The sequence below is a fragment of the Rhizobium sp. N122 genome (assembly GCF_002211295.1).
In the GTDB taxonomy this organism is placed as follows: Bacteria; Pseudomonadota; Alphaproteobacteria; order Rhizobiales; family Rhizobiaceae; genus Rhizobium.
Window position 1 is genome coordinate 171,193 of sequence record NZ_LOKU01000001.1, and the last position, 230,686, is coordinate 401,878.

Below are 230,686 nucleotides of genomic sequence, written 5' to 3' on the forward strand. Positions count from 1 at the left end.
CTTGCCGCCATCGGGATATTTTCTGTCACTGTCCATGAAGCCCATCAGATATTGTGAGCCCACTCGCGGAACACGCATAATCATGGCCGGAGAGTCGAGGGTATACGCGTAATAGAACGCCGTCTTCGAATCGAGCGTGCGTGCACCCGTCGGCGGCAGGGGTTCAAACAGCCCTTCCTTGCCGATCATTGGCGGCGGCGTTTCGAAGTTGGCGCCCCCTTCCCACAACATATTGGCCCAGGAAGAGCCGGGATAGTAGGCCCAGCCCGGCACTTCACTGGCGCGCCAGTTCAACGTTCGCCCGGTGGCATTTCCAACAGCGACCGCATCGGTGAGAATTTTCTTCATCCGCGTGTCAGGGCTGAAGTCTTTTCCCTTCACAATGCCAATAGCTGCTAGCTGCCCGGCGAGCTCGGGATTATAGGAATTGGCCGGCTCCTGCTGCACGCTTTCGTTGATTAGTTCGAAGAATGAATAATCGTTCGGAGGAATGGTGTTGAACGCCTTTCCACTAGCCTCGATAAACTTGGTCTCCGGAACGGGAGGATTGACTTCCAGTTTAACATTACCTTCGAGCGCCGTGGCGATACTCGTTCCAAAGCCTCCCGGCGTGTACGGGTAAATCTTGAGCTTGTCCTTGATCAGCTTGACGGTCGGCTCCGGGTTGTTATCGGTTAGATAGGCCCGCGAGGCATATAGCACCCTGTTGGTCTTAGACCTCGCCACGTAGAAGCCACCATCGGGCGCTGGCCCATCATACCCTGGCGGCAGGATCAAATATCTTCCTCCCTCGCCACGATCGGGACCAGGAAACCCGATGTCGGTGATCCACTGGAACCACATGTCGTTAATCGTACCGAGACCCTTTGGCGGCTGCTCGATCACCACCGGTCCTTTTGTAAGGTCGATGATCGACATGTAGTAGATCGTGTCGGCGTTGGCCGTGAGGAACAGGGATTTCGAGTCCATCAACTGGGGAAAAATGACGACCGCATTCGCGTCTGCACCGATACTGTTGAAGCCCTGTTGCAGGCTATAGGCCGACGCGCCGCCGTAGCTGTTCAGGAATGCGTCCAGACCGTGGGTGAAATCGAGAGTGTCGCGAACCTTTGCCGCTGTTTCCGCGCTCGGAGCGCCGTCTTTGAATTCGAGCGTGCCGATCCGCGTTTCGACCTTGTCGGGGGTTGTTATGGCCTTCGGAATTTCGAAGAGCTGAGCGTGGGCCAAACCGCCGCTTGCCACCGATGTGGTCAGGGTTATCATGATTAACGAGGCCGGTTTCCGAAGCAATGTCATAATGTCCCCCGTTGAACCGCAGCCGTAGTGCCGCAGCCCGCCGTCCTCATGGAACTGGGTTGCCGTAGGTGCGGATCGTGAGCGGAGATCGCAAAACCGCAAGTATGTAACTGTAACCTACGGCGTATTGCATCCGTCATTGCTGTCATCGATCACGGTTTCAATGACATTATTGATTGCGTTTCTTATGTTGCGAGCATGTAATGTCGTATTGTAGGAAATAAGATCACCAGAGTGCGCTTAGTGGACTGCCATCGGTTTCTGCGGTAAGTTTCATTCAGCGCATCTAACATAATTCCTGATGGAATCGTCCCTCAAGAGCGGGTGAGGTGCAGACCGTGCAGAGCAAATTGCTACTGGAGCCTAATACTGCGCGCTCACTGTCACGCCCTGCTCCGGTTCCCGATGATATTCGTGCTCAACTTGAGACCATCATCGCCAGCCCGGAATTTCCCGATGTCGGGCGCAAGAGCTACACCATCGCGGTCGAAGTCTTCAAGCGTAACGACGATTTTAAACAGGACGACCCAGTCGTTCGGATAGAGGCTGAGCCTCTGCGGCGTTTGCTGGAGCGCTATTACCTCGCAGCAGGGCAGCATGATCCCATCTCTTCGACGATCCACCTCGAAGACGGCCTCGCGACACAGAACATACCGGAAGTGCCGGGCGCTCGGCGTCTTTTGAAGGTTAGGTTTTCTTGCCTGAGCGGGTTGCCCGGAGTGGGTTGATGGCTTTGCGTGTGTTGGGTTCCAACTGAGGGCGATCTGTGCGCAGCATTGATGGTGGAGTGGCGTCGGCTCCAAAGAGCTGGTGTCGTTGGTTTGTTGTCTGTGTCGTCGTTGTCCTGCTTCCAGGATGTGGCGGCCATCCGAAGGACGTTCTGACCCCTGTGGCTGACACATCCCCACAATCGACGAAAGTCGACATGCTGATCGCGACGACGCGCACCCGGTCGGCGGTTCCCGGTGAGATGTTCAACGGAGAACGCGCGCGGGCACCCGCCTTCGCCGACATGACGATATCCATCCCGCCGAGCAAATTTCGCAAGGACGGACAGGTCGCCTGGCCGAAGAGATTGCCGTCCAATCCCGCCACCGACTTCGCCACCGTCAAGGCCGACGATCTCGATATCGCCGCAGCCAGGAAATGGCTGAGCACGAGCGTCAGGAAAACGCCCGACGGCAGCGTCCTCGTGTTCATCCATGGTTTCAATAATCGGTTCGAGGATGCCGTCTACCGTTTCGCGCAAATCGTCCACGATTCCGGCGTCCATAGTGCACCGATACTCGTCACATGGCCTTCGCGCGGCAGTCTGCTCGCTTACGGCTACGACCGTGAGAGTACCAACTACACGCGCAACGCTTTGGAAACGCTCTTCCAATATCTGGCTAAAGACGCCGAGGTGAAGGAGGTCTCTATTCTCGCGCATTCGATGGGCAACTGGCTGGCGCTGGAATCCTTGCGCCAGATGGCCATCCGCAACGGCCGCCTGCCGCAGAAATTCAAGAACGTCATGCTCGCGGCACCCGACGTCGACGTCGATGTCTTCGGCCAGCAAATCGCCGACATGGGTAAGCAGCATCCGCAGTTCACACTGTTCGTATCGCGCGACGACAAAGCGCTGGCTTTTTCGCGCCGCGTCTGGGGCGACGTCTCCCGGCTTGGTGCGATCGACCCGGAGCAAGCTCCGTACAAGAAGGAGCTTGAAGACAACAAGATCATGGTTATCGATCTCACCAAGATCAAATCCGGCGACAGGATGAACCATGGCAAGTTCGCGGAATCGCCTGAGATCGTCCAACTCATCGGCCAGCGCATCTCCGAGGGGCAGACGTTGACGGATAGCAGGGTCGGACTGGGGGACCAGATCCTCGTTGCAACAACGGGGGCGGCGGCGGCCGCCGGAAATGTCGCCGGTCTGGTTCTGGCCGCGCCCGTCGCCGTTGTCGATCAGGACACGCGTGACAACTACGCAACCCATGTCGGAAGCCTCGCGGGCACAGGCGGCACCTCGCCGACCGCGCCCCAAAATTGCGATCAGACCCGACCGGCGCCGAGCTGCAAACGCTGACGTCGCGGACAGAGACTACTGTAATATACATGGCCATGAGCAGATTTTTACTGCATGTTTTATGGGGGATATAGACGGAGCGATTCCGTCTTAGGCAAATGAGGGACTGTATGCGGATTTTATTGTTGCGAACCGCCGTGTTGTGCGCCGGCCTTGGCATTGCGTCTTCAGCATATCCCGCCGACATCGCGCCGGGCATTCCGGAAGCCAAGGTGATTGAAAGCGAAAGCGGCTGGACCTATACGGTCGCCCCATATTTCTGGGCTGCCGGATTGTCGGGAGACATGGCGCAGTTTGGCTTGCCGGAAGTCCACATCGACTCCAGCTTCGACGACATACTGGAGAACCTCGACTTCGCCTTCATGGCTGCGGGTGAAGCGCGCTACGACCGTTTCAGCATCTTTGCCGACATCATGTACACCAAACTCGGAGCGGACGCGAGCACGCGAAACGGAATCCTTGCCGACAGCGTCGACGTGACCTCGAAGACCTTCGCCGGACTGCTCGGGGCCGGATATTCCGTGATAGAGAACCAGTCAGGGCATCTCGACGTCGTCGGCGGCGTCCGTGTTTGGTCGGTCGACACGACGATAGGATTCAATGGTGGCCTACTCGGCGGCCGCGAAGCGGACGACGGCGCGACCTGGGTCGACGCCCTCGCCGGTATCCGGGGCAATTACTTCTTCACGCCCGAAATCTATGTGACCGGATGGGGCCTGGTGGGCGCCGGCGGCGCCGATCTCGACTGGGACGTCTCGCTCGCCCTCGGCTACAAATTCAACGACACGATCTCGGCGGTCGCCGGCTACCGGGCGGTCGGTGTGAATTACGACAATGACGGGTTTGTCTTCGACGTCGTCGAGCAGGGACCGATCATCGGCGTGGCCTTTCACTTTTAGGCCGACCCGGGCCAAAACCATCTTGTTCTCATGCATGGCGCCGCGACGTACGCGGCAGTTCCCCGATAACGACATGCATGAAAACAAAGAGCTAAACGCGGCGCAACAATCAAGTTAATCGCGATGCGCTTTAGAGCCACTTCCTCCGGCGGAAGAAGCCGAACAGGCCGAGGCACAAGACGGCGATGACGCCGAGCACGACGAAATAGCCATACTGGGTTTTCAGTTCCGGCATATCGCTGAAATTCATGCCGTAAATGCCGGCGATCGCCGTCGGGACGGCGAGGATTGCCGCCCAGGCGGCAAGCTTGCGGGCAATCGCCGTCTGCTCCGTCTGGCCGATCATGACGCTGGCCTCGAAGGCAAAGGCGAGCACTTCGCGCAGCGCGTCGATATCTTCCTGAACCCGGCGCACGTGATCGGTCACGTCGCGAAACAGCGACTGCAGCGTCGGATCCATGCCGGGAAGATCGATATGCTCATAGCGCCGGCAGACGTCGACGAGCGGCACCACCGCATTGCGCAGCCGCAGCAGCTTGCGGCGTAACAGGTAAAGCCGCTCGATATCGGCCTTTGCGAGCTGTTCGCGCAGCACCAGATCTTCAAGCTTCTCGACCTCCTCATGCACGACCTCGATGACCGGCATGTAGTTGTCGACGATGAAATCGAGGATGGAATAGAGAATGTAATTCTCGCCGTGAGCCAGCGCCGCGGGCGTTGCCTCGCATCGCTGCCGCACCGCCAGATAAGAAGACGAATCCCCGTGGCGAACCGAGACGACGTAACCGCGGCCGACGAACAAATGCGTTTCGCCGAAGATGATTTCGTCATCCTTCATGTGAGCGGTCCGGGCGACGATAAACATTGCGTCCCCATAAATCTCCAGCTTCGGGCGCTGGTGGGGCTGTGCCGCGTCCTCGATCGCCAAGGCATGGAGATTGAACTCGGCCTGAACCTGATGCAGCAGCACTTCGTCCGGCTCGTGCAGACCGATCCAGACGACTGCATTCTCCCGACTGCGCCATTCGCCCGCCTCTTCTATGCGGATGTCGCGAATGCGCTGCCCGTGCTGATACACGGCGGCGGCCACGACGCCGCGCCGCTCATACGGCGGCGATGCAGTGCCGCTGCCGGCCTGCGGGGAAACACTGTCCAGATCCTTCAGCCGTTCCAATCCTGCCGTCCTCCCGCTCCCGCGCGGAACGTATCCGCACCCGACGCCCGGCAGGCGCCGCGTCGATCATAATGCTATTTTGTAAAACATGCATCCGCCTCTATGCGAGGCTGAGTGGGCCTGCTCCGCCCGGGGAGAGGCATCAACCGACTTCATTATGTCTGGCTCCTCTCAACTCTCTGACGCATCGATAAACATTTCCGGCGTGATGGGGATATGTTCTGCGCAAAAGCGACGTCAGGCTGTTAAGACGCATTTTACAAATTGAGCAAATCGTTAAATTTTTTTCTGTACAAAAGTCCCTAGCCAAGCGGCATGTGGCCGGACCGTTCGATCGAGGACTTTCAATGCGTCGTCCAAACATTAAATCGAGTTTGCTGTTTATTTTCAGCGGCATAGCTCTTCTCTTCGGTCTCGTCGCCTATCTTGCGGTCGACGGTCTTCGAAACACGAACGGTTCCACCGAAGAAATCGCGACCCATTGGCTGCCGAGCGTGCAGGCTTCGCAATCGATCAATCTCGCCATGACGAATTTGCGCCTCGCTTACCGCGATCACATTATCGCTCAGACAGAGGCGGAAAAGAAAACACGCGAAGAGGCCATTAAAGTCGCCGAGGATACGGTTGGCAAATCGGTGGATGCCTATCTCCCGCTGGCATCATCGGACCACGAACGCGAACTGATCAAGACGATCAAGGAGAGCGTCGGTGGCTACATCGGCAGCAGCTCGCAGCTGCTCGCCCTTTCCCGCGCCAACAAGACTGAAGAGGCCGGGCAATATCTGGGCGGCGAGATGCGCTCCTATTCGGACAAGCTCAAGGAAGCCACGACGACCCTGGTCGAATTGGACGTCAGCGGCAGCAACAAGGCTGCGGCGCTCAGCAAAGAAACCTTCGATTCCATCGAATTCTATCTGCTCGTCGCAATCAGCGTTGCCGGGTTGGTCGTTATCGGCGCCGTCGCCTTCGTGCTGACGGGCATCGCCAATCCGATTACCGGCATCACCGCTGCAATGCGGCGGCTGGCCGACGGCGACACCGATGCGGAGATTCCGTTTGCCGACCGCGCTGACGAAATCGGATCGATGGCGGGAGCCGTCGAGATCTTCCGCCAAGCCGCGATCACGAATAAGCGGATGGCACTGGACGCCGAGGAAAGCCGCAACAGGGCGGAGGCCGATCGCATAGCAGCCCAGAAGCAGGCGGAGGCCGATGCCTCGGAGCGGCTGCGCATCGCCACCTCGGGTCTCGCCGCCGGTCTGAAGCGGCTGGCCGCAGGCGACCTTGCCTTTCAGCTCAACGAGGCCTTCGCGCCGGACTTCGAGGCGCTGCGCCACGACTTCAACCAGTCCGTCAACCAGCTTGGCGCGACGCTCCGAGCAATTTCCGACAGCATCGGCACGATCGACGAAGGCACACGGGAAATCTCCTCCGGCGCGAGCGATCTGTCGAAGCGCACAGAGCAGCAGGCGGCGTCACTCGAAGAGACGGCAGCCGCACTGGAAGAGATCACCGCAAACGTGGCGAACTCCAGCAAACGGACCGAGGAGACGCGGACGGTGGCCACCGAGGCAAATCGCAGCGCCGGCATCTCCGCGGAAGTCGTTTCCCATGCCGAAGAGGCGATGGGGCGCATTGAGACCTCGTCGCAGCAGATTTCCAACATCATCAGCGTCATCGACGAAATCGCCTTCCAGACCAATCTTCTCGCCCTCAATGCCGGTGTGGAAGCCGCCCGTGCCGGTGAGGCCGGCAAGGGCTTCGCGGTCGTCGCCCAGGAAGTACGTGAACTCGCCCAGCGCTCGGCAAGTGCTGCCAAGGAAATCAAGGGCCTGATCCAGAACTCTTCGAAGGAAGTTGAAAGCGGCGTCAAGCTCGTCCGCGATACCGGCCAGGCCCTGAAGACCATCGGCGGCTTCATCACCCAGATCAATCACCATATGGATTCGATCGCAACCTCTGCGAAAGAACAGTCCATCGGACTCAGCGAAGTCAATGTCGCGGTCAACCGGATGGACCAGACCACGCAGCAGAACGCGACCATGGTGCAACAGTCGACGGCGGCATCCGATTCACTCGCCCAGCAAGCGCAGACGCTTCGTGAACTCATCGCCCAGTTCAGGCTCGACGACGCCGCTTCCGGCCAGTCCGCGGCCCTGCGTTCGACAGCGAGAACGATGGCGCAACCCACGGCCCGTGCGCCGGTGCATGCGGTTGCCGCACGGCGCTGACACGGACGGCAGCAGGCACTCGACAGGAAAAGGCGCCCGGCATTGCCGGGCGCCTTTCGTTTGTCAGGAGGCGAAGGCCGGATTGCGCCGGGAACCCATTCTCAACACGAAATAGATCGCCCCGCCGATTCCGACGCCGAAGAACCAGCCATAGGTGCCCCACCAATCCGGCAGGATCGAGGTGAAGGTCGGCAGGATCGACGAGAAGAGCGCGCCCACAGCGAGTGCGATGAAAGCGTTGCCGTGCCATCCGCTCTGGAAGCGGAACTCGCCATTCCCATGGTAGAGCGCCTCGACATTCAGCTGGCTCTTCCGGATGAGGTAGTAGTCCACCATCATGATGCCGAAGATCGGCCCCATCGTCGAGCCGATGAAGTTGACGAAATGCGCCGCCCCCGTTTCCCAGGGAGCAAACGGATAAAGCACCAGCGCAATCAATGCGGCGATGTATCCGCCGCGTTTGAAGTTGATCTGTCGCGGGAAGACATTGGCGAAGTCGAAGGCCGGCGAAACGAAATTCGCCACGACGTTGATGCCGAGCGTTGCGATGGCGAATGTCAGCGCCGCAAGCAGCGCCAGGAACCAGCTGTCGAATTTCGCCGATATCATTTCCGGATGCAGCAGGACCTCGCCATAGACGGTGAAGGCGGCGGTGGTCGTCACACCCGCGACAAGGCAGAACGCCAGGAGGTTGATGGGCAGACCCCAGAGGTTCCCCTTGCGCAGCGCCTTTTCGCTCGTGGCGTAACGCGAGAAATCGCAGAAGTTCAGGTAAAGCGCTGCGAAATAGGTGATCCAGGTGGCGGCCACCGCGGCAAGTGCTGCGATCGAGCCGGGCTCGCCCGGCACGCCGGCATCCTTGGTCTTCTCGATCAGCACGTCGCGCGGGATTTCCGAGCCGAAGGAGAAGGTACCCGACTTGACGACCAGATAGACGGCCAGGATCAGCATCATGATCCAGACGGCCGGACCGGCCCAATCCTGGAACTTGCGAACCGTTTCCATGCCCCGCTGGATGATCAGCAGCTGCAGCGCCCAGACGATGACGTAGCAGATGAGTTCGAGGGTGGAGTGGCCGAGCATATGGCTGTTCTGATGGAAGGCGAGCAGGCTCTCGTTTCGGATCAGAAGAGCGACGATGGCGCCGGATGCGGCGGCGGTCTGCGCGCCATACCAGAAGCAGGCGACCACCGCCCGGACAAGGGCCGGAACGTTGGCGCCGAACGTGCCGAAGGAGGCGCGCGCCAGAACCGGAAAGGGTACGCCGGTGCGCACGCCGGCATTGCCGACCAGGCTCATCAGCACAAAGATGACGAGCGAGCCGATGCCGATGGCGATGACGAAATTGACGAAGCTGCCGCACAGCAGGAACAGGCTTGCCGCCAGATAGTAGCCCCACAGACTGTGAACATCAGATGTCCAGACGTTAAAGATACTGAACGCACCCCATTTGCGCTCCTCGGCGGGTGCAAGATCCTCGTTGTATAACGAGGGAGACGGATTTCGAATGCTCATGAATGCCCTCCCATATCCCCTGAGGCCGACTCGGCCACGAATGAAAGTGTGCTCCCCATTTAGGCATCTGACAATTTAATAGTCACATTGTACACAATGTCGGCGGCCGCGCTGTACAGATCCTCCTGAGCCCGCCGGGCTGTTCACTGCGCGCCGATGACACGTCCGGCCAGGCGAAACGGGCTTGCGACTGCAGCGCCGGCCGCATCGAAGACATAGGCGCCGACATCGCCGGCGGATGCACGCCTGCCGCTTTCGAAGGAGGCAAGCTGCGCACCGAACTTGGCGAGCGACGCATAGCGGTCGTGTCCCAGCCCGTCCGACGCCTGGATCGACGTGATGTCGATGACCCGAAGCCTTTCCCTTAAGGCTGCCTCCTCGATGACGGGATCGTCGATGTCGAGCCGTCCGACGCGCGGCCGCTCTCCGGCGATAAAGCTCGACGCGACGAGCGCCCGGTCGTCCTTGGAAACGAGCAGGGATATGGGGATCGGCATTCTCCCGATATCCGCCAGTTGGGAGCGGAAGACATCGACGTCGATATCGGGGGCAGCCAGCACCACCGCCAGTTTGCCGATGACATCGTCGCGATGCTGCAGCTTGAGCTGCCGCACCGTTTCCATGACCAGGAACCCGCCCATGCTATGGCCGAAGAGGATGATGCGTTTCACCTTGCCGGAAGCAGAGAGCGAGGTGACGAGGGTTTCGAGTTCGCTGCGCGAGGACAGCGCTGCGTCGCGGTCGGCGACATAGCCGGCAACGGCGGCGGCCGACGGCCAGGAAAACAGGATGGGCGCACCCTGAATTTTTGCGTCCGCGGCAATCTGCGCGGTGCGAAACAGCGCTTCCTGATAACTGTAATTGTAGCCGTGCACGAAGATGCCGATGGTGCCGTCGGATTGCATAGAACGGATTGCCTCCTGCACGAAGGCATCCTTTGGCAGCTGCTTACGGGTGGTGACGGCAAACTGCCGGTCGGGATCGGGCTTTGACGTCGGATAGGTGATCACCGTTCCCTTCCTGCCGGGAGGGACTGAAAATTCGTATTGTTCATAGGTAAGGGTCTCGGACCACGCGCTCCCGAACCCGCCCCGCACGGCATCCGGGTTCCGGTTGGTCGCAGCCAGGACGCTCACCCGGTCCGAATTGACTTCGGAACGAAGCGCCTCATTCAGGTGAACCGGCTTCAGAACCTCGGGCGACGGCCTTGTGGAGCAACCCGATAGCATGACCAGCGCGACTGCCGCTAACATTCCCGGGCCCGCTTTCGGCAGCAATTTCAAACGCCGTTTCACTATCGACCCTCTCCTTCCAAGCCGTGGTACCGCACCCTGCTCCGGTGTGGGACGGCTTTGCCTTTGCCATCCCACACATTGCGTCCCGGTCCGTGTTGCAAGCCGTGGCTGCATGAACTGTTCATGCCTCCGCCGCGGCATCGGCCGGGACAGTTTCATCCCTCGGGATCCTGAACCATGCGACATAGAGCGCCGGCAAGAACAGCAGGGTGAGCGCGGTTCCCACAACGATGCCGCCCATCATGGCGTAGGCCATCGGCCCCCAGAAGATCTCGCGCGAGATCGGGATCAGCGCCAGCGTGGCGGCCGCCGCAGTCAGCATGATCGGCCGCATGCGGTGCTCGGTCGCCTCGATGACCGCCTGCCACGCCGCGACACCTTCGGCGCGCAGATGCTCGATCTGCACGACGAGGATGACCGAGTTGCGGATCAGGATGCCGATTAGCGCCAGTATGCCAAGGATTGCGACGAAGCCCATAGGGGAATTGCTGAGCAAGAGCGCCGCGACCACGCCGATCAGCGCCGTCGGCGCCACTGCGAAGACCAGGAAGAGTCGGCTGAAGCTCTGCAGCTGGATCATCAGGATCGTCGCCATGATGAACAGCATCAGCGGAGCCACCGCCGCGATCGGCCCCTGGGCCTCGGCGCTCGATTCGACCGCGCCCCCCACTTCCACCTTGTATCCCACCGGCAGGTTCTTCTGGAACTCCTCAACCTTCGGCTTAAGCTGGTCGACGATCGTGGCCGGCTGCGTCGCACCGATGACGGCCGCCTTCAGCGTGATGGTCGGCTGCCGGTCGCGACGCCAGATCGTCGGCTGCTCGAGCTCGTAGCGGAAGTTCGCCACCGCCGAGAGCGGCACGACCTTGCCGTTGGAGGTCGACAGCTGCAGATTCTCGAGCGTCTGGATGGAGTCGCGCTCGGAAGCCCTGGCGCGCCCTATGACATTCACCAGATAGATGTCATCGCGGATCTGTGTAGCGGTGGAGCCTTCGACGATACCGTTGAGGGCAGTCGCAATGTCCTCGGAGGAGACGCCGAGTTGGCGCGCCTTGTCCTGCAGCACATCGACCTTGACCACACGCGAGGGCTCGTTCCAGTCCAGCACCATGTTCGACAGCAGCGGATGCTGCCCGACGACGCCGGCAAACTGCTGGGAGACATCCCGGACCTTCTGGATATCGGGGCCGCTGATGCGGTACTGGACCGGTTTACCCACCGGCGGGCCGATATCGAGAAGCTTCACGAAAGCGTCGGTGCCTGGGAAGGTTTTCGTCAGATAATCCTGCAGTTCCGCCCGCACCTTGTCGCGCACGTCGAGGCCTTTGGTGACGATCACTGTCTGCCCGAACGACACGTCGGGCGTCTGCACGTCGAAGGAGAGGATAAAGCGCGGGGCGCCCTGGCCGACATAGGTCGTCCAATGATCGACATCCTTGTTATCGGCCAGCATTTCCTTTTCGAACCTGGCCATCTGCCTGTTGGTCTCGGCAATCGAACTGTTGTGCGGCAGGTTCCAGTCAATGATCAGTTCGGGCCTGTCGGAATTGGGGAAGAACTGCTGCTGCACCAGCCCCATGCCGCCGATTGAGAGGCCGAAGACGCCGACCGTCAGGATGATGGTGATCCAACGCCAGCGCATCGCCAACCCGAGGAGCCAGGAGAAAACGGCGGCAAAGCGGCCCTTCTTTTCGTGATGCGACTTCATGGTCTTCGGCAGGATGGTGACGCCAAGAAGCGGCGTGAACAGCACCGCCACGACCCAGGAAACGACCAGCGAAACCGCGATGACCACGAAAAGCGTGAAAGTGAATTCGCCGGCGGCGCTGTTGTTGAGACCGACGGGAATGAAGCCCGCGACGGTGACGAGCGTTCCCGTCAGCATCGGAAAGGCGGTCGACGTATAGACGTAGGTTGCTGCTTTCCTCAAATCGTCGCCCGCCTCCAGCCGGGCCACCATCATCTCGACGGCGATCATGGCGTCGTCGACGAGGAGCCCGAGCGCGATGATCAGCGCGCCGAGCGAGATGCGCTGCAGCGAGATGCCGGAATATTCCATCACCACGAAGGTGATCGCCAGCACGAGCGGTATGGAGATCGCCACCACCATGCCGGCGCGAAGGCCGAGACTGATGAAGCTGATGACGAGCACGATGACGATCGCTTCGAAGAGCGCGCGGGTAAAGCCCGAAACCGCTTCATCGACGACCTGCGGCTGGTCGGAAACACGGTGGACATCCACGCCGATCGGAAGATCGGCGACGACGCGTTTCATCTGCGCATCGAGCCCTTCGCCGAATTCCAGCAGGTTTGCGCCCTGCTTCATGCCGATGGCAAGCCCGATCGCCGGTTGGCCGTTGAAACGGAACAGCGCCGACGGCGGATCGACGTAGCCGCGCTTGATCGTGGCGACATCGGTCAGCGGGAAGAAACGGTCGTTGATGCGAAGGTTGATCGACCGCAGGCTTTCCTCGGAGGTGAACTGTCCGCTCACCCGCAAGGCGATGCGCTCAGGCCCGGCATCGACGAAGCCGGATTGCGTCACGGCATTCTGCGCCTGCAGGGTCTGGATGACCGACTGCTGGTCGATGCCGAGGGCCGCGATCTGGCGGGTGGAGAATTCGAGATAGATCGCCTCGTCCTGCGCGCCGACCACATCGACCTTGCCGACATTCGGCACGGTCAGAACCTCGGAACGGGCATTTTCCACGAGATCACGAAGCTGGCGCTGGGTCAGCCCGTCGCTGGTGAAGGCATAGATGTTTCCGAATACGTCGCCGAAGCGGTCGTTGAAGGAAGGACCGACGACACCGGTCGGAAAATCGCCCTTGATATCGGCGATCATGTTGCGGATGCGCAGCCAGGTCGGCGCGACGTCCCTGGCCTTGGTCGTCGGCAGCAGCTCGACGAAGACGGTCGTCTGGCCGGCAACGGTCTCGCTCTTGGTGTAATCGAGCGATTCCAGTTCCTGGAGCTTCTTTTCGATCCGATCGGTCACCTGGCGCGTCACCTCATCGGCGGAGGCGCCCGGCCACTGCGCGGTGATCACCATGGTCTTGATGGTGAAGTTCGGGTCTTCCTCGCGGCCGAGGTTCAGATAGGAGAAAGCGCCTGCGAGAATGAAGACGATCATGAAGTACCAGACAAGCGAACGGTGTTCGAGCGCCCAGTCGGAGAGGTTGAAGGACTTCACTGGCTGATCTCCTGGTCGATCCTGATGGCCTGGCCATCCTCAAGTTTATGCACGCCGGCCACGACCACCCGTTCTCCGGCTGCGAGCCCTTCGGTGACGCGGACGGTGCCGGCGTCGGAGATGTCGCCGTCGATCTTCACGCGGCGAAGCGCGACCTTCTTGCCGGGCACGTCGACGATCCAGACGCTCGGGCCGTCGGTAGCGGCAAGGATTGCGGAAGACGGCAGCACGATCTCTGGATCGGCGGCGACGGTGGCCGAAGCCGATATCACGGCGCCCAGCCTGAAGGCTTCGGGCGGATCGCTCAGCGCAATCTTGGTCCGGCTCGTGCGTGTGGCCGTCTCCGCCTCCGGCGCGATCTCCCGCACCACTCCCGACGTGAGAATTGAGGGATCGAGCTGCAGCGTCACCTCGAAAGGCGCGCCGATCTTCAACCTCTGGGCGGCGCCCTGCGGCACGTCGACCACGGCGTCGCGCTTGTCCGGCCGCGCGATGGTGACGACGGTCTGACCGGCAGAGACGACCTGCCCGACCTCGGCCGAGGTCGCCGTCACCACCCCGTCGAACTCCGCCTGAAGCTGGGCATAGCCGAGTTGCTCCTTGGCCTTGTCGAGATTGGCCTGCGCCTTGGCGACGGCAGCGGCGGCGGTCCGTCTCGCCTGCTCGGCCTCTTCGAGCGCGGCCTCGGTGCCGGAGCGCGACTCGAGCAATGCGCGCTGGCGCTGCTCGGTGGTCACCGCGTTTCTGAGCTGAGCGTCGCTGTTTTCCACGTCAGACTGGGCGCTGCGCACCGCAAGCTCCAGCCCCAGCGGATCGATGGCGGCAACCACGTCGCCCTTCTTGACGACATCCCCGACATTGACATTGCGGGCGATCATTCGCCCGAGAATCCGGAAACCGAGTTCGGTTTCAATCGTCGGCTCGATCGTGCCGGTCAGGCTGAGCCTCGAAGCGGACGTCTGCTTGACGGTCACGGACAGCACCGGACGAGGCGCCTCCTCCCCGCCCTCTTCTTCCTTCGGCGCGCAGGAGGAAACCAGCGCCGTGCCCACCATCAGTGCGACTATCTTGAGACGAATACTCACTTGGAAGCTTCCTTGAGATAAGACACGATTTCACCGGGCCTGAGAAACTTGGTTCCGTCGGTCACCACGGCCTCTCCTGTCGAGACGCCCGATTTCACGATGAAGCTGCCGGTCTCGTAACCGGCAACCTCGACCGCCCTGACCGAAACTGCCGACGATGCGGGATCGACGATCCAGACGGCCGGTTTGCCGTCCTTGGAGGTCATGGCCGACCAGGGCAATTGGATGACATCCTGCGGGACGTAAGTGAATCGCCCGACGACGGGAGCGCCGAGCGGAATGGGAGCATCGCTTGTTATCGCGACCTTGACCCTGATCGTGCCGGTGGAAGAATCGATCGTCGGAGAAATTTCGCGGACCTTCGCCGTGATCTTCTGCGAAGGTTCCGACAGAAGGGTCACGGTTCCATCGCCGTCCACCGGACGCAGGAACGCGCTTTCGACCACTTCGAACACGGCGTCACGGTCGCCGTCATGAGCAAGGGTGAAGACGAGCTGGGCTGCCTGCGCCACCTGCCCTACTTCGGCATTGCGGGCGGTGATCACACCGTCGGCATCCGCCTTCAACTCCGTGTAGGACAGAGTGTCCTGAGCGGTTTCCAACAGTGCCTGCGCCGACTTCGCCGATGCCTGCGCGGTCAGAAGCGCCTCCTGCGCCTGATCGAGCGCGGCCCGCGTCGTCACCTGCGTTCGAAACAGGCTCTGCTGGCGATCGAATGCAAGCTGCGCCTGGGTCTGCTGCGCCTCAGCGGACTGAAGATTGGCGGCGGCCACATCCAGGTCGGCCTTCTGCTCTTCCGGATCGATGCGCGCCAGCAGCTGGCCCGCCTTCACGCTCTGCCCGACCTCCACCAGCCGCTCGACGATCTTGCCGCTGACGCGGAAGGACAGATCGGTCTGGATACGGGCCCGGACTTCTCCAGTCAGCGCGCCGCCCTCGGCCAACGGCTCAGACTTGGCCACGACGACGCCGACCTGCCGCGGGATCGGCTCTGTCGGCCCGCCCGAATCGCTGCATGATCCGAGACCGATGGCGCATACGATCGCAGTGGCGATCAGAATGGTTCTCATAGTTGACCTCTTGCTCTCAACGGCAGCTGCTATATAATTGACTGACGCATTAGTCAATGAAACTTTGCGTCGCAGGGACGAGGGCGCGCGCAACAGCAGGGAGGCGGGAAATGCCAGCTCAGAAGAAGCTCACACGCGCGGAACAGAAGGCGCTACGGCCCATCCAGATACTGGATGCCGCCTTCGAAGAATTCGTCAAATGCGGTTTTGCCGGCACGCGTGTCGAAGACATCGCCGACAGGGTCGGCGTCACCAAGGGCACGGTCTATGTCTACTTCGAAACCAAGGAAAAACTATTCGAAGCCATGATCAACCACTTCTCCGTGCCGTTTCAGGAGCTGGTGGTGATCGCCGATCGGCTCAGCGGCAGCGCTGCCGAGAGACTGACGTCCATTCTCGGCCTCTTCTACGAGCAAATTCCCGAGGACCGCGCGACGCGCGAATTGACGCGGCTGGTTATTTCGGAGGGACAGCGTTTCCCCGACCTGATCGATCGCCACCACGATCAGTTCATAGCGCCGATCATCGCCAAGATCGACGCCCTCATCCTGGAGGGCGTGGCGGCGGGCGAGTTTCGCCCAGTTCCGGTGGAATTCTCCGAGATCGTGGTCGCGCCCATCCTGACGACGACGGTGCTGCGGCTGATATTCGACGATCGCCGCGTGCCCACTCCCAACAAGGAGGCCTTCCTGCGAACCTATTTCGACCTGCTGTTCAACGGTCTGCTCGCCAAGCCCCAGTAATCGCCAAGGGCTCCGAGCACAGCGGTCACTGCTCGTTTGCAGCATCGCTGCGGCCGGTTTTCGCCGAAAGCGCAAAAATAGGCCAAGGCGCACGTAGCTTTTCTGAAGTCTTTATGTGAAAACATCGCGTTAGCTTGTGTCTTCGAAGGTACAACCTCAATTCGCGACGGAATAAGGTGGAACGCAAAGTCAATCTCAAGGATGTCGCGCGCGACGCGGACGTTTCGCTGAGCACGGCCTCGCACGCGCTGAACGGAACCGCGCCGCTGACGGTCGAAGTGCGCGAAAGGGTTCTGGATTCGGCCAAACGCCTAGGGTATCTCGACCGCCGCCGGAAGAAGGCGACGATCGCGGCACTGCGCGTCCTGCTTCTTGCCATTCCCGGCGATGCCGCGCCGGAGAGCGACCTCAACCTGGTGAGCTGGACGATCCTCAACGGCCTCAGGAAGGAGTGCGAGCGTCGCGGCATCCGGATCGTGCCTTTCGTCAGCACCGGCCGGCGCATCGACGGCGCTCAGGTCAGGCAGATCGCGCTCTCCGAGCGCGCCGACGGCATCGTGGTGCTGAACGACGATCAGCCGGAACTCATCCGCAGCCTCTCCTCCCCTGACATGCCTGTTGTCATCGTCAACGGCGAGGATCCGGCCATGCTGGTCGATACGGTGACACCGGAAAACCGCTTCGGCGCCAGGCTCGGCATCGAGCACCTGCTGGCGCTCGGACATCGCCGCATCCTGCACCTGACCTGGAAGGGCCGCACGACGATCCAGCGCCGATATGACGGTTTTTCCGATGCCTATTTCGCCGCGCAGCTTCCGGTGCCCGAAGACATGATCGTCGAGGCCGAAGGATATGAGCCTCGTCACGGCGAGGCTGCCATCAACGCGCTGCTTGACCGCGATCCCACGATGAAAGGCGCCACCGCCGTCTTCTGCGCCGCCGACAATCTGGCGCTCGGCTGCCTGAAGGCATTGGCCGATCGCGACATAGGCGTGCCTGAAGCGATCTCCGTGCTGGGCTTCGACGATATCGTCCCCGGCGAATTCAGCCGTCCGCCGCTTTCAACGGTCAGCGTCCCCACCGACAAGCTCGGCGCCGCCGCCTTGGCGCTCATCGAACAGAGGCTGATCGCCAACGATCCGCAGCGGCCGGCCCATCGCCTGGAACTCGGTTGCCACCTCGTCCTGCGCGGCAGCATCGCACCGCCGCGCTAAAAACTTGTCGGAAAGTCTGAGAACCTCGAAGGCTCGATGCCTGCACTAACGCAGGCGCTCCGCCCGCAGGCGTGTATCCCGCGGACTTTCGCCGAAGGTGCTGCGGTAGATGATGGAGAACCTGCCCGCATGTGCGAACCCCCATATCATGCAGATTTCGCGGACGGATCGCTGGTTGGTTGGATCCCGCAATTGCTCACGGGCGGCTTGCAGCCGGATCGTGCGCAGATAACCCGCCGGCGAAGTTCCCCTGAAGGCTTTGAAGCCTGTCTGCAACGCGCGAAGTGAAACGCCGACATCGTCGGCGACCATCGTCATGGTGAGAGGCTCTGCGATATTGGCATGCATATAGTCGATGGCACGCCGGACATGCCAGGGCGCGACCAACGACACTTTCTTTTTTTCCAGATGGCCGGACAGACGGTGGTGGCCAAATCGGATTACAAGATGAGCGAGCGTTTCGCTCATCGTTGCCATGGCGAGAGGAGAAGACAGAAGCGGACCGCCGTTGCGCATGCCCTGCACGACCGTCTGGACCAGATTGCCGATAAGCTGGCCCGACTGTGTCGCAAGATCCAGGATGGGCTCAAGGTCGAGCGATTCGGAAAGCGGCGTCTCCACCAGCGAAACGAGCATCCGCCTGACGACCTGCCAATCCAGGAAGAGAACGTCCGAGCTGTGCGGACCTTGGATGAAGCGATCACCCACCTCATGGTTGTTGGCCATGAGAAGATGATCCGCCCCGCTTTCAACCATCCTTTTTCCGATCGACAATCGAAAAGATCCCGTCTGCGGCAGATAAAACGCGAGGTGTTGCGGCGTTTCGTCGAGCGTTCGGAGTTTCCAGGAACTCTGGTACACCGAATGAATCACCGTGAATGGCTCGGTCCTCCTCAGGTCCGCCGCCCAGGCGAAAGTCCGGTCGTCACTCAGCGGTTGCGCGCCGAAAACCCCGTATCCTGACGAAAACGCTTGAACCATCGATTCGAAGTTGGTGCCTTCATGAGTGGGCACGAACCCATAACCCTCAGGTTCAAGAACGCGGGCTGTATTCTCGGGTCTCAATGAAATCATGCAACTCGATTCTTTTCTCTAGCCACACGAGACGCCATCTCGGACTGGCCTGACCAATCTTGATGCGGTAAGCAGGATCACCAACACCATGGATGAATTTCCTTGCCTCTGATGGAAATAAAGCGTCCCCTCCTTAGCTTCACACTCACAGTGTAAATCAAAACGATCCGAAAATGAAGTACGTTCCTCTAAACCATGTCGCGGCACATTTTCTGCGAGACGTACAACCGGCGCGGGTTGCCTCCCGCAACGAACGGGATCTCTTGCGGTTGATCTGGAAGTCTCCCGGGATCGAGCGCTCCGACCTGACCGAGCCGCTCGATCTCACCCAGCAATCCTTGCACAGGATCGTCGCCCGGCTTCATGAGCGCGGAATGATCGTCTTTTCGCATTCGGAGGGCCGGCGGCCGGGTCCGCCCAGTCCGGAGCTGACCCTTCGAAAGGATTGGTGCCTGACGCTTGGCATCTCGGTGAACGTCGGCTCGATCGGCCTTTGCCTCATGGGTTTCGGCGAACCTCTGGAAAACATGGAAATCCCGCAAGCCGGCGCCTCGCTGTCGGTGGAACTGGAACGCATCGAAGCGGCGGTCGAAAACATTCTTGCCCGCCGCGGCGCCACACGGCGCGATGTCCTCGGCGTCGGTCTCGCGGTAGCCGGCCACCGCATGCTGGAGACGGCCTTCAACTGTCCTCTGCCGCTTGCTCATTGGTCATTGATAGATCTGGCGCCTTTGCTTGGGAAACGGCTTGGCCTGCCGGTCTGGGCAGACAATGTCGCCAGGACCGCCGCTTTGGCGGAAGCAATTTTCGGCGTTGGCCGCGATGTCGCGGATTTTGCCTATATCGCCCATCTTCATGGTTATGGCGGCGGCCTGGTTTCCGGGGGCATGCCGTTTCGCGGCAGTTTCGGCAACGCCGGCGAATTCTCCGTTCTCTTTGCGCGTCAGGATTACGACGACCGTCCCGCACTCGGCCAATTGCTCGAATTTCTTCGCAGCAAGGGGTGCTCGGACCTGACCCTCAAGGATCTGAAGGACGAAACGCTGGTAGATTGGGACGGCGTTCGCGAATGGGTCGACCGCGTCATGCCGGCCCACAATCGCGCCATCAATGCGATCTGCGCAATATTCGATCCGGCCCTCATCGTCCTTGGCGGCGAGCTTCCGCCTTCGCTGGCGAGAATGCTTATCGAACGGACCGAATTCAACAATCTGCCTCGGCATGGCGTATTGCGCGACGTTCCCAGCCTTGCCGTGGCACAGATCATCGACGCCCCCGGCGCAATCGGGGCAGCCCTGATCCCACTCTTCGAAACCGTTTTGTGATTTCTTTCCCCGCGGCCGCGCCCTTGATGACGCGGATTCCCGGGCATTGCCTAAAAACGAATTCGGAGCGGCCTAGGCAAGCCTGAGCCGCTCCTGTCTGACGCAGCAGGGTCGAGACGCCCCTGCCCGTGTCATGGTGCCGATATCAGAACTCGGCCCATTCTTCCTGTTTCAGAGCCACATTGCCGCGCGAGACAGGGCGGTTGGCACTGAGGTCGCGCGCCGGCGATGCCATGGCCGATGCGGTCTTGTGCAGGGCTGCGGCCTGGGAGATGCTGCTGTCGCCGAGCTGGAACCGGCCGATCAGATCGCGAAGGCGACCGGCCTCGGTGGCAAGGGTTGCACTCGCCGCGTTGCTTTCCTCGACCATCGCCGCATTCTGCTGCGTGACCTGATCCATCTGATTGACGGCGGTATTGACCTCTGAAAGCCCGAGGGACTGTTCCTTCGCCGATGTGGCGATCGCATCCATGTGCTGGTTGACCGTGACGATATAGTCTTCGATCGTCTTCAGCGCCTGGCCGGTTTCGCTGACAAGCTTGACGCCGCTCTCCACTTCGACCGAGGAGTTACGGATCAGGTCCTTGATTTCCTTTGCCGCCTGCGCCGATCTCTGGGCAAGTTCGCGTACCTCCTGCGCGACGACCGCAAAACCCTTGCCGGCATCGCCGGCACGCGCCGCTTCCACGCCGGCGTTCAGCGCCAGCAGGTTGGTCTGGAAGGCGATCTCGTCGATCACGCCGATGATGTTGGAAACCTGGTTCGAGGACTGCTCGATCTTCTGCATGGCATGGACCGCGTCCGCAACCACCTTGCCTGATTGAACGGCGCTGGTATTGGCCTGCACCGCCACCGTGCGGGCTTCGTCGGCGCGCTTCGAGGAGTTCGAAACATTCGCGGTGATCTGGTCGAGGGCGGCGGCGGTCTCCTCCAACGAGGCGGCCTGCTGCTCGGTGCGCTTGGCAAGATCCTGGGCGCTGATGCTGATCTCCCGTGTGCCGCTGTCGATCTGGCCGGTCGACTGCGCGACCGCCCTGAGCGTCTGCTGAAGCTGGTTGACGGCCGCGTTGAAGTCGGCCCTCAGGCTTTCGAAATCCGGCGCGAAGGACTGGGTCAACTGATAGCCGAGGTCTCCGCCGGCCAGATGCTTCAGACCGTCGGCAAGACCGGAGGTCGCCTGCGCCATCTGCTCGGCGCGCAGCCTGTCGGCCTCCGCCTTCTGCCGGCGCTCGTCTTCGGTCATATTGCGGTTGGCGGCCGCCTCTTCTTCCAGCCGCCTGTTGGCCAGGCCGTTGGCCCGGAAGACTTGGACGGCAGCAGACATTTCGCCGATTTCGTCGCCGCGGTCGGCACCAGGAATATCGAGGGCGAGGTTGCCGCCGGCAATGGCGCCCATCGTTTCGGTCAAGCTACGGATCGGTCGCACGATCTGCCCGATGCTGATTGCTGTCCCGAGGCCCAACGATATGAGCGCGCCGATCGCCAGCACGATGTAGCTGGTGGCGATCGTTTCATTGGTCACGGCGCTCGCAGCATCATTTTTCCGCTGCAACTCCGCCTTTGCCCAATCGTAGAGTTCGGTCGCGTCGCCATCGAACTTCAGTCTTGCAGTCTTGAAATCCTCGCCTGCCAGCTGCAGAGCCGTGACATTGTCACTGGCCATGGACGCTTTCACGATGGCCGGCGTCGTCGCCCTCAGGGCTTGCAGATCCGATTTAAGGTCGTCGAATCGCGCCTTTTCACTGGGGTAATGGCTTGTTGCGTCAGCGATGAATCCAGCGGTTTCATCGAATACCTGCGCCAGTTCACTTTCCGATTTCTTCATGCTGTCCACATCCGGCTCGGCAATGAGGCGAAAGAGAACGCGCCCGATCGAGTCCGAATTGCCGGTAATTTCAGCAAGCCTGTTGGTCCCGCTTGCATCGATGTCGAGAAGCGCGCTGTAGGCGTCGTCGATCGACCGCAGCTGTGTCGAGACATAGAGGCTGATGCCGATCCCGATGATGACGATCAAAGTCGTCAATCCCAGCAGCTTTGAACCTATTTTGAGAGACTTCAGGGAGATCATGATACTGTTCCAGTGGTGGGCGTCAGATATTTGAATGAAATCCAGAATCGCACCCGCTCCGCATTCCGGCCTTGCATAACTGGCAACGGGAAGCATGCATTCATTTTACAGACAATATATCTTCGCGTTTATAGAATATTAGAACGATATTTATTATAATTTTCGATGCAAAACACCCGCCGCCCCAGCAGCTCCACGCACCGATGTTTATCATTCCAGGAAAATGACAGAGATATTTCGGCCGATCATGGCCGTATTTATTGTTGTGCCTGTCTGACACCAGAAATTGCACGCGGAAATTAAGATGGTGTAAACGATACTTGAGCGTTGCCGTCTGCGCTCGATAATATGCGCATTTCGGATAGGTCCGTATAATTCGTACAGCCTGAACGAGAAATTTCGCCCAGAAAATGGGCATTACCCCTGGAAGCCACGCGCAAAGATCAAGGCAGGAAGCCGCCGCATCCAGTCGGATGCGGCGGGCTTTGGCCGGCGCGAGTAGAGTGGAATGCGGTCTTCAATGCTTGGGAGGATATTGCTCCACGTCTCCATGCGCCAGGTCGTTTCACTTCATCCCTGTTCCCGCGATACCGGTGGTGATGTATTTCTGCAGGAACAGAAAGACGACGGTGACGGGCAGCAGGCTGAGGAAGGTCATCGCCAGGATATAGTGCCACTGCACGGAGAACTCTCCCTGGAAGGCATTCAAGCCGACCTGCAGCGTAAAGTTCTCGCGGCTATTGAGGACGATGAGCGGCCAGAGGAAGTCGTTCCAGCGCCAGAGCACGGAGAAGATCGCCAGCACTGCGAGAGCAGGTGCCGTCAGCGGCAGGATGATGCGCCAGAAGATGCAGAATTCGCTCGCCGCATCGACGCGCGCCGCCTCGATCAGCTCGTCGGGGATGGTCAGCATATATTGCCGCAGCAGAAAGACAGCCGTCGGAGAGGCGACCGTCGGCAGGATGACGCCCCAGAGGTTGTCGGCGAGCCCGACCCCGACGATGACGAGATAGGCCGGCACCATGACGACGGCGAGCGGAATCATCAGGGTCGAAATGATGATCACGAAGACCGTCGTGTCGCCTTTGAATTTATATTTCGACAGCGCGAAGGCCGCCATGGCGTTGACGATCAGCGTCAGCAGCGTCGCAATCACAGTGACGAACACTGAATTCTTCAGAAAGGTCAGAAAGTTGAAGCGCGTCAGCGGATCGGTGTAGTTCTCGGTGGCGACGGTCAGATGCTGCACCGGCGTCATCCCTTTGACGTCGACGCTGACCGGCGGTCCGGGATTTGCAGGATCGACCATCTGGGCCTTGAGGCCGATGCGCCGCACCATGGCCATTTCGCGCTGCTGGCCGTCGACGGTAACCTGCCAGAGGCTGAGCGGCTTGTCGAAGCCTGGCACGGTCTGCTCCACGGCGGCGCGCGGAAGCAGCGTCGGCGGAAAGCGGGTGATCTCGGCCGCCGGCTTCAGCGAGGAGAGGCCGGCCCAGACGACGGGAACGAGCACGGCGAGCGTTCCGCCGATCAGCCAGACCCATGACAGAATATCGGTGATGTCGATGCGTCCGGCCCGGCGCGTGCGCGAGAGAAAGCGGATCGGGTTCATAGAGCTGTTCATCTCAGGACTCCATTCGCTTGCCGAGGCGCAGCTGTATGAGGGTGAGAACCAGAAGCACCAGGCCCATGAGAACCGATGCGGCCGACGCCAGTCCGAACAGGCGGAGGTCGCTGCTGAAGGCCATCTGGTAGATATATTGGACGATGAAGCTGTTGGCCGTGCCGGGGCCGCCGCCATTCGTCAGAACCCAGGCCTCGTCGAAGATCTGCACGGACTTGATCATCAGAAGGATGAAGACGACGAGCAGGTTCGGAGCCAGCAGAGGCAGCGTGATCCTGAACAGGGTGCGGCGCGGCGAAGCGGCGTCGATGGAAGCGGCCTCGTAAAGTTCCTTCGGGATGGCCTGGAGGCCGGCAAGCAGGATGAGCGTGTAGAAGCCCATATGGAACCAGACCGACACCACGACGACGAAGAAGCGCGACCAGCCGACATCCAGCAGGAAAATCTCCGGCGGCACGCCGATCATCTGGAAGAAGGCGTTCAGCAGCCCGTTGCGATCGAGGAACCATTTCCAGATCAGGCCGATGACGACGGGCGACAGCAGGACGGGATAGAAGAACATCGCCCGGAAAAAGCCGCGCGCAAAGATCGCCCGATTGAGGATCAGCGCGGTGATCAAAGCCACCAGCAATGTCGCGACGACATTGAATCCCACAAACCAGAGCGTGTTCCACACCGCCGTCCAGAACAGCGATTCCTGGCAGGTTCCCGGCTGCAGATAATTGCCGCAGGAAAGCAGCGTGCGGAAATTGTCGAGGCCGACGAAAGGCCGCTCCGACACGAAAAGATTGGTGCCGCCGGTGAAGGCGTAGCCCACCGCGATCGCAATCGGAAGGAATGTGAAGATGGCGAAGAGAACGAGGTTCGGCGCCAGGAACAGCCACGGCATGCGCTTGCGGCCGAAAATGCGTTCGATCGCATTCATCGGAGCCTCGACCACCCTCATCGCCGTGTCGCCTGCCTGAGCCAGCAATGCCCCTGCCTTGAGCGCCGCCATGGTCAGCCCCTCCCCTGTCCGGGCCGCCTGAAAAAGGCGAGGCCGCTTTCGGGATCGAACAGATGGACACGTTCCGGAGCGGCATCGATCATGATCCGGTCGCCCTGAACAGGCGCGGAATGGCCGGCCTCGTGAATGATGATCTGCTCCTCCTGCCCCGCAAGATTGCCGTAGACATAGGTCTCGGTGCCGAGGCCCTCATGATACTGGACGATGAACGGCAGGCCCTGTTCGCTGGAGCGGGAAAAATGCGCCGGCCTTATGCCGGCAAGCACGTCCTGCCCGGCCGTGATGCCCTTGGGATCGACATCGCTGACGATCCTGCCGCCGCCGACGACATCGATAGCCACACCGCTCTCGCCGATGCTCGAGACCTTGCCCTTGATGATGTTCATGCGCGGCGAGCCGAGGAAGCCGGCGACGAAGAGATTGCGCGGGTGGTCGAAGAGTTCGAGCGGTGCGCCCACCTGCTCGACCCGCCCGGCACGCAGCACGACGATCTTGTCGGCCATGGTCATCGCCTCGACCTGGTCGTGCGTGACATAGATCATCGTCGTCTTGATCTCGCGATGCAGCTTGGTGATTTCGGCTCTGGTCTGGACGCGCAGCGCCGCATCGAGATTGGACAGCGGCTCGTCAAAGAGGAAAATATCAGGTTCACGCACGATCGCCCGGCCGATCGCCACGCGCTGGCGCTGACCACCGGAAAGCTGCTTCGGCCGCCGGTCGAGATAAGGTTCGATCGCCAGCATCCTGGCGGCTTCGGCAATCCGCGCCTCGATCTCGGCGCGTTTGAACTTGAGATTCTCAAGGCCGAAAGCGAGGTTCTTGCGCACGCTCATATGCGGATAGAGCGCGTAGGACTGGAAGACCATGGCGATTTTGCGTTCGGCCGGCGAAAGCGCGCTGACGTCGCGGCCGCCGATGGCGATCGCGCCCGAGGTGACCTCTTCGAGGCCGGCGATGACACGCAAAAGGGTCGACTTGCCGCATCCCGACGGACCGACGAAGACGACGAATTCCCCGTCCTTGATATCGAGCTCGACGTCGTGGAGGACTTTGACCGACCCATACGACTTGTTGACGTTGGAAAGTTTCAGTTCTGCCATGCCCCACTCCCATCAGGTGCCGCCGTTTCGAAGACGACGTCGATTGCGTTCCAGCCTTGCGGCAGCGGTGTCGGTCTTGTGATCCGCACCTCGTTCATCAATATGCCGGTGACATCAGCCACATAGACGGCGGGCATTCCGCCTGGATAATCCTGCAGGCCGATCACCCGGCCGTCCGCCCCACGCGTCCAGGCATTGGCGCGGCCGCCGCCGTCTGCCTTCGGAGCGAGATCGGCGTTGGTCGGGCGCAGGTCATAGGTCTGTCCAGTGCCGAGCAGGCCCGGCCGCTGTTCTATGCCGACGCGCCGCAGCCAGACATTGCGGATGCCTGCAGGTCCGGCAGCGATGACTGTGATCGCCCCTTCCATCTGCCCGGTCACGTCCTCGACGATGAGGTTCTCGATGGCGCCTGCAGGACGCTCGGTGACACGGTCGACGACATTGACTGTCAGCGCTTCGCCCGAGCCCCAGAAGCCATCGGGCGTTTCGCAGCACTCTATAGCGATCCGCGAAAACCTGACGTTCGATATCCGGCCGCCGTCGCGGGAGAAGATGCCGAGCCCCCGGTTGGAGGATGAAACGCTGCAATCCTCGAACACGACATTGGTGACGTCGCCGTGCGTTTCCGTGCCGATCTTCAGCGCGCAGCTGAGGCTCTGAACCGAGCATCGGCGGACAAGAATGTTCTCGCATCGGCCGATGGCGACACCATCAGGGCCGATGCTGGTCTTCAGGCAGATGCCATCGTCGGCTGTCGATATCGTGCAATCCTCGATGACGGCGCCGCGGCAGGCATCGAGCACGATGCCATCCGTGTTGGGAAGGCGACGGTCGTTGTCGATCGTCACGTTCCGGACCCTGACATCGGTGCAGTCGACGAAATGCAGCGTCCACATCGGCGAGCGGCTGATATGCAGCGCGCTGACCTCGACCTCGTCGCAGCCCTCGAAGACCACGACACGGGGGCGGAATTCGGCCGGGATGAAGGTCCCCACCGTCTCGTCGTCTCCAATGATGAAGCTCTCGCAACCGGCTTCGATGCGCCCTTCCCCTGTCAGGCTGATCCGCCGCGCGCCCTTGGCGACGATCATGCCGCGGTCCGACTTCTCGGCGATCACCGAAACAGCCGTATGCGCGTAAGCCGCATAGTCGGGAATAGGACGCAGGATCGCACCGGCGGCCAGATGCAGATCGACGCCGGAGCGAAGCCGGAGCCCCTGGCAGGCGTGAATGCCCGCCTGGAGTTCCAGGCGTCCGCCGCCGGAGGCCGAAAGACTGTCGATCGCCGCCTGCAGGCGCTCTGTGTTGTCGCCGTCGATCGCCTCAATCGCGACGAGGGAGGTTGAAGTCATTGGCGCTGGCCGCCTTCGAGAAAGACTTCCGTCAGCAGCAGCATGGTCAGCGCCTGGCCGTAAGGCGTCGGGATATTCGGGATGCGCCGGTAGAAATCGAGGTCGTGCCCCATCGGCGTGCCGTCCGAGACGCCGTGGACGACGCCTTCTTCGTCGATCTGCGCCAGCACCGCCGCAAGCGCGCGCTCGGCATGGGCCCTGTCGCTCTCGTCCAGAATGCCGGCATCGATGGCGCGCAGTATGCCATAGGCGATGCCTGCCGTGGCCGAGGTTTCCAGCGGCGAGGACGGATCGTCCAGCAACGTCGTGAACATCCCGTCGGGCCGCTGATAGGCCTTCAGCGAACGCACCTGGCTAACGAGAACGTTGGAAAGGAAGCGCTTGTCCTTCTCGCCAAGCGTCGGAACGAGATCGAAGAGCTCGGGAATGGCGACGGTGATCCAGGCATTCCCGCGCGCCCAGAAGGCATTGGCGAAATTATGCCGGCCGTTGAAGGTCCAGCCGTGATACCAGAGGCCGCTGACCGGATCGGAGAGATAGCGCGTGTGGATGACGAACTGATAGACGGCCTCGTCGATCCAGTCGCTGCGCTCGCAGAGCACGCCGGCCCGGGCGAGGAACAGGCAGGCCATGAACAGCGTATCGTCCCACAATTCGCCCTCATTCAGGCGCTCCTTGACGACGTGCTGAAAGCCGCCTTCCTCGGTCTTCGGCAATTCCTTGACGAGCCATTCGGCCCAGTCCTCGACGAGGGCGCGGAAGTCGGGACGGTCGACATGCTGGACGAGGATTGCCAGCGGCAGCATCGGCGCCGTGCTGTTGATCTGGCGCGGCGGCAGGCCGCGTTCGATCTGGCCGGCATACCAGGCGACAAGCTCCTGCAACGCCTTCTGATCGTTGGTGAAAATCGCGCGGCGCAAAAACCCGTAAAGGCCGACGCCGACTTCCCAGTCCCATTCGTCGAACTGGATCCCGGAGGTGGTGCTTCCGGTTACCAGACCTTCCTTGATGCCCCTGAGCCGGCTGAAAGCCGTCGCCACGCGATCGATCGTCGTCAGGAGCGCGGCGTTATCGACAGATGTTGTATTCATGCTGGAGACCTATGTTTCAGGAGTAGAATGGTCCGTCAGTGCCGGCACCAGAAGCGGCACTGTCGTGGGTGAGGATCGGGTGCGGCTGATCATGGGTGAACGGCCGGGGCTTGCCGGCGATCGAAAGACCGTCGGCATAGGAAAGAGAGAGCGCCGGGCCGCCCGGCGGCGTCAGGACGAGCTGCCGAAGTGCCGGATCGAAGCTAACCGTCGTCTGGCATAGACGTTCGAGGAAGGCCTTGAAGGCGTCGCCATTGCCGCATCCAACGATGGCAGCCCAGCCGCAGAGCGACCCGTAGGAGCGCGCCTCGCGGCCGGCGGTCGGCCCATCGGTAATCAGCTCCAGGCCGTTCGACGCCCAGAGAGCGGAAAATCCCCGGCCCGAACGGGCGAACAGCCATTTGTCTTCGACGATGAGATCGTCGAGGCCGTCGCGGCCGATATAGGCGTGCGTCCATGCATGCCGTGCATCGCCTGTGTCTTCGATCAGCAGGGCGACGTCGCGATGCTGGGCGACGCGCGGCAGGATGCCGTTGCCAGCCCAATAGGACGGCCTTTGATTTCCCCAGGGATCGTCCTCACCGGGATGATTGACCCACAACCTCGCCATCGGATGGCCGGCCAGCCTGACATCTAGGACATGCTGCTGGTGGCCCTTCCGGCCGGTCTTGTGATCGACGACCGTCGAAAGCTGCGCCGCCTCGTTCTTGAACAGCACGAGCTTTCCGCTCTCCAGCCCCTGGCTGTAGCGCGCCTCGACGTTTCTGCCTCTGGGAAGGGCCGCAAGCTCGATCAGATCGGCGGGCGGCTCGTAGCCGCCAGCGCAGAACATCGTCAGCGCCGCCACGCCGTTGTTGAGCCAACCGGTGCCGAAGGCGACCTGCGCGAAAGGCGCAAGCTCGGTCAGCGGGCCGGCGCGCAGTTCTTTGTCATAGGCGCGGCCCTGCGAACCGGCCGGAACGCCGGCCAGCGTATGAAGAGCGATCATGCGGAAGATAAGATCGATCTGACCGCGGGCGCGATCGGCGATGCCGGGCTCGGCCCAGCGCTCCAGCGCCAGCAGGCCGATGAAGTCGATCGGGTAATAGGCCGCTGAATTCCACTCCGCCAGGCCATGAGCCTCGACGCTGTCGAACCAGCGCCCGAGACGCTCGACGGCGAGTTCCGCCTGCTGCCGTCCGGTCCGTCCCGAAGCCGAGAACACCGCGTCTGGAAGCAGAAGGCCGGCCAGCAGTTGGCTGGTATGGAAGCAGAGCACGTGGTTCTCGCTCCAGAACCACATCGCGTCATTGCCCGGCTCATCGACCCAGTATCGGTAGGAGAGAACGGAACGGCGGATGCGTTCGACCGTCGCCCCGGGCATCCGATCGCCATAGGCGCCGAGCAGCCACAAAAGCGGCACCATGATGAAATCGGAGCAATCCTCCCGCGCATCGATCGAGGCGAGCGTCGCATCGACGATGCGGTCGAAGCTTTCATGGTCTCGATGGCCGGTTTCCATCATCGCGATGAGACGCCCGGCGCGATTGGCCCCGAAGCGGGCGCTGTATTCCAGGGCGTGGCGCTTGCGGGCGGAAAGCGAGGTCTCTTCAGGCAAGGGCGAAAGGCTGCTCATGAAAGCAGCATCGATGACGCGGGTGACCGAACCCGGCCCGGACCCGATCGTCATGTGGATGCCATGGTAGCCGTCGGCAATGCCGCAGACATCTTCGGCCGTCAGGCTGTTCTGATGGGCATGCAGGATCAGTTTCGAATGGGCGAGAACCGGCCGCTCGTGGCCATGGCCGATGACCTTGAGTTCCACCGGCAGGTCGCGCTCCGGCGCCGTGTCGAAGATGATCTCCAACGGCTGGTTGACGAAAACGTCGCGGGCCGGTCGCACGCCGCGTGAAAGAGCTTCCAGCTCGCGCACCTCGTCCTGATCAAGCGATACCGGCAGCAGCACTGAGAGTGACTCCTTGTCCAGCATTTCGAGCTCGAAGAACCAGGTCGTGTCGCGCTCGGCAAGGTCTTCGCTATGGACGAGGATCTCGTTGTCGCCGGCGTCGAGCGACAGCGTTATCTCGGTTGCGCTTTCCAGATTGCGCTTGAAGGGCTCGAAGCGCACCGCCTCCTGGCCGTTGACCCAAATGCGAACGCCGCCGCAGGTCTTGAGCGCGAGATTGAGCGTGCGCGGGGCTTCCGTCCTGAAGGTGCCCTTCAGCCATCGCCTGACATGTGTGGGCACATGCCAGAAGCTGGTAAACTCGACACGGCGGTTCGAGCCGGGAAGATAGAGGCTTTCGGTCGGCCAGGACGTGTCGGGCATGAGCGCCCGCCCGACCATGGTGGACCAGAAGGCCTTGCGGCACGGCAGGTCGCCGACATCGACGAAACCGTTGATGAAACGGTAGTTGACGCGATCTTCGGCGAGCGCCGGCTCGCCGGGAAAGTAGCTGGCGATGAGGGCCGAAACGGCCCATGCCGTTATCGTCTGGCCCTCGGCCACGCTGTAAGCCGGCGCCATATCGCCCGGCTGCTTGATGCTTTCCGTTTTCACAGATCGCCTCCTCCGCAATCCTATGAAAATATTTTCATTAGGTCATCTGGGTGCGTGATTTTTGAAAATTGCTCAAAAACATCGCTATTCGCGTAGAAAATAGCTTGACGGCACGAATGTCAAGTATATGAAATTTACATATCGATGGCCAAGGCCGCGATTGATGAAAATGTTTTCATGGGAGGATGAAAATGAAAACGTATCTTTCAGGGGCTTTCGCGCTGGCGCTTGCCACCGTCTCTTTTGCATGGTCCAGCGTGGCCATGGCCGAAACCCAGACGATCACCTTTCTCTTCACCGACGACGACCAGGCTTACGTCGAGCGAATGGAAGCGCTGAGCAAGGAATTCGAGACCGCGCATCCCGACATCAAGGTGAATTTCGTCTCGTCGGGTTATGATGCCGTCGCCAAGCAGCTGCCGGTGCAGCTCGCCGTCGGAGAAGGTCCCGATGTCGCCAAGATCACCGACTGGCAGCTGGCGCCCTACTATCTCGACATGCGCCCGCTGATGAAAGACCCGGACGGTTTCGCCAAACTGCACGGCGACAGCCTGAACACGCTTCGTTTCCCCGGCGTCAACGATCCGAACTCGATCAACGGCTATGTCGCGTCGCAGACCTTCAACCTGCCCTTCGTCAACAAGACGCTGTTCGAGCAGGCGAAAGAACCGCTTCCGAAGCCGACCGCCACGCTGAAGGACATCGTCGAAGCTTCCGCCCGCGTCGCCAAGGCGACCGGCGCGCAGATCCCCTTCACGATGGACCGCTCGGGCCACCGCTTCTCGGGTGCTGCCTTCTCCTACGGCTCGAACTACGTCAAGGACGGCAAGTTCTCATTCCCCGACGATGCCGCCAAGCGCTACATCACCGATCTCTACAACTGGACGAAGGACGGCTCTTTCCCCAAGGAAATGTGGGGTGCTGCCGGTGGAACCCAGTACAAGAACATGGGTGACGAGTTCGTCAACGGCAATGTCGTGACCTATATTGCCGGCAACTGGATGGTCAATCCGTTCCAGAAGAAGATCGGCGACGCCTTCGACTGGACGGCGATCAGCGCGCCCTGCGGCGATGCCGGTTGCTACGCCATGCCCGGCGGCACCGCGATCGTCGGCTTCAAGCGCACCAAGTACCCGCAGGCCGTGGCCTCCTTCATCGAGTTCCTCGGTTCCGAAAAGGTCCAGCGTGAAGTCGCCGAAAACTACGTCATCCTGACCGGCGCCGACATCAAGGACCCGCAGTACAAGCTCGAGAGCAAGAACGCCAAGGACGCCATGGCCGTCTTCCTCGCAAGCCGCGACAGCGCGCCGAAGGCCGCCCGCGACCTGGAACGCCTCAAGGGATCTTCCGCCATCTACCAGCTCATCGTCCAGCGCATGAGCCAGTTGATCGTCGGCGAACTTTCCCTCGACGATACGTTCAAGGCGATGAGCGCCGACGTCGACAAGGTGAACGTGGCCCTCGCCGCCAACAAGTAATCGGCCGCGCCTGCGCCCTCCGCAGAATGCGCGCTGCATCAGCCACGGCCTCGCAACGGGCCGTGGCTGATCGTTTTTTAGCCAACGCTCATACCTGATGCGAAGGCGTCGTGACACGAGCCTCCGGAGAGGCTATAGGCGTTGTCAGTCTGGGCCAGCCCCAGGCGCCATATCAAATTATCAAGAGCTGGCACCCGGTCGTTCCGCCGGCGACCCGCCACTGTCTACCGTCTAGAGGTGCGTCTCCATGCCGATGGGTTCCGAGCATCCGCTGCGCAGGGAGCTTCACAACGAGTTGCATGCCCGGCCGTCGCTGTATTTCGATGGCGACACCGATGTCTGGCATGTCGCTATCGTCGGCGAGAATGGCCCTCCTTCGCTGCCCGGTTCCCTGCCGGGATTGGAAGATGTCACCACGACCGGCGAGGGCAATCACGGCATCGGCCGCGTCGGCGACGGCCGGCTGAAATGGGAGGCCCATACCGAGTTCCTCACCCTCACCTTCGTCGTGCCGGCATCGGCCGAACCCGGCAGCAACCCGCCGGAAGCCTTTCGGACCTGCTGCAGCCAGATTGGCGGAAAGGTCATAGCGGCCGTACGCGTGCTGGTGCGTGACGAAAAGGATGGGCGCATCCTGGAAAAACCCAAGCTCGACTATGTCGCTTCGCGGGTCGGCGGCGGTGATGCCGAGGTGCATTCGAATTTTCGACTGACCGACAGCGGCTTCCTCGAGTTCCTGTTCTTCAACCGCAACCTCAACGCCTATCGCACCGGCCGCATGGTCCGGCGTTTCCTGGAAATCGAGACATATAGGATGATGGCGCTGCTTGCCTTGCCGATGGCGCGCGAGACCGTGTCGAAGCTTTCCGCCTTTGACCAGCGCCTCGACCTCCTGATCGTCCATATGCAGAGCGCCGTCAAAGTCGACAAGGCGCTGTTGTCCGAGGTGACGAGGCTCTCCTCCGATGTGCTCAACTTCTCGGCACTCGCCCGCCACCGCTTCGGCGCGACGAAAGCCTATGCCGAGATCGTGGCGAGCAGGCTGTCGGAGCTTCGAGAAGAGCGGGTCGAGCAAAGACAGAGGCTCGGCACCTTCATCGACCGGCGCTTCCAACCCGCTGTCCGCTCGGTCTATGCGGCAGAACGGCGGCTCGACGAACTGGCCGAACGCGTCAGCCTGGCCGGAGACCTGCTCAGAACCACCGTGCAGGTTCAGCTCGAAGATCAGAACGCCTCGCTGCTGACCTCGATGGAAGAGCGCGCGCGCATCCAGGTGCATATCCAGCAGGCGGTCGAAGGATTTTCGGTCATCGCCATCACCTACTATACCGTCGGCCTGGTGAAGATCTGCCTCGAAAGTATTTCCGCGCTGGGCATCGATCCGCACGTGACGAAGCTCGCCGTTCTCGGCGCTATCCCGCTCGTGTTCTTCGCCGTCTGGACCGCGGTCCGTCACGTGCGCCGAAGCATCGCCGGCGTGCCGCACGGTCCGTCAGCCGGAGGCCACTGACGCCACCGCCGCCCTGTCAAGGCGGCGGCGTTCTCTTGGCTGCGTTAGCAGTGGGTTACGACGCCATTGCGTAATGGCGATGGTCCGATGCCCGGGCGCTGCTCGTCCTGAAGCGGCGCAGCAACTCGGCGAGGCTTTCGGTTTCCTGCGTCAGGCTCTGGGCCGCCGCCGTGGTTTCTTCGACCATTGCGGCATTCTGCTGCGTCACCTTGTCCATCTGGTCGCCGGCGGCCGAGACCTCGCGCAGGCTCGTTGCCTGTTCGCGGGCGGCAACGGCGATCTCGGCGACGGTCGCGTTCATCGCGGTGACCTGCTCGACGATCTGTTCGAGCGAGAGGCCGGATTCGCCGACCAGCTCGACGCCGGTTTTGACCTGCGCCGAGGAGGTCGAGATCAGTTGCTTGATCTCTCTGGCCGCATTGGCGGAACGCTGGGCGAGCTCGCGGACTTCCTGGGCGACCACCGCAAAGCCCTTGCCGGCTTCACCGGCGCGCGCCGCTTCGACGCCGGCATTCAGCGCCAGGAGGTTGGTCTGGAAGGCGATTTCGTCGATGACGCTGATGATGTTGCCGATCTTCGACGACGAATTTTGAATCTCCGTCATCGCGTCGATGGCGCGGGCGACGATCTCGCCGCCCTTTTCGGCATTGGTGCGGGCCGTCGCCACGACAGCCTGGGCGCGGCCTGCGCCCTCCGCCGTGCCGTTGACGCCGCGGGTGACGTCGCCGAGTGCTGCAACCGTTTCTTCCAGGGACGCTGCCTGCTGCTCGGTGCGGCGGGCGAGATCGTTGGAGGCCGTGGAGATTTCTGCAAGGCCGGAGCGGATGGTGGCGACCGCGCGAATGACGGAGTCGACCGCTTCCTCAAGGCTCGCGACCGAATTGTTGAAATGATCGCGGATCCTGACATAGCGATGGTCGACTTCGCCGACGCGGACGGTGAGATCACCCTTCGACAGCGCATCGAGGCCGACGGAGATCTGCCGGAAGGCGTGTTCCATCACCTGCGCATCGGACAGCCGCTCGGCCTCCTGGCGCAGCCGCTCTTCTTCGGCGGCCAGGCGAGCCCGTTCGGCATTGGCTTCGGCGATCAGCTTGGCCCGGCCGGTCTCCTGGAAAACCTTCAGCGAACGCGCCATGGCGCCCAGTTCGTGGCGATGCTCGACACCCGTTATCGCAATTCCCTCCTCGCCGCGGGCAAGCTGCTCCATGGACTGGGCCATCTTGCGCACCGCCGAGGAAATCAGCCGGCCGACGAAATAGGAAAGCACGAGGCCGATGACGATCAGCAGCCCGCTGATGACGAGCGTCGTGCTGGTCGCGGAGGCAACCGTCGCGTCCACCGAACCATCCAGGTTCTTCTGCGCGCCAGTCACCGTTGCCTGCAAATCCGTGAACTCGCCTGATATCTTCGGCGCAAGCACGCCGAGCTGCGTCTGACGAATATTGCCGGAGGCCTGCAGCACCTCTTTCATGTCGCCGAGACGGGCGGTGTAGTTCTGCATGAGCTGGCCGGCGCCCATCAGGCGCTTCTTCTGCAGCTCGTTCTTGGCAGCCTTGGCGGCGGCATCATTGAGCGCCACGGCTTCGGCGAGAGCCGCCTGCGCCGTGTCGTAAGCCGCAAAATCGTTGGAATGGACGAAGCGTTCGGAGAAATAGAGGCTGCGGTTCAAGGCCTCCAGCGTCGCCGCCGTCATCTGCAGCAGCGCCACGTCGTTCTGGCGCCAGGCGCTGCGCACGACGTCATTGAGCGCGATACTGGTCCAGGGACCGAATTCGGTGACCTTGGAGATCAAGGTGTCGCGCCGGGCCTGCAGGGAGACGATCTGTTCGAAGGCCTTGCCGTAGGCGGCAATATCCTGGCGGATTTCTGCAAGCCCCGACTGCAGGTCCTTGTTGCCGGCAAAACGCGGATCGTCCGCCTCGAATGCCTTCACGCCGGCGCGGAAGGCGTCGACGACAGCCTGCGTCGGGGTCGAGCGGAAAGCCTCCGCCGACATCTGGATCTCGTGCAGCTGGTCGCTGTAGTCGGAGATGGCCAGACTCTGGCCAGCCGTGGCGCGGTAGGAGGCGAAGATCGAGGCAAGCCCGTTCATGCCGGAGATTGCGCTGACGGTGAGCAGGCTCATCAGCAGGATCAAAGGCACGAAGCCGGCGGTGATCTGCGCGCGGATGCCGAATTTATTCCAGAAATGCAACATCATAGGCCTCTTATGCTCACTGGCTCTTCGGCAGGTATTGGGCAATATTCTCAGGGGTGACGAGTTCGAAGGGAACGTTGTTTTCGCGCGGCACCTTCTCCTTTTTGATGAGCTTCATGGCGGCATCGACCGCAGCCGCGCCCTGCCCGACGGCGCTCTGCAGAACGGTGACATCGAGATCGCCCGCCACCATCGCGGCGAGCGCGTCGTCGGTCGCGTCGACGCCGCCGACGACGACGTCCTTCATCGGGATATTGGCTTTCTTCATGGCGCGGATCGCACCGAGCGCCATCTCGTCGTTGTTGGCGATCACAGCATCGAACTTGACGCCGGCCGCCAGCCATTCCTGCATCTGCTGATCGGCATAATCGCGCGACCAATAGGCCGCTTGCTGCTCGACGATCTCAAGGCCTTTGCATTCCGGCGTCGCGATGACATCGGATATATCCTGGGTGCGGGTGCGGGCGGCCACATGGAAGACCTCGCCCATCAGCACGACGACGCGGCCCTTGCCCTTGAGGAGAGAGCACACCTGCTTCGTCTCCAGCGTACCGGAGTCTTTCTCATTGGAGGCGACAACGACCTGATTGTCCGGCAAGTCCGAGAGATTGGAGGGCGTCGTATTGATGTAGATCAGCGGAATGCCGGCATCCGCGGCGATCTTGGTCATTTGCGGACCGAGATCGCCATCGGACAGCATCATGATAATGGCATCGACCTTGTCGGCAACGAACTGCTGAACCTGCTTCTTCTGCAGTTCATTGTCGCCATTGGCGTTCTGGGTGACAAGCTTGAGGCCTGATATCGTCTTCCCGTGCGAGACGACGCCGTTCACAAGCATCTGTCTGAACTTGTCGAGATTGGTCATCGAAACCCCGATCGTCTGTGCATTGGCAACAGAGACCGATATCGTCAAGGCGATGGATGCAAGCGTGGCCGTTTTCATGAATTCCCCTGCGCAATTCGATTTGGACGCGTTATTTCAAATTTTGGTTAAATTTTACTTTTCGTGAGGAAGCGAACGTTAAACACGAGGATATGATCTTGCGGCGCGGAAGCGCCTTCTTCGGCGGCGAGCAGCCGACCTTGACCGGCTTCGCCTCGAACTTCGCGCGATGCACTTAAATCTCTGTTTTTATGTAAACTATCTTCCGCCGAAGCCGGAGCTGACGGTGATGCCTCTATAGATCACCCTTTGCAGCACGATGGCCAGGACGACACCCGGCAGCATGGAGATCGTCGCGCCCGCCATGATGTAGTTCCACGCCGTGCCCTGCTGGGTCTGGAACAGAGTGAGCCCGAGCGGAAGCGTGGCTTTTTCCACCCCGCTGGTGGCGATCAACGGCCACAGGAAACTCTTCCACTGGGCGATGAAGGTGAAGAGCGACAAAAGACCGATCGCCGGCATGGCAAGCGGCACGATGACGGTGACGAGAATGCGCAGGCGCGAGGCACCGTCCATCATCGCCGCCTCGTCGAGATCCTTGGGAATGCCGAGGATGAACTGCCGCAGCAGGAAGGTGCCGAAGGAAGAGAAGGCGACCGGCAAGATCATGCCGTGATAGGTGTTGATCCAGCCGAGCTTGCTGACGACGAGGAAGAGCGGGATGACCAGCATCACCTGCGGGATCATCAGCGTGCTGAGATAGGTGAGCAGCAGTCCCTCGCGGCCGGGAAACCTGAGCCGGGCGAAGGCGTAGGCGGAAAGGCAGGACACTGCAATCACGATCGCCGTGACCCCGCAGGCGACGATGATGGAATTCAACAGGAAGGTGCCGAACGGCAGGGAGACCAGGGCTTCGACGAAGGTGCCCCACTGATATTCCTCGGGGAAGATGCGGACCGGCACGGCCATCACCTCGGCGTTGGAGCGCACCGCATTCGACACCATCCAGAAAAAGGGAAAGAGGAAAAGCAGCGCGATCAGCGAAAGTCCCGCATAACTCAAAAAGCTGCCGATGCGCCGCAGGATGCGACGCCGATCCGCCGAGACGGAATGCGGATGCCGTGAGGTCGGGTCAGTCGTCATAATGCACCCATTTGCGCTGCATGTGGAACTGGAGGATGGTGAGCGCCATGATCATGACGAACATCACCCAGGCGAGAGCGGAGGCATAACCCATCTGGAAGTTGGTGAAGCCCTTCTGGTAGATGGCAAAGCCGAGGGTCGCCGTCGCCGAGCCCGGGCCGCCGCGCGTCATGGCGAAGATTTCGTCGAAGACCTGCAGCGAGGTGATCGCCGTCATCACGGTCGCAAAGAAGACGGTCGGCGAGATCAGCGGCAGACGGATGCGCCAGAAGCGCTGCCAGGCGTTGGCGCCGTCGATCGTCGCCGCTTCGAGATAGTGCTTCGGCACCAGATCGAGGGCGGCGTTGAACATCACGACGTTGTAGCCGACATTGGCCCAGAGTGTGACGAGCACGACCGCCTGCATCGCCCAGCTCGAACTCAGCAGGAAATTCGGCAGGCCGAGGCCGAGCGCGCGGATGATGGTGTCGGCCAGTCCGTCCGGCGTGAAGATCAGCAGCCACACCACAGAGGCTGCGATCGTCGGGGTGAAGGTCGGCAGGAAGAAGATCACCCGGAAGATCGCCTTGCCGCGTTTCAGGCTGGATATCCACACAGCCAGAGTCAGCGAGACGATGATGTTTACAGCCAGATACTCGACAGCGAAGAACAGCGTGTTCCGCAAGATGGTGTAGAAGGCCGGATCGACGGTGAAGAGCTTGATATAATTCTGAAAACCGACGAAGGACGGCGTCGAGATCAGTTGCCAGTTGGTGAAGGAGAGCGCCAGCGACGCCAGGATCGGCAGGGCCATGAAGATCATGAAGCCGAGAAAGCTCGGCAGCAGGAACAGCATGGCCGTCTGCGTCTCAGGTTTCAGAAAGCGCCGCGGCCGGCCGGGCTGCAGGGGAATTTCGGCGACGGCGCTTTGCGACATATCTTCCTCCGTGCGCGGCAATCCTGCCGCGCTTTATGCCCTTGTTTTCACGCACGCCGTCATCGCAAATCCGCGCATATTTTTGCGTGACATGCTCTATTGCTGCGCGAGGCTCTGGATCGACTCCATCGTCTGCTTGGCGTCGGCGCTGCCGCCGAAGGCCGGCGGGAAATACTGGTTGAAGAGGTTTTCCACCGCCGCCCAGTTGTTGGTGATCACGTAGGGCACGGAATGCGCCAGGGAATAGTCGATCGCCTCGCCGCCATTGGTGATGTCCTTGGCCGCCACCTTGTACCAGGAGGATTGCGAGGCGGTGCGCGCCGGCAGCGCGCGGCCCTGTTCGGCAAGATATTGCAATGCCTCCGGGCTGGTCAGCACCTGGATCGCCTTCCAGGCCGCATCCTTGTTCTTACTCGTCGTGGCGATGCCGAAACCTGAGCCCGCCGTGACCGCCGTAAGCTCCGCCTCTCCACGCGGCAGGGAGGTGGAACCGATTTTGAACTTGACCTTGTCCTTCATGCCGATGATCGACCAGGGTCCGTCGACATACATGGCGACATTGCCCGAATAGAACCGGCCCTGGATGACCGTGCCGGCATCGGCGCTCGACGGCACCAGCGGCGCGACCTTGTCCTTGGCGGCAAAGCCGATCACCTTCTCGGCCGCCGCAATGGCGCCCGGATTGGTCAGGTCGAGCGCGCCTGAATCGTTGACATATTTATCGCCCCAGGCCGAGGCCAGAACCGAATAATTCTGCGGGGTGATGCCGAATCCGTATTTGCCGTCCTTGGTGAGCTTCTTGGCGGCATCGGTGAATTCGGCAAGCGTCCAGCCCGGTTTCGGCAACGGAATGCCGGCGGCTTCGAGCGCGTCCTGGTTATAATAGATGACCCAGGGGCCGACATCGTAGGGAAGGCCGTAAAGCTGCTTGTCGACGGACATGCCGCCGATGATCGAGGGGGTGAAAGCGCCGACGTCGAATTTGTCGGCCGCGATCCGGTCATTCAGAGGCTCAAGCAGCGAATAGAAATTCGGCATGCGCAGCGACTGCATGGAAACGATGTCGGCAAGCTGCCCCGACGCTGCCAACACCGGCAGCCTCGTCCAGTAGTCGACCCAGCCCGTCGTCGTCAGCGTCACCTTGATATCGGGATACTTGGCGGTGACCATATCGGCCAGGTGCTGCCAGCCCTTCGTATCGGCATCGGAACCGGTCCACATCTGCCAGGTCAGGGTCACCTGCTCGGCCGATGCGGTGGTTGCGAAAAGACTGCCGCCGATTGCGGCGAGCAAAAGCGTTTTCTTCAGAACCTTCATGGGTTTCTCCTCCCTCCATGACGCAATGGACACGCGGATGCGACCGAGTTCACTCCTTGAGGACGATCTCGATCACCGGGACGGTAACGTCAGGTCGCCGGACCGGCAGTTCGAACGTGATCATGCCTTCAGGCACCATCACGCCGATATTGGAATCCACATCCCTCGTATGGCTGAGCCAGCGCACTTCGCTGGCATCGTGCAGGAACTGCGCATAAGCGATCCTGTCGGCGAGGCCTTCGATGTGGATGTGGCGGTAGGGCCAGTTGTAGACGTGCAGATAGAGACGGTTGCCGCGCTCGGTGTAGCGGCATCCGGCCGGCACCGGCAAATCGGATGGGCCGGTGCCGTAGATGGAGCGTGCGTTAACCGCCATCCAGTTCTGGTAGACTTCGAGCGCATCGACGGCGCGCGCGTCGAAGGTGCCGCGCCCGGTCGGGCCGACATTCATCAGCAGGTTGCCGCCGAGCGCGACGGAATCAATCAGCAGCTGGATGATCTGTTCCGGGCTCTTCCAGCTATCCTCGTCGCGGTGATAGCCCCAGGAGCCGCTGAAGGTATGGCAGGCTTCCCAGAGCACGCCCTGGCTGGCGATGGCAGGCGCCACGCGCGGCGTATATTGCTCCGGCGTCGTCACATCGGGCAGCTTGCCCGGCGGCAGATCGAGACGGTTGTTGACGATGATTTCGGGCTGCAGCTCGCGCACCAGCTCGATCAGCCGCTCGCTCTCCCAGTCGGCGCGTCCCTTGCCTGGCAGGCCGTGATATTCGCGGCCGGGATAGCTGAAATCGAACCAGATGATGTCGATACGGCCGAATCCAGTCAGAAGCTCGCGCACCTGCTCGCGCATATAGGCGGCGTAATTGGCGATGTTGCGGCCGGCGTTCATCGCCGTGGCCTCGGGATGGTTGCGCAAGGGATGGTGGACGTCGATCGGGAAGTCCGGGTGGTGCCAGTCGAGCAATGAATAATAGAAGCCGATCTTCAGCCCCTCGGCGCGAAAGGCTTCGACCAGCGGCGTCAGCAGATCCCTGCCGCAGGGCGTGTTCGGCGCCTTGTAATCTGTCGCCTTGCTGTCCCAGAGGCAGAAGCCCTCGTGATGTTTGGTCGTCACCACGACATATTTCATGCCGGCGAGACGCGCCCGACGCGCCCACTCCTTGGGATCGTACAGATCGGGATCGAAATTGTCGAAATAGCGCTGGTAATGCTCGTCGGTCAGCTCTTCGCGGTTTTTCAGCCACTCGTGCCGGGCTCCGAGAGCATAGAGGCCCCAATGGATGAACAAGCCCAGTCTGTCATGGCTGAACCAGGCGTGCTTACCCGCTCCCGACACCGGATTTTGCGGCTGGCGCTCCGAACTCGTCACAGGTTTCTCCTCCCTGTTTTCCGGCTCCACATCATATCGAACCGGTTCGGTGATTGAACATCTTCCTTGCTGCCCGACCTGTCAAGCCCATTCCGCCACGACTGCCTTCGAAAAATTTTCCAGCTTTGAGGGGTGATTTCAGGCAAGCCTGTTGCAGCGGCACATAGAAACTGACATAACAAGGCTTTAGAACCGGTTCGATAGACATGACGACCATACGAGATGTCGCGCGCCTTGCGGGGGTTTCGATCTCGACCGTCTCGCTCGCGCTCAACAGCCCGAAACGTGTCGGCGCCGAGACGCTCGACCGCATCCAGCAGGCAATCAAATCGACCGGCTACCGCATCGATCCGGTGGCCCAGACGCTGGCGCGCGGCCGCAGTTCGCTGATCGGTTTCGTTTCGGCCAATCTCGGCAACATGTTCTTCGGCGACATCCGCCGGGAGATCGAGCACCAGGCGCTCGACCACGGCTATTTCGTCCTGATCGCCGATTCGTCCGGCCGGGCCGAACTCGAACGGGCCTTGCTGGAGCGGATGGAAGCGCAAAAGATCGCCGGCATCGCGCTGGCGACAAACGGCCACGGCGCGGAATACGCGGCGTTCCTGCGCGACTTCAAGACCCCGATCGTGATGTTCGACCAGAAGGTGGAGGGCGCGGAACGCGATTTCGTCGGCTCCGACAATCCGCTGACGACGACCATCCTGACCGAGCATCTGCTGCAACTCGGCCATCGGCGCGTCGGCTTCATTTCCGGCCCCTCCGGCCTGCATACCGCCGATGAGCGCCTGAAGGGCTTTGCGGATACGATGTCGGCCGCCGGCGTGGATGTCGACCCGTCGCTGGTGGTGGAAGGCGGCTACACCAGGACCGGCGGCCATGCGCAGGCGATGCGCCTGCTCACCCGCCGCGACCGGCCGACCGCCATCATCGGCGCCAACAACATGATGGGGCTCGCGGCCCTGCAGGTGATGCAGGAAATGGGTTTTCGCTGCCCCGACGACGTATCGCTGGCGATGGTCGACGACGTGCCCTGGAGCAACGTCATCACGCCGCGCATCACGATGGTCGTGCAGGACGCCCAGAAGCTCGGCGACCTCGCGGCCCAGCGCCTGCTGGCACGGATCGCAAGCCCTGAGGCCGCCGCCGAGCCGCCCCAGGATTTTATCCTGACGCCGAGATTCGTGCGCGGGGAGTCGACCAGGCGGCTTTGAGCAACTCTCAGCCGGCAGCGCGTCTGGAGGACACTTTCAATAACGTGCTCAACCCCTGTTCGTTTTTACCGGTCTTCACGCGTATGCCAGAGCCGCAATACATAGATGGCCGACTGTCGTATTTCATAACGTAGCTCGTAGTGACCAACGAGAATGCGGCGGACCTCCCGAGGATCAAACTCCTCCAGCCGCTCGCCAAGGCGCGGCTGCTCAAGCAGCCGCAGCGGCGCTGCCGTCAAGGCCTGCACAGTCCGAGCCGCCGCCTGTCGATTGACCGGAGCGAGGAAGGCATAGAGGCGGCCAATGTCCGAGACCGCTTTGCTCGTCCATTTGAGTTCCATTAACGAGGCAACGAAACCGGCGCGTCACTGTCGAGACTATCGGCCCAGGCCTGGACGGACTGATGATCTACCACTTTGCCTTCATCCACATCAGCCAGCGCTTCCAGCGTCAAACGGCGACGCTCCTCCTCCTGATCGATCCATGCCGTCAGCGCCTGCTTGACGATCCAGCCGCGCGAGCGCTCAAGCCTCGCGGCGAGTTGATCGACCTTTTGCGCAAGGGGCAGGGGAACATGCGCAGTCAGCACTTTGGTTTCCATCAAAACCTCCTTTCAATCATGATCAATCATAGTGATTGGTTCCGATTATGTCCAATGTCGAACCCCATGAATGTCAGCGCTCTTTTCCTCCATTGAAAGAAAGGAAAATTTGTCATACATGTGTGATGAATCAGGATGTCGCATGTCACCGATCTTGGCAGCATCCGGATCAAAGCCGGAGCGGGGGTCAAGGCGTGGCTATGCAGATGAAGGATCGCAGCAGAGGCACGGGATCGCTGGTCTCACAGGTCGGCGAAAGCCTTCGGCAGGCGATCCTCAGCGGCCAGTATGCCGCCGGCGACAAGCTTCCGAGCGAGCATGAACTCACCGAGACGCACAGCGTCAGCCGCACCGTGGTGCGCGAAGCGGTTGCTGCGCTTCGTTCCGACGGACTGGTCGAGGTGCGTCAGGGCGCAGGCATTTTCGTGATCGGCGCCGATCCGGCGCTGTCAGGCCGAAAGGTCGACAAGGCCCGCGTCGCCTCCGATCTGGAAGTGCTCGAAATCCGAACGCCTGTCGAGATCGAGGCGGCGGGACTTGCCGCCTTGCGTCGCTCGCCGGCGCAGGAGGAGGCGATTTTCGAATGCCACCGGAAAATCCTCCAGCGCATCGAGACGGATGAATCCATCCGCGAGGCGGATCTCGACCTTCATGTGGCGATCGCCGAGGCGACGAACAACCCGCTGTTCAAGCACTTCCTAGAATCGCAGGGAACCGTGATCATTCCGCAGTCGCGGCTCGTTCCGGAAACGAGAACCGCCGAGCAGACCGCTTACCGAAAGCTGATCCACAGGGAACACGAAGCGATCGTCATGGCCATCTCGGACAGGGACGATCAGGCCGCGCGCAACGCCATGCGCGAGCATCTGGTCGGCAGCCAGGCCAGATACCGGAACCTGCTGAAGGATCTGCGAAGCTTTACGAGCTGAGGCCCGCCAGAAGCGCTGCCAGCGCTACAGGTTTTCCGGGATTGACCAGCTTACCCGCCATCTGAACATGGGCTTGGGGAGCGAAGCTGCTGGCCGGTTTACGCAGCCGCCTTTATTGTGATGGCCACTGCCCAGCGCGCATCACCGAGATGCATGGCGGACTGTTTACCGCCGTCTGCGGCTGAAAGCTAACTGAAAGCTTTGAGGTCATAGGAAATGGCAGCATCGTGGAGGAGACACGGTCGAAGTGGCGAGACGACGATGCAGCACACCACCAGGAGGAGATATCAATGCGTTCTTCACGCAGCCTTTTTCACACCGTCGCTTTTTCCGCGCTGCTGACCGCGGCATCCTTTGCCACAACGGCGGCCCACGCGGCCGACAAGATCACCATCATGGTCGGCGGCTATGAGAAGCAGATCTATCTGCCCGCCAAACTCGCTGAATCCCTCGGTTACTTCAAGGACGAGGGTCTCGACGTCGAGCTCCTGAACGAAGCTGCCGGCGTCGATGCCGAAAACCAGTTGCTGGCAGGCGCCGTCCAGGGTGTCGTCGGCTTCTACGATCACTGCGTAGACCTGCAGGCCAAGGGCAAATTCGTCGAATCCCTCGTCCAGTTCAGCCAGGCGCCGGGTGAGGTCGAGATGGTCTCGAGCAAGCATCCTGACATCAAATCGCCGACCGATTTCAAGGGCAAGACCCTCGGCGTTACCGGCCTCGGCTCGTCCACCAACTTCCTGACGCTCTTCATGGCCTCAAAGGCCGGCCTGCAGCCGGGTGACGTCGTCACCGTTCCCGTCGGTGCCGGCGGCACGTTCATCGCCGCCATGCAGCAGGATCAGATCCAGGCCGGCATGACGACGGAGCCGACGATCTCGCGCCTCGTCAAAACGGGCGAAGCCAGCGTTCTCGTCGACATGCGCACGGTCGAATCGACCCGAAAGGCGCTCGGCGGCACCTATCCGGCCGCCTCGCTCTACATGGAAACCGCCTGGGTCGACGCGCACAAGGACGAGGCGCAGAAGCTCGCCAACGCCTTCGTCAAAACGCTGCGCTACATCAACACGCATTCCGCCGCCGAGATCGCGGACAAGATGCCGAAGGACTTCTACGTCGGCGACAAGGACGGCTACATCAAGGCTCTCGACGAGGGCAAGGGCATGTTCACGCCGGACGGCGTGATGCCGGAAGACGGTCCGAAGACCGTGCTTGCCGTGCTCTCGGAATTCTCCAAGAACGTCAAGGGCAAGCAGATCGACCTTTCCAAGACCTACACGACGGAATTCGTCAAGAACGTCCAGTAGTCAGTCGCGCCGCTCCCGGCTCCCAAGCGGGAGCGGCCTCCGTTCGATCATGGGCTTTGCGTGCGCGCCCTCAAGCACGCCTCAGGTATCACCATGCAACAGGACAACAAACAGATCCCGGCGATCGAGCTGATCAATGTCAGCCGGCGCTTCGTCTCGCCGACCGGAAAATCCCTGACTGCGCTGCGCGATTTCAACATGACGGTCGCCCGCGGCGAGTTCGTCGCCGTCGTCGGCCCGACCGGCTGCGGCAAATCGACGACGCTCAATCTGGTGACGGGTCTCGCACGCCCCTCCGCCGGCGAAGTCCGCCTGATGGGCGGGCCGATCACCGGCATCGATCCGCGTGTCGGCTTCGCCTTCCAGACCGACGCGCTATTTCCCTGGAAAAACGTCATCGACAACGTCATGGCCGGGCCGCTGTTCCGCGGCAAGTCTCGCGCCGAAGCTGAGAAGCTGGCCCGCGACTGGCTGGCGCGCGTCGGCCTGTCGAAGTTTCTCCATCACTATCCCCATCAGCTATCAGGGGGCATGCGCAAGCGCGTCTCGCTGGCACAGACTTTCATCAACGAGCCGGAGATCCTGCTGATGGACGAGCCCTTCTCGGCGCTCGACGTGCAGACCCGCACCGTCATGCATGAGGAGCTCCTGAAGCTGTGGGCGGAGCGCAAGGCCTCGGTTGTCTTCGTTACCCACGATCTCGAAGAGGCCGTGGCGCTCGCCGACAAGGTCTATGTGCTCACCGCCGGCCCTGCGACAGTCAAGTCGGTCTACACCATCGATCTTCCCCGCCCCCGCGTCGTGTCGGAGATCCGCTACGAGCAGAACTTCATCGACTACTGCAAGACGATCTGGGAGGACCTGCGCGAAGAGGTCGAAACCAGCTACCGCCGCGCCAGCGAAGCGGCCTGAGGGAGGATATCATGGCACACACGACTCTTGAGGCCGGTTCGGCCACTATGTTTCGGCCCGGCACATCGGACACGGAAATTGAGGCGTCGGCACTGAAGGCAATACGGCAGCGCAAACTATTGGTGCGTTTCTGGCAGATAGCCATCCTGGTCTTCGTGATCGGCATGTGGGAGCTCTCCTCCAACATGCAGTGGATCGATCCCTTCTTTTATTCCAGCCCAAGCGGCGTCGTTGAGCGCCTCTACGAATGGGCGACAGAAGGCACCACCGAAGGGTCGCTCTGGTACAATCTCTGGGTGACGATGGAAGAGGCGCTGATCGGCTTCTTCGCCGGCTCGATCACCGGCGTCTTCGTCGGCATCGGCCTCGGCCGCAACCGCTTCCTCTCGGATATCTTCTCCGTCTACATCAAGGCGATCAATTCGATCCCCCGTGTGGTGCTTGCCCCGATCTTCATCATGATCATGGGTCTCGGCCTGCCGTCCAAGGTGGCGCTCGCCTTCATCATGGTGTTCTTCGTTGTCTTCGCCAACGCCTTCCAGGGCGTGCGCGAGGCCGACCGCAACATGATCGCCAATGCCCGCATCCTCGGCGCCTCGGACTGGCAGGTGACCCGCACGGTGGTCATTCCCTCGGCGATGAGCTGGATCTTCGCCAGCTTGCACGTCTCTTTCGGTTTTGCGATCATCGGCGCCATCGTCGGCGAATTCGTCGGCGCCCGCTTCGGCATTGGCCAGCTCATCTCGATCGCCAAGGGCACCTTCGACGCGGCCGGAATGTTCGCGGCAATCCTGCTCGTCATGGTCGTCACGCTCGTTGCCGAATACATCATGACGCTGATCGAAAATCGCCTGGCGAAGTGGCGGCCGCAGCAGCACATGGATACGCAGTAATACGATCGACGTCCTCTCAAGGCGGATCGCATCGAAGGCCGGGCAACCACGCCCGGCCTTCTTTCATTCGATCGTCGCCGATTTACGCCAGCGGCAGTTGCACGGTCACGACGAGACCGCCGCCTTCGGCATCACCCAGCGACACTGAACCTCCCGCGCCTTCCACGACCTCCCGGACGATCGCAAGTCCCAGGCCGCTGCCCTCCGCTTCCGTCCCGATGATCCGGTAGAAGCGTTCAAAAACCTGTTCGCGCTCCCCCTCGGGAATGCCCGGCCCGTTGTCCTCGACGGTGACGACCGCCTTGCCATCTGCCTGCCGGACCGCAACGGTCACCCGTCCATCCGCGCTGACATAGCGGATCGCGTTGTCTATCAGATTGACCAGCATCTCACGCAGCATCGTGCCGTCGCCCTCGACGATGACGGGTCGATCCGCCTCCAATCCGACGTCGATATTGCGCCGTAGCGCCTCTTCGGCATGCACTTCCAGGATCTCGCGGGCAGCCTTGCTGAGGTCGGTCGCATCGCTGCGTGGTCGCCTGCTTCCCGGCTCGGCGCGCGACAAGGTCAGCAACTGGCTGGCAAGCCGCGAAATCTGCCGCGTGCTGGTCCGGAGAGCGACAAGCGCCTCGTCGCGGCGAGCCGCATCCCGCTCGCGAGCCGCGACGCTCGCCTGCGTCGAAATCAGCGCCAGAGGTGTTCTGAGCTGATGGGCGGCATTCGATACGAAGCGCCGTTGCGCCGCCATCTGGTTCTGGACACGCTCCATATAGTCGTTCAGCGCATGGACGAGCGGACGCAGTTCGCTCTGCACCATCTCGGGCGGCAGCGGATCAAGACGGTTGCGCCCGCGCTGACGCACGGCGTCCCGCAGCCTGAGAGCCGGCGCCAGGCCGCGTTGGAGACCGAGGATGGTCACCAGGCTGGCGACGAAGACGAGCACGAACTGCTTCGAAAAATCCGAAAGCCACAGCTGCCTTCGCATCGCATACTGACTGTTATGCGTCACTGCGATGCTCACCGAGACGGTGCCGTCATCGGGAAGACCGACAACGGGATGGTCGAGCATCATGACGCGTACATCGGCGCCATGGAACACGCGATCCTCGCCGGCCCGCTGGACAGTCGGCAACGGCAAGTCGGGAAAGCCGCTCACCAGGCTGCCCCAGGCGGTGATCACCTGATAGGAGACGCGGTCGCCGAAACCCGTGTCAAACATCTCGAGTGCGGCCGGCGGCACGTCCACCTGAACATTGCCACCCTCATCGACGCGCACGGCCTCGGCGATGACGCGGGCCGAGGCCAGAAGGGTTCGATCCGTCACCAGCTTTGCCGTCGCATCCGCCGTCCAGAAGCTGTCGTAAAGATTGAAGCCGATGGCGCCGAACAGCGTCAGCAGCACCCAGCAGAGCAGTTGTACTCTCAGGCTCTGACTGAGCCGCGCGATCGTGGCACCGGTCTTTGTGACGACGCTATTCGACATGTCGGAGGAGATAACCGAGCCCGCGCAAGGTCGCGATCTGAACCGAACTGCTCTCGAGCTTCTTTCTAAGCCTGTGGATGTAGATTTCGATTGCGCTCGGATCCGCCTCGTCGTCGAAACCGAATACGCTTTCGGAAAGCGCGGCTTTCGAAACCGTGTTGCCGAGCTTCATGACAAGCTGTTCGAGAACGGCATATTCGCGCGGCGTCAGTTGCAGCGGCTCGTCTTCGACGAAAAACTGCCGTGTGCCGCCGGAAAAACGCAAGTTGCCGACGGTGATCTCGGAGGATGCCCGATCCTGTCCGCGGCGCACCACCGCGCGGATTCTCGCTTCGAGTTCAGCGATTTCGAAGGGCTTGGCGAGATAATCGTCGGCGCCGCTGTCGAGGCCCGCCACACGGCCGTCGAGGCTCGCATTCGCGGTCAGGATAATCACCGGGAGCTTGTTCCCCGACTGTCTCAGCCGCTTGAGAAGCGTCAATCCGTCAAGCTTCGGCAGCGAAAGGTCGAGGATCATCGCCGAATACTCCGCCACCTTGAGCAGATGCTCCGCATCTTCGCCGTCATAAGCGATGTCAATAGCGTATTGGGCCTGCCGCAGGGCCTTGCCCAGCCAGGCCGCCAGATCCTTGTTGTCCTCCACCACAAGCAGTCTCATGCATCCCCTTAGCATGGGCAGAGGGTCAAGCGGAAGCGTAGGAATGCAAGGCCGGCAGGCGCTGGATGTTACCTGCCGCCCAGCGGGTTCTGCCTTTGGCATCTTCTGGCGTGAATTGTCCGCTATTTGTCCGGCGCGTGCATTTTCCTCTGTCTTGAGACGATGGAATATGGCTTCATGATCAACATAATGGAGCAAGAAATGTCCGGCCATAATACCATCCTTCTCGTCATCGACGCTCAGGAGTCCTTCCGGCAGCGCGATTATTGGGACGAAAGCCCCGCATCCGCCTATATCGATCGTCAGCAGGCTCTGATCGACGGCGCGCAGGCCGGCGGGATACCCGTCATTCAGATCTTCCATGTCGACGGAAGTGGGCCGTTTTCGGAAAGCTCGGGCTTCGTCAGGACGCTCGCCCCGCTCAGGATCGCCCCCGAGGCGACCTTCAGGAAGAGCCGTCACAGCGCGCTCGTCGGCTCCGGGCTCGACGTCTGGCTGACCGAGAACGGCGTGCGTCGAATCATCGTCTCAGGCATCCGCACCGAACAATGCTGCGAGACCACGACCCGCCACGCATCGGATCTCGGCTATCAGGTCGATTATGTCGGCGAAGCGACGCTGACCTTCCCGATGACCGACGCGACGGGACGCACCTGGAGCGCCGAGGAAATCCGCGGCCGCACGGAACTGGTCCTGTCGGGCCGTTTTGCCAGGATCGCCACCGTCGAACAGGCGCTGGCGGGGCCTGCAGAGCAACTCGCCGCATGATAGACGCTGCGCAGCCCTTCGGGATCCCCGTCTTCGTCGTCGTGCCGCCGCGCGTGCTGCTGCTCGACGTCGCCGGCCCGATCGAAGTGCTGCGCAAGGCGAACCTCGAACAGCGGACGGTGCGCTTCAGCGTCACCTATATCGGTCCGTCGGCAACGGTCGGCAGTTCGATCGGCCTCGCCGTTACCGGCGTCGCCGCCCTGCCGGAGTGCTTGCCCGACAAGGCGCTTGTCGTCATCGCCGGCAGCGCCGACGCTCCGATGGAAAACAACCGTCCATGGGACGAGCAGGAGCGCGACGCCCAGGCCGCCATCGTCGCGTGGCTGAAGCGCGCCATTCGTCCAGGGCTTCGGCTGGTTTCGATCTGCTCCGGCGCCTTGCTCGCTGCAGAGGCCGGAATGCTCGACGGCCGCGAATGCACCACCCATCACGGCTGCATGCAGGACCTAGCGAGGCTCGCGCCGACCGCGCGCATCCGGGACAACCGGCTCTATGTCGAGGATGGCGAGCGCCTGACCAGCGCCGGCATCACCGCCGGCATAGATCTGATGTTGCATATCGTCGCCGAGGCGGCCGGCCACGCATGCGCCGTCGCGGTCGCGCGGTATCTCGTGGTCTATCTCAGGCGCGGCGGCTCCGACCCGCAGCTTTCACCCTGGCTCGAAGGTCGCAACCACATCCACCCGGTCATTCACCGTGCACAGGATGCAGTGGCCGCTGATCCGACCCGGAACTGGTCGGTCGCCTCGCTCGCCCGCCTCAGCGGCGCCAGCCCGCGCAATCTTTCACGGCTGTTCAACGAGCAGACGGGCATGAGCGTGACAGATTTCATCAACCGCATGCGCGTCGCCCTCGCCCGCGAGATGCTCGCCGGCTCGAGGCTGGATATGGAAGCCGTTGCGATGCGCGCCGGCTTCGGCTCGGCCCGGCAGTTGCGCCGCGCCTGGAACCGGCTGCACGATAGCCCGCCGAGCGCGGCACGGCCGAGGCCGGCCGTGGATTCATAGAGCAGGAGGACGAGCGGTGTGCCGGGCCTCGTCTTCGACGGCTGCGGCACCGGGCGCCTCCGTTCCCCAGATTTCGATCTGCGTCAGCGCCGGATAGGGCGAGCTATCCGGCGCTTTGATCAACCCATGCAGTTCCACCCATTCGACGATGCAGGGCTCGATGGAAAAACCCTGCGCGGCACCCGATTTCACCAGCGGAAAGGAGGAGGTCGCGCCATTCGAGAAGGTGACGCTCGCCTGCTCCCACCAGGAATCATGCGGGAAATCCGCCCGGAGGTAGAAGACGATCTCATCGATCCGGACGGGTCGGCCGAATTCCACCGTCAGGGCGGCCTTGGGATCGCGATTGATGCCCCAACTGGTGTAAGGCCAGAAGCCGTGATTGTCGTTGGCCTTTTCACCATCGATCGCGTTGCGCGCGGCAAACACCGCTTCGCCGCGAGTTTCGACATTGGCGCGCGCATGCGGGAAAAGCGCCCGATTGGCGTGATCGTCCCAGGGATTGACAGCGAGATTGCGCCTTTGGACGATCTCGTCAGGGCGCGCGCTTCGCGCTGAAAGCCGGTGGATGTCGCCCCTGAAGGCGTTCGGCGAATAGGACTTGCGCTTGTCGCCGAAGGGCACGGCGAGGCAATAGCCGTTTTCCCTGATGTAGACGAGGCCAGGATGGATGGCATTGTCCAGCGCGAGGAAGACATGTCCGGGCTCGGAAGCCTCGACAACGACGCAGTCGCCCTCATCATAATTCTGGCGATAGACCAGAAACGTCTCGTCCTGCCCCGTATGACTTGCCAGCACGAAGCCATCGGCATCCACGATCTTCAGCGTCAACTCCATGCGCGCCCTCCTCAGACGATCCGCAATCTCAACAACTTGCCGGCAAAGGGCAGGCGCAGCCGGTAAAGCCTCTCGGGCCAGGCCGCTCTCAGCCTGATGTCATCCACTTCGATCTGGTCCACTTCAATCGGCCCGGCGCCGTCGACGACAATGCTGCCGAGATCGGCGAGATCGATTTTGTCAGGGGCGACGATCGGCGGCAGGCACGTCATCAGCGACAGGACTGCCGGTCTGTCCCCATCATAAGTATCGACGATCTCGACATGGCGACCGCGTTGCAGGGAGACTGCGCGCCGATAGCTGCGCAACTTCGCTTCCGGGGGATAGGCACCTGATATATCGAGGGATATGCGCGCCTCGCTCTCGCCAAATTCGACCTCGACGTCACGGGCGCCGAAGGCTTCGCCGGCGGACTGCATGACGCCTTCGAAGGTCGGCAGGTTGTGAAAGGCCGACTGCATCGTCCATATTTCGTAACGCCGCGGCGAGAAGGTCTTTGCCGTATAGGTCTCGACGCCGACATCGATCAGGAAGGGACAGCCGTTCTTGTAGAGCGTCACGCTGCCGACATCGTTGTGATTGTGGCCTTCGCCGTTGTTGCCGCCCTTGACCGCAAGCGAAAACTGCTCGTCGCGGGCGATGAACAGGCCGGTGCCGGGATAGAAGCTATCGCGCCCGGATATCGGCTGCGGTCCGGCGGCGGGGATCGCATGACCGGCCAGCAGCTCCTGCACGCGATACCAGAGGTTCCATTCGCCGGGCAGATGCGGGCTCCCGGTCGCTGCCCGGTCGGCGGCGGCGAACGCCGCCAGCATCTCGGAACCAACCGCCTTGCCGAACAGATATTCCCGTGCGCTGCAGGGCTCGACCACCGCCGAGGAATCCGCGAAGTTGAAAAAATAGCGTCCGGTCACATGCATATTGGCGATAAACTCAGCCATGTTGCGGATCTTCGGCTGCCGCCAGATCTTGTCGAAGAGCCTGGGCGCCACGCTATCGAGCACGGTTAGCGCGCCGTGCAGACAGAGCGCGGCGTGGCGGTAATAGACCACCCCCTCCTCGCAGGCTCCGTCCTCGGCATAATCCTTCAGGAAAGCATCGAGACTGCCGAGCGCCTTTTCGACGACGGCGCGACGTGACGGCTGATCGGTTTTTAGGGAGAACACCGTCAACAGGACGTTCTGAGTTATCCAGGCCGTCCAGTTGTTCATCCGCTCGTCACCGCGGCCCATCCACCAGAAATGCCGGCCGAGATAGGGCGTCAGGATGCGGATCTCGATCTCCCGCTCCACACGCGCCACGATCTCGGGGCTGATGCCGTCAAGCTCCTCGCCGAGCAAGGCGATGACGGTGGCCAGCAGGGCGGCCGTTTCGGCGGCGAAGAGATCGACGACGGGCTGCGAATTGTCGGGAAGCGGCAGCCGCGCACCGCTGCGTTCATAAGCATTATGCGCCGGAAGCTGCCAGCCGCTTTCCTCGGCGATCAGAAAGATGCCATCGACGATCGCAGACAGGAAGCGGCCGCCGGCTTCGACGAGTTCGCCCAGCACCAGATTGTTCAGCATCCGGCGGCGCGTGAAATAAAGCTCCTCGAAGCGCGAACGATTGCCGGTCTCGGTGTACTGCCGGTAATCCGAAGCGATGATAAGGGGCCAGGGCCGCGCAAGTGTGGCTTCGGCTTCGCGCACGACCAGATCGCGCGTCGCCGGGGGCACAGCATTCCATCTGGCGCGATCGGAGCAGACGGCACCCGGTAAAAAATCACCCAGGACATCCGGCAGCTCGCCTGAAATCTCGCTGAACATGTCCCTCCCCGCATTGGAAAAGCATTGACGGCGCTTAGCCTTCGTCCTCACCTATCATATGTTTTCGGCGCTTTCCATAAAATTTGTATGACCTATTCAGAACTTGTTTGACCAATACCGGAGATGTGCTATGTCCTTGGCAGGAGGAAGAACTGGCGGCATTCGGCCGCCCGGATTTTAGGATCTAAGAATCTCGCGGCCAGCCGCAGAATGCCCGCCCAGGAGGAAGCATCGGTGTCCATATCGAATTCGGTCATCGCGACGGATGGCGCCCCAGCGGCTTCCCGCCGGAAGGTCACCGCCCTGTCCAAGCGGCAGCGCAAGATCCGCAATGCGCTCGTCGCTTATTCCTTCATCGCCCCGAATTTCCTCGGCTTCGCGGTCTTCACGCTCGGCCCGATCCTGTTCGCCTTCGCCCTCGCCTTCATGCATTGGGACGGCTCGAATGCGATCACATTCGCGGGGCTGGACAATTTCTGGCGGCTCTTCGACGACAAGGCGTTCATCGCCGCCTTCTGGAACACGATCATCTATACGGCCGCCTCGGTCCCGGCGACACTGCTCTGCGCGCTCGGCCTCGCCGTTCTCCTCAACCAGAAAATCGTCGGGCGAAATTTCTTCCGCACGGCGATGTTCTTCCCCTATGTCGCCTCGCTGGTCGCCGTCGCCGTCGTCTGGAACATGATCTTCAATCCCGAGATGGGACCGGTGAACATGATCCTCTACACGCTCGGCCTCGACCCGAAGAACATGCCGGGATGGGCGGCCGACCGCCACTGGGCGATGGTGACGGTGATCCTGTTCGGCATCTGGAAGAACATGGGCTACTACATGGTCATCTATTTGGCCGGGCTGCAGGGGATCAATGCCGAACTCTATGAGGCCGCTGATCTCGATGGCGCCAATTCCTGGCAGAAATTCATCCACGTGACCGTCCCCCAGCTCGGGCCGACGACCTTTTTCGTCACCGTCATGCTGACGATCCAGTCCTTCAAAGTGTTCGACCAGATCTTCATGATCACCCAGGGCGGCCCCGGCACATCGACTCTCGTCCTCGTCTACCACATCTACAACGAGGCGTTCATTTCCTGGGATCTCGGCTATTCCAGCATGATTTCGCTGGTGCTGTTCTTCCTCGTGCTCGCGGTCACGGTCTTTCAGTTCCGCCGCCAGAGGGAGGACGAGGCATGAGGATCGTCGGGCACAAGATCACCGTCAAAACGGTCCTCCTCTATGCCATCGTCATCACGGTGACGGTGGTGATGCTGATGCCCTTCGCCTGGATGCTCTCGGCATCCCTGAAGCTCAGCCGCGACGTCTTCGCCTTCCCGATCGAGTGGATACCGTCTCAGCCGCAATGGCAGAACTACGTCGACATCTGGACGAAGATCCCGCTTGCGCTCTTCATCTACAACACCTCGAAGCTGACGATCATCGTCACGCTGCTGCAGCTCCTGACCTCCAGCTTTGCCGCCTATGCCTTCGCCAAGCTGAATTTCCCCTATAAGAACACGCTGTTCCTCGGCTATATCGCCACCATCGCCATGCCCTGGCAGGTCTATATGGTGCCGCAATTCCTGCTGATGCGCGAGTTCGGCCTCAACAACACGCATCTGGCGCTGATCTGCCTGCAGGCCTTCACCGCCTTCGGCGTTTTCCTGATGCGGCAGTTCTACATGTCGATCCCGACCGAGCTCTGCGAGGCGGCCCGCATCGACGGCATGAACGAATATCAGATCTGGGCGCGCATCATGCTGCCGCTCTCGAAGCCGGCGCTCTCGACGCTGACGATCTTCACCTTCGTCAGCACCTGGAATGATTTCCTCGGGCCGATGATCTATCTCACCAAGACCGAGCTGAAGACCGTCCAGATCGGCCTGCGCATGTTCATCTCGCAGTATTCGGCCGAATACGGGCTGATCATGGCGGCTTCCGTCGTCGCTCTCATCCCGGTTCTCATCGTCTTCCTCGCGCTGCAGCGCTTCTTCGTCGAGGGCATCGCCTCGACGGGACTGAAGGGGTAAATCCATGAACGCCGTGTCATCCGTCGCCCCGCTACCGATCACCGACGACGAGGTCCAAGCCGCGCTCGATCTCGCCGTCGCGCAGATCAGGCGCAATCTCCCCGAGTTCACCCATGCCGCGCAGAACCATTCGAGCGTGAACAATATCTATCCCGCCGTGGCGAACGACCAATGGACCGCCGGCTTCTGGCCGGGCGAGCTGTGGCTGGCCTTCGAGCATAGCGGCGATCCGGTGTTCCGCCATGCCGCGCAGATCCAGGTCCAATCCTTCCTGCATCGGATCGTCAACCGCATCGAGACCGATCATCATGATATGGGCTTTCTCTATTCGCCCTCCTGCATCGCCGCCTGGAAACTCGTCGGGGACGAGGATGGCCGCAAGGCGGCGATCCTGGCCGCCGACCAGCTGATCGAGCGCTTCCAGCCAATCGGCCAGTTCATCCAGGCCTGGGGCCATAAAGGCAAGCCGGAGGAATACCGCTACATCATCGACTGCCTGTTGAACCTGCCGCTGCTCTACTGGGCAAGCCGCGAGACCGGCGATCCGAAATATCGCGAGATCGCGCTCGCCCATGCCCGCACGACGCTTGCCCATTCGGTGCGGCCTGACGATTCCACCTATCACACCTTTTACATGGACCCCGTCACCGGCGCGCCGGTGCGCGGCGCTACCAAGCAGGGCTACCGGGACGACAGTTTCTGGGCGCGCGGGCAGGCATGGGGCATAGCGGGCATGGCGATCTCCTATCGCTACGAGCCAATCGAGGAATATCGCCGGAGCTTCGACCGGCTGCTCGCCTTCTACCTCAACCGGCTGCCGGCCGACATGGTGCCCTATTGGGATCTCGTTTTTTCCGATGGCGACGGCGAGCCGCGCGACAGCTCGTCGGCCTCGATCACCGCCTGCGGCCTGCTTGAGATGGCCGAGCTCGTCGACGCCGACACCGCCGAGCGCTACCGCGTGCTGGCGCGGCGCATGGTGAAGAGCCTTGCCGATCACTATGCGGTCAAGGATCCAACCGTCTCCAACGGCCTGGTGCTGCATGCGACCTATTCGAAGAAATCGCCGTTCAACACATGCCGCGGCGAGGGCGTCGATGAGTGCGTCTCCTGGGGAGATTATTATTATATGGAAGCTTTGACGCGTCTTTCGCGCCGCTGGTCTTCCTATTGGTGAGGTCAGGAGAACCCGATGGCCAGCATTTCGCTTAAAGAGCTGAACAAATCCTACGGCGCGCTCACCGTCGTCCACGATATCGACCTCGAAATATCAGACAAGGAATTCATCATCCTGGTCGGCCCCTCCGGCTGCGGCAAATCGACGACGCTCAGGATGATCGCCGGCCTCGAGGAGATCTCCGGCGGAGAACTCAAGATCGGCGGCGACGTCATGAATGACGTCCCCTCCAAGGACCGGGATATCGCCATGGTTTTCCAGAATTATGCGCTCTACCCGCATATGACCGTTTACAAGAACATGGCTTTCGGCCTGCAGCTGCGCAAAGTGTCGCGTGATTTCATCGACAAGCAGGTGCAGGATGCGGCCAAGATCCTCGACATCACCCATCTCCTGAACCGCAAGCCGAAAGCGCTTTCGGGTGGGCAGCGCCAGCGCGTCGCGCTCGGCCGCGCCATGGTGCGCAACCCGGCCGTTTTCCTCCTCGACGAGCCGCTGTCCAATCTCGACGCCAAGCTGCGCGGCACGATGCGCTCGGAAATCACCAAGCTGCACAAGCGCCTCAACGCCACCTTCATCTACGTCACCCACGACCAGGTGGAAGCCATGACGATGGCCGACCGCATCGTCGTCATGAAGGACGGCCATATCCAGCAGGTCGACACGCCGCAGAACCTTTACGACCGCCCCGTCAACATGTTCGTCGCCGGCTTCATAGGCGCGCCGCAGATGAACATGCTGCCCTCGACCATTCAGCGCCGGGGTGACGGCTACGTCGCCATCTTCGACGGCCGCGAATTGCCGCTGCCTGCGCATTTCGACAAGAGCAGGATCGGCCCCTACGAGGGCCGCGAACTGGTGCTCGGCATCCGCCCGGAGAACTTCCACGAACTGCCGCCGGCCGACATCCCGGCCGAAAATCTCGCGCCGGTTAAGGCAGTGGTCGAGCTTGCCGAACCGATGGGCTCTGAGGTGCATCTGAATATGGTGGCCGGCGGTCGCAATCTCATCGCCCGCGTGTCGCCGCGCTTCCGGCCTGACATCGGCGACGAGGCGACGCTTGTCGCCGACATGAGCAATGCGCAGCTGTTCGACAAGGAAACGGAACGATCGATTCTCTACTGAGCGCCTGGGGAGACGGCCATGCAGTGGTTGCGGGACATGTGGACGCAGGAGGGGCCGGGCATTCCGAAGGATGCGCCTGCGAAGACCGGCCTTGCCCTCTTCGCCGACATCCTCGCCCGCGAATGGTGGGAGATGGTCAAGCTCAACATCCTGTTCATCCTCGCCTGCCTCCCCGTCGTAACCCTGCCGGCGGCAATCGCCGCCACGGCCCGGGTCTCGGTGGCCTTCGTCGAGGATCGCAACACCTATCTCCTGCGCGACTTCACCGAAGCATTCCTGCACTATTTCTGGCGCGCCACCGCCTGGGGTCTGGCGCTGACGGTCGGGCTCGCACTCGGCATCTATGCAATCTTCAGCTATGCAGCCGGCGCGCGTGACAAGCTGATGCTCGCCGCACCGCTGGCGGTCGCGCTTGTCGCCACCGCCTTCCTTGCGGTCACCGCTTGCCATCTCATCGTGCTGATGGTGATGCGCGACCTGCCGGCGCTGCGGCTCCTGCGGCTCGCCGCGCTCGCCTCCGTCGCCCGCCCGCTGCCGGCGCTTGCCGCGCTCGCCGTCAACGCCGCCCTGTGGCTGGCGCACATCCTCTTCTATCCGGTTTCCGTGTTCATGCCGGCGACCTTCAATTTTTCACTCGGAATGTTCGCCGTCGCATTCGGCGTCCATCGGGCGGTGGTGTTGGTTCTGGACCTGCCAGAGGCAATGCAGCCGCACCGACACTTTAAAAATAGCTGATCCAGAGACGATCCAGGGAAGGAGAGCAGGAATGTATTTGGGCAAATTCGGGAGGACGATGAAACTTGCCGTGGCAGGTTTCACTCTGGCCGCAACGACATCAGGCGCGGCGCTCGCTCAAGACGCAGTGACGCTGAAGTGGGCTTTGTGGGACTGGGACAAGACCGCCTATTACAAGCCGCTGATCGAGGCCTATCAGGCCAAGCACCCGAACGTGAAGTTCGAGCCGATGGACCTCGGCTCGCAGGACTACCAGCAGATGATTTCGACGCAGTTGACCGGCGGCTCGAAAGACATCGACATCGTCACCATCAAGGACGTGCCGGGCTATACCAATCTGGTGCGTGCCGGCAACATCGCCGATCTCAGCGGCTTCGTGAAGGATCAGAAGATCGATCCGGCGCCCTATGGCGGTCTGATCGAGGAACTGACCGTCGACGGCAAGGTCTATTCGCTGCCGTTCCGCTCCGACTTCTGGATCGTTTATTACAACAAGGACATCTTCGACAAAGCCGGCGTCGCCTACCCCACCAACGACATGACCTGGGCGCAGTTCGACGCGGCCGCCGAGAAGCTTGCCGGCGGCATGGGCACCAACAAGACCTATGGTGCGCTGCTGCATACCTGGCGCTCGACGGTCCAGCTACCCGGCATCCTCGACGGAAAACACACGCTGGTCGACGGCGACTACGCCTTCCTGAAGCCTTGGTACGAGCGCGCGCTTACCCTGCAGAAGGATGGCGCCATCCCCTCTTATGCCTTCCTGAAGACGTCGAACACGCATTATTCGGCGCTCTTCTTCAACGGCACGATCGGCATGCTGCCGATGGGCACCTGGTTCGTCGGCACTCAGATCGCCAAGGTCAAATCGGGTGAATCGAAGAGCAAGAACTGGGGCATCGTGAAGTTTCCGCATCCGGACGGCGTACCGGCCGGCACGACGGCTGCTCAGATCTCGGGCCTCGCCGTCAACGCCAATTCCGAGCACAAGGATGCCGCCCTCGACTTCATCAAGTTCGTTACCGGTCCGGAGGGCGCGGCGGTCATCGCGTCGACGGGCACCTTCCCGGCGCTTAAGACCGCCGACGTCAGCGCAAAGATCGCGGCCACACCCGGCTTCCCTGAAGACGCGGCCAGCAAGGAGGCGCTGATACCGGCCAAAGCCTATCTGGAAATGGCGGTCAACCCGAACGCGGCCAAGATCGAGGTCGTGCTCAACCGCGTCCACGACGCGATCATGACCGACAACACCCCTATCGACGACGGGCTGAAGGAAATGACCGAAGGCGTGAAGGCCATCAAGTAGACCTTGCGAGATGCTGACGGCCGCGGACCAGCAGATGGCCCGCGGCCGATCCTGTTTTAGAAAAACCAGAGCCGACAATGATTTACGATCCCAGCAGGGCCAACCCGCTTTGCGGTAATCCCCTGAAGACGCGCGACGATCTGGCAAAGGCCGTCATCGACCTTTTCGAGCCCCTTCTGCCCTATTTCTCCGAAGGCGGCGCGCGTGTGCGGCTCGGTGCCACAGGTGCGATCTTCGACCGGGCAGCGGCGGATCTGGAGGGATTTGCGCGGCCGCTCTGGGGCATCGTTCCCCTTGCCGCCGGTGGCGGCCATTTCCCGCATTGGGATCTTTATCGGCGCGGGCTGGCGAACGGGACCAATTCTGATCATCCCGAATATTGGGGCGATCTCGCCGACCGCAACCAGCGGCTGGTCGAACTCGCCGCCGTCGGCTTTGCGCTGGCGCTGGTGCCGGAACATATCTGGGAGCCGTTGAGCGATAGCGACAAGAAGACGGTCTCCGCCTATCTTCTCCAGGCACGGAACTTGGAATTCATCGACAACAACTGGAAATTCTTCCGCGTCCTCATCGATCTCGGGCTGGAGCGCGTGGGTATTGCATTCGACCATGGGAAAACCATCGCCTATCTCGACGAGTTGGAAGCTTTCGATCTCGGCGAAGGCTGGTATCGCGACGGACCGGTGCGGCGGGTCGATCACTACATCCCCTTCGCCATGCATTTCTACGGCCTGATCCATACCGTGCTGGCACGCGGCGACGAGGCGCGCAAGAACCGCTTCCGCGAGCGCGCTCGGACCTTCGCGCGGGATATCCGCCACTGGTTCGGCCCCGACGGGGCCGCCCTTGCCTTCGGTCGCAGCCAGACCTACCGCTTTGCGGCTGGCGGCTTCTGGGGCGCGATTGCCTTTGCCGGCCTCGAAGCGCTGACCTGGGCCGAGATCAAGGGCTATTACATGCGCCATATCCGCTGGTGGTCGGCACTGCCGATCGCCGACCGCGATGGCGTTCTCTCCATCGGCTACGGCTATCCGAACCTTCTGATGAGCGAGAGCTATAACTCTCCCGGCTCGCCCTATTGGGCGCTGAAATTCTTCCTGCCGCTCGCCCTCCCTCAGGATCACCCCTTCTGGACCGCCGAAGAGGCGCCGCAGCCGGAATTCTCAGAGCCGGTGGCTTTGAAGCAGGCCGGCATGGTCGCCATGCATACGCCCGGAAATGTCGTCGTGCTCTCCTCTGGCCAGCAGCACGACAAGATGCGCGGCGCAAACGAGAAATATTCGAAATTCGCCTACTCCACCCGCTATGCCTTCAACATCGAAGCCGACGACCGCAATTTTGCCGCCGCAAGCTTCGACGGCATGCTCGGCCTCTCCGACGACGGCACCCACTTTCGCATGCGCGAAAGCCTCGAAGAGGCACTGATAGCAGGCGACCGGCTCTATTCCCGGTGGCGCCCCTGGAATGACGTCACGATCGAGACCTGGCTTATTCCCGCAAACCCCTGGCACATCCGCATCCACCGGATCGCCACGCCGCATCCGCTCAGTACCATCGAGGGCGGTTTTGCGATCGAACGGGCCGATTTCAACGCCGATCGCTCCGAACAGGCTGAACGCCGGGCTGTCTGGTACGGACAGAAGGATGTCAGCGCGATTGTGGACCTGTCGTCCAATTCGAGGGCCGGCCACGCGATGAGCCCCATACCGAACACCAACCTCATCCACGCCAAGACCCTGCTGCCGCAGCTGCGCGGCGAAATCGGCCCGGGAACCACCGTGCTGGTCACCGCGGCGATGGCGCTGCCGAGCCACGGGAATTGGGCGGAGGCGCTCGCCAATCCGCCGGTTTGCCCGGATCTTGACGAACTGGGGCGGCACTTTCGTGAACACGGCGTGCGCGTGGCGGCCTTTGCTCTCCAGTCTTAGCGTAGGGTTAGAGCGTCCTTCGCGGCCCATTGCAGCGGCACAATCATTCGCTGCGAGGAGTGGCGCGATGACGTCGTCCGCGCGCCAGATCAACAAAACGGCGCTTGACCTCGTCGAACAGCCCCTGTGACAACGGGCAGCGCCCCCCCAATTAAAGCGGCGGCGTCGACCCCATGTACGCCGTTCAGCTATGATCCGGTCCGTTCAGTCTCGTACGCCTCGGCAATCCGTTCCGCCAATTCTGCCATTTGATCGTCCGGTATCTGCAGAACGCCATGCTCAGCCATCAACGCGTGGTATTGCTGCTTTTCAAGCGGCACGCCCGAAGGCAAGGGAACGACGTGAAAATGTAAATGGCTATTGGCTTGCTGACTGCCGAGTGAAAGCACATAAATTCGCTCGGCATCGAACACTCTTTTGAGGGCGCGCGACAAGATGTGAACCTTCTCCTGCAATCGAAGATATTCGTCTGTCGATATATCTCGCGCCAGATCCTCGCGGTGCTCCTTCGGACTGACAAGGCAATAACCCGGAAGAGTCGGATATTTGCTCAGAAAGATGATGGTCTCATCGTCCTCGAAAATGCGATGATGAAAGCAAGTGGGGTCGTTCTTGACCAAGCCGCAGATAAAACATCGCCTTGTTTCAATGCGGCGCACATAGGCCTTGAGATCAAATGGCAGCCGTTCGATCATTGCTGAACCTTTCGTGCGCAGCTTCGATTGTCGATGGTACGTCGACTGATATTGCCATCGTACCCTAAGGTGCGTCCCGATCCTTCAGATTTGCCGAGCTTGATGTGCTTATCTTCTCACGCGCCATTAATATGTTATGATTACCAGTAGCAATCATACTAACCATTCAATTGCATAACTTAACATTCTTTCGGTGCAATATTACTTAAGTGAAATCCGGCCAATCCCGATGGTATACTCTGATTTCACTTTGGAGCCATGAGAGGAGGATGCAATGCCTACCGTAATGGTCTGTCACGACGTCAAAGACACGAAACACTGGCTCGTCTCGCCTGTTCGCAAGCAAGTACTGGAACCCGTCGGCGTCACGAATATTCGCACCTTCACAGACCCTCAAACGCCCAACCGCGTTGGCTTGGTGATGGAGGTTGCAGACATGCAAAAGTTGATGGCCTTCATGCAGACCAAGGCCGCGGCCGATGCGATGGCGAGTGATGGCGTGCTGCCGGAGACCATGATGATCCTGGTGCAATCGTAGCACACATCTCTACGGGCAACGCGGGAGGATGATATGACGACTCTATTCGTGAGGCACGAGGTCTCCGACTACGCCACCTGGCGCAAGATCTATGATGCGTTTCATCAGGTGCAAAAGGCCAATGGCGTTACGGCGGAAGCCGTCTACCGGGCCACGGACAACCCGAACGACATTACCGTAACGCACGAGTTTGCCACGCTGGAAGCGGCTCAGGCTTTCAGTAAGCTGGAAGAGCTGAAGGCAGCGATGCGCAAGGGAGGGGTACTCGGGACTCCGATCGTGTGGTTTGCCAATAAAGCGTGAAATAGCCCAACGACCGCAGCGGGCAGTGGAGGCTAAGCTGCCGCCGTCCGGCGCATGAGATGAAGGCGGCGGAGCTCGCGCTCTGCCGAGCGCCCTTACTGCACGCTCCTCAAATCGTGCAGGAGATCCAGGCCGCGCTGATATTTTTCCGTTTTCTTGCCGGCTTGTTCGGCCTGACGGAGATTATCTTCGAGGTCGGCTTGCTTGACCGGCAGGGCAAGCGGGTTTGAAGCCGCACGCTTGACGAAGTCGTCCTCCATCTCGTCCGGCCGCCGTGTCAGAGCATCGACCGCGGCGACGATCGCCGGCGGAAAGCCTTCCTCCCTCAGCCTGTCGAGCGTCCACCCGCTTGCCTTCTCGACAACGTCGTGAAGGTAGGCGACCGTTCGTATCTCGTCGCCGGAAACGAGAAGTGCTACCCGCTGGCAGTGCTCGAAGTACGGCCGGTCGGTCTTATCAGCCTGCCCTTCATGCGCTTCGAGAGCGATTTGGATGGCGTGGTCGAGATGCTGCATGGGATTACGGCCCCTCGGTCTTCCTGATCTTCCGCTGGGACGGCTTTTCGCCCGTCGTCATTTCCAAATCCGGCACGGAAGGAACCTTGGCAACCTGGCCGCGCTTTGGCGACCGCCGATCGAAATCGCCGCTCTCACCGGCGCCCTGAAGCAGCGCCGCATCATCCCTGTCGTCTTCATCGAGCAGATCCTGCAGGGTCTCATGCTCATCCTCGCCGGCCAGTTCATCGCAGGCTTGCAGCCAATGGCGCTGGTCCGCTCCATCCGGGCGGCCCTCGGCCTCCCAGATTTCGTAGGCACGGCGACGTATCTGCTCGTGCTTGTCTATAGCCATGATCTTCTCCAAGCACATTTGAATGAGCCGCTCAGGGCGTGTTGATGGTTGGAAGAAAATCCTCCACCTGTTTACGCTCATCTTTTGAAAGCGTCTCCACCCGCTCCTTCCAGAACCTCTCGGCCTCCGGCGGATCCTGATCCCATTGGCGGACTTCGGTGATGTTGTCGTCAATTTTGGACCGGCGGCGGCCACCGAGTCTGAGATATTCCGTCGCAAGTTTCAGGCTGGGGGTTTCGGTGTCGCCGCCGTCTATCACCGCGCGTGCATTGCTGCGGGCCTTCTCCAACGTCCTGCGACGATCATCCGCCGCCTGTTGTGTGTCGGCGGAGCGTGCGTCGTCAGTGCCGCTTTCCGGAGGTATAGCGGATTTGGACATCATACCGGTTATCCTTCCAACCCATCCACAGATGTTGCGATTCGATAACCCTCGCGAGTTGCAAGAGTTCCCGCCGATGGCCATGATTTGAGTGGAGGCTGGAGCCGGAGCGCCCAGCCATCAATGTACGGCCATGCTCACCATGCGATAGGGGTGCACGGCCTCGAACTGCGAGATCATCGCCGTCGCCCGCAGCAGCACGCGCTCGGCATTCTCGGGATCGTCACGGGCGAGTTCATCGGCGCTGACGCGGATTGCTTCAGCCATGTTGATGGAAAGTTCTGCAAATTGCGCATCGCCCTCAACGAGGGCCTCACGTGCCGTGTCTTCCAGTGTACGGGCGATGTCGACGAAGATCTCCTCGCGCTCCTCCACGCTCAGGTCTTTGATTATATTGGTCTTCTCTTCCATGACAGGCGCTCCGGAAAGACGTGGGAATCATCGTCTTTCATGTCGAACGCCGGAGCCGCGCTTCGGTTCCCTGGAGGGGCGAGACTCGCGCCTCGGCGCCGGCATCGTTTGCCGTGCGATCAAGGCGCTGGATAACCGAAATGCCGGAGCGGACGGCTCGTTCATCGTCGGCGAATCCGAGTTGTTTTGCTTGGCCCGCCGCAAAGCCAGCGGCGTGACGGAATTGACAAAGATCTGATCCTTAGCGCATTCCTGGGCGAAGGATTTCGTCAGGCTGACGGCGGCCGCCTTGGCGACGGCATAATGGGCGTTTTGGGGTGGGCCTTGAAAGCATCGACCAAGGTCACGTTGACGACCCGCCCCGGCGACCCCATGACGCCGCGATGCGTCGAAACGGACGAACTAAGCAGTTCCTCATTGCGATCGATCTCGGTGGCCCATGCGAGATCATGAGCTTCGCGGTCGTCACTCCGAACCCGGAAGAACCGCCAACGATGATCGCGATCTGGTTCTTCGAAGAACCACCTCGTTATTTGGCCGTGTGTCAAGTTTGGCAAAGCTCCAGGGCATTCTGAAAGTTTCGAAATGATCCCACGCCTCCAGCCCAAAGCTTCCACCCCTCTTCCGCCCGCTGGTTTCTTCCAGCAACTTATCGAGGCGGGGTTTACGGGCGATATCGAAACCGGCGCAGCCAGCCGAACCGTATTTTCAACCGACAATTCCATCTATCAGGTCGAGCCGGCCGGCATTCTTTTTCCAAGGAGCGTCGAAGACCTCCAACTGGTGGCGGCCGTGCTGTCGGAACCAGCCTTCCGGGGGACAAGCATCGCACCGCGCGGCGGCGGCACCGGCACGAACGGTCAGTCCCTGACATCGGGTGTCGTGGTTGACTGTTCGCGGCACATGACGTCCATTCTGGAAATCGATCCGGTCCGAAGGGTTGCGCGCGTCCAGGCCGGCGTCGTCAAGGATGAGCTGAACCGGGCGCTGAAGCCCTACGGTCTGTTCTTCGCGCCCGAACTCTCCACCTCCAACCGCGCCACCATCGGCGGCATGATCTCCACCGACGCCTGCGGCCAAGGTTCCTGCCTCTACGGTAAGACCAGTAACCACGTCCTCGGATTGCGTATCGTGCTTACCGACGGTTCCGACTTCTGGTCGCGCCCGCTGGACGCGGAGGCGTTCGAGGAGATCGCCGCGCGTGAGGGCCGCGTCGTTGATGTTCACAGGACGGTCGAACGGATCGCCCGGGAAAAACATGAACGCATCGCCGAAATTTTCCCGAAGCTCAACCGCTACATGACCGGCTACGACCTCGCCCATGTCAGGCGCGGCGACGGATGCTTCGACCTCAATGCCGTTCTCTGCGGCTCGGAGGGAACGCTGGCGATGATCGCCGAAGCCGAGCTCAACCTTCTGCCGATCCCCGCCCATGCGGCGCTGATCAACATCCGCTACGGCGACTTCAACACCGCCCTGGAGGATGCCCGCAGCCTGGTGGCGCTGAAGGTCGCCTCGGTGGAAACGGTCGACGAGAAAGTGCTCGGCCTCGCGAAAGGCGATATCGTCTGGACCGGCATTGCCCGCTTCTTTCCCGACGATCCGGGCAGAGCGACCAACGGCATCAACATTGCCGAAGTGCTCGCCGATGATGAAGAGGAACTCGAACGCAAGCTTGCGGAGGTGACCGCCGCCCTCGACACGGATGCGAATGCCCGCCATGCCGGCTATACGATCGCCCGGGGCCATGCCGACGCTGAAGCGATCTGGTCGATGCGCAAGCGGGCGGTCGGCCTGCTCGGAAATGTGGAAGGGCCGGTCAGGCCCGTCGCCTTCGTCGAGGATACGGCCGTGCCGCCGGAAAACCTGGCGGCGTATATTCGCGACTTCCGTGCGCTTCTCGATGGCGCGGGCCTTTCCTACGGCATGTTCGGCCATGTCGATGCCGGCGTCCTGCACGTGCGGCCAGCGCTCGACCTCACCCGCGACGACCACATTAGGCTGGTGCGCGACATCAGCGACGCCGTCGTGGCGCTCACCCGCAAATATGGCGGCGTGCTTTGGGGAGAGCACGGCAAGGGCGTGCGTTCGGAATATGTGCCGGAATTTTTCGGCGATCTTTATCCCAGCCTGCAGGAGATCAAGCGGGCTTTCGATCCTCAGAATCGGCTCAATCCCGGCAAGATCGCAACCCCTTCCGCGGAAGTGCTGACGAAGATCGACGATGTTCCGTTGCGCGGAGATATCGATCGCATCATCGGCAACGAGATCCGCTCCGCCTTCGACAACGCCGCCTATTGCAACGGCAACGGCGCCTGTTTCGATTTCGACGAAACGAGCCCGATGTGCCCCTCCTACAAGGCGACGCGCGACCGGCGCTTTTCACCCAAGGGCCGCGCCGCCCTGATGCGGGAATGGCTGAGGCTCCTTGCGGAAAAGGGCATCGATCCCCGCCAGGAGGCGGCGCGCCTGCGGCGAAGCATTCCGCTTGCCAGCCTCGCGCGGCGCGCCTTCAATTCGCTGAACCCGGCCAATCGGGACGACTTTTCCCACGAGGTGCGCGCGGCAATGGACACATGTCTCGCCTGCAAGGCCTGCGCGGGGCAATGTCCGGTGAAGGTCAGCGTTCCGGCCTTCCGCTCGAAATTCCTGGAACTCTATTATGGACGCTATCTCCGCCCGCTGAAGGATCCGCTGGTCGCGGCGATCGAAACCACCCTGCCGCTCGTCCGACGCATCCGGCCGGCCTATAACCTCATTGTCGGCACGCGCGCCGGCAGGACGATGATGCGCATGACCGGGCTGACCTCCCTGCCGCGTCTGCCGCAAATCTCGCTGGCAAGAGAAGCGGCACGCCTCGGCGTGCCGCTTGCGACCGCTCAGACAATCGAAGCCCTGTCGCGCGAGGCAAGGCAGCGCAGCGCAGTTTTCGTCGCCGATGCCTTCACCGCCCACTTCGATCCGGATGTCGCGCTCGCCGCCATCGGGCTCGCTCGAAAAATGGGACTGACGCCCTTTCTTGCTGCCTCCCATATCAATGGCAAAGCCCTGCATGTTCATGGCTATCTCGGACGCTTCGAGGCTGCAGCCAAGCAGACCGCACGTTATCTCCAGCGACTGGACGAGACAGGCGTGGCGCTCGTCGGGCTCGATCCATCGATGACGCTCGCCTTTCGCAGCGAATACAAGGGGATGTTGAAGGCGAATGTCCTGCTCCCACAGGAATGGCTGATCGCCAATCTTGACCGACTTGCAGCCTCGCCTTCCGCTGCCGAAGGCAAAAGCTTTCGGCTGATGGCCCATTGCACCGAGCGCACCAATGCGCCTGCCTCCGTCGCACAATGGCAAAAGATATTCTCAAGCCTCGGCATCGACCTTCGGGCAGCGCAAACCGGCTGTTGCGGCATGGCCGGAACCTTCGGCCACGAGGCCCGCAACCGGCCGATCTCCGAACGTCTCTACGCAATGAGCTGGAAGCCCGAGCTTGATGCGGCCGGCGAAGCCGATGTCCTCATGGCCACCGGCTATTCGTGCCGTTCTCAGGTGAAGGAAATCGACGGAAAGCGCATCCCGCATCCATTGCAGATCATCGATCGCATGATCACTCACAAGCGGCCTAACTGACCATACAGTGTTTCTGTACCTCGGGGAGAAACGGAAAACTCCAGCATGCAATCGGCGGCGAAGCATCAATGATGTCGGCCGTGCATCATCAGGCCGACTTCCCCCGAAGCACGGTCATTTGCTCGTGCTGAACCTCATTCGCATCATTCAGCACCGCGCGCCAAAGCCTGTTGCCGAGCCGAAGCGACACCCGCTTGGTGCCCTCGTGTTCAGCGGTGCCGATTTCCACGGTGCTGACGAGGGAGCCATGTCGCATATGACGACGGAGATCGGTCAGCGACAGGCCGAACCGTTCCGCAAGTTCGGATGAATCCAGGATAAAATCCCCATTCGGATCGCACTCGATCAACACCGGCTCATTTCCTCGCTGCTTGACAATCCACGACTACCGCTCAGGCCACGGCCGAGATCGGGGCGCTGTCGTTCGGCAGCAGCCGCGCCACCGCGCTTAAGAGATCGGTCTGCGATATCAGCCCGAGAATGCGGTAGTCGTCATCGACAATGATGACGGCATGCGTACGACCATCGGTCAGAACGGGCAATAGCGATAGGGCCGCATCAGAAGATCTCGCTACCGCCGGTTTTGAGATCGCGTGCGCGATGGTCTCCGCGCCTTCGGACAATTCCCGCAAGCCGACGGTGCCGATGAGACGCCCCTCCGGATCCTTCACCGGCAGCGTTCGGATATTGTGCTTCAGGAGAAGATGCCGCGCCGCAGCCGGTTCCGCAGCTTCGCCGATGGCGATCACGTCACGCGACATGATATCGGCACAGCTGATCTTGTCGTTTGAGCGGATGGCGGCTTGCAGCTCGACCTGCTGCAGCAGTCGGGCGAGATCGCCCCGGTCGATATCGAAGGTTTCATCGAGCGCTGCGAGGGCCGCATCGACATCCTCTTCGCGAAAACCCACCCGCACGGCCGACGGCATGTCGATCGTCTGATGGGTATTCTCAGCCGGCCTTGGAACCACGTGCGGATAATTCCGCTTGGAAAGCTTGTGGAACAGCAGACCAAGGCCGACGAGGATGCAGGAGTTCAAAGCGACGGGCACGAAGGGAAAAAGAAACCCCCAGCCGGCAACGACCGGACCGCCGAGCACGGCGGTGAGCGCTGCAGCTCCGCCAGGCGGATGAAGGCACCGCGTAAAGGACATCGCGCCGATGGCAAGCGAGACGCCGACGCCGGTCGCGATGATCGGGTCGCGGATGAAATAGGCGGCAATGATACCCATCAGAGCGGAAATCGTATTGCCGCCGATGATTGACCAAGGCTGCGCAAGCGGGCTCGCCGGCACCGCAAAAAGCAGCACCGCAGACGCGCCCATCGGCGCGACGATCAGGGGAAGATGCGGCCCCTGCCCGAACAGATAGCCGCTGAGGACGCCGGTGAGGCCAATGGCCAGCAAAGCGCCGAGACATGCGATCAGGCGCTCTCGTAAGGTCGCGCCGGCCAGGATCGGTGAAAACAGCCGAAAGCGGCGGAAGCGGCTCGGTCCCAACTTCGGGGAAACGGGAGATTGCATGACAAGACCAATTTGAAGCGAGGATTATCCGGCGATGAGGGAAGACGAGGGGCGGGCTAGTTCATTGCCAGTCTGGCATCCCTGCCTTTTGTCGCGCTGAGGACTTCGTGGAATGCGTTGAAAGCGCTGGGGCGATCGTTCTTGCGGTAGACCAGCAGCGTCTCCACGAGCCCCAGTTGATGGGTCTGGACGGATGTCGGCCAGTGCATGAGGTCGAGAACGGATCTCGGCATGACGCCGGCAGTATTGCCGGTCGCCACGCTCGCCAGGATCGCATGGTAGGAGCCATGCTCGCTCGTCGGCAGGGCGGTCGATTTGCGCGCCCAGTTTTCGGCGATCCGGCGATAGGTGCAGCCAGGCTCCAAAGCGGCAATCGACCCGACACGCAGGTCGGCAGCGGATTTGACCGCGGGATGCCCGGATGGCAGCACGATCAACAGGTCTTCGACAAAGGCTGGCTCCATCTCCAGCGCCTTGAGCTCGGCCTCGAAACCCGCGTCTTCCCCGCGCATCGTCTTCGGCGGGCGGGCAATCAGCGCGCAGTCGAGTGCATCGGCCACAACGGCGCGGGCGAGGTCGCGGGATGCGCCCATTGTGAGATGAAGCGACACATCAGGCCACATCCGGTTGAATTGCGTCAGCGCCGCCGGCAGCCGGCTCGCCGCCGTGCTTTCCATCGTGCCGACGCGCAATGTTCCCGACGGGGCGAGAGGCCGCACGGCCTGGCGCGCTTCGAGCGCAAGCGCCATCAGCCGGTTGGCGTAGGCCAGGAACGTCTCCCCCTCCCGCGTCAACGTCATCTTCTTGCCGTCACGGCTGAACAGGGAAACACCGAGATCGTCCTCCAACTGCCGGATGCGCGTCGTCACATTCGACGGCACCCGACCGACCGCCTTGGCAGCCTTGGTAACGCTGCGATCGCCGGCGACAGCGAGGAATATTTCGAGCGACGAAAGGTCCAATGAAAGATCTCGTTTCCGGAATTATGGAGAAAGATAATTCTCCATACAAAAATCATCGCCGCCACTCAAGTCGTATTGCGATATAATTTTCCGGCGTTAGCGAAGAGGTAACAGTTGCCGAAAAAAGCAACGCGGCGCCGAGGAAATAGCCACGGGCGGCCGATATTGCCGCCACTCAGGGGGAAAATACACCGTTTGCAGCTGGCACGGCGTTTGCAACGGCAATTCCATCCGTAGATCGATCGGCGACGACCCCATGGCGCATCTTGTCTTGACCTGTCTTCTTCTCAGCATCGCTTCCGGCCTGAGCATGCGACGCTTTCTCCTGCCCTATCTCCCGGGCGGCGATCTCGCCGAGAAGTCCGCGCCCGTGACGATTGTCGCAAGCGCCGTTTTTCTGGGGGCGCTGGCCTTTACCGTCTCCGATCAGAATCTCTGGGCGACATCCGCTATCCTGGCGCTCGGCCTGCTGCTGGCGGCCATGTTCGACGATGCCCGACCCAAACTGACGATCGCCCTCTCCGCCATCAGCCTAGCGGTCTATCTCGGCTTTCGTTCGATCAACTGAGCCATTCGGCTTTTCCAGGCGACGATCGAACACTCGCCTATTTGGCGATATCGAAGCCTCTGTCGAGATGCTGCATCCAAAGACGAAAATCATTCGTGAGCAGCGCCACATCATACCGCCACTCCGCCCGCAAAAGCTCCCAGCGATCTGCGTCTCCACTATCAAGCAAGGCATGAACCTTCTGCCTGAGATTTTCAAACGCCTCATCGGCGGGATAAGGCACGGGGCGGGGCAATGCGGGATGCAATCGGCGTTCCATCAAGCTCACTCCTCAACGATCGGCGCCCTTTGAATATATCGTATTACGATATAATTTCAAGAGGCGCTGCGAGAGCCGGTTTGAGAGCCGGCGAGGTGCTTCCTGATCTGATGGGACAGCCGTAACGCGCCGCGATCCAGCCAAGGAATTTCACGCGGCGCGGGAAAACAATCTCTATTGAAGAATGATTTTTCATTGTTATTCTTCATTGAGGAATAACTCAACTGAGGGAATCAGGGGGGGGGCCATCAAACGAGAAGAAGCGTTCCGTGAGCGGCGACAGCAGCAACCTCACCGCCTGCTTTTCGATCTCATGAACGCCTCCAAGCATGCGGAGTAGAACGATGACCATGGAGAGCAAACAGGCCGGCAAGATCTGGTCTGAATGGTATGCCTGGCATCCGGTCTTGCCGATCGACGACACCGTGTTCTGGCTTGAGACCGTCTACCGGCGGCAATCTCCGGACGGTCTTTGGCAATACCGCTCGTTCCGCCCCGAATCCGAGCGCCGGCAGGCCCTGGCCTCCAGGCCCGTCTATCCCGGCGCTTAAATCCGGCAGCCGAGGATCCCGCCCAATCGATCTCCGTCAATCCAGATTGTTCGAGAGAATGCACTGGCGATGCCGGCGCAAACCCAACAATCGACCAAATCCCGGCCGCTTTCGGCAAATAAAGTCGGAGCCCTCCTCTACAGTCATTCCCGCACGGCGCAACCCGCAGAGCCAGAATGTGCTGATCAGCCGCTGAGAGGACCTGCCATGAAGACCTATAAGATCGCCCTTTTGCCAGGAGACGGCATCGGCCGCGATGTAACGGAGGCAGCCAAGGCCGTGCTCGAAAAGGCGGCGGCACGAAACGGATTTTCGCTTGCGACGACCAGCTATCCCTGGTCCTGCGACTTCTATCTGGAGAACGGCAGCATGATGCCCAGTGATGGCATCGAAACGCTGCGCACCTTCGATGCCATTCTGCTCGGCGCTGTCGGGTGGCCTCGCAAAGTGCCCGATTCCGAGTCGCTGCACGGGCTTCTGCTGCCGATCCGCAAGGCTTTCGTGCAGTATGCCAATATCCGCCCGCACCGGCTGCTGCCGGGTGTGCAGGGCCCGTTGCGGTCGGAGAACTTCGACATCCTTTGTATCCGTGAGAATACCGAAGGCGAATATTCGGGCGCCGGCGGCCGCGTCCACCAGGGGACCGACAGCGAGGTGGCCGTAGAAACCTCGATCTTCACCCGCAAGGGCGTCGAGCGCATCCTGCGTTTCGGCTTCGAACAAGCGCGGGCGCGGCGCGGCAAGCTTGCCTCGGTGACAAAGTCCAACGCGCAGAAATATTCGATGGTTTTCTGGGACGAGATCACCGAGAGGCTGTCCGCCGACTATCCCGATGTCGAGGTGACCAGCTATCATATCGACGCCATGGCCGCCCGCATGGTCATGGCGCCGGAGAGCCTCGATGTGGTCGTCGCTTCCAACCTGTTCGGCGACATCCTGACGGACCTTGGCGCCGCCATTCAGGGTGGGCTCGGCTTTGCAGCCTCCGCCAACATCAATCCCGATCGCTCGGCGCCGTCGATGTTCGAGCCCGTCCACGGTTCCGCGCCGGATATCGCCCATCTCGGCATCGCCAATCCGATCGCCGCCATCTGGTCGGGCGCAATGATGCTGGAGCACCTGGGAGAAACGGCTGCCGCCGGAAAAGTGATGGCCGCGATCGAGGCGACGACGGCAGGCGGCATCGGCGCGAGTCCCGGCAGGGACAAGACGGACGCGATCACGGCATCGGTGTTGTCGGCGCTCGATTAGGACATGACGCCGACAAAGTGTGCGGGTTTGGCCGCCCGACCTGAACCTGTCTTGGCCGTTCAATGGTCGTCGTGGTCGTGATGCGATGGAAGGTCGAGGCCGAACGTGTCGGCCAGATCGGCCACTTGTCCCGGGCTGAGGTAACGGGGATTGAGGTTGCGCAGCAGCAGATAGAGCTTTGCCGTTTCCTCCAGTTCCTCGGTCGCAAAGACCGCCGCTTCCAGGCTGTCGCCAGCGACGACGGGTCCGTGATTGGCCAGAAGCACCGACGAATACTTGCCCGCCAGCCCGCGGATGGCATCTGCCACATCAGGATCGCCGGGACGATAATAGGGCACCAGAGCGGTTTCGCCGGCGCGCATCAGATAATAGGGGGTCATCGGCGGCAGGACGGCGCGCGGATCGATCTCCGGCAGCATCGTTAGCGCCACCGCGTGGGTGGAGTGAAGATGGACGATGGCGCGGGCGCTGCCGCGTGTATCGTAGAGGGCGGTGTGCAGCGGAATTTCCTTGGTCGGCTTGTCGCCGGAGAGCCGCCGGCCGTCCGCATCGAGCCTGGAGATCCGGGCCGGATCGAGAAAACCGAGCGAGGCGTTGGTCGGTGTCACCAGCCAGCCACCGTCTTCGAGCCGCAACGATATATTGCCCGACGAACCGGGTGTGAGCCCGCGCTCGAACAGCGAGCGGCCGTATCGGCAGATTTCTTCACGCTGGCGCGCGTCGGACATGACATTTCCTCCAAGATTACGCGGTTGCGCCTTCGATCAGTTCGAAACCGAGATCGACGGCCTGGGGCGGCGCGTTGGCGACGACCAGCTGCGCGGCGATCTGTCCGGTCGCCACACGCGGCGTTCGGATGGTCGACAAGGGCTGCGGCATTGCCCGGCCGATATCGAGGCCGTTATAGCCAAAAATGGCGAGCTTCGAGGGGATAGCGATGCTCTCGGCCAGACAGTGGAAGTAACCGCCCAGCGCCATATCGTCGTTGGAAAAATAAACCGCATCGAGATCCGCCGCCCGGGCAAGCAGACGCTCCAACCCCAGCCTGCCGTTTTCCACGGATGAAGCGCCGGCAAGAATTTCACGCGCGACGAGAGGCGCGCCGCCGGCCTCCAGCGTTTCGCAGAAACTGGAAAACCGCTTGCCGGCGCGGGCATCACGGTTGAGATCGTGACCGACATAGCCGATCCGGCGATAGCCCCGCTTCAGCAGGAATGCAGCGCTCTCCCGCCCGGCCGCGCGGTTCGAGAAACCGACCGCGATGTCGAGCGCATCTCCGTCGAGATCGAGCAGTTCCACGACCCGGCATCCGCTGGCACGCAGCATTTTCATTGTCCCTTCGGTGTGCTCGTATCCCGCCAGCATGACCGCCGCCGGCCGCCAGGCGAGCATCGCAGCAGCGAGCGCCTCCTCCTTGCCCGGATCATAGTCGGTGACCGAGAACACCGCCTGGTACCGGTTTTCCTCCAGGACGGCGCTGGCGCCGCGCAGCACATCGGGGAAGACGATATTGGACAGCGAGGGAATGACGAAGGCAACAAGACGCGAACCGGTGGAGGCCAGCGCTCCGGCGATCCGGTTCGGCACATAGCCCAACCGCTCGACGGCAGCCATCACCCGCTCCCGCGTCTTGCCGGAAAACGAACCGTGATTGCGCAGCACGCGTGACACCGTGCTCTCGCCGACACCGGCCGCGTCCGCGACCTCGGCAAGCGTTACCGTCACCTGCTGTTTGAATTCCATCTTATGTTTGAACCCGAGCTCTTTTTTTGGAATGGCTGCCGGCATATCCGCCAGCAACCCGCCGCGCTGCCACCATTTTTCACCGCTCTCGCGAAGAAGCAAGGATTTTTTGGCAGCGCTACCAATTTGCCATTGGCAGCGCTGCCAAAATAGATTATTGACAATGGCAGCGCTGCCAAAAGTGGCTTGGCGTGCTGCGGGAGGATCGACTGGAGACCGCGGCAACAATTGGAGGAGAAAATCATGACTCTACAGACGCAGGCGCCACCCATTGGCGCACATCCCGCCCGGACGGCGGAAGACCGCGCCTATGCCAAGGTGTTCTGGCGCATCGTGCCATTCCTGATGCTGTGTTACGTGGTCGCCTATCTCGATCGCGTCAATGTCGGCTTCGCCAAGCTGCAGATGTCGAGCGAACTCGGTCTGTCCGAAGCCGCCTATGGCATCGGCGCAGGAATTTTCTTCATCGGCTATTTTCTGTTCGAGGTGCCGAGCAACGTCATCATGAACAGGGTTGGCGCGCGGATGTGGATCGCCCGCATTATGGTCACCTGGGGCATCATTTCCGCCGCCTTTATGTTCACCTCGTCGGAAACCGTCTTCTATCTGCTGCGTTTCCTGCTGGGCGTTGCCGAAGCCGGATTTTTTCCCGGCATCATTCTCTATCTGACGGCGTGGTATCCGGCCGATCGCCGCGCCAGGATCATCACCACCTTCATGTCCGCGATCCCGATATCGGCGATTTTCGGCAACCCGCTTTCGGGCCTCCTGATGGACAGTTTCCACGGTACGCACGGCCTTTCCGGCTGGCAGTGGATGTTCCTGATCGAAGCCATTCCGGCCATTCTTTTCGGGATCGCCACCTTCTTCTATCTTGATGATACGATCCGAGACGCGAAATGGCTGAACGATGAGGAAAAGCGCGTGCTGACCGCCAATATCGAGGCGGAGAACCGGGTCAAGACGACAAGCCCGCACAGCATTGCGGCGACGCTGACCGACCGCCGCGTCTGGCTGATGTGCCTGATCTATTTCTGCTTCGTGCTCGGGCAATACGGCCTGAATTTCTGGATGCCTTCAATCGTGAAAGCCTCAGGCGTCAGCGGAAACTTCAATATCGGCCTGATTTCCGCTATTCCCTATATCTGCACATTCGTCGTCATGCTGGCGCTCGGGCGCTCTGCCGACAGGCTGCGCGAACGCCGCTGGCACCTCGTCATCCCGGCCGTCGTCGCTGCGGGTGGTTTTGTCGCGGCGACGATGGCGACCAGCACGGCGGTCTCGATCGCCTGCCTCTCGCTGGCGGCCGCAGGCGCCATCAGTTGCGCGCCGCTCTTCTGGTCGCTTCCGACAGCTTTTCTTGCCGGCACGGGTGCGGCGGCCGGCATTGCCTGGATCAATTCGGTCGGCAATCTTGCCGGGTTCCTCGGGCCGTTTTTGGTAGGCTATCTGAAGGACTTCACCGGCACCAACAGCGCCGGCATGTATCTGCTGGCGGCTGCCTTGATCATTGGTTCGCTGGCCGTGCTGACGGTTCCTGCGAAAACCGTCAATCGCTGAACTCGCGCATAACCCCGAAAATCGGAATCGATTTTCGGAAAGGATTATGCGCAAATTCAAAATGTTAGAGCGTCCTTAGCGCGTCTTGTAGACGCACGGCGCTCTAAAGCCCCTCCGGGATTGCACCCGGAGGGGCACAGAGTTTTTCTCACAAGACTGGAGAACCTCCTCATGTCACCGCTTGCTGAAAATTCGGGGCCTGCCGTCGTTGCTGCCGTCATCGGTCTTGGTTCCATGGGGCTCGGAATGGCCCGGTCGATGAAGCACGCCGGGCTCGATGTCGTTGGATATGACATCAGGCCGGCAGCCGTAGACCGGTTCATCGCCGATGGCGGACGTGGGGCGGCGACCCCGGCCGGCGCGGCGAAGGAGGCCGACATCGTCGTCTCCGTCGTCGTCAACGGCGCGCAGACCGAGGCCGTGTTGTTCGGGCCTGACGGCGTCGCGCAGGCGATGAAACCCGGAGCGGTGTTCATCTCGTCGGCAACCATGGATCCCGCCGTCGCCCGCGATCTGGCACAAAGGGTGGAGACACTCGGCCTGCTTTATCTCGACGCGCCGATTTCGGGTGGCGCGGCCAAGGCGGCGCGCGGCGAACTGACGATCATGGCGTCCGGCTCCAGACAGGCTTTCGCCACCGCCCGCGCGGGTCTCAACGCCATGGCCGGCAAGGTCTACGAACTCGGCGACGCCGCCGGAGCAGGCGCGGCCTTCAAGATGATCAACCAGCTTCTCGCCGGCGTGCACATCGCAGCCGCCTGCGAAGCCATAACCTTTGCCGCCAAGCAAGGCCTCGACCTCGACAAGGTCTATGAGGTGATCACCGCCTCGGCCGGCAATTCGTGGATGTTCGAAAACCGCGTGCCGCATGTGCTGGCCGGAGACTATACGCCGCTGAGCAGCATCGAGATTTTCGTCAAGGATCTCGGCATCGTTCAGGACATGGCCCGTTCCGAGCGTTATCCGGTGCCGCTCGCGGCAGCGGCGCTGCAGATGTATCTGGCCGCCGCCGGCGCCGGCATGGGCCGTGATGACGATTCCTCGCTCGCACGGCTCTATGCCCAGCTTTCCGGCGCCGAATTGCCCGGTTCCAACAAAGGGGAACGCTAGCCATGCCGGTTTTCGCCGCCAATTTGACGATGATGTTCAACGAATGGACATTCCTCGACCGCTTCGACGCCGCAGCCGACGCCGGCTTCGCCGCCGTCGAATATCTTTTTCCCTATGAAGCCGCGCCGGAGGCAATCGCCGAACGGCTTGCCCGCAATAATCTGCAGCAGGCCTTGTTCAACCTGCCGCCGGGCGACTGGGCGGCAGGCGAGCGCGGCATCGCAGCCCTTCCCGGACGCTTCGATGCGCTGAAGGCGGATGTCGAGCGGGCACTCGACTATGCGGCGGCGACCGGCGTCAGGCGGCTGCACCTGATGGCAGGCATCGCCGACCCTCATGACGAAACCGCCGCCGCCTCTTATCGGCGCTCCGTTACTTATGCTGCCGCTCGGCTTGCGGACAAAGGCATCGATCTCGTGCTCGAACCGATCAACGGCCGGAACATGCCGGGATATTTCCTCAACGACTTCGGCGCCGCCGAAAGGCTGATTGCCGAATGCGGCCTGCCCAACCTGAAACTCCAGTTCGACATCTATCATCGCCAGATCATCCATGGCGACGTCACGATGGCGTTGCGGCGCCTGCTGCCGATTACCGGCCATATCCAGATCGCCAGCGTGCCGTCCCGCAACGAGCCGGACGGGGAGGAACTGAACTATCCCTATCTGTTCGGTGAAATCGACCACCTGGGTTATGACGGGTTCATCGGCTGCGAATACGTCCCGCGCGGCCATACACTGGACGGCCTCGGCTGGTTCAGACCTTTTGCACGGAGCTAGACAATGGCTATTTTGCTCGGATCAATCGCTGACGACTATACAGGCGCGTCGGACCTCGCCAACACGCTGACGAAGAACGGTCTGCGGACGGTGCAGACGGTCGGCATCCCCGATCCGTCGCTGGCGCTGCCTGAGGTCGACGCCGTCGTCGTTTCCCTAAAGATCCGTTCCGTTCCGGCGACAGACGCCGTAACGGCTGCAACGAGCGCCGAACGATGGCTGCGCCGGCGGGGCGCGAGCCATGTGCTCTACAAGATCTGTTCGACCTTCGATTCTACCGATGCCGGCAATATCGGACCGGTGACCGAAGCATTGAGCCACGCTGCGGGCGGCGGCATCGTGCTGGTGACACCAGCCTTCCCGGAAACGGGTCGCACCGTCTATCTTGGTCATCTCTTCGTCGGCGGGCAGCCGTTGAACGAAAGCCCGCTCAAGGACCACCCGCTCAATCCGATGCACGATGCCAATCTCGTGCGGGTTCTCGCCCGGCAATCGCATGGCGCCGTCGGGCTGATCGATCTCACGGCCATCGCGGCCGGCCCCGGCGCCGTCAAAACGAGGCTCGAGGCGCTGCGCGCGGCAGGCGTCAGAGCTGCCGTCGCCGATGCGATTTTCGAGCGGGATTTGGAAACGCTCGGCGAGATCGCATTGGAAACACCGGTCTCCACCGGCGCGTCCGGGCTCGGCCTCGGCCTTGCCCGCGCGCTCGTCCGCTCCGGTCGGATATCGCCCAGTGGGACAGCGCCGGCCGATGCCATTCGGCCGGTCGGTGGGCTCTCCGCGATCGTTGCCGGCAGCTGCTCCAAGGCAACGCTGCGCCAGCTCGACGTCGCTGAACGATCGATGCCCGTGCTGCGGCTCGATCCGGAGCGGCTGCTTGCCGGTCCGGATGAGCTCGCCGCCGCGATTTCCTGGGCCGGAGACCGGATCGCCGCCGGCCCCGTGGTGGTCGCCGCAAGCGCTGCCCCCGAAACCGTGACCCGGCTGCAATCCCTTTATGGACGGGAGGCCTCCGGCCACGCGATCGAGACCGCAACGTCGATCATCGCAGCCGAACTGGTGGCAAGAGGCGTGCGGCGCCTGGTCGTCGCAGGCGGCGAAACGTCGGGAGCGGCAGTCGACAGGCTCGCCATTCCGGCCTTCTTGATCGGACCGGAGATTGCGGCCGGCGTGCCGGTGCTGCGCACGGTCGGCAATGCCCAGGGCGACATGCTTCTGGCGTTGAAATCAGGCAACTTTGGAGGCGAAGATTTCTTTGCGGCAGCGCTGGCGATGATGCACTGACCTATCTCCAGCTTGGCGGAAGTGCCGACGGAAACGGAGCCCGCCACCACCGCCGATCTCAGCGCGGCGCTTGAATGCGCAGCCTTTGACCTCGTCATCCCCCGCATTCAGCCATAACCTCCTTGTCATGCGCTGCCGCGTACTGCGCCGAAACGATAGGCAAGATCGTCGAGCGCGCTCCAAGTTACTTGAACAAAACACGAACAGTGCAGGCAGGCGCGTGGGCGAAGCAGGCCTCAGAATATCGCGAAACGGTCAGATTCGGTATTTTGTGCCGCCATATGGCGCCTTTCAGGAGAATCCGGCGCGGTGCCGGTGACAAACTACGGTCACTGAAGGGCTCGGATCCCGGCAATGCGAGGCCTTCCATAGAAGAGCGGGACAACGATCTCGCCTGCGGAACAGAATATTCTTCTTCGAGAACCGTGCTCCCACTGGGGCCGAACACTGGGGAATTCGCGTGAGCAAGAGCCTTCCGGAATTCAAATACATGACATTCGATGTCGTCGGCACGCTCATCGACTTCGAGAGCGGCCTGAAGAACTGCCTCGCCGAGATCGCGGCGGAGGCGGGAGGCACCGTCGACGGCGAGCAGGCGCTGAGCCTCTACCGCGCAGCCCGCTATGCCGAGGATGCCGGCCTCTTTCCCGACGACCTCGTGCGCGTCTATCTCGCGATCGCGCCGACGCTCGGTCTGCCCGCCGATCCAAAATATGGCGAACGGCTGCGGGACTCGGCCAAGAGCTGGAAGGGTTTCGCCGACAGCGCCGCAGCGCTGGCCAGACTTGCGAAGGATTACCGCCTCGTTGCGATGACCAATGCCCGCCGCTGGGCCTTCGATTTGTTCGAGAAGGAACTCGGCAACCCCTTTTATGCCGCCTTCACCGCCGACGATACCGGCACCGAAAAACCCGATCCCGCCTTCTTCGAGAGGGTTTTCGCCTACGTTGCCGCGGAAGGCCATTCGAAGGCCGACATCCTGCATGTTGCCCAGAGCCAGTACCACGACATCGGCATTTCCAGGGAACTCGGGCTGGCCAATTGCTGGATCGAGCGGCGTCATGCCCAGAAGGGTTACGGCGGCACGATCGAGCCGCTCGAGTTCACCAAACCCGATTTCCATTTCACGTCCATGGCAGGCCTTACGGATGCCGTGGCTGCTGCACGCGCCTGACTTTAAAACCGCCACAGAAGAAAAGGGGAATGAGATGAACAGCAAGATTACCAATTGGACCAGCTCCGACGACGCCATGATCGAAACCGCCATCCGTCGTGGCGCGACCCGCCGCGAGCTGCTGCATATGCTGCTCGCGGGCGGCGTGGCCATGTCGGCCGGCGGGCTCGTGCTCGGCCGCGCCGGCAAGGCGCTTGCGGCGACGCCGGTTTCCGGCGGATCGCTCAAGGCAGCCGGCTGGTCGTCCTCGACGGCCGATACGCTCGACCCCGCCAAGGCTTCGCTCTCCACCGACTATGTCCGGTGCTGCTCCTTCTATAACCGCCTCACAATCCTCGACCAAACCGGCAAGCCGCAGATGGAGCTTGCCGAGGCGATCGAATCCAAGGATGCCAAGACCTGGACGGTGAAGCTGAAAAGCGGCGTCACATTTCACGACGGCAAGCCGCTGACATCCGACGACGTGGTCTTCTCTCTGAAGCGCCACCTCGATCCCGCCGTCGGCTCGAAGGTCGCCAAGATCGCCGCTCAGATGACCGGCATCAAGGCGATCGACAAACAGACCGCCGAGATCACGCTCGCCAACGCAAATGCCGACTTGCCGACCATCCTGGCGATCCATCACTTCATGATCGTTGCCGACGGAACGACCGACTTTTCGAAGGCGAACGGCACCGGCGCTTTCGTCAAGGAGGTCTTCGAACCCGGCGTGCGCTCGGTTGGGATCAAGAACAAGAACTACTGGAAATCGGGGCCGAACGTCGATTCTTTCGAATATTTCGCGATCAGCGACGACAATGCCCGCGTCAACGCCCTGCTTGCCGGCGATATCCACCTCGCAGCCTCGATCAATCCGCGCTCGATGCGCCTCATCGAGGCTCAGGGAGACGGATTCACCCTGTCGAAGACGACCTCCGGCAACTATACCAACCTCAATATGCGGATGGATATGGAGCCCGGCAACAAGCGGGATTTCGTCGAAGGCATGAAGTCCCTCGTCAACCGTGAACAGATCGTCAAGTCGGCGCTGCGCGGTCTCGGCGAGGTCGGCAACGACCAGCCCATTTCACCGGCGAACTTCTATCATGACGCGGACTTGAAAGCGCGAGGCTTCGATCCCGAAAAGGCAAAGTTCCACTTCGAAAAAGCAGGCGTCCTCGGCCAATCGATTCCGATCATCGCTTCGGATGCGGCGAACTCGTCGATCGACATGGCCATGATCATCCAGGCCGCCGGCGCTGAAATCGGCATGAAGCTCGATGTCCAGCGCGTGCCGTCCGACGGTTACTGGGACAATTACTGGCTGAAGGCGCCGATCCACTTCGGCAATATCAACCCACGGCCCACTCCTGATATCCTGTTTTCGCTGCTCTACTCGTCGGATGCTCCGTGGAACGAAAGCCAATACAAGTCGGAGAAATTCGACAAGATGCTGATCGAAGCGCGCGGTTCGCTCGATCAGGAGAAGCGCAAGGCGATCTACAACGATATGCAGGTTATGGTCGCTCAGGAAGCCGGCACCATCATTCCGGCCTATATATCGAATGTCGATGCCACCACGGCGAAGCTCAAGGGCTTGCTACCCAGCACGCTTGGCGGCCAGATGGGGTACGCGTTCGCCGAATATGTCTGGCTCGAAGCCTGATAAGCATGGTGGCCGGGGCTGCAATCGCGCCCCGGCTCCGCCATTTGATCGCTGAAGCTCAACTCGAACGCCAAAAGGGAGCCGCGCGTGAACAACCAGGTCTTATCCCTTGTGCTGGGCAGATTGCTCATCGCCCTGATCACCCTGGTGATCGTCTCCTTCGCCGTGTTCTTCGCGACAACGCTGCTGCCGGGAGACACCGCGGCGATCCTGCTTGGCCAGGCGGCCACGCCGGAAGCCGTCGAAGGTCTTCGCAAGGCGATGCATCTCGACGAGCCGGCGCTCTTTCGTTTCCTGCGCTGGTCCGTCGGACTGCTGCAGGGCGACCTTGGCACCTCCTACGCCAACCAGATGCCGATCGCCGATCTTATTGCCGGCCGCTTCGTCAATACGCTGAAGCTCGCCGGCGTCACCGCGCTCTTCTCCGTGCCGATCGCGCTGACGCTCGGGATCACCGCGGCAATGCTGCGCGGCACGCTTTACGACCGGATCGTCACCGTGATCACCATCGGCGTCATCTCCGTACCGGAGTTCATGGTCGCGACCTCCGCCGCGCTGATCTTCGCCGTCTATCTGAAATGGCTGCCGGCGCTGTCTTTCGCCAATGAAATACACAGCCTGGCCGACATGTTGCGTGTCTATGCCATGCCGGTGATCACCCTCACCTTCGTCGTCTCGGCGCAGATGATCCGCATGACGCGCGCGGCCGTCATCGAGACGCTCAACACACCCTATGTCGAAATGGCGTTGCTGAAGGGAGCCTCCCGGCCGCGCATCGTCTTTCGCCATGCACTGCCCAATGCGCTGGGCCCGATCGTCAATGCCGTCGCACTGTCCCTGTCCTATCTGCTCGGAGGCGTCATCATCGTCGAGACGATTTTCAATTATCCCGGTATCGCCAAGCTGATGCTGGATGCCGTCGCCACCCGCGACCTGCCGCTGATCCAGAGCTGCGCGATGATCTTCTGCCTGGGCTATCTGCTCTTGATCACCATCGCCGATATCATCGCCATCCTTTCCAATCCGAGGCTCCGATGACCATGAGCACATCCGAAACCACCTCCGGCCGGCTGTCCGGAACCTCGTTCGGCTATCGCTTCAACATCGTCGGCGCGATCGGGCTTGCCGTCATCCTCTCCTGGGCGCTCGTCGCGATCTTCGCGCCGTTGATCATCCCCTACCCTGTCGGCGAGATTGTCGATCTCGACTATTTCGGCCCGATGAGCCGGCAACTCTGGCTCGGCTCCGACTATCTCGGCCGCGACATGCTCTCGCGGATTCTGATGGGCGCGCGGTACACGGTTGGCATCTCGCTGGCGGCGGTGACGATCGCCTGCTTCAGCGGTGTCGTGCTCGGCATGATCGCCGCGGTCGCCGGCGGCTGGCCGGACACGATCCTCAGCCGCTTCCTCGATGCCCTCAATTCCATTCCGAGCAAGCTGTTCGGCCTGGTGGTGGTCGCGGCCGTCGGTTCCTCGGTCCCGGTCCTGGTCCTGACGCTGTCGGTGATCTACATTCCCGGCGCCTATCGCTTCGCCCGGGCGCTCGCCGTCAACATCAATGCGATGGATTTCATCACGGTCGCGCGCATCCGCGGCGAAAGCACCCTCTATCTCATCCGCTCGGAAATCCTGCCCAACATCGTCGGGCCGGTGCTAGCCGACCTCGGAATTCGCTTCGTCTTCATCGTTCTGCTCCTTTCCGGGCTTTCCTTCCTGGGCCTCGGCGTGCAGCCGCCCTATGCCGATTGGGGAGCGCTGGTGCGCGAGAATATCGGCGGGCTGCCGTTCGGCGCGCCGGCGGTGATGTTTCCCTCGCTGGCGATCGCTAGTCTGACGATCAGCGTCAACCTGCTGATAGACAACCTGCCGCAGAAGATTCGCGACCGGAGCGTGTCATGAGCAATTTCATTGAAATCCGCGACCTGAAGATCGAGGCCACCACCGATTCCGGCCGGCGTGTCGAGATCATCAAAGGTGTCAGCCTCGACGTTGCCGAGGGCGAGATCGTCGCACTGATCGGTGAGAGCGGCTCGGGCAAGACAACCATCGCTCTGACCCTGATGGGCCATACCCGCGCGGGCTGCCGCATCACCGGCGGCAGCGTTTCGGTCGGCGGCAAGGACATGGTCACGCTCAGCGAGAAGCAGCGCGCCAAGGTGCGCGGCACCAAAGTCGCCTATGTCCCGCAATCCGCCGCCGCCGCCTTCAACCCGGCGACGACGATCATGGACCAGGTGATCGAAGTCACACGGATTCATCGGCTGATGTCGCCGGACGATGCACGCGCCCGGGCAGTCGAGCTCTTCCGGGCGCTGTCGCTGCCGGAACCTGAGACGATCGGCAGCCGCTATCCGCATCAGGTGTCCGGCGGCCAGCTACAGCGCCTGGCCGCCGCCATGGCGCTGATCGGCGACCCCACCCTCGTCATCTTCGACGAGCCGACGACGGCGCTCGATGTGACCACCCAGATCGAAGTTCTGCGCGCTTTCAAGTCGGTGATGAAGAAGGGCGGCATAGCGGGCGTCTACGTCTCGCACGACCTTGCCGTCGTCGCCCAGATCGCCGATCGCATCGTCGTGTTGAAAGGCGGGGAAACCCAGGAAACCGGCACCACCAACGAGATACTCAACAACGCGAAGCATCCCTACACCAGAGAGCTGCTCGCAGCCTTTGAGCCGAAATCGCGCGGCGCAGCCGAACTGGCCGCAAATGTGACGGCGCCGCTTCTGAAAATCGAAGATCTCGTCGCCGGCTATGGACAGCTCCAGGCCGACGGCCTGCCTCTCGTTCGCGCCGTCGAGCATGTCAGCCTGAAGGTGGAGAAAGGGCGAAACCTCGGCATTATCGGCGAATCCGGTTGCGGCAAGTCGACGCTTGCCCGCACCATCGCCGGCATCCTGCCGGCCGCAATCGGCAAGATCGTCTTCGACGGCACCGAACTGCGCCGCAGCGCCCGCGAGCGCTCGCGCAACCAGTTGCGCGAGATGCAGATCGTTTTCCAATATGCCGATACCGCTCTCAACCCGGCAAAATCGGTGGAGGACATCCTCGCCAGGCCCCTGGTTTTCTACCACCGCATGGACCGGCAGGCGCGAAACGCCCGGATCGATCAGCTGCTCGACATGGTGCGCCTGCCCCGCAGCCTGCGCCATCGCCGGCCGGGAGAACTCTCGGGCGGCCAGAAGCAGCGCGTCAACTTCGCTCGCGCACTCGCCGCCGATCCGAAGCTGATCCTCTGCGACGAGATCACCTCGGCGCTCGACACGGTGGTCGCGGCCGCGGTCATCGACCTGCTCAAGGAATTGCAGCGCGAACTCGGCCTCTCCTACATCTTCATCAGCCATGACCTCTCGGTCGTGGAGGCGATTTGCGACGAGATCGTCGTGATGTATGGCGGCCGGAAGGTCGAGGAAATCACGCCCTCGACGGTGAAGGCGCCGACGCACCCCTATTCGCAGCTGCTCTTCTCCTCGGTGCCGACGCTCGATCCGGCTTGGCTCGACAGTCTCCAGCAGGATCCTGAACTGGTGCGGGCCTATTGTCGGCAATGAGGTTACCGTGGTGATCGTTTGTCCGACAACGTTCCGCCCCGGAATCACGTAAAAACAAAATGTTAGAGAGGTTCTGCGCTTCGGTGAAAGGCTGAACCGCTCTAGAGTATGAAACGGAGACACCGCCATGCCTGCACCGCTCGATCGCGTCGATACCACGCCGGAGCTCCCCGCTGCCGCCGATGCGGTGGTGATCGGCGGCGGTATCGTCGGCATTTTCGCGGCCTATTATCTTGCCCGGCGCGGATTGAAGGTTGCCCTCGTCGAGAAAGGTCTTGTCGGGGCGGAACAATCGAGCCGCAACTGGGGCTGGTGCCGGCAGCAGAACCGCGACGCCCGTGAGCTGCCGATGTCGACGAAGAGCCTCGATCTGTGGGAGCGCTTCGCTGCCGAGACTGATGAGGATACCGGTTTTCGCCGCTGCGGCCTCTTCTATCTCAGCAATAACGACGAGGAACTGGCCGGCTGGGCGCGCTGGCGCGATTTCGCGCGGTCGGTCGGCGTCACGACGCATATGCTGAGCAGCGCAGAGGCAACCGAACGCGGGCGCGCCACCGGCGCCTCGTGGAAAGGCGGAGTGTTTTCGCCGACCGACGGCACCGCCGATCCGGCCCGTGCAGCACCGGCCGTCGCGCGGGCCATCCTGAAGCTCGGCGGCACGGTGCATCAATCCTGTGCGGCCCGCGGCATCGACATCGAAGGCGGCCGGATCGCCGGCGTCGTCACCGAACACGGCACGATCCGGACAAAATTTGCGATCCTGGCCGGCGGTGCCTGGGCTTCCTCCTTCTGCCGCCAGCTCGGCATTCGATTTCCGCAGGCATCGATCCGTTCGTCGATCCTTTCCGTTTCGCCGGGTGCCGCCGGCCTGCCGGATGCGCTGCACACATCCGCGGTCTCCGTCACACGCCGCAGCAATGGCGGCTACACGCTGGCGATCAGCGGCCGCGGCCGTGTCGATCCCACCGCGCAGCAGTTCCGCTTCGCACCACAATTCCTGCCGATGTTCGCCCGGCGGTGGCGCAGTCTCGCACCCGGCGGCTTGGAGGGATTTCGTTCCGGTCACGAGTCTCTTGCACGCTGGCGCCTCGACAGGCCGACGCCGATGGAGCGTATGCGCATCCTCGACCCGGCAATCAACCAGGCCACCATCCGCCTGACGCATGCGCGGGCGCTCGAGCTTCTACCCGCCTTGAAGAAAACCGGTATCAACGCGACCTGGGCTGGCTATATCGACAGCACGCCCGATGGTGTGCCGGGGATCGGCGAGATCGCCACGCTTCCGGGTTTCATCCTCGCCGCGGGCTTCAGCGGCCATGGCTTCGGCATCGGACCGGGCGCCGGTCATCTGATTGCCGATATCGTCACGGGCGATGAGCCGATCGTCGACCCCCGGCCCTATCACCCGGACCGCTTCGGGAAATCCGCCTGGGGCAAAGTGGCGGATTTTTAGATACGGCGCGGACGAAGGAGAACGCACCTGGCGTGAGCGCCTTGTCCCCTCAAAAAAACCGGGCAGCACTTGTTCAGGAGGCCACGGACATCCGGGGGCTGCTGGCGAAGGAGGCCCTGCGGCCATCGGCGGCAACAGTCTGAAAGTGGGAAATTCTTTCGTTCAATAGTTCCACCTGCTGCCGAAGCCGATGAATTTCCGCGGTGTTTTCCTCCACCATGGCGGCGTTGTGCTGGGTGATGTGCTCGACGTCGCGAACGGCGTTGTTCACCTCGTCGATGCCCTTGTACTGGGTGGTCGTCGAAGCCGAGATGACCTGCACCAGACCGTTGATCGAGGTGAAGTGCTTCATGATGGCAGAAAGCGCATGGCCGGTTTCCTCGACGAGCGTGACGCCGGCGCCGACCTGCGATGCGCTGTTGGAGATGAGATCCTTGATCTCGCGGGCCGCCTTGGCGCAGCGCTGGGCAAGCTCGCGCACCTCTTGGGCGACGACGGCGAAACCTCTGCCGGCCTCTCCTGCGCGCGCCGCTTCCACGCCCGCATTCAGGGCCAGAAGATTGGTCTGGAAGGCGATTTCGTCGATCACGCCGATGATGCTGGTGACTTTCTCGGATGACCGGTTGATGGCGCCCATGGCGTCGACGGCTTTGGCGACGACGGCTGCGGAATGCTCCGCCTGGCGGTGGGCTTCCGCGACCGAAAGCGATGTCTGGCGGGCGTTTTCGGCGGTCGTCCGCACGCTGTCGGTCAGTTCGCCGAGCACGCGCGAGCTTTCCTCAAGGGCTGCGGCCTGCTGTTCCGTGCGCCGCGCCAGATCGTCGGCGGCTCCTGAAAGATTGGTGCTGCCCTCTGCGATCTCGTAGGTGGTGTTGCGAACCTCGGCGAGCGTCAGCCGCAGCGCATCGATGGCGTGATTGTAGGTGCGGGCCATGGCGACGTAGTCGGCGGCGAGATCCTCGCTCATCTCGGCGGCGAGGTTGCCATTGGCGAGCTTGCCGAGCATGTCGGAGAGCGCGTTCAGGGCCTCACTCTGCTCCGCCTCGATGCGCGCCTGCTCGGCGGCGCGGCGGGACTGCTCCCGTTCGTCGCGCGCCCTGTTCGTCTCGGCGACCTCTTCCAGCCGGGTCTTCTCAAGCGCCTGGTCGCGGAAGACAGTCACCGAGCGGATCATGTCGCCGATCTCGTCGCCGCGCTTGCCGTCGCCGATCGGAACATTCAGATCGCCGTCGGCAAGCCGCATCATCGTCTGGGTGATCCGCTTCAGCGGCCCGCGCAGAGTTTCGATCAGCATGAGGCCGCCGATGATCGCAAGCACAGTGCCGGCGATCATCGCCGCGAGCGACATCGTCGCCGAGCGCTGGCTGATTTCCCTGCCGCTCTCCTGCGCCGTGCTGACGAATTGTTCCAGCGTGTGGCTTGCGTCGGCCACAAGCGCGGTCGCCGCCTCCTTGTCCACGCGCCACCGGTCGGCAATCGATATCAGCAGCGACGTGTCCTTCTCGATCGTCGCAAGAGACGGTTCGATCTTCTTGGCAAGATCCTGCAGCGCGGCATTCTTCCCGCTCAGGGGGACAAGCTTTGCAGCGCTATCGCGCAATGCCTTTAGATCGGCGAGAACCGCATCCCGCGACGCGGCATCCACCCGCCTGTTCAGTTCGCTGAGGTGCAGGCGCAGATCGTCGATCGATTTGAAGGCGGCATTGACGATCGCCACCATCGAACGAAGTGTCGATATGCTCGCGTCCATGCCGGTAAAGCGCTCGATCGCCGTGTCCGCATTGCCGGAAGCGAGTTTTGCAAATTGCTCCTGAAGGCCCTGCAGATCCTGATCGACGGCAGCGTAAGCTTCGAGCGTCAGGTTGCTGTCCTTGGCCATGGGGGCGAGCTTGTCCAGGACCGGCTTCAGCGCAGCAATCTGGCTCTGGGCCTTGTCGGAGGCAAGCGCCCCGCTGTCGGCGACCTCTTTGACGAGCGGCGGCAGAAGGCTGCCGATAGCCTGGCCGAGCTTCTGAGGGTCGGCTACCGCTGCGGTCGCCTTGCGCAGTTTCGCAATGCGTCCCGCGAGATTCTTATAGGCCGAGGCATCGAGAAGAAGCGCTCGGACGAAGGCCTCTTTGCCATTCGCCTGATCCTGGAGAACGTCGAGCTGTTTGCGCGCCGTCTGGCTTTCCTTAAACAGCCCGGCCACTGCGTCGTCGATCGCCTGTTCTGTACTGACGCGCTCCTGCGACACGGCCCAAAGCGCGTCGGCGCCGCCTTGCATCTTAGGCCCGAGTTCGCGCACCGCGGCGATCTGCTGCTTTTGCGCAGGATCGATCAGCATGGCATCGAGCGTTGCCGCGCCCTTCTGCTGATCGGAGATGCTGGCGATCAATCGATCGCGCGTGGCCGCACTGGGAAGATCGGTAAAGGCAGTCAGCGCAGATCGCAGCTGCTGAAAACTGGAAAGCGTATCGATCGTCTGCCGGGTCAGCGTCATCTGGCCGTTGAGCGTACCGGCGGTGAAATAACCGAAAAGACCGATGCCGGCGATCAGTACGATCAGCGGCACCACGAAGAAGAGCACCTTCGTCACGATCCGCATACGCTGCAACAGTCGGTCAATCAACGCCATAAGGAAGCCCCCACCCCAGCAAATTGCCTGCTTCTCCGGCGCGACCAATCACATCGACATACAGCCACGGCGGTCAAGTCGGAGTGACCACGATTGGCAGTCGTCGCGCCAGATCGTGACGATAGCCAGAACTCTTAAAAAAATGGTCAATAGTGTCGAGTTTTTCGGGACATGCGAAACGGCGACCGAGGGCGCATTTGCGCGCCGTCGTCTCGTTTTCTCAGCCGATCGCCATCAAGCTGGCATTGCCGCCGGCTGCGGCGGTGTTGATCGACGTGGACACCTCCTCCAGCAGCCAATTCAGGCAATAGGCCTCGGAATCGCTCGTCAGTTCCTCGCTCGTCGCTGCCTGGACCAGCAGAAGCGGCCCCGGCAGAGCAGCAATCTTCCGGTTGACGACCAGAACCCTGTCGCGATCGCCTTCGACCAGTGCGCCGGAGAACGGCCCGTCCTTTTCCCAATCCGACGTCCAGGAAACCCGGCCGGCGACGGCCGCCGGCAGGTCCGCCAGGACCGATTTCGCTAAGGAGCCCGCATCCACGACGACGTGGTTGCCGGTCGACAGGGCTGCGGCGATCTGGCGATGGAGCCCGCTTTCGGTCTGCGGCACGGCAAGAATGCGGCCGCGGGGATGGAGCGCGTAGAGATTTCGCTCGCCGACCGGGCCGGTGAGTTCGCGCTCAAGCCCGAGCGCCGAGCGGCTCGCATAGCCGCGCGCCGCCTCGCCCTCGCCCGGCAAGCCCTTCTTGTCGAGCCAGACGATATAGTCGCGAAGGGCAAGGTCCGTGTGAACGGAATCCTGCTGCGGCGGCACCGGCGCGCGCTGCACCAGACGCCCGATATAGAGTGGACCGCCTGCCTTCGGACCGGTTCCCGACAGGCCGCGTCCGCCGAAAGGCTGCACCCCGACCACGGCGCCGATGATGTTGCGGTTGACGTAGAGGTTGCCGGCCTTGATGCGGCTCGTCACATGCGCGATCGTCTCGTCGAGGCGGGTGTGAAGGCCGAAGGTGAGGCCGTAACCCGATGCATTGATGTCGTCGATCAGGCGGTCGAGCCCGTTTCGCTTGAAGCGGACGACATGCAGGACCGGTCCGAAGATTTCCCGCGTCAGGTCCGACAGGGACTTGATCTCGATGATCGTCGGTGGAACGAAGGTTCCGGCGGCAGCACTTTCGGGCAGCCGCAGCTGATCCACCTTGCGGCCGGCGCCGCGCATTTGCTCGATATGCTGGTCAATCTCGGCCTTTGCGCCATCGTTGATGACAGGCCCGACATCGATGCTCAGCCGGTCGGTACGGCCGATCGTCAGCTCGCGGAATGCGCCCTTCAGCATGTTGAGCGTCCGGTCGGCCACATCGTCCTGCAGGCAGAGCACGCGGAGCGCCGAGCAGCGCTGGCCGGCGCTGTCGAAAGCCGAGGCAATGACGTCGGCCACCACCTGCTCGGCCAGAGCCGAGGAATCGACGATCATGCCGTTCTGGCCGCCGGTTTCGGCAATCAGCGGGATCGGCTTGCCTGATGAAGACAGCCGTTCGGCCAGCTGCGCCTGGATCATCCGAGCGACTTCGGTCGAGCCGGTAAACATGACGCCTGCCGTTTCCGCAGCACCCACCATGCCGGCGCCGAGGCGGCCGCTGCCGGGCACGAATTGCAGGGCGGCCACTGGCACGCCCGCCTCGTGGAGGATCTTGACGCTCTCCGAGGCGATGATCGGCGTGACGCCGGCGGGTTTGGCAAGCACGGGATTGCCGGCCACCAATGCGGCGGCCACCTGCCCGGTGAAGATCGCCAGCGGGAAATTCCACGGGCTGATGCAGACGATTGGCCCGAGGGGCGCATGGGACGGCCCGAGCGTCTTGCGCGCCTGTTCGGCGTAATAACGTAGGAAGTCGATTGCCTCCCGCACCTCGCCGACGGCATTGGCGGCGGATTTGCCGGCCTCGCGCATGATGATGCCCATCAGCGTCTTGATGCGGGCCTGCATGATGTCGGCCGCCCGCTCCAGGCAGGCCGCACGCTCAGCCGGCGGCACCGAGGCCCATTGCGGCGCGTACTCGGCCGCCATCGCAACGATACGGGCCGCCTCTTCGACCTTCAGTTCGGTGACCGTGCCGACGACATCGCCATGATCGGCAGGATTGAGGACATCACGCGTCACCCCATCCGTGGAGCCATCGGCAAGGATCGGAAGCGCGTGCCATGGGCTGGCAGCCGAGGCGGCGAGCGTCTCAGCCAGGTCGGAAAGCGTCGTCTCGTTCGAGAGATCGAGACCGTCAGAATTGGCGCGGGCGCTGCCGTAAAGCGCCTTCGGCGCGGCGATCTGCACGTGAGGTGCGCCGACGACCGGCATGGCGGCAACGGTCTCGGCGGGATCGGCAATCAGCGCCTCGACCGAGACGTGTGGATCGGAGATGCGGTGCACGAAGGAGGAATTGGCGCCGTTTTCCAGAAGACGCCGCACCAGATAGGCGAGCAGCGTCTCATGTGTTCCGACAGGCGCATAGATGCGGCAGGGCCGATCGAGCTTTTCCTTGCCGACGACTTCGTCATAGAGTGGTTCGCCCATGCCGTGCAGGCACTGGAACTCGTATTTGCCGACCGCAAAATCGGGACCGGCGAGATGATAGATCGTCGCCAGCGTCTGCGCATTATGGCTGGCAAACTGCGGGAAGACGGCATCGGGTGCGTTTAGCAGCTTGCGCGCGCAGGCGATATAGGCAACGTCGGTATAGATCTTGCGGGTATAGACCGGATAATCGTCGAGACCGTCGAGCTGGGCGCGCTTGATCTCCGCATCCCAATAGGCGCCCTTGACCAGACGGACCATCATCCGGCGCCCGGAGCGTCGGGCGAGGTCGATGACATAGTCGAGCACGAAGGGGCAGCGCTTGCCATAGGCCTGGACGACGAATCCAAGGCCGTTCCAGCCTGCGAGATCAGCGGCAAAGCAAAGGTCCTCGAGCAGATCGAGCGAAAGCTCCAGCCGGTCGGCCTCTTCCGCATCGATATTGAGGCCGATATCGTAGGACTTGGCGAGAACGGCGAGCGCCTTGACCTTCGGCAGCAGCTCACCCATCACCCGGCCGGCCTGCGCCCTGACGTAACGGGGATGCAAGGCCGAAAGCTTGATCGAAATGCCAGGGCCGTCATAGATGCCGCGTCCGTCCGACGCCTTGCCGATGGCATGGATCGCCTTTTCGTAGTCCTTGAAATAACGTTCAGCGTCGGCAGCGGTCGTCGCAGCCTCGCCCAGCATGTCATAGGAATAGCGGAAGCCCCGCGCTTCGAGCGGCCGGGCGCGCTTCAGCGCCTCCTCGATCGTCTCGCCGGTGACGAACTGCTCGCCCATCATGCGCATCGCCATATCGACGCCGCGGCGGATGACCGGCTCGCCGGCGCGCGCAATCAGCCGCGTCAGCGCCGCCGACAGGCTGCGGTCGTTGACCGTCGAGGTCAGCTTGCCGGTGACGACGAGGCCCCAGGTGGCAGCGTTGACGAACATCGATTTGCCGCCGCCGATATGGGAGGTCCAGTTGCCCTCGGCGATCTTGTCGCGGATCAGCGCGTCGCGGGTGTCGGTATCGGGAATACGCAGCAGCGCTTCTGCAAGGCACATCAGCGCCACGCCTTCCTGGCTGGACAGCGAATATTCCTGCACCAGCCCTTCGACGCCGGTGCCCTTATGCTTGGCGCGCAGCGCCTCGATCAGAGTGCGGGCGGTGCTGCGGATGTCATAACGTTTCGCCTCGGAAACGCGCGCGGCCGCAACGAGCGGCGGCAGGCATTCGGTTTCCGGACGGCGATAGGCTGCCGTGATCGCCTGGCGAAGGTCCGATTGCGGCCGGATCGGCGGGGCAAAGGCGGCGAAGGGCGCGCCGCCAGCGGGTTCTTGGGAGGAAGCGGGGTCGATCGCTGCGTTCAACATGGGAGTCCCTGATTAGTGAATGTTGCGTCTAACGGATAAATGGAACACCGGGCTCGTCGTCCCAGGTGTCACTATCCGTAAAAATCGGGCCGGAATATTCCGTCTCGTGAAGCGGACGCGCATGGGGCTTGTCGCGCTTGAGGGTGAATGCGGCTGCGACCGCTCTTATCGCCACCGGCCGGTAGTGAGCGAGCAGATCGGGTTTTTGATCGCCATCGGCTTTTCTCTCGTGCATCTATGCCCCCTGTTTGCGCGTCGCAGCTACCGGGCCTGGCAATGCGCCAAGCGGCTGCGCCCTTCCTCCCAGTGCCGACGCATAATCTAACACAGTCGCAAATCACGATCTCACTTGATTTCAACGGTTTTCAACCTGTATGAACCTATAAACAGATAACTGAGAGTTAAAATGGCCACAGAAACCGACGTCTTTAGTGAATTAGACCAGTTCGACAGAAAGATCCTCGCGGCACTCGCCGAGGACGGCAGGCTGTCGATCACCGATCTCGCCGCGCGCGTCGGGCTTTCGAAGACACCATGCCAGATTCGCTTCAAACGACTGATCAGCGACGGCTATATCGAAGGCTTCAAGGCGGTTCTCAATCCGTCGAAAATGCAGCTCGACCACATCGCCTTCGTCGAGGTGAAGCTTTCCGACACCCGCGAGGATGCGCTGAAAAGCTTCAACGAGGCCATCAAGAAGATCCGGGAAGTCGAGGAATGCCATATGATCGCCGGCCGGTTCGACTATCTCCTGAAGATCCGCACCCGCGACATCGGCCGCTACCGCCGCGTGCTGGGCGAACGGATCTCGACGCTGCCCCACGTTGCCAACACCTCGACGAATGTGGCGATGGAGACGATCAAGGAAGGCTGGGACAAATTCGGTTCGAGCCTTTCGTGATTGTGAAGCAGTTCAGCGATCTCTCGCTTTCCGCCCGCGTGCGCTCGGCTTCACCGGCACGCTTTTGCCGTACTCGTTCCACCATGCGGTCAAAGCTTCCATCGTGGGGCCGAGGCCCCGCGCTTTTTGCGTGATCTCATATTCGACGCGCGGAGGAACCTCCGCAAAGATGGTGCGGGATACCAAACCGTCCGCTTCGAGTTCGCGAAGTTGCGCCGTCAGCATGTGTTGGGTGATGCCGGGAATAGCCTTTCTCAATTCGCCGAACCGATAGACCCGCTGATTAAGCAGCCACATGACTTCCAGCTTCCATTTGCCGGAGAGCAGCGCGAAGGCCCGCCGCATCTCTTCATGCATATTGACTTCGCCTTCGGCCATGGTCTGCTTTTCCATACTAACAGCAAGTAAATCATCCTACTTGCAAATATAAATGTTAGACGACATTTCTCTGCACGCACAAGAGGGCGCAGGAAAACCGCTTCTCAAAACAAACCGACAGACTCGACGAGAGGAATGTTGCTGCGTGGGCAGCGACAGAGATGAACTCATGCCTGAATATTACGTCTACTGGATCAGCACGGCACTTCTGTCCGCGCTCTACCTCGCCTCAGCCACCATCTATGTCACCAAGCGAGACTGGGTTCGCCAGGTTCTGGCGGAACTCGGATACAAGGCTTCCTATCTCATTCCATTCATGATCGTCATCAAGGTTCTCGGCCCGGTCGCGATCCTTTCACGCGTCAGCATGCCGCTCAGCGATCTCGCCTATGCCGGCATCTTCTTCCACCTGCTGCTCTCGGGCCTCGCGCATATCGGCGTTCGAAAACCCGCCGGCGCCCTGCCCGCGGCGATCGGCCTGGCGCTGCTCGTCACCTCGTTCATGACGCAGAACGACGCCCGCATGGTCCCCTCCCCCTACGTTCACGCCGCTATGCGCTGACGCCCAATAACCCCAACCCCAATCAAGGAGATAGAGATGGGTCGACTCAATGGAAAAGTTGCCATCGTCACAGGCGCAAGCCGCGGCATTGGCCGCGCCACTGCTAAGCTCTTTGCCTCCGAAGGCGCGAAGGTCGCAATTCTCTCGCGAACATCAGAAGGCGTCGAACGTGTCGTCGCAGAGATCGTCGAAGCGGGCGGCGCGGCACTCGGCGTCATCTGCGACGTCGGAGAGACCGACCGGATCACGGCCGCGGTGGACAAGGTTGTCGCCGTATATGGCCGCATCGACATTCTCGTAAACAACGCTTTCGATGGTTCCGCGGTCTTGTCTTCGGTTGTCGACCTCTCGGTCGAGCAGTTGCAACGGAACTTCCACACCGGGCCGATCGCCTATGTGCGCTTCATGCAGGCTTGCTATCCTCACCTGAGGGAAAGCGGAGAAGGCCGTATCATCAACTTCGGCTCCATGGCGGCCACCAGCGGACTGGCCGGTTATGGCCCTTACAACATGGCCAAGGAGGCAGTGCGCGCGCTGACCCGCACGGCGGCACGCGAATGGGGTGCCGACAAGATCACGGTGAATAACGTCCTGCCGATCGCGGACACCTGGGGCGCTGCCGAAAAGGAGGTTCCTCCGCCAGCGAATGCCCTGGCTCGTTTCGGCTCGCCGGAAGAGGACATTGCACCGGTCGTCCTGTTCCTTGCCAGCAAAGATTCGCAGTTCATCACCGGCTACAGCCTTACCCCGGACGGCGGCGCCATCATCGACAGCGCTCGCTAATGGCCGGTGATCTAGGGGCGCAATAGGTTGCGCCCCTTTGTCCGATCGACCGCTCGATCCGGTCTTGCTTTCGCACGAATCACACCATCTGATGCACTGCAAGGCAGGGTCGCTGAAGCCAGACGGACGGTCGGCGGTCGACATCGATATTGAGGAACAGATGGATCACGCCAACGGCCCGCAAGCATCGGCGAACGAGCAACGGGAAGCGCGCAGGCTTCAATTTCTTCCCTGGGAGCGCATCGCGGCAGATCTCGATCATCCCGCTCACCTCGCCCGCAAGGCGGAGCTCAGACGCTCATGCAGCGCCGAATTGGCCGAGACGTCCTATATAGCCGAACAGGCCGCGATCTTCACCGAAAGCCTGACGGTGGGCGAGCGGTCCTGGATTGCGGGGCACGCGCTGGTTCGGGGTGATGTGATCCTCGGCGACGATTGCTCGATCAACCCCTATGCCTGCGTTTCCGGCAAGGTGACCTGCGGCAATGGCGTACGGATCGCCTCGCATGCGTCGATCGTTGGTTTCAATCATGGCTTCGACGATCCTGATCGACCTATCCATCGCCAGGGCGTCGTCAGCATCGGCATCGTCATCGGCGACGATGTCTGGATCGGCGCCAATTGCGTGATCCTCGATGGTGTCACCATTGGAAATGGCGCGGTGATCGCCGCCGGGGCTGTGGTCACGCAGGACATCCCCGCCTTGTCGATTGCCGGCGGCGTGCCGGCAAAGGTGCTGCGGCGCCGCGGTGCGGCGGCCAGGAAATCCGGCGCTGCGGATATCGAAGATCAGCTGCTCAGGCTTGGCCAGAAAGCGAAAGAGCAATGGCCGGACATTCTCGCACGCTGGAAAACACCTGAGGCCTATGAATCACTGGAAGCGGACGGTGTCAGGAGACCGGCGATCCGGCATCTCTGCGATGCAATCGAGATCGCAGCCGGCTTCGGCCATATGCCGCCCGGGCTCGATCGGTCGGAGACCATCGAGCTTCTCCAAGGTCTCCAGGACGAGGAGACAGGCTTTTTCCCGGAAGAGCGTTCGCAGGTGCATGGCCGGACGTTGAGGGAGGATCCGAAAGCGCTCTACAATGTGCTTTCGGTCGGCTATGCGCTTGAACTGCTCGGCTCCGGGCCACGGCATCCCATCCCAGCGGTGCAACTCAATGCTGACGAGCTGGACCAGTGGTTAGGCGCCCTACCCTGGTCGAGCCGGGCATGGCACGCCGGCAGCGTGGTCGACGCCATCGGAACGGCCATCTATTTCAATGCCAAGTATTTCGGCATCAGGGATTCACGCCAGCAGTTGTTCGAGTGGCTGAGCCGCAATGCCAACAGAATCTCTGGGCTATGGGGCGAACCGACTGCGCTCGAAGGATGGCTCCAGCCGGTGAACGGCTTTTACCGACTGACGCGTGGCACCTACGCGCAGTTCGGCATGCCGCTCCCCCACCCGCATGCCGCGCTCGAAACGGTTCATCTCAATTATCGCAATCACACGGGCTTCGTTGCTCAGAAATACAATGCCTGCAACCTGCTCGACACGATCCATCCGTTGCTGCTGATTGCCCGGCAGACCGATTACCGGCGGGCCGATGGCGAGGCGATTGCCCGCAATCTCATTTCGCGAGCCCCGGATAGATGGCGGGATGGCGAAGGATTCCCCTTCGCCAACGGTGGTGAACCGAGCTTGCAGGGCACGGAAATGTGGCTTTCGGTCATTCACCTGGCGGCCGATTTTCTCGGCCTGTCGGATCGCTTCGTCTTCGTGCCGAAGGGTGTACACCGGACGGCAACTCCGGGGTTGGGCTTGTAGCTTTGGCCTTTTCGATCAACCGTGCAATGATGCCGTCAGCCAAGCGGCAGCAAGGTCGCGCGCATTGGTTCGCTTGGCCTTGACGGGCACGATGACATTGTAACGGCCTTCGGCGGCAAGCTCGCTGCTGTCGGCCTGCACCAGGGTTCCGTCCTCCAAAAACGTGCCGACCAGCATGCGCCATCCCAGCGCGACCCCCTGCCCGGCGCGGGCGGCGGCGATGGTTTCGGTATAGTGGTTGAACCGAAGCGATGGCTTGACGTCGATATTCGCGCCAATCAGCGAAACCCATTGCGACCAGTTGTACCAGGACCGATCGACAACGTCCGTTTCGATGAATTCGTCGGCCGAGCCGAGCCGCCCATCTCCTCGGCGCCTGAGATAATCGGGAGAGCAGACGGGGGAAATGACGTCGCCGCGCGAGGCGATGACGGTCCCGTCGCTGAAGGGCGGCAGGCCGTAGCGGATCGCCACATCGACCTCTCCGCCGTCGAGCGCAATCGGGCTGTCCTGGGAGATCACCCGCACCAGAATGCCGGGATTGGCCCGGCGGAATTCGGCAAGCCGCGGCAGCAGCCAGAAGGAAGAGAAGGCGACGGTCGCGCCGATCGTCACCACGTCCTGGCTACGCGACTGCATCGCCTCCACACTCTCGGCAATATCGGCCAAGCTCTTTGCGAGCGTTGCGCCGAGGCTGATGCACGCCGCCGTCGGTTCGATCGCCCGGTGTTTGCGCACAAACAGCGCCTGGCCGAACTCCTCCTCCAGCAGCGCAATCTGCCTGCTGACCGCCGCCTGGGTGACGCCGAGTTCACTCGCGGCCCTGGTGAAGCTTTTCCTGCGCAGCACCGCCTCCAGGGTCACCAGCGCCGTCAGCGACGGAAGCCGTCTTCGAAATTGCATCGTGATGGCCTTTTCACATGAGAAAAGATTATGCGAACGTGATTTTTTATGCCGTTGAAAGCCCGATGCTGCAAGAGCAATCTAGGGAAACTCTCACATAAGAGGTTCTCATGCTAAACAGGCTTCCATCCACGATTTCAGCGTTGCTCGACTCCCGCTCGGAAGGCCATTCGCTGCCGGCCGGCCTCTACATCCGCGAAGACGTGTTCGAAGCGGATATCGAGGTCTTTTTCCACAAGCACTGGATCTGCGTCGGCCTCGACTGCGATGTTCCCGAACCCGGCGACGCTACGGTCGTCGATATCGGCAAGACGAGCCTGATCCTGCTGCGCGACGACGACGGCGAAATCCGCGTGCTGCACAATGTCTGCCGCCATCGCGGTTCCCGTCTTCTCAACCCGGGCAAGACGATCGTTTCGAAGCTCGTCTGTCCCTATCACACCTGGACCTACGAGCTGACGGGCGAGCTCAGCTACGCCCCCCATATGGGCAAGGAATTCGACAAGGATTGTCACGGTCTGAAGCCCGTTACCTTCAAATCGATCGGCGGCCTGATTTACGTCTGCCTGTCCGACAATCCACCCGAGGACATTGCCGGCCTCGAACAGGCAATGGTCGAGCGCCTCGCGCCCTACGATATCCGCAATGCCAAGATCGCCCACCAGACCGACGTCATCGAGGACGGCAACTGGAAGCTGACGATGGAGAACAATCGCGAGTGCTATCACTGCTCCGCCAACCATCCGGAGCTTTGCGTCTCCTTCGTCGATCTCGACTTCGGCTTCGATCCCGAAACGCTGAGCCCGGAAGATCGCGAACAGGCCGAGGAGCATTTCCGGCTTTACGAGGCGCGCACGCAGGCATGGGAAGCCGATGGCTTCCCGTCGGCTGCCGTCGAGCAGCTTTCCGACTGCGCCACGAATTTCCGCACGCAACGGCTGATCATATCGGGCGCAGGCGAATCCCAGACCCACGACGCCACCGCCGCTTCGTCGAAGCTCCTCGGGCAGATGATCCGTAAGGATCTCGGCGACACGCATCTCTGGGGTCATAACAGCTGGAACCACTTCATGGGCGACCATGCCGTCGTGGCAACCGTCATCCCGCTCTCGGCCGGCAAGACGCTGGTGAGAACCAAGTGGCTGGTGCACAAGGACGCCGTCGAAGGGGTCGATTACGATCTTGACAAGCTGACGGATGTCTGGGTTGCAACGACGGACCAGGACGCCGATCTCGTCGCCCGTTCCCATGCCGGGGCTCTCGATCCCGCCTATCGGCCAGGCCCCTATTCCCGCTTTTCCGAGACGAACCTCGACAAGTTCGCCACCTGGTACATCGACCGGATGCGCGCTCATGGATACTAGGACCCCGCAAGTGCTGCTCGCAAAGGCCGCCCGTCACGACGTCTGGAATCCTGAGGAAGACGATGCGCTCGTCTGCCTCGACGTCCAGCAGGAGACCCACGACGTCAAGACCTTCACCTTCGCCTCCCCTAACGGCAAGCGCTTCGCCTTCAAGGCCGGCCAGTATTTTCTCTTCGACCTCGAGCACAATGGAGAGGCGGAAAGCCGGTGCTACAGCATCTCCTCTTCGCCGCATCGCACGAACGCCTTCTCCGTCACGGTGAAGCGCGTTCCGGGCGGCAAGATCTCCAACTGGCTGCACGATACGCTGGTTCCGGGCGCGTCCGTCAAGGCGAACGGCCCGCTCGGCCATTTCGTCCGGTCGGAGGCGTCGAAGCCAAAACTTCTGCTGCTCTCGGGTGGCTCCGGCATCACCCCGGTCATGTCCATTCTGCGGGAACTTGCCGACAGCTGCGAACCCGCCGACGTTGTCTTCATGCATGCGGCGCGCACGCCGCAGGATCTGATCTTCCGCGACGAACTCGCCTGCATCGCCCGTAGATTGAAGGGCCTTCGGCTCCACTTCCTGCCGGAGACCGTTGCGGGCGAGGCGTCCTGGCCGGGTCTCACCGGGCGTATTTCGGCAGACTATGTCAGGCTTGCGGTTCCCGATATCGCCGAGCGGACGGTGATGTGCTGCGGCCCCGCCCCGTTCATGGCGGCCGCACGCAGCATTTCCGCGGAGCTCGGCGTTCCCGGCGCGCACTATCTGGAGGAAAGCTTCGACGCCGCGGTCATCGACGAGCCTGAAATCCCGGCGATTCAGGAAGCGGCCGCCAAGGTCTTTCAGGTCACTTTCTCGAAGCAGGCCCGCAGCATCGAGGTAACAGGCGACCAGAGCGTGCTCTCCTGTGCGAAGAAGTCAGGTGTCAGGATTCCATCCTCCTGCGCCAACGGCGTCTGCGGCACCTGCAAGTCGAAGCTCACGTCAGGCACGGTCGACATGAACCATAATGGCGGCATCCGCCAGCGGGAAATCGACGCCGGCTTTTTCCTGCCCTGCTGCTCGAAGCCGCTCAGCGATCTCGTCATCGAACGCTGAGCGACACCGCGTCAATCACCAACAACAGGAATCACGCGGATGCTGCGAGACGACAACGATTCCGTCGAGCTGAGCGGCTCGACCGTCTTCAAGGATGAGCGAAAGCAGGCCTACCTCAATCCCGATGGCGCGGACCGGCCCCTCATCAGTCCGGTGACGGCGGCCACACTCGACCGGGCACGCCGCTACCGGCTGGGGCGGCTGCGCATGAAGATGCGCGAATGGGATTGCGGCGCCCTGCTGCTCTACGATCCCGTCAACATCCGCTATGCCTTCGACTCGTCGAATATGAGCATCTGGACGATGCATAATCCGTCGCGTTACGCGCTGATCCTGGCCGACGGCCCAGCCATCATGTTCGAATTCGAAGGCGCCGAACATGTCAATGACGGGCTGCCCGGCATCGACGAGATCCGGCCGTCGAAATCCTGGATCTTCTTCACGGCAGGCAATCTCGTGGAGCCGCGCCTGAAGGCCTGGGCAGACGAGATCGACGACCTCGTCAAGGGCAATGGCCGCAACAGGCGCATTGCGATCGACCGGCTCGAACCATCAGGCGCCTTCGAACTGACGGAACGCGGCTTTACGCTGCTCGACGGCCAGGAACTGGCTGAACGTGCTCGGTCGATCAAGAGCGCCGATGAAATCGATTTGATGCGCTGGACGATCCGCGTTTGCGAAGCGGGCATGGCGCGGATGTACGAGGTTTCCGAACCAGGCCGCACCGAGCGGGAAATCTGGGCCGAGCTGCACTTCGAAAATGCCCGCAGCGGCGGCGAATGGCTGGAAACCAAGCTGCTGACCGGGGGCGCGAGAACCAATCCCTGGTATCAGGAATGTTCCGATTACATCATCAAGCGCGGCGAGATGATATCCTTCGACACCGATATGATCGGCCCCTACGGCTATTGCGCCGACCTCTCGCGCTCATGGACCTGTAGCCATGTCGCGATGAATGCCAAACAGAAGGAGCTTTACGCGGCAGCCAGAGATCAGATCGAACACAATCTGTCGGTCATCCGGCCCGGCATGACGTTCCGCGAATTCAACGAATTGTCGTGGCAGATCCCGGAAAAATATCAGCCCTATCGCTACACGCTCGCCCTGCACGGCACCGGCATGGCGGACGAATGGCCGGGCGTGCTCTTGCATCCGGATTTCGATCCCGATTTCAGCGGCATCATCGAGGAGAACATGGTGCTCAACGTCGAAAGCCTGATCGCCGAAGCCGGATCGGAGAGCATCAAGCTGGAGACCCAGGCCCTGATCACATCAAAGGGCGCGGAGCGGCTGGACACCTTTCCGTGGGAAGAGATCTGAGGTGCGTTTAAAGCATGTCGCGCAAAAGTGTGCTGCGGTTTTGCGGCAACGACATGCGAAAAAACAAAGACCTAAAGCGCAAGGAGCGAATCTGAAAGATCGCGAAGCGCTTTAGTGCGCTCTCAAAGCGGCTGCGCGATGCTGTGACGGCGTCTGCCCGAAAGTCCGCTTGAAGGTTCGCGTGAACTGCGAGGCATTCTCGAAGCCGACATCAAGCGCGATCTCGATCAGCGGCGCCTTCGACTGGACCAGAATGGATTTTGCCCGCTCCATGCGAACCCGATTATAGGCCTTGGCAGGAGACATTCCCGTCTTGTCGATGAAAATTCTCTCCAACTGCCGCCTCGACAGGCCAACCATGCCGGCGAGCTTCTGGATCGATATGCTGCCGTCGACGAACTGTTCCATCGTAATCATCGCCGCCTTGACGCGGGCGTCGTCATAATCGTCATACAGCGGACGGCGGGGCTGGATATCCGCCGGCGCCCGGGCCTTCTCGATCTGAAGCACCTCAAGCGCATTTCGCTCGGCATCCCGGCTGATATATTTCCTGACCAGCAACGCCGCCATGTCGGCCGCACTGCTGCCGCCGGCGCAGGATCCGCGTTGACGGTCGAGATTGAAAAGCCGGTCGGAGCGAACGCCATGATCGGGAAACCGCTCGCGAAACTCCTTGTAATGCAGCCAGCTCACGCAGGACTCGTGCCGCTTCATCAGGCCAGCGGCCGCAAGAATGAACGAGCCCGTGCAAACGCCGATCAGCGGCACCTTCTTGGCATCCGCTTGCCTCAGGAAGGTGATGGTCTGTTGGTCGACAGGGTTCTCCACCGTCAGAAGCCCGCCGACGACCACGATGTAATCGAACTTCAACGGATCGACGAAATCGGAGGTCGGGGCAACCTGAACGCCGCAGCTCGAGGTGATCAGATGCCGCGTGCTGCCGATCACCTGCCAATCTGCAAGCACCCTCCCGGAGCGATCCTGCTCGTCGCTGGCAAGCCGCAGCGTGTCGATGAAGAGTGCGAAGGCCGACAGCGTAAATGACCGCGACAGCACGAATCCCACTTTAAGCCGAGCACCGGGTTTCGCGGCGCCGTCTCCCTGCCGATGCTGCTCCGGTCGCATAGTCATCTCCTTGCCGCCTCCCAAAACTCGGAAAATGCGCTCATCGAATTTGAAAACCGTGTGCCAGCGGATCACGGTCGTCAACAAAAATGGTGTTGTGGCCGATGACCCGTGCCCAGCCGCCAATGCTTGGAAGAATGCCGCGATAAGGTCCGACCCTCGCCTCGGCTTCGACCCGGCCCTCGAAAATGGTTCCGATCAGGCTTTCGTGACGGTATTTCGACCCGACATCGAGCCGCCCCTTGCCATGGAGCTGAGCCATGCGCGCCGAAGTGCCGGTGCCGCCCGGCGACCGATCGATGGCCTTGTCGCCGTAGAAGACCGCACAGCGTCCGTCCGAGACGTCGTTGACGGGACGGTCGCACCAGATCGCATGATGCACGCCGCGGATCCTGGCATCGTCGGGATGGACGGGATCGCAGACATCGGCAAGCGCTGATCTCAGCTTCTGGCTGCAGCCGACGATATCGGATGCCGACATGCCGTCGAGCCCGCTCCAGTTCTCTTGCGGCTCGACAACTGCATAGTAGTTGCCGCCATAGGAAATATCGACGCGCAGACGGCCCATACCGGGCACATCGACCTCGACATCGGCCTCATGGAGATAGCTCGCCACATTGTGGAGACGAACGGAATCGACATAGCCGCCCTTCTCCTCATAGGTCACATCAACTCTGCCCGCCGGCGTTTCGATGGCGACCCTGCCGGGTTTGCGCGGCTTGACCAGCCCCTCCTCGATCGCAGCGGTCACGGTGCCGATCGTGCCGGCGCCGCACATCGGCAGGCAGCCGCTGACCTCGATGAAAAGAACGGCGAAATCGCAGTCTTCCCGATAGGGGGGATAGATGATCGAACCCGACATGATGTCATGCCCCCTCGGCTCGAACATCAGCGCCCTGCGGACCCAATCGTGGTCGCGGACGAAGATTTCCCGGCGCTCGCCCATCGGCACGTGCGGAAGCAGCGGACCGCCGCCGGCAACGAGGCGGACGGGGTTGCCGCAGGTATGCGCATCGATGCAGAAGAAGTTGTTTCTCATCCTCGTATCCTTGCTCATCTCGCCTTCGGCAGCCTGTCGCGGTCGAGCAGGCCACGGGACAACCGGTCGAGCAGAAGGGCGACCGCGACGATCGCCAGGCCTGCTCTCAGGCCAAGTCCCATCTCCATGCGCGTCAGGCCGCGCGTCACCTCGGCGCCGAGCCCGCCTGCGCCGACGAGGCCGGCCAGCACGACCATTGCCAGCGACAGAAGAATGCACTGGTTGAGCCCGACCAGCAGCGTCTGCTTGGCCAGAGGGATTTCGATCTTCCAGAGGATCGAGCGCGGCGGCGCGCCGATGGCGCTGCCGAGTTCGATGAAGACCTTCGGCACCTGGTTGAAAGCCAGCGTCGTCAGGCGCAGCATCGGCGGAATGCCGTAGACGATGGTGGCGATGATCGCCGGCACGCGCCCAAGGCTGAAGATCATCACCGCGGGAATGAGATAGACCCAGGGCGGCACGGTCTGCATCACGTCGAGGATCGGACGAACCACAGCCTCCAGAGTCTTGTGCCGCGAGCACAGGACGCCGACCGGAAAGGCGATGAGCACCGAGATCATGACGGCGACGCTGACCAGTGCAAGGGTCTGCATCGATGCCGTCCACAGCCCGACAAGCAGGCAGAAACCGAGGCAGAGCCCCGCAAGGATCGCGGCGCGCAGGCTGACGGCAAAGAACGCCAGGACGACGACAATCGCGATCAACGCATAGGGCGGCACGAAGAGCAGCGCCGCCTCGATTGCCGAAAGCACCGTTTCCACCAGATAGCTGATGGCCGCAAACAGCGGGTGAAGATTGGTGTTGAGCCAATCGACCGATGGAGCCAGGAAGGCGCCGGGCGAAAACTGCAAGGTCGAAAGATTCATGCTTTCCTCCCTGTTCCCAAGCGAGCGGCACTCTGGGTTATCCGGTCAATCACCATGGTCAATACCACGATAGCGATCGCTCCATTGATTGAGGTGGCGATGTCGAGTGTCCTGATCGCGCCGTAGATCGTTTCTCCGAGCCCGCCGGAACCGACGATGCCGGCGATGACAACCATGCCGAAGGCCATCATCAGACTCTGATTGATGCCTGCCATGATGCTCGGCAGCGCGAAGGGAAGACGGATCTTGAAGAACATTCTTGCCGGCGTCATGCCGAGCGCCTCTCCAAGTTCGATGAATTCCTTGGGAGTCATGCGGATGCCGAGCGAGGTCAGGCGGATGGCCGGCGGCACTGCGACGATCACGGTCGCAATCAGCGCCGTCGCCGGTCCGTAGCCGAGCAGGGCGATCGCCGGCAGCAGGTAGATATAGGGTGGAAGCGTCTGGATCAGATCGAGACCCGGCTCCATGAAGCGATCGAAGGCGGTGAAGAAGCCGGCGGCGATGCCGATCGGGATACCGATCGCCAAGGCAATCACAGTCGCGGTCAGGACCAGAGCGAGCGTGCTCATCGTCTCCGGCCAGAGCCCCATCGAAAAACAAAGCGCCAGGGCGACGCCGCTCAAGAGGGCGAACCAGACATTGACCAGCCGCCAGCCGATCAGCGCCACGACCAGAGTGATCACGTAGAATGGCGGAAGCTGCAGCAACCAGAGGATGCCGTCATAAAGCCCTTCGAGAACCTGTCTGATATAGTCGAAGAGGAACTCTCCGTTGTCGCTCACCCATTCGAGTGCTGCGTCCGTCCATTCGTCGAAAACATCGGTGAAGGCTGAACTATCCATGTCAATCACCTCCAGTTGGGGTCACGCCGCGGTGAGATCGTGGGCGGAGGTTCCCTTGACGCCCATCAGCAGGCTGCGCGGCGTGACCACGCCGACGACTTGATCATTGTCGACGACGGCGATAGCGTCGCGCTCCGACTGCATCGTCAAAGAGATGAGCTCGTCGATATCGGCGTCCGGCGTCGTGCGCGCCAGCGAGGCGATGTCGAAGTTCGGCGCGCCCTGCTGGAATTCGGCAACGCTGCGCATGACGGAATGCGCCTTGATCAAATGAAGGCGAGAGATACCAGCGACGAATTCGGCGACATAGGCGTCCGCCGGGTTGAGGATGATTTCTTCGGCCGTGCCGGTCTGGATGATGACGCCGTCCTTCATGATCGCGATGCGGTCGCCGATGCGGATCGCCTCGTCGAGATCATGGGTGATGAAGACGGCGGATTTGCCGAGAGCTTTGGTCAGCTGGCGGAATTCATCCTGGAGCTGGCGCCGGATCAGCGGGTCGAGCGCGCTGAAGGGCTCGTCCATCAGGATGATTTCGGGGTCGGAGGCGAGCGCGCGGGCAAGCCCGACGCGTTGCTGCATGCCGCCGGAAAGCTCACTGGGATAGCGGCTCAGCCAGTCGGCGAGGCCGACCTTCTCAAGGGCGGCAGCGGCGGTCTTGTTCCGCTCCGCCTTTGCAATGCCCTGGACCTCGAGGCCGAAGGCCGCGTTTTCGAGCACCGTCCGGTGCGGCAGCAGCGCGACGCTCTGAAACACCATGCCGATGTTCTTGGCGCGCATCTGCCTGAGATCGACCGGCGACAGGCTTGCGAGGTCGCGCCCCTTGACGAGGACCTTGCCGGAGCTCGGTGTAATCAGCTTGTTGAGAAGGCGGATGAGCGTCGATTTTCCGCTTCCCGACAGTCCCATGATGCAGAAGATTTCGCCGCGCCGGACTTCGATGCTCGCATCGGAGACGCCGACGACGCAGTTGAATTCCTTGAGGACCTCTGTCTTGCCGAGGCCGCGCTCCTTGATCGATTTCATCGCGGCGGCGGATTTGCCCCCGAAGACCTTCCAGAGGGATTGGCAGTCGATCAGAACATCCTTGGCATCGATATTGGCGGTTTTCATAGCGATCCCCTTTGAGCCAATGGCGCTGGCTTCTTCATTAGGATTGAAGGTGGCCGCCCGACGGATCGGGCGGCCAGGACGCGATTACTTCTTCTTGATGTTTTCCCAGCGCTTGATCAGGTCGGCATGGCTGCCGATCCAATCCTGCACAGCCTGATCCATGGTCTTGCCGTCCTTGACTGCACCGTTGATGGTGGTGATGTCGGCGATCGGCACGTAGACGCTGGCCATGACTTCGCGGGCATGCGGATATTCTTCCGAGAAGCCCTTATGGCCGATCCAGTAGTAGCTCTGCGGCGGCGGGAAGACGCCCTTCGGATCCTTGAGGTACTTGACCTCGTACTTCTGGACCATCCACGACGGCTCCCAGATCGTGACCGCGATCCATTCCTGGCGGTCGTAGGCAGACTTCAGCGCCGCCGTCATCGCGGCGGTGCTGCCTTCGACGAGCTGGAGTTTCAGGCCGTAATCCTTGACCGCATTCGCCGTATCGCGCATCAGGCCCGCACCCGGTTCGATGCCGATGATCTTGCCGCCGAACTTGTCGGCGTTTTCATTGAGCTGTTCGAGCGAGTCGATCGGAACGTATTTCGGAACGGCGACACCCTGATAGAGGCCGTGCGAAACCGGGGAAATCTTTTCGAGACGATTCTTGTTCTTGTCCCAATAGTCCTGGGCGACGTAGTCGGTCTGCGAGGTGAGAGCCTGGATATCGCCCTTGGCAAGAGCGGCATAGGCAATGCCCCATTCGGAGAACTCGGTCACCTTGACGGTGTAGCCGGCATCTTCGAGAACCTTCTTGGTAATGCCGGTGATGGGCGTCAGATCTTCCCACGACATCGTGCCGAGAGTGATCGTCTTTTCCTCAGCGCGAGCAGGAAGAATGCTCATCCCGATCACCGCAGCGGCGCAAAGCGCCTTCCACAAAATCTTCATTGTTCTTACTCCTGGTTTTCGTTCCCGTACTCATCGAAGTCTGCAGGCGGCAGTCTTCACATTGCGCGGCCGAGGGATCATCCCTCGCGGCCTGCCCGCAATTCCTGGAAGCGGATGACCGAGTTGACGCCGAGCCATGCAATGGGTTCGGGCGGCAGCCTGGTCGGCTCCGGCTGGTTTTTGTATTTCTCAAGCTCAGGGCTGGCGGCGCCGGTCGCGAGATCGGCGGCCATCATGCCGGCAAAGGTGCTCTTGACGGTGCCGAGACCATTCTCGCAGCAGGCGGAAAAGAGCCCCTCTTCGACCTCGCCGAATGCCGGCACATGGTTTCTGGAGAGGCAGAGCGCGCCCGCCCAGCTATATTCCATCGGCAGGCGCTCCATCCCCGGAAAACGGGCATCGAACGACCGCCGCTGTTCGGCAGCGATTCCGGCGACGCGCTTCTCCGACACTTTCAGGCTCGGGTCATAGGTGAACCTCGTCCTGACGACGATCCTCGAAAGCCCGTCCTTGGTGATCTTGCGCACCGTCGCACCCATCGGATCGGCCGGCAGCAGCGCCCAGCGATCCACACCGGTGACATCGCCTGCGAATTCGTTCTGCGAAAAGGCTGAGGTCATCGACGCATAGGTGAAGATATGCATCAGCCTTCCGCGGAAATGACCGAAGCTTTGGATGTGGCCGTTCACACCGAGAATGACCTTCGGCGCCGAAACGGAGCCGCGGGCGGTCTTAGCCTTCCAGTTTCTGCCTTCGCGCGAAAGCTCCAGCACCGGCGAGTGCTCGTGGATGGCAACCTGCGAATGGAGCCCGCGCGCCAAGCCCCTGATATAGTCGGCCGGCTGGATCATCACCGCGCCCGGCGTGTAGAGGCCGCCGCGATAATAGTGCGAGCCGGTCATCTCCCGCATCTGATCGGCATCGAGAACGCGATGCTCCTCGCCGATCTTCTCAAGCGACTTCCTGTAATTGTCGTTGAGACCCATGCCCCGGTCGGAGGCCGCGGCGTTTACCTTGCCGGAGGGATCGAAGGTTTCCCGGGACAGGCCGTATTCGGCCGCGACGTCGGCAGCAAAGGAAATCGCCAGGCGGTTCTGCCGGATCTCGTCCTTGGTCGCCGTTTCGTCGGCGACCGAATACTCGCCCGAGGACAGGTTGTGCGGCACGTCGATCATGAAGCCGGAATTCCTTCCGGCCGGGCCCTTGGCGAGTTCGCGGGCCTCCAGGACGACGATCTTGTCCTCAGGCCGCGATTGCGAGAGGCGGCGGGCCGCCGACAGGCCGGCAAATCCGCCGCCGATGATCAGCCAGTCGGCGGTAATGTCGTGTTCAAGCGCCGTTACGGGAAAGGCGCGCTCGCTGGTCGCCTCCCATCCCGAAACGCCGGTATCGGTCGGCAGGTGCTTGATCACATGGCGGCTCATCGGATCGTCTCGTCGACCGACCGCTCCGAGATATCGATCCAGATGGTCTTGAGTTCGCAGTAATTGTCATGGGCGAAGACCGACTTGTCGCGACCGCCGAAACCGGACTCCTTATAGCCGCCGAACGGCGTGGTGGCGTCACCCTCACCGAAGCAGTTAACGGTGATCAGGCCGGCCCTGATGTCGCGGGTCAGCCGGATCGCATTGCGCAGGCTGCCGGTATAGACGGAGGCCGTCAGGCCGTAATTGGTGTCGTTGGCCAAAGCGGTTGCCTCGGCGAGCGTGTTGAACGTCGTAACCGACAGGATCGGCCCGAAGATTTCTTCCTGGAACAGGCGGCTGGCCGGCGTCACACCCTCGACCAACGTCGGCTCGATGAAGATGCCGTTATAGGTTTCACCGCCTTGGGTGACGGACAGCTTCTCCGTCTTGGCGTCGTCGAGGAAGGATTTCACCTTTTCGAAATGCGACTTGCTGACGAGCGCGCCGATGCGGTTTTCGGGATCGAGCGGGTCGCCCGTCTTCCATTCGCGCATATAGGCGCCGATGCGCTTCATCAATTCATCCTTGACCTTGGCATGGACGATGAGACGCGACGTGGCCGAGCAATTCTCGCCCATGTTCCAGAAGGCGCCATTGACGACCTGCTCGGCAACGAGATCCAAGTCTTCGGCATCGTCGAGAACGACCGCGGGGTTCTTGCCGCCGCATTCGAGCACGACCTTCTTGAGGTTGGAGTCCGCGGCATACCGCAGGAAGCGGCGGCCGGTCGGCGTCGAGCCGGTGAAGGCCACCATGTCGACATCATTGTGCAGGCCGATCGGTTCGCCGACCTCCCGGCCGGAGCCGGTGACGACGTTGAAGACACCAGCCGGAATACCGGCTTCATGGGCGAGTTCGGCGACGCGCAGCGTGGTCAGCGTCGTTTCCTGCGCCGGCTTGACGATGACCGAGCAGCCGGCGGCAAGCGCCGGGCCGATCTTCCAGGCCAGCATCAGCAGCGGGAAATTCCACGGCAGCACGCATCCGACGACGCCGATCGGCTCGCGCACGATCATCGTCAGCGCATTGGCGCCGACCGGGGCGGTGTTGTCATAAAGCTTGTCGATCAGCTCGGCATGCCAGCGCAGCGTATGAATGGTATCGGGAACGTCGACCGTCTGGCACTCCCGCACCGGCTTACCGCTGTCGATGCTCTCCATGACGGCGAGCTCGTGCCTGTTGCGCTCCAGAAGCTTGGCAAGTTTGAGAAGCACTTCCTTGCGCTCGCCCGGCGAGCGCAGCCGCCAACGCCCGTCATCGAACGCTTGCTTCGCCTTCTCAACGGCAAAGTCGACATCGCTGGAATCGCAGGCGGCGATTTCGGCGAGAACCTCGCCCGTCGCAGGGTTCGTGGAGGTGAAAGTCTTGCCGGAATTGGCCGGGCGGAATGCGCCATCGACAAAGGCGTTCGTCGGAAGCTGGAGGCCAGCGGCAATCGCCTTGTATTCGGCGGCGGTCAAGGGTTCATGCATGGTTGGCTCCCGACGTGATCTGGGCGACCGTGCGCTTCAACGTAGAAACGACGGTCTCAAGGGTTCTTTTCTCTTCGGAGTTCAGTCCGCGTAGCGGCGCCCGCACCGGACCGGCTTTGAGGCCGATGATCTCGCAGCCGTGCTTGATTGATTGGACGAACTTGCCGCATTCGAGGAAGTCCATCAGCGGCAGCATCGCGCTCATGATCGCGCGGCCCTTGTCGAAGTTCTTGTCGAGGACGCAGGCCTCGTAGAGGGCGACATGCTCGCGCGGCAGGAAGTTGGAGCCGGCGCAGACCCAGCTCTTCGCACCCCAGGCGAAGAATTCGAGCGCCTGATCGTCCCAGCCGCAGGACAGCGCGATATGCGGAAACTTGCGGGCGAGCCGGTGAAGGTTGCCCATGTCGCCGGAGCTTTCCTTGATGGCGATCACGTTCTTCGACTTGCCGACCCGCGAGAAATACTCCTCGCCCATCACCACGCCCATGCGGGCGGGATAGTTGTAGAGCATGATCGGCAGATTGGCGGCGCGATCGACCGTCAGCGCATGGACCGCATTCTCGCGTTCGGTCGGCAATGCGTATGGCGGCGATGACACCAGGATTGCATCCGCGCCGATTTCCTTCGCAGCCTTGGCATATTCGACCGAATCTTCGGTGCGCGTGGCGCCGGTGCCGATGATCAGCGGCAGCCGCGTGCCGATGACGTCCTTCGCATAGGCCGCAAGTTCGTAACGTTCCTGGCTGCTCTGGGCGTAATATTCGCCCGTCGAGCCGCCGACGATGATGCCGTGGACGCCCGCCTCGATCAGCGACTCGAGCACGGCGGCAAATCCGGTCCGGTCGATCTGACCATTCTTGTCGAGCGGCGTCACCGCCGGCGTATAGATCCCCTCAAACTTCACGACGACTTCTCCAATACTTGCGTGGCCGGACCGCCGAGGAAGGCGTCCGCTTTCAGGCCTTGCGGAGCGATGAACATCTCCATGTTCTCGCGGGACAATTCCCAGTGTTCGAAAACGAGATCGACGACGGCATTCTCGTCGTGAGCGCCAAGCGCTGCGATAAAGCCGTCATGGTGGTCGACCGCCACCTGCAGCCGCCGCTTCATGTCCTCGTTCCTCGGCCGGAAGAACGTGTGGCCGATGCGCGCGTGATCGATCAGCAGCCGGCCGAGGCTCGGCTGCAGATAGACGTTGCCCGACATCTCTCCGAAGATCTCGTGAAAGCGATTGTTCTCAAGAACCATCGCCAAGGCGTCCATGTTCTTGCTGGCAGCGCGGAACCGCTCCTGCGTCTGCTTCAGATCCGCCAGTTGAGCCGGCTTGAAGTTCTGCACCGCGAGACGGCCGATCGCCGCATAGATCATCGGTGCGACGAGAAAGAAATTGCGAAGCGTGGAGTGGTTCATCGGGATGACCCGCGCACCCCTGTTCTCGCGGATGTCGATATAACCCTCGCCAGCAAGGCGACGGAAGATATCGCGCACCGGCGTCCGGGAAAGCCCATACCGCTCGCTCAAACTGGCCTCATCCAGATCGGCGTCCGGATCGAGTTCCATCGTCAAAATCTGGCGTTTCAGGTCGTCGTAGAGATTGCTCTTCGGTGTCTTCGCCATCGTCGATCTCCGGCCATTTGTTGCTCTACGCCCTGAAGATGGCATGCCTTTTCGGAGGAGTCAATAATTGTGTACTTTGCGTACACAATTATTATTCCCAAGATACACAATAGCGCGGACGTGAGAGGAAAGCAGCTCTCTCGAAGGCGGGAGACTGGCGGGGCTGACGGGTGAGCAGACATCCACAGCGAAAAGCTCCGCGGCGGCACCACGGATTTCTCGTCAGGCGGTTTATCGTGGGGTGAGAATTCTCTGCAGTCGACATCGATGCGCTTTTGCATCCAAGTCGATCATCAGGCGTCCGAAGCGTGGGCGCCGGCAAGTCGGCGGTGCGCGGCCACCGCGGAATATGTCGACATCCGGACAGCGGCGGGTGGCCGGGGAGCGCCGAAGCCGGCGCTCCCCGGTGGATTACGAGGCGAGCACGCCGCTCTTCTTGGCGGTCCAGGTCGCGATAGCGTCCATCAGGCCGGGGTTGAGACAATCGTACGGCTCGATACCGGATGCCTTCAACTGCGCTCTGACGGCGTCCATCTTGCCAGGATCGAAGCCGCTTTCGATGATCGACGAGACGAAGGCCGCAAAGCCGGGCTTTGCCCAGCCGCTTTCCTGGAAGCGCTCCGGATGGACGAACGACAATCCCTGGAAGGGATGTTCGCGCTCGACCGGCCCATACATATGCACGCCGCATTCCTTGCAAGCGTGCCGCTGGATCAGGGCAGCAGGATCGACGACGGCGAGCTTGTCGCCGTTCTCCAGGACTTCGACGTTTTTGGTCGGCGCAACCGCCACGACAGAAAAGGTAGCACCCGCAGGCTTCCAGCACTTGGTGCAGCCGCAGGCGTGATTATGGGCGATATCGCCCTTGATCCTGACCTTGACGGGGTTGCTCGTGCATTTGCACACCAGCGTCCCGCCTGAAAAGGCGGCGTCAGTCGCTCGAAAACCTGAATCCACTGCCGGATGAATGGCTATGCTCATTGATGTTCTCCTTCCCTCCCTGGCCGTTTGCGTTATGCCCGGCCAAGCTCTGCAATCAATTTCCCAGCCTCTGCGCGTGCCAGCGCAGATGGTCCTCCATGAAAGTCGAAATGAAAAAGTAGGAGTGGCCGTAGCCTTGCTGCATGCGCAGCTTGAGCGGAATGCCCGCCGCTTCGCAGGCCTGCCGGAGCTCGTCGGGACGCAAGCCATCCTCCAGGAAGCTGTCCGCCGTTCCCTGATCGACGAACAGTTCGGGGAACCGATGCCCGTCCTCGATCAGCGAGCAGGCGTCATAGGCCCGCCAGGTCGCCTCGTCCGCGCCGAGATATTTCCGCAAGGCCGGCTTCGACCAGCCGGAGACCGAGGGATGGCTGATCGGCGCGAAGGCTGAGCAGCTCCGGAAGCGGTCAGGATTCTTGAGCGCGATGGTGATCGCACCATGGCCGCCCATCGAGTGACCGAAGATCCCCTGGCGGTCCATGTCGACGGGGAAATGTTCGGCGATGAGCCGCGGCAACTCGTCGACGATGTAGCTGTACATGCGATAATTCGCCGAATAGGGCGGCTCTGTAGCGTCGACGTAAAAGCCGGCGCCCTTGCCGAACTGCCAGTTGTCGGGCTCGTCGGCAACATGGTCGCCGCGAGGGCTGGTATCCGCGCAGACGATGATCAGTCCGAGTTCGGCGGCAAGCCGCCGATACTCGCCCTTGTCCATGACATTGGCATGCGTGCAGGTCAGGCCGGAGAGGTACCACAGAACCGGGCAATTGCCCTCGGCCGCCTGCGGCGGCACGTAGACCGCAAAGGTCATGTCACAGTCGCAGGCCTGCGAGCGATTGACGTAGACGCCTTGAGTGCCGCCGTAAGACTTCTCGGTCGAGATGGTTTTCATGGCTCAATAGACCACCACGCCGCGGATGCTTTCGCCCTTGTGCATCATGTCGAAGCCCTTGTTGATATCGTCGAGCGGCATGGTGTGGGTGATCATCGGGTCGATCTGGATCTTGCCCTGCATGTACCAGTCGACGATCTTCGGCACGTCGGTACGCCCGCGCGCGCCGCCGAAGGCGGTGCCCATCCAGTTGCGGCCGGTGACCAGCTGGAACGGCCGGGTGGAGATCTCCTGGCCGGCGCCGGCAACGCCGATGATGATCGACTTGCCCCAGCCGCGGTGGGAGGCCTCAAGCGCCTGGCGCATCACCTTGGTGTTGCCGGTGCAGTCGAAGGTGTAATCGGCGCCGCCGATCAAGTCGCCATTGCGCTTGGTCAGATTGACGAGATGCGGCACGATGTCGTCGCCGACCTCCTTCGGATTGACGAAATGCGTCATGCCGAACTTCTCGCCCCAGGCCTTGCGGTCATTGTTGATGTCGACGCCGATGATCATGTCGGCGCCGGCGAGCCGCAGGCCCTGCAAGACGTTGAGGCCGATGCCGCCGAGACCGAAGACGATGGCCGTCGAGCCGATCTCGACCTTGGCGGTGTTGATCACCGCGCCGATGCCGGTGGTCACCCCGCAGCCGATGTAGCAGATCTTGTCGAACGGCGCGTCGGGATTGACCTTGGCAAGGGCGATCTCCGGCAGCACGGTGAAATTGGCGAAGGTCGAGCAGCCCATATAGTGATGGATCTTGTCCTTGCCGATCGAGAAGCGCGAGGTGCCATCCGGCATCACACCCTGGCCCTGGGTCGAGCGGATGGCGGTGCAGAGATTGGTCTTGCGCGACAGGCAGGAATAGCATTCCCGGCATTCCGGCGTGTAGAGCGGGATGACGTGGTCGCCCTTCTTGACCGAGGTGACACCGGGGCCGATATCGACGACGATGCCGGCACCCTCATGGCCGAGGATCGCCGGGAACAGGCCCTCCGGATCGGCGCCGGACAGCGTGAAGTCGTCGGTGTGGCAGATGCCGGTCGCCTTGACCTCGACCAGCACTTCGCCGGCCCTCGGGCCTTCCAACTGCACGGTCATCACTTCGAGCGGTTTTCCGGCGGCAACGGCTACGGCGGCGCGAACGTCCATTTTGATATCCTTCCTCTGAAATTAAATTCTGACTGCTAGATAATTCGATAGGCTGGCCTCTCATCGGCCTTCGCCGATAGCTGACCCTCACGTCTCGGGCTCAACCTGGCACCAGACCGCAAGAAGCGGCCTTGCCGTGCATCTTATCGCGAATGATTGCCCGGCATCGTTTGCGAAAACAGTGCCGATCGCAGCAGAAAACCACTGGGAATTGCCAAGGCAGATTTCTCCGGGCGACAGCAGAATAAAGGCCCGCGGCTGCGTCTGAACATGATCGGGAAACCGGGTGTAGCGGTCCATATAGATCACGCCGACCCTGAGATCGGCGCGCTCCTCCATGCCGCCGGGGCCGACCACGACGGCATGAGAATGCGTATTGCCGAAATTCAGGCTTGCAAACGGACCCGAGCGGCCGCGCCGCCAGAGCAAGCTGTCGGCAAGACTTCTGAATTGGCCGGCGATCGCCTCGTATTTCCGTCCTGATTTCGCAAGATGGCCGATGGCGTCATCAAGCCCTTCGGGCGCGCCGGGAAGAGGCGCGCCCTCCACGGGGCGCACCTTGCCGGTTTTGAGCAGTTTCTGCAGAACCTTGCCCGCGACGAAACTGGCGACGGCAGGGGCGTCGGCCGACAACATCAGACCGCCGACATCGTTCAGGAATTCCTGCAGCGGCTGAGGACGCCTTTCCCTGCCGATGTCGTGCAGCCGTATGTAGGCCGGCTTTTCCTCATCGTTCAGAAGAAGGTCTGCCCCTCGTTTTATTGGACGTCCTACCGCGCGCGCCACGTTCTGTCCCCTCGCTTAGAGCGCCTTTTCCAATTCCGGCAGGGCGTCGAACAGATCGGCGACGAGGCCATAGTCGGCAACCTGGAAGATCGGCGCCTCCTCGTCCTTGTTGATGGCGACGATCACCTTCGAATCCTTCATGCCGGCCAGATGCTGGATGGCTCCGGAGATGCCGGCGGCGATATAAAGCTGCGGCGCGACGACCTTGCCGGTCTGACCGACCTGCCAGTCGTTCGGCGCATAACCGGCGTCGACAGCGGCACGGCTGGCACCGACGGCAGCACCGAGCTTATCGGCAAGCGGCAGGATGACCTCCCGGAACTTCTCCGCCGAGCCGAGTGCCCGGCCGCCGGAGATGATGATCTTCGCCGAGGTCAGTTCCGGACGATCGGAAGCCGACAGCGCATCGCCGACGAAACGCGACAGGCCCGGATTGGAGATTGCCGCGATCGCCTCCACCGTTGCCGAGCCGCCTGCCGCGGCGGAAGCAAAGGAAGCCGTGCGCACGGTGATCACTTTCTTGGCATCGCTTGCCTGCACCGTCTGGATGGCATTGCCGGCATAGATCGGCCGCTTGAATGTGTCGGGGCTGACAACCTCGATGATCTCCGAGACCTGGGCGACATCGAGCAGAGCCGCGACCCGCGGCAGCACGTTCTTGCCGACCGAGGTGGCGGCCGAGAGGATGGTGTCGTAGGCACCGGCGAGCGAGACGATCAGGTCGGCCAGCGGCTCGGCCAGATTGTTGGCCAGTTCGTCGCTTTCGGCCAGCAGCACCTTGGAGACACCGGCGAGTTTGGCAGCGGCATCGGCCGCGGCCCTGGCGCCCTTGCCGGCGACGAGAATATGAATATCGGAGCCGATCTGGCTTGCGGCCGTCAGCGCCTTGGCGGTCTGGTCGGAAAGGCTGACATTGTCGTGGTCGGCCAGAAGAAGAATGGTCATGATGGTGTTCTCTATTTCCTGCCTTAAAGCACGCCGGCTTCGTTCTTCAGTTTGTCGACCAGCTCAGTGACCGACTTGACCTTGACGCCGGCCTTGCGGCCCGACGGTTCCTCGGTCTTCAGCACCTTCAGCCGCGGCGTGGTGGAGACGCCGAAATCAGCCGGGCTCTTCTTGTCGAGCGGCTTCTTCTTCGCCTTCATGATGTTCGGCAGCGAGGCATAACGCGGCTCGTTGAGACGCAGATCCGAGGTGATCACCGCCGGCAGCTTGATCTCGATCGTCTGCAGGCCGCCATCGACCTCGCGGGTCACCGTCGCCTTGCCGTCCCCGATCTCGATCTTCGAGGCGAAGGTCGCCTGGGCTGAGCCGAGCAGGGCCGCCAGCATCTGGCCGGTCTGGTTGCTGTCGTCGTCGATCGCCTGCTTGCCGACGATGACCAATCCCGGCTGCTCGGCATCGGCCACGCCCTTGAGGATCTTGGCAACGGCCAGCGGCTCGACTTGATCGTCGGTTTCGACCAGGATCGCCCGGTCGGCACCCATGGCGAGCGCCGTGCGCAGCGTCTCCTCGGCCTTGGCCGGGCCGATCGACACCACCACCACTTCCTCAGCCTTGCCGGCCTCCTTCAGACGCAGCGCCTCTTCCACCGAGATCTCGTCGAACGGGTTCATCGACATCTTCACATTGGCAAGCTCGACACCGGAACCATCCGGCTTCACCCGGATCTTCACGTTGTAGTCGACGACGCGCTTGACGGGCACGAGAATCTTCATTTGCAAAACCCTTTTATGTCTAGACTGCCGGCCATCAGTGCGGCCGTTCGGCAAGCAGCGCCCAGAAGGCGAAGAGCGGTGTGTCCACCGATCTCATGGCATGTTTGATCCCGGGGCTATTGTAGAACGATCCGCCGATACCGGGCGAAAACCAGTCCCCCTCCCCTTGCTGAAACTCTCCCTCGGAAAGCACGAGATAAACTTCCTCCGGCGGGTGGTCGTGATCGGGATAGCGCACGCGCGGCGCCAGCACTGTCACACCGAGCCACAGGTCGCTCCGCTCCTCCCATCCTGCCGGGCCGACGATCACGGCATTGGCATGCCCATCGACGAAATTGTCGCCGGCCGTGTGGTCATACTTGGTGCGCCGACGCCATTCAAGCATCGGCTCGATGCCTTTGAACGCCTCGATCAATCGCGCCAGTGAAGGATCATAGGAGGGATCGACCGCAAGCGCCACATCAAGCTGAGCGCAGACGGGCAACCGGCTTCCCTGCCCCGCACGTGCGATCCCCGGCCGCTCCAGCGCCGCAAAAAACTGACGGATCGAGCGCCGGGACTCCGGGGCTTTCGCGAACTGACCAAAAGCCAGAGACGCGGCATCCAGGAAAAGCTGGAGGCTTTCCTCCCGTAAACTCATATCACCCCCCGAAATGAGCGGCCGACGAGCGGCCGCTCCTGCGATCATATATCCTTGGCGATGCGCAGACCGTCATAGATGGCGGCATGCGTATTGCGCGCAGCGACAGCATCGCCGATCCTGAACAGCTGAAACTTGCCCTCGGGATTGCGCATGACGGACTGCGGCTCTCCCGACAGGAGCTGGTCGTGCGACATCTCGCCGAGATTGCTCGAGCTGGGCTTCAGCTCGAAATAGAGCTCGTCGAGCGGAATGGTCCCGTGATTGACGACGATCTGGTCGAAGCTGCTCTGCTTGGCAATCCCGCCGTAATCGCTGCCGACATGGGCGACGAGCTGGTTGCCGCTCTTCTCCACAGCCTCCAGGCGGTAGGTGACGGTGAAGGTCACGTCATGTTTCTGAAGAGAGCGCATATAGGGCACCAGGTTCATGGCCATGACCTCGGGCGCGAAGGAGCGGTCCGGCGTCATGATCTCCACCTTGGCGCCTGCCTTGGCGAGAAACTCCGCCGCCTGAAGACCGGCATGGTCGCCGGCATCGTCGAAAATCAGCACGTTGGTTCCAGGCTTCACGTCGCCGGAGATGATGTCCCAGGACGAGACCACCAGTTCGTTGCCGCGCGAGAGAACCTCGGTATGCGGCAAGCCGCCGGTCGCGATGATGACGACATCGGGGTTCTCGGCTTCAATCGTATCGGCTTCCGCCCAGGTATTGAAGTGGAAGGTAACGTCGTATTTCTCGCACTGACTCATGCGCCAGTCGACGATGCTGATCATCTCCCTGCGGCGCTCGCTTTGGGCGGTGAGCCGGATCTGGCCGCCGGCATTGTTCGCCGCTTCGAAGACGACGACCTGGTGGCCGCGCTCTCCGGCGACGCGCGCTGCCTCCAGACCGGCCGGGCCGGCGCCGACGATCACGACCTTTTTCCTGGCGTCGGCCTTCGCCACAATATGCGGCATGGTCAGTTCGCGGCCGGTGGCGGCATTGTGGATGCAGTAGGCGGCCCCGCCCTGATAGATGCGATCGAGACAGTAATTGGCGCCGACGCAGGGACGGATATCGTCTTCCCGCTTTTCGATGATTTTGCGGACGATGTGCGGATCGGTCATGTGGGCGCGGGTCATGCCGACCATGTCGACCTTGCCGGCCGCGATCGCATGGCGGGCGGTGGCGACATCGGGGATCTTCGCCGCATGGAAGGTCGGGAAGTCGGTCGCGGCACGGATCTCGCCGGCGAAGTCGAGATGCGGCGAATTCGCCATGCCCTGGATCGGGATCACGTCGGTCAGACCGGCGTCGGTATCGATGTGGCCGCGGATCACGTTCAGATAATCAATGAGGCCGCTTTCTTTCAGGCGCTTGGAGATTTCGATGCCTTCGGCCTTGGCGGTGCCGCCGGGAAGACACTCGTCGGCAGTATAGCGCAGGCCGAGAATGAAGTCGTCACCCACCCGTTTCCGGATCGCCTTGAACACGTCGAAACAGAAGCGCAGACGATTGTCGAGCGAGCCGCCATAGGGGCCATCGAGCTCGTTGGTGAGCGGTGACACGAACTGGTCGATCAGATGACCGTAGGCCTCGAGTTCGACGCCGTCCATGCCGCCCGCTTTCATGCGCTCGGCCGCATCGGCGAAGTCCTTGATGATGCGCTCGATATCCCAATCTTCCAACTTCTTCGGGAAGGCGCGGTGCGAAGCCTCGCGATGATGAGACGGGGCGACGACCGGCAGCCAGTCACCTTTGTCCCAGCGCGTGCGCCGGCCGAGATGGGTGAGCTGGATCATGATTGCCGCACCCTCTTCATGCACGGCGTCGGTCATTTCCCTGATCCAGGGTACGATCTCGTCCTTATAGGCGAGCAGATTGTTGAAAACCGGCGGGCTGTCCTTGGAGACGGCCGCCGAGCCCGCCGTCATCGTCAAAGCCACCCCACCCTTGGCCCGCTCCACCGTATAGGCGCGATACTTGTCCTTCGGCATGCCGTCTTCCGGATAGGCCGGCTCGTGAGACGTCACGATGATGCGATTGCGCAACTTTAAATGCTTGAGCTGATAGGGCTGCAGAAGAGGATCATTCGACATGGGCCGCGGTTCCGGATTAAAACATCGAGGGAAACGCTAAGCGTAATGTACATATGTGTCAACGATGAAAACATCTAAGTCGTTATTTTTGACACATATGTACATTTTTCTTGTGCGCGGCCTCATAATTTGATAGGAGATAAGGCATGGATCAGGCTTTGAACGACACCGGCTGGCGCGGATCGCAGGAGGGATGGCTGGAAGCAGCTTACCACTCCTTGCTGGAATCCGGCGTGGATTCGGTGAAAATTCTGCCGCTGGCGAAGAAGCTCAATCTCTCGCGCACGAGCTTCTACTGGTTCTTCAAGGATCGGGAGGAGTTGTTGAGCGCACTCGTGGCGCTATGGCGCGATAAAAACACCGGCAACATCGTCAAGCGGTCCGAAGCCTATGCGGAATCGCTGGCCGAGGCGATGCTCAACGTCTTCGATTGCTGGCTCGACAACGATCTGTTCGACGCGAAGTTCGAGTTTGCCGTGCGCAGCTGGGCGCTGCAGTCCGACGAACTTCTCGCCGAAGTCCAGCAGGCCGATCAGATCCGGCTGGAAGCGCTGAAGCGCATGTTCATGCGGTTCGGGTTACCAGAAACGACATCGGATGTCAGAGCGCGAACAACTTACCTCGTGCAGATCGGATATATTTCCATGCAATCAAGGGAGGAACTTGCCGTCCGCATGAAACGGATTCCGGAATATATCGCGATCTACACGGGCGTCGTGCCGCAGCAGAGGGAGCTCGACCGCTTCTTCTCCCGGCATGGCTACAGACCCGGCTAGAGGAGGCTCGAATGAGCGTTTCCTTGAGGATCGGCATAATTGGTGGCGGCGGCTGGCTGGGCGGAGCAATCGCCGGCTCGATTGTCGACGCCGGCCTGGTCGAGCCTCGGAATCTCACGCTCTCCTATCGCAGTCAGCAGCCGGACCGCTTCCCGAATTCCTTCTGGACGTCCGACAATCAGGCGCTTGCCGACCGCTCGGACGTGATTCTTCTCTCCGTCCGGCCCGATGACTGGCGCACCCTTGATGTCGATGCCGGCGGCAAGCTCGTCGTTTCGGTCATGGCTGGCATCGGTCTTGCCGCCCTTTCGCGACGTCATAAGACCGGCCGTGTCGTCCGCGCCCTGCCGAATGCCGGCGCCGAAGTGGCCAGGTCCTATACGCCCTGGATTGCCGCGGGCGATATCACGGAAGGCGACCGCGCCGTCGTCCGCGCCATTTTCGAAGCATGCGGATCGCAGGACGAGGTCGCAACAGAAAGCGACATCGATTATCTCACCGGCCTTTCCGGTTCCGGACCGGCGTTCCCGGCGCTGCTTGCGGCCGCCATGATGAGCGACGCGGTCGCCCGCGGCCTGCCGGCCGCGATTGCGCGACGCGCCGTCAATACGGTGATATCGGGCGCCGGGCGCCTTTTGGAGCGTCGCGACGAGAGCCCTGAGGAGGTCGTTCAAACCTTTCTCGACTATCGCGGCACCACTGCGGCGGCCATCGAAAGCATGCGGGCGGCGGGGTTCGACGCTTCGGTCGCCAAGGGATTATCGGCAGCATTTCAGAAATCGGTGAGTATGGGAAAGGTTTCCTGACGACCGTTGGGGCGGGTACTGCGGCACCCCGCTCGGCAAGACAAGCCGCTAAACAGAGGGAACGAGAAATGAAAAAATTACTTGCAACGACGTGTTTGACGTTCGGCCTGATCGGCGGCGCGTCATTCGCCAGCGCTGCCGAATGCGGCAGCGTGACCATCGCCAGCATGAACTGGCAGAGCGCCGAAGTTCTCTCCAACCTGGATAAGTTCATCCTGAACGAAGGCTATGGCTGCAGCGCTGACATCACCGTTGGCGACACCGTCCCGACGATCACCTCCATGGCCGAAAAGGGCCAGCCGGATATCGCGCCCGAAGCCTGGATCGATCTTCTGCCCGACGTCGTCAAGAAGGGCACGGAAGAAGGCCGCATCGTTCAGGTCGGCTCGCCGCTGCCGGACGGCGGCGTGCAGGGCTGGTGGATTCCGAAATACCTCGCCGATGCCCATCCCGATATCAAGACCATCGGCGATGTGCTGAAGCATCCGGAACTCTTCCCCGATCCCGAGGATCCGAAGAAGGGCGCCATCGTCAACGGCCCGCAGGGCTGGGGCGGCACGGTCGTCACCTCGCAGCTTTACAAGGCGTTTGAAGCCGAGAAGGCGGGCTTCACCCTCGTCGACACCGGCTCCGCCGCCGGCCTCGACGGTTCGATTGCCAAGGCCTACGAACGTAAGGAAGGCTGGGCCGGCTACTACTGGGCGCCGACCGCGCTGCTCGGCAAGTATCAGATGGTCAAGCTCGAAGCCGGCGTGCCGGAGGATGCCGCCGAATGGAAGCGCTGCATCACCGTCGCCGACTGCCCCGATCCCAAGCCCGCTTCGTGGCCGGTCGATCACGTCGTCACGCTGGTTGCCAAGCCTTTCTCGGAAAAGGTCGGGCCTGAAGTCATGGACTATCTGGCGAAGCGCTCCTGGAGCAACGACACGGTCAACAAGCTGATGTCGTGGATGACTGACAACCAGGCGACCGGTGAAGACGGCGCCAAGCACTTCCTGAAAGAAAACAAGGACATCTGGTCCAAGTGGGTTTCGCCTGAGGCAGCCACGAAGATCGAAGCTGCCCTTTAACACTGACTATCGCGGTGCGCCAAAAGCGCACCGCCTCGCAGCCGACAAAAACAAAAAGACTGCCGCGGCTCATTGAAAAAAAGGGGATCCGAATGGAATGGTTTTATAAGTTTCCGCATATGGATGACGACGCGCTTCGCAATCTGAAGAAGGCGATCGACGACGGCTTTCGCGGATTTACCCGCGCCTATGGCGACGGCATCGAAACCCTCTTCGTGCCGCTGCAGCATTTCCTCATCGCCGCCGAGCGTTTCATGACCCAGACGCCATGGCCGATCATCACCCTGATCGTCCTTGCCATCGCCTGGTTTGCCAGCCGCAGCCTGAAGATCGTCATCGGCTGTCTGGTGACGCTGATGCTGATCGGCTATTTCGACATGTGGGACGATACGATGCGGACGGTCTCGATGATCTTCGTCTGCACGATCCTGTCCATCGCCATCGGCATTCCGATGGGAATCCTGATGGCCCGCTCCGACCGGCTGCAGCGCGTCGTTAATCCGATCCTCGACGTCATGCAGACGATGCCGAGCTTCGTCTACCTCATTCCCGTCGTCATGCTGCTCGGCATCGGCAAGGTGCCCGGCCTGATCGCCGTCGTCATCTACGCCATCCCGCCGATGATCCGCCTGACCGATCTCGGCATCCGGCTCGTCGACAAGGACGTGCTCGAAGCAGCCGACGCCTTCGGGACGTCGCGATCGCAGAAGCTGTTCAAGGTGCAACTGCCGCTGGCGCTGCCGACCATCATGGCCGGCATCAACCAGACGATCATGATGGCGCTGGCCATGGTGGTCATCGCCTCGATGATCGGCGTCCAGGGCCTCGGCCAGCCGGTGCTCAAAGCGATCGCCAACCAGTACTTCACGCTGGGTATCTTCAATGGTCTTGCCATCGTCGGCATCGCCATCATCTTCGACCGAGTCAGCCAGGCTTATGGCAAAAGGCTCCAGAAGCATCGGGAGACCGTCCATGGCTGAGCAGCATTTCGGCGGCATCAAGATTCGCCACCTCTACAAGATCTTCGGCCCCAACCCCGCCGCCCATGTCGAGGCGGTTCAGAAAGGACTGTCGAAGACCGAGCTCAACGAAAAGCACGGTCATGTGCTGGGTCTCAGGGACATCAATGTCGAGATCCCCTCCGGCCGCATCCAGGTCGTCATGGGCCTTTCGGGTTCGGGCAAATCGACGCTGATCCGCCACATCAACCGGCTGATCGATCCGACCGCCGGCGAAGTGCTGGTCGACGGCGTCGATGTTGTGAAGATGAACGAGACCGAGTTGCGGGCGTTTCGCCGGCACCAGACGGCGATGGTGTTTCAGAAGTTCGCGCTGCTGCCGCACCGCAATGTGCTCGACAACACCATCTTCGGGCTCGAAGTGCAGGGCATGGAGCGGGCGAAAGCCGTCGACGTCGCCATGCGCTGGCTGGAGCGGGTCGGGCTGAAGGGCTTCGAGCAGCGCTATCCCAACCAGCTTTCCGGCGGCATGCAGCAGCGCGTCGGCCTGGCCAGGGCTCTCTCCAACGATGCGCCGGTGCTTCTCATGGACGAGGCCTATTCGGCGCTCGATCCTCTGATCCGCACGGACATGCAGACGGTGCTTCTCGACATCCAGAAAGAGATCAAGAAAACCATCGTCTTCATCACCCACGATCTCGACGAGGCGCTACGGCTCGGCGACCAGATCGCCATCCTGCGCGACGGCGAAGTCATCCAGCAGGGCACCAGCCAGGACATCGTCCTGCGTCCGGCCGACGAGTACATCGCCAACTTCGTCAAGGAGGTCAATCGCGGCCGGGTCATCCATGTCGAAGCCGTCATGACGCCGCTGCACTCCGGTGCGGCGCCGGTCGGACTGGCGATTGTGGCGGGAACGACCGTCGAAGAGGCCGTCCGCATGCTGTCATCGGCGCCGGACGGCGATGCCAGGGTGGTCTCGCCTGCCGGGGAAACCTTGGGTCTCGTCACCTTCCGCCAGCTCGCAAGTGCGATGGTGAACTCGCAGGAGACGGCTCCCCAGCGCGACAGCGCCCTGTCGGTCGCTCTCTGAAGCTCCTAGAGCATGATGTCGAAAAGTGTGAGCGGTTTTCTCATGACATCATGCTCTAACCCTTTAACTTAAAACAGGATTCAGATTTTAGGCCGACCGGGCCTAAAATCATCCTGCTCTAATGCGGCCGTCTTTCCGTTCCGCTGGCGGCACCGAGCACCCCGGCTGCCGCCGAACCGCGAAGACGCTTGATTTCAGGTGGCTTCGTGAGGCCTGCCCGGTCACAACATTGGCTGGGCAGGAATTGCGCTCGCAGCGTATCGCCATAGAGGTCGGAGACCGCGCCGCCCCCATGCCGAGCGCCCATGCCTTCCATGGAGGGAGACGGGCCGCATTGGCATTGCGTCCCGAGCAAGCTCTTCCTGCTTGCCAAACGAGACATTCAAGATCTCTATCCACTTTGCGCAAGCTGCGGCGAAACCATGCCTCCGGCCAGCGCCTTCCTATACATATTGCGCAAACCCAGTCCAGACTGCGTCGCGAAAAGCTCCGGGGCCGACTTTATCGGAGGCCGGCAATTGCTCGATGGCCACGGAGCAATAAGATGATTCTCGACCAAGGCCATGATGGTTTGCGGTCCTCAAGCCAAGCCCGTTCATCCATCACCCCCAAAAGGATGGAAGGGACCGTACATACGCACCCCATCCCGTGCGTATGCCTGCATGCCTGTCTGCCTGCCGAAGGCTATAAGCGGTCCACTATAAACCTTCGGCAGGCGACTGCGCTGATGCTGGATCCGGATATTCTCCACAGCTTCAGATGATGACGCGTATCTCGGCAGGATCGCCGCGTGAGCCGTTCGTGGCATCACGGATACACCCCATAATTTTGCCCCTCTGCGTAATCGTTTTATCACCGATAGCCGGTGGCGCGAACGCTTGCCTATTGTTGCGAGTTCTGCCAGTTCCTGCCCTCAGGTTGCGAAAACCGATGGGATGGGGACTGTCGATAATGCATTCAATGGGTCGGTTTTTTTGACGCCTGCAACGCCCGAATTCGGCGGCCTTTATCGGCTTGCGCAAAGTGCTGATCCCACTGCCGATACCGCGCGGAGATCGACCTGCTCCGCCGCTGCCTGCTGCGCTCCAGGCCTCGATCGGCTAGGATATAGCCAAGTTTCGCCCATTAATCCTGCCCGCAAGCACTGACTGGCGGGGAGATGATGATCATGACTATCGGCGGGGCCGAAAGAGGTACGCACATCAATCCGGCAGCCCGGAGCGCGCGTCGCGACGGGAGCGAACAATTGAGAAGGGCAGGTCATCGCCGCCACACTGAACAGGGGGAACAGCATGTCCGAAAATAGTCCTCAGCCATTCTCGTTCCGGTTTCGCGGTTCGTCCTTCGACAACATGGTCGAAACGCTCGGGGGCGCCTTCGGCGCATTCGATGCCGAGCCTGTCGGTCGCTCTCAGGACTTCCACTGGGGGCTGGATTTCTCCGCAAGTGACAGCGCTGTCCTGCTCACCGGTTATCACGAGGCGGAGTTTCAGTTCAACATCGAGCCGACCGTCGATACGGCGGAGTATCTGTCGGTTGTCGTGCCGCGCAGCGGCGGCATGGGGGTGACCTATGGATCCCGCATCGCCGAGGCGGGGCAAGGGAAATTGCTTCTCTATAACAATTTCGAGCCAGACAGCGTCATCATGCACGGCCAGTCGAATGTCATCGACGAATTGCTGATCAACTGGTCGGTGATCCTCCAGACGATCGGCCAGACGTTCGAAATACCGTTCAGCGGGTCTCTCGATCTGCTGCCGGAACTGGATCTGTCGACGCCGGTCGGCCGGACGATCGGCAACCTGACGGAGACGATCGCCATCGGCATGCGCGACAACGGCCCCTTGCTGCAGTCGCCGATCGCCATGGCACATATGACCCAGGCGCTGGCCGATCTTGTGGTGCGCATGGTGCCGAACCGGCTGTCGCACTTCCTCGAAAAGGGGCCTGCCCTCATCGCTCCCCGGCATGTCCGCAAGGCGATCGATTTCATGCAGGCCAATATCGATCAGCCGATCACCATGCCGAAGGTGGCCGAAGCGGCCGGCGTCTCCAGCCGGGCGCTCGAAACCGGTTTTCGCGCCTTCAGAGGCACTTCACCCGCCGCCTATCTGCTGACGCTCCGCTTGCGCTCGGCGCGGCAAGACCTTCTCGATCCCGAGAGCAAGGAAACCATGAAAGGCATCTGTCTCAAATGGGGCTTCTTTCATTTCGGACGATTCTCAGCGGTCTACAAATCGACCTATGGAGAATATCCTTCCGACACCAGGAAGCGCGTCTGCCGTATATAGCCGGGTTATCGCGAAGAACACGGCGGCAATGTGAAGTGCACTCTCATCGTCCTCGGATCCCGCTTGACGATCTCAAGCACGCCTTCCCGTTCCGCCAGCGCGTTGAGCTCCCGCAGCACGAGGGAATGCGCGATCCCGAGCGTGCGGGCAAAGGAGCGGCTGTCACGCGCAATGTCGAGTTTGGCGGCAACGAGGAGAGCGGCCTGCATGGCTGTCAGGCTGGCGTCCCCCTCTTGCGCTGCAGCGACAAGGGCGAGAAACCGATCGACCTCGGATGGCTCTTCGCTCACGCGGCGTTTCGCCCGCGCAACGATACCATGATCGATTTCGAGGTGGGCGTATCGCTTTCCTTGCCGGCGCTGCCGAGCGGCACCAGCACGTTTAGCTCCGGATAATAACCGGCGATGCTGCCCCTCGGAATGTCATAGGGCACCAGACGGAAATTCTCCGCGATGCGGTCGATGCCGTCATCATGCTCGCCGACCACGTCGATGCGGTCACCGGCCGCGGCATTCATCGCCTTCAGATCGTCGGGATGAATGAAAATGACCTGCCGCTCTCCGTAGACACCGCGATATCGGTCATCGAGACCGTAGACCGTCGTATTGTATTGATCATGGGACCGGAATGTCTGCAGGGCGAAACGACGTCCCCCGCCCTTTCGCGCCCGCTGATGCACCGTCTCGTCGGGAAGCGCCTCGGACGAAAATGACGCCTTGCCTGTCGGTGTGTCCCACTCCCGATGGCTTGCTGCGTTGCGCAGGTGGAAACCGCGCGGCTTGCGCAGGCGCGCGTTGTAGTTCTCGAAGCCCGGAATGGTCGCCGCGATATGATCGCGGATAAGGTCGTAGTCGTCGGCGAGCGCCGCCCAACCGACCACGGCGGAACCGACCGTCGCTTCCGCAATGCCGGCGATGATGGCGACTTCAGAGAGAAGATGCGGCGAGGCCGGACGATTGATACCGGCGGAGCCATGCACCATGCTCATCGAATCCTCGACGCTGACAAGCTGGGAATTGCCCGCTTCGTTGAGGTCCATTTCGGTGCGTCCGAGGCAGGGCAGGATGAAGGCGGCTTCGCCCGGCATCAGATGCGAATGATTGGGTTTGGTCGCGATGTTGACTGTCAGCTTCAGCTGCCGAAGCGCCTTTTCGACGAGGGCACTATCGGGCGTGGCGCGGGCGAAATTGCCGCCGAGCCCGATGAATGCCTCGGCCGAGCCGTCGAGCATCGCGCCGATCGCGGCCAGAACATTATGGCCATGTTCGCGGGGAACGGCGAAGCGGAAGTGTTTCTCCAGCGCATCGAGGAAATCGTCCTCCGGCTTTTCGTTGATGCCGACGGTACGGTCGCCCTGAACGTTGGAATGGCCGCGCACCGGGCAAAGGCCGGCGCCCGGTTTGCCGATATTGCCGCGCAGGAACATGAAGTTGGCGATCTCGCGAATCGTCGCGACCGAATGCAGATGCTGGGTGACACCCATCGCCCAGGTGCAGATGACGCGCTCGGCGTTAATATAGACATCGGCCGCCCGTTCGATCTCTTCCCGGCTCAGTCCCGACTGGTCCTCGATCTCAGTCCAGCCTGTGGCCTCGACCGCTGCCCGATACGCCTGAAAATCCGCGCAATGTTCGGTCAGAAATGCGTGGTCGAGAACGGCGGGCTGACCGGCGGCGACGGCTCTGTCTTCCCTAGCCAGCACGGCCTTGGCCATTCCGCGCAGCGCGGCCATGTCGCCGCCGAGCTGCGGCTGCAGATAAAGGCTGGCGATCTCGGTCGAACCGCCGCACAGCATCTCGATCTTGTCCTGCGGATCGGAGAAGCGCTCCAGGCCGCGCTCACGGATCGGGTTGAAGACGACGATGCGCGCGCCGCGGATCGCCGCGCGGCGCAGGTCGCCGAGCATTCGCGGATGGTTGGTGCCCGGGTTCTGCCCGATCACGAAGATCGCGTCGGCCTCTTCGAAATCCTCCAGAAGCACCGTGCCCTTGCCGACGCCGACGGCCTGGCGCATGGCGATGCCGCTTGCTTCGTGGCACATGTTGGAGCAATCGGGAAAATTATTGGTGCCGTAGACGCGCACGAACAGCTGGTAGAGGTAGGCGGCTTCGTTGCTGGCCCGGCCCGAGGTGTAGAATTCCGCCCGGTTGGGGGTATCGAGGCCCTTCAGAATGCCGCCGATTTCGGCAAAGGCATCCTCCCACGAAACCGGCAGATAGCGATCGCTCGCCGCATCGTAACGCATCGGATGTGTCAGGCGGCCGTTGAGTTCGAGTTCATAATCCGTCAGCCGGCGAAGCTCCGACACCGTATTCTCGGCGAAGAAGGCGGGCGTTGCCCGCTTCTCCGTCGTCTCCCAGGCAACCGCCTTCACACCGTTCTCGCAGAACTCGAACGACGATCCGTGTTCCGGGTCACCCCAGGCGCAGCCCGGGCAATCGAAACCATCAGGCTGGTTCGCCTTCAGCATGGTGCGCGCGCCCGAGATCGGCATGCCACTTTGCAGCAATTGCTTGCCGCAGCTCTTCAAAGCGCCCCAGCCGCCGGCAGCCGCCGATTTCTTGCCAATGAATTTTGTGTCCATGCGCCCTTATTGTCGAAGCGCGGAAAACATCAAGGCCATAGGCGCGATGGTTTGATAGAAAAAAACTATCGAAGAAAGGCCGCGATTTAACCGGCTTCCTTTGTAGGATGCCGTTCACCATTGGGCGAATGCGCCAGAATGCGATTGCGGCCCTGGGTCTTGGCGTCATAGAGCGCCGCGTCGGCCTCGGTCAGCAGGCGGTTCGGGTTGGTCCGCAGAACGGCGCCGGTTGCACAGGAGATGCCGATGCTCGCCGTCACCCGGGCAAATTCGCTGCCGGAATGCGCGATATTCTCCTTGGCCAGGCGCCGGGCGAATTGTTCGGCGACGATCATCGCGCCTTTGGCGCTGGTATCGGGCAAGAACACCACGAATTCCTCGCCGCCATAACGGGCGACGATATCCGCCGGCCGGCTGACGGATTGGCGCAGACATTTGCTGACGACCCGCAGGCATTGGTCTCCGGCAGGATGACCATAGGTATCATTATAGGCCTTGAAGCGGTCGATATCGACCATCAGCAGGCTGAACGGCGTATTCCTCCTGGCGCTGCCCGCGGTCTCGCGGGCGAAAGCTTCGTCGAAAGCGCGGCGGTTGACCATGCCGGTCAACCCGTCGGTCTCGGCAAGGCTCTTCAACTGCTCGGCCGACAGCCTGAGGGCGATTTCCGCCTGCTTCGTCGCCGTAATGTCGGAAACGACGGCCATCGCCGTGCCGTCCTCGGCAAGCCGTGTCCGGATGCTGCGCCAGTCGCCGTTGTGAAGCTGAACCTCTTCGTCCTTGTTGCTGTGCAGCGAAGCCGTGGCGACCTTGATCCACTCTTCCACATCCCCTTCCGGGATACCGGGCCGCTCGCCGGTTTCGACGACGCGGCGCAGGATGTCGCTGATATGGGCGCCGACCACGCGGGCCTCTCCGGAGAGCGGGAACGCATCGCGATACTGATCGTTGCAGAAGAGGATAAAGCCCTTGCTGTCGTACATGGCGATGCCATCGGACATGCCGGCCATCGCATGCGAGAGCAGGTTCTTGCTTTCGCGCAATTCCCGCTCCAGGGCGGTGCGTTCCGTGACATCGCGCGTTACGCCGGCAAGGCCGATCACCCGCCCCTGCTTGTTCCGCAGCGGAACCTTGGAAGCGAGCAGGAATCTGCCCTCGATATACTCGGTGGAATCGATCAGCGGTACGCCGGTGTCTATCACCTGCTGCTCGAGATAATATAATTCCTCGGCGAGCGGCCGCGACATCAGATTGAAATCCGACAATCCGGTCATCTCCGCCGTCGTCCTGAAACGGAAGAGGCGGGTCATGTTTTCATTGACGGTGATGAACCGGCTGTTTCGGTCCTTCACATAGAGATAATCTGGCGACTGCGAAAACGCGGTCACCAATATGCTACGTTCCAGCTGCCATTGCTGGGTCTTCAGGAGAACGAAACCGCCGAGAACAGTCGCCAGGCAATTCGATGCGGTCAGGGGAAACCCAACGCCGGCGAGCACATGAGCATTCACCAAGGTCGGCAGCAGAGCCATCGACAGGACCAATGCCACGCCAAGGGCGAGGCTCAGCAGCGCAACGTCCATGAGCCCCGGCGATCTCTTGCGGGTCCAGACATGACCGGCAAAACCGATGCCGGTGGCGACGGCCATGGTGATGATCCCGTCGACCATCGCCGTGCCGCCGACGACGAAACGAAAGGCCATCGCCAGAACTGCGGCAAAGGCCGCGGCGATCGGCCCTCCGAACATGCCGGCCAATGCAAGCGGTGAAAAGCGCAGGTCGATATAGATGCCGGGATGAAATTCAACGGCCAGCAATATCGAGCCGATGGAGGCGCCGCCGGCTATGATCCCGAAGGCGATTTTTTCCTGCCGGAAGGACCGGCGCTGAAATTGGATCGAAAAAAGCGCCCAGAGCGAGATTGCCAGGCACACAAAGGAAAGGTTGCCACCGAATTGCGTCCAATTGCCATTCACCGCGCTGGATCCACCTTCCAATACATGTAACGAACTCATCATAGGCGAAACTGGTTTGGGCTTGGTTAAACCGAACGCATGGGGCGGCATGGAGTATCGACCAGGCCAGGCTGACACGCCTGTTATAAGGCATGCTTAACAACCGCCCTCCTCTTCGTCTGGACGTGTTTTGCGACGGCGCAATAATGCGTTATTCGGATATGCCTGCGCAATCAGACTATTATTGCGCGATCAAAAGGCTCGCAGCTGCCGATAGTTGCAGTGCGTTCCGCTGCCGGTCCGCCGAAATTCGCGGACGCTTCGCGTTCGAACAAGGGGCCAGGCGTCGCCCGCCGGGCAGGTTCTCCGTTACTTGCAAATCGCCGCGGCCAGGAAGCCGCGCATCGCCTCGCCGAAGGGCGGCCGCATCATATACTCCGCTTCCACCATCTTGCTCTGGTGGTAGACGGCACGTGGATGCGAGAAGGTCAGGAAGCCGAACTTGCCGTGATAGGCACCCATGCCGGAATGGCCGACGCCGCCGAAGGGCAGGCCTTCCGCCGTGACGTGGCTCATGCAGTCGTTGACCGTCACCCCGCCGGAGGTCGTATTGTCGAGGACGCGGCGCTCCTCGTCACCATCCTGGCTGAAATAATAGAGAGCGAGCGGGCGCGGCTTGGCATTGATGCGGTCGACGACGTCGGCAATATCGCGATAGGCAATGACCGGCAGCACCGGCCCGAAGATTTCCTCCCGCAGCACGCGCATGTCTTCGGTGGGATCGAGGATCAGGGTTGGCGGCATGCGATGGGCCGATTGCTGAGAGAAATTCTCCGCCGCCGGGTTGATCTCGACGACGCGGGCGCCCTTGGCCCTGGCGTCGTCGATCAGGCCCTGGACGCGGGCATGATGGCGGCCATTGACGATCGAGGTGTAATCAGGATTTTCCTTCAATCCCGGATACATCGCGCCGACCGCCGCCACCGCGTACTCGGCAAAGGCCTCGACACTTTCCTCCGGCACATAGACATAGTCCGGCGCCAGGCAGATCTGACCGGCGTTCAGAGTCTTGACGGTCATGACGCGGCGCGCCGCGTCTGCGAGATCGGCCGAGCGGCCGATGACGACGGGCGATTTGCCGCCGAGCTCGAGTGTCAACGGCGTCAGGTTTTCCGCCGCCGCGCGCATGACGTGATGGGCGATCGCGGTGCCGCCGGTAAAGATCAGGTGGTCGAAGGCAAGTGATGTAAAGGCCGTGCCCGTGGCCGGCCCGCCCTGGACGACGGCGATTTCCGTCTCGTCGAAGGCCCCAGCGATCAGTTCCGCCATCAGTGCTGACGAAGCCGGCGTCACCTCCGACGGCTTGATCATGGCGCGGTTGCCGGCAGCCAGAATGCCGGCAAGCGGCGCCAAGGCGAGCTGATAGGGAAAATTCCAGGGGCTGAGAATGCCGACAACGCCCTTCGGCTGATAGACCACCTTGGCGACCGCATCCGGGAATAGCGCCTCGTGCTCTTCGGGCTTCAGCCATTCGGCGAGATGGGCCTTGGCGTATTTGAGTGAACCGACGCAGGTGAAGACGTCGAGCAGCAGGCTTGCCTCGACACTGCGGCTGCCGAAATCTTCCGATAATGCGGCGGCGATCGCATCCTTGCGGTCGACGAGAAGGGCGATGACGCGGTCGATGCGATCGATGCGGGTGTCGATATCAGGTGGCCCTTCCTTCAGGAAGGACGCCCTTTGGCGATCGAGCAGCGCCTTCATGGCATCGGGGCTGGTATCGGTGGCGATTGGGGTGACGGTGTTCATTCTTTCCTCCCTTGAACGATGTCAGACGGCCGGCTGACGCACGACCGGCTTCAGCACGATGCCCTTTTCCGCATCCTCCACAGCCTGGTTGATGTCGGCGAAATCATAGAAGGTGATGAGCCTGTCGAAGGGGAAGCGGCCCTGCCGGTGAAGGTCGATCAGCAGAGGGATCAGCACGTCGGGATTGGAATCGCCCTCGACGATGCCGCGCACCCGGCGTCCGCCGGAGAGGATATGGGTGAGATCGAGCGTCAGCGTCGCGCCGTGCGGCGAGGCGCCGACGATGCCGCAGGTGCCGCGCGGCGCCAGCACCCGCACGCATTGATCGATGACGGCAGGCACGCCGGAAGCATCGATCGCATAATCGACGCCGGCGCCGGTCAGCGCCATGATCGCGGCAACGGCATCGTTCGCCTTGCCGTCGACGATATCGGTCGCGCCGAGTTCGGCGGCAAGCGACAGCCGCGCCTCGTTGACGTCGACGGCGATGATCCTGGAAGCGCCGACGATCCGCGCCGCCATCACGGCGGCAAGACCGACCGAACCCATGCCGAAAACCGCAAGCACTTTTCCGGGTTCGACCTTCAGCGCATTCATCACCGCGCCGGCGCCGGTCTGGATGCCGCACGCGAGCGGCCCGAGCAGCGCCAGATCGGCATCTTCAGGCACTTTGACGATATTGCGCTCATGGCAGAGCGCGTGGCTGGCGAAAGAGGATTGCCCGAAAATATTGCCGTTCACCCGCTCCCTCCTATAGGAGAGCCCGCAGGAACCATCGGCGCGCGAACCGAAGAAATTGCGCGGGAAGAATTCGTGGCAATAGGTCTCTTCGTGCTCGTTGCAGCTCGGGCAATGACCGCAGGAATTGAAGGTCATCACCACGTGATCGCCGGGCGCCACCTTCGCAACGCCCGGCCCGACACGCTCGACGATGCCTGCACCTTCATGACCGAGCACGACCGGCTGCGGCACCGGCAGGTGCTGGTCGCGCATGACGATATCGGTGTGGCAAACCCCGGTAGCGACGACGCGAACCAGGATTTCCCCCTCGCGCGGCTCCTCCAGATCGAGGCTTTCCAGCGAAAACGGCATATGCGGCGCACGCGCCACTGCGGCATGAATCTTCATGGTTTCCTCCTCCCGATGATTGCCCACGAAACGGCCCGGTACGCCTGGCCTCCGTCAGCGGCCGCGCTTATAGGCGCCGAGCCCCGGCTGATAGGTCTTGTCGTCAAGGAACTGCTTCAGCCCCTCGTCGCGCCCCTTGGTTTTGTCGAGAAACAGCATCTGCTCCAGCTTGGCGTAGATGTAGTCGTCGGCGAGATCCCAGGGCAGGTTGCGCACGCGCTTATAAGTGTCCTTGGCCGCCTTCAGCGTCACCGGGTTCTTTTCGAGCAGGCTGGCGCAGATCTTGCGGACCCGGGTTTCAAGCTCGGCGAGTGGCACGGCCTCGTTGACGAGACCCATTTCGGCGGCCTTGCGCCCACCGAACAATTCGCCGGTCATAATGTAATAAAGCGCGTCGCGATGGCGCATCACCTCGGCAACCGCGCGGGTGACGTTGCCGCCCGGCAGGATGCCCCAATTGATTTCGGAAAGGCCGAAATTCGCCTCCTCGGCGGCGATGGCGAGATCGCAGGAAACCAGCGGTGTGAAGGCGCCGCCGAAGCACCAGCCGTTGACCATGGCGATCGTCGGCTTTTCGAAATACATCAGCCGGCCCCACCAGCCGCCGGATTGGCGCCGCGCCTTCAGCGTCGCGTCGCGCGGTTTGTCGTCATTGTCGCGGAAATATTCCTTCAGATCCATGCCGGCCGACCAGGACTCGCCGGCGCCGCGCAGGACGAGGACCCCGCAGCGCTCGTCGCCCTCGAGTTCATCGAGCACGTCCATCATCCGGGCGTTCAGAGCTGGGTTCATCGCATTACGCTTTTCAGGACGGTTGAGTGTCACGAAAGCAATGCCATTGTCGAATTCGACCAGAACCGGCGATTTCATATCAGTCATGGGTCTACTCCATTGGTTTCGGCATTGAATGCCGGGGCCGCGTCATCAGGCCTGTCGTTGAAGGGTTTCGTCGGAATGCAGCTGGCGCAGAACATGCTTCTGCACCTTGCCGGAGGCGGTGCGGGGAATGGTTTCGACGAAGAGGATACGCGCCGGGCGCTTGAAGGCGGCGAGCCTTGCGGCGCAATGGCCGGCGATCGCCTCACCCGTCAGCGCAGCACCGGGCCGCCGCACGATATAGGCAATGCCGCATTCGCCCCATTTGATGTCGGGAATGCCGACGACCGCCACGTCGAGAATATCGGGATGGCCTGCGAGCGCGGCTTCGACCTCGGCCGGGTAAACATTCTCGCCACCGCTGATATACATGTCCTTCAGCCGGTCGACGATGCGATAGAAGCCGTTTACCTCGCGCTGGCCGAGGTCGCCGGTTCGGTACCAGCCGTCGGTGAAGGCGGCAGCGGTTTCCTCGGGCTTGTTCCAGTAGCCCGGCGTCACTGCTGGCCCGCGCAGCCAGAGTTCACCGATCTCGCCTTCCCCGACGTCGTGGCCATCCTCGCCGACGATGCGAATGTCGAGCAGCGGCGCCGGCAGACCGACGCTGCCGGGATTGTCCTGCACTGCGCGCCGGTCGATCGGCACGTGCAGCACCGTTCCCGCCTCGCTCATGCCGTAGCCGTTGACCAGCGCCACGCCGTCGCCGAGATAGCTCTCGATCAAGGCCTGCGTCAGCGGCGCGCCGCCGACAAAGAGCGCATGCAGGCCGGAAAGAGCCGCAGCGCTAAAGGCGGGATCGCCACGCAAGGCGAGCGCGATCTGCGGCACGGCGAAATAATGGGTGATGGCGCATTTGAGGTCGGCAAGGGCTGCAAGCGTTCGCGCCGGCGTGAACCGGTCCGAGATGACGAGCGTACCGCCCAGCATCAATGTGGTGCGCGCCACGGCGATCAGGCCGATCGTATGGAAGAACGGCAGGTCGCAGAGCGCGACGGATGCCGGCCCGATTTCGCCAACGAAGGAAAAATTGATAGCGGCAAAGAAGGCGTTGCGGCGGGTGATGACGACGCCCTTCGGCTGTCCCGTCGTGCCTGACGTATAGAGTAGCACGCAAGGCTGATCCGCATCGACGGGCACGGGCTTCACCGCGTGGCTCGCCTCGATCCGGGCGGCAAGCCCGCCCTGATCACTTGCCGTCGAGATCACCATCATCTCGGGATCGACGTCGGCAAGGCTCGTCACTGCCGCCGAAAACTCTTCGTCGTGGACCAGGAGCGCCGGTGCGCAATCGGCAAGAATCGGCCGAAGCTCGGCGGCGTTGAGGCGCCAGTTGAGCGGCACGTAGATGGCGCCGGCGCGCTGGCAGGCAAAGGCAAGCACGATCGAGTCGATCGAGTTGCGCGCCAGCATGGCGACACGCGCTGCGTCCCGCCCTACCCCGAGCATCGCGCTCAAAAGGCCGGCGCAACGCGCGATCCGCGCATCGAGTTCGGCATAGGTCAGCCGCCGGCCGGTGGCGATCTCGAACAGAGCCTGACGGTCCGGTGCGACGCGGGCGCGGTAGAGGATCGGATCATCCTTCACCAGCCCGCAATCCGCCAACGAAGCCATTCCGGCAAAGGAATGCGCCATTTTCTCCTCCCATGCCCGCCGCTCCTCCGCCGCAGGCATCAAATTTGTATGCAACACATACTAATATCATTTTCCGATGAGATGCAAGAGGCTGTTTTCGACAAATCCGGGTGCTCGAAGGCGGCGCGGGAAATTTCCCGGCTGCCGCAAGCACGGAGATATTGACTAACCCGCTGATTTTGATGGTTATGGCGCCTGAACGAAGCGAGACGAATGATGGCCGCAAAACCACCACAGAACGAAATTGAGGCAGAGGCGGCTTCCGCAACGCCGCCGCTCGACGTCGGCCGGCTCGGCGATCTCCTAGGTTTTCACCTGCGCATGGCACATGTGGCGATCTATCGCGACTTCGCCGAAACCATGGAGGAGCTTGGGCTGACGCAGAAGCAGCTTGCGGTGATGGAACTTATCGCCGGCAATCCGGGCGCATCGCAGATCGATCTTGCCAATACGCTCGGCACCGACCGCGCAACGATGATGGCCCTCGTCAACCGGCTGGCGGCCCGCGATTTCATCGAGCGCCGCCCTTCCGCGGCCGACCGCCGGCGCCAGGAACTGCATCTGACGAAGACCGGACGTGCGATGCTGGCGCGGGCGCGCAAGCTGATCGACACGCATGAACAGCGTTTCATCGACCTGTTTTCGGCTGATGAAATGGATGGGCTGCTGGTGGCGCTGAAGCGGATTTACAAGGGCGGTTGAACCCACTTTCACTTCGGAAAAAACAGCGTCCAAGCCTGTAGATTTCTATTGGGAAACTCCCGTGTTATGATCCCGGCCCAGGCGTCGTCCGCCGTGGGTTCTGCACACGGAGACTTGTCTCATGAGCGAAATGGACGTGCTTTTTGCCACCCTGCGACAGGCGGCTGACCCGCAGACGGTCGAGTGTATCGAAAACGTGGTCATGCATGGCGCCGACCGCGATCTCAATCGCATCAATGCGCTCGCCTTCGCCGGCAAACATCATCTCGATGAAGAGAAAACCATCGCAGCGTTTCTGCATGCAGCCCGCATCGGCGCCTTCGAGATGACCTGGAACGTGCTATGCCCGGGATGCGGCGGCGTCCTCGATAGCGGTGCAACCCTCAAAGGCGTCGTCCAGGACACCTATCATTGCGCGCTCTGCGCGGCCGGATACGAGCCGACCCTCGACGAGATGGTCGAGGTCACATTCACGGTCAGCCCGCGCGTGCGCAGGATTGCCGCCCACGACCCGGATCGCTTGCCGCCGCTCGAATATTACCGCCAGATCTTCTTCAGCTCCGGTGTCGATCTGCCGGAGGACCTGGAAGCAAAATTCGATCGCATCCTGCTGGAGATGATCGAGCTGGCTCCGGGCGAGAAGGCTTTCGTCTCCTTAAAACTGCCGGCGCAATTCGTCATCATCTTCGATGCGGTCACACACTCGGCGCAATTCATCGACGTGCAGGGCGAACCCACAGACGAACGCCAGAACCTGTCGATGGTCATCAGCCGGGGGCATGCGCTGAATGAAACCGTGACGCTGCGCCCCGGCCTGCTGCGGCTCACCCTCGAGAACCACACGGATCGCCGGGTGGTGCCGAATGTCTGCATTGCCGGCGATGAGCTGCACGATCTGCTGGGCCGCCGGCGAGCCTTTCTGACGGCCAAGCGCCTGCTGACCAACCAGAGCTTCCGCGACATCTATCGGACCGACACGCTCGACGTCGACCAGCGCCTCAAGATCACCAGCCTGACCTTTTTGTTCACTGACCTCAGGGGCTCGACCGCGCTTTACGAGCGCGTCGGAGATCTTGCCGCTTTCGATCTGGTGCGGGCCCATTTCAGGGTTCTGCACGAGATCGTCGCCACGGAGGCAGGCGCCGTCGTCAAGACCATCGGCGATGCCGTGATGGCGACCTTTCCGAGCCCGGACCGCGCCGTGGCGGCAGCCCTCAGGATGCGCGAGGCGATGCTTCGGCTCAATACCGAACACGGTAGCGATGACCTTCTGCTGAAGATCGGCATTCATGAGGGACCATGCCTGGCGGTCAACCTGAACGACCGGCAGGATTATTTCGGCCAGACCGTCAACATCGCCTCCCGCGTCCAGGGCCTCGCCGATCCCAATGTGATCATGACGACGGAGGCAATCGTCGGGGATGCCCATGTCTCGGAGATCCTGCGCGACAGCGGCATCAGCTCCGCCTCGCGGATGGCGGAACTTCAGGGTATCGGGAGGGAAGTCAGAATCTTCGCCCTGTCGTGAGGTTGTTCTGCTCTCGAGGTCAAGTGAACTTCAGCAGTTTCTGCTAACGACCGGAAGCGATCATCAAATATCAGTTAGTTGAACGTCTGCATTGCGGTTCCACATTTGTCATAGAGGTCGTTATTGCGCGCCTGAAAGCAGACATCATCTTCGCGGCGGCGCCAGCTGCTCTGTACGCCAAAAGGAGACATGCAGTGGCCGGATCAACTGTGTCATTCCATCATTTAGCTGGTTCGCCGTTTCAGATCTTCTTTTGTAACGCGGATTTCTGCCTCTACATCCTTGCCACGATAAATGTAAGATGACTCATGGCGTGCATATTGCCCTTCTCGGTCGGCACTTAGCCAGTTGAACGACCCCACACAGAGAAGGTCATCATCCACGGCGACAATTTTGCTATGAAGCTTCTCAAGACGGTGCAGCGTGACACCAATCTGTTTCAACGCCCGAGCAGCTTCATCCATTTGATTGGTGCCGCTCGATGTCAGGTTCGCGTTCAACAACGGGTCGGCGTAGATGTCGATTTTAGCACTCCGGGCAGTAGCCAGCTCCAAGGCCTTCAATATACCTGTGCGCTTCATCGTGCGCAGTTTGATCCAAGGGCTGACGATCAGGTAGCGCCGCGCATCGGCAGACAAGACATTCAATAGAAACGCGTCGTGTTCTGCAGCGTCTCGCAGGATTTGCAACTGTCCTTGGCTCTCCTGCAGATCGGCGCGTGGCGTCGGCTGGAAACCTAGCTCCAGGCCGGGTTGGTCGAGGAAGCTCGACAACAACGCACGCGGCGAACCAGGTATCGCATTCGCAAGCACATCCATGTCTCCGAACAGCAGAAAGCTGTCTTTGGCGCGCGACACGGTTACGTTCAACATGCTGGGAGAGCCGTCGATGAAACCGCCGTCGGCATGCTTGGAATAGACCGGAGAGAAAATCACCACTGGACGCTCAGCCCCTTGCAGTGCGTGGATAGTTCCGATTGTCATGCCTGTTCGCCCCGAGACAGTGATCTTGTGCGCGGAGCAAGCTCTCTGCATCTCACGGACCTGCGCGCCAAAAGGGGTAACAATGCCAACGATTTGCTCTATCGGCCGATTGTATCGCGCCTCCAAAGACCTGCGGTTTTCAGCAATCCAAGCCACGATTGTTTGAGCTTCAGTGGGGTTTGATCGGCTATTGCCCGCGCGGACCGCCTTTCCGTCGACATGAATGTATCCCATCGCCGGCAAAAGCGCATCGCTTGGCGCAGGCCCACGACGGGGGCGAAGCTTGCCCTTGTAACAAAGAGCATTGCTGTACTCTATTATCTCATCATGGCAACGGCGGTGCTCAAACAACCACAGGCCCGGCTCCAGGTCTGTCCAAGGCGAAACCTGACAGGCCCGTTGAGCCAGCCGCATCGCACTGCCTGACGTGCTGCAAAGACCCGTGGCGTCAAGGTTTTGAATGTCTGCATCCGCCTCGAGCAAACCGGCCTCGCGTAAATTCCCAACGTCGACGGCGCGGGGCACGGCTGAGATCGGCTCTATCTGCTTGGTGTCGCCGATGACCAGGGCGCGTTTTGCCAAAGCGAAGGCAGCACCTGCAACCTCGGGCAAGGCTTGACCCGCCTCGTCGATGATCAGCAGATCGATGAAGTCGTAAAGATACTCATTGGCCCACTCGCCTCCGTCTCGGCGGCTGTAAGAGAGCTTTGAAGGCAGGCTAGCGAAAGTCGACACTGCACATGGTGTCAGCATCATGCGCCGATGCCAGCGCGGAACCAGCGTCGATCGACCTCGTTTGGCGGCAGAGGCGACAATTCCTGCCAGATCGGCCTCCATCGCCATGAGCCAGCGGCCTTCCCAATAATGTGTGGCCAATCGGAAAAGCTCGAAACGTTGGCATAGATCGATGCGATCTTCCAACCTATCCTCCAGCCCATCCCCTCCGTGGAGTGAAATCAGTGCCCGTTTTCGAGCAGATTGGGCCGCCCCGATTTCGGCCATCAACTTCCTGATGCCGCTTAATGCCTCCTTTGCCGAAGCGTACTCGGTTTCAGCCTTTAGAACCGTCTGAGCTAGGTGTTGATCGATCTCAGAGATACGCTGCAGGCCATCGAACCCGGAAAGTCCCCCCAGCGTTACGCGCGCCCTGAGAATGCGCTTGCGTTCAATGACGGGGATAAAACTGAACAACGCCAAGAGGCTGGATTCTTGGGCCTGTTGGCGATCGAACGCCGCACGGTGGCGTTGCATGCTTTCCACCACAAGGCCGCGCTCGCTGACACTTGTCTGAGCACGTGCTTCAGCCGCTCCCGGGTCGCCTCCAAGCGCCTGCGCTTTGCCCATCGCGACAGATAGTTGTTCGAGGCTGCGGTCAGCCTCTTCAAGTTTTGCCACCTGACAGGCAATAGCTCCCTGAATTGCCGAGACATATTCGGCTACGTCCCCCTGACTGTCAGGAAATGCGGCTCGGGCAGAGGTTAGCCATGCATTTTTGGCTGCCAGAAAACCGTCGACAGTTTCCATCCGGGTTTGGAAGTCCTCGGTTTGATACTTTTCTGCTGCTTCTTGCCGTCGAGAATTTGCAGGCAGAAATATGCCAAAGCTATCGATACCCGGTAGCCAACGCCCAGCGAGCGCCCCGTCGCCCTTGGCGAAATCCTTGCCAAAAGCGTCAATAATGTTCGTAACAGCTTGATTGTTCGATGATGTCGCCACTATCACAGGCGGCTCCCCGCCATTCAGCGCTGCGCGAACCCAAAGTCCTGCCACAGCAGACAGAAGGAGGGTCGTCTTACCCGTCCCCGGCGGACCGTTGACGGCGATGACATCGCCCGAAACTGCAGCGTCCAGCCAGGCCAGAACCTGCCGCTGCTGCTCAGCCAAGGGGAAGTGGGGATTGGAATGGCCTAGACGGCGGGCAAGTGCGGTCTCGACTGTCGTGTCGGTGACCAATCGCTCGACTGGTGAGACGATTTTGTCGAGAAGCGGCGCCTTCGGACGATCGGCTAGGATTTTATCGTATAGATCCAAGATGTTGCGCACTGTTGCCGAGGCGTCTTCTGCCGGCTCTAAAAGACCAAAGCCGGCGGGAATGTAATGTTGATCTCCGGCGGGCCAGCCTTTCGCTACGGCATCCACCATTTTGCGGCAATGCGCGAGGTAGGTTGCCCAATCCAAACGGTCGCCCGGCTGCAATGGTTCCGCAGTCAGAAAGCTGTCCAGAGCTTCTACAGCGCCGATGGTGAATTCGTCGGAAGGTAACGGCGTCAGCAAGTCTCGGGCAATTGTGTTGCGTTGCGGCGAGATCGTTCCCTGGAAGTCGACCAGCGCTTCGGTAACGACGGGTGCGACCAGTTCGGGAAGCCCATCTCCGCTCGCCGCACCATGTGATAACCGCCTTGCCACCACCAGAGGCCAAAACCGAACACCGACAACCTTCGTCTTTGGCTGGTCTTTGAACAGTTGGCTGACTGAGTTTTTCGGTAGCAGGCCATTCCGAAGGGTCTCGGCAGAGAGTTCGATAAACCGTTGGCGATCCCGCTGGCTAAACTTGCCCTCTCCCAAAGCTCCATCAGCCAAGGAAGTGCGCCAATAGCGCAGGACGGCGTCGACGTTTCGATTCACAAGCCTGGCCTTTGATGAGGGGACGATTGAAATTGAACGATCCAACTCCTGATCGTCTACCCACATACCGGCAAGCTGTCTATGCCCTCCAGACGGGTGCAGATGGCTTACCTAACATCAGAGATTGACAGCTTTCGCATCGATGTCGGTTCCCAATCTGCATACATACTTCGGGCCGACTCCACGGCACGAGCGCAAATGTCCGTTTTTCGTGCTGGGTGTCCTGGGAACGGACAGGCAGCAAGCGGCCCCAAATCCGTCACTCTTTTCCCGCCGGGTCAACGACTGCTCCTGGCCGGAGCATTGTAGTCCTATAGCGGCTTGGGATTCGACATCAGCATGATTTGCGATCCAATAGCCCCGAGCCTAAGGCCAATCCGCATAACCCGAGGACAGCATGCTGTTTTCCGAGCCGGCGGAGGCGCGGGCGATGTCGCGGTAGCCGGCGGGGGAAAGGCCGGTCTTGCGTTTGAAGAAATGACTGAAATAGGTCGGGTCGCGAAAGCCGAGGCTGTCGGAGATTTCCTGGATATTGCGGGCTGAGCGCTCCAATCTGAGCTTTGCCTCCTGCACCACCCGCTCATGCAGAAGCTGGATCGGCGAGCGGCCGAGCGCCCTCTGGCAGATCGCATGAAGCCGGTCGGCGGTGACGCCCAGTTCTGCGGCATAGTCGCTGATCGGCCGATGCCGGCGGAAACCGGCCTCGACCAGTTGCCGATATCGCTGCAGGATCGATCCGGTTTCGCCCTGCCCGCGCGGCTCGTTTCTCTCGCCGCCGGAACCGCGCCATAGCGTCATCAGGATCAGCCGCATATAGGCCGACGCCACCATCCAGGAGGAGCGGGAAGGATCGGCGAGTTCCCGCACGAAGCCCGAAATCAATGGACTGATTTCGGCCACCAGCAAGGGGTCCGTCGCCTCCACCAGCTTGCGCTGCTCGGTGAAGATGCGCAGCGAATAGGATTCCACCTTGTCGCCGATCGCGTCGACCATGACCTGCGCCGAGGCTCCGACGAGATGGGCCGCAGTTCCGGCAAAAATCGACAGGTCGCAGCCGGCCTGCGGCGGCAGGAAGGCAAGCAGCGGCCCCTGCAATATCCGATCTTCGCCATTGTCGAAATGAAGCTCGGCTCGCCCCTCCCCGAGCAGCAGGAAATGATAGAAATCGGCATAGAGTCCCTTTTGAAGACGGATGCGTCGATGCGACAGCGACGGCGCATGCCATTCGCCCCTGGCATAATGATGAATACCGCCGTCCGTCATCAACGCCTCTCCTCCGCTTGCCACTAAACATAGCGGCAATCACCGGATAATTACAATATTAACCCAATAAATCGCATTCCATCCACGATCGATCGGCGTAACCTGATCGTCATCAGCCTTTGGGAGGAGGCATTCCGACAGACGCGGCAACGCTAAGACAGCCTTCAGGCTGCTGCGTCCGCGCGTCTTCTCCCCCTGGCAACAATGCAAGCGCTGCTTCGCGGCGGATGGGGACAACGGTGTTTTCGGCAAAGCTGATGATCAATAACGAGGCGATGGAGGCTTCCCAAGGGGCGACCTTCGAACGCATTGATCCGCTGACCGGCGATGTCGCAACGGTCGCGTCGGCGGGATCCGTCGCCGACATGACGCGGGCCGCCAATGCCGCCGCTGCCGCCTTTCCCGATTGGTCGCAGACAGGCCCCGTCGAACGGCGCCGGCTGCTGAATGCCGCGGCCGATCTGCTGGAGGCCCGCACGCCGGAGCTTACTGCCGCCATGACCGGGGAAACCGGCGCAACTGCGCAATGGGCGGCGATCAATTGCGGGCTCGGCGCCGAAATTCTTCGCGAGGCGGCGGCGATGACCACGCAAATATCAGGCGAACTCATTCCGTCGGGCATTCCCGGCAGCCTCGCCATGGCCGTGCGCCAGCCGGCCGGCGTCTGCGTTGGCATCGCCCCCTGGAATGCGCCGATCATTCTCGGCGCCCGCGCCGTCGCCATGCCGCTGGCCTGCGGCAACACGGTCGTGCTCAAGGCCTCCGAACTCTGCCCGAAGACCCATGGCCTGATCGGCGACATCATGCGCGACGCCGGCTTCCCGCGCGGCGTCGTCAATGTCGTCTCCAATGCGCCGGGCGATGCCGCCGCCGTCGTCGATGCCTTGATCGCCCATCCGGCCGTGCGCCGCGTCAATTTCACCGGCTCCACCCGTGTCGGCAGGATCATCGCCGAATCCTCGGCAAGGCATCTGAAGCGCTGCCTGCTCGAACTCGGCGGCAAGGCGCCGTTCATCGTGCTTGCCGACGCAGATATCGACGAGGCGGTCAGTGCCGCCGCCTTCGGCGCCTTCATGAACCAGGGTCAGATCTGCATGTCGACCGAACGGATCATCCTGATGGACGAGATCGCCGGCCATTTCGTCGGCAAGTTCAGGACGAAGGCGGCCGCCCTCGTCGCAGGCCATCCCGGGGAAGGCAATACGCCGCTCGGCACGCTGATCAATGCAGAGGCCGTGCGCCGCGTCAGGTCGCTGATCGACGATGCCCTGCAGAAGGGCGCGGTCCTGGTCTGCGGCGGCGAGGCCCACGGCACGCTGATGGATGCGACCGTCATCGACCACGTGACGCCGGCCATGCGCATCTACCGCGAGGAGAGCTTCGGGCCGGTCGCGGCGATCATCCGGGTCGGCAGCGTCGACGAGGCCGTAACGGTCGCCAACGACAATGAATACGGGCTTTCGGCCGCGGTCTTCAGCGCCGATGTCAATGCGGCGCTTGCCGTCGCCATGCGGCTGGAATCCGGCATCTGCCACATCAACGAAGCCACGGTTTCCGACGAGCCGCAAATGCCCTTCGGCGGCGTCAAATCGAGCGGCTACGGCCGCTTCGGCGGCAAGGCGGCGATCGACGAATTCACCGAGCTCAGATGGGTCACCATGGCATCGGGAAAACGGCAATACCCGATCTGAACCACAGCTCGGCCGGAATGAACAGCGAAACGGGCGGGAGGCCCGCATCGAGAGGGAGGAATGATTTCATGAACGGAAAATTCAACGCGGCGACACTGACCCGCCGCTCTTTCATTGCATCGGCCGCGGCAGGCAGCGCGGCACTGGCGCTGTCCGGCCGCACGGCTTTCGCTGACGGCGACACGCTGAAGGTCGGTTTCATCAGCCCGCGCACCGGCCCGCTCGGCGGCTTCGGCGAGACGGACGGCTATGTGCTGGACCTCGCGCGCAAGGCGTTGGCGAACGGCCTGCAAGCCGGCGGCAAGACCTGGAAGGTGGAGATTCTCGACGAGGACACCCAGTCCGATCCGTCGCGCGCCGGCCAGCTCGCGAAGGAGCTGATCAACAACCAGGCGGTCGACCTGATGCTCGCCGTGTCGACGCCCGCATCAATCCGGTTGCCGATGCCTGTGAGGCGGCCGGCGTTCCCTGCCTGTCCACCGTCATGCCCTGGGAGGCCTGGTATTTCGGCCGCGGCGCCAAGCCGGGCGCGCCCTCCCCGTTCAAATGGACCTATCATTTCGGCTTTGGCGTTGAAGAATTCCACAAAGCCTATGTTTCGCAGTGGAACCTGATCGAGACCAACAAGAAGGTCGGCGTCATGTATCCGAACGACGCCGACGGCAACGCGATCCGCGCCCATCTGGCGCCGGCCCTTGCCAAGGCCGGCTTCACCATCGTCGATCCCGGCGCCTATGAAACCGGAACGACCGATTTTACCGCGCAGATCGCTCTCTTCCGGCAGGAGGGCGTGGAGATCTTCAACTCCTTTCCGATCCCGCCCGATTTCGCCGCCTTCTGGCGTCAGGCCGCCCAGCAAGGCCTCACCCAGCAGATCAAGATCTGCCAGGTCGCCAAGACGGGCCTGTTTCCCTCCGACATCGAGGCGCTCGGCGATCTCGGGATGAACATCGGCAGCGCCGCCTACTGGCACAAGGCCTTCCCTTACAAATCCACGCTGACGGGCGTGTCGGGAACCGAACTCGCAGACGGCTATGAAACGGCAAGCCGCAAGCAGTGGACGCAGCAGTTGGGCGCCAGCCTGGCGCTTCTCGATGCCGGCTTCGATGCGCTGAAGGCGAGCAGTGACGTCAAGAGCAAGGAAGCCGTCGCCAAGGCGATTTCCACGCTGAAAACCACCACGATCGCCGGCAAGGTCGATTTCACCAGCGGTCCCGTCGCCAATGTCTCGCCGGGGCCAATCATCGGCACGCAATGGGTGAAGGCGCCGGAAGGCTCGAAATTCGCGCTCGACTATGTCGTCACCGAAAACGCCACCGATCCCAATGTCCCGGTCGGCGCCAAGCTCATCGCTTATAACGGGTAACGCACGGTGCAGCAGCTAGCTCAAAATCGGCCGGGAGGAGCCTTTCTCTCGGCCAAAGGGATCCACAAGCAGTTCGGCGCCCTCGTCGTCCTGGAGAACCTGGACTTTTCCATGGGCGATGGCGATGCGGTCGGCATCGTCGGGCCGAACGGCGCGGGCAAGACCACGCTGCTCTCCGTGCTCGCCGGCGCCTTCCCGCCAAGTGCCGGTACCATCACCTTCGACGGCGCCGACGTCACTGGCCGGACGGCGGCGGAGCGCTGCCGGTCCGGGCTGGTGCGGACCCATCAGGTGCCCAAACCCTTCAGCGGCATGACGACCTTCGAAAATGTCTTCGTCGCCGCATCGCACGGCCATGCCGCAAGCCGCGACGAAGCCTATGAGCGTGTGGTGGATTCGCTTTCGCTCTGCGGCATGCTTGGCGTCGCCAACCGCCCGGCCGACACGCTCGGCCTTCTCGATCGCAAACGCCTGGAGCTTGCCCGTGCGCTTGCTACGCAGCCGCGGCTGCTGCTGCTCGACGAGATCGGCGGCGGCCTGACCGATGGCGAGGCGAGCGAGCTCGTGGAAACCATCCTCGAATTGCGCCGCCGCGGTATCGGCATCGTCTGGATCGAGCATATCGTTCATATCCTGCTGCAGGTGGCGGAACGGCTGATCTGCATGGATGCCGGCCGGATCATCGCCGATGGCGAGCCGAAAGCGGTCATGAGCAATGCTGAGGTGGTCAAAGCCTATCTCGGAGGGACGCCGGCATGAGCCTTCTCTCCATCCGCGACCTCGACGTCCGCCACGGCCTGCTCCAGGCGGTGCGCGGCGTCAGTTTCGATATCGTCAAGGGCGAGGTGCTGGCGCTGGTCGGCGCCAACGGCGCGGGCAAGACGACGCTGCTCCGATCGATCGCCGGCGCCCACCTTCCGTCTGCCGGGCACGTTCTTCTCAACGATGAAGACCTGGCCTCCGTGCCTTCCCACAAACGGATCGCCAAGGGCATCGCTTTGGTGCCGGAAGGCCGGCGGCTGTTTTCACAGATGACGGTCGAAGAGAACCTGCTTCTCGGAGAGAGCTGCGGCCGCAAGGGCGAGTGGAGCATCGACCGCGTCCTCGACGCCTTCCCGAACCTCAAACCCCGCCGCTATGCCAAGACAGGGCACCTCTCGGGCGGCGAACAGCAGGCGACCGCCATCGGCCGTGCGCTGATGAGCAACCCGGATATTCTGCTGCTTGACGAAGTCTCGCTCGGGCTTTCGCCGCTCGTCGTCGACCGCGTCTATGCCCAGTTGCAGGCATTGCTGACCTCGGGAACAACCATCGTGCTCGTCGAGCAGGACCTTGCCCGCGCCATGAGCGTCGCAAGCCGTGTCGTCTGCATGCTGGAAGGACGCATCGTGCTCGACCGGCCGGCTGGCGCCGTCACCCGCGAACACGTCACCCAGGCCTATTTCGGGCTGCACCGGGCAGCCGGCGAAAGGAGCCCATCATGATCAACTCCCTCATCCAGGGTATCCTGCTCGGCGGCTACTACGCCGTCATCGCCTGCGGCCTTTCCTTCATGTTTTCGGTCATGCGGATCATCAATCTCGCCCATGGCAGTCTGGCGGTCGCGGCCGCCTACGGGCTGTGGCTGCTCGCCGCCAAGGCCGGCATCCCGCCGTTTGCCGGCCTGCTGATCGTGCTGCCCGTCATGGCGGTGATCGGCTGGCTGCTGCAGCGCTTCATCCTCGAACGCAGCGCCCGCGGCGGCACGCTGCTGCCGATCCTCACCACTTTCGGCGTGTCGATCGTCATCGACAATCTGCTGTTCGAACAGTTCGGCGCCGATACACGATCGCTCGCGCCCTTCATCGGCAACCTTTCCTATGCGTCCTGGCAGCTGCCGGGCCACATCTTCGTCGGCAAGCTTGCCGTGATGATGATGGTGACGGCGGTCCTCCTTCTCGGCGCGCTGCAGTTTTTCCTCAGCCGCTTTGCGCTCGGCCGCGCCATCCGCGCCACGGCCGAAGATCCCGATACGGCGGGGCTGGTCGGCATCGATGCGCGCCGGGTGAATGCCGTCGCCACCGCGATCACCATGGTGACGATCGGGATCGCCGGCGCCTTTCTCGGAATGCGGGCGACGTTCAGCCCCTATGCCGGCGGCCCGCAGCTTCTCTTCGCCTTCGAGGCGGCCGTGATTGGCGGAGCGGGATCGCTCTGGGGCACGCTTGCCGGCGGCATCATTCTCGGCCTCGCCCAATCGCTCGGCGCACAGCTGCACCCGCAAGGCTTTCTGATCGGCGGCCATGCCGTGTTTCTGCTGGTCCTTTTCGTCAGGCTGTCCCGCTTCGGCATGCCTCAACTCGACAAGCTCGGCGCATTTCTGAATTTTCGCGCCCGTCTTCGGAGCCCGACATGACATTCGTCTCCAACGGAATATCGATAGAGCGCTGGACGAGAGCTTCGCGGCTGGCGCTTGGCTCGATGGCCGCAGTGCTTGCCCTGCTGGCGCTCGCCCCCGCCGTGCTCGGCGCCGGCGCGATCGACAGGCTGACGGCCCTCTTCATCTACGTGATCCTTGCCGCCATGTGGAATGCGCTCGCCGGTTTCGGCGGGCTGGTCTCGGTCGGCCAGCAGGTGTTCTTCGGCCTCGGCGCCTATTTCACCATTCGCCTCGCCGATGCCGGGCTCGACCCCTTCGTCTCGGTCTTTGCCGCCGCGATCGTGACCGGCGCGCTGTCGATTCCGCTTTCGCTCTTCATGCTGCGGCTGAAGGGCGGCGAATTCGCGATCGGCATGTGGGTCGTGGCCGAGCTCGCCCACCTGCTCGTCAATCTCGACCGGCTGATCCAGGGCGAAACCGGAACCTCGCTGATCTCGCTCAACCTCTATGACAGCGGTATGCGGCGGGCAACGATCTACTGGCTTGCGCTCGCGTCCATGGCGGCCCTGCTCGGCGCCCTCTTCATGCTGATGCGCAGCCGCGCCGGTGCCGCCATGCAGGCGATCCGCGACAATGAGGAGGCGGCGACCTCGGTCGGCGTGCGGGTGACCGCGACCAAGAGGCTGCTCTTCGTGCTCGCCGCCTTCGGCATTGCGATCGCCGGCGGCCTGTGGCTGGCGACCGCCACCACCTTCCAGCCGAAGACCTATTTCAGTGTCCAGTGGACGGCCTACATGATCTTCATGGTGCTGGTCGGCGGGATCGGCAAGTTCGAAGGCGCCATCCTCGGCGCCATCCTGTTCTTCCTCATCGAGACCTTCTTCGGCGGAGCCGGCGTCTGGTATCTGATCGGCCTCGGCGCCACCGCCCTGATCTTCTCCCTCTACCTCCCACGCGGCCTCTGGGGCGAAGTCGGACGCCGCTTCGATTTTCAGCTTCTGCCCGTCGGCTACCGGCTGAAACTGCCCGGTCCGATCAAGATCAAATGGAAAGAATGAGCCCGTCTCCAGTTTCTCTTGCGAAAGGTGACATCCATGCTTTTTGGTAAAACGATCCTGGTAACAGGTGTAGCGTCCGGCATCGGCGCGCGCACGGCGGAACTGGCCGGCCAGATGGGCGCCGAGGTGATCGGCGTCGATGTCCGCGAACCGGCGAATGGAAGTGCCGCCTTCATCAAGGGCGATCTATCCACGCCATCGGGCGTAGCCGAGATCGCTGCACGGCTCCCGGCGCGGCTCGATGCGCTCGCCAATGTCGCCGGCCTTTCCGGCAATACCGGCGTCGTCTCGACGCTCGCCGTCAATTTCTACGGCCTTCGCGCCCTGTCGGAAGCCATGGCGCCGCGCCTGCGCGAAGGCGGCGCCATCGTCAACGTCGCCTCGATTGCCGGCTACGGCTGGCGCGCCAATCTCGATCGGGCAAAGATCCTGACCGGCATTGAAGGCTTTCCCGATGTCTCGGCGGTCGCCGCCGAACATGGCCTCAGGGACGAGGAAGGTTATCCGCTTTCCAAGGAGCTGCTGCTGCTCTGGACCATGCGCGCGGCGCACCAGCCCTTGTTCAAGAACCGCGGTATCCGCGTCAATGCGGTAAGCCCGGGGCCGGTGGAAACGCCGATCCTCAAACAGTTCCGCGCCGTGCTCGGCGATGCCAGGGTCGACAGCGACATCACCCGCGTCGGCCGCGCCGGCACTGCCGCCGATATCGCACCCGCCGTGCTTTTCCTCTGCTCGGATGGCGGGCGCTGGATCAACGGTGCCAATCTTGCCGTCGACGGCGGCCTCGAAGCATCCATCAATGCCGACGTCCTCGGCTTCTAGTCATTATCAAAGGAGACCCACGATGAATATTTCCCTCCTGATCAACGGCGCGGACCGCCCGGCCTCCGACGGCCGAACCTATGACCGCATCGATCCCTTCACCGAAAAGCTCGCCAGCCGCGCCGCCGCCGCGAGCCTGGAGGATGCCGCCGCCGCCGTCGACGCCGCGTCCGCCGCTTTCGGCGCCTGGTCGAAGACCGGCCCCGGCCAGCGCCGCGCGATCCTGATGAAGGCCGCCGACATCATGGATTCCAAGGTGGACGAATTTACCCGGCTGATGATCGAGGAAACCGGTGCCACCGCGCCTTGGGCCGGCTTCAACGTCATGTTCGCCGCCAACATCCTGCGCGAGGCCGGCGCCATGACGACGCAGATTTCAGGCGAAATCATTCCCTCCAACAAACCCGGCACGCTCGCCATGGGCGTTCGTCAGGCTGCCGGCGTCTGCCTGGCGATCGCGCCCTGGAACGCGCCTGTCATCCTGGCGACCCGCGCCATCGCCATGCCGATCGCCTGCGGCAACACCGCTATCCTCAAAGCCTCCGAGCAATGCCCGGGCACGCACCGGCTGATTGCAACGGTGCTGACGGAAGCCGGCCTGCCGGCCGGCGTCCTCAACGTCATCACCAATGCGCCGGAAGATGCACCTCAGATCGTCGCCGCGCTGATCGCCCATCCGGCCGTCAAGCGCGTCAACTTCACCGGATCGACCAAAGTCGGCAAGATCATCGCCGAGACCTGCGGCAAGCACCTCAAACCTGCCCTTCTCGAGCTCGGCGGCAAGGCCCCGCTGGTTATTCTCGACGACGCCGATATCGACGGCGCGGTCAATGCCGCCACTTTCGGCGCCTTCATGCATCAGGGGCAGATCTGCATGTCGACGGAGCGGATTATCGTCGATAGCTCGATCGCCGATCAATTCGTCGCCAAACTCGCCGCCCGCGCCAGCCAGCTCCCGGCCGGCGACCCGCGCGGCCATGTCGTGCTCGGCTCGCTGATCAGCCTCGACGCCGCCAAGAAAATGGAGGAGCTGATCGCCGACGCGACGGCCAAGGGCGCAAAACTCGTGGCCGGCGGCAAGCGCTCCGGCACCGTGGTCGAGGCGACGCTGCTCGATCACGTCACGCCTGATATGCGCGTCTATGCGGAAGAATCCTTCGGCCCGGTCAAGCCGATCATTCGCGTCTCGGGCGAGGAGGAAGCAATCCGCATCGCCAACGACACCGAATACGGCCTGTCATCCGCCGTCTTCAGCCGCAACATCCAGCGGGCGATGGCGGTTGCGGCGCGGATCGAATCCGGCATCTGCCACATCAACGGCCCGACCGTGCACGACGAGGCGCAAATGCCCTTCGGCGGCGTCAAGGGCAGCGGCTACGGCCGCTTCGGCGGCAAGGCGGCCATCGCCGAGTTCACCGATCTGCGCTGGATCACCGTCGAGGATTCCGCCCAGCATTATCCCTTCTGAGGGGCGGCAAGGTTTCCGCTGGGGACGGCAATCGGCCCGAAGGTTGAGCGCGCCACGGCCATCCCGGTTGTGGCGCGATCAGAATTTGGGCCGGTGACATTCGCCGCTGCCCGCCGCGACCCTTCAGACCGAGGAACCGCGCAGAGCCTCGGCAAGCTTCAGCCAGAGATCGTGGGGCGGCGAGGGAACCGACCGCGAATCTTCGTCGGAGGCCCGAATATCGGCGACAACCGCATTTACTCTCACCGCCGCCATCATCCGCCGAAATTTTGTGGCCTTGTCCGTGAACCGCTCCGAGCCGCGCTCGCCCAGCACCGTGCGGATCGTTGCGACGGCCAGATTGAAATTTTTCTGCAACGGCCTGAACGCCCCACGGTGTTTGTCCCGCATGCCGACGCGGAGATCCCCGTGGGCGAAGGCCGCCATCGCATCGTTGAAGTCGGAGAGATTGTCGTCGATCGATGAAATCAGTTCATTGAGTAGCGCGGCCGAGCGGCGAAGATCCGGATCGGTGTAGTCGGCATTCATTCGCCGCGTCAGATTTCCATCCATGGCGGCATTGGCGAATGCTGCGATTTCAGCGCAGAATTTGGCTTTTTGATCTACCGGATCGAGATCGCCGATATCCCGGCCCTGATAGGTCGTATTCGGTCCGGAGCCGTTCATTGTTTCGACCACAGACGCCGAGCCTCTGCGCATGCATCGCCGCCGGACTTGCGGTGGATCATAAGGGCATAGATGCCTTGCACCATATCGTATTTCCTGCTGACCGATTGCATCGCTGCTATGTGTGAGCGAAACCGGCCCCCTGCCAAAACAGGACCATCCAAGGCAGCAACGCTTTAAAAAAGTCCTTCCTTGCCTCTAAAGTCGGATATTTGCCGCGCAGAACGGACAGCGTCAGCGTGTTTTGACCATGATCCAGCAGCCTGTAGGCTCCGATCGCCGCAGCCGGTTCGATGCGCAGCCTCGACCACCATTCCGATCAACTCCTCCTATTCGACCCGCTTCAAGTCTTTCGGAACGCCATATCCCGATCCGTCGTATTGCAGCCGGTGTTTGTCGATCGTCGTCTTGTCTTCGCTGTTGCAACTATTATCCGTTCCGACCGTATCGACGGATGTCGTCGTCTTCTCGGTGACGACGATGTCGGCAACCGCAGCTTTCGCTGACGGAACCATCGAAAGCGTGCGCGTCGTTTCACTAAACTCACCGGCACACACGGTATCCCATTCTCCATGAATCTCGCCGACGACAATGTTGTCGAGAACCGGATTCAGCTGATCACCTTCGATCGAGAAGAGCCATAAGGTGGTTTCACCAAATGGATTGGCGCGCGAGCTGCCTTCCAGCGAAACACGCAGACCGAAAGCCGTTTTCCCCGGAGCGAGCTGATAGCGTGCGGTATCGAAGGCGACGCTTCGTACTCGAACGGCGTCGTCGGACATAAATCCGTCAAGACGCAGCCGCTGCATTATTTTCAGGTTGGTGCTATCGGCGACCAGCAGTTCGATATCCCCTTCGTTTTCCGAATCCGACTGCTCTGTCATCAATGGGACCGCAATCAGCATCAGCTGGGGCTGAGCCGGCCAAACCCGGCAGATCACCGCATGCGGATCGCCATCAACACTATCGTCCTTGGGTAGCGTGATGGTTGCCCCCTCGAACAGAAGAGTACCATCGTCGGCATTTGTCGCGCTCGGATAGGCACGCCGAATGATGTCTGCCGCACGGCCGGCGCATTCATTCTGCCCCGCCGATGCCGCTGGAGCGCCGAGCCCTATCAGGACGATCGGTGCGACGAACAGGGTTCGGAGGCTCGAAAACCGCTTCATTCATCCTCCGCAAACCAAGCATCGTGCAGCATCATTAAGCCGCGGCGAATCATCCGGACGCGACCATTAGGCCCCCCCCGAAAAGCCTTGCGGATGTCCTCTGACTTCGAGCGCAAATGAGCAGTAGCCTCTTCGGTCACCTTCGCACAGACCAAGCATGACCTCATCGGTTCATCGGCATTCGTTTTTCTTATCATATCCGCGTGATCGACACGCACTTCGGGCAGGTTCCACTTGATCCTGGCGTCACGACAAATTTCCGGGAACCTTTTCGCCGCATCTGCATCCAATGTCTGCTTCCAAAGACGCGCCGGCGCTGCGGAAGGCATTCACACGACACAAGGGAGACAGATCATGTTGAAACAGATTTTCGGTGCAGCCCTGATAGCGGCCTCGATCGGCACGGTTTCACTCGCCGCCGATGCCAAGCCGACCGACCCTCAGATCGCCCATATCGCCTATACCGCGGGGCAGATCGATGTCACCGCCGCTGAACAGGCATTGAAGAAAAGCAAGAATGCCGAAGTCATCGAATTCGCCAAGACCATGGAACGTGACCACAAGGCCGTCAACGACCAGGCGCTCGCCCTCGTCAAGCAGTTGAAGGTGACGCCCGAAGACAACAAGATCAGCCAGTCGCTCTCGGCTCAAGCAAGCAAGGAGTTGAAGACGCTTGAGGCTCTCGACGGCGCGGCCTTCGACAAGGCCTATGTCGAAAACGAAGTCGCCTATCACAAATCGGTTAACTCAGCGCTTTCAACGGTGCTGATCCCCTCGGCTCAGAACAAGGAGTTGAAGTCGCTCCTGGAAACGGGCCTGACCCTGTTCAAGCAGCACCAGATGCATGCCGAGCATCTTGCCTCGATGATGAAGTAGTTGCGATGAACCTGCTGATGAAATCGCTGCCGCTGCTGTTCGTATTTTGGGTCGGGGCAGCATCGGCGGCAGAATATCAGGTCACCATCACGGGCATGAAATTCAGCGCGCCGCCTGCCGAACTGCATGTCGGCGATGTGATCATCTGGCGAAATGATGATATATTCCGGCATACGGCAACGGCGCGTGACAAGAGCTTCGATATCGACCTGCCGCCGAAATCGGAAGGCCGCGTGACGATCAGCCGAGCGGGAGCGGTCGACTTCTACTGCCGCTTTCATCCCGCCATGACGGGCACACTGGAGATCCGGCCATAGGCCGGGCTCCTGGAAAGACGGGGTAGCGGAGATTTTCCATGACAGCCATTCCGGTTCCGGTCACACGACATCGACCGCTCCCATCGGCACTTGCCGACGCCGACCTCGTGCCGCTGGCAAAAATCGGCGACGAGGTCGCCATCCGCGCCATCATCCAGCGTCACAATCAGCGGCTGTTCCGCACCGCGCGCGCCGTCATCCGCAATGATGCGGAGGCGGAAGATGTCGTCCAGGCGTCTTACATCAAGGCCTTCGCCAGCCTGTCGGCATTCCGGGGTGAGGCCGAGCTTTCGACATGGCTGACCCGAATTACACTCAACGAGGCGCTGGGCCGGGTCCGCGCGCAAAAGAACACCACCGGACTGGAGGAAATCGACATGCAGGCGACATCGGCGGGTGGCCAGGTCGTGCAGTTTCCATCCTCGTTATCGGCAACAGATCCGGAAACCGAGCTGTCGCGGAGCCAGGCGCGGCAATTGCTGGAACAGGCGGTCGACGAACTGCCGGATGACTTTCGCGCCATCTTCGTGCTGCGGGATGTCGAGGGCATGAGCACCGACGAGGCCGCATCCTATCTCGGCATAAGACCCGAAACCGCGAAGACGCGGCTGCACCGGGCGCGGAAGATGATGCGCCAGTCGATTGAAAAACGGCTGTCCGGCGCCTTCTCGGCGCTGTATCCCTTCGATGGCGCCCGCTGCGCTTTCATGGCCGACCGCGTCGTCGCGGCGCTTCGCCAGACCTCCTGATACGGAACAATGCCGCCATAGTGGCGGCGCGCCCATGCACCTGCACTATGAGGCGAGCGCCTGCCTGACGCCGGCGAGGCCGCGGCGCAGGAACGGGTCCGAGTGAATATAGAAGAACTGCACGCCCTTTTCCCGCCAGTGCGGCAGTTCCTCGGCGGTCACGAGCGTACCGGCAATCTTGCCCGCGGCGCGAATCTTGCCGACGGCGCGGGCGACCTCGTCCGTCACAGCTGCCGGGCGCGGCTCGCCGAACGGCGGAGCCGGCGGATAACCCATATCCTGGGAGAGATCGCCGGGACCGATGAAGAACACGTCGATGCCATCGACACGAAGCATCTCGTCCAGATTGGCGATCGCATCCTGCGCCTCGACCATGGCGATCACCAGCCGCTTTTCGTAATCGGATGGCAGGGCATAACGGACGGCATCGACAATCGCGCGCGCCTGTTCTGAAGTCTCGACCATCGGCACCATGATCCCATCGGCGCCGGCATTCAAATAGCGGATGATGACGGGACGTTCGTGCGAATGCGGGCGGACGATTGCAGCGCCGCCGACCGAGCGGACGATCTGGGAAGTCATCCTGACATCCTCGAAGCTCCAAGTGCCATGCTCGCAGTCGACGAAGACCGAATCCGCGCCCAGCTCCACCAGCCGGGCGGCCAGGCCCGAAGAGGAGTGGTGCGGCGTAAACATCGAGATGGCTTCGCCGGCCTGCAGCCGGGCGCGCAGCTTTGCGCCGTTCATGGTTGTCCTCCTATTTCCTTGATTTCGGCATGTCGGGCGTATCGGCTGGCGCGCCGACCCAGCGCGCGGTCTCGATATCGGCCGATGTGTCCCGCATGAAGGTCGGGCAGATGTGAAGCTCGGGGATGACGGCGCCCTTCTGCAGGCTTGCGCAGAGCGCGATTGCCCTCGCCACGTCATGCGGATCGAGCATCACGGCCCGCTCGCTTTCGAGCGGCGGCCGTGCGCGGTTGTCCATGATCGGCGTGTTGGTTTCGCCGGGAAGGATCGTCGTCGCCCGGATGCCCTGGTTTCGAAAGGTGTTGTGGACGAAAGTCATGAAGTTCTTCACCCCGGCCTTGGCAGCGCCATAGGCCGCCCCGCCCAGGAGGTTCGGATTGAGAGCCGCAAGCGACGAGACGGTGATCACCGTGCCGCCGCCATTGGCGATCATGTCGGGCAGAACCGCCTGGGTGAGGTTGAAGACGGCGGTCAGGTTGACGTTGACCGTGGAGTTCCACTCTTCTTCGCTGAGGAAACGCGCGTTCAGCACCTTGCTCGCGCTGCCGGCATTGTTGACGAGGATATCGACCGGGCCGATGCCGTCCGTGATCCACTTCACGCTTTCGAAGATTTCCGGCCGCGATTCGATGTTCAGAGGCCGGGTAAAGGCCTTGCCCCGCCGCTTCTCGATCAGCCCGGCGACCTCCCGCAGCGGCGCCATCCGGCGGCCCGTGAGAACGACGGTGGCGCCTTCCTCGGCAAGAAGGATCGCTGCCTCGCGACCGATGCCCGTTCCCGCTCCGGTGACGAGCGCGATCTTTCCGTTCAACAGGCCCATGATGGCTTCTCCTATTCCGCGGCCACCGCGGCCGCGCCCTTGTAGCCATATATAAGCTTTGCGGCCTTTGGGGTGATCAGGCCTTCGGCAAGGTCCTGCTCGATCAGCACGGCCGGGCGCTCGCTCACCCTGCCCCATCCACCGCCGCCCGGCGTTTCGACTTCCAGCCGCTCGCCGGTCTTCAGCACGACCTTGCCCTTTGGAAATTGCGGCTGGCCTTCCTTGCTGACCTTGCCCGGCGTGCCGTCCTGTCCGTCGACGACACCGAAGCAGGGATGCCGGACACGCTCGGATGCGAGATAGATGTTCATCGCCGAGCGTCCGAGATTGCGCAGGATTGCCCGCTGCCCCAAGCCGCCGCGATATTTGCCGGCGCCGCCGGAATCGGCGATGAGCTCCTTGCACTCCATCAGCACGGGCACGGCGATTTCGAACATTTCGACGGCGGTCACTTTGCAGTTCGATGGAAAGCTCAGCGTATCCAGCCCGTCGAATTCCGCACGCCCCCCCTGACCGCCATGGAAATTCTGCACGGATCCGTATTGCGAACCGTCATCCCGGCGGCCGACGCAGTTGGCCGCCCATATGGGGGCGCCGCCGCTGTCGCCCATGACCTTGTCGGGCACCACGCCTTCGAGCGCCCGGAAGATCAACGAGGGGATCGCATGGCCGATCAGGTTGCGGGAATTGCCCGCCGTCCACTGCTCCGGATTGAGAACGGAGCCAAGCGGAGCGTCGTCGGTGATCGGCGTGATGCAGCCCTCGTTGTTCGGCGTATCGGGATCGAGTAGGCATTTCAGCGCATAGACCGAATGGGCGTAGCGATAGTTGGTGCGGCAGTTGATCGAGTGGAGAACCTGATCTGATGTGCCGGCGTAATCCACATGGATGGCATCGTCGCCGACGATGACCGTCGCCTTCAAGATGATGTCGGTCTCATAGCCGTCCAGCGTCATCTGCGCCGAATAGCGGCCATTCGGCCACGCCTTGATCGCCTTGCGGGTCTGCGCCTCCGAGCGGGAATGGATCGCCTCGGCGAGGCCATCGACATCGTCGAGGCCATATTCATCGAGGAATTTCACCAGTTCGCGGCCCATGACATTGTTGGCGGCGATCATCGATTCCAGATCGCCCTGGACTTCGGTCGGCAGCCGCACCGATGCGGCGATGATGTCGAGAACGTCCTGATTGGGAACGCCGGCTTTGTGCAGTTTGACGATCGGGAAACGGATGCCTTCCTCGAAGATGTCGCTCGCCTCCGAATGAAGCGGCGCGCCGCCGATGTCAGGCAGATGAGCGATCGAGCCGGCATAGGCCACCACCTTGCCGTTCTTGAAGATCGGTGTGATCATCGTCACATCGGGCAGATGGCCGGTGCCGATCTCCGGATCGTTGGTCGCGAGAACATCGCCTTCGACAAGCGTTTCAGCCGGAAACTTCGGCAGGAAATATTTCTGGGCCGCGGCCGGCAGCGAGGTGATGAAGACCGGGATGGACCAGGTGCATTGGGCAAGCGCCCGCCCCTTGCTGTCGAGCAATACGGTGACGTAGTCGTGGTTCTCACGGACGATCGGCGAGAAGGCCGTCTTGCCGAGCACGTTGTCGGCCTGATCGGCGATGAAGATCAAGCGGTTCCACATGACCTGCAGATTGATCGGATCGTTGAAATCGGTAGCGGTCTTCGACATCGGAATTCGCCTTACTGAATGTTGATCACGAGGTTGCCGTTGGCATCGACGTGGAAGACGCCGCTTGGCCCGACGACGGCCGTGGATTCGCGCTGCTCGACGATCGCCGGCCCTGCGAATTCGCGCCCCACCGGAAGCCGGTAGTGGTCGTAGACAGGCGTGTCAGCATAGGCGCCGAGCTCCTGGAAATAGACCTGGCGCTGCCCCTTCAACGCATCGGCGGCATTGACTTCGTGAGGCCGGGTCACCCGATCCTTTTCGCCGCTGGCGCGAAGCCGCCAGGTGATGACCTCGACGGACGCGTTGACCGTCCGGCCGAACAGCTCGCGATAGAGCTTGTAGAAATTGGCGAGTAGCTGCTTGAGGAATTCCTGCTTCGGCAGGCCGCGATCGGGCAGAGCCACGGTGATCTCGTGCCCCTGGCCGACATGGCGCATGTCGACCGTGTAGCGGTTGGTGATCGTCTCCTTGGCGACCCCGGCGGCGGAGACCACCTCGGCGCCCTGCGCAGCCAGATCGTCCAGCAGACGGTCGACCGCCGCGACGTCCCAATTGTCGACCGGCATCGGATGACTTGCGGAGAGGTCGACGGCGACGGGCGCGATCAGCAGGCCGATGGCCGAGGTGACGCCTGCCCCCGTCGGGCAGATGATGCGCTTGATGCCGAGCTTGCGGGCGATGCCGTAGGCATGCACCGGGCCCGCGCCGCCGAATGCCACCATGGGCAGCGACCGCGGATCGACACCGAGATCGGTGGCATGCATGGCCGCCGCCTTGCTCATGGATTCATTGACGAGATCGTGAATGCCCCAGGCGCAGCGGTCGACGCTGACATCGAGCGATTTGGCAAGTGCGGCCATCGCTTCGCGCGCGGCGTCCTTCGACACCTTGAAGGAGCCGCCGACGAAGGACTCCGTCCCCATATAACCGAGCAGGATATCCGCATCGGTCACCGTCGGCTGCGTGCCGCCGCGCTGATAGGCAGCCGGCCCCGGCATCGCACCCGCCGAATGCGGGCCGACATCGAGAAGACCCAGCGGGTTCTTTGCCGCGATCGACCCGCCGCCGGCGCCGATTTCGATCATCTGGATCGACTGGATCTTCAGCGGGAAGCCGGAGCCCTTGCGGAAACGCTGATAGTGAGCAACCTCGAGGTCCGTCCCGACCGTCGGCTCGCCGTTCGGGATCAGGCAAAGCTTCGCGGTGGTGCCGCCCATGTCGAAGGAAAGCACGCTTCCCTCGCCGGCGATGCGCCCGAACTCGGCGGCGGCGACAGCGCCAGCTGCGGGACCGGATTCGATCAGGCGGACGGGAAGTTCGGCGGCGCGCCGGCTCGGTACCAGGCCGCCCGACGAGGTCATCCAGAGAACCTGGCGGTCGATGCCTTTCGTGGCGAATTCGCGCTGAAGATGGGCGACATGACCGGCCATTTGCGGACGGGTATAGGCATTGACGACCGTCGTCGAAGCGCGGTCGAATTCCCGCATCTCAGGGCAGACCTCCGACGACAGCGATACGAAAATATCGGGGTCTTCCTCACGCAGGAGGGCTGCCACACGCTGTTCGTGCTGCGGATATTTATAGGCGTGCAGCAGGCACACGGCGACGGAACGGATGCCCTTCTTCTTCAGATGCGACGCAATTTCGCGGACGGTCTCTTCCTTGAGTTCCGTCATTACCTCGCCATCGGCAGCGATGCGCTCGACGGCGCCATAGCTGTTCGACCTCGTGACCAGCGGATCCGGATATTTGATGTTGAGATCGTAGAGGTCGTAGCGGCCTTCGTTGCGGATGCGCAGCATATCCTGAAAGCCATCGGTGGTGATGAAGCTGGTCTCGACGCCCTTGCGCTCCAGCACGGCATTCGTCACCACCGTCGTCGCACCCAAGACCTGCAGACGTTCGATCGAGATGGCGGAGGAGAATTGTTCCAGGAGTTCCGACACGCCCTGCACGACCGCTTCCGCCGGGTTCTTCGGCGTGCTCAGCACCTTGTGCAAATGGAGATCGCCATTGTCATCAAGCAATGCGAAGTCGGTGAAGGTGCCGCCAGTGTCGAAAGCCAGTTTTGCCATGTTTCCCTCGAAGCAACCGTTGGTCTCATGCGTTTCGGAGACGCTTATGTCTTCTGAGGAGGTTAGGTGATCGGCGACCGGCTTGGCTAACACAGTTGCCGTCTGCCGCCATAGGGTTTGCTTATGGCAGGCGCGGTTGAAAAACGGGTCGGCTCTAAACCGTCTTGATACCCTGATGCTGGCTGCTCATCAGCTTTGCAACGATCTCCAGCAGGACGGCCCGCGCCGCGAGCGCCGGCTCCGACAGAGGCAGATGGTCGGAGACGCAGAGGGAGACGGTCGCTTCGATGACGGGCTTGGTCAGCGCCCGCACCTGCGTGCCGGCGAAATAGGAGGTTTCGGTGACCACCGATGCCGGAAGAATGGTGGACCCCAGCCCTTCCCGTACCGCGGCGTCGAGCGCCGGCACCGACTCGATCTCCGACAGCACTTGCGGATGGGCGCGGGCGCGGGCGAACGCTTCGTCGATGAGCCGGCGAAGCAGATGGCCTTTGCTGGGCAGCAGCAGCGGCAGGGCATCGACCGATGCGAGCGGCAGAGACTCGGACGGGTCGCCGGGCAATTCCGCGCCCGGCGGCGATACCAGGAACATCTGCTCCCGAAACAGCGGCTGGAGCATCACCCCTTTGATGGGGTCTGCGGCATAGATCAGCGCCATGTCCATCTTGCCGGTCATGATGAGTTCGCTGAGGATGTGGCCGAAGCTGTCGTTTATGTGGACGACGACGTCGGGGTGACGGGCTTTCATTTCCTTCAGAATCGGCAGCGACAAGGCGCTCGAGGTCGAATAGGTCGCAAGCCCGATCGATACCCTTCCGGCCACCGACTTTGCGGACTGGTTGATATCGGTCTGCGCCTGATCGATCTGCTTCAGCATCAGCTGGGCATGCCGATAGAGGATCAGGCCGGCCTCGGTCGGGGTGATGCCGACATTGCTTCGGATCAGGAGCTTGTGCTTGAAATGGGCCTCCAGCGCGGCGATCTGCTGGGAGAGCGCAGGCTGAGCGGTGCGAAGCAGGGCGGCTGCGCGCGAAACGCTGCCGGTATCGACGATCTTGACGAAACTTCGCAGTTTTCTGAAATCTACGCTCATGGCCTCAAGCTTCGGTTTACGGAACCTAAGACCTCGGGCGGGAGGCGCGCAAGCCCCTCCCGCGTGCTGCAGAATTCAACGCAATTCGCCGACCGCCCGCTCGATGCGATCACAGGCCTCGGTGATGGCATCCATCGAGGTGGCAATCGACAGGCGGAAATATGGCGAAAGGCCATAGGCCGCGCCCTGCAGGGCCGCCACGCCGACGCCGTCGAGAAGATATAGGACGAAGTCGAGGTCCGTCTCGACCACCTTGCCCTCGGGCGTCCTCCTGCCGATCACGCCGGCGCAGTTGGGAAAGAGGTAGAAGGCCCCGTCCGGCACCAGGCACGACAGGCCCGGCACGGCGTTCAGACGCCGGCAGGCATAGTCGCGGCGTTCCTTATAGACCTTGACGCTGTCGGTAACGAAGCCCTGGTCGGAGGCGAGCGCATGCGCGGCCGCCGCCTGGCTGACCGAGGACGGGCAGGACGACATCTGCGACTGCAGCTTGTTGATCGCCGCGATCAGCGGCGCCGGCCCCGCTCCGTAACCGATGCGCCAGCCGGTCATGGCGTAGGATTTCGATACGCCGTTGGTGAGGAGCACCCGCTCCTTCAGTTCCGGCACGGCTGCGACCAGCGTCGTCATCGGCTCGTCCTTGAACCAGACCTGATCGTAGATGTCGTCGGAGAGGATCATGATCTCCGGGTGCCGCAGCAGTACCTTTCCGATCTCCCGCAGTTCGTCGCGGCTATAGGCAGCGCCGGTCGGGTTCGACGGCGCATTCAGGATCAGCCACATCGTCTTCGGCGTGATCGCCGCTTCGAGGGCTTCCGGCGTCAGCTTGAAGCCCTGCTCCTGCGGGCATTGCACGATGACCGGCTTGCCCTCGTTGGCGATCACCATATCGGGATAGGAGACCCAATAGGGTGCCGGAATGATGACCTCGGCATCGTTCTCGACGCTGGCCATCAAGGCGAGGAACAGGATCTGCTTGGCGCCGCCGCCGACGCAGATCTCGTTATCGGCATATCGCAATCCGAGACGCCGCTCGAAATCGCCGATGATCGCCTTGCGCAGGGAAGGCGTGCCGTTGACGGCGGTGTATTTGGTTTCGCCCCGATCGATGGCGGCATGGGCCGCGGCCTTGACGTGATCCGGCGTATCGAAGTCGGGTTCGCCGACCGTCATGTCGACGATGTCGCGGCCGGCCGCCTTCAGCTCGCGGGCGCGCGCCGCCGCCGCCGTGCTCGGCGAAACCTTGATCCTGGAGACGCGTGAGGCTGGCACGAAAGTGCTCATGGATTTGTCCTTGGTTCTTCTTGGGTTTCAGTGAACGGCTTCGGTTTCGCCGCGCATCTTGCCCGTCAGGAAAAGCTCGCCGAGTTCGTCGTGGCTGATCTCCCCCGGCAGACCGTCCCAGATGACCTTGCCGAGCCTGAGGATCACCGCGCGTTCGGCGACTTCCATGGCCTTCTTCGTGTTCTGCTCGACAAGCAGAATGGTCTGCCCGGCGGCATGCAGGCGCAGCAGCTCGTTGAAGACGATGCCGATCGCAGCCGGCGAAAGGCCGACCGACGGCTCGTCGACCAGCAGCACTTTCGGGCGCTGCAGGACGGCCATTGCCACTTCGAGCAGTTGCTGCTCGCCGCCCGACATATTGCCGGCCAGCGTCGAGCGCCGCGTCTTCAGGATCGGGAACAGATCGTAGACATAATCCCGATCCGCCTTCACTTTGTCGTCGCGCAGCGTATAGGCCGCCATCTGCAGGTTTTCGTCCACCGTCATGACCGGAAAATTGCAGCGGCCCTGCGGCACGAAGGATATGCCTTCACCAAGAATGGCGCGCGACTTGTAGCCGGCAATGTTCTTGCCGCGCCAGTCGATGCTGCCGTCCTTGATCGTCGTCATGCCGTAGAGCGTCTTCAGAAGTGTCGATTTTCCCGCTCCGTTCGGTCCCATCAGTGCCACGAACTGGCCTGCCGGTACGTCGAGATCGACGCCGTTCAGGATATCGAGAGATCCATAGCCGGCACGCAGGCTCTTGATCGAGAGGTTTGAATCAGCCACCGAGATAGGCCTCCCTGACCCGCTGGTCGTTGATGATTTCCTGCGGCAGGCCCTCGGCGAGCTTGCGCCCCTGGTCGAGCACGATCACCCGCCGGCAGATGCTGGTCACCACGTCGATATTGTGTTCGATGATCAGGAAGCTGACGCCGAGCGATTTGTTGGCGTAGAGGATGGTCTCGACCACCCGTTCGATGATCTTCGGGTTGATGCCCGCCATCGGCTCGTCGAGCAGGATCAGCTTCGGCTCCGGCATCAACATGGAGGCGAACTGGATGAGCTTTTGCTGCCCGCCGGAAAGATTGCCGGCCGGCTGTTTGCGCACATCCCACAACCCGGCCATCCGGATCAGCTCCTGCGCCCGTTCGCGCAATCCCGACACCCGGCTGCGCGACAGCTTCCCGATCCCGAAGGTGGAAAACAGCGACGGGAAGCTGAACATCTGCCCCGCGATGATCAGGTTTTCCTCGACGTCGAGCGATTTGAAGACGACCGTCTTCTGGAAGGAGCGCAGCATGCGCCCCTCGCGGGCGATCCGGTTCAGCGTCCATCCGGTGATATCCTGGCCGTCGAGCCTCACCTTGCCGCTATCGGGTTTGCCGAGGCCGGTGCTGCAATCGAAGAAGGTCGATTTGCCCGAGCCGTTCGGCCCGATCAAGCCGGCGATCTCGCCGCGCTCGACATGAACGCTGACATCGTCGACTGCCTTCACCGCGCCGTAGGATTTCGTGAGATTGCTGATTTCGAGAATGGGAAGACCGGTCATTTCGCGCTCCCGATCGAATCCCAGAGGCGGTTGATGACGGGCGCAAAACCCTTCCGGAACCAGAAGACCAGGACGAGCAGGCAGAGCCCGTAGGCGATCATCCGAAGTTCCGGGGTCACACGCAGGGCCTCGGTCAGGCCGACGAACAGCAGGCTGCCGAAGACGACGCCCGAAATCGTCCCGGCACCGCCGCCGAGCACGATGATCAGCATCGTTGTCGAATAATACATCTGGAAGGTCAGCGGGCTGACCACCGTTAGATAATGCGCGTAGAGACTGCCGCCGACGCCGGCGAACACCGCGCTCAGCATGAAGACGATCAGCTTGTAACGCCAAGTGGGGATGCCGACGGATTCGGCCAGCGTCTCGTTCTCCCGGATGGCGATCATGTTGCGGCCGGCAGGCGAGCGGACGATCATCCAGACGGCGAGTGTTGCCAGAATTCCGACGGCCAGCGCCAGATAATAGAAGGCCGTTGTGCCCGATACGGTGAAGGACAGCGGCCCAAGCGCAAAATGCGGCTTCGGTATGCTGGAGAGGCCCATATCGCCGCGGGTGAGCGAAATCCAGTTCTTGGCGATCGCCTGGCCGATGATCACGAAGCCGAGCGTGCACATCACGAAGGATGTCGAGCGCAGCCGCAGGGCCGGGATGCCGAGAGGCAGGGCGATGGCGCCCGCCGCCAGCCCGGCGGCGGCGACATTGACATAGAACGGCGTGCCGTAGGTGACGGCCAGCAGGCCCGAGGCATAGGCGCCGATGCCGAAAAACGCGGCCTGGGCGAGCGAGAGCAGGCCGGTATAACCGACCAGAAGATTGAGGCCATGCGCCGGCAGCATGAAGATCAGCGCGATGATCAGCGCATGGACGACATAGGTGCTGGCGACGAAGGGGGCGCAGAGCGCGGCCAACAGCAGCAGCAAACCGAGCGGCAGGCGAAGATCGCGGCGCTGCTGTGATTGCGAGACTTCCGTGAGAGACATAGCAAGTCCTCAAATTCGAGAAAGGTTCGGCGGATCGCGCTCAGAAGCGCGCCTGTGTCGAGAACAGTCCATGCGGGCGCCACATCAGCATCAGGATCAGTGTGGCGAAGCCGACCGTGTCGCGGAATTGCAGTCCGACATAAGTGGCAACCAGGCTCTCGGCGATACCGAGGATCATCGCCGCGAAGAAGGTGCCGCGCACATTGCCGAGGCCACCCATGATGATGATCGGCAGGGTCTTGAAGGTGATCAACTCACCCATGCCGCCATAAACGCTGACATTGACCGGCGCTGTCAGCACTCCGGAGAGGGCAGCAAGTGCGGCGCCGAGAATGAAGGTCCTGAGCACGACCTGCGGCACATCGATGCCGACCACCTCGCAGCATTCGACATTCTGCGACACCGCCCGCATGGATTTGCCCATCCTGGTATAGGTCACCATCAGTTCGAGGCCGATGAACACGATCAGGCAGACGATGAGAATGATGACGCGCTGCTCGGCCAGGCTGAAGCCGAGGATCGACACCGGTTCGATGTAACCGCCCGAGAAGAACTTGTAGCCGCCGCCGAAGACCAGGATGACGGTATTCTGCAGGACGAGCGCGATGCCTAGCGTGGCGAGCACCCCGGATTCCGCCGGTGCGCCGACCATGCGCTGCATCACGAATTTGCCGACCACATAGGCGATGACGATCGTCGACAGCACGCCGACGACGATCGAGGCTTCATAGGACAGTCCGAGATAGTCGATGGCGAACCATGCCCCGAACGTTCCCAGCATGTAATATTCGCCGTGGGCGAAATTGATGGCCCGCAGCACCCCGAATATCATCGTCATGCCGACCGCAACGATGGCGTAGACGGAGCCCGTCACGATGCCGTTGATGATCTGCTCAAGGATTGTTGAGAACATGGCCCTATCCCCGACTGTGGATCAGTTCGCAGGATACTGGATATCCGCCGTGTAGGCACCTTTGATGCTCGGCTTGCCATCCTCGATCTGCAGCAGGATCATCGGCAGGCGGGCCTGGTTGTGATCGTCGAAGGTCACCTCTCCGACGGCGCTCTTATATTTGATCTTGGAGAGCGCATCGCGCACCTTGGCCTGGTCCGGGCTGCCGGCTTCCTTGATCGCCTGGGCGAGAAGGTGAACCGTGTCCCAATGGACATAGGCGTGGTTGTTCGGCGCCTCATTGTAGGCGGCCGTGAACTTCTCCACGAAAGCCTTGCTCTCGGGGGAATCGAAAGCCGGCAGCCATGCCGCGGCTTCGACCGCGCCTTCAAGAACCTTCGGCGCTGATTTGATGGTCTTTTCGGTGTTGAACTCGCCATTGCCGATCAGGGTCACCTTGCCGGCCAGCCCGAGTTCGAGCATCTGACGGGCGATGATCGGCGTGGTATCGGCAAGGCCGTACATGATGATCGCCTGGGCGCCATTGTCACGGATCTTGGCGAGCACGCTGCGGAAATCGACTTCGCCTTCCTTGTAATAGTCTTCGCAGACGATCTCGCCCTTGAAGTCGGGCAGGTATTTCTTGGTGAAGGTGATCGCCGAACGGCCGTAATCGCTGTCGACCGAGAGAACGGCGAATTTGGTGAAGCCGCGCTGCTCGGCGGCATATTTCGCCACGATCAGCGCCCGGTTCTCGTCCGTGGGATAGTTGCGGAAGGTCCACTTGTAACCGCCGACGCCGGCGCCATAGGTGATCTTCGGGTTGGACGATGCGGCGTTCAGCAGAAGCACGCCCGCATCTTCGGCGACCGGCTGCATCGCCAGAGTGACCGAACTCGAAACATCGCCGATGATGTAGTTGACCTTGTCCTGGTCGATCAGGCGCCGCGTTGCCGAAACGCCTTCGACCGGCGTTCCCTGGCTGTCGGCGGAAAAGATCTCGATCTTGCGTCCGTCGATGCCGCCGGCATCGTTGATTTCTTTCACTGCCAGTTCGGCGCCGTGCAGCGAAAACGCGCCGTAACGGGCATTCGGCCCGCTCATCGGCGATACCAGGCCGAGCCTGATCGTTTCATCCGCGGCGAGAGCGTGTTGGGAGACGCCGGTCATGAGCGCGGTGAAGGAAAGGATTGCCGTGGAAATGCAAAATGCCCGGCGCGTCAAAGTCTTGTTCATGGTTCCCACTCCGTTTGTTGGACACGTCTGATCGGCCCCTGCCGTCATGTGCTCAAATGCCGCTTCGCCGCGGTTCTTGTTGCGCCAGTCTTCTGCTGACACTGTCACAGTAGGTTCATCCATTGGCGCATGGCCAACACAACTCGCTTCTGCCGCCATAGCGAATCTTTATAGCGAAGAGGGTTTCCAAAGCTAGACGGTGACCGGCTGACAACCGGCATCCCCGACATCGTCGAGCGCCGTGCACAGGAAAACGATCCGGTGTCGGACCGGCTTCATTCTCCCCCGCGATATGGGTCTGCACGCGCGGCTCAACAGCGGCGATACGATGCTGTCGAAGCTGACGGTGTCTATGACGCAAGTTCAAGAGCGAGCCCATGCAAGGCTTGCTGCAAGATCGTTCCGGACCTAAAGCCAGAAATCGTCGGACTGAGAAGCGGCGCTCGAGAGACGCCGCTTAACCTCGTAGCCCATTCCGGCATCCTCTCGCTTATCCCGCGATCCCATCGACAAAAAACTGGCTCTGCAGCTCGCCATTCAACCTGTCGAGTTCGTCCAAAACACTTCGAATCCGGGCACGCGCCTGGAGCATCTGTTCCAACTCCGGATTGTCGGACGGTTCGGGTGCGACCTGCAGATCATGAATGTCTATCGAAGTATTGGAGACCGGGTTCGGAAAGAGGAGGATGTCAGCCATTTGCATTCTTTGTTTCGTTGTTCTGGCGGACAGGAAACGCTCATGTTTCCAGCTCCGATGGCTTGGGGATGCGGCGTATTTCATTGCCGATCGACCGGAACATCCTTGCTCTTCATGTCGGTGAGCTGCGTGTGTTCGGCAGGTCATAAACGCCGCGTCAGCCTTAACAAATCCCTACTTTCACCTTCGCGGCAGTCCCACTTTGGGGCTTTGCTGCGCCAAGTGGACAAGCCTGCGACAATCGGATACCACAACCATGAATTGTCGATATCCCGGTCGGTCTGCCGGCCGCGAGATGGCTGACCTCCTTACTCCAGGTCAGGCTTTCAGGCCCCGACACCGACGCAGAAGATCAGAAGGGCGCATGTTGAACGAGCGGCACCCGGTTCGATGCCTGTTCCTAAGATGGAGTTGACCCGCAAACCCGCGCGCTTGGATTTGGGCCACCGGCCGGAGAACGCAGCCACAGGGCGATGATATCAGCCTTGGGCACGGCTTTGCTGTACAGGAAACCCTGCGCCGAGCCACATCCGTTTGCCGCCAGGAAAGCTGCCTGCTCAGCGGTTTCGACGCCTTCCGCCACCACACTCTGTCCGAGGCAGCGCGCGATGGAGAGGATCGCCTTCACCAGTTCCTCGTTCCGCCTGTCAGTGCTGTTGATGAACGACCGGTCGATCTTCAGCGTGTCGATCGGAAAGCGCGCCAGATAGTTCAGCGCCGAATAGCCCGTGCCGAAATCGTCGATGGCGATAGAAAATCCCATGCTTCGGAGTTCGGAGAGCGCCTGCAGCGTTTCATCTTTCTGATCGAGCAGAAGGCTTTCGGTTATTTCGATTTCGACCCATTCCGCGCGGCAACCGGTCTCGCCGAGAATTTCGACGATCGACCTCACCAGTCCGGCGGATTGGAATTGTTTGACCGACAAGTTGACCGCCACCTTGTGCGGTGTCTGGCTATCGGCATTCAATTCGGCCGCCGTCTGGCACGCCTCGCGCAGCACCCATCGCCCGAGTTCCACGATCAGCCCGGTGTCTTCCGCAACCGGAATGAAACGGGTGGGAGGAATCATGCCCATTTCTGGGTGGCGCCATCTCAGCAAGGCTTCGCAGCCGACCATTGCGCCGCTGTCCAGAAGCACCTTCGGCTGGTAATGCAGTTCGAGTTCACCGCGCTCGATCGCACGGCGCAACTCCGATTCCAGCCGCATCCGCTCTTCGGCGTTTGCCGTCAGGTCCTTCGAATAGAAACGAAAACTGTTTCGCCCGGAGCGTTTGGCGAGATACATCGCCGAGTCGGCGTATTTCACAAGGTCGTTGGCATCGGCGCTGTCATTGGGATAGAGCGCGATGCCGACGCTACAAGAAATGAAGACCTCCTGGCCATCCAGCAGGAAGCGTTCCCTGAACTTATCGAGGATATTGTTGGCAATCCGGCCCAGATCGTCGCCTTGGCTGATATCCGGCAACAGGATCGCAAATTCGTCGCCACCGAGACGGGCGACGGTGTCATAGTCGCGCACGCTCGCATTGAGACGGGCCGCCGCCTGGCAGAGCAAATCATCGCCGACGGGGTGGCCCATCGTATCGTTGACCACCTTGAAATGGTCGATGTCGATCAGCATCACCCCGGCCCGCTGGCCTCGCGATCCGGCCGAGGTGATCATCTGCCGCAGCCGATCGTTGAACAGCGACCGGTTCGGCAGCGAGGTCAAGGGGTCGTAAAAGGCCATCTGATGGATTTTCTGGCGCGAGACGTTTAACTCGGTCACGTCGCGCGCCACGCCGAGAACGCCGACGACGTCTCCCGCTGCATCGATAATCGGCACCTTGCGTGTTTCAAGAAGAACAGATTCACCCTTCTCCTTGGAAACGACCCATTCCTCGTCACTGACAATGCACTTTCCCGCCTTGATCGCCGCCTTGTCCGATTCCTGAAAGTACCGGGCCCTCTCAATATCGAACAGCTCGAAATCCGTTTTCCCGACGACGTCCGCTTCGGCCAATCCGGTCAGCCGCTCGAAGGCGTGGTTGCACATCACATGGACCCCGTCCATATCCTTGACCCAGACCATATCGGGCATGGTCTGAAGCACGCTCAACAGCTGCATTCGCATGAGGTTGATGGCGTCTTCGGCTTGTTTTCGCTCGGTAATGTCCCGCGAGAACGCCAGGAGAGTGGTGGCCGCCCCCGGATCGGCGCTCGGCCGCTTGGCTATGGACAGCTCGAACCATCGCGTCTCACCATTGGGCAGGGAAATGCAAATGCATCGGCCGTAGGCAGCTCCCTCTCTGCCGGCCTCGTGCAGAGCCTCCATCGCGATGGTCGCCTGGTCCGGCGCTAGAACGTCGTTGACCGTCTTGCCGAGCAGCATCTCCTTCTGCTGGGCCAGCAGTTCGGGGTTTCTTGTCCAGACCTGAAGATAACGGCCGCCGTCGTCCACCTCGAAAAGAACATCCGGTATGGCGGCGATGATCCCCTCGGCGAATTCAAGCGCCTTCCTGAGCTCGCGCTCCGCCTGCTTGTGTTCGCTAATATCGACGACAGGGGCCGGCTGCGAAAGCGATTGGGACAACGTCATGACGGATCTCCTCACCATGGACATCAACCGAATGCATCATCCATCCAATCGAGAATTTTCTCGGAAAGGCCGCCCAAGTCATTTGAGGCGAAAACAGCGATCCGAAGATATCACCGCAATGGCATCGGTCCGCGCGGACCGGGCACTTCGGCTTCGACCTGAATATGCGGTGACAAAATTTAAGAGATTGCTGCCGTCTCCGGTGCCGCCGTCACTTTCGACGCGCGATACGGATCGGGCTGCGCAATATGGATATCCACAGTTCTCACACCCCGCTCCCGGCTGCCGTCGGCTCGCCAGCGTTGCGAAAATGAGCCAGCTGAGGAGGTCGCACGGTCCGACCGGGCCACAAACGCGCATCCATTATCCGAAATCCGAACCCGCTGGCCAAATCACGACGCTTTCGCGCCGGCTTCCATGCAAGGACCTGGTTTCGTTGCGTTTTCATAAAAGTGTTTACGCTTCTGAAACCAGACCATCGACAATTTTGGGTCACCGAATGAGGTGCTGCTTGTACTTCTCCGCCATGATGACGGGTTCGGAGACGAGCCAGAAATCCACGCTTTCGTCAATCGAGAGGGCGTGCGTTCAGAGGTGGAAATGTTCGATAATTCGCATGCGCGTGACAGCCGTTATCCCAAGTGCAACGCCCAGAGCATTCCCGTCTGGAACTGTTGACGCGTCCGTATTCGTTCGCTGAAAGCCTCCTGGCATTGTTGTCACACCGGCGCCGATAGCGGCGGCGGTCCGGAGAGAGCGCACATCAGCGACGTGAAGCCTATTCCGGTGCGCCCGCGCTCGATGCGCGGACCGCGGCCATGATGGCCAACCAATTTCTAGATAGTGATCGTGACGCAATCTCCGCCCGCCGGAGGCTGCTTGGCCGGCTTGTATTTTCCTGATGGAGCGCGAATGGTGGTGGGATCGGATTTGGAAAACGCGGTGATGCCATCAGGCGAGTCCCATTCCTCCGTGGCGAAATATATCCGCTCCATCGGGCGGCATTACGTCATCGCAGTCGTCGTCATGACGGTTCTGATCGGGGCAACCTTTGTGACCGTGAAGGTAGCGCTCGATCGCCATTCCCTGCAGCAGAACATCAGCTATCTGATCGGACGCCAGTTCATTCGTTTCCAGCAGCTTGCCAATCAGACGCGAGCGATCATGCGCGCTTCGGCCGATCCGAATATGCCGGAATATATCGTCAGGCCGATGGTCGAGGACGTTCAAAAAGCGATCGATGATATCCGCGCGATGAGCGCACAGTTGAACGCGTTGAATATCGCGGTGGACGCAAATCTTCTCGAGCGGCTGAACGGCCGGGATGCTGCATCTGAAAAATTGCGGGTGGAACTCGACGGACGGCTGGAGGATTTCCTTGGAAGGGCTGAACGCGTCGTGTCCGCGAAATTGCTGGATCGGCGGGAGCGATACAGCTTCTGGGGACCGATCGACTTCGCCGTTTCATCCGACAGCATGCTGATGCGTCAGTTCGGCGCCTTGATCGAGAGTGCGCATGACCGGAGCGATATGAGCATCGACCATACCCGCCTGATCAGCGCGGTGCTCCTCAGCCTGACCGCAGCCACACTCATCCTGGCCACTCTCATCCTTTTCATACCGCTCCTCGTCAAGCTGCGCACCGAGCACCGGCGAACCCTCGATTTCGAGATCAAGCTGACGCATCTGGCCCATACCGACACGCTGACAGGCCTCGGCAACCGATCATCGTTCAATGAGGCGCTGAACGGACTGTTTGCTTCCCTTGAGCGGACAGGCGCCGGCTTTTCGATGCTGCTGGTCGATCTCGACCACTTCAAGGCCACCAACGACAGCTTCGGCCATCCGGCAGGCGACGCGGTTCTCAGTCACGTCGCCAGTGCGTTGCAGAAGACTTTTCGCGCCGGCGACATGGTCGCGCGGCTTGGCGGCGACGAATTTGCTGCTCTGCTTCCCGGCATTTCGGATGCGGCAACGCTTGAGGGTATCGCCGAGCGCGCAGTCGCTGCCATTGCAACGGAATGTCATTTCGAGGGCCGGTTGCTGCCGGTCTCGGCCAGCCTCGGCGGGGCGCTCGTACCAGGCCATGCGTCGGACGAAGCCACACTCATGCGCATTGCAGATCTGGCGCTTTATGCCGCCAAAGCCAAACGCAACACCGCCGTCATCTTCGACGAAGCATCCTTCGCCCAGCGACTGGAGCAGAACCGGCTTGCCGCAGCGCTCGCCGTCGCCGCCGACCGTGACGAGTTCGTTGTCTATTACCAGCAGAAGGTCAATCTCCAGACCGGCGAGCATCTCGGCTTCGAGGCGCTGGTGCGCTGGCGCCATCCCCAACTCGGCATTCTGCCGCCCGGCCGCTTCCTGCCGCTCATGGAAGGCTATCTCATCCAAAGCATGACGCGCTGTATCGTCAATACAGTCGCTCGCGATCTCAGGACGTGGAAGGCGGCGGGGCTCAGGGCCGGGTCGGTTGCCATCAATCTGCCGGAAGCCCTGCTGGTCGGCGACGATGGGTACACCCTCATCGCTGCAGCGGTGGAAGCGAACCGCCTCGACTGGCTCGATTTTGCCATCGAAGTCACGGAAGACGTCTTCCTCAATCGCGGCGCCAATCAGATCGCCGAGACCATTTCGCGTTTCCGCAAGCATGGAGTGTCGGTCTCGCTCGACGATTTCGGCACCGGCTTTGCGTCGCTCGTGCATCTGCGCGACTTTCCCTTCGACGAACTCAAGATCGACCGCAGCTTCGTCGCCGACATCGGCAAGGATGTTCGCTCGGAGCAGATCATCCGAGCGATCATCGACCTGGCCCGCAACCTCGGCAAAAGGTGCGTTGCCGAAGGCATCGAGGACGAGGTCCAGCGTCATTTCCTTTTGAATGCCGGTTGTGAGATCGGCCAAGGTTATCTGTTCGCCAAGCCGGAACCCGCTGCCACGGCGGTCGAACGGCTGGCACGCCGGCCGGCGCCAAGCAGGTTATCACGGCGACCACGCACAATGCGGGCTGAAACTGTCTCCTGAGTGAGGCGCGCACCGGCGGTGCGGCAGGGTTCAATAAAAAGAGGGGTAAGCGAATGAAACGGGGAAACTTTCGAGCGTGGTTTGTTGCGGCTTTGGCGGCCGCAGCTCCCGCGGGACCGGCTGCGGCGGGGCAGGCTGCCGAGGGGCAGGATGTAGCGGTTGACGTCGTGCATTTCTGGGTATCGAAAAGCGAAGCCGCGGCGCTCGACGTTTTCCGCAGGGCCTGGGCAGCAGCCGGCAACCAGTGGGTCGACATGCCGGCAGAAAACAAGGTCGCCGTCCAGCGGGTCGTGAGCGACCGCATCGCCAACGGGTATGCACCGGCAGTGATGCAGTGGAATGCAAACGAGGGATCGCGCGAACTGCCGGAAATGGGGATCGTGCAGGATATAGATGAGGTCGCGCAGGCGGATCATTGGCAGGACGTCATTCCTGCGACGGTTCTTGACCGGATTTCCTACAAGGGAAAGGTCTATTTCGCGCCGACCAATATCCATGCCGAAAACTGGCTCTGGACAAGCAAGGCGGCACTGGCCGACGCCGGCGTGAAGACGCCGCAGTCCTGGGATGAGCTCTTCGACGCGGCTGAAAAAATCAAGGCGACGGGACGTCTGCCGATCGCGCTCGGCGGCACGCGGTGGGAAGTGTCGCTCATCTTCAACGACATCATCTATCACAAATTCGGGCCAGAGGGTTACGCCCGTCTGATGAGCGGCGATGCCGCGCTGGTGCAGGACCCGCGCATGATCGAAGCTCTGGAACTGTTGTTGCGCCTGTCCAACTATGTGGAGCCGATCGAGCAGCGCAAGGGCAAGACATGGGCCGATGCCACGGCAGCGGTGGGCCAGGGCAAAGCCGGCATGCAGTTCATGGGCGACTGGGCCAAGGGCGAACTTGTGGCGCGCGGCTACAACGTCGACAAGGATTTCGATTGCAGCCTCGTTCCCGGCACGTCCATCGCCTATTTCATGGTGATCGATGCCTTTGCCTTTCCGCTGACCAATCGGGACGGCACGGCGGAAGCTCAGCAGGCTTTCGCGCGCATGGTGCTCGACCGCGACAATCAGGTCGCATTCAGCCGGATCAAGGGGTCCTTGCCGGTGCGCACAGATGTCGATCCGTCCGGACTCGATCATTGCGGCAAGCTTGGGCTGGAGATGATCAAGGCAAAGAAGGGTGAAGTCAGCGCCCAATCCCAGGCCATGCCAACCCAGATGTCGGAGGGCTGGATCGCCGTGGTGGGCGACTTCTTCAATAACAGGAATATGTCTGCGCAAGAGGTTCAGAAACGTTTGCATGACCTGCTGATGCAGCGCTGAGGGCACGGACATCGTGCCCGCTCGAGACGTGATCGGCGCCGTGAAAGACGGTCAGGTGGCGTTGCGCGAATATCCATAATTCGCAGGCATGTCCGATACACGCAGAAAACGACGCGCGGGAAACCCGTTTCCCGCCGGAACTTGCAAGTTTTAACAAAGGCTTAAGCTTCCTGGATACATCTCGCATTAGTATTTTTCGATGTGCTGCGGCGGTGGTTTTTTGAAGTCAGCTCTTTCATTTTCATTGGGTCGATATTTCCACGCTCTTCGCGGCCTCGGAAGGGACAGAACCGGCAACGTCGCGATCGTCGTTGCCCTCACCCTGGTGCCGATGCTCGTCGCGGTCGGCGCAAGCTTTGACTATATTCGCAGCTACAATGTCCGACAGAAAATGCAGAGCGACCTTGATGCCGCTCTGATCGCCGCGGTCAAGCAGATCAACAACACTGCGGACACCGACACCCTCAAGGCGAAGGTCTCCGACTGGTTCCATGCGCAAGTGGAAAACAGCTACACGCTTGGCGAAATCGACATCGATACGACCAATCACAACATCACGGCGACGGCAAGCGGCACCGTGCCGACGACGTTCATGAAGATCGCCAATATTGACACCGTCCCCGTCAGCGTGGGGAGTGCCGTCAAGGGCCCGGCGACGTCCTATCTCAACGTCTATATCGTCATCGACACGTCGCCGTCGATGCTTCTGGCGGCAACGACGTCAGGTCAGTCGACCATGTATTCCGGCATTAAATGCCAGTTTGCCTGCCACACCGGCGATGCGCACACTGTCAACAACAAGACATACGCCAACAATTACGAATACAGCGCGGCGAAGAACATTAAGCTGCGCGCCGATGTCGCCGGCGACGCCGTCAAGGACGTGCTCTCCCTGATCGACAAATCCGACAGCAATCATGAACGGATCAAGGTCGGATTGTATAGCCTCGGCGATACGCTGACGGAGGTTCTCGCCCCGACATTGAGCACGGACACGGCACGAACCCGTCTCGCGGGCAAAAGTTATGGCCTCACCAGCGCGACCTCCACGGCAGCGACCTATTTCGACGTCTCGCTGGCGACGCTCAAGCAGAAAGTCGGCGCCGGCGGGGACGGAACCACCTCGGGCACGCCCCTCAAGTTGGTTCTGCTGCTGACGGACGGTGTCCAATCGCAGCGCGAATGGGTGACCGACAAGGTAACCTGGGACAAAAACGGGAAGGCGACGTCCGGCGCATACTGGAACAAAGTCGCGCCGCTCAATCCCGATTGGTGCAGCTATCTGAAGAATCAATCCAACACGATGGCGGTGCTCTATACCGAATACCTGCCTATCACCTCGGACTGGGGCTACAACGCAACCGTCGGCTCAACCATGGCGAGCGCCAACTGGAAGAATACCTGGGGCGGCACAATGCAGAGCGGCGTCTCCACCAGCATCACCAGACGCGACTACATCCCCTATGCGCTGGCCGACTGTGCGTCTTCCAAGAGCCTGTTTCTGTCAGCCTCGTCGTCGACCGAGATCACGGCTGGCCTGTCGACGCTCTTCACGCAATACCTCTCTTCCGTGCGGCTGACCCAATGAAGCGCGAGAAACGGTTCGCACCGTTGCGCCGTCTGATCGGCGACCGGAAGGGGGCTGCTGCGATCGAATTTGCGATCCTGGCCCTGCCGCTCTTCATCATATTGTTCGGCATTATCGAAGTGTCGCTGATGTTTTTCGTCAACTCGGCGTTGGACGCTTCGGTGCACAAGGTCTCGCGGATGATCCGCACCGGTGAGGTGGCGTCCTCCAAGATCACATTGGCCGGTTTCAAGGCCAAGATATGCGACGACATGCTTCTGTCGTTCGGCTGCTCCAGCGGTCTCGTCGTCAAGGTGAACGTGCTTTCCGACATGTCGTCCGCAGCCCACACCGATCCGATCGACAGTAGCGGCAAACTCGCCGTTACCGAGACTTATGATATCGGCAAGGGCAGCGACTACATCCTGGTTCAAGCGTTCCTGCCGTGGACGGCCGTCGTCAGTTTCTTCAACCTGTCGAGCGCCAAGCTTTCCGACGGCCGCTATCTCCTCGGATCTTCCGCTCTGTTTCGCAACGAGCCCTTCTGACATGAGCATGAAACGGAGCCTGTCCCTTTTCCGCTTCGCGCAGTCCGGCATCCGTCGTCTCGTGCGCGATCGGTCGGCTGCTTCGGGCGTGGAATTCGCGCTCGTGCTGCCGATCCTGCTAATGCTGCTGTTCGGCACGGCCGATCTCGGCCATGCGCTGACGGTCAGCCGCAAGATCGACGAGATCGCCTCATCCACGGGCGACATGATTGCCCAGCAGAGCGCCTGGACGAAGTCCGACGTCGCCAAGCTTCTTTCCGGCGCCAGCTTCATCCTGCAGCCCTACGACACCACCGAGCTGACGATCACGGTCGCGGTCAATGACGTCAATACGAGCGGCAGCGCGACCGTCAACTGGTCTGCCGCGCTCAACACCTCGGCGGTGAATTCCGGCACGGCGAGCGCGGTCGCAATCCCCTCCAAAATCCAGGAAAAAGGCGTGCAGGTGGTGCTGACCCGGGTGCAATACACATTGACGACACCGGTCTCTGCGTTTTTCTCAAATTTCACCGGCCAGAACGGCTACAGTTTCGACCGCTATTTTTTCAATCGCCCGCGCGTGAGTGACACGATCACTTACAAGTAAGCCGAACGCCCGCCCGCCGGATCGTCAAACCAACGCCCCATACGCTCGGGCCGGTTGTCGCCGGACCGACAATGGTGCATTGCTGCGGCCGATGAGAGTGAAGGATCAAGAAATGACAGCAAGAAGGGTTCGCGGCGGCATGGGACGGCTGCCGGTCATGGCGGCGATCGTTCTGGCGGCCGCGCTCTATTCGCATGGCCCAGCCGGTGCCGCGCCGGGGGAACGGCAATGGTCGCAGGATCCGGGCAGCCACTGCAAATTCGTCGCGCCGGCCTCCCTGACCAGCGGCCCTACTTTCTGGATCGGCGGCTGCGTCGATGGGCAGGCGTCAGGAGAAGGCATGTTGCGCCGCCGGGACGGCGATCGGGTCGGCCCAGCCTTCTTCGGCCGAATGAAGGAAGGCGTCCCGGAAATCGGCGTGATCGATCTGGCTGACGGATACAGGGCCGGCCGTTTCAGCGGCGACGACATCGGCGGGCAAGCCGAGGCCGACCCACAGGACAGGCTCGACGCCTTCCATATCGCGGCGGAAGCAGCGCGGGCGGTCAGCGCCAAATATGCCGCCGAGAAGAATGCGGGATCGGCCCTCCACTATAAAGAGCTCGCCGACACATTGGAGCAGCAGACAGATTGAAGCGGCTTTCAATGCCCCTAATGGGAAGCCCGCGAAAGCCGCGACGCGAAATTGGCCCGCTCAGCCACCGAGCCTGACGATGCCGTAAGGATTGAACTTGAACTCGTCCATTTCATAAGTTGAATTGAAGGAGAGACTTGCCCGCCGATCCTTCAGCGTCGGCTCCAGTCCCCGCTCGGCGATCTCGTCGGCAACCGCATCCATGATGGCGACGATCTGCTTCTCGCTGCCGGCCGTGTCAGGCACATAGACATCCGGCAGGCCGACGAGATGAAAGCCGACGCTTTCGAGGTATCCCCGAGCCGAAAGCGGCCGCTTCGCAAAAGCCAGACGGCCGATCCGCTGCTGGGCCAGCCTGTCGGCGGCCTTCTGTGCCGCGGCGCCCTGCCGGATCAGCTCTCGCCAGCGATCGAGGCCGTGCGCGATACCGGCGCTTTCACCCTTCACGGCAACCGCTCCCGCGCCGATCAAATGTTCGACAAGGCGGAGCGCCAGCATCGAAACCTTCACTGTCTCCGCTTGCGCCATGCTCGGTCCGAGGATGTAGAGGACCGACTGATGATCGGCGACGGCTTTCTCGTCCGCCTGATCCCACGCATCCGGTTCAACCCGATCCCAGCAGACATCGAAGGACCGGCTCATACGATCATCCGGCTCGGCCTGCGAATAGTCCTCGTCGATGCTGAATCCGGCGGCGAAGTCGGTAATCGCCTGCAATGCCGCCTCGGACAGATGGCTCAGGTCGCTATCCCGCCCCAGAAAACAGAGGACATGCCTTGGAGTCACCGACGATGCTTCGGCCTCAGTCTGCATCGTTTCTTCACCGGAAGCCGGACCGGATTCCTTGGCAGAAGACGGCCTCCATCCAAGGATGGCCCATAGGGTCCCCAACAGCGCGCGACGCATGAGATTCACGATCGATGCCTTTCGTCCCGTCGAATGTTTTGAGCTCCCTCAGCTTGTAAACATCCGAAATTCGAAACGAAAGACATCGTCATCGCCAAAGGCGATGCTCAGGCCCAGATATCACCTGGGGTGAAACCTTCGGTGAAGGGATCGTCATTGTCGAGGACCAGGGTATTCAGGCCCGAGATCCAGCTGGTGCCGGTCAGCGTCGGGACAACGGCGGATTGGTCGCCGATCCTGGCTTCCTCGACCAGCCTGCCGGTATAGATATTGCCGAGAATCCCCTGATGCCGGAAGTCCTGATGGAGCGGCAATTCGCCCTTCGCATGCAGAACGGCCATCTTCGCGCAGGTGCCGGTGCCGCAGGGGCAGCGATCGAGCGCACCCGTCCAGGTGGCTGGGTCGTCCCAGGAAAGATCGCCTGTCGCCATCGTCACCGTGTTCTTCCAATCGGCGTTCGGATCGTCCGTCGGTCCCGACAGCTGTGAGATCGTGATGCCGACGCCGGGATAATGCGGATGGGCAACCGGCAATTGATCGATGGCGGCCTGGCGGATCATCGCGGAAACGCGCGCGATCTCCCGCCCATGTGCCGGGATCAGTTGAAGGCCTTTAAACTGCCTGACATCGGCGATGACATAGAACATGCCGCCCCATCCGACATCGACGGTCACCTTTCCAAGATGCGGCACATCGATGACGGCATCGAGATGGGCGGCAAATGCCGGGACGTTCTTGAAGGTCACGTTCTTGACCTTGCCGTTGCTGCATTCCGCCTTGACGCGGATCAGGCCGGCGGGCGCCTCGAGCACCAGCTCGGTGACCGGCTCCTTCATCGGAAGCATGCCCATTTCCAAAAGCACCGTCACCACCGAAATGGTATTGCCGCCGGACATCATCGGATATTCGACCTGCTCGAGGATGATATAGCCGGCATCGGCTTCCGGGTGACAGGGCGGCACGATGATGTTGCAGCAATGGGCGGGATAGCCGCGCGGTTCGCGCAGCATCAGCTTGCGCAGCTGGTCGTCGTTGCTCTCCAGCCATTTCATCTTCTCATAGACGGAATTGCCGGGAATATGCGGAATGCCGCCCGTGACCACGCGCATCGGGGTGCCCGCATGGGTGTCGACTGCGTGAATCATTCTTTTGAATCCCATAGTTTCTCCTCCACTGTGCCGTTTGCGAAACTGCCGTCTCCGTTAGACCGCAGCCCACATGTCAGCCCTTGTTTTGCAATATCGTATACGATATCTTTTATTCGAAGTCGCGGCGCTGTCAATCACCAAAGTCATGTTTATTGACACAGATGTACATTTTCCCTTTCGGCGTCTCGGCGCTGTTGCTAAGGAATTCCATGGGCCGGAAGTTATCGGCCGAGAAACGGGCCGTGTCGGATGCTTCAAAAGCATCGGCAGTCAAGGAAACACAGGGACGGAGATTTCAGATGTCGGATGAGGTCGTGCTCGATCAGGCGGAAGCCGAGGCCCTGGCAATGCGGGCCTGCTTGGCAGCCGGCGCAACGGAAGCCACCGCCCGATCCCTCGTGGACGCGACCTTGTCCGCCGCACTCTACGGACCTTCGACACTCGGCTTTCCGCATATGGTCGATTACCTTGACAGCTTTCGCGAGGGCCGCATCAACTGCAATCCCTCGCCGGCATGCGAGCGTCCCTATCCCGCCTTCTTCGTCGCGGATGCCGATTGGGGCATCGCCCAGCTCGGTTTCGATCGCGTCTTCGACGATCTCGTCGCGGCCACGCGCAATTTCGGGGTCGCCGTCTTTACGCAGAGGAACAGCTATACGGCGGGGGAACTGGGCTATTATGTTCGCAGGCTTGCCGGCGAAGGAATCGTCGGCATCGCCGCGACCAACGCCAATGCCATGGTGGTTGCGAAGGCCGGCGGCCCAGCCGTTTACAGCACGAACCCGATGGCCTTCGGCTTTCCGCTGGGAGAAGGATCGCTGCCTCTCATCATCGACCAGGCTTCCAGCGCCACCGCTTATGTCAATATCGTCGCAGCCGCAACCGAGGGGCGCGCCATCCCGGCCGGATGGGCCGTCGACGAAGCGGGTAACGACACCCAGGATGCGGCAAGAGCGCTTGGCGGAGCCCTGCTTCCTTTCGGCGGACGCAAGGGCGCCAATGTGGCGCTGATGGTGGAAATGCTGTCGGCAGGCCTCTCCGGCGGCCCGTGGTCATTGGATACGCCGTCTTTCAGAGAGGGATGCGACAGCCCTGCCGTGGGACTGACCGTCGTGGCGATGATGCCGGGGCGCAGCGATGATGGCCTTGTTGAACGCGCACGCCGTCAGGCTGATCGCCTTCAGGAACACGGCGTGTTCGTGCCCGGTGTCGACGGTATCGAATATCCCCGGTCGCCGTCGCAAGGGCTGAAACTGCCGCGCGCAGTCTTCGAGGCCATCGTCAAGATCGCGGGCGCCTGACGGCGCGGAATCGATGGGAAATGCCACTCAACGCGGCCTTTTTGCCGGAAGATGTTCGAGGAGCGATCGGCAGGCGCTCATGATGTGGGCATAGACGAGGCTTGCCGCTTTTTCCTCATCCCGCTTCCGGCACGCTTCGACGATTTGCCGATGCTCGCGATCGGCCGTCTCCTGGCCATGCGACAGCGTCAGTTGCACCCGGAGATATCGCTCCAGCCGGTCGTTCACCGAACGGATCGTGTTGACGAGGAATGGCCGCTCAGCGTCCTCGTAAAGACAGCTATGGAAGCGCCAGTTCAGCTCCGACCAGCGCGCCACATCCGTTTCCTTGGCGAAGGCGTCGCAATAGGCCAGAGCCGTTTCAAAGGTCCTTTCGGTCATGTGGGGGATCGAGAGCTTGATGGCGTTCGATTCCAGGATCGCGCGCACCTCGAAGATCTGGGCGATCTCCGGTTCCGAGACGCTGGTGACGATCGCGCCCTTGTTCCGGTGGAATTCCACCAGGCCTTCGGCCTCCAGACGTTTCAGCGCCTCCCGGACAGGGATCTTGCTGACATTGAACAAGCGCGCCACATCGTCCTGCCGGATCGGCTCGCCTTCATCAAGCGAGCCGTCCGCGATCGAATCCCGGATGAATTTCAAGATCACATCCGAGGCCGTGGGCGCCTTTCCGAGATTGATCACCTGAGCGGTGTTGAAAGGCATTCCCCAAGTTCCTTGTTTCGCACCCGACGCATACTCCCATTGGGATATCGTAGACGATCCCGATGCTCAAGGCCGATCGTTCAAGCCACGGCTTGCGCTCCGGTGGTCTCCACCAGCGCGCCGCACATCCGGCCTGCCGATACGGCCGTAGGGAACGAGCTTGTCGAGATCGCCGATCGTCCGGCCGACGCCGGCTTCGAACATCGGGACGTTCCTCTTGTTCTGTGCGTAAAGCGTGCGATCCCACTCGTAGGCTCTGGCCGATTCTACTGTTTCTTGTCGGCTGCGTGTCGACAAAATCAAGCGGAAAAATTACATTGCTGACACGCTACGCGAGAACTACACGACGGATGTCGCGCTGGGACCGCTGCGGGCCGCGGAGTAATCGCATGACAATCAACAGCATTGGATTCGTCGGCACCGGCGCGATCACCGAAGCGATGGTTCGCGGGCTTCTGGCCGCACCGGCTTACGCCTCCGAGGTCCACGTTTCGCCGCGGAGCGCGCATATCGCCGCGACGCTGGCAGAAGAGTTCGCCTCCGTCAGGATTGCCGGGGACAACCAGACCGTCGTCGATCGCAGCGATATGGTGTTCCTGGCGATAAGACCGCAAATCGCCGAGGAAGTCGTGCGCGCGCTGTCGTTCAGGACCGGCCAGACGGTGGTCAGCCTCGTCGCGGCGACGGAGCGGCAAGCCCTGCTCGATTGGATCGGCGCCGATATCGATCTCGTCCAGGCCATTCCCCTGCCCTTCGTCGCACAGCGGAAAGGCGTCACCGCCATCTATCCCGCCAATGCCACCATCGCGGCGCTGTTCGACACGCTCGGAACGGCCGTCCAGTGTCAGTCGAGGAAGGAGTACGATCTCCTCGCAGCCGCAAGCGCTGTCATGTCGACTTATTTCGGCGTCATGGAGTCGATCACCGGCTGGTTGGAAAAAAGCGGCCTCGAAAGGGCAAAGGGCCAAGCCTACATCGCTCCGCTTTTTGCAAGCCTGGCGCAGAAAGCCAACAGTCCCGGCACCGAGCCGTTCAGCGCGCTGAGCCGCGAATTCGCCACCAAGGGCGGACTGAACGAGCAGGTCCTGTCGGACTTCGACAAGCAAGGCGGCCTTGCCGCGCTCAACGGCGCCCTCGATGGCGTGCTTGCCCGCATCGAGGGCCGCAGGAAGTGAGGCGCATGGCATCGGCATGGATGCGAACAGGTCTCGCGGGCGTTACAACCGTCGCGGCCCTTCTCGGCGGAACCGTCTTGGCACATGCCGAGGCGGTAAAACCGCCGGCCGCTTCCACTGTCATTCTCTCGCTCTCACCACGGACCGTTCGTTGGGCCACTGTCTATAAGGTTCCCGACCCCGCCGGTCATGATCCCTATTACCATGTCGAGGTGATCGAGAAGGAGCGGCATACGCCGCCGTGGCAGTTCAAACGGCTTGCCGCACATATCGTCGTCACCTCAGAGGCTTTGGAGAGGAGCCGTCTCGAACAGAAAGCAAAGACCTATTTTTACAAGGACATCGAGTTCCGGATCGCCTACCAGGCCTGGCGTGAACTATCTCAGGCGCAAAGGGAGGCCGTGGTTTGCCGCACGGCAATTCTCGAATGCATCGGCAAATCGGATTCGATGTGACGTGCTTTAGAAGGTCGGCGGCGTGCAGGCGCTGATGACTTCGCAAGGCACCGGTCCGACGCAGCGGAACCGGTGCGGTCGCCGGCTTTCGAAATAATAGGCATCCCCCGGCCCGAGGATACGCCGCTCGTCATCGACGGTCACCTCAAGCCTTCCCGACAGCACGATCCCGCCCTCCTCCCCCTCGTGAACGAGCGGAATCTTTCCGGTGTCGGCGCCCGGCTGGTAACATTCCTTGAGTATTTGCAGGCTGCGCCCGAACAGGTTATCCCCGACCTGCCTGTAGGAGATGGCGCCCTTGCCGATCTCCACCAACTCCTCCGCCGCATAGAAGGCTTTCCGCGGACGCTCGGGTTCAAAGGCGAAGAACTCCGCCAGACCGATCGGGATACCGTCCAGAATCCGCTTCAGGGCCCCGACCGAGGGGTTGGAGGCGTTCGATTCGATCAGCGAAATCGTCGAGTTGGGCACACCGGTGCGCTTGGCGAGTTCGCGCTGGGAAAGCTTATGGGCGATGCGTAGATGGCGAAGGCGGCTGCCGATATCGACTGACATGATGTGGTCCGTTTGTGTTGTCCAGAATATCGAAAAACATATCGGCTCGTCCATTCAGTTTCAATGACTTGCACCGCAGAAGAAAAGGACTTGTTTGACAGGGAGAAATTGCCATTCTCGCCGCCAACCATAGGAGGCCAGCATGGACCAGATCAGCAAACCGAACGCGCCCGTCCTCGAAAACTTCTGGATGCCGTTCACCGCTAACCGGCAGTTCAAGGCCACGCCGCGCCTCCTGGCCGCCGCGGAGGGCATGTATTACACCGACGTCGACGGAAACCAGGTGCTGGACGGCACCGCCGGGCTCTGGTGCTGCAATGCCGGCCATGGCCGCAGGAAGATCGCCCAGGCGGTCGAGCGGCAGCTTTCGACCTTGGATTATGCCCCGACCTTTCAGATGGGTCATCCGATCGCCTTCGACTTCGCCGCGAAGCTGGCCGCGAACGCGCCGGGCGGGCCCGACGCCAAGCTCGACCGGGTCTTCTTCACCGGCTCGGGCTCGGAATCGGTCGATACGGCGCTGAAGATCGCCATCGCCTATCAGCGTGCGATCGGCCAGGGCACCCGCACGCGCATCATCGGGCGTGAAAAGGGCTATCACGGCGTCGGCTTCGGCGGTATTTCCGTCGGCGGCCTCGTCAACAACCGGCGGGTCTTCCCGCAGATACCGGCCGACCATATGCGCCATACGCTCGACGTCGAGCGCAATGCCTTTTCGAAGGGCCTTCCCGCCCACGGCGTGGAACTGGCCGACGACCTGGAACGCCTCGTGCAGTTGCACGGCGCCGAAACCATTGCCGCCGTCATCGTCGAACCGATGTCGGGGTCGGCGGGCGTGGTCCTGCCGCCGAAGGGCTATCTGGAAAAACTGCGCGCCACCGCCGACAGGCACGGCATCCTGCTGATCTTCGACGAGGTCATCACCGGCTTCGGCCGCCTCGGCACGCCTTTCGCAGTCGATTATTTCGGCCTCGTGCCCGATCTCGTCACCACGGCAAAGGGGCTGACCAACGGCGCGATCCCCATGGGCGCGGTCTTTGCCAGCCGCAAGGTCTATGACGGCCTGATGGTCGGCCCGGAAAATGCGATCGAACTCTTCCACGGCTATACCTATTCCGGCCATCCGGTCGCCTGCGCCGCCGGGCTCGCCACCCTCGAAATCTACGAGGAGGAAGGGCTGCTGACCCGCGCAGCCGAGCTGGCCGACCACTGGCAGCAGGCCCTGCATTCGCTGAAAGACCTGCCCAATGTCGTCGACATCCGCAACCTCGGACTGGTCGGCGCGGTGGAACTGGCGCCCCGTAATGGCGCACCGGGAACCCGCGCCTACGACGTCTTCGTCGACTGCTTCAACAAGGGCCTGCTGATCCGCGTGACCGGCGACATCATCGCGCTCTCGCCGCCGCTCATCGTCGAGAAGGGCCAGATCGACACGATCGTCTCGACGATCGCCGACGCGCTGAAGCGCGCCGCATAGACCTGTCGACGAGAAGTATCGACGCGACGACCTCGGGCGGCGGCACACGCCCGAGAGACGGAAGACTGCATCCTGGCAAGCACTCAAGGTCGGACGTAAAGATTTATTAACCCCGAGACCCCAGAGTCGGGGTTAATCGTTAACCAGCCGCGAATCGGGGGACCAATGGGGTGCGCCTCAATTGAAAGCCTTTGCCATTTCAGGGATATTTCCGAAGTTCCCGCTCACCGGCAATTGCGCAACAGCGATCTGCTGGAACAATTGAGGAAGGCGGTCGATTTCCGTTATATCGCCGTCGGCGGACTGGATCTCGAAGGATATCGGATAGGGAGGGGGCGCTCCATCGACACCGATATGCCTCCCGCCTATATCGATACCTACTTCGCAGAGGAACACGGCCGTTCCGATCCACTCGTCGTCCAGTCACTCAGCCGGACAACGCCGCTGACGGAAGAAGAAGCCTTCGATATCCTGGCGCCGACCCAACGCCTCCGATATTTGCTGCGATCCTATGAGATCGGGCGGCGAATACAGATTCCGCTATCGAGGAACGGCATTATCTACGGAGGGGTCTGCTTCACGCGAGAAAAGCCGTTCACCGCAAGCGAAAAGGAACTGCTTGTCTTCTTTGCCGAGCCGTTGCATCGGGCGATCACCAAGCCGCTGATGGACCGTTTTGCCGCCGGCGTCCTTCGCCTGACCAGCGGCGAACTCCGCTGCCTCGAACTCGCGGGCAAGGGACTCACCAGCGAGGAAATTGCCGGTGCCTCTGACTATCGAACGGAAACCATCAACAGTTATCTGAAGAGCGCGACGAAAAAGCTCGGGGCAGCCAATCGCGCCCATGCGATTGCCGAAGCGATCCGCCGGCAACTCATTAGCTGACACTTCGGACGTCCGAATTATGACACGGCTCCGAAAACTGGGCCTTTTTTTTTGCCGTTCGAGTGCAGGTAAAAATCAGATTGCTCGAAATCCCATCGTTCAAAAAGCGCAAAAAGTATCCAGATAACGAAGCTATTTGACGAAATGCATTTCCTGGCTCGGCTTGGTTAACCGCAATTAAACCAACTATCCCAAATTTGGGGTCATCAATCAGGCGGGTGGACGCCGGTTCCGACATGATGGCGGGTTTCGATGTGATTGAGGCACGTGCCCAATTACGGTTTCAGCCAGTCTTCGAGGTCGGGAATGTCGAGTCAGTTTCATAAGCATGCCAGCAGCAATTCGGTCCACGCTCACAACGGCGGCGCCGGCGTTGATCACGCGAAGAGCAAAAGCCAGAGTGTCGAACGCCGCCTCGACTTCATGCAGCTCGACCAACAGGGCCGTGCCGGCATCCGATCTTTAAAGACGCTGATCGAACGCGAACTGCCGCATGGACTCGATAAGTTCTACGCGCAGCTTCGCAAGAGCCCGGAGGTCAGCCGCTTCTTCTCGACGGAGGAAAATATCGCCCGCGCCAAGGGTGCGCAGGTGGGCCATTGGGCCAATATCGCAGACGGCAAATTCAACGAGGAATATGTCGGCAAGGTCAAGACGATCGGAACCGTCCATGCCCGCATCGGCCTGGAGCCGCAATGGTATATCGGCGGCTACGCGATCATTGTCGATCATCTGATCAACCGCGCCGTCGAGGAAATGGTCCCGAAGGGCGGTGTATTCTCGAAAAAAACGATGAAGCCGGCGGAGTTCGGCAAGGCGTTGGCAAGCCTCGTCAAGGCTGTGATGCTGGATATGGATCTCGCCATCTCGGTCTATATCGACGAGGCCGAGATCGCCAAGCAGAAGGCCCAGGCCGATGCGATCGAGGCGGAGCGCCAGCTCGTCGGCTCCACTTTCGGCAAGGCCATGTCGGCGATTGCCGCCAAGGATGTCAGCTACCGGATCAGCGATGATCTGCCGGAAGCCTATCACGCCCTGCGCGACGACTTCAACAATGCGCTGGAACAGCTGTCGACGACGATCGAGCAGATCAGCGGCTCTGCCACGCAGATCAATGCGGGGTCGCAGGAGATCCGGTCCGCCGCGGACGATCTTGCCAAGCGAACCGAGCAGCAGGCCGCCTCCATCGAGGAAACGGCGGCCGCGCTCGAGGAGATCACCACCACGGTGAAGGACTCCAGCCGGCGCGCGGAAGAGGCGGGGCAACTGGTTGCAAAGGCCCGCATAGGCGCCGAGAAGTCGGGCCAGATCGTCCAGCAGGCCGTCGCCGCGATGGGGGCGATCGACAGCTCGTCGCGGGAAATCTCCAACATCATCGGCGTCATCGATGAAATCGCCTTCCAGACCAACCTTCTGGCGCTGAATGCCGGCGTCGAAGCGGCGCGCGCGGGAGAGGCCGGCAAGGGCTTCGCCGTCGTCGCCCAGGAAGTTCGCGAACTGGCGCAGCGTTCCGCCAAGGCGGCAAAAGAGATCAAGGGATTGATCAACAACTCGGGCGAACAGGTAAAGGCGGGCGTGTCCCTGGTCGGACAGACCGGCGAGACGCTGACGGTGATCGTCGACGAGGTCCAGGAGATCGACCGGCACATCGGCGCCATCGTCAGGGCGTCGAGCGAGCAGGCAACGGCGCTGCACGAAATCAACACGGCCGTCAACGCGATGGATCAGGGCACTCAGCAAAACGCCGCGATGGTCGAGCAGTCGACCGCGGCAAGCCACGCCCTGGTCCAACAGGTCGGCCATATCACTCAGATGCTGAGCGAATTCCACATTGGCAAATCAGCGGCATCCCAGATGCGAGCGGCCCGGCAAGCAAACGGCCCCCCGACAGCTGCCTCGCCGGCGCGCGCGTTGCGGGCAAAACTCGGCGCGGCCTATCCGAGCCATGGCAACGCCGCCATTGCAAGCAATGAGTGGGAAGAGTTCTGACGCCGCCGGCCGGTCTCGCCCGCGAGTCGGCTAAAGATCATCGCCGCCCGCAGACACGAAGCCCAGATCCTGCTCATGCCCATCCGCAGAAGATGCGGCCAGTCATGAGCAGCCTTGTCACTATCAGGCCTTCAAAGTCTGCGACGGCAGTTGACCGAAACGCTTCCGGTACTCGGCTGAAAATCGCCCGAGATGGGTAAACCCCCATTTGAGCGCAATGTCGGCGACGGCCTGCCGCGTGCCGGATTCGAGCAGATCGCGATGGGCGGCAAGCATCCGCAGTTCATGCAGGTAAGCCATCGGCGTGGTATTCCTGAACTGCCGGAAACCCTGTTGCAAGGTGCGGACGCTGACCTTGGCCGCAGTGGCGATGTCGCTCAGCGAAATCGGCTCGGCCATATGCTCCCGCATGAAGTCGATCGCCCATTTCACATGGCGAGGAGCCGGGGCCGGAGCAGGCAGCGCAAGCGCCTCCGAATAGCGATGGGGACAGGTCTCCAGAAGCAGGTAGATCATCGCGTCGCAGAGCGCACTCAGTGCCAGCGGCGACTGCTGCAGCGGCCCATCGCCGCTAAGCCCGCGGTAGAGGTTCACGGCGAGCTGCTGCAGGACGAGCCCCGAACCGGTCGTCAGATCGATGGTCGGATGGAAATCGGTGTCACCGATAATCGTCCGCTCGAACATATGCGTGAGCTGCCTGTTGATCCTCGCCTGATCGACGAACAGGCCGAGATGACGGCGCGGGCCGACCAGGCAGGAACCCGAGGCGCGGCCCGCCCCGAGAATGGCGCCGCGACCGGGAATCGAATGGATCTGCTCCTTCCCGGCATCGAAGACGGCATTCCCCTCCATCGGCAGGAATATGATCACCTTGCCGTTGGGTGCCTCGCGCCTAACCGAGATCGTGCCCTCGTAGGCGCAGTCGGCGATGGTCAGCTCTTCCGTCGAGACGAAATTGCAGCGATAGGCGATGGGTGCGCCGGCTTGCGCCGCAGCCTTGATCGGCGAGTTCGGCGTCGACAATATTTCCGAGAGTGCGTCCGGGTCCGTGCCGCTGAAGGCCGTCTCCCAAAGCGACGGGCTCTGCCTCGCCGGATCGTGGAGGGAGCTCCTATGGGCGGGCATATTAGACATATGGGACATGCGCGACCTCGAAAGACAATGATCGCGAGTGATAGTTGATTTCCGCAATCATATGTTTTCTTTTTTCGTTCCCCGGCATATTTCAGTGATACCGGTTAATTGCCAGATCCTTCGCGTCGATTTCCGGATTGGCGCCGCCGACCAGATCGCTGATCAACCGTGCCGAACCGGTGCTCATCGTCCAGCCGAGCGTGCCGTGGCCGGTATTGAGGAAGAGGCCGACGATCTTGGTCGGGCCGATCACCGGTGTACCATCCGGGGTCATCGGGCGCAGGCCGGACCAGAAGGACGCTTTGGAAACGTCGCCACCGGGGAAGAGATCGGTGACCGAATGTTCCAGTGTGCTGCGGCGGGCGAAGCCGAGATCGTTGGTATAGCCCGAAATTTCAGCCATGCCGCCGACGCGGATGCGGTCGCCGAGCCGGGTGATGGCAATCTTGTAGGTTTCGTCCATGACGGTCGATTCCGGCGCGCGCGACGCATCGGTGATCGGGATGGTCAGCGAATAGCCCTTGACCGGATAGACCGGCAGGCCGATGCCGAAGGGCTTGAGCAGCAACGGCGAATAGCTCCCGAGCGCAACCACCACCGCATCCGCGCTCATCCGTTCACGATCGGTGACGACGCCGCGCACGCGGCCGGCCTCGACATCCAGCGCCTTGATCGTCGTGCCATAGGCGAAGCGGACGCCGAGCGTCTCGGCTTTGGCGGCCAGCGCATTGGTGAATTTGAAGCAGTCGCCGGTTTCGTCCTTCGGCGTCAGCAGGCCGCCGACGATCTTGTCGCGCACATGTTTCAATGCCGGCTCGAAGCGGATGCAGCCGTCCCGGTCCAGCACCTCATAGGGAATGCCGTCGGCCGCCAGCGCCTTGACGTCCTTTGCCGAGGCGTCGAGCTGCTGCTGCGTGCGGAACAGCTGCAGGGTTCCCTGCATGCGTTCGTCATAGGCGATGCCGGTCTCGGCGCGAAGGTCGGCCAGCGCGATGCGGCTGTAGTCGGCAAGCCGCAGCATGCGGCTCTTGTTGATCGCGTAGCGCTCGGAGGTGCAGTTCGACAGCATCCGCGCCATCCAGGAGAGCATGGCCATGTCGAGCTTCGGGCGCAGGATGAGGGGCGCATGTTTCATGAACAGCCACTTCATCGCCTTCGCCGGAATGCCGGGCGCTGCCCATGGCGAGCAATAGCCGAAGGAGACTTCGCCGGCATTGGCAAAGCTCGTTTCCAGCGCCGGGCCTTTCTGCCGGTCGACGACCGTGACCTCGTGACCTGATTTGGCCAGCTGATAAGCGGATGTGACGCCGACGATACCGGCACCCAGAACAATGACTTTCATGATCTTCCCAATAATGGAGCCGCCGGGCTCTCAGCGATATTGCCTGTCGTAACGATCGCCCAGACCGGTTAGGATTTCGTAAGATATCGTGCCGGCATCGCCGGCAATGTCCTCGAGCGTCTGGTTCGGGCCGAGCACTTCGACCAGACTGCCCAGTGTCAGGGTGCCTTCGGTCAGTTCCGAGACGTCGACGGTCACGCTGTCCATCGAGACGCGGCCGACGATCGGCAGGCGGATGCCGTTGACATAGACGGCGCCGCGGTCGCCGAGCGACCTGGGCAGACCATCGGCATAACCGGCGGCGATGGTGGCGAGACGCATTTCCCGCTCAGCGACATGCGCGCCGCCATAGCCGATCTTGGTGCCTGCCGGCACGGTGCGGGTCTGCACGACGGCGACGTCGAGGCTGACGACCGGCTCCATCGGGTTCGTCCCGCCGGCGTTGGGCGCGCCGCCGTAAAGCGCGATGCCGGGGCGGGCGAGCACGCCGTGATAGGCATCGCCGAGGAAGACCCCGCCGGAATTGGCGAAGGACATGTCGAAGCCGGGAAATTCGTCGGCAATGCGGGACATCTCGGCCCATTGCTCGCCGTTCTGATCGCTCTCCATATCATCGGCCGAAGCCAGATGGCTCATGATGAACAGGATTTCGACATTGCTGCCGTCGCGAAGCGCGGCCGCCAGTTCGGCTCGTTCTTGCCGGGGAAAGCCGAGCCGCGACATGCCGGTGTCGAATTGCAGCACGGCCGGCAGGCAGCGTTTCAGCATGCGCGCCGTCTCCGACCATTGCCGCCACTGGGCCAGCGAGTTGAGAACCGGGACGATGCCCATCTCGGCGCAGGCGATCTCGTTGCCCGGCTGCAAGCCGTTCAGCACGAAAATCTGGGCGTTGCGCGCAAGCGTCGGCCGCAGCCTCACCGCCTCGACGAACTGAGCGACGAAGAAATGCCGGCAGCCTTCGCCGTAGAGCGCTCTCGCGACCCGCTCGGCGCCAAGGCCGTAGGCGTCGGCCTTGACGACGGCTCCGGCGCGGACCGGCGCCAGCATCGATACCAGCTTGCGGTAGTTGCGGCCGAGCGCGGCAAGATCGATCGTCAGATAACCCGTGGCTCCCTGTGCGGTCGTCGTGCTGCGTGTGCGGGAAACCAAAATATCGCTATCCATGTCCACCCCCCGATTTCAGGCAAGTTTATGAAACAATGCGCGAAATTGCCTGGAATTCAGCAGTCGATTACTGCATGATTTGCCTATTATCCGCATAATCGACGAAACTTTGGAATAATCCATCATGCCCGCTCTCGACTCGATCGATCGCAATATCGTGAGACTGCTGCGCCTCGATGCGCGCATGAGCAATGCCAAGCTCGCCGCCGAGATCGGCCTGTCGCCATCGGCCTGCCTCAGGCGCATCAAGATCATGGAAAAATCAGGGGTGATCCGCGGCTATACGGCGCTGGTGGACACCGGCAATGCCGACGAGATGATCGCCGTGATCATCAACATCACGCTCGAGCGGCAGACCGAGGACCATCTCGACCGTTTCGAGGCGGCGGTCCGCCGGCATCCCGAGATCCGCGAATGTTTTCTGATGACAGGCGGTTCCGATTATCTGCTGCGCGTCGAGGTCGCCAGCCCGGGCGAGTTCGAGCGCATCCACAAGGAGATCCTGTCGACCCTGCCGGGCGTTCTCAGGATTCATTCCAGCTTCTCGATCCGCAATGTCCTTGCGACGCGCACCAGAGGCAGGCGGTGAAGCGCGATCGCCAGATTTATATCAAATCCAGCGCCGTCGCCTTGGCGACCGCTTCGCTCGTCGTGGCAACGGTCAGCTTTCGGCGCGCCGAGGCGAGATAGAGCTGCACCGCGCTCACCGAAATGCACAACCGGGCGCAAATCTGCTTTGCCAGAAGGCCGTTGGCGGTCATCTGCAAACATTGCAGCTCGCGGCGCGACAATTGAGGAAAATCCGCGGTTTTGCTCATCCCCGACAGAACCATGGCTCTGTCGTGAAGATGGTGAGCGAGAAACTGCAGGTCGCGCATACTGTCCATGCGGAACTGTCGCCTGTAGGATTCGGCGTGAGTGGATGTGACCGTAAACAGCGCACGCTCGCCTTGCGGTCCCCGCACCGGCAGAGTGACGCCCTGCCGGCCGATGCCGAAGGCCATCGCCTCCTTGAAGAAACCGCAGGCCCGGCCTGAATCCCATTTCGATGCGGACCACTCCACCGGCAGAAAGCCGCGTCGGCCGAGACGCACGACGGGATCGATGCTGAAATAATCCCGGGCAATATATTGTTTCACCCACTCCGGCGGGTAGGTCAGCATCAGCAGGGGATTGTCGTCTGCCGTCGCCGAACGGGTCACATGCAGAACCATATGCGATATCGCATAGATGTGGCGGACTTCATCCAGCGTTGTTTCCAGATCCTGCAATGTCGGTGAGGCGGAGATCCGGTCCAGGCAGTCGAAAAAACGAGAACTGCTCAGCATGAGTTGGACTCGTGGTTGTGTGATTCATTTTCTGCTCGCATGGGTATCATTTAGCGACTACTGATAATAGCCTGTTTCCGGCATGACGTGAAAAATGCGTTAAGGCGCGGCGCGGCATATCCCGCGGCCGAGGGACACCCGCATCCGTCCTCAGACCGCCGGGGCAGCGATCGGGTCGGCGCTGCGTTCACCGCATGCCGCCGCGTCCTTCGCCGACGACCGTTGCCGCGGGAGAGAGGGAACCCGTCTCCAGAAGTCGGGACAGATTGGCTTGAAGTGTCCTGCTATTGTCTGCGGTCACGTCCCATAAACCGACATACAGGTTGCCGATCTCGGGCCTCGACCGGGCAAGCGGCGTCGGCCTCCAGCCGATCCGGCGATAGACGCCGATCATCGTGGCATCGTAAACGCCGACGATGCTTTCGATGCCGGTGTCGAGCGCGAGATCGCAAAGCCCCGAGAGCAGTTCGGTCGCCACCGTGCGCGACGAATTCTGATCGGCGTCGCCGGCCAGCGGATGAACGCAAAAGCGGGTGCATTCCCAGCATGTCGGGCTATCGACATCAATGGGCTGATCAAAGAAATCCCGGAACTCGCTTGTGAGCATCGTCGCCCCCGTGGTCGGCAGCAGGCGCAGCGAACCCGTCAGTGTGCCGGAAGGCCATTGCGTCACGAGATAAACGGGATCCTCCGCCTCGTCGTATCGGTCCCTTTCCCATTGGTCCTTGACGTCGACCTGCCATCCCAACCGGTCGCGAAAGACGGCGGCGCGCGCCCGAAACATTTCATCGAAAGCACGCCGTTCGGCCTCGAACATGTCCTTGGTGAGTATCCGCAACATATCCGTCCCTCCTGATGCGCTGATGTTTCACAACAGGCGGCCGATCCCCGGCAATCTGGATATTTCATCAGATTGACCGGCCCACCCTCTCTCTCCTCGCAACCGCGCTGCCTGCCGCCGCACAGCTCGCCTTTTCGCCCGATTGCCGGAACCATCAGCCGATCGCCGTCGCACCGCCGCAGGATGCGATCCTGTTCACCAAGCAGCCGGCGCCCCATCCGAATGGGACGGCCTCCATCTTCGCGATCAACGGACTGGACCTACGTCATACCGCAAGGGGCCAATTCCTGCGTCGTCGCAGCGCCTCATGCAAATGACGAGTATTGCTTCATTGCCCGCAACGACAACACGATCGACGGCGTCGGTTTTGCCGCCATTCGAAATCCGGGCGCCAGAACATTCCCCCCTCCGCCTTGTCTAAAGGTGTAAGGCGGGGAGCGTCTGATCAGCGCGGCCGCGCGCCGCCGACAAGGCCTCTATCGATTTTCAGCGCCGCAGCCTTGCGCACCGCCCGTCAACGGCGGATTGTGGGCTGCGGTCCCGACCAGAGCCCGATCCTCTGCGGAACAATCGGCAGCGTTCAGCGGTTTGGTAGAGCCGGTTAACCGGGGAGGCTTTCATGCGTGCTGCTCTGATTGCTGCTATGTTCTCGCTGTCCTGCCTGCCTCACACCGCAAAGGCGTCGGAGGCGGGATTTTTGCGATCCTTGGCGGGCGATTGGCGCGGGACCGGGATGGTACTCACCAGGATCGGCGGCACAAACTTCAATGTTTCCTGCACCCTCAAATCAGACGCGAGTGAATCCGCGGTCTCGATGAACGGGAAATGTCGCGGCCTTGCGGTCTTCACAAGAGCTTTCTCGGCCAATGTCAAAGCATTGGGACAACGCTACACCGGCAACTACATCGGACCATCGGGACAGCCATCCAAACTGGTCGGCAGCAGACAGGGCGAGGCGCTCAATCTTCGCGTGACCTGGGCGCGCGTGGTCAATGGCGATCGCAACGCGACGTTGATGATCGAGAAACTGGGGCAGGACAGGCTTCGGCTTCAGACGGTCGATCAGGACCCGGCCTCAGGCAAATCCGTGGTGACGAGCCGCATCGATCTGCAGCGTCCGCCTGCCGGGAAATAGACAGGTCCATCCGCTAGGGGAGTGCCGGTACAATGCCTCTATTCGGCCGTCGCTGCGGGATCTCCGGTCAGGAAGACAACTTCGAAGACGAGCCCTTCGGGCCTGTAGTCCGACCTGGAGCGCGCCTGCGCCTTGGAGGAAAAGGCCCGCTCGATCAGGACCGAGCCGAAGCCTCTTTTCGTCGGCGTCGACACCGGCGGCCCGCCGGCCTCCGTCCAGACGAGCAGGACGCGCCCGTCCTCGTGCTGCCACTCGATGGCGACGGTTCCATGCTCGCTTCCAAGACTTCCGTACTTCGTCGCGTTGGTCGCCAGTTCGTGAAGCACGAGGGAAAGCGGCAGGGCGATATCGGCGGGAAGAACCACGTCGGGGCCATCGAGACGAATGCGTTCCTCCGAGGCGATATGCGCCCGCAAGGCGGCGGAGATGATCTCCCGGATGGGCGCGGCCGACCCCTCCCGCGACAGAATGAGATCATATGTGCCGGCAAGTGCGGCGAGCCTTTCGGCAAAGGAGCTGTAGCTTTCCGGATTGGCGCGCGAGAAGGTCTGCCGGGCGATCGCCTGAACGAGGGCGAAGCCGTTCTTGACCCGGTGCGCCATTTCGCGGACGAGCAGGGTCCGCTCTTCCTCTGCCTGCTCGTTCCGGCGTCTGCGCTCGTCGAGTTCATCGAGCAGCCGATCGAAGGTGGCGCCGACGACCTCCAGTTCGTCCGCTCCCGTCATGCCGGTACGCGCCGTCGTCTGGCCGCTGCGCCACTTCTCCATCACTTCGGCGATCCTGGAGATCGGCACGAGGATGAAGCGGTTGCCGATGAAGATCGCGGCAAGAAAAGCGAAAAGCGCACCGCCGGTGATGGCGAGCGTATTCATCAGCGTCGCCCGGTTGATCGGCGCGAAGGCCTCCGATTTCGAGAAGCCGGCGCTGACATAGAGCGGGCTGGCAGGCAAAGCGATCGGCCGATAGCCGAGAACGCTCGTTGTTCCATCCTTGCCGGTGATCTCGATCACTTCGGGCTGCTCGGCATGGACCAGGCGCTGGTATTCCTCGGAAATGACAGTGCCGACGAAGCGTTCCGGAAGGGGAACGTGCGCGACGACGGTTCCCTTGCCGTCGGCTATCGTCACCTCATTGCCGGGCGCGACGCCGCGTTCGGTGATGCGGTTCTGCAGCCAATCCACCCGGATGCCGCTGACGATGACGGCCTTGACGGCGTCGCCCTCCATCAGGGGCATGGCGAGCGGCAGGACCGGTCTGTCGACGAGGCGGCTCTGCGTATAGGTGCCGACGGCGAACCCCTTGGTGTCGAGGACCTGCTGAAAATAGTCTCGATCGGAGAAGATCACGCCATCGGGAAAAGCCATGCTGCCGCAGACCGGCTGTCCGTCGAGCCCGACGACGAAGATGGTGCGGATGTTCGGAACGTTTTCGGCGACCGATTTGAGGGCTTCATTGCAGCCTTGGACCTCAAGGTGCCGCACGGACGGCATGGCAGAGACGGACACGAGAAGGGCGTGCAGACCCTCCACGATCCTGTCGACTTCCGAGGATGCTTGTCTGGCTGCCTGCGCCGCGGATGCGCGCATCTCTTCATTGCGCTGATGGCGGAGCGCGACTTCGTTGTATGCGAGCATCGCGACCACCGGCGCCAGCGCCGCGACCGCAACTGCAACCAGTTTGAGTCTCATCCTGTTCCCTCTCGGACGAGGGTTCGTAGCATGATCGGGACGATCTGGCCCAGATCACGCAGGAAATCTTGTTTACAAAATATCAACATAGGAATCAGGACATCCAGGCGCAAACCTTGCCGAGCGTGCGATCGCGGCTAGATAATCCAAGGATGAATGATGCCAAAAGCACCTCCTCCGAAGGTTCTGCCGCCGGGTCTTTCTCGCCGCGGCCACTGAATGGCGCCACGGCGGATGAGGTCGAACGTCTTTTATCGGGCCGGACCCGCGATATCCGCCTGACGGGGGATCTGCGCCGCAGATATGATGAGAGGTCATGGCGGCAGACGGCGAAGGTCATCCGGTCCTGGATGATATGGGTGGCATTCGTCGATATCCTGACGCTGGCGCTGAACGCTATTCTGCTTCCCCACCAAATCGTCCTGCCGATGGTCGCTCCCGCCTGCCTTTTGCCGCCGGCGGCAATTTTTACGGCGGTCGTCTGGAGCAAACCGCGCCCGGCGGCGGTTCAGCGCGCATCGCTGGTCGGGGGGATGTTCATCATTCTGCTGTCGGTCGCACTCGTCGGCGTCTTTGCCGGAGGGGAGTTTTACGAACGGCATCTGACCATCATGCTGTTCGTCGCAACGAGCGCAATCACCATCTTCAGCGCCCCGCTGGCGTGGACGATCGCCATCGCCTGTTATGCCCTCTGCCTCTATTTCATCCTGCAGTGGTACAACCCGCTTGCGGAAACCGGCAGCGTCATTGCCGGGACCCTGTTCTTCTCCTGCGGTATTATTGCGACCGTCGTTGCCCGGCGGACGATGAACATCCTGGCGCAGAAGACCTTTCTCCTGGACTGCAGGGACCAGCGCCGGGTGGCGGAACTGGCCGATGCGAACGCCCGGCTGGAGCGGCTGGCCAGAACCGATCCGCTGACGGGGATCGCCAACCGCCGTTGGATGATGGAAACGCTCGAGGGCCTGTGGCGCAACGGCGGTGAGACAGGCGTCGTCACGGCCATGCTGATGTGCGATATCGATCACTTCAAGGCGCTTAACGATAAGCTCGGTCATGGCGAGGGCGACCGCTGCCTCGTCAAGGTTGCCGGCATCATCCAGAGCTGCGTGCGGGCCGATCGCGACCTCGTCTCGCGCCATGGCGGAGAGGAATTCCTGATCGTGCTTCCGGATGTCGACGAAGACGAGGCCGTCGCGGTGGCAAAACGAATACGCGAAAGCGTGGAATCCGCCGCCCTTCCGAACCCTTCCTCCGGTGTCGGCCCTTCCGTCACTCTGAGCGTCGGAGTAGCCTTGAAATCGGCGCTCGACTCCGACATCTCACTGGCCAATCTCCAGCACGAGGCCGACATGGCTCTCTACCGCGCCAAGGAAGCTGGCCGCAACCAGGTCTGCGTCTTCCGTCGTCCGCACCAGGCTGCACCCTCCGCCGCGGAACATATCGCCGCCCGGCGCTAGAACGGGGACATTTCGATCTGCCACCCGCCTGATCGACGTCAGCGGATCACCAGGATCACAACCATGGCGACTGCCGAGACGAGGCCGCCGGCGTTGAGCCCGAAGATCAGATATTCTGCCGCCTTTTGCCGGGAATGACCGGGTTCCACATTTCCAAAGACGGCCGTCAGCCCGCCTGCGATCCAGCTCGCCAGCGTCAGAGCGCCGAGAAGAAGAGCCCATTGCGTTGCTGTATCCATGTCCTGCTCCAATACGGATGCACGCCCGGCCGAGAAAATTCCCGTGAGGGCTTACCGGTAACAAGCCAAGCCCGCTTTTGTTTCCACGTCGATAGCGCACTTTGAGGTGAGCAGTCTGTCGGCAGACGTGAGGCGGCAGGGCAACATTCTGCTGTGGCTCACCATCGGGAAATCACTGAAGCCTTGACGTCCGCGTTATGTCTACATAATGTCTTCAAAAGAAATTATTTAGACGAGCTGCAATATGAATAGCGAAATTGCCACGCCCGATCGCAAGTCCAGCCTCGAACTCGCACTGCGCAGGCGCATCCTGACGATGGAACTGCCTCCAGGTGCGGTGCTCGATGAAGTGGCTTTGAGCGAAGAATTCGGGCTTTCACGACCGCCGGTGCGCGAGCTGATGCGGCAGATGGCTGGCGAGGGTTATATCGAGCTCGAGACGAACCGCGCCGCTCGCGTCAGCTCCATGAGCTACAACTCGCTGCGCGACTTCTTCCTGCTCGCGCCGATGATCTACATTACCGCCAACAAGCTCGCCGCCGAGAACCGGACGAAAGCGGAACTCTCGGTTCTCAAGCAGATCCAGCGCGCCTTCCGCAAGGCGGTCGATGATTGCGACGTCGAGGGCCGGGTCTTCTACAACGACCAATTCCACCGCCAGATCGGCGACATGGCTCATAATGTCTACGTCGTTCCAAGCCTGCGCCGCCTGCAGATCGACCATGCGAGGATCGGCAAGATCTTCTACCAGCACCCGAACACGCCGCGCATGCAGGAAGAACTCGAGCTGGCATCGGATCAGCACGACGAGATGATCGAGGTCATCGAGCGGCGTGACGCCGATGCCTCCGGCGAGCTGGCGCGGCTGCATATCGAACTCTCCCGGCGGAACATGGTGATGTACGCCGCCCCAGAGGGACTACAGACGCCGACCCTCTAGGTCAGGCAATCATAGACGCAGCTCCATCCGGCTCGACCTTCGGCCTAACGCAACGGGATTTCCATCGATGACCGCCTTTCCCTTTCCAGGACTCAATCTCGCAATCACCACCCCGTTCGATGATGCCGGCCGCATCGATTACGGACGGCTTGAAGTCAACGTCGAACACTATCTCGCCGCAGGCGTCCGCAGCTTCCTGTTCAGCTCGGGAACCGGCATGCACGTCTATCTCTCCAAGCAGGAGTCCGAGGAACTGGTCCGCCGGGGCGCGAAGATCGTCAATGGCCGTGCCAAGGTGATGGCCCAGGCCTCGGCCTTGCTGGTGGAAGACGTGGTGGAGCGGACCGCTCGCGCCCGCGACGCCGGCGCCGAAGGCGTGATGGTGCTTCCGCCCTTCTTCGAAGGGCCGACCGACGACGAGGGCATTCTCGATTTCTACGCCGAGGTCGCCAGATCTGGCCTTCCCGTCATCGGCTATAACGTGCCCCAGGCGGTCGGTGTCGCCATTACGCCGGAGCTCCTCGACAGACTGAACGACATTTCGGGCTTTTGTGCCGTCAAGGACAGCAGCGGGGATTTGGGAAAACAGGCAGCCCTCATCCGCAGCGGCCGTTTCGTCATGAACGGCGCCGACCCTCTCGTTCCCTATACGCTCTATGCCGGATGCGACGGCCTGATCTGGGGTGGCGCAAATTTCGCGCCAAAAACCTCTGTTGCCCTCGTCGAGGCGGCGGCTCAGCGCAAATGGGACGAGGTCCGCGAACTCTGGAAAATCCTGGAGCCGGCGATGGGCCTGATCTGGGAAAGTGACTACGTGCAGTCCGTCTATGCAGCCGCCGAGCTGATCGGTTACGGCGCCGGCGCCCCGAGAAAGCCGCTGCGCGCTCTTGCCCCGGAAAAGCTTCCCGCTCTCCGGCGCGCGCTCGAACCGCTCATCGAGCGGGAAGCGATTTGACCGTGACCCGGGCCGCACAGAACGTCTTCGTCGCATCCAGGCTTCCCAAACGCGCCGGTGTGTCGGGCTGGGTGGCGACGCTTGCGCCGCGCATGCCGCGCCCGGCCCTGAATGAAGCGATCAGCATCGACGTCGCGATCATCGGCGGCGGCTTTGCCGGCCTGTCGGCGGCCCACCGGATTTCGCGGCTCGATCCCACCGTCCGGGTCGCCGTTCTCGAAGCCGGCATCGTCGCTGAAGGCCCGGCCGGGGCCAACTCCGGCTTCATCATCGATTTGCCGCACGAGGTTTCCTCGGACGATTTCAGCGGCGAGTCGGAAGCCAGGTTCCGCGACTCCGTGCTCCTGCAGCGTTCGGCGATTGCGCTGGCGAGCGAACTCGCCGCTGAGAACGGCTGGGGAAAAGATCTGTTTGATGCCTGCGGCCGGTACAGCGTCGCAATGAGTGCTGAAGGCGACAAGCATCTCGAGGCCTATTCGCAGCAGCTTTCGAAGATGGGCGAAGCGCACCGCCTGCTCAAAGGCCCGGAAGTCGAGGCGGTGACCGGATCGAAGACCTTCACTTCGGGGCTCTTCTCACCCGGTACGATCATCATTCAGCCGGCCGCCTATATCCGCGGCGTGGCCGACTGCCTGAAGCAGCCGGTGCGGCTGTTCGAGCAGACGCCGGCCCTCTCCTTCGTGCGCTCCGGCGACGGCTGGCTGGTGAAGACGCCGAAGGGATCGGTGCAGGCCGGCAAGATCATCCTCGCCAATAACGGCCATGCGGAAAGCTTCGGTTTCTTTCGCGGGCGTCTTCCGCATGTCTTTACCTATGCCTCCCTGACGGAGGAGTTCGATCCGGCAAGGCTCGGCGGCGAAAGGAAGTGGGCGGCGACCCCGGCGCTGCCGATGGGAACGACGGTGCGGCGCATCAACACCGGCGGCGGCGACCGCATCCTGGTGCGATCGCGCTACAGCTACAATCCGGGCATCCGGATCAGCGATGCCGCCATTCGCAGCGCCGGCCGCCTGCATGACGGCAAATTCGCCCATCGTTTTCCTGGTCTCGCCGGTGTCGGCATGCAGTATCGCTGGGGAGGCGCGATGGCGTTGACGCGCAACCATGTGCCGGCCTTCGGAGAAATCGAACGTGGCGTCTTCGCCGCCTGCGGCTGCAACGGCCTCGGCGCATCGAACTCCACCGCCGCCGGCATCGCCGCGGCCGAACGCGTGCTCGGGCACGATTCCGAACTCGGCCGCATCTACGACCGCCTGGCGGCGCCGGTTCTGCTGCCGCCGCAGCCGCTGACAACGATCGGGGCGAAAATCCATCTTGCCTATCGCGAATGGCGTGCCGGGACGGAGTAAGACGGCGCCGAGCGCGCCGCCCTAGAACGTAAGCTGCACCTTACAGGCGGCAGTGCGGTCGCCGGCAAGGGTGAAAGCGGCGGTGGCTTGTTCGAGCGGCAGGCTGTGGCTGATGATCGGCCGCACGTCGATCTGACGACTGGAGATCAGCGCGACGGCGGTGGCGAATTCCTCGTGGAAGCGCTGCGTTCCGTGGATGTGAATCTCCTTGCCGACGATCGCGTTGAGAGGGATCGGGATCTCTCCGGTGACGCCGACCTGCACGATCGTGCCGCGCGGCCGGATGGCGGCGATCGCGCTGCGGATCGCGGGTGCGGCAGCCGAGCATTCGAAGACGAGATCGAAATAGCCCTTCCCCGCCTCGAATTCGCCAAGCGCTGCGGCATCCCGGGCAACATTGATCGTGCGACTGGCGCCCATCGCCTTGGCCCTCTCCAGCGCCGCATCCGCCAGATCGGTCACCACGATCTCGGCCGCACCGTGATAAGCGGCAACCGCAACCATCAGCGCGCCGATCGGCCCGGCGCCGGTGATGAGGACACGTTTGCCGGTGATATCGCCGGCCCGTGATGCGGCGTGCAGGCAGACCGACAATGGCTCGCTGCAGGCCGCTTCGGCGGCCGTTGTCGCAGGCCCGACTTCGAAGCACTGCCTGGCCGGCACCACCAGCCATTCCCGGAACATGCCCTGTTCGTGCGGCAGGCGCATGGCGCTGCCCATGAAGCGCATCTCCAGGCAATGGATCGGCATGCCTTTCTCACAATATTCGCAATGTCCGCAGGGCTGGCTCGGATTGACCGCCACCAGCGCGCCGGCCTTGAGGTCGACGTCCTCGCCGGCCCGGCTCACGCTTCCCGCGGCTTCGTGGCCCGGGATGATCGGCTCGCGAACCCTGACCGGTCCGAAGCCGCCATCCTGATAATAATGCAGATCGGAGCCGCAGATGCCTGCGGCCGCCATTTTGAGCAGCACCTCGCCTGGGCCGGGAGCCGGAACGGTGTCGGTTTCGACCCTGAGATCGCCCTTCTGGTAGAGCCGTGCCAGACGTGTCCGCATCATGGCCATCCTATCTCAACAATCCGAGCTGCTGCGGCAGCCAGAGCGAGACGGCGGGCACGAAGGTGATCAGGATCAGCGCCAGGAACAGCGGCACAAGCCATGGCAGGATCGCCATGGTGGTGCGCTCGACCGAGAGTTTCGCGACCCTCGACAGCACGAAAAGCACCATGCCGAGCGGCGGATGCAGCAGGCCGATCATCAGGTTCAGCGTCATGATCAGTCCGAACTGAACCGGATCGATGCCGAACTTGGCGACGATCGGCAGCAGGATCGGCACGAGGATGGTGATCGCCGCGATCGTATCCAGGAAGCAGCCGACAAAAAGCATCAGGAGATTCACCAGGATCAGGAACACCCATTTATTGTCGGTGATCGACAGGATCGCATCCGAAAGCAGCTGCGCCGCCTGACTGACCGTCAGCAGCCAGGCGAAGACCGAGGCCGCGGTGACGATGAACAGAACCGATGCCGTCGTCTCGATCGTATCGAAGCTGGCTTTGGCGAGTGTCGAAAAGGTCATGGTGCGGTAGCGCACCAGGCCGAGGAACAACGACCAGAGCACGGCGGCGACGGCGGCCTCCGTCGGCGTGAACCAACCCATGGTCATGCCGCCGATCAGGATCACCGGGGTCATCAGCGCCATCACGGCGGAAAAGCCGAAATACCAATCGAGCGCCAGAAGTGCCAGAAGTGCGATGCCGGCCGCGGCATTCATCGACATGCCGGCCTGCATCATCAGATAGATCGCCACAGGCACCAGCAGGACGACGACGATTTCCATGCCGGCCGACAGCAGCTGCCTGATATCGAAGGGCGCGTCGGAGCCCCAGCGCTTCTTATAGGCGAAGGCGGCGACGGTGATCATCATCAACAGCGTCATGACGACGCCGGGCAGGATGCCGGCCATGAACAGAGCGCCGATCGAAACATTCGCCATCATGCCGTAGATCACGAAGGGCAGCGACGGCGGGAAGATCGGGCCGAGCGTGGCAGACGCCGCCGTCACGCCGACGGCGGCCTCGACGGGATAGCCGTGATCCTTCATCGCCTTGATCTCGATCGTGCCGATGCCGGCAGCATCGGCAAGTGCGGTGCCGGACATGCCGGAGAAGATGACGGAGCCGATGATATTGACCTGCGCCAGCCCGCCCTTCATCCAGCCGACGAGCGCCACCGCGAAGGAGTAGATGCGGCCGGTCACACCCGCCGAGTTCATCAGATTGCCCGCCAGGATGAAGAAGGGAACGGCGAGCAGCGGAAAGCTTTCGACGCCGGCAATCATGCGCTGGGCAACGATGATATCGGGCGCCACGCCGTAAAGCACGATATACAGCACGGATGCGACGGCCATCGAAATGGCGACCGGCACCCCGATCAGCATCAGCACCAGAAACGAACCAAGAAGAAGAAGCATCGGATCAACCCTCGACAGTCTGGAATTCTTCCGGGCGTTCCAGGACGGAGTAGCCGCGGCGCATATTGGCGATGAAGACGATGACCGCGCGGATCAGCATCAGCACGAAGGCGACGAGCACGGAGTAGAAGACGATGTTGCGCGGCAGCTCGACGGTGACCATCTGCTCGTCGGCGACGATGTCGACATAACGCCACATCAGGTGGCAGCCATAGGCGAAGAAGCCGATGCGGACGATGTCGACGAAGGTCGCGAGCACTCGCGCCAGCCCTGCCGGCATATAGTGATAGAACACATCCACCTGAATATGCCGTGACATGCGCACGCACATGGCCGAGCCGAGAAAGACGACGCCGATCAGGCAGTTGATCGCGATCTCCTCGGTCCAGGCATAGCTGTCGTTCAGCACATAACGCGTGAAGAACTGCAGAAACACACAGCCCGCCATCAGCCAGAAGACGATCAGCGTGATCCAGTCCTCGATGGCGTAATCCGCGACGTTGGCGGTCGGCGCGTGGCCTTCGAACTCGTGGCCAATTTCCTCGGCCGTGATTGGCGTGTGAATCTCTTGCGACATGATCGGCCTTGTTCCGGTTGGGGAAGTTAGGGCGCGGCGCGTAGGCGCGACCTGAGTTTACTGACAAGCCTTGCTGCTTACTGAGCGTGGCCTTCGGCACCTTGGCCCGTGAGATCGGCGTCTGCCCCTCATCCGGCTGCCGCCACCTTCTCCCCGCCTGCGGAGAGAAGGGGATATGCCGCGGACCTCTCCGTCCCTCGCCGACGTCTCGCGAGGCACGTCCCTCTCCCCGTCAAAACGGGGAGAGGGTTAGGGTGAGGGGCATCTATCGCTGACGAGCTTTTACTGGATCGCCCGGATGGCTTCCCAATCGGCCTTCTCGTAACCGAAATCCTCGAACTTCACCTTTTCCATCACGTTCTTTTCGAAGTCCGATCTGTCGACCTCGGCAACGTTCAGGCCCTTCTCCTTGAAGGTCGCAACCAGGCTGGCCTCCTTGCCGGCGATCGTCTTGCTGGTGCGCTCGGCGGCCTCCTGCATGACGTCGCCGAAGATCTTCTTGTCCTCGTCGGACAGGCTCGCCCACCGCGTCTTCGAGATCACGGTGTTGAGGTGATCGACGATGTGGCCGGTCAGGATGATGTTCTTCTGGACTTCGTAGAACTTCTTCGCCTCGATCGTCGTCAGCGGGTTTTCCTGCGCCTCGACGGTGCCGTTCTGCAGAGCGAGATAGACCTCGGCAAAGGCGATCGGCGTGGTGTTGGCGCCGCAGGCGCGCGGCATGGCGAGATAGGCCGGAACGTCGGGCACGCGGATCTTCAGGCCCTGCATATCGGCGCATTTGGCGATCGGCTTGTTCGAGGTCGTGTGGCGCGTGCCGTAATAGCTGACGGCGGCGATGTGATTGCCGGTCTTGTCCTCATAACCTTTGGCGAGGCGCTTGAAGACATCGCTCCTGGTATAGGCGATCAAGTGATCGGGGCTGCGGAAAATATAGGGAAAGTAGGTGACTCCGATCGGCTTGTAGTCGCGTGCGGCAAAGCTCGATCCGGAGATGATGATGTCGACCGTGCCGAGTTTGAGACCCTGGTTGATATCGGCTTCCTTGCCGAGCTGCGAGGCCGGATAGACCTCGATCTTGTAGCGCCCGTCGGTGCGCTTGGCGATCTCTTCGGCGGCCCAGACGGAATCGGTATGGAAGGGTTCCGAGGTCTCATAGACATGCGCCCATTTCAGTACCGTCTGGGCATGCGCGACCGCCGTCGTCGCCATGATCGCGGCTGCGGTGCAAAGTATCGTTGCAAGTTTGCTCTTCATCGCTCTCTCCTCCCGAGCTCGGGTTAAATCTTGTCCATTCCTTTCGCGGGCCGCCTATTGCGGCCACGCTCCTCCTCTCCCGAAAACTCCTCGCCGAAGCTTTCGGAAAACCGCTTCTGCGACAGTGTGAGATGGGCGCGCATCGCCGTCTTGGCGCCCGCGCCATCGCCGGCGGCGATCGCGTCGCGAATAGCGCGATGCTCGTCCACGGCGCTGCGCCATGTTCCCGGCCCCTCGAAGTGGCTGGCGAGCTTGGCGAAATAAGGCGTCATGCGCATGTCGAACATCTCGCCCGTCACCCGGATCAGCGTCGCATTGCCGACGATCGCGGCAATGCCGGTGTGAAAGGCGCGATCGGCGGCAAGCACCGTGCTCGCATCATTGACGCCGCCGCTCATGCGCATCAGCGCTTCGTCGAGCAGCGCGATGCCTTCCGGCTTGGCGCAGCCCGCCGCTTCCTCGGCAATGGCGCATTCGATGATGGCGCGCGCCTGCAACAGCTCGAAAGGCCCCTCCACCGGTTCGCGCTCGGCTCCCGCCGCAGCCGCGGCGTGCTGGCGCACCACGTAGATGCCGGATCCCATGCGGATATTGACGAGGCCTTCGACCTCCAGGACGATCAGCGCCTCGCGCACCGTCGGGCGCGACACCGACAGTTGCTCGGCCAGATCGCGCTCGGCCGGCAGCCGCTGGCCAACGGCAAGCTCGCCGCTTGATATCATCAAACGAATCTGGTCCGCCACCTGCCGATAGAGGCGGCGCGATTCCACAGGTGAAAACATTCCGGCCTCCCCGGCGGCTTCTCCTCAAGCGCGCATCTGGTCAACTGGCCTGACCAATTGAGGCATAGATATCATCGCAGCGGTTGTGCGTCAATCCGCCGCATGAACGCAAAACACGAGCATCCACAGACTGGAAGGAGTTAGGGGGTTCGGCCGTCGCGACGCGCTTTAGTATCGACGACCGGCTTCAATGTGCGGCGATCGGTGCGCGAGATGAATGATGGCGGATACCGGGAAGGTCGGGCCCGGATATGCCCGGAAGATTATAGGCGTCGGCCGCGAAGCTTTCGAGGGCTATGCGGTTGCGAACGATCACCAGGCCGCGGCTGGAATGGATGAGGCGCTCGCCTTCCAGGATATGCAAGGCATCGGTAACGCTCGATCGTCTCACGCCGAGCATGACCGCCAGATATTCGTGGGTGATCGCGATCTCCTCGCCGTCCAGGCGATCGTGGCACATCAGAATCCACTTCGCCAAGCGCACGTCGATCTTGTGGACGGCATTGGAGAGCGCGGTGTGGGCGACCTGTGTGAAGAAGATATGGACGAAGTGCGAAAGCAGCGACAGGACTGCGGGTTGCTCGCGCAGGAACCCCGCCAGGGCAGCGGCTTCGACACGGCGTCCATGGCCGGCGACCTGCATCGTCACCTGGAACGGAGATCGCTTCCCCTCCATGAGCAGGGTCGGCGGCGACACCCCGTCCCTGCCGACCAGGCCGACCTCCGCCCTTCTGCCCTCGGGACTCGTCGCCACCATGGAGGCGATACCGCTTTCCAGAAAGTAATAATGACTGACCGGCATGCCGGTATGGACGAGATCGAGATCGCGCGGGAGGATGAGCGGTTCCAGAACCGCCTCCAGAGCCAGAAGCTCCGGATCCGACAGATGCGATAGGATGAGATTCTGGGTGTGGAGACGTCGCACGGTCCTGCCCTCTGGTTTGGCAAGAGCACACCGTCTCCCAGCCGCCAGCGCCGCGAAGTCTGCCGACGATGGCCGCAATTATGAACCCCGGGATGCCTGATTGCAAGGCGCATCACCAGCCTCGCATCGATGTCCGTCCGGCTTTTGTACGCAAACGCACGTCGCGGAGAAATCGCCGTCATAGGTGCTAAAGTCGATGAAAGACATTCCGGGAGTGCGCTGGTATGGATCAATATGCCTTTCCGGGCGACGAGACTGAAATCCATCGTCACATCATCGAGAGTGCGCTGGACTATGCCATATTTGCGATGGATCTCGATGGCACGGTAATGACCTGGAGCGCCGGCGCGGAAAAGGTGTTCGGCTATTCGGCAGACGATATCATCGGGCAGAACAGCGCCGTCATCTTTTCCTTCGAGGATCAGCTTGCCGGCGCCCCGCCGAGGGAGATCAGAACCGCTCTTGCCACCGGCCGCGCCGACGACAATCGGTGGCACGTCAGAAAGGACGGCAGCCTATTCTGGGCTTCCGGACTGATGATGCCGCTTCTCAACGACGCCGGCCAGGTCTACGGACTGATGAAGGTCGTCCGCGATCGGACGAAAAGACTGCAGCAGGACGAAGCGTTGCGCGCCAGCGAGGAGCGCTTGCAGCTCATTCTCAAGAGTGCGATCGACTATGCGATCTTCGCCTTCGATCGGGACGGGCTGGTCATCAGCTGGAACACCGGCGCCTGCCGGATTTTCGGCTATGAAGAACACGAAATCCTCGGCCGCGATGCGCGCATTCTCTTTCTGCCGGAGGATCGTGAAGACGGCGCACCGGAACGCGAGATGGAGGCCGCGCTGGAGCATGGCCGCGCCGAAAACGAGCGGTTTCACTTACGCAAGGACGGCTCGACATTCTGGGGCAGCGGGCTGACGATGCCGCTGCGGGCCCATCATCACCGGGCCGGTTTTCTCAAAGTGCTGCGGGACGACACCGAGCGGCACTTCGCCGATGAACATCAGCAGATCATGATGCGGGAGATGAGCCATCGGATCAAAAACAGCCTGGCGCTGGTTGCGGGAATGCTGGCGATGCAGGCACGCTCGGCGAGAGAGCCAGAAGTCGAACAGGCCCTTCGTGACGCGGAAGCACGCGTCGGAACGATCGCCCAGGTGCACGATCAATTGTGGCGTCAACCGCACATCGAAACGGTGGATCTCGCCGATTTCCTGTCGAGCCTGTGCCACCGGCTGGAACAGTCGACCGCGCTCCACACCGTCTCCGTCGACGCGGACCCATGCATTGTCGATGCGGACCGCGCCATCCAGATCGCCCTTCTGGTCAACGAACTGGTGACGAATGCCTTCAAACACGCCTATTCCGATGTCGGCGGCGCGGTTTCCGTCATCGCGCGCAACGACGGCGGTGACATCCGCATCGAGATATCGGACGGCGGCAAGGGCCTGCCATCGGAATTTTCCTCCGATGAAAACGCCGGAAAGAGCCTGGGAATGAAGGTGGTGCGTGCGCTGGTGCAGCAGCTGAGGGCGGAGCTTCAGATCGAAGGTCGCGAGCCGGGCACGGGTTTTGTCATTCGATTGCCGAGAGATGCGTGACTGGCAGCCCGACACCTTTTTCTTTTGCAATTCACACTTAATGCAATGATTTTAAACATATAAGCCCGTTCTGCACGCCTCCGTCGGTTTTGTCAAAACCGCACAGAACCACCCATGAATATGGCTATACCGGCTGTTATGACGCATAAGCTGTTCATTACCGCGATCATGAAGGCTGCTGGTATGAGCACGGGCTCCTCCCCGCAGGAGACCGTCATGGCCGCCCCGGATCAGCGCAATATTCACAATCTGCTGTTGAAAGCATTGCCTGCCGATGCCTTCGACATGCTGCTCGCCGATGCGCAGACAATCCAGCTGCCGCTCAAACATGTGCTGGTCGAAGCCGACCAGCCGAACGACCATGTCTGCTTCGTCGAGGAGGGCCTTGCCTCGATGGTCGCATCGAATTCCGAGGACGAAGCTGTCGAGGTCGGGCATATCGGATATGAAGGGATGACGGGGGCGCATATCCTGCTGAAGACCGACACGACGCCCAACCGGACCTTTATGCAGGTCGCCGGAACCGGCTTGCAGATCTCGGTCGAAGCCTTTGGACGGGTGCTGACAGCCTTTCCCGAAGTCAACGGCTTGTTTCTCAACTATGTGCATTGCAGCGACATTCAGCTGGCCCAGTCGGCGCTCGCCAACGGCCGCTACAATATGCATGAGCGGCTCGCCCGCTGGCTGCTGATGTGCCATGACCGGCTGGCCGGAAACGACCTGCCCCTCACCCACGAATTTCTGGCGCTCATGCTCGGCGTGCGGCGCTCCGGTGTCACCAACGAGCTGCATGTCATCGAAGGCCTGAGAGCCATCAAGTCCACCCGCGCCAATGTCAGGATTCTCAACCGGGAACGGCTGGAGGAGATCGCCGCCGGAAGCTATGGCGTGCCGGAACGCGAATATGAACGTCTGATCGGCCTGCCGATCCGCCGCCCCGCCAAATCCGGATGATGTGAACTTAACCGGCCTGCAAACATCCGCATCCCAACAATGAAATAGCGCAAGTCGTCCAAAGACTGCGTGGCGTCTTGCTTTAGTCCGAGCGCCGGATCGTCTCCGCAAAGTACACGATCAGAAGGACGCCTCCCAGTTCGTCGCAGATATGGATCCGTCGCGCCGAGATGTCTTTTCCGGCAAGCACCGCCTCGCTCATCAGCGCTCTTGCGTCCTGCACGGCTTCTCGCCTGGCATCGGCGAGCGTTGCCAGCTCCGAACCTTCTAAATCGACCACCACTGCGGTGTCCGACACGACGTTGAAATAAAATCTCGGCATGCGCTGCCCCACCGTCGCAGAATCAATGCCATAACTCGCAGCGCGGGTCCTTAGAAAAGAGCCCGCCTGTTACCCGGACCGCAACACGATCAGCATCTTTCCCGTCGGCCATCCGATCCGGGAATCCGATCAATGGCAAATAATAACCGCTTCGGCCCGCAGACGCACCATCGTCGCCCGAAGCTGGAAGAGTTCCCGGATAATATCTTCCCAACAGTCGTCATCGGCGCCGGCGATCGATGTCATCGAGGCGCGAATCGTATGAAGCAGGCGAAGCAGGATCGGGCGCGGATCGGGGGCACCGTCGCAGAGTTCCTGAAGTTCATCGACGATCTGTCTGAGGGCGATCTGCCGTTCCGAAAAGCTCAGACCGGAGGAACAGACCGAGATGGAGGCGCGCCGAATTCTATCCATCCTGACACGCTGACTGGCCGGCTTTCGTTTGCCCATCCAGGTGCATGTGGCGCATCAGGCCAGCGAGTTTATGCGGATTGCGAATGCCGCATTCGAACCAGGAGACGAGTTCTCGCGCAATATGCTGCGCCGCCGGACTGCCGATCTCGCATGACTGTTCCCGACACCACTGCCTGAGCACCGCATGCAACATGGTTATGTCTTCGGGTTGCAGCGCCGGCTTCGTAATTCCCGAATGCTGGGTCATCCGAGTTCCTCCCCAGTATGTAAGCTGATCCTAATCTTCGGATTTTCGATTTCAACCACGAGTACGGAAGCGTACCGATGCCGGTTTCCGCTCGATCCCTCCGCCGAGATGGCGGGCCAACGCGGCCGGATCAGGCCGGCGAACCGCTCAACGCGCCAGATGCCTGCCGATCAGACGCCGGTATTCCTCCTCGGCGGCCCCGTAGGATCCATGCGCCTCTTCGATCAGTCCCCGGCGATTGAGTATGACGATCTGCCGCCGGGTAGAGCGGATCAGGCCCTTGCCTTCGAGCAGGTGCAGCGCGACGGTGACGCCGGCACGGCGGACGCCGAGCATCACGGCCAGAAACTCGTGGGTCAACCAGATGGTCATGCCGTCGGTCCGGTCGTGCACCATCAGCAACCAGCGCGCAAGCCGCTCCTCGAGCTTGGCGTGACCATTGGCAAGCACCGTCGAGGTCGTCTGCGCCAGCAACGCCTGGACATAGGCAAGGAGCAAGCTGCGCAGGGCGCGGCTCTCCTCCATCGCGGCAGTAACGATACGTGCCGGCAATTTGAAACCGTGGCCGGAAACCTGCATGAATGTGCGGTTCGCCGATTGGAAACCGCCGAGCACGACCGCGGCGCCGGTCATGCCCTCGCGACCGACGATCCCCACTTCGATGTCGCGCCCGCCCGGAAATCTCGCCACGATCGAGGCAAGACCTGCCTCAAGCAGGTAGACGTCGCTAACCGGGGTATTCTCCGTTTCCAGGATCAAGGGGACGTCGAGAGCGACAGGCTCCAGGTGAGGCAACAGAAGCTCGCGCTCTTGCGGCCCCATCGCGCATAAAAGTTCATTCCGGAAATTCAATTGCTCGTCGTCCATGTCAGTCCGCGCATCGATGATAATGCAATCCTCGTTGCGGGCGAACCTAACCATCTAGAATCATTGAGCAATACACTGTGCCATAGCGTACAGACGCGCTTGGCGGCTCCTGCCCGCCAAGAATATCCGTAGAGCGGGCAAATTCAGCCGATGCGCTTTGCGAACAGGCGGATCGGAGCCTGCCCGCAACTCATATGCCGGCATACCATTCGTAGCCGCGATCCTCCCAGAAGCCGCCATTGCCGCCATAAAGCTGACCGAGATCGGCCACCGCTTCGATGCGCGTCAGATACTTCGCCTGCTTGTAGCCGAGCTGCCGCTCGACCCTGAGCCTCAGCGGCGCTCCATGCGCCACTTCCAGGTCGCGGTCGTTCATCGAATAGGCAAGGATCGTCTGCGGATGAAGCGCATCGACCAGATCGATGCTCTCATAATACCAGCCGCTGCCATCCAGCGTCTTTTCGTATTCGTCGGCGCAATGAAATACGATATAACGCGCCTCGGGCTTCAGCCCGACCGATTGCAGCAGGGCGCCGAGCGGCAAGCCGGTCCATTTGCCGATCGCGCTCCAGCCTTCGACGCAGTCGTGGCGGGTGATCTGGGTACGCGACGGCATCGCCTTCAGCTGCGCCAGCGAGAACTGCGACGGCTTTTCGACGAGACCGCCGACATCCAGTCTCCAGGTCGAGAACTGCCGGCTGATCCAGTCGAGATATTGCGGGTTGTCGGGCATGCTGGTGCCGTTGGAGCGAAAGACCGGGGAGAGGTCCGCCTCGCTGAATTCGCGGGCCAGCGCGTTGTCGCCGAGCAGCAAGCGCTGCGTCTTCATGCTGAAACCTTCGGCGATCTTCAGCACCGACTTCGTCCGCTCGCTCTCGACCAATGCGTCGCAGCCGCTCAATCCCAGCGCGGAGGCGGTGAGCGTCGAGCCGATCAGGAAGCGGCGGCGGGTGATCAGGCGGCTCATCATTCGTCTCCCTGTTCGATGGCGTAATAGCCGGTGATCATCGAGCGCAGATTGTTGAAGACACCCGACAGGATCACCATGGCGACATGCACCACGACGAAGGCGACGAGCGAGAAGGCGGTGAGGAAATGCAGGGTGCGGGCCGATTGCCGGCCGCCGAAGACATCGAGCAGCCAGGGGGCAACCGCATTGAAGCCCGGCGACATGGTGAGGCCCGTCGCAACCATCAGCGGCAGCAGCAAAAAGATCACCGCGAGATAGGTCAGCTTCTGCAGCGTATTATAGTGCCGTGCCTCGGCTCCTTTCGGAAAACGCAGCCGGGCATGGTTGGCGACCTCGTGGCCGAGATGAGCGAGCGTCAGCTCCTTGCCTTCAGGGGCGAGATCCCGACGGAAATGCCGGCTGACAAGCCCATGGAGGAGATAGACGAAGCCGTTGAGAACGAAGAGCCAGGCGAAGAAGAAATGCCAGCGCCGGCCGGTCGACAGATCCTGGTAGCTTGGAAGGGTGAGCCAGCTTGGAAAACCCCTCGCTGTCGCCTCGCCATCGACATTCGAAAGACCGAGCACGCCTGTCGTATCGAAGGTGAGCGAACCGACATGCGTCAGCCCCTTCGCCTGGTCGTCGTCCTCGACGGCTTCCATGGCGATGAAGGGCGGATCGTTGTCGGCGCCGTACTGGCCCCAATAGAGCGCCGGATGCGCATTGAATATCTGCAGACCGCTGAACAGCAGCACGGTGAGGCAGAGCACATTCAGCCAATGCGACAGGCGCACGGCAAGGCTGTGGCGGTAGATAAGCGTGCGGCCGGTTTTCGTGCCGGCATCGATCGTCGCCATGATCGTTCTCCGAAAGTCAGACGTTTCGAAAAGAGGGGACGCGGCCGCAGCAATCAAAAGTGCTACAGCGTCCTTTGCGCGTCTAAAAAGACGCGCGGCGCTGTAGAAAAGTTTCAGCGGCCGCGCCGATAGAAACGGCTATTTCATCGCGTCGCAGGCCTTCATCATGTCGGTCTTTTTCATCGCGTCCTTTTCCATGCCGGCCTTGTGCATGCAGTCGGTCTTGGTGCCCGATGTCTTCATGGCATCCTTCGACATGGCGCTGCTCTGCATCGTGTCCTTCTTCATCGTGTCCTTTTTCATCGTATCTGACTTCATGGCGTCTTCAGCCGAAGCGGCGCCAGCGAGCGAAAGACCGACGATGAAGGTGCAGGCTGCAAGGCTGGAAAAAAGCTTGGTCATGGAACTCTCCCGAAATGGATTTTCGTGTCCGCCGGCGGCCTGCCGATGGCTCACATCCGATTATTCGAGGGAGTGCGGGGATGCGTTACAGCTTCACGCGCATGTGATAGGACTGTGATACCGACATTGTTTTGATCTTCCTGTAACCGATTGGCCGTTTCTGCGAATGAAGTCTTTGACAGCATGACAACCGCCCAATCGGAAGACGCCCTGAAAGCACTGATGCTTCTGTCCCTTGACGGGGACGAGGCTGCCTATCGGCATTTGCTGACGGGCTTGCGCGTGCTGCTTATCGGTTACTACAGCCGCAGGATGGCTGCGGCGGCGAAAGCGGATATGGAAGACCTGGTCCAGGAGACATTGCTGGCGCTGCATTCCCGCCGGTCCACCTATGACCGGGAAAGACCGTTTACGGCCTGGTTCTTCTCGATCGCCCGCTACAAGCTGATCGACCATCATCGCGGCCGCGGCGGCCGCAGGCTGGCCGAGACCGAGCTTGGCGAGGAGATCGAAAGCGACTTCAGCGAGGATATGCTGACGGCGCGCATGGATGTCGAGCGGTTGCTCGACGGCTTGCCGCTGAGACAGCGGGAACTGATCCGCCAGGTGAAATTGGAAGGCCAGTCGGTCGCCGACACCGCAAACCGCACCGGTCAGTCCGAATCGGCGGTGAAGGTCGGCATCCACCGGGCGCTCCGGGCGCTGGCAGAGAAAATGCGAGGCGCATCGTGACAAAGACGGACGACATCATCGAACGCTTGGCAAGCGACCTGAAGCCGGTGCCGCGCAACGCATTGTGGCGCCGCCTGGCGCTCGGCATAGTGCCGGCGCTCGGACTGTCGCTGCTATCGATGCTGGTCATTCTCGGTCCGCGGGTCGATATATCAGACGTGCTGATGCTGCCGGTCTTCTGGATCAAATCAGCCTACAATGCCCTGATTGCCGTGGCGGCTTTCGTCGCCGTCTATCGGCTTTCCCGCCCCGACGGCTCGGAAGGCCGCTTTTTCGGTCTGCTTGCCTTGGTCTTTGCCGCCATGGCGGCGGTCGCGGCCATACAGCTGATGATGGCCCCAACCGAAACTTACGCGGTGCTGATCCTCGGCTCCTCGGCGCTCCATTGCCCGCTGCTGATTCTCGGCTTCGCAGTGCCGGTTTATGCCGGCGCCGTCTGGGCGCTGCGCCAGACGGCCCCCACGGAGCTTCGCCTGACAGGCTTCGTCGCCGGTATTGCCGCAGGCGCGGCCGGCGCCTGGGTCTATTCGTGGTTCTGCACCGAGAACGGCATGCCCTTCGTGCTGATCTGGTATTCGCTGGGCATCCTGCTCACCGGCGCACTCGGCGCCGTCACCGGCCCTCGCCTGCTCCGCTGGTAGATTCCTTGGTAGGCACCCAGGCTTCAAAAAACCTTGCGTAGGCGGAACCTGTTGCGTCGATCAGGCGTCTTGTCGCGCGTTAGCGCGTCATTGCGCCGCCAGCGGCTTCATCTTTGCATCGCGCGCCGCGGAGCGACCAGCCGGATGGGCGCGTCGCCGTCGAAGCCCCGGCTGCCGTGCTCCACGCCCGCCGTGCTTCTGTCGCCGTCCAACTGAAATTGATTGACCAGATTTCGCAGGCGGCCGGCCTCGGAGGACAGAGAGGCGGCGGCGGCCGTCGACTGTTCGACCATCGCCGCATTTTGCTGGGTCGCCTGGTCCATGTGATTGACGGCGGTGTTGATCTCGGCAAGTCCGGTCGATTGCTCGCGCGCCGAGGTGGCAATCGCATCCATGAGTTGGTTGATCTGTACGACGTGCTCGCCAATCGCTTTTAGCGACGTGCCGGTTTCGAGAACCAGTTTGACGCCATTTTTGACGTCCGTCGACGACTTCTGGATGAAGCCTTTGATCTCCTTGGCTGCGTGAGCAGCGCGCTGGGCAAGCTCACGGACTTCTTGTGCAACCACGGCAAAACCTTTGCCCGCCTCCCCCGCACGGGCAGCTTCGACGCCGGCGTTCAGCGCCAGAAGGTTGGTCTGGAAGGCAATCTCATCGATCGCGCCAATGATGTTCGATATCTGCTCCGAACTGTCCTCGATGCGTCGCATGGCCTGTTCCGCCTCCGCAACGACGGTTGCCGACCGCTGAGCGCTGATATCGGCCTCGAGGGCCACATTGCGTGCCTCGTCGGTGCGTTTGGACGCCATCGTCACATTCGACGTGATCTCGTCCAGGGCTGCGGCCGTTTCCTCGAGAGAGGCTGCTTGCTGTTCGGTACGTTTAGAAAGGTCCTGCGCAGCCGATGCGATCTCGCCGCTACCGCTATCTATGCTGTGTACCGTCTGGAGCACGGCCCCGATCGTCGTGCCCAATTGCCGTAGCGAAGCGTTGAAGTCTTCGCGCAAGGTCTCGTATTCGGCGGCAAATTGATCGGAAAGCTGGAAGGATATGTCGCCGGCTGCAAGCCGCCGAAGGCCTCCACCCAAGCTCGTGGTTGCGAAGCGCAATTGTTCGGCCTCACGTTCGGCGCGCTGCTGGGCTGCCGCGCGCACTGCCTCACTCTCGCTGCGGGAGAGAGCAGCTTCCTTCTCGAGCCTGACGACACTGAGAGCATTCTGGCGGAAAACTTCGACGGCGCCGGCCATTTCGCCGACTTCGTCGGCGCGGCCGGCACCAGGTATGTCGCTATCGAGGTCACCGTCCGACAGACGCCTCATGGCGGAGGCGATGCTTCGGATCGGATTGGCGATGCCGAATATTGCAAACGCGATGCCTGCCATGGCGATCAGCACGGCCAGCGCTGCAATTGCGGCCGTCAACATGAAGGCGGACGCCGCGGACCCATCGCTGGCGGCCACAAAACCTTCGGCCTGACTGAGAATGAACGAAACCAGATCGCCCACACCCTTGTCCACCAACTCGGATTGCGGCTCCATATCTTGCTTGAAGAAACGAACCGCGTCGGCTGCCTTGCCGTTATTTTGCAGCGCAATCATCTGCTCTGCCAACCCGCGATACTTGCTCAGTTCAGGCTTGATCTGATTGATCAGTTCGCGCCCTCGCTCGGTGCGGACGCCCTTTTCATATTCGGTGACGACCTTCTCGACCGCGGCGCCGGCGGCATCGATTTTTTGTTGCCCGACGGTGCGCTCCTCCGCTGTATCCTCCAGGAGATACTGGGCGTAGACCAGTCTCAGATCGAGGAAGTTACCCTTGATCTCCCGCGCGGTCACAAGCCGCTGCATCCAGAAGGTCCCGATCTGCTCGGTATTGGCACGAAGTGTCGAAATCGTGCTCAACGAGACATAGGACAGGCCAACCATGAACAGGCTGATGATCGACAGCTTCACGATCAGGGCTTGCTTGATACTGGGGCGCTTCATGCGGGTCTCCTCGAAGATAAATGGGACGACCGGCTTGCCGGTTGATGCAAGATCTCGCACCAGATTCAATAATTTAGTATTAACTAAACAATGGATCCGTGGGGTTTTCGAAAATCTTCTGCGCCGACCGATACTTCCGCGATTACTTAGCCGCGCCACGACCCCAAGTTACTGGAAAATTTGCGAAAAAATCAGCCATAGCGAGCGAAAACATTGGATCGTCTCAACCTAGAGATTCCTTAAATATGGCCCGGCCGACCAAGACCTCAGCGCCCACTGTAAACGATTGACCGACTGCGCGCTTGCCGTGCGGTGTCGAGCAGCCATACTGGATCCATGCAGCAATCAGATACTCTATCCGCCGCTATCGAAATCACTCTGTGGCAATATTCCAGGAACGAACGCGACTTGAACCGCTGGATGCGATCGCTTTCACAGGATGAACGAGATCGGGCGGCAACCTATCGCTTCGAAGGAGATCGCGCCTCGTTCATGGCCGGCCGCTATCTGTTGCGGCGGCTGTTGAGCGGCCATCTCGGAACGGTGCCGGGTGCCGTCGTTTTTGTTGCAGACAAGCATGGTAAGCCGAGGCTCGAGGGTTGCGATGCGCCGCAATTCAGCCTCGCCAATGCCGATGGGCTGGTGGCAGTCGCTATCGCGTCAGGATGTGACCACGTCGGAATAGATTGCGAACGCGCGGACGTGGAGATCGAAGCGGCGGCAGTCGAGAGCTATTGCAGTGGGGACGAGCGACGCTGGCTCGCGGAATTGCCCGCCGGCGAACGGGCGCAAACGGCTGTCGCACTCTGGACGCTGAAGGAGAGCCACCTGAAGGCGCTCGGCGTCGGGCTGCGCGAGGATCCTCGCAATGTCGCTTTCGCCTGGAAAGACGGCATCCCTGTGATAGTCGATGGCGGCGATCGCGATCGGCGATGGCATCATCGTCTGGTCGAAAGCGGCAGCCGGCACGTCGTGGCGCTGGCTGCCTGCTCGCAATCCGGGCTCCCCGGCATTTCTATACGGATATTTCAGGACGACAGCATGCCGTCCGAATAGCCGGCTCTGAGCTGATGCGGCATTGCGGACGCCGTCTCCGTCGCCCAGGCGAGTTGCGCATTGTCCGGTTCCGCGTCGAAATGCGGCCGGCCGAGCAGCGTGTTGACGATCGTCGCGCTGCGCCAGGCCATTAGGCTCAGCTGAGAATCGGCGATGCCATGCGAGTATCGACCGGCATTCTGCGCCAGCAGCCGGTTTGCCCGCGGGCCTGTCCATTGCATGGTGTAATCGTCGTTGAGCATGGGATAGCCGTTTCTGTCGAGCGTTATCCGGTCACCCAGCGAGGCGAGCGCATCCGGCAATCGGAACCGGTAGCCGGTTGCCAGCACCACCGCATCCGCATGGAGCACCTCGATCCCGCCGTCGAATTGATTTCTGACGATGAGCCGATAGGCATTGCCGTTCCGTTCCATCTGGATCACGTCGCGGCTGGGCGACAGAGATGCGTTCAGCGTGCCCGGCTCGAGATAGCGCAGCGCATAGAGGCGGCGGTAGATCGAATAAATCGTCGAAATCGACAGGCCGTCGCTGGTCAGGATCGAGTTCTTCAAGGCTGCCTGCTTCTGCTCGCCGCTGAGCTTTAGATAGGCCTGCACATACTCAGGCGAGAAGACCTGGTTTGAAAACGGCGTGTCGTTGATCGGCTCGAAATTGTGTCGTCGGCTGATCCATGTCAGCTCCCTCATCGAACTCGGGTCTGCAAGCAAGGCGTCGACGACCTCGCCGCCGCTCTGGCCGCCGCCAACGACGACGACGCGGCCGGCGCGAAGATCGGTGATACGCGATTTCGCCTCGCTGTTATGGAAGCAATCGGCACCCAGGAAGGGTTTTGCCCAGTCGGGCACGAAGGGAGACGATCCCGTGCCGATCACCAGGTTCTTCGCTTCTTCCTGGCCGTTGTCGAAGCGCAGCACGAAGCGGTCGTCGCGGTGCTCGACATCGCGAATGTCCGTTCCGAAACGCAAACCCTCCACGCCTTTGGCGACCCAGGCGAGATAACGTGCGAATTCCTGCCGCGGAACGGCGTCGTAGTTGGCGTTCAGGAAGGCGTAGAGCCTCTTATGCGCCACCAGATAGGAGACGAATGACCAGCGGCTGGTCGGCAGGACCGGCGTGACGAGGTCTTTCAAGAAGGACGATTGCAGCTCGACGCCCGGCATCATCATGCCGGGATGCCAGTCGAACGAGTCTCGCCGCTCGAAGAAGCGGCTGCGGAGCTCGGGCACCGATTCCAGCAGGCAGGCGAGGCTCAGATTGGAGGGGCCGATGCCGATGCCGGCAAGATCGAGCGGCTCGTTGAGGGCGTCCCTGCGGGTAAAAGCGACGGTCATGCGAAGTCCTTCTCTGTTTCCTTGAGACGCAGGGCCAGCCTTGCGTGGAAGGCGGGAGACCCGATCATGTGCAGATGGTTGGTGCCGGTGATGATTTCGGCAGCCCGCGCCCGCGGCGACAGGCGGCGCCAGTCGATCAGGTTAAGGCCGCGGTTGAGGCTGTCGTCGGCCGCCCAGGGGTAGATCGGCACATCGTGGGGAAGGAGCCGGTGCTTGCGGAAGATCAGGGCGTTGTCGATCAGCACCCAGAACGTATGCTCGCGGCTGCTGATATCCGGCCCGTCTGTGGGAAGCGGGTCCTTCTCGTCGCCGACGAAGCGCAGGAACTGGTCATAGGTGTCCGCATCCATCGTCGACAGCAGCCGGTCCCATTCGGGGCGCATCGCCGTCTTCTGCAGCCATGCCTCGACGTCGCGGTGCAGCGCGTCGCGCTCGCCCGGCCGGAATCTCGGCTTGGCGCCGATTGCAAATTCCGATCCGAGATCGCAAACGTCGACCATCGCCATCATCCTGACGTCGACCTCGTTGCCGAGGGCGCGGGCAGCCTCATAGGCGAGAAGCCCGCCCCAGGACCAGCCGAGGAAAGTGCAGGGCGCGCCCCTGCTGTGGGTCCTGATATAGTCGACATAGCTCTCGATGATGTCTTCGATCGGCGCGCCGACTTCCTTCTTTTCGGACAGAGAATGGCAAATGAAGCCGGTGGCCGGCTGATCGGCGCCGAGATAATCGACCAGCTTCACATATTCGCGGGTGCTGACGAGAAGCCCCGGAAAGCAATAGAGCCGCGGCTTGCTACCGGAGGCGCGCAGCACGATCACCTCCGACAGATCGCGTTCGGCCCCCTGCTCCATAATGCCGGCAAAGGCGCGGATGGTCGGGTTGTTGAAGATATCGGCCACCGTGAGCGGCGTTTTCGGCCGGCGTTGCCGGAGCTGCGAAAGAATGCGGATCGCGCCCAGCGAATTGCCGCCGATCGCGAAGAAATTATCCTCGACGCTGATCGCTTCCAGCTTCAAAATCTGGCGCCAGACATCCAGCACCTCCTCTTCGAGCGCGGTTGCCGGCTCGACGATATGGCGCTTGACCGGCTGGGGCGCGGGCAGTGCGAAACGGTCGAGCTTGCTGTTCGGATTGGTCGGCATTTTTTCCAGTTCGACCACGGCCGCCGGCACCATGTAGGAGGGCAGGCTGCGTTCGAGGCCGGCGCGGACGGTCTCGACGTTCAACGCCTCGTCCTTCTTGGACACGACATAGGCGACCAGCGCCTTCTCGCCGGCATCGTCATCGCGCAGCACGACCAGCGCTTCGCCGACGCCGGGCTGCTGGAGGAGCGCGGCTTCGATCTCGCCGAGCTCGATGCGGTATCCCCGCAACTTGACCTGATGGTCGACGCGGCCGACAAATTCGACGGTTCCGTCCTCACGCCAGCGCGTCAAGTCGCCGGAGCGATAAAGCCGGCCACCCTCCTTGGAAAAGGGATCGGGAATGAAGCGGTCCGCCGTCGTATCCGGCTTGCCGAGATAGCCGCGGGCGATGCCCTCGCCGCCGATATAGAGTTCGCCGGTCACGCCGATCGGGCACGGATTGAGGTCCGGATCGAGCACATAGACGCGCCGCAGCCCGACGGCACGGCCGAGTGGCGCATAGACGCCCTGGAACGTCGTGCCGGCCCTCACCTTCCAGACCATCGGCGTCATGATGGTTTCGGTGGGACCGTAACCATTGATCAGCCATTCCGATTTCAACGCCCGCGACAGGAGATCGAAGGTCGGTTGCGCCAACCCCTCGCCGCCGAAGGAATAGAGCCGCATCGGCGGCGCGCCGTCGGTAATGTCAGCCCATTCCGCCAGCTGCTGCAGATAGGTTGTGGGGATGCTGGCATTGTTGGCGCCATGTTTGCGCATCGCCGTCAGCGTCTCCTCAGGCGTCCACAGCGGCTGATCGGGAAGAATGATGCTGCCGCCCTCCATCAGCGGGTTCATCCACCGCTCATGGCCACCATCCGAACTGAAGGGCAGGAACGGCAGCTCGCGGGATTCCGAACTCATGCCGTAAACGCGCGAGGTGTTTTGCAGATGATGCGTCAGCGGGCCGTGTTCGACGGCGACACCCTTCGGCAATCCCGTCGATCCCGAGGTGTACATGACATAGGCGAGCTGATCCTTGTGCGTCGGAACATAGAGCTGCGTATCCGGCTCGCCGTGGAGATCGATCTTGTCGAGCTCGAGGACGATCGTGTCGAGTTCTTCCGGCAGGCGATGGCGCAGCCAGCTGTGGGTGAGCACGATCTTGACGCCGCCGTCGCGCAGGATGTGATGGTTGCGCGCCGGCGGATGATCGGGCTCGACCGGGATATAGGCGCCGCCGGCCTTCAGCGTCGCGAGGATGCCGACGACGGCCTCCGGCGAGCGCTTGATGAAGATGGCGACCGTCACCTCGGCGCGGACGCCGAGCTGCCGCAGCCGATGTCCGAGGCGATTGGTGCTCGCCTCCAGCCAGCCGTGGCTCCACTCCTCGTCGCCATAGACGATCGCGGTCTTCTCGGGCGTCCGGCGCGAATGGGCGGCGATCAATTCATGCACCGGCCTGTCGTCGTTGACGACATTATCCTCGTAAGGCGCCGACAACCAATCGAGCTCGTCAGTCCCCACCAGTTCGATATCCTTGATCCGCAGATTCGGCTGCGCGACCATCTGCTCGAGCACGCCGCCGAAATGCCTGGCGATGCGGGCAACCAGAGCGCCGTCGTAAAGATCCTGCGCGTAGTCGATCAGCCCGAATGCACCACCCGAATGTGCCTCGACCACCAGGGAAAGCTCGCTGTCTGAACGGGCGCCCGGCGGCTCCAGATTTGTGGCGTGGCTGGGCACCGCATGGGGGCCGCGGTATTCGAACAGCGCCTTGACCACGGCTTCCTGGGCGGCGGCTTCGTCGACCACCAGTTCCTGGGTGATGCGCTCCAGCGGCACGAGCCGGCGTTGCCCCTCGTCGCTTGCCGACGAGATCGCCGCGATGACATCGCCGAGAGAATGTCTAGAGGTCAGCGACAGGATGAGCGGCAGCACCTGCTCGGCACGGCCGCGGCTGGCAAAATGCTGCGTGTCGGGCCGCGCGACCAGCAGGCCGGTCAGCAAAGCGTAGTTGCCGCTATAGCGCGCCAGCAGCGCACAAAAGGCGGCGTGCAGCACGCGCTCGACATGAACGCCCTTATCTCTGGCAAGCTGTTCGAGTTTGCTCCAGAGGTCGGGCTCGATCGAAAATCGATGCTGGGCCCGCGCCACGCCGGCCAGCCCGCCGCTGTTGAAGCGGGTCGGGAAGGTCGAGGCGGCATAGTCGAGACCGATCGCATCGCGCCAATAGGCAAGGGCTTCCCGCGCCTCGTCCGTCTCCAGCCAATCGGCCTCGCGCGTCCCGGCCGAGATTTCCAGCGGATGCATGTCGCCAACGGGCTCGCCATCGAGAAGGCGCGCCAGCGACCCGGCGAGAACGGATTTTTCGTGATCGTCGCAGACGATCGGATGCAGCACGATCGTCAGCAGCGACTGTCCCTGGGCAAGCCGGATGATCTGGATGCGCGCCCCCGGCCCCTCCAGGAGATCGAAGCGCTTGTCGCGGAAGGCTCTCCTTGCCGCCGACGCATCCGGCTCGGAAAGGGCCGCGCCGTCTTTGCCGAGGATCTCGATCGGCACCGCGCTCGATGCGCCGCGATATTGCTCGATGCGGCCGCCCGCCAGCCGGCGGAAGCGCAAGGCAAGCGACGGATTCTGCGCCACGAGCGCCCGGCAGGCGCCGGCAATCGTCTCGATGTCGGCTGCCGGGCTCAATCGCAGCCCGATGACCTGATCGGGAAAAACGGTGTAATTGCCGATCTGCTCCAGCGACCAGATGCGCTTCCGCGCGATCGTCAGCGGAAAACTCTCGAAGACCGCATCCATTACGGCATCGGTCGGGGAAGCATCGGCGAAATTGGTGATTTGCTTGTTCATCTTGGGATCCGGACGTTATTCAGAGACGCGCATCGCCTGACATTGCCGAGCGCAGCGAGAGGGGACGCGGGTCGGTCCAGACGTCGCGGATATGGGCCAGGCATTCCTGGCGTGAACCGGCAAAGCCGGCCGGCTCCCAGCCGGTGGGAATTCGCTTGTCCTGCGGCCAGACCGAGTAGTGGTGCTCGGTGTCGATGACGGCGATCCAGAGATCGTCGCGAGGCTCAAAACTATCCATCGAAAGCTCCTGCGGTGATTGATGTCATGCGCAAATGACGGATCCCGACGGCTGCGGTTTAGAAAATTGCTGAGAATTTTTTTCTTCGCTTACCCCTAAATCCGCCGGAAGATGGATCGTCATTCTACCAAATCGGCACAGGAGCGCGCTTCATGCTCGCCGCATCAAAAGCCCTGTCGGTCAAGGAGAACATTATGGATTTCGACGCCGCTAAACAAAGGCGGGCTCTGCAGTCGCGGAGCTACATCAGGCTCGCCCCCAATATCGTCCACCTGAAGACCGCGCACGGGCACCACGAAGCCGCTTTCGAGGTCGAGGCCGGCGTCGCAACGATCACCTTCTACCACGGTGATCCCGCGCGACCGGCGGAACTTCTGATGGCGGCTGCCGAAGCCGTGACGGCGGAAGATCGCTCGATCAGATCCGTCGTCTTCGAGGGGCATCAGGCGAGCCTCCCGCCGCATATTTCCGGTGCCGGCGGCAGGCTGGCTTCAGAGATCCTCTGGCAATGGCCGTCGCTCTGGCTGCCGCAGCTCAGCTACCCGCTGCCGCCGGTGCAGGAAATGACCGCCGGCCGCTATCATCCGCGCCGGCCGGCAAAGCCGAAGGGCACGATCTACCGGCGCTTCATTCCCTGGCTGGAGCGGGACATCAGCTTCCGGGTGGCCGATCCCGAGACCGATCTTGCCGCGTTCCACCGCTGGATGAACGACGAGCAGGTCAACACGATCTGGGAGGATGCCGGCTCGCTCGACAAACACCGGGAGATCCTGGAGGAGCGGATCGCCGATCCGCATGTCCTGCCGCTGATCGGCAGTTTCGCCGACATCCCCTTCGGCTATTTCGAGATCTATTGGGCCAAGGAAAACCGGCTCGGCCCCTATTACGATGCCGACGACTATGACCGCGGCTGGCATGTCGCGATCGGCGA

202 protein-coding genes and 3 pseudogenes (2 of these 205 running past the window's edge) are annotated in these 230,686 nt (G+C 61.7%); 90 read left to right on the top strand and 115 right to left on the bottom strand.

Translation table 11 applies throughout. The features are described 5' to 3' along the window. A protein-coding gene (locus ATY75_RS00765) for a DUF1254 domain-containing protein (RefSeq protein WP_088936057.1) crosses the window boundary here: on the bottom strand, positions 1 to 1,296 show its 5' portion. The gene continues 330 nt to the left of window position 1, outside the view; the window shows 1,296 of its 1,626 coding nt (coding positions 1-1,296); the start codon lies at positions 1,294 to 1,296; the stop codon falls past the left edge of the window. A 329-nt stretch (positions 1,297 to 1,625) separates the two neighbouring features. Between ATY75_RS00765 and ATY75_RS00770 the strand changes: the two are divergent. The 3 genes and pseudogenes from ATY75_RS00770 to ATY75_RS00780 form a co-directional block, all read left to right on the top strand. Next, positions 1,626 to 1,904, top strand: a pseudogene (locus tag ATY75_RS00770) (adenylate cyclase); the annotation flags it as partial. 272 nt (positions 1,905 to 2,176) lie between these two features. Next, positions 2,177 to 3,367 carry an alpha/beta hydrolase gene (locus ATY75_RS00775; protein WP_245317528.1) on the top strand — a complete coding sequence of 397 codons (1,191 nt, stop codon included), beginning with the start codon at positions 2,177 to 2,179 and terminating at the stop codon, positions 3,365 to 3,367. 110 nt (positions 3,368 to 3,477) lie between these two features. Next, complete coding sequence (locus ATY75_RS00780) at positions 3,478 to 4,266, top strand: hypothetical protein (RefSeq protein ID WP_088936059.1); 789 nt, start codon at positions 3,478 to 3,480, stop codon at positions 4,264 to 4,266. Between the two features lie 130 nt (positions 4,267 to 4,396). On the opposite strand, the gene ATY75_RS00785 is transcribed toward ATY75_RS00780, so the two are convergent. After that, positions 4,397 to 5,440: a magnesium and cobalt transport protein CorA gene (locus tag ATY75_RS00785; protein ID WP_064844351.1), complete on the bottom strand. Its 1,044-nt coding sequence runs from the start codon at positions 5,438 to 5,440 to the stop codon at positions 4,397 to 4,399. 347 nt (positions 5,441 to 5,787) lie between these two features. On the opposite strand from ATY75_RS00785, the gene ATY75_RS00790 reads away from it, so the two are divergent. Next, complete coding sequence (locus ATY75_RS00790) at positions 5,788 to 7,671, top strand: HAMP domain-containing methyl-accepting chemotaxis protein (RefSeq protein ID WP_088936060.1); 1,884 nt, start codon at positions 5,788 to 5,790, stop codon at positions 7,669 to 7,671. Between the two features lie 63 nt (positions 7,672 to 7,734). On the opposite strand, the gene ATY75_RS00795 is transcribed toward ATY75_RS00790, so the two are convergent. From ATY75_RS00795 to ATY75_RS00815, 5 genes are all read right to left on the bottom strand, one after another. Then, positions 7,735 to 9,186: an NCS1 family nucleobase:cation symporter-1 gene (locus ATY75_RS00795; RefSeq protein ID WP_088936061.1), complete on the bottom strand. Its 1,452-nt coding sequence runs from the start codon at positions 9,184 to 9,186 to the stop codon at positions 7,735 to 7,737. Between the two features lie 143 nt (positions 9,187 to 9,329). Next, complete coding sequence (locus ATY75_RS00800; RefSeq protein ID WP_088936062.1) at positions 9,330 to 10,439, bottom strand: alpha/beta fold hydrolase; 1,110 nt, start codon at positions 10,437 to 10,439, stop codon at positions 9,330 to 9,332. A 163-nt stretch (positions 10,440 to 10,602) separates the two neighbouring features. Continuing rightward, on the bottom strand, positions 10,603 to 13,674 hold the full coding sequence (locus ATY75_RS00805; protein ID WP_088936063.1) for an efflux RND transporter permease subunit: 3,072 nt from the start codon (positions 13,672 to 13,674) through the stop codon (positions 10,603 to 10,605). Then, complete coding sequence (locus ATY75_RS00810) at positions 13,671 to 14,759, bottom strand: efflux RND transporter periplasmic adaptor subunit (protein WP_088936064.1); 1,089 nt, start codon at positions 14,757 to 14,759, stop codon at positions 13,671 to 13,673. Before ATY75_RS00810 ends, ATY75_RS00805 begins: the two co-directional genes overlap by 4 nt. Further along, positions 14,756 to 15,829, bottom strand: a complete 1,074-nt coding sequence (locus tag ATY75_RS00815; RefSeq protein WP_088936065.1) for an efflux RND transporter periplasmic adaptor subunit — start codon at positions 15,827 to 15,829, stop codon at positions 14,756 to 14,758. Before ATY75_RS00815 ends, ATY75_RS00810 begins: the two co-directional genes overlap by 4 nt. A gap of 110 nt (positions 15,830 to 15,939) precedes the next feature. Between ATY75_RS00815 and ATY75_RS00820 the strand changes: the two genes are divergently transcribed. Then, entirely contained in the window at positions 15,940 to 16,572 is a 633-nt protein-coding gene (locus tag ATY75_RS00820) for a TetR/AcrR family transcriptional regulator (RefSeq protein ID WP_088936066.1), read from the top strand. Between the two features lie 176 nt (positions 16,573 to 16,748). Then, entirely contained in the window at positions 16,749 to 17,786 is a 1,038-nt protein-coding gene (locus ATY75_RS00825; protein WP_064844366.1) for a LacI family DNA-binding transcriptional regulator, read from the top strand. A gap of 45 nt (positions 17,787 to 17,831) precedes the next feature. Here the strand turns inward: ATY75_RS00825 and ATY75_RS00830 are convergent, their stop codons facing one another. Continuing rightward, positions 17,832 to 18,860, bottom strand: coding sequence for a helix-turn-helix domain-containing protein (locus ATY75_RS00830; RefSeq protein WP_064844368.1), 1,029 nt, complete (start codon positions 18,858 to 18,860; stop codon positions 17,832 to 17,834). Positions 18,861 to 19,033: 173 nt separating this feature from the next. Here ATY75_RS00830 and ATY75_RS00835 point away from each other — a divergent pair, with 173 nt between their 5' ends. Continuing rightward, positions 19,034 to 20,185 (top strand): ROK family transcriptional regulator, encoded by a 1,152-nt coding sequence (locus tag ATY75_RS00835; protein WP_088936067.1) that lies wholly within the window; start codon positions 19,034 to 19,036, stop codon positions 20,183 to 20,185. 145 nt (positions 20,186 to 20,330) lie between these two features. Here ATY75_RS00835 and ATY75_RS00840 read toward each other — a convergent pair whose 3' ends face one another. The 7 genes from ATY75_RS00840 to ATY75_RS00870 form a co-directional block, all read right to left on the bottom strand. Next, a complete protein-coding gene (locus ATY75_RS00840; protein ID WP_088936068.1) occupies positions 20,331 to 22,253 on the bottom strand; it encodes a HAMP domain-containing methyl-accepting chemotaxis protein in 1,923 nt (640 codons plus the stop codon). A 565-nt stretch (positions 22,254 to 22,818) separates the two neighbouring features. Next, positions 22,819 to 23,865: a carbohydrate ABC transporter permease gene (locus ATY75_RS00845; protein ID WP_190241298.1), complete on the bottom strand. Its 1,047-nt coding sequence runs from the start codon at positions 23,863 to 23,865 to the stop codon at positions 22,819 to 22,821. Positions 23,866 to 23,878: 13 nt separating this feature from the next. Then, complete coding sequence (locus tag ATY75_RS00850; RefSeq protein ID WP_088936070.1) at positions 23,879 to 24,874, bottom strand: sugar ABC transporter permease; 996 nt, start codon at positions 24,872 to 24,874, stop codon at positions 23,879 to 23,881. A gap of 2 nt (positions 24,875 to 24,876) precedes the next feature. Continuing rightward, positions 24,877 to 25,983 (bottom strand): sn-glycerol-3-phosphate ABC transporter ATP-binding protein UgpC, encoded by a 1,107-nt coding sequence (ugpC, locus tag ATY75_RS00855; RefSeq protein ID WP_088936071.1) that lies wholly within the window; start codon positions 25,981 to 25,983, stop codon positions 24,877 to 24,879. Next, the gene (locus tag ATY75_RS00860) at positions 25,971 to 27,335 is read right to left on the bottom strand and encodes a glycoside hydrolase family 28 protein (RefSeq protein ID WP_088936072.1); all 1,365 of its coding nucleotides are present in this window, start codon (positions 27,333 to 27,335) and stop codon (positions 25,971 to 25,973) included. The genes ugpC (ATY75_RS00855) and ATY75_RS00860 overlap by 13 nt, the downstream gene beginning before the upstream one ends. Then, positions 27,332 to 28,426: a glycoside hydrolase family 88 protein gene (locus ATY75_RS00865; RefSeq protein ID WP_088936073.1), complete on the bottom strand. Its 1,095-nt coding sequence runs from the start codon at positions 28,424 to 28,426 to the stop codon at positions 27,332 to 27,334. The genes ATY75_RS00860 and ATY75_RS00865 overlap by 4 nt, the downstream gene beginning before the upstream one ends. Before the next feature lie 16 nt (positions 28,427 to 28,442). Continuing rightward, complete coding sequence (locus ATY75_RS00870) at positions 28,443 to 30,965, bottom strand: hypothetical protein (protein ID WP_088936074.1); 2,523 nt, start codon at positions 30,963 to 30,965, stop codon at positions 28,443 to 28,445. 191 nt (positions 30,966 to 31,156) lie between these two features. On the opposite strand from ATY75_RS00870, the gene ATY75_RS00875 reads away from it, so the two are divergent. Together ATY75_RS00875 and ATY75_RS00880 are read left to right on the top strand one after the other, a co-directional pair. Beyond that, entirely contained in the window at positions 31,157 to 32,443 is a 1,287-nt protein-coding gene (locus ATY75_RS00875; protein WP_088936075.1) for an ABC transporter substrate-binding protein, read from the top strand. Between the two features lie 247 nt (positions 32,444 to 32,690). After that, complete coding sequence (locus ATY75_RS00880) at positions 32,691 to 33,953, top strand: DUF3422 domain-containing protein (RefSeq protein WP_088936076.1); 1,263 nt, start codon at positions 32,691 to 32,693, stop codon at positions 33,951 to 33,953. 55 nt (positions 33,954 to 34,008) lie between these two features. Here the strand turns inward: ATY75_RS00880 and ATY75_RS00885 are convergent, their stop codons facing one another. The 6 genes from ATY75_RS00885 to ATY75_RS00915 form a co-directional block, all read right to left on the bottom strand. Beyond that, positions 34,009 to 36,153: a methyl-accepting chemotaxis protein gene (locus tag ATY75_RS00885; protein WP_088936241.1), complete on the bottom strand. Its 2,145-nt coding sequence runs from the start codon at positions 36,151 to 36,153 to the stop codon at positions 34,009 to 34,011. A gap of 16 nt (positions 36,154 to 36,169) precedes the next feature. Then, entirely contained in the window at positions 36,170 to 37,099 is a 930-nt protein-coding gene (locus ATY75_RS00890; protein ID WP_088936077.1) for a substrate-binding domain-containing protein, read from the bottom strand. 198 nt (positions 37,100 to 37,297) lie between these two features. After that, the gene (locus tag ATY75_RS00900; RefSeq protein ID WP_064844544.1) at positions 37,298 to 38,182 is read right to left on the bottom strand and encodes a carbohydrate ABC transporter permease; all 885 of its coding nucleotides are present in this window, start codon (positions 38,180 to 38,182) and stop codon (positions 37,298 to 37,300) included. Next, on the bottom strand, positions 38,172 to 39,098 hold the full coding sequence (locus tag ATY75_RS00905) for a sugar ABC transporter permease (RefSeq protein WP_088936078.1): 927 nt from the start codon (positions 39,096 to 39,098) through the stop codon (positions 38,172 to 38,174). Before ATY75_RS00905 ends, ATY75_RS00900 begins: the two co-directional genes overlap by 11 nt. A gap of 96 nt (positions 39,099 to 39,194) precedes the next feature. Next, positions 39,195 to 40,415, bottom strand: a complete 1,221-nt coding sequence (locus tag ATY75_RS00910) for a sugar ABC transporter substrate-binding protein (protein ID WP_088936079.1) — start codon at positions 40,413 to 40,415, stop codon at positions 39,195 to 39,197. A 49-nt stretch (positions 40,416 to 40,464) separates the two neighbouring features. Further along, positions 40,465 to 41,784: an alpha-L-fucosidase gene (locus ATY75_RS00915; protein WP_088936080.1), complete on the bottom strand. Its 1,320-nt coding sequence runs from the start codon at positions 41,782 to 41,784 to the stop codon at positions 40,465 to 40,467. A 206-nt stretch (positions 41,785 to 41,990) separates the two neighbouring features. Between ATY75_RS00915 and ATY75_RS00920 the strand changes: the two genes are divergently transcribed. Further along, positions 41,991 to 42,998 (top strand): LacI family DNA-binding transcriptional regulator, encoded by a 1,008-nt coding sequence (locus ATY75_RS00920; RefSeq protein ID WP_088936081.1) that lies wholly within the window; start codon positions 41,991 to 41,993, stop codon positions 42,996 to 42,998. A 65-nt stretch (positions 42,999 to 43,063) separates the two neighbouring features. On the opposite strand, the gene ATY75_RS00925 is transcribed toward ATY75_RS00920, so the two are convergent. Both ATY75_RS00925 and ATY75_RS00930 read right to left on the bottom strand, forming a co-directional pair. Then, entirely contained in the window at positions 43,064 to 43,339 is a 276-nt protein-coding gene (locus tag ATY75_RS00925; protein WP_088936082.1) for a type II toxin-antitoxin system RelE/ParE family toxin, read from the bottom strand. Continuing rightward, on the bottom strand, positions 43,339 to 43,599 hold the full coding sequence (locus ATY75_RS00930) for a ribbon-helix-helix domain-containing protein (RefSeq protein WP_049734928.1): 261 nt from the start codon (positions 43,597 to 43,599) through the stop codon (positions 43,339 to 43,341). Before ATY75_RS00930 ends, ATY75_RS00925 begins: the two co-directional genes overlap by 1 nt. Positions 43,600 to 43,799: 200 nt before the next feature. Here ATY75_RS00930 and ATY75_RS00935 point away from each other — a divergent pair, with 200 nt between their 5' ends. The 4 genes from ATY75_RS00935 to ATY75_RS00950 all read left to right on the top strand — a co-directional run bounded on the left by ATY75_RS00935 (position 43,800) and on the right by ATY75_RS00950 (position 47,637). After that, positions 43,800 to 44,528, top strand: coding sequence for a FadR/GntR family transcriptional regulator (locus tag ATY75_RS00935; RefSeq protein WP_088936083.1), 729 nt, complete (start codon positions 43,800 to 43,802; stop codon positions 44,526 to 44,528). A 290-nt stretch (positions 44,529 to 44,818) separates the two neighbouring features. Continuing rightward, a complete protein-coding gene (locus ATY75_RS00940) occupies positions 44,819 to 45,832 on the top strand; it encodes an ABC transporter substrate-binding protein (RefSeq protein WP_088936084.1) in 1,014 nt (337 codons plus the stop codon). A gap of 93 nt (positions 45,833 to 45,925) precedes the next feature. After that, a complete protein-coding gene (locus ATY75_RS00945) occupies positions 45,926 to 46,744 on the top strand; it encodes an ABC transporter ATP-binding protein (RefSeq protein ID WP_064844561.1) in 819 nt (272 codons plus the stop codon). Between the two features lie 11 nt (positions 46,745 to 46,755). Beyond that, the gene (locus tag ATY75_RS00950; protein WP_064844564.1) at positions 46,756 to 47,637 is read left to right on the top strand and encodes an ABC transporter permease; all 882 of its coding nucleotides are present in this window, start codon (positions 46,756 to 46,758) and stop codon (positions 47,635 to 47,637) included. 82 nt (positions 47,638 to 47,719) lie between these two features. Here the strand turns inward: ATY75_RS00950 and ATY75_RS00955 are convergent, their stop codons facing one another. Then, entirely contained in the window at positions 47,720 to 49,120 is a 1,401-nt protein-coding gene (locus tag ATY75_RS00955; protein ID WP_088936085.1) for a sensor histidine kinase, read from the bottom strand. Further along, complete coding sequence (locus ATY75_RS00960; RefSeq protein WP_088936086.1) at positions 49,110 to 49,778, bottom strand: response regulator; 669 nt, start codon at positions 49,776 to 49,778, stop codon at positions 49,110 to 49,112. The genes ATY75_RS00955 and ATY75_RS00960 overlap by 11 nt, the downstream gene beginning before the upstream one ends. 189 nt (positions 49,779 to 49,967) lie before the next feature. Here ATY75_RS00960 and ATY75_RS00965 point away from each other — a divergent pair, with 189 nt between their 5' ends. Together ATY75_RS00965 and ATY75_RS00970 are read left to right on the top strand one after the other, a co-directional pair. Continuing rightward, complete coding sequence (locus tag ATY75_RS00965) at positions 49,968 to 50,546, top strand: isochorismatase family protein (RefSeq protein ID WP_190241299.1); 579 nt, start codon at positions 49,968 to 49,970, stop codon at positions 50,544 to 50,546. Beyond that, positions 50,543 to 51,553 carry a helix-turn-helix domain-containing protein gene (locus tag ATY75_RS00970; protein ID WP_088936087.1) on the top strand — a complete coding sequence of 337 codons (1,011 nt, stop codon included), beginning with the start codon at positions 50,543 to 50,545 and terminating at the stop codon, positions 51,551 to 51,553. The genes ATY75_RS00965 and ATY75_RS00970 overlap by 4 nt, the downstream gene beginning before the upstream one ends. Here ATY75_RS00970 and ATY75_RS00975 read toward each other — a convergent pair. Both ATY75_RS00975 and ATY75_RS00980 read right to left on the bottom strand, forming a co-directional pair. Continuing rightward, entirely contained in the window at positions 51,548 to 52,390 is an 843-nt protein-coding gene (locus ATY75_RS00975) for a carbohydrate-binding protein (RefSeq protein ID WP_088936088.1), read from the bottom strand. The two genes, ATY75_RS00970 and ATY75_RS00975, sit on opposite strands and share 6 nt — an antisense overlap. 11 nt (positions 52,391 to 52,401) lie before the next feature. Beyond that, positions 52,402 to 54,195, bottom strand: a complete 1,794-nt coding sequence (locus ATY75_RS00980; protein WP_088936089.1) for a heparinase II/III family protein — start codon at positions 54,193 to 54,195, stop codon at positions 52,402 to 52,404. Between the two features lie 210 nt (positions 54,196 to 54,405). Here ATY75_RS00980 and ATY75_RS00985 point away from each other — a divergent pair, with 210 nt between their 5' ends. From ATY75_RS00985 to ATY75_RS01015, 7 genes are all read left to right on the top strand, one after another. After that, positions 54,406 to 55,386 (top strand): sugar ABC transporter permease, encoded by a 981-nt coding sequence (locus ATY75_RS00985; protein WP_190241293.1) that lies wholly within the window; start codon positions 54,406 to 54,408, stop codon positions 55,384 to 55,386. After that, positions 55,383 to 56,219: a carbohydrate ABC transporter permease gene (locus ATY75_RS00990; protein ID WP_088936091.1), complete on the top strand. Its 837-nt coding sequence runs from the start codon at positions 55,383 to 55,385 to the stop codon at positions 56,217 to 56,219. Before ATY75_RS00985 ends, ATY75_RS00990 begins: the two co-directional genes overlap by 4 nt. A 4-nt stretch (positions 56,220 to 56,223) precedes the next feature. Continuing rightward, positions 56,224 to 57,396, top strand: a complete 1,173-nt coding sequence (locus ATY75_RS00995; RefSeq protein ID WP_088936092.1) for a glycoside hydrolase family 88 protein — start codon at positions 56,224 to 56,226, stop codon at positions 57,394 to 57,396. Between the two features lie 15 nt (positions 57,397 to 57,411). After that, complete coding sequence (gene ugpC, locus ATY75_RS01000; RefSeq protein WP_088936093.1) at positions 57,412 to 58,521, top strand: sn-glycerol-3-phosphate ABC transporter ATP-binding protein UgpC; 1,110 nt, start codon at positions 57,412 to 57,414, stop codon at positions 58,519 to 58,521. Positions 58,522 to 58,539: 18 nt separating this feature from the next. Beyond that, a complete protein-coding gene (locus ATY75_RS01005) occupies positions 58,540 to 59,256 on the top strand; it encodes a YesL family protein (protein ID WP_088936094.1) in 717 nt (238 codons plus the stop codon). Between the two features lie 31 nt (positions 59,257 to 59,287). Continuing rightward, positions 59,288 to 60,562, top strand: coding sequence for a sugar ABC transporter substrate-binding protein (locus tag ATY75_RS01010; protein ID WP_088936095.1), 1,275 nt, complete (start codon positions 59,288 to 59,290; stop codon positions 60,560 to 60,562). Between the two features lie 77 nt (positions 60,563 to 60,639). Beyond that, positions 60,640 to 62,490: a DUF2264 domain-containing protein gene (locus ATY75_RS01015; protein WP_088936096.1), complete on the top strand. Its 1,851-nt coding sequence runs from the start codon at positions 60,640 to 60,642 to the stop codon at positions 62,488 to 62,490. 188 nt (positions 62,491 to 62,678) lie between these two features. Here the strand turns inward: ATY75_RS01015 and ATY75_RS01020 are convergent, their stop codons facing one another. Next, positions 62,679 to 63,185 (bottom strand): HIT family protein, encoded by a 507-nt coding sequence (locus ATY75_RS01020; RefSeq protein WP_088936097.1) that lies wholly within the window; start codon positions 63,183 to 63,185, stop codon positions 62,679 to 62,681. A 274-nt stretch (positions 63,186 to 63,459) separates the two neighbouring features. Between ATY75_RS01020 and ATY75_RS01025 the strand changes: the two genes are divergently transcribed. Both ATY75_RS01025 and ATY75_RS01030 read left to right on the top strand, forming a co-directional pair. Further along, positions 63,460 to 63,723 (top strand): hypothetical protein, encoded by a 264-nt coding sequence (locus ATY75_RS01025; RefSeq protein ID WP_064845017.1) that lies wholly within the window; start codon positions 63,460 to 63,462, stop codon positions 63,721 to 63,723. A gap of 33 nt (positions 63,724 to 63,756) precedes the next feature. Then, complete coding sequence (locus ATY75_RS01030; RefSeq protein ID WP_064844598.1) at positions 63,757 to 64,026, top strand: antibiotic biosynthesis monooxygenase; 270 nt, start codon at positions 63,757 to 63,759, stop codon at positions 64,024 to 64,026. A gap of 95 nt (positions 64,027 to 64,121) precedes the next feature. Here ATY75_RS01030 and ATY75_RS01035 read toward each other — a convergent pair whose 3' ends face one another. The 4 genes from ATY75_RS01035 to ATY75_RS01050 form a co-directional block, all read right to left on the bottom strand. After that, a complete protein-coding gene (locus tag ATY75_RS01035; protein ID WP_088936098.1) occupies positions 64,122 to 64,541 on the bottom strand; it encodes an HD domain-containing protein in 420 nt (139 codons plus the stop codon). 4 nt (positions 64,542 to 64,545) lie between these two features. Continuing rightward, a complete protein-coding gene (locus tag ATY75_RS01040) occupies positions 64,546 to 64,875 on the bottom strand; it encodes a DUF2934 domain-containing protein (RefSeq protein ID WP_065092876.1) in 330 nt (109 codons plus the stop codon). 31 nt (positions 64,876 to 64,906) lie between these two features. Beyond that, positions 64,907 to 65,257 carry a hypothetical protein gene (locus tag ATY75_RS01045; RefSeq protein ID WP_088936099.1) on the bottom strand — a complete coding sequence of 117 codons (351 nt, stop codon included), beginning with the start codon at positions 65,255 to 65,257 and terminating at the stop codon, positions 64,907 to 64,909. 117 nt (positions 65,258 to 65,374) lie between these two features. Beyond that, positions 65,375 to 65,665 carry a hypothetical protein gene (locus ATY75_RS01050; RefSeq protein ID WP_064844603.1) on the bottom strand — a complete coding sequence of 97 codons (291 nt, stop codon included), beginning with the start codon at positions 65,663 to 65,665 and terminating at the stop codon, positions 65,375 to 65,377. On the opposite strand from ATY75_RS01050, the gene ATY75_RS34975 reads away from it, so the two are divergent. Together ATY75_RS34975 and ATY75_RS01060 are read left to right on the top strand one after the other, a co-directional pair. After that, on the top strand, positions 65,664 to 65,903 hold the full coding sequence (locus ATY75_RS34975) for a hypothetical protein (RefSeq protein WP_245317519.1): 240 nt from the start codon (positions 65,664 to 65,666) through the stop codon (positions 65,901 to 65,903). The two genes, ATY75_RS01050 and ATY75_RS34975, sit on opposite strands and share 2 nt — an antisense overlap. A gap of 347 nt (positions 65,904 to 66,250) precedes the next feature. Further along, positions 66,251 to 69,289, top strand: a complete 3,039-nt coding sequence (locus ATY75_RS01060) for an FAD-binding and (Fe-S)-binding domain-containing protein (protein ID WP_088936100.1) — start codon at positions 66,251 to 66,253, stop codon at positions 69,287 to 69,289. 88 nt (positions 69,290 to 69,377) lie between these two features. Here the strand turns inward: ATY75_RS01060 and ATY75_RS01065 are convergent, their stop codons facing one another. The 3 genes from ATY75_RS01065 to ATY75_RS01075 are packed head-to-tail and all read right to left on the bottom strand — an operon-like array spanning position 69,378 to position 71,774. Next, positions 69,378 to 69,641, bottom strand: coding sequence for a DUF6522 family protein (locus tag ATY75_RS01065; RefSeq protein ID WP_088936101.1), 264 nt, complete (start codon positions 69,639 to 69,641; stop codon positions 69,378 to 69,380). Positions 69,642 to 69,681: 40 nt separating this feature from the next. Further along, the gene (locus ATY75_RS01070) at positions 69,682 to 70,812 is read right to left on the bottom strand and encodes an HPP family protein (RefSeq protein ID WP_064844610.1); all 1,131 of its coding nucleotides are present in this window, start codon (positions 70,810 to 70,812) and stop codon (positions 69,682 to 69,684) included. Positions 70,813 to 70,868: 56 nt separating this feature from the next. Further along, on the bottom strand, positions 70,869 to 71,774 hold the full coding sequence (locus ATY75_RS01075) for a LysR substrate-binding domain-containing protein (protein ID WP_088936102.1): 906 nt from the start codon (positions 71,772 to 71,774) through the stop codon (positions 70,869 to 70,871). A 256-nt stretch (positions 71,775 to 72,030) separates the two neighbouring features. On the opposite strand from ATY75_RS01075, the gene ATY75_RS01080 reads away from it, so the two are divergent. Beyond that, positions 72,031 to 72,342 carry a hypothetical protein gene (locus ATY75_RS01080; protein WP_088936103.1) on the top strand — a complete coding sequence of 104 codons (312 nt, stop codon included), beginning with the start codon at positions 72,031 to 72,033 and terminating at the stop codon, positions 72,340 to 72,342. Positions 72,343 to 72,379: 37 nt separating this feature from the next. Here the strand turns inward: ATY75_RS01080 and ATY75_RS01085 are convergent, their stop codons facing one another. Beyond that, the gene (locus tag ATY75_RS01085; RefSeq protein ID WP_088936104.1) at positions 72,380 to 72,601 is read right to left on the bottom strand and encodes a hypothetical protein; all 222 of its coding nucleotides are present in this window, start codon (positions 72,599 to 72,601) and stop codon (positions 72,380 to 72,382) included. A 350-nt stretch (positions 72,602 to 72,951) separates the two neighbouring features. On the opposite strand from ATY75_RS01085, the gene ATY75_RS01090 reads away from it, so the two are divergent. Continuing rightward, positions 72,952 to 73,152 (top strand): hypothetical protein, encoded by a 201-nt coding sequence (locus ATY75_RS01090; RefSeq protein ID WP_088936243.1) that lies wholly within the window; start codon positions 72,952 to 72,954, stop codon positions 73,150 to 73,152. Positions 73,153 to 73,359: 207 nt separating this feature from the next. Continuing rightward, positions 73,360 to 74,403 (top strand): tartrate dehydrogenase, encoded by a 1,044-nt coding sequence (locus ATY75_RS01095; protein WP_088936105.1) that lies wholly within the window; start codon positions 73,360 to 73,362, stop codon positions 74,401 to 74,403. 59 nt (positions 74,404 to 74,462) lie between these two features. On the opposite strand, the gene ATY75_RS01100 is transcribed toward ATY75_RS01095, so the two are convergent. Beyond that, positions 74,463 to 75,131 (bottom strand): aldolase, encoded by a 669-nt coding sequence (locus tag ATY75_RS01100; protein WP_088936106.1) that lies wholly within the window; start codon positions 75,129 to 75,131, stop codon positions 74,463 to 74,465. 16 nt (positions 75,132 to 75,147) lie between these two features. Next, the gene (locus ATY75_RS01105) at positions 75,148 to 76,146 is read right to left on the bottom strand and encodes a LacI family DNA-binding transcriptional regulator (protein WP_088936244.1); all 999 of its coding nucleotides are present in this window, start codon (positions 76,144 to 76,146) and stop codon (positions 75,148 to 75,150) included. A gap of 243 nt (positions 76,147 to 76,389) precedes the next feature. Here ATY75_RS01105 and ATY75_RS01110 point away from each other — a divergent pair, with 243 nt between their 5' ends. The 10 genes from ATY75_RS01110 to ATY75_RS01155 all read left to right on the top strand — a co-directional run bounded on the left by ATY75_RS01110 (position 76,390) and on the right by ATY75_RS01155 (position 88,704). Beyond that, on the top strand, positions 76,390 to 77,706 hold the full coding sequence (locus ATY75_RS01110; protein ID WP_088936107.1) for an MFS transporter: 1,317 nt from the start codon (positions 76,390 to 76,392) through the stop codon (positions 77,704 to 77,706). 171 nt (positions 77,707 to 77,877) lie between these two features. Next, positions 77,878 to 78,816, top strand: a complete 939-nt coding sequence (gene ltnD, locus ATY75_RS01115; RefSeq protein WP_088936108.1) for an L-threonate dehydrogenase — start codon at positions 77,878 to 77,880, stop codon at positions 78,814 to 78,816. 2 nt (positions 78,817 to 78,818) lie between these two features. Further along, entirely contained in the window at positions 78,819 to 79,595 is a 777-nt protein-coding gene (gene otnI / locus ATY75_RS01120) for a 2-oxo-tetronate isomerase (RefSeq protein WP_088936109.1), read from the top strand. A 3-nt stretch (positions 79,596 to 79,598) separates the two neighbouring features. Continuing rightward, the gene (gene otnK / locus ATY75_RS01125; protein WP_088936110.1) at positions 79,599 to 80,879 is read left to right on the top strand and encodes a 3-oxo-tetronate kinase; all 1,281 of its coding nucleotides are present in this window, start codon (positions 79,599 to 79,601) and stop codon (positions 80,877 to 80,879) included. 460 nt (positions 80,880 to 81,339) lie between these two features. Next, entirely contained in the window at positions 81,340 to 82,053 is a 714-nt protein-coding gene (locus ATY75_RS01130) for an HAD-IA family hydrolase (RefSeq protein ID WP_088936111.1), read from the top strand. 34 nt (positions 82,054 to 82,087) lie between these two features. Further along, positions 82,088 to 83,698 carry an ABC transporter substrate-binding protein gene (locus tag ATY75_RS01135; protein WP_088936245.1) on the top strand — a complete coding sequence of 537 codons (1,611 nt, stop codon included), beginning with the start codon at positions 82,088 to 82,090 and terminating at the stop codon, positions 83,696 to 83,698. Positions 83,699 to 83,785: 87 nt separating this feature from the next. Next, positions 83,786 to 84,736, top strand: coding sequence for an ABC transporter permease (locus ATY75_RS01140; protein ID WP_064844640.1), 951 nt, complete (start codon positions 83,786 to 83,788; stop codon positions 84,734 to 84,736). Further along, complete coding sequence (locus ATY75_RS01145) at positions 84,733 to 85,599, top strand: ABC transporter permease (RefSeq protein WP_088936112.1); 867 nt, start codon at positions 84,733 to 84,735, stop codon at positions 85,597 to 85,599. Before ATY75_RS01140 ends, ATY75_RS01145 begins: the two co-directional genes overlap by 4 nt. Further along, positions 85,596 to 87,251 (top strand): ABC transporter ATP-binding protein, encoded by a 1,656-nt coding sequence (locus ATY75_RS01150; protein WP_088936113.1) that lies wholly within the window; start codon positions 85,596 to 85,598, stop codon positions 87,249 to 87,251. Before ATY75_RS01145 ends, ATY75_RS01150 begins: the two co-directional genes overlap by 4 nt. Positions 87,252 to 87,378: 127 nt before the next feature. Continuing rightward, positions 87,379 to 88,704, top strand: a complete 1,326-nt coding sequence (locus tag ATY75_RS01155) for an FAD-binding oxidoreductase (protein WP_088936114.1) — start codon at positions 87,379 to 87,381, stop codon at positions 88,702 to 88,704. A gap of 73 nt (positions 88,705 to 88,777) precedes the next feature. On the opposite strand, the gene ATY75_RS01160 is transcribed toward ATY75_RS01155, so the two are convergent. The 3 genes from ATY75_RS01160 to ATY75_RS01170 form a co-directional block, all read right to left on the bottom strand. Then, positions 88,778 to 91,321, bottom strand: coding sequence for a methyl-accepting chemotaxis protein (locus ATY75_RS01160; RefSeq protein WP_088936115.1), 2,544 nt, complete (start codon positions 91,319 to 91,321; stop codon positions 88,778 to 88,780). 220 nt (positions 91,322 to 91,541) lie between these two features. Then, the gene (putA, locus tag ATY75_RS01165; RefSeq protein ID WP_088936116.1) at positions 91,542 to 95,249 is read right to left on the bottom strand and encodes a trifunctional transcriptional regulator/proline dehydrogenase/L-glutamate gamma-semialdehyde dehydrogenase; all 3,708 of its coding nucleotides are present in this window, start codon (positions 95,247 to 95,249) and stop codon (positions 91,542 to 91,544) included. Positions 95,250 to 95,277: 28 nt separating this feature from the next. Beyond that, a complete protein-coding gene (locus ATY75_RS01170) occupies positions 95,278 to 95,484 on the bottom strand; it encodes a hypothetical protein (protein WP_064844657.1) in 207 nt (68 codons plus the stop codon). A 171-nt stretch (positions 95,485 to 95,655) separates the two neighbouring features. Here ATY75_RS01170 and ATY75_RS01175 point away from each other — a divergent pair, with 171 nt between their 5' ends. Then, entirely contained in the window at positions 95,656 to 96,150 is a 495-nt protein-coding gene (locus ATY75_RS01175; RefSeq protein ID WP_088936117.1) for an Lrp/AsnC ligand binding domain-containing protein, read from the top strand. Between the two features lie 12 nt (positions 96,151 to 96,162). Here the strand turns inward: ATY75_RS01175 and ATY75_RS01180 are convergent, their stop codons facing one another. Then, positions 96,163 to 96,543 (bottom strand): helix-turn-helix domain-containing protein, encoded by a 381-nt coding sequence (locus ATY75_RS01180; protein WP_088936118.1) that lies wholly within the window; start codon positions 96,541 to 96,543, stop codon positions 96,163 to 96,165. Positions 96,544 to 96,697: 154 nt separating this feature from the next. On the opposite strand from ATY75_RS01180, the gene ATY75_RS01185 reads away from it, so the two are divergent. From ATY75_RS01185 to ATY75_RS01195, 3 genes are all read left to right on the top strand, one after another. Continuing rightward, a complete protein-coding gene (locus ATY75_RS01185) occupies positions 96,698 to 97,090 on the top strand; it encodes a DoxX family protein (RefSeq protein WP_088936119.1) in 393 nt (130 codons plus the stop codon). A gap of 36 nt (positions 97,091 to 97,126) precedes the next feature. Beyond that, complete coding sequence (locus ATY75_RS01190) at positions 97,127 to 97,873, top strand: SDR family oxidoreductase (RefSeq protein ID WP_088936120.1); 747 nt, start codon at positions 97,127 to 97,129, stop codon at positions 97,871 to 97,873. Between the two features lie 160 nt (positions 97,874 to 98,033). Further along, the gene (locus ATY75_RS01195) at positions 98,034 to 99,686 is read left to right on the top strand and encodes an acyltransferase (RefSeq protein ID WP_088936246.1); all 1,653 of its coding nucleotides are present in this window, start codon (positions 98,034 to 98,036) and stop codon (positions 99,684 to 99,686) included. A 15-nt stretch (positions 99,687 to 99,701) separates the two neighbouring features. Here the strand turns inward: ATY75_RS01195 and ATY75_RS01200 are convergent, their stop codons facing one another. Next, positions 99,702 to 100,589, bottom strand: coding sequence for a LysR substrate-binding domain-containing protein (locus ATY75_RS01200; protein ID WP_088936121.1), 888 nt, complete (start codon positions 100,587 to 100,589; stop codon positions 99,702 to 99,704). 110 nt (positions 100,590 to 100,699) lie between these two features. Between ATY75_RS01200 and ATY75_RS01205 the strand changes: the two genes are divergently transcribed. The 3 genes from ATY75_RS01205 to ATY75_RS01215 are packed head-to-tail and all read left to right on the top strand — an operon-like array spanning position 100,700 to position 104,354. Further along, positions 100,700 to 101,953, top strand: coding sequence for an aromatic ring-hydroxylating dioxygenase subunit alpha (locus ATY75_RS01205; RefSeq protein WP_088936122.1), 1,254 nt, complete (start codon positions 100,700 to 100,702; stop codon positions 101,951 to 101,953). Further along, on the top strand, positions 101,943 to 103,034 hold the full coding sequence (locus ATY75_RS01210) for an FAD-binding oxidoreductase (RefSeq protein WP_088936123.1): 1,092 nt from the start codon (positions 101,943 to 101,945) through the stop codon (positions 103,032 to 103,034). The genes ATY75_RS01205 and ATY75_RS01210 overlap by 11 nt, the downstream gene beginning before the upstream one ends. A gap of 39 nt (positions 103,035 to 103,073) precedes the next feature. Beyond that, entirely contained in the window at positions 103,074 to 104,354 is a 1,281-nt protein-coding gene (locus ATY75_RS01215) for a Xaa-Pro peptidase family protein (protein WP_088936124.1), read from the top strand. Positions 104,355 to 104,465: 111 nt separating this feature from the next. Here the strand turns inward: ATY75_RS01215 and ATY75_RS01220 are convergent, their stop codons facing one another. From ATY75_RS01220 to ATY75_RS01305, 18 genes are all read right to left on the bottom strand, one after another. Then, entirely contained in the window at positions 104,466 to 105,479 is a 1,014-nt protein-coding gene (locus ATY75_RS01220; RefSeq protein ID WP_064844672.1) for a GlxA family transcriptional regulator, read from the bottom strand. 40 nt (positions 105,480 to 105,519) lie between these two features. Further along, positions 105,520 to 106,518: a 4-hydroxyproline epimerase gene (locus tag ATY75_RS01225; RefSeq protein WP_088936247.1), complete on the bottom strand. Its 999-nt coding sequence runs from the start codon at positions 106,516 to 106,518 to the stop codon at positions 105,520 to 105,522. A gap of 14 nt (positions 106,519 to 106,532) precedes the next feature. Beyond that, positions 106,533 to 107,384 carry an ABC transporter permease subunit gene (locus tag ATY75_RS01230; protein ID WP_088936125.1) on the bottom strand — a complete coding sequence of 284 codons (852 nt, stop codon included), beginning with the start codon at positions 107,382 to 107,384 and terminating at the stop codon, positions 106,533 to 106,535. Next, positions 107,381 to 108,229: a proline/glycine betaine ABC transporter permease gene (locus tag ATY75_RS01235; RefSeq protein ID WP_088936126.1), complete on the bottom strand. Its 849-nt coding sequence runs from the start codon at positions 108,227 to 108,229 to the stop codon at positions 107,381 to 107,383. The genes ATY75_RS01230 and ATY75_RS01235 overlap by 4 nt, the downstream gene beginning before the upstream one ends. A 21-nt stretch (positions 108,230 to 108,250) precedes the next feature. Then, on the bottom strand, positions 108,251 to 109,342 hold the full coding sequence (locus tag ATY75_RS01240; RefSeq protein WP_088936127.1) for a glycine betaine/L-proline ABC transporter ATP-binding protein: 1,092 nt from the start codon (positions 109,340 to 109,342) through the stop codon (positions 108,251 to 108,253). Positions 109,343 to 109,426: 84 nt separating this feature from the next. Beyond that, positions 109,427 to 110,278 (bottom strand): glycine betaine ABC transporter substrate-binding protein, encoded by an 852-nt coding sequence (locus ATY75_RS01245; RefSeq protein ID WP_088936128.1) that lies wholly within the window; start codon positions 110,276 to 110,278, stop codon positions 109,427 to 109,429. 77 nt (positions 110,279 to 110,355) lie between these two features. Next, positions 110,356 to 111,702: an FAD-binding oxidoreductase gene (locus tag ATY75_RS01250; protein WP_088936129.1), complete on the bottom strand. Its 1,347-nt coding sequence runs from the start codon at positions 111,700 to 111,702 to the stop codon at positions 110,356 to 110,358. Next, positions 111,699 to 113,216 carry an aldehyde dehydrogenase gene (locus tag ATY75_RS01255; RefSeq protein ID WP_088936130.1) on the bottom strand — a complete coding sequence of 506 codons (1,518 nt, stop codon included), beginning with the start codon at positions 113,214 to 113,216 and terminating at the stop codon, positions 111,699 to 111,701. Before ATY75_RS01255 ends, ATY75_RS01250 begins: the two co-directional genes overlap by 4 nt. Next, entirely contained in the window at positions 113,209 to 114,120 is a 912-nt protein-coding gene (locus ATY75_RS01260; protein WP_088936131.1) for a dihydrodipicolinate synthase family protein, read from the bottom strand. Before ATY75_RS01260 ends, ATY75_RS01255 begins: the two co-directional genes overlap by 8 nt. Next, positions 114,117 to 114,833 (bottom strand): GntR family transcriptional regulator, encoded by a 717-nt coding sequence (locus ATY75_RS01265; protein ID WP_088936132.1) that lies wholly within the window; start codon positions 114,831 to 114,833, stop codon positions 114,117 to 114,119. Before ATY75_RS01265 ends, ATY75_RS01260 begins: the two co-directional genes overlap by 4 nt. Before the next feature lie 411 nt (positions 114,834 to 115,244). Continuing rightward, the gene (gene gfa, locus ATY75_RS01270) at positions 115,245 to 115,814 is read right to left on the bottom strand and encodes an S-(hydroxymethyl)glutathione synthase (protein ID WP_064844691.1); all 570 of its coding nucleotides are present in this window, start codon (positions 115,812 to 115,814) and stop codon (positions 115,245 to 115,247) included. A 55-nt stretch (positions 115,815 to 115,869) separates the two neighbouring features. Beyond that, the gene (fghA, locus tag ATY75_RS01275) at positions 115,870 to 116,706 is read right to left on the bottom strand and encodes an S-formylglutathione hydrolase (protein WP_064844693.1); all 837 of its coding nucleotides are present in this window, start codon (positions 116,704 to 116,706) and stop codon (positions 115,870 to 115,872) included. Positions 116,707 to 116,709: 3 nt separating this feature from the next. Beyond that, complete coding sequence (locus tag ATY75_RS01280; RefSeq protein WP_088936133.1) at positions 116,710 to 117,837, bottom strand: S-(hydroxymethyl)glutathione dehydrogenase/class III alcohol dehydrogenase; 1,128 nt, start codon at positions 117,835 to 117,837, stop codon at positions 116,710 to 116,712. Between the two features lie 87 nt (positions 117,838 to 117,924). Next, positions 117,925 to 118,623 (bottom strand): dimethylsulfonioproprionate lyase family protein, encoded by a 699-nt coding sequence (locus ATY75_RS01285; RefSeq protein ID WP_088936134.1) that lies wholly within the window; start codon positions 118,621 to 118,623, stop codon positions 117,925 to 117,927. A gap of 15 nt (positions 118,624 to 118,638) precedes the next feature. Then, complete coding sequence (locus ATY75_RS01290) at positions 118,639 to 119,568, bottom strand: electron transfer flavoprotein subunit alpha/FixB family protein (protein ID WP_088936135.1); 930 nt, start codon at positions 119,566 to 119,568, stop codon at positions 118,639 to 118,641. A gap of 23 nt (positions 119,569 to 119,591) precedes the next feature. Next, positions 119,592 to 120,341 (bottom strand): electron transfer flavoprotein subunit beta/FixA family protein, encoded by a 750-nt coding sequence (locus tag ATY75_RS01295; RefSeq protein WP_088936136.1) that lies wholly within the window; start codon positions 120,339 to 120,341, stop codon positions 119,592 to 119,594. A gap of 34 nt (positions 120,342 to 120,375) precedes the next feature. Further along, positions 120,376 to 120,981 carry a dimethylsulfoniopropionate lyase gene (locus ATY75_RS01300; protein WP_088936137.1) on the bottom strand — a complete coding sequence of 202 codons (606 nt, stop codon included), beginning with the start codon at positions 120,979 to 120,981 and terminating at the stop codon, positions 120,376 to 120,378. 44 nt (positions 120,982 to 121,025) lie between these two features. After that, entirely contained in the window at positions 121,026 to 123,062 is a 2,037-nt protein-coding gene (locus ATY75_RS01305) for an NADH:flavin oxidoreductase (protein ID WP_088936138.1), read from the bottom strand. Between the two features lie 146 nt (positions 123,063 to 123,208). On the opposite strand from ATY75_RS01305, the gene ATY75_RS01310 reads away from it, so the two are divergent. The 6 genes from ATY75_RS01310 to ATY75_RS01335 all read left to right on the top strand — a co-directional run bounded on the left by ATY75_RS01310 (position 123,209) and on the right by ATY75_RS01335 (position 130,057). Continuing rightward, positions 123,209 to 123,838 carry a TetR/AcrR family transcriptional regulator gene (locus ATY75_RS01310; protein WP_088936139.1) on the top strand — a complete coding sequence of 210 codons (630 nt, stop codon included), beginning with the start codon at positions 123,209 to 123,211 and terminating at the stop codon, positions 123,836 to 123,838. 11 nt (positions 123,839 to 123,849) lie between these two features. Further along, entirely contained in the window at positions 123,850 to 124,644 is a 795-nt protein-coding gene (locus tag ATY75_RS01315; RefSeq protein WP_088936140.1) for a pyrroline-5-carboxylate reductase dimerization domain-containing protein, read from the top strand. A gap of 68 nt (positions 124,645 to 124,712) precedes the next feature. After that, positions 124,713 to 125,714 carry an ABC transporter substrate-binding protein gene (locus ATY75_RS01320; RefSeq protein ID WP_064844706.1) on the top strand — a complete coding sequence of 334 codons (1,002 nt, stop codon included), beginning with the start codon at positions 124,713 to 124,715 and terminating at the stop codon, positions 125,712 to 125,714. Positions 125,715 to 125,806: 92 nt separating this feature from the next. After that, complete coding sequence (locus ATY75_RS01325) at positions 125,807 to 126,694, top strand: proline/glycine betaine ABC transporter permease (RefSeq protein ID WP_064844707.1); 888 nt, start codon at positions 125,807 to 125,809, stop codon at positions 126,692 to 126,694. Next, positions 126,687 to 127,766 (top strand): glycine betaine/L-proline ABC transporter ATP-binding protein, encoded by a 1,080-nt coding sequence (locus ATY75_RS01330; RefSeq protein ID WP_088936141.1) that lies wholly within the window; start codon positions 126,687 to 126,689, stop codon positions 127,764 to 127,766. The genes ATY75_RS01325 and ATY75_RS01330 overlap by 8 nt, the downstream gene beginning before the upstream one ends. 1,292 nt (positions 127,767 to 129,058) lie before the next feature. Further along, a complete protein-coding gene (locus ATY75_RS01335; protein WP_088936142.1) occupies positions 129,059 to 130,057 on the top strand; it encodes an AraC family transcriptional regulator in 999 nt (332 codons plus the stop codon). 5 nt (positions 130,058 to 130,062) lie between these two features. Here the strand turns inward: ATY75_RS01335 and ATY75_RS01340 are convergent, their stop codons facing one another. The 7 genes from ATY75_RS01340 to ATY75_RS01370 all read right to left on the bottom strand — a co-directional run bounded on the left by ATY75_RS01340 (position 130,063) and on the right by ATY75_RS01370 (position 140,041). Then, positions 130,063 to 130,347: a hypothetical protein gene (locus ATY75_RS01340; protein ID WP_088936143.1), complete on the bottom strand. Its 285-nt coding sequence runs from the start codon at positions 130,345 to 130,347 to the stop codon at positions 130,063 to 130,065. Then, complete coding sequence (locus tag ATY75_RS01345) at positions 130,344 to 132,641, bottom strand: FdhF/YdeP family oxidoreductase (protein WP_088936144.1); 2,298 nt, start codon at positions 132,639 to 132,641, stop codon at positions 130,344 to 130,346. The genes ATY75_RS01340 and ATY75_RS01345 overlap by 4 nt, the downstream gene beginning before the upstream one ends. 86 nt (positions 132,642 to 132,727) lie before the next feature. After that, the gene (locus tag ATY75_RS01350) at positions 132,728 to 134,659 is read right to left on the bottom strand and encodes a diguanylate cyclase (RefSeq protein WP_088936145.1); all 1,932 of its coding nucleotides are present in this window, start codon (positions 134,657 to 134,659) and stop codon (positions 132,728 to 132,730) included. A gap of 306 nt (positions 134,660 to 134,965) precedes the next feature. Next, positions 134,966 to 136,405 (bottom strand): coniferyl aldehyde dehydrogenase, encoded by a 1,440-nt coding sequence (locus tag ATY75_RS01355; RefSeq protein WP_088936146.1) that lies wholly within the window; start codon positions 136,403 to 136,405, stop codon positions 134,966 to 134,968. Between the two features lie 21 nt (positions 136,406 to 136,426). Then, positions 136,427 to 137,533: an NAD(P)-dependent alcohol dehydrogenase gene (locus tag ATY75_RS01360; RefSeq protein WP_088936147.1), complete on the bottom strand. Its 1,107-nt coding sequence runs from the start codon at positions 137,531 to 137,533 to the stop codon at positions 136,427 to 136,429. A gap of 54 nt (positions 137,534 to 137,587) precedes the next feature. After that, positions 137,588 to 138,412 (bottom strand): p-hydroxycinnamoyl CoA hydratase/lyase, encoded by an 825-nt coding sequence (locus ATY75_RS01365; RefSeq protein ID WP_064844721.1) that lies wholly within the window; start codon positions 138,410 to 138,412, stop codon positions 137,588 to 137,590. A 45-nt stretch (positions 138,413 to 138,457) separates the two neighbouring features. After that, positions 138,458 to 140,041: an AMP-binding protein gene (locus ATY75_RS01370; protein ID WP_088936148.1), complete on the bottom strand. Its 1,584-nt coding sequence runs from the start codon at positions 140,039 to 140,041 to the stop codon at positions 138,458 to 138,460. Between the two features lie 216 nt (positions 140,042 to 140,257). On the opposite strand from ATY75_RS01370, the gene ATY75_RS01375 reads away from it, so the two are divergent. Both ATY75_RS01375 and ATY75_RS01380 read left to right on the top strand, forming a co-directional pair. Beyond that, positions 140,258 to 140,743 carry a MarR family transcriptional regulator gene (locus tag ATY75_RS01375; RefSeq protein ID WP_088936149.1) on the top strand — a complete coding sequence of 162 codons (486 nt, stop codon included), beginning with the start codon at positions 140,258 to 140,260 and terminating at the stop codon, positions 140,741 to 140,743. A 121-nt stretch (positions 140,744 to 140,864) separates the two neighbouring features. Next, positions 140,865 to 142,271: an adenylate/guanylate cyclase domain-containing protein gene (locus ATY75_RS01380; RefSeq protein WP_088936150.1), complete on the top strand. Its 1,407-nt coding sequence runs from the start codon at positions 140,865 to 140,867 to the stop codon at positions 142,269 to 142,271. A 224-nt stretch (positions 142,272 to 142,495) separates the two neighbouring features. Here ATY75_RS01380 and ATY75_RS01385 read toward each other — a convergent pair whose 3' ends face one another. Together ATY75_RS01385 and ATY75_RS01390 are read right to left on the bottom strand one after the other, a co-directional pair. Then, positions 142,496 to 145,945, bottom strand: coding sequence for an AAA domain-containing protein (locus ATY75_RS01385; RefSeq protein WP_088936151.1), 3,450 nt, complete (start codon positions 145,943 to 145,945; stop codon positions 142,496 to 142,498). A 300-nt stretch (positions 145,946 to 146,245) separates the two neighbouring features. Continuing rightward, positions 146,246 to 147,145, bottom strand: a complete 900-nt coding sequence (locus tag ATY75_RS01390) for an AraC family transcriptional regulator (RefSeq protein WP_088936152.1) — start codon at positions 147,143 to 147,145, stop codon at positions 146,246 to 146,248. A 224-nt stretch (positions 147,146 to 147,369) separates the two neighbouring features. Between ATY75_RS01390 and ATY75_RS01395 the strand changes: the two genes are divergently transcribed. From ATY75_RS01395 to ATY75_RS01430, 8 genes and pseudogenes are all read left to right on the top strand, one after another. Further along, on the top strand, positions 147,370 to 148,833 hold the full coding sequence (locus ATY75_RS01395; RefSeq protein WP_088936153.1) for an aldehyde dehydrogenase: 1,464 nt from the start codon (positions 147,370 to 147,372) through the stop codon (positions 148,831 to 148,833). 68 nt (positions 148,834 to 148,901) lie between these two features. Further along, positions 148,902 to 150,199: pseudogene (locus ATY75_RS01400) on the top strand (ABC transporter substrate-binding protein). 6 nt (positions 150,200 to 150,205) lie between these two features. Then, complete coding sequence (locus tag ATY75_RS01405) at positions 150,206 to 150,958, top strand: ABC transporter ATP-binding protein (RefSeq protein ID WP_012555840.1); 753 nt, start codon at positions 150,206 to 150,208, stop codon at positions 150,956 to 150,958. Next, complete coding sequence (locus ATY75_RS01410; RefSeq protein WP_088936154.1) at positions 150,955 to 151,683, top strand: ABC transporter ATP-binding protein; 729 nt, start codon at positions 150,955 to 150,957, stop codon at positions 151,681 to 151,683. Before ATY75_RS01405 ends, ATY75_RS01410 begins: the two co-directional genes overlap by 4 nt. Continuing rightward, complete coding sequence (locus ATY75_RS01415) at positions 151,680 to 152,594, top strand: branched-chain amino acid ABC transporter permease (protein WP_088936155.1); 915 nt, start codon at positions 151,680 to 151,682, stop codon at positions 152,592 to 152,594. Before ATY75_RS01410 ends, ATY75_RS01415 begins: the two co-directional genes overlap by 4 nt. After that, entirely contained in the window at positions 152,591 to 153,616 is a 1,026-nt protein-coding gene (locus tag ATY75_RS01420; protein ID WP_088936156.1) for a branched-chain amino acid ABC transporter permease, read from the top strand. Before ATY75_RS01415 ends, ATY75_RS01420 begins: the two co-directional genes overlap by 4 nt. A 36-nt stretch (positions 153,617 to 153,652) precedes the next feature. After that, positions 153,653 to 154,438, top strand: coding sequence for a coniferyl-alcohol dehydrogenase (locus tag ATY75_RS01425; protein ID WP_088936157.1), 786 nt, complete (start codon positions 153,653 to 153,655; stop codon positions 154,436 to 154,438). 22 nt (positions 154,439 to 154,460) lie between these two features. Further along, entirely contained in the window at positions 154,461 to 155,906 is a 1,446-nt protein-coding gene (locus ATY75_RS01430) for an aldehyde dehydrogenase (protein ID WP_064844752.1), read from the top strand. A gap of 123 nt (positions 155,907 to 156,029) precedes the next feature. On the opposite strand, the gene ATY75_RS01435 is transcribed toward ATY75_RS01430, so the two are convergent. The 3 genes from ATY75_RS01435 to ATY75_RS01445 form a co-directional block, all read right to left on the bottom strand. After that, entirely contained in the window at positions 156,030 to 156,605 is a 576-nt protein-coding gene (locus tag ATY75_RS01435) for a chemotaxis protein (RefSeq protein WP_245317520.1), read from the bottom strand. Between the two features lie 296 nt (positions 156,606 to 156,901). After that, positions 156,902 to 157,741 carry a hypothetical protein gene (locus ATY75_RS01440; protein ID WP_088936159.1) on the bottom strand — a complete coding sequence of 280 codons (840 nt, stop codon included), beginning with the start codon at positions 157,739 to 157,741 and terminating at the stop codon, positions 156,902 to 156,904. Continuing rightward, positions 157,738 to 158,031, bottom strand: coding sequence for a hypothetical protein (locus tag ATY75_RS01445; RefSeq protein ID WP_088936160.1), 294 nt, complete (start codon positions 158,029 to 158,031; stop codon positions 157,738 to 157,740). The genes ATY75_RS01440 and ATY75_RS01445 overlap by 4 nt, the downstream gene beginning before the upstream one ends. A gap of 64 nt (positions 158,032 to 158,095) precedes the next feature. Between ATY75_RS01445 and ATY75_RS01450 the strand changes: the two genes are divergently transcribed. Genes ATY75_RS01450 through ATY75_RS01460 form a run of 3 tightly spaced genes read left to right on the top strand, consistent with a single transcriptional unit; the run spans position 158,096 to position 159,683 of the window. After that, a complete protein-coding gene (locus ATY75_RS01450) occupies positions 158,096 to 158,617 on the top strand; it encodes a DUF4142 domain-containing protein (RefSeq protein ID WP_088936161.1) in 522 nt (173 codons plus the stop codon). 5 nt (positions 158,618 to 158,622) lie between these two features. Beyond that, a complete protein-coding gene (locus tag ATY75_RS01455) occupies positions 158,623 to 158,934 on the top strand; it encodes a cupredoxin family copper-binding protein (protein ID WP_088936162.1) in 312 nt (103 codons plus the stop codon). Positions 158,935 to 158,972: 38 nt separating this feature from the next. Then, positions 158,973 to 159,683 (top strand): RNA polymerase sigma factor, encoded by a 711-nt coding sequence (locus ATY75_RS01460; RefSeq protein WP_088936163.1) that lies wholly within the window; start codon positions 158,973 to 158,975, stop codon positions 159,681 to 159,683. 45 nt (positions 159,684 to 159,728) lie between these two features. Here ATY75_RS01460 and ATY75_RS01465 read toward each other — a convergent pair whose 3' ends face one another. From ATY75_RS01465 to ATY75_RS01525, 13 genes are all read right to left on the bottom strand, one after another. Beyond that, positions 159,729 to 160,430 carry an aldolase/citrate lyase family protein gene (locus ATY75_RS01465; RefSeq protein WP_088936164.1) on the bottom strand — a complete coding sequence of 234 codons (702 nt, stop codon included), beginning with the start codon at positions 160,428 to 160,430 and terminating at the stop codon, positions 159,729 to 159,731. Between the two features lie 10 nt (positions 160,431 to 160,440). After that, positions 160,441 to 161,250, bottom strand: a complete 810-nt coding sequence (locus tag ATY75_RS01470) for an SDR family oxidoreductase (RefSeq protein ID WP_088936165.1) — start codon at positions 161,248 to 161,250, stop codon at positions 160,441 to 160,443. Between the two features lie 11 nt (positions 161,251 to 161,261). Then, the gene (locus ATY75_RS01475; protein WP_088936166.1) at positions 161,262 to 162,938 is read right to left on the bottom strand and encodes a hydantoinase B/oxoprolinase family protein; all 1,677 of its coding nucleotides are present in this window, start codon (positions 162,936 to 162,938) and stop codon (positions 161,262 to 161,264) included. An 11-nt stretch (positions 162,939 to 162,949) separates the two neighbouring features. Next, complete coding sequence (locus ATY75_RS01480; protein ID WP_088936167.1) at positions 162,950 to 165,013, bottom strand: hydantoinase/oxoprolinase family protein; 2,064 nt, start codon at positions 165,011 to 165,013, stop codon at positions 162,950 to 162,952. Between the two features lie 154 nt (positions 165,014 to 165,167). Next, positions 165,168 to 166,106: a nitrogen assimilation transcriptional regulator NAC gene (nac, locus tag ATY75_RS01485; protein WP_088936168.1), complete on the bottom strand. Its 939-nt coding sequence runs from the start codon at positions 166,104 to 166,106 to the stop codon at positions 165,168 to 165,170. A 75-nt stretch (positions 166,107 to 166,181) separates the two neighbouring features. Then, on the bottom strand, positions 166,182 to 167,390 hold the full coding sequence (locus ATY75_RS01490; protein WP_088936169.1) for an aspartate transaminase: 1,209 nt from the start codon (positions 167,388 to 167,390) through the stop codon (positions 166,182 to 166,184). 27 nt (positions 167,391 to 167,417) lie between these two features. Further along, the gene (locus tag ATY75_RS01495; protein WP_064844773.1) at positions 167,418 to 168,158 is read right to left on the bottom strand and encodes an ABC transporter ATP-binding protein; all 741 of its coding nucleotides are present in this window, start codon (positions 168,156 to 168,158) and stop codon (positions 167,418 to 167,420) included. Then, positions 168,151 to 168,921, bottom strand: coding sequence for an ABC transporter ATP-binding protein (locus ATY75_RS01500; protein ID WP_088936170.1), 771 nt, complete (start codon positions 168,919 to 168,921; stop codon positions 168,151 to 168,153). Before ATY75_RS01500 ends, ATY75_RS01495 begins: the two co-directional genes overlap by 8 nt. Next, positions 168,918 to 169,904 (bottom strand): branched-chain amino acid ABC transporter permease, encoded by a 987-nt coding sequence (locus ATY75_RS01505; protein WP_088936171.1) that lies wholly within the window; start codon positions 169,902 to 169,904, stop codon positions 168,918 to 168,920. The genes ATY75_RS01500 and ATY75_RS01505 overlap by 4 nt, the downstream gene beginning before the upstream one ends. Positions 169,905 to 169,944: 40 nt before the next feature. Beyond that, a complete protein-coding gene (locus ATY75_RS01510; RefSeq protein WP_049732089.1) occupies positions 169,945 to 170,817 on the bottom strand; it encodes a branched-chain amino acid ABC transporter permease in 873 nt (290 codons plus the stop codon). A gap of 21 nt (positions 170,818 to 170,838) precedes the next feature. After that, on the bottom strand, positions 170,839 to 172,032 hold the full coding sequence (locus ATY75_RS01515) for an ABC transporter substrate-binding protein (protein WP_088936172.1): 1,194 nt from the start codon (positions 172,030 to 172,032) through the stop codon (positions 170,839 to 170,841). 490 nt (positions 172,033 to 172,522) lie between these two features. Beyond that, on the bottom strand, positions 172,523 to 172,729 hold the full coding sequence (locus tag ATY75_RS01520) for a hypothetical protein (protein WP_245317521.1): 207 nt from the start codon (positions 172,727 to 172,729) through the stop codon (positions 172,523 to 172,525). A 400-nt stretch (positions 172,730 to 173,129) separates the two neighbouring features. Next, on the bottom strand, positions 173,130 to 175,307 hold the full coding sequence (locus ATY75_RS01525) for a bifunctional diguanylate cyclase/phosphodiesterase (RefSeq protein ID WP_088936174.1): 2,178 nt from the start codon (positions 175,305 to 175,307) through the stop codon (positions 173,130 to 173,132). 912 nt (positions 175,308 to 176,219) lie between these two features. On the opposite strand from ATY75_RS01525, the gene ATY75_RS01530 reads away from it, so the two are divergent. The 6 genes from ATY75_RS01530 (at position 176,220) to ATY75_RS01555 (ending at position 182,985) form a co-directional block, all read left to right on the top strand. Next, positions 176,220 to 178,331: an EAL domain-containing protein gene (locus ATY75_RS01530; RefSeq protein WP_088936175.1), complete on the top strand. Its 2,112-nt coding sequence runs from the start codon at positions 176,220 to 176,222 to the stop codon at positions 178,329 to 178,331. Between the two features lie 53 nt (positions 178,332 to 178,384). Then, on the top strand, positions 178,385 to 179,650 hold the full coding sequence (locus tag ATY75_RS01535) for an ABC transporter substrate-binding protein (protein WP_088936176.1): 1,266 nt from the start codon (positions 178,385 to 178,387) through the stop codon (positions 179,648 to 179,650). A gap of 220 nt (positions 179,651 to 179,870) precedes the next feature. Then, complete coding sequence (locus tag ATY75_RS01540; RefSeq protein ID WP_088936248.1) at positions 179,871 to 181,238, top strand: TadE/TadG family type IV pilus assembly protein; 1,368 nt, start codon at positions 179,871 to 179,873, stop codon at positions 181,236 to 181,238. Further along, positions 181,235 to 181,765: a TadE/TadG family type IV pilus assembly protein gene (locus ATY75_RS01545; RefSeq protein ID WP_088936177.1), complete on the top strand. Its 531-nt coding sequence runs from the start codon at positions 181,235 to 181,237 to the stop codon at positions 181,763 to 181,765. Before ATY75_RS01540 ends, ATY75_RS01545 begins: the two co-directional genes overlap by 4 nt. A gap of 1 nt (position 181,766) precedes the next feature. Next, positions 181,767 to 182,351: a TadE/TadG family type IV pilus assembly protein gene (locus ATY75_RS01550; RefSeq protein WP_088936178.1), complete on the top strand. Its 585-nt coding sequence runs from the start codon at positions 181,767 to 181,769 to the stop codon at positions 182,349 to 182,351. Between the two features lie 112 nt (positions 182,352 to 182,463). After that, positions 182,464 to 182,985 (top strand): hypothetical protein, encoded by a 522-nt coding sequence (locus tag ATY75_RS01555; protein WP_088936179.1) that lies wholly within the window; start codon positions 182,464 to 182,466, stop codon positions 182,983 to 182,985. A 60-nt stretch (positions 182,986 to 183,045) separates the two neighbouring features. On the opposite strand, the gene ATY75_RS01560 is transcribed toward ATY75_RS01555, so the two are convergent. Next, positions 183,046 to 183,900, bottom strand: a complete 855-nt coding sequence (locus ATY75_RS01560) for a hypothetical protein (RefSeq protein WP_088936180.1) — start codon at positions 183,898 to 183,900, stop codon at positions 183,046 to 183,048. Positions 183,901 to 183,998: 98 nt separating this feature from the next. Beyond that, positions 183,999 to 185,036 carry a proline racemase family protein gene (locus ATY75_RS01565; RefSeq protein ID WP_245317522.1) on the bottom strand — a complete coding sequence of 346 codons (1,038 nt, stop codon included), beginning with the start codon at positions 185,034 to 185,036 and terminating at the stop codon, positions 183,999 to 184,001. A 302-nt stretch (positions 185,037 to 185,338) separates the two neighbouring features. Between ATY75_RS01565 and ATY75_RS01570 the strand changes: the two genes are divergently transcribed. Continuing rightward, positions 185,339 to 186,340 (top strand): Ldh family oxidoreductase, encoded by a 1,002-nt coding sequence (locus ATY75_RS01570; RefSeq protein ID WP_088936182.1) that lies wholly within the window; start codon positions 185,339 to 185,341, stop codon positions 186,338 to 186,340. 27 nt (positions 186,341 to 186,367) lie between these two features. Here ATY75_RS01570 and ATY75_RS01575 read toward each other — a convergent pair whose 3' ends face one another. Both ATY75_RS01575 and ATY75_RS33720 read right to left on the bottom strand, forming a co-directional pair. Next, a complete protein-coding gene (locus tag ATY75_RS01575; RefSeq protein ID WP_088936183.1) occupies positions 186,368 to 187,045 on the bottom strand; it encodes a GntR family transcriptional regulator in 678 nt (225 codons plus the stop codon). 80 nt (positions 187,046 to 187,125) lie between these two features. After that, positions 187,126 to 187,264: pseudogene (locus ATY75_RS33720) on the bottom strand (short-chain dehydrogenase); the annotation flags it as partial. A gap of 170 nt (positions 187,265 to 187,434) precedes the next feature. On the opposite strand from ATY75_RS33720, the gene ATY75_RS01580 reads away from it, so the two are divergent. After that, the gene (locus ATY75_RS01580; protein ID WP_088936184.1) at positions 187,435 to 188,220 is read left to right on the top strand and encodes a pyrroline-5-carboxylate reductase; all 786 of its coding nucleotides are present in this window, start codon (positions 187,435 to 187,437) and stop codon (positions 188,218 to 188,220) included. 5 nt (positions 188,221 to 188,225) lie between these two features. After that, positions 188,226 to 188,675 (top strand): DUF5086 family protein, encoded by a 450-nt coding sequence (locus ATY75_RS01585; RefSeq protein ID WP_088936185.1) that lies wholly within the window; start codon positions 188,226 to 188,228, stop codon positions 188,673 to 188,675. 6 nt (positions 188,676 to 188,681) lie between these two features. Here ATY75_RS01585 and ATY75_RS01590 read toward each other — a convergent pair whose 3' ends face one another. Continuing rightward, positions 188,682 to 189,230 (bottom strand): cupin domain-containing protein, encoded by a 549-nt coding sequence (locus tag ATY75_RS01590; RefSeq protein WP_088936249.1) that lies wholly within the window; start codon positions 189,228 to 189,230, stop codon positions 188,682 to 188,684. 142 nt (positions 189,231 to 189,372) lie between these two features. On the opposite strand from ATY75_RS01590, the gene ATY75_RS01595 reads away from it, so the two are divergent. The 3 genes from ATY75_RS01595 (at position 189,373) to ATY75_RS01605 (ending at position 193,581) form a co-directional block, all read left to right on the top strand. Next, the gene (locus tag ATY75_RS01595) at positions 189,373 to 190,707 is read left to right on the top strand and encodes an aspartate aminotransferase family protein (protein WP_088936186.1); all 1,335 of its coding nucleotides are present in this window, start codon (positions 189,373 to 189,375) and stop codon (positions 190,705 to 190,707) included. Positions 190,708 to 190,872: 165 nt separating this feature from the next. Beyond that, a complete protein-coding gene (locus ATY75_RS01600) occupies positions 190,873 to 191,592 on the top strand; it encodes a LuxR family transcriptional regulator (protein WP_088936187.1) in 720 nt (239 codons plus the stop codon). A gap of 306 nt (positions 191,593 to 191,898) precedes the next feature. Beyond that, complete coding sequence (locus tag ATY75_RS01605) at positions 191,899 to 193,581, top strand: globin-coupled sensor protein (RefSeq protein WP_088936188.1); 1,683 nt, start codon at positions 191,899 to 191,901, stop codon at positions 193,579 to 193,581. Positions 193,582 to 193,704: 123 nt separating this feature from the next. Here ATY75_RS01605 and ATY75_RS01610 read toward each other — a convergent pair whose 3' ends face one another. The 3 genes from ATY75_RS01610 to alr form a co-directional block, all read right to left on the bottom strand. After that, positions 193,705 to 194,706 carry an AraC family transcriptional regulator gene (locus ATY75_RS01610; RefSeq protein WP_245317529.1) on the bottom strand — a complete coding sequence of 334 codons (1,002 nt, stop codon included), beginning with the start codon at positions 194,704 to 194,706 and terminating at the stop codon, positions 193,705 to 193,707. Between the two features lie 100 nt (positions 194,707 to 194,806). Beyond that, entirely contained in the window at positions 194,807 to 196,057 is a 1,251-nt protein-coding gene (locus tag ATY75_RS01615; protein WP_088936190.1) for a D-amino acid dehydrogenase, read from the bottom strand. A 30-nt stretch (positions 196,058 to 196,087) separates the two neighbouring features. Next, a complete protein-coding gene (alr, locus tag ATY75_RS01620) occupies positions 196,088 to 197,221 on the bottom strand; it encodes an alanine racemase (protein WP_088936191.1) in 1,134 nt (377 codons plus the stop codon). A 124-nt stretch (positions 197,222 to 197,345) separates the two neighbouring features. On the opposite strand from alr, the gene ATY75_RS01625 reads away from it, so the two are divergent. Continuing rightward, positions 197,346 to 197,810 (top strand): Lrp/AsnC family transcriptional regulator, encoded by a 465-nt coding sequence (locus ATY75_RS01625; protein ID WP_088936192.1) that lies wholly within the window; start codon positions 197,346 to 197,348, stop codon positions 197,808 to 197,810. Positions 197,811 to 197,826: 16 nt separating this feature from the next. Here ATY75_RS01625 and ATY75_RS01630 read toward each other — a convergent pair whose 3' ends face one another. Beyond that, a complete protein-coding gene (locus tag ATY75_RS01630; protein ID WP_088936193.1) occupies positions 197,827 to 198,549 on the bottom strand; it encodes a LuxR family transcriptional regulator in 723 nt (240 codons plus the stop codon). Positions 198,550 to 198,736: 187 nt separating this feature from the next. Continuing rightward, the gene (locus ATY75_RS01635) at positions 198,737 to 199,390 is read right to left on the bottom strand and encodes an acyl-homoserine-lactone synthase (RefSeq protein ID WP_088936194.1); all 654 of its coding nucleotides are present in this window, start codon (positions 199,388 to 199,390) and stop codon (positions 198,737 to 198,739) included. Between the two features lie 619 nt (positions 199,391 to 200,009). Between ATY75_RS01635 and ATY75_RS01645 the strand changes: the two genes are divergently transcribed. After that, the gene (locus ATY75_RS01645) at positions 200,010 to 200,525 is read left to right on the top strand and encodes a hypothetical protein (RefSeq protein ID WP_064844829.1); all 516 of its coding nucleotides are present in this window, start codon (positions 200,010 to 200,012) and stop codon (positions 200,523 to 200,525) included. Between the two features lie 38 nt (positions 200,526 to 200,563). Here the strand turns inward: ATY75_RS01645 and ATY75_RS01650 are convergent, their stop codons facing one another. Next, positions 200,564 to 202,213: a cache domain-containing protein gene (locus ATY75_RS01650; RefSeq protein ID WP_088936196.1), complete on the bottom strand. Its 1,650-nt coding sequence runs from the start codon at positions 202,211 to 202,213 to the stop codon at positions 200,564 to 200,566. Positions 202,214 to 202,365: 152 nt separating this feature from the next. Here ATY75_RS01650 and ATY75_RS01655 point away from each other — a divergent pair, with 152 nt between their 5' ends. Beyond that, positions 202,366 to 203,673 (top strand): GGDEF domain-containing protein, encoded by a 1,308-nt coding sequence (locus ATY75_RS01655; protein ID WP_088936197.1) that lies wholly within the window; start codon positions 202,366 to 202,368, stop codon positions 203,671 to 203,673. A gap of 38 nt (positions 203,674 to 203,711) precedes the next feature. Here ATY75_RS01655 and ATY75_RS01660 read toward each other — a convergent pair whose 3' ends face one another. Further along, entirely contained in the window at positions 203,712 to 203,912 is a 201-nt protein-coding gene (locus ATY75_RS01660; RefSeq protein ID WP_088936198.1) for a hypothetical protein, read from the bottom strand. A 244-nt stretch (positions 203,913 to 204,156) separates the two neighbouring features. Between ATY75_RS01660 and ATY75_RS01665 the strand changes: the two genes are divergently transcribed. The 3 genes from ATY75_RS01665 to ATY75_RS01675 all read left to right on the top strand — a co-directional run bounded on the left by ATY75_RS01665 (position 204,157) and on the right by ATY75_RS01675 (position 207,156). After that, positions 204,157 to 204,852: a GntR family transcriptional regulator gene (locus ATY75_RS01665; protein ID WP_088936199.1), complete on the top strand. Its 696-nt coding sequence runs from the start codon at positions 204,157 to 204,159 to the stop codon at positions 204,850 to 204,852. A gap of 67 nt (positions 204,853 to 204,919) precedes the next feature. Next, positions 204,920 to 205,807: a dihydrodipicolinate synthase family protein gene (locus tag ATY75_RS01670; RefSeq protein WP_088936200.1), complete on the top strand. Its 888-nt coding sequence runs from the start codon at positions 204,920 to 204,922 to the stop codon at positions 205,805 to 205,807. A 2-nt stretch (positions 205,808 to 205,809) separates the two neighbouring features. After that, a complete protein-coding gene (locus tag ATY75_RS01675) occupies positions 205,810 to 207,156 on the top strand; it encodes an FAD-binding oxidoreductase (protein WP_088936250.1) in 1,347 nt (448 codons plus the stop codon). A gap of 21 nt (positions 207,157 to 207,177) precedes the next feature. Here ATY75_RS01675 and ATY75_RS01680 read toward each other — a convergent pair whose 3' ends face one another. The 6 genes from ATY75_RS01680 to ATY75_RS01705 form a co-directional block, all read right to left on the bottom strand. Next, the gene (locus ATY75_RS01680) at positions 207,178 to 208,212 is read right to left on the bottom strand and encodes an L-idonate 5-dehydrogenase (RefSeq protein ID WP_088936251.1); all 1,035 of its coding nucleotides are present in this window, start codon (positions 208,210 to 208,212) and stop codon (positions 207,178 to 207,180) included. 10 nt (positions 208,213 to 208,222) lie between these two features. Then, positions 208,223 to 209,629, bottom strand: a complete 1,407-nt coding sequence (locus ATY75_RS01685; RefSeq protein ID WP_064844843.1) for a TRAP transporter large permease — start codon at positions 209,627 to 209,629, stop codon at positions 208,223 to 208,225. A gap of 4 nt (positions 209,630 to 209,633) precedes the next feature. Continuing rightward, positions 209,634 to 210,206 carry a TRAP transporter small permease gene (locus ATY75_RS01690; protein ID WP_088936201.1) on the bottom strand — a complete coding sequence of 191 codons (573 nt, stop codon included), beginning with the start codon at positions 210,204 to 210,206 and terminating at the stop codon, positions 209,634 to 209,636. Positions 210,207 to 210,488: 282 nt separating this feature from the next. Further along, entirely contained in the window at positions 210,489 to 211,463 is a 975-nt protein-coding gene (locus tag ATY75_RS01695; protein ID WP_088936202.1) for a sialic acid TRAP transporter substrate-binding protein SiaP, read from the bottom strand. Between the two features lie 23 nt (positions 211,464 to 211,486). After that, on the bottom strand, positions 211,487 to 212,245 hold the full coding sequence (locus tag ATY75_RS01700; protein WP_088936203.1) for a FadR/GntR family transcriptional regulator: 759 nt from the start codon (positions 212,243 to 212,245) through the stop codon (positions 211,487 to 211,489). 187 nt (positions 212,246 to 212,432) lie between these two features. Then, the gene (locus tag ATY75_RS01705) at positions 212,433 to 213,170 is read right to left on the bottom strand and encodes a Crp/Fnr family transcriptional regulator (RefSeq protein WP_088936204.1); all 738 of its coding nucleotides are present in this window, start codon (positions 213,168 to 213,170) and stop codon (positions 212,433 to 212,435) included. Positions 213,171 to 213,394: 224 nt separating this feature from the next. On the opposite strand from ATY75_RS01705, the gene ATY75_RS01710 reads away from it, so the two are divergent. Further along, positions 213,395 to 214,774 (top strand): PAS domain S-box protein, encoded by a 1,380-nt coding sequence (locus tag ATY75_RS01710; RefSeq protein WP_088936205.1) that lies wholly within the window; start codon positions 213,395 to 213,397, stop codon positions 214,772 to 214,774. A 216-nt stretch (positions 214,775 to 214,990) separates the two neighbouring features. After that, positions 214,991 to 215,728 (top strand): Crp/Fnr family transcriptional regulator, encoded by a 738-nt coding sequence (locus ATY75_RS01715; protein WP_088936252.1) that lies wholly within the window; start codon positions 214,991 to 214,993, stop codon positions 215,726 to 215,728. An 82-nt stretch (positions 215,729 to 215,810) separates the two neighbouring features. On the opposite strand, the gene ATY75_RS01720 is transcribed toward ATY75_RS01715, so the two are convergent. From ATY75_RS01720 to ATY75_RS01750, 7 genes are all read right to left on the bottom strand, one after another. Next, positions 215,811 to 216,050, bottom strand: coding sequence for a hypothetical protein (locus tag ATY75_RS01720; protein WP_088936206.1), 240 nt, complete (start codon positions 216,048 to 216,050; stop codon positions 215,811 to 215,813). A gap of 129 nt (positions 216,051 to 216,179) precedes the next feature. After that, positions 216,180 to 216,464, bottom strand: a complete 285-nt coding sequence (locus ATY75_RS01725; RefSeq protein ID WP_088936207.1) for a hypothetical protein — start codon at positions 216,462 to 216,464, stop codon at positions 216,180 to 216,182. After that, a complete protein-coding gene (locus ATY75_RS01730; RefSeq protein ID WP_088936208.1) occupies positions 216,457 to 216,711 on the bottom strand; it encodes a hypothetical protein in 255 nt (84 codons plus the stop codon). The genes ATY75_RS01725 and ATY75_RS01730 overlap by 8 nt, the downstream gene beginning before the upstream one ends. A 147-nt stretch (positions 216,712 to 216,858) precedes the next feature. After that, positions 216,859 to 217,578, bottom strand: coding sequence for a Crp/Fnr family transcriptional regulator (locus tag ATY75_RS01735; protein WP_088936209.1), 720 nt, complete (start codon positions 217,576 to 217,578; stop codon positions 216,859 to 216,861). Positions 217,579 to 217,768: 190 nt separating this feature from the next. Next, positions 217,769 to 218,545 carry a molybdopterin-binding protein gene (locus ATY75_RS01740; RefSeq protein ID WP_088936210.1) on the bottom strand — a complete coding sequence of 259 codons (777 nt, stop codon included), beginning with the start codon at positions 218,543 to 218,545 and terminating at the stop codon, positions 217,769 to 217,771. After that, the gene (locus ATY75_RS01745; RefSeq protein ID WP_088936211.1) at positions 218,545 to 219,384 is read right to left on the bottom strand and encodes a cytochrome b/b6 domain-containing protein; all 840 of its coding nucleotides are present in this window, start codon (positions 219,382 to 219,384) and stop codon (positions 218,545 to 218,547) included. Before ATY75_RS01745 ends, ATY75_RS01740 begins: the two co-directional genes overlap by 1 nt. Positions 219,385 to 219,522: 138 nt before the next feature. Beyond that, on the bottom strand, positions 219,523 to 219,786 hold the full coding sequence (locus ATY75_RS01750) for a pentapeptide MXKDX repeat protein (RefSeq protein WP_064844859.1): 264 nt from the start codon (positions 219,784 to 219,786) through the stop codon (positions 219,523 to 219,525). 183 nt (positions 219,787 to 219,969) lie between these two features. On the opposite strand from ATY75_RS01750, the gene ATY75_RS01755 reads away from it, so the two are divergent. Both ATY75_RS01755 and ATY75_RS01760 read left to right on the top strand, forming a co-directional pair. Then, positions 219,970 to 220,518 (top strand): sigma-70 family RNA polymerase sigma factor, encoded by a 549-nt coding sequence (locus ATY75_RS01755; protein ID WP_116276171.1) that lies wholly within the window; start codon positions 219,970 to 219,972, stop codon positions 220,516 to 220,518. Next, positions 220,515 to 221,159, top strand: a complete 645-nt coding sequence (locus ATY75_RS01760; RefSeq protein ID WP_088936212.1) for an NrsF family protein — start codon at positions 220,515 to 220,517, stop codon at positions 221,157 to 221,159. Before ATY75_RS01755 ends, ATY75_RS01760 begins: the two co-directional genes overlap by 4 nt. A gap of 107 nt (positions 221,160 to 221,266) precedes the next feature. Here ATY75_RS01760 and ATY75_RS01765 read toward each other — a convergent pair whose 3' ends face one another. Further along, positions 221,267 to 223,144, bottom strand: coding sequence for a HAMP domain-containing methyl-accepting chemotaxis protein (locus ATY75_RS01765; RefSeq protein ID WP_088936213.1), 1,878 nt, complete (start codon positions 223,142 to 223,144; stop codon positions 221,267 to 221,269). A 336-nt stretch (positions 223,145 to 223,480) separates the two neighbouring features. Between ATY75_RS01765 and ATY75_RS01770 the strand changes: the two genes are divergently transcribed. Beyond that, entirely contained in the window at positions 223,481 to 224,200 is a 720-nt protein-coding gene (locus ATY75_RS01770) for a 4'-phosphopantetheinyl transferase superfamily protein (RefSeq protein ID WP_088936214.1), read from the top strand. On the opposite strand, the gene ATY75_RS01775 is transcribed toward ATY75_RS01770, so the two are convergent. Genes ATY75_RS01775 through ATY75_RS01785 form a run of 3 tightly spaced genes read right to left on the bottom strand, consistent with a single transcriptional unit; the run spans position 224,173 to position 229,755 of the window. Then, positions 224,173 to 225,531: a SidA/IucD/PvdA family monooxygenase gene (locus tag ATY75_RS01775; protein WP_088936215.1), complete on the bottom strand. Its 1,359-nt coding sequence runs from the start codon at positions 225,529 to 225,531 to the stop codon at positions 224,173 to 224,175. The two genes, ATY75_RS01770 and ATY75_RS01775, sit on opposite strands and share 28 nt — an antisense overlap. Next, positions 225,528 to 229,517 (bottom strand): non-ribosomal peptide synthetase, encoded by a 3,990-nt coding sequence (locus ATY75_RS01780; RefSeq protein ID WP_088936216.1) that lies wholly within the window; start codon positions 229,515 to 229,517, stop codon positions 225,528 to 225,530. Before ATY75_RS01780 ends, ATY75_RS01775 begins: the two co-directional genes overlap by 4 nt. Before the next feature lie 19 nt (positions 229,518 to 229,536). Continuing rightward, the gene (locus ATY75_RS01785; RefSeq protein WP_088936217.1) at positions 229,537 to 229,755 is read right to left on the bottom strand and encodes an MbtH family NRPS accessory protein; all 219 of its coding nucleotides are present in this window, start codon (positions 229,753 to 229,755) and stop codon (positions 229,537 to 229,539) included. Positions 229,756 to 229,949: 194 nt separating this feature from the next. On the opposite strand from ATY75_RS01785, the gene ATY75_RS01790 reads away from it, so the two are divergent. Continuing rightward, positions 229,950 to 230,686, top strand: partial view of a GNAT family N-acetyltransferase gene (locus ATY75_RS01790; protein WP_190241300.1) — the 5' portion only. It continues 253 nt past the right edge of the window; 737 of the gene's 990 nt are visible here — the first part of the coding sequence; it begins with the start codon at positions 229,950 to 229,952; its stop codon lies beyond the right edge, outside the window.

Coding starts and splice junctions, on each gene's coding strand:
- ATY75_RS01360 (WP_088936147.1), bottom strand. CDS start 137,533: ATGAAGATTCATGCCGCAGTGGCGCGTGCGCCGCATATGCCGTTTTCG.
- ATY75_RS01685 (WP_064844843.1), bottom strand. CDS start 209,629: ATGCTTCTTCTTCTTGGTTCGTTTCTGGTGCTGATGCTGATCGGGGTG.
- ATY75_RS01265 (WP_088936132.1), bottom strand. CDS start 114,833: ATGGCGAAGACACCGAAGAGCAATCTCTACGACGACCTGAAACGCCAG.
- ATY75_RS01110 (WP_088936107.1), top strand. CDS start 76,390: ATGACTCTACAGACGCAGGCGCCACCCATTGGCGCACATCCCGCCCGG.
- ATY75_RS01745 (WP_088936211.1), bottom strand. CDS start 219,384: ATGGCGACGATCGATGCCGGCACGAAAACCGGCCGCACGCTTATCTAC.
- ATY75_RS00850 (WP_088936070.1), bottom strand. CDS start 24,874: ATGGCGGCGCTCAAGGCAGGGGCATTGCTGGCTCAGGCAGGCGACACG.
- ATY75_RS01655 (WP_088936197.1), top strand. CDS start 202,366: ATGAATGATGCCAAAAGCACCTCCTCCGAAGGTTCTGCCGCCGGGTCT.
- ATY75_RS00830 (WP_064844368.1), bottom strand. CDS start 18,860: ATGATTTCATTGAGACCCGAGAATACAGCCCGCGTTCTTGAACCTGAG.
- ATY75_RS01550 (WP_088936178.1), top strand. CDS start 181,767: ATGAGCATGAAACGGAGCCTGTCCCTTTTCCGCTTCGCGCAGTCCGGC.
- ATY75_RS01720 (WP_088936206.1), bottom strand. CDS start 216,050: ATGCCGAGATTTTATTTCAACGTCGTGTCGGACACCGCAGTGGTGGTC.
- ATY75_RS01650 (WP_088936196.1), bottom strand. CDS start 202,213: ATGAGACTCAAACTGGTTGCAGTTGCGGTCGCGGCGCTGGCGCCGGTG.
- ATY75_RS00860 (WP_088936072.1), bottom strand. CDS start 27,335: ATGACTTCAACCTCCCTCGTCGCGATTGAGGCGATCGACGGCGACAAC.
- ATY75_RS00925 (WP_088936082.1), bottom strand. CDS start 43,339: ATGGAACTCAAATGGACGAGCAAAGCGGTCTCGGACATTGGCCGCCTC.
- ATY75_RS01090 (WP_088936243.1), top strand. CDS start 72,952: ATGGAGAGCAAACAGGCCGGCAAGATCTGGTCTGAATGGTATGCCTGG.
- ATY75_RS01775 (WP_088936215.1), bottom strand. CDS start 225,531: ATGACCGTCGCTTTTACCCGCAGGGACGCCCTCAACGAGCCGCTCGAT.
- ATY75_RS01180 (WP_088936118.1), bottom strand. CDS start 96,543: ATGGAAAAGCAGACCATGGCCGAAGGCGAAGTCAATATGCATGAAGAG.
- ATY75_RS01220 (WP_064844672.1), bottom strand. CDS start 105,479: ATGCGACCGGAGCAGCATCGGCAGGGAGACGGCGCCGCGAAACCCGGT.
- ATY75_RS01395 (WP_088936153.1), top strand. CDS start 147,370: ATGGGGACAACGGTGTTTTCGGCAAAGCTGATGATCAATAACGAGGCG.
- ATY75_RS01700 (WP_088936203.1), bottom strand. CDS start 212,245: ATGTTTTCACCTGTGGAATCGCGCCGCCTCTATCGGCAGGTGGCGGAC.
- ATY75_RS01630 (WP_088936193.1), bottom strand. CDS start 198,549: ATGCTGAGCAGTTCTCGTTTTTTCGACTGCCTGGACCGGATCTCCGCC.
- ATY75_RS01765 (WP_088936213.1), bottom strand. CDS start 223,144: ATGAAGCGCCCCAGTATCAAGCAAGCCCTGATCGTGAAGCTGTCGATC.
- ATY75_RS01060 (WP_088936100.1), top strand. CDS start 66,251: ATGATCCCACGCCTCCAGCCCAAAGCTTCCACCCCTCTTCCGCCCGCT.
- ATY75_RS00975 (WP_088936088.1), bottom strand. CDS start 52,390: ATGGAGTTGACGCTGAAGATCGTGGATGCCGATGGCTTCGTGCTGGCA.
- ATY75_RS01100 (WP_088936106.1), bottom strand. CDS start 75,131: ATGTCCGACGCGCGCCAGCGTGAAGAAATCTGCCGATACGGCCGCTCG.
- ATY75_RS01305 (WP_088936138.1), bottom strand. CDS start 123,062: ATGTCGAATGATCCTCTTCTGCAGCCCTATCAGCTCAAGCATTTAAAG.
- ATY75_RS01520 (WP_245317521.1), bottom strand. CDS start 172,729: ATGGCTGACATCCTCCTCTTTCCGAACCCGGTCTCCAATACTTCGATA.
- ATY75_RS01680 (WP_088936251.1), bottom strand. CDS start 208,212: ATGCGGACACGTCTGGCACGGCTCTACCAGAAGGGCGATCTCAGGGTC.
- ATY75_RS01645 (WP_064844829.1), top strand. CDS start 200,010: ATGCGTGCTGCTCTGATTGCTGCTATGTTCTCGCTGTCCTGCCTGCCT.
- ATY75_RS01715 (WP_088936252.1), top strand. CDS start 214,991: ATGGCCGCCCCGGATCAGCGCAATATTCACAATCTGCTGTTGAAAGCA.
- ATY75_RS01195 (WP_088936246.1), top strand. CDS start 98,034: ATGGATCACGCCAACGGCCCGCAAGCATCGGCGAACGAGCAACGGGAA.
- ATY75_RS01170 (WP_064844657.1), bottom strand. CDS start 95,484: ATGCACGAGAGAAAAGCCGATGGCGATCAAAAACCCGATCTGCTCGCT.
- ATY75_RS00990 (WP_088936091.1), top strand. CDS start 55,383: ATGAGGATCGTCGGGCACAAGATCACCGTCAAAACGGTCCTCCTCTAT.
- ATY75_RS01785 (WP_088936217.1), bottom strand. CDS start 229,755: ATGGATAGTTTTGAGCCTCGCGACGATCTCTGGATCGCCGTCATCGAC.
- ATY75_RS00940 (WP_088936084.1), top strand. CDS start 44,819: ATGCGTTCTTCACGCAGCCTTTTTCACACCGTCGCTTTTTCCGCGCTG.
- fghA (WP_064844693.1), bottom strand. CDS start 116,706: ATGAAAACCATCTCGACCGAGAAGTCTTACGGCGGCACTCAAGGCGTC.
- ATY75_RS01750 (WP_064844859.1), bottom strand. CDS start 219,786: ATGACCAAGCTTTTTTCCAGCCTTGCAGCCTGCACCTTCATCGTCGGT.
- ATY75_RS00960 (WP_088936086.1), bottom strand. CDS start 49,778: ATGAGACTGCTTGTGGTGGAGGACAACAAGGATCTGGCGGCCTGGCTG.
- ATY75_RS01670 (WP_088936200.1), top strand. CDS start 204,920: ATGACCGCCTTTCCCTTTCCAGGACTCAATCTCGCAATCACCACCCCG.
- ATY75_RS01460 (WP_088936163.1), top strand. CDS start 158,973: ATGACAGCCATTCCGGTTCCGGTCACACGACATCGACCGCTCCCATCG.
- ATY75_RS01735 (WP_088936209.1), bottom strand. CDS start 217,578: ATGGACGACGAGCAATTGAATTTCCGGAATGAACTTTTATGCGCGATG.
- ATY75_RS01455 (WP_088936162.1), top strand. CDS start 158,623: ATGAACCTGCTGATGAAATCGCTGCCGCTGCTGTTCGTATTTTGGGTC.
- ATY75_RS01585 (WP_088936185.1), top strand. CDS start 188,226: ATGGCATCGGCATGGATGCGAACAGGTCTCGCGGGCGTTACAACCGTC.
- ATY75_RS01450 (WP_088936161.1), top strand. CDS start 158,096: ATGTTGAAACAGATTTTCGGTGCAGCCCTGATAGCGGCCTCGATCGGC.
- ATY75_RS01425 (WP_088936157.1), top strand. CDS start 153,653: ATGCTTTTTGGTAAAACGATCCTGGTAACAGGTGTAGCGTCCGGCATC.
- nac (WP_088936168.1), bottom strand. CDS start 166,106: ATGAGCGTAGATTTCAGAAAACTGCGAAGTTTCGTCAAGATCGTCGAT.
- ATY75_RS00900 (WP_064844544.1), bottom strand. CDS start 38,182: ATGACGACTGACCCGACCTCACGGCATCCGCATTCCGTCTCGGCGGAT.
- ATY75_RS01185 (WP_088936119.1), top strand. CDS start 96,698: ATGCCTGAATATTACGTCTACTGGATCAGCACGGCACTTCTGTCCGCG.
- ATY75_RS01240 (WP_088936127.1), bottom strand. CDS start 109,342: ATGAAAACCGCCAATATCGATGCCAAGGATGTTCTGATCGACTGCCAA.
- ATY75_RS01030 (WP_064844598.1), top strand. CDS start 63,757: ATGACGACTCTATTCGTGAGGCACGAGGTCTCCGACTACGCCACCTGG.
- ATY75_RS00985 (WP_190241293.1), top strand. CDS start 54,406: ATGCCCGCCCAGGAGGAAGCATCGGTGTCCATATCGAATTCGGTCATC.
- ATY75_RS01440 (WP_088936159.1), bottom strand. CDS start 157,741: ATGAAGCGGTTTTCGAGCCTCCGAACCCTGTTCGTCGCACCGATCGTC.
- ATY75_RS01080 (WP_088936103.1), top strand. CDS start 72,031: ATGGCGCATCTTGTCTTGACCTGTCTTCTTCTCAGCATCGCTTCCGGC.
- ATY75_RS01475 (WP_088936166.1), bottom strand. CDS start 162,938: ATGTCGAAGACCGCTACCGATTTCAACGATCCGATCAATCTGCAGGTC.
- ATY75_RS00980 (WP_088936089.1), bottom strand. CDS start 54,195: ATGTTCAGCGAGATTTCAGGCGAGCTGCCGGATGTCCTGGGTGATTTT.
- ATY75_RS01625 (WP_088936192.1), top strand. CDS start 197,346: ATGCCCGCTCTCGACTCGATCGATCGCAATATCGTGAGACTGCTGCGC.
- ugpC (WP_088936071.1), bottom strand. CDS start 25,983: ATGGCAGAACTGAAACTTTCCAACGTCAACAAGTCGTATGGGTCGGTC.
- ATY75_RS34975 (WP_245317519.1), top strand. CDS start 65,664: ATGACAGGCGCTCCGGAAAGACGTGGGAATCATCGTCTTTCATGTCGA.
- ATY75_RS00880 (WP_088936076.1), top strand. CDS start 32,691: ATGCCGATGGGTTCCGAGCATCCGCTGCGCAGGGAGCTTCACAACGAG.
- ATY75_RS01525 (WP_088936174.1), bottom strand. CDS start 175,307: ATGACGTTGTCCCAATCGCTTTCGCAGCCGGCCCCTGTCGTCGATATT.
- ATY75_RS01200 (WP_088936121.1), bottom strand. CDS start 100,589: ATGCAATTTCGAAGACGGCTTCCGTCGCTGACGGCGCTGGTGACCCTG.
- ATY75_RS01665 (WP_088936199.1), top strand. CDS start 204,157: ATGAATAGCGAAATTGCCACGCCCGATCGCAAGTCCAGCCTCGAACTC.
- ATY75_RS01565 (WP_245317522.1), bottom strand. CDS start 185,036: ATGATTCACGCAGTCGACACCCATGCGGGCACCCCGATGCGCGTGGTC.
- ATY75_RS01780 (WP_088936216.1), bottom strand. CDS start 229,517: ATGAACAAGCAAATCACCAATTTCGCCGATGCTTCCCCGACCGATGCC.
- ATY75_RS01695 (WP_088936202.1), bottom strand. CDS start 211,463: ATGAAGAGCAAACTTGCAACGATACTTTGCACCGCAGCCGCGATCATG.
- ATY75_RS00955 (WP_088936085.1), bottom strand. CDS start 49,120: ATGTCGAATAGCGTCGTCACAAAGACCGGTGCCACGATCGCGCGGCTC.
- ltnD (WP_088936108.1), top strand. CDS start 77,878: ATGTCACCGCTTGCTGAAAATTCGGGGCCTGCCGTCGTTGCTGCCGTC.
- ATY75_RS00905 (WP_088936078.1), bottom strand. CDS start 39,098: ATGTCGCAAAGCGCCGTCGCCGAAATTCCCCTGCAGCCCGGCCGGCCG.
- ATY75_RS01600 (WP_088936187.1), top strand. CDS start 190,873: ATGGGGTGCGCCTCAATTGAAAGCCTTTGCCATTTCAGGGATATTTCC.
- otnK (WP_088936110.1), top strand. CDS start 79,599: ATGGCTATTTTGCTCGGATCAATCGCTGACGACTATACAGGCGCGTCG.
- ATY75_RS01230 (WP_088936125.1), bottom strand. CDS start 107,384: ATGAATCTTTCGACCTTGCAGTTTTCGCCCGGCGCCTTCCTGGCTCCA.
- ATY75_RS01330 (WP_088936141.1), top strand. CDS start 126,687: ATGGCTGAGCAGCATTTCGGCGGCATCAAGATTCGCCACCTCTACAAG.
- otnI (WP_088936109.1), top strand. CDS start 78,819: ATGCCGGTTTTCGCCGCCAATTTGACGATGATGTTCAACGAATGGACA.
- ATY75_RS01690 (WP_088936201.1), bottom strand. CDS start 210,206: ATGTCGCAAGAGATTCACACGCCAATCACGGCCGAGGAAATTGGCCAC.
- ATY75_RS01615 (WP_088936190.1), bottom strand. CDS start 196,057: ATGAAAGTCATTGTTCTGGGTGCCGGTATCGTCGGCGTCACATCCGCT.
- ATY75_RS01225 (WP_088936247.1), bottom strand. CDS start 106,518: ATGAGAAACAACTTCTTCTGCATCGATGCGCATACCTGCGGCAACCCC.
- ATY75_RS01595 (WP_088936186.1), top strand. CDS start 189,373: ATGGACCAGATCAGCAAACCGAACGCGCCCGTCCTCGAAAACTTCTGG.
- ATY75_RS01095 (WP_088936105.1), top strand. CDS start 73,360: ATGAAGACCTATAAGATCGCCCTTTTGCCAGGAGACGGCATCGGCCGC.
- ATY75_RS01350 (WP_088936145.1), bottom strand. CDS start 134,659: ATGATGAGTTCGTTACATGTATTGGAAGGTGGATCCAGCGCGGTGAAT.
- ATY75_RS01545 (WP_088936177.1), top strand. CDS start 181,235: ATGAAGCGCGAGAAACGGTTCGCACCGTTGCGCCGTCTGATCGGCGAC.
- ATY75_RS01635 (WP_088936194.1), bottom strand. CDS start 199,390: ATGTTGCGGATACTCACCAAGGACATGTTCGAGGCCGAACGGCGTGCT.
- ATY75_RS01710 (WP_088936205.1), top strand. CDS start 213,395: ATGGATCAATATGCCTTTCCGGGCGACGAGACTGAAATCCATCGTCAC.
- ATY75_RS01025 (WP_064845017.1), top strand. CDS start 63,460: ATGCCTACCGTAATGGTCTGTCACGACGTCAAAGACACGAAACACTGG.
- ATY75_RS01590 (WP_088936249.1), bottom strand. CDS start 189,230: ATGTCAGTCGATATCGGCAGCCGCCTTCGCCATCTACGCATCGCCCAT.
- ATY75_RS01150 (WP_088936113.1), top strand. CDS start 85,596: ATGAGCAATTTCATTGAAATCCGCGACCTGAAGATCGAGGCCACCACC.
- ATY75_RS01770 (WP_088936214.1), top strand. CDS start 223,481: ATGCAGCAATCAGATACTCTATCCGCCGCTATCGAAATCACTCTGTGG.
- ATY75_RS01005 (WP_088936094.1), top strand. CDS start 58,540: ATGCAGTGGTTGCGGGACATGTGGACGCAGGAGGGGCCGGGCATTCCG.
- ATY75_RS01205 (WP_088936122.1), top strand. CDS start 100,700: ATGCTAAACAGGCTTCCATCCACGATTTCAGCGTTGCTCGACTCCCGC.
- ATY75_RS01370 (WP_088936148.1), bottom strand. CDS start 140,041: ATGGCGCATTCCTTTGCCGGAATGGCTTCGTTGGCGGATTGCGGGCTG.
- ATY75_RS00930 (WP_049734928.1), bottom strand. CDS start 43,599: ATGGAAACCAAAGTGCTGACTGCGCATGTTCCCCTGCCCCTTGCGCAA.
- ATY75_RS01235 (WP_088936126.1), bottom strand. CDS start 108,229: ATGGATAGTTCAGCCTTCACCGATGTTTTCGACGAATGGACGGACGCA.
- ATY75_RS01345 (WP_088936144.1), bottom strand. CDS start 132,641: ATGGACACAAAATTCATTGGCAAGAAATCGGCGGCTGCCGGCGGCTGG.
- ATY75_RS00820 (WP_088936066.1), top strand. CDS start 15,940: ATGCCAGCTCAGAAGAAGCTCACACGCGCGGAACAGAAGGCGCTACGG.
- ATY75_RS01300 (WP_088936137.1), bottom strand. CDS start 120,981: ATGAGTTTACGGGAGGAAAGCCTCCAGCTTTTCCTGGATGCCGCGTCT.
- ATY75_RS01255 (WP_088936130.1), bottom strand. CDS start 113,216: ATGCATGAACCCTTGACCGCCGCCGAATACAAGGCGATTGCCGCTGGC.
- ATY75_RS01105 (WP_088936244.1), bottom strand. CDS start 76,146: ATGGAATTCAAACAGCAGGTGACGGTAACGCTTGCCGAGGTCGCGGAC.
- ATY75_RS01290 (WP_088936135.1), bottom strand. CDS start 119,568: ATGACCATTCTTCTTCTGGCCGACCACGACAATGTCAGCCTTTCCGAC.
- ATY75_RS01215 (WP_088936124.1), top strand. CDS start 103,074: ATGCTGCGAGACGACAACGATTCCGTCGAGCTGAGCGGCTCGACCGTC.
- ATY75_RS00910 (WP_088936079.1), bottom strand. CDS start 40,415: ATGAAGGTTCTGAAGAAAACGCTTTTGCTCGCCGCAATCGGCGGCAGT.
- ATY75_RS01500 (WP_088936170.1), bottom strand. CDS start 168,921: ATGACCGGTCTTCCCATTCTCGAAATCAGCAATCTCACGAAATCCTAC.
- ATY75_RS01380 (WP_088936150.1), top strand. CDS start 140,865: ATGAGCGAAATGGACGTGCTTTTTGCCACCCTGCGACAGGCGGCTGAC.
- ATY75_RS00970 (WP_088936087.1), top strand. CDS start 50,543: ATGATAGACGCTGCGCAGCCCTTCGGGATCCCCGTCTTCGTCGTCGTG.
- ATY75_RS01510 (WP_049732089.1), bottom strand. CDS start 170,817: ATGTTCTCAACAATCCTTGAGCAGATCATCAACGGCATCGTGACGGGC.
- ATY75_RS00780 (WP_088936059.1), top strand. CDS start 3,478: ATGCGGATTTTATTGTTGCGAACCGCCGTGTTGTGCGCCGGCCTTGGC.
- ATY75_RS01315 (WP_088936140.1), top strand. CDS start 123,850: ATGAGCGTTTCCTTGAGGATCGGCATAATTGGTGGCGGCGGCTGGCTG.
- ATY75_RS01415 (WP_088936155.1), top strand. CDS start 151,680: ATGATCAACTCCCTCATCCAGGGTATCCTGCTCGGCGGCTACTACGCC.
- ATY75_RS01085 (WP_088936104.1), bottom strand. CDS start 72,601: ATGGAACGCCGATTGCATCCCGCATTGCCCCGCCCCGTGCCTTATCCC.
- ATY75_RS00935 (WP_088936083.1), top strand. CDS start 43,800: ATGCAGATGAAGGATCGCAGCAGAGGCACGGGATCGCTGGTCTCACAG.
- ATY75_RS01605 (WP_088936188.1), top strand. CDS start 191,899: ATGTCGAGTCAGTTTCATAAGCATGCCAGCAGCAATTCGGTCCACGCT.
- ATY75_RS01580 (WP_088936184.1), top strand. CDS start 187,435: ATGACAATCAACAGCATTGGATTCGTCGGCACCGGCGCGATCACCGAA.
- ATY75_RS01355 (WP_088936146.1), bottom strand. CDS start 136,405: ATGAACACCGTCACCCCAATCGCCACCGATACCAGCCCCGATGCCATG.
- ATY75_RS01035 (WP_088936098.1), bottom strand. CDS start 64,541: ATGCAGCATCTCGACCACGCCATCCAAATCGCTCTCGAAGCGCATGAA.
- ATY75_RS01250 (WP_088936129.1), bottom strand. CDS start 111,702: ATGAGCCGCCATGTGATCAAGCACCTGCCGACCGATACCGGCGTTTCG.
- ATY75_RS01155 (WP_088936114.1), top strand. CDS start 87,379: ATGCCTGCACCGCTCGATCGCGTCGATACCACGCCGGAGCTCCCCGCT.
- ATY75_RS01660 (WP_088936198.1), bottom strand. CDS start 203,912: ATGGATACAGCAACGCAATGGGCTCTTCTTCTCGGCGCTCTGACGCTG.
- ATY75_RS01465 (WP_088936164.1), bottom strand. CDS start 160,430: ATGAACGGCGCAAAGCTGCGCGCCCGGCTGCAGGCCGGCGAAGCCATC.
- ATY75_RS01365 (WP_064844721.1), bottom strand. CDS start 138,412: ATGACTGATATGAAATCGCCGGTTCTGGTCGAATTCGACAATGGCATT.
- ATY75_RS01050 (WP_064844603.1), bottom strand. CDS start 65,665: ATGGAAGAGAAGACCAATATAATCAAAGACCTGAGCGTGGAGGAGCGC.
- ATY75_RS01175 (WP_088936117.1), top strand. CDS start 95,656: ATGGCCACAGAAACCGACGTCTTTAGTGAATTAGACCAGTTCGACAGA.
- ATY75_RS01310 (WP_088936139.1), top strand. CDS start 123,209: ATGGATCAGGCTTTGAACGACACCGGCTGGCGCGGATCGCAGGAGGGA.
- alr (WP_088936191.1), bottom strand. CDS start 197,221: ATGGATAGCGATATTTTGGTTTCCCGCACACGCAGCACGACGACCGCA.
- ATY75_RS01490 (WP_088936169.1), bottom strand. CDS start 167,390: ATGAGCACTTTCGTGCCAGCCTCACGCGTCTCCAGGATCAAGGTTTCG.
- ATY75_RS01020 (WP_088936097.1), bottom strand. CDS start 63,185: ATGATCGAACGGCTGCCATTTGATCTCAAGGCCTATGTGCGCCGCATT.
- ATY75_RS01515 (WP_088936172.1), bottom strand. CDS start 172,032: ATGAACAAGACTTTGACGCGCCGGGCATTTTGCATTTCCACGGCAATC.
- ATY75_RS01070 (WP_064844610.1), bottom strand. CDS start 70,812: ATGCAATCTCCCGTTTCCCCGAAGTTGGGACCGAGCCGCTTCCGCCGC.
- ATY75_RS00815 (WP_088936065.1), bottom strand. CDS start 15,829: ATGAGAACCATTCTGATCGCCACTGCGATCGTATGCGCCATCGGTCTC.
- ATY75_RS01530 (WP_088936175.1), top strand. CDS start 176,220: ATGGTGGTGGGATCGGATTTGGAAAACGCGGTGATGCCATCAGGCGAG.
- ATY75_RS00865 (WP_088936073.1), bottom strand. CDS start 28,426: ATGAATACAACATCTGTCGATAACGCCGCGCTCCTGACGACGATCGAT.
- ATY75_RS01570 (WP_088936182.1), top strand. CDS start 185,339: ATGTCGGATGAGGTCGTGCTCGATCAGGCGGAAGCCGAGGCCCTGGCA.
- ATY75_RS00920 (WP_088936081.1), top strand. CDS start 41,991: ATGACGACCATACGAGATGTCGCGCGCCTTGCGGGGGTTTCGATCTCG.
- ATY75_RS01740 (WP_088936210.1), bottom strand. CDS start 218,545: ATGAGCCGCCTGATCACCCGCCGCCGCTTCCTGATCGGCTCGACGCTC.
- ATY75_RS00875 (WP_088936075.1), top strand. CDS start 31,157: ATGAAAACGTATCTTTCAGGGGCTTTCGCGCTGGCGCTTGCCACCGTC.
- ATY75_RS01420 (WP_088936156.1), top strand. CDS start 152,591: ATGACATTCGTCTCCAACGGAATATCGATAGAGCGCTGGACGAGAGCT.
- ATY75_RS01045 (WP_088936099.1), bottom strand. CDS start 65,257: ATGATGTCCAAATCCGCTATACCTCCGGAAAGCGGCACTGACGACGCA.
- ATY75_RS01210 (WP_088936123.1), top strand. CDS start 101,943: ATGGATACTAGGACCCCGCAAGTGCTGCTCGCAAAGGCCGCCCGTCAC.
- putA (WP_088936116.1), bottom strand. CDS start 95,249: ATGTTGAACGCAGCGATCGACCCCGCTTCCTCCCAAGAACCCGCTGGC.
- ATY75_RS00795 (WP_088936061.1), bottom strand. CDS start 9,186: ATGAGCATTCGAAATCCGTCTCCCTCGTTATACAACGAGGATCTTGCA.
- ATY75_RS01480 (WP_088936167.1), bottom strand. CDS start 165,013: ATGGCAAAACTGGCTTTCGACACTGGCGGCACCTTCACCGACTTCGCA.
- ATY75_RS01335 (WP_088936142.1), top strand. CDS start 129,059: ATGTCCGAAAATAGTCCTCAGCCATTCTCGTTCCGGTTTCGCGGTTCG.
- ATY75_RS00835 (WP_088936067.1), top strand. CDS start 19,034: ATGAAGTACGTTCCTCTAAACCATGTCGCGGCACATTTTCTGCGAGAC.
- ATY75_RS01505 (WP_088936171.1), bottom strand. CDS start 169,904: ATGTCTCTCACGGAAGTCTCGCAATCACAGCAGCGCCGCGATCTTCGC.
- ATY75_RS01190 (WP_088936120.1), top strand. CDS start 97,127: ATGGGTCGACTCAATGGAAAAGTTGCCATCGTCACAGGCGCAAGCCGC.
- ATY75_RS00885 (WP_088936241.1), bottom strand. CDS start 36,153: ATGTTGCATTTCTGGAATAAATTCGGCATCCGCGCGCAGATCACCGCC.
- ATY75_RS00800 (WP_088936062.1), bottom strand. CDS start 10,439: ATGTTAGCGGCAGTCGCGCTGGTCATGCTATCGGGTTGCTCCACAAGG.
- ATY75_RS01575 (WP_088936183.1), bottom strand. CDS start 187,045: ATGCCTTTCAACACCGCTCAGGTGATCAATCTCGGAAAGGCGCCCACG.
- ugpC (WP_088936093.1), top strand. CDS start 57,412: ATGGCCAGCATTTCGCTTAAAGAGCTGAACAAATCCTACGGCGCGCTC.
- ATY75_RS01040 (WP_065092876.1), bottom strand. CDS start 64,875: ATGGCTATAGACAAGCACGAGCAGATACGTCGCCGTGCCTACGAAATC.
- ATY75_RS00790 (WP_088936060.1), top strand. CDS start 5,788: ATGCGTCGTCCAAACATTAAATCGAGTTTGCTGTTTATTTTCAGCGGC.
- ATY75_RS01010 (WP_088936095.1), top strand. CDS start 59,288: ATGTATTTGGGCAAATTCGGGAGGACGATGAAACTTGCCGTGGCAGGT.
- ATY75_RS00945 (WP_064844561.1), top strand. CDS start 45,926: ATGCAACAGGACAACAAACAGATCCCGGCGATCGAGCTGATCAATGTC.
- ATY75_RS01295 (WP_088936136.1), bottom strand. CDS start 120,341: ATGAAGATTCTCGTGCCCGTCAAGCGCGTCGTCGACTACAACGTGAAG.
- ATY75_RS00890 (WP_088936077.1), bottom strand. CDS start 37,099: ATGAAAACGGCCACGCTTGCATCCATCGCCTTGACGATATCGGTCTCT.
- ATY75_RS01245 (WP_088936128.1), bottom strand. CDS start 110,278: ATGAAGATTTTGTGGAAGGCGCTTTGCGCCGCTGCGGTGATCGGGATG.
- ATY75_RS01135 (WP_088936245.1), top strand. CDS start 82,088: ATGAACAGCAAGATTACCAATTGGACCAGCTCCGACGACGCCATGATC.
- ATY75_RS00965 (WP_190241299.1), top strand. CDS start 49,968: ATGGAGCAAGAAATGTCCGGCCATAATACCATCCTTCTCGTCATCGAC.
- ATY75_RS01145 (WP_088936112.1), top strand. CDS start 84,733: ATGACCATGAGCACATCCGAAACCACCTCCGGCCGGCTGTCCGGAACC.
- gfa (WP_064844691.1), bottom strand. CDS start 115,814: ATGAGCATAGCCATTCATCCGGCAGTGGATTCAGGTTTTCGAGCGACT.
- ATY75_RS01375 (WP_088936149.1), top strand. CDS start 140,258: ATGGCCGCAAAACCACCACAGAACGAAATTGAGGCAGAGGCGGCTTCC.
- ATY75_RS01470 (WP_088936165.1), bottom strand. CDS start 161,250: ATGGGCCTGTTGAACGGAAAGATCGCGCTCGTCACCGGAGCGGGAACG.
- ATY75_RS01725 (WP_088936207.1), bottom strand. CDS start 216,464: ATGGATAGAATTCGGCGCGCCTCCATCTCGGTCTGTTCCTCCGGTCTG.
- ATY75_RS00950 (WP_064844564.1), top strand. CDS start 46,756: ATGGCACACACGACTCTTGAGGCCGGTTCGGCCACTATGTTTCGGCCC.
- ATY75_RS01610 (WP_245317529.1), bottom strand. CDS start 194,706: ATGCCCGCCCATAGGAGCTCCCTCCACGATCCGGCGAGGCAGAGCCCG.
- ATY75_RS01385 (WP_088936151.1), bottom strand. CDS start 145,945: ATGTGGGTAGACGATCAGGAGTTGGATCGTTCAATTTCAATCGTCCCC.
- ATY75_RS01325 (WP_064844707.1), top strand. CDS start 125,807: ATGGAATGGTTTTATAAGTTTCCGCATATGGATGACGACGCGCTTCGC.
- ATY75_RS01430 (WP_064844752.1), top strand. CDS start 154,461: ATGAATATTTCCCTCCTGATCAACGGCGCGGACCGCCCGGCCTCCGAC.
- ATY75_RS01730 (WP_088936208.1), bottom strand. CDS start 216,711: ATGACCCAGCATTCGGGAATTACGAAGCCGGCGCTGCAACCCGAAGAC.
- ATY75_RS00995 (WP_088936092.1), top strand. CDS start 56,224: ATGAACGCCGTGTCATCCGTCGCCCCGCTACCGATCACCGACGACGAG.
- ATY75_RS00845 (WP_190241298.1), bottom strand. CDS start 23,865: ATGAACCCGATCCGCTTTCTCTCGCGCACGCGCCGGGCCGGACGCATC.
- ATY75_RS01410 (WP_088936154.1), top strand. CDS start 150,955: ATGAGCCTTCTCTCCATCCGCGACCTCGACGTCCGCCACGGCCTGCTC.
- ATY75_RS01160 (WP_088936115.1), bottom strand. CDS start 91,321: ATGGCGTTGATTGACCGACTGTTGCAGCGTATGCGGATCGTGACGAAG.
- ATY75_RS01320 (WP_064844706.1), top strand. CDS start 124,713: ATGAAAAAATTACTTGCAACGACGTGTTTGACGTTCGGCCTGATCGGC.
- ATY75_RS01535 (WP_088936176.1), top strand. CDS start 178,385: ATGAAACGGGGAAACTTTCGAGCGTGGTTTGTTGCGGCTTTGGCGGCC.
- ATY75_RS01280 (WP_088936133.1), bottom strand. CDS start 117,837: ATGGACGTTCGCGCCGCCGTAGCCGTTGCCGCCGGAAAACCGCTCGAA.
- ATY75_RS00840 (WP_088936068.1), bottom strand. CDS start 22,253: ATGATCTCCCTGAAGTCTCTCAAAATAGGTTCAAAGCTGCTGGGATTG.
- ATY75_RS01015 (WP_088936096.1), top strand. CDS start 60,640: ATGATTTACGATCCCAGCAGGGCCAACCCGCTTTGCGGTAATCCCCTG.
- ATY75_RS01435 (WP_245317520.1), bottom strand. CDS start 156,605: ATGCGCAGAGGCTCGGCGTCTGTGGTCGAAACAATGAACGGCTCCGGA.
- ATY75_RS01755 (WP_116276171.1), top strand. CDS start 219,970: ATGACAACCGCCCAATCGGAAGACGCCCTGAAAGCACTGATGCTTCTG.
- ATY75_RS01555 (WP_088936179.1), top strand. CDS start 182,464: ATGACAGCAAGAAGGGTTCGCGGCGGCATGGGACGGCTGCCGGTCATG.